This is a genomic window from Nitrospira sp. M1 (assembly GCF_965152605.1).
The window spans coordinates 2,266,343-2,497,028 of the sequence record NZ_OZ224217.1 but is presented as its reverse complement, the minus strand read 5'-3'; the positions used below and the strand labels follow the sequence as shown (position 1 = coordinate 2,497,028).

The following is a 230,686-nucleotide window of genomic DNA, read 5'->3' as shown; positions in this document are numbered from 1 at the left end:
GGGGAATTCGTATGTCCATCGATCCCGAGATGACGGAAAATGGGTTGGTGGATGAACGATTGTTGGCGTCGATATCTCGCTGTCTGTAGTTGTCACGCTGTTCGCCCAGGAATGGTACACCTTTGGGTATTGGTGGTGAGCCTTGGTGTACTGTGTGGTTGGCCACTGTCTGTGGTGGCAGCCGAGGAGGACCCGAGCATTCGCTCGATTCGTATTCAAGGGACTGAACATATTGACGTGCAGGCGATTGAATCGAAATTGACGCTCGAACCCGGGAATCCTTTTCGTGCCGATGAGGTGCGTGCGGAAATCCAGCATATTTACGAAATGGGATTTTTTGAGGATGTGCAGGTCGAAACGCAACGAAAGCCTGATGGGGTTGATATTGTCTTTGTTGTCCGTGAGAAAGCCTTTAATATTGAAACGGTGTTTGATGGGAACGACGAATTGTCCGAAGACAAGTTGAAAGAAAAGGTTACAGTCCAGAGTCAAGTGTTTTTAGATCAAGAGCAAGTCAATGTCAGTGCCGAAAATATTCGAAAAGCGTATGAAGAAGAAGGCTATTATCATGCGCAAGTGGTTCCCGTGATGGAGGTTATTAGTCAAAATCAAAATCGATTGACATTTTTCATCCAAGAAGGTCCTCAAGCGCACATCAAAACAGTCACATTTGAAGGACGAACCATATTGACACGAAAGGAATTGCTCGGCGGGATGGCGACTCGTGAGTGGTCTCTTCCATGGTCATGGTTTACCGACGCGGGCATATTGAAGCAAGACGAAATTCCTAACGACGTGGAGCGCATCAAAGAAGCCTACATGAATCGAGGATATCTTGATGTGCAAGTGGGCATGCCTGCGATTGAACTCGATGAGCAAAAGGAATGGTTTGAACTGAATTTCCCAATCGTCGAAGGTGAGCCCTATATCGTGGCTTCGGTGAAGATCAAGGGAAATACGATCTTTACAGATCAAGAATTGAAAGAAGGGCTTTCAATTCAACCTGGAGAGGTTTTTCAACGGGCAAAGGTGAGAGAAGAGGTCACGCGTCTAACCGATCTCTACGGAGAACGGGGATATGCCTTTGCCGAACCTGTTCCCGCCATTCAACCGGATCCGGAAAGCCGAAGTACGGAAGTTGTGATTACGATTACCGAAGGGGAACTGATTCGTATACGCAACATTCGCATTACAGGCAATGGGAAAACCCGGGACAACGTGATCCGGCGTGAGTTGCGAGTCGATGAACGGGATATGATCGATTCAGTGGCGATGAAGCGGAGTTTTGAACGGCTGAATAATTTAAACTTTTTTGAAACCGTTGAAATTCTGCCTCAGCAGATTGATGAAGGACAAGTTGACCTTGAAGTGAAAGTCAAAGAGAAGCCGACGGGATCATTCAGTATCGGCGGAGGGTTTAGTACACTCGACCAATTCACCGCCATTGCCGATATCACGGAAGGAAATCTTTTCGGGCTTGGCTATACCGGAAGAATTCGTGGGCAGGTGGGTGGACGTCGAACCTTAGGTGTGATCACCTTTCGAAACCCAGCCCTCTATGATGGATTGACGTCTATGCAGATTGATGGGTTTCAAACTAACACGGATTTCTTGACCTATGAGGAAAAGAAGACTGGGGGAAATATCACTTTTGGCCGATCATTTTCAGAATATATTTCTGGAAGTTTTACCTTTGTCGCTGAGCGAATTCGGATTTCCAATCCCCGGTCCGACGCGCCAGAACTTATCTTAAGTCAAGTCGGGTCACAAACCACAACGGGATTTCGAACAGCCTTATTCCGGGATTCTCGAGACTTCTTCCTTGACCCGCGGCGTGGGGCCCGAGTCGGCGTGAATGCCAGCTTTGGAACGGAATTGCTTGGCGGGACAAATGATTTTTATTCTCTGGCATTTGATGCGTTGCGGTATACACCGTTACCAATTTGGGATCTTCGCGTCGCAACACGGGCGCGAGTGGGTGTGGCCAAGGGGTATAATGGCGATGACGTGCCGCTGCCTGAATTGTTTTTCGTCGGAGGCATCAATACCGTCAGAGGTTTTAAGTTTGGTCGTGCAGGGCCTGTTACGGCGAGTCGGACATTGCTTGGAGCCACGAAGCAATTAATCTTTAATGTGGATTTGATCTTTCCCATTTTGGCCGAAGCCAAGCTGAACGGCGTCGTCTTTTTCGATTACGGAGAAGGGTTTTCCAAAACCAAAACCTTTGATATTTGTTGTAATCTTCGACCTGCGACAGGACTTGAAGTGCGGTGGATTTCTCCATTTGGCCCTCTTCGCGCTGCCTATGGAGTGCCAATATCTCGACGGTCACGAGAAAAGCGAGGCGTGTTCGAGTTTTCGGTGGGCTCGGTGTTTTAACCATGATATTGGAAGAGGCCTCAGGTATGCATACTACTATGTTCCACATTCGTCCGTTGTTTAGTGGAAAGTCGACTCTTTGGTTCCTCACGATCTGCATAGGATTTGGAAGCCTCACAGGCTGTTTGTCAACCGCACCGGCCGTTGAACGGCCTGGTATGATTGCGGTGGTGGACTTTCAACGAGTGCTTGAAGAAACGCGTGCGGGAAAAGACCTGAAGGAGTCATTTGATCGTTTCGTGAAAGATCGTCAGGTCCTGCTTGAACTTGAGCAACAAGAGATTCAACAGATGCGCAATGACCTGGTGAATCAAGGGAGTGTATTAAGTGAATCCGCGAGACGCCAACGAGAAGAAAAGTTTCAACGTCGTGTACGCGATTATCAAGTCAAAGAAGCCGCTTTGTCTCGTGAACTGCAAGGCAAACAACAAGATCTGATGGCAGAGTTTCGGTCGAACGTGACGGACATTGTCTCGCAGCTGGCGCAAGATCGGGAGTTTGTTATTGTGTTGGAACATGGCCAAGGTTCATCGACCCTCTATCATCAACCTCATTTAGATATTTCTGATGACATAATCAAAAAAATGGATCAAGATGAATCATAATTGCTCGTCTGTTGCCCCGCGAACGTGGATCTATGGGATATTGCATGTCGCAGGCGGCCATGCATCTCGGCAATGGACGACATGGTTTTCACTCTCTATCCACTCAGTTATGGAAGGAGGATCATTGTGGCTGGCCTTGAAATCACCTGTCAGGAAATTCAATCCATATTACCTCACCGTTATCCGTTCCTCTTAGTCGACAAAATCATTGACTTTGAAGCCGGTCGACGTATCACCGGAATAAAAAATGTGACCTGTAACGAGCCGTACTTTCCAGGGCATTTTCCCGGACAACCGGTCATGCCTGGGGTCCTTCAGTTAGAAGTCATGGCGCAAGTTGGCGCGGTGTTGGCTTTAAAGGGCGCACAGGGGCCTGGACGGTCAATTGTCTATCTTGCCGGCGTAGACAAAGCCAAGTTTCGAAAGCCCGTGTTTCCTGGAGATCAATTGAAGGTTGAAGTTGAAGTCCTGAAGCAAAAGTCTGCCTTTTGGAAAATGCAAGGGAAAATACTTGTCGATTCAACGCTTGTCTGTGAAGCGGAAATGACAGCCATGGTGACACAGGAATCGGCAACTCATTCATAACCCGTTCTATGGATTGGAACATATGAATATTCATCCAACAGCGATTGTACACCCCAAGGCTGAAATTGATGATAATGTCAGTATTGGTCCGTATTGTCTTGTGGGCGAACATGTTAAAATTCGCCAGGGTACTGAGCTCGTTGCTCATGTCAATGTCGAAGGCCATACAGAAATTGGTCAACGCTGCAAACTGTTTCCGTATTCGTCTATTGGCTCTCCTCCTCAACACCTTCAATATAAAGATGAACCCACCAAAGTTGTCATCGGGGATGACAATATTTTGCGAGAATATGTGACCGTTAATCGTGCAACCAGTTTTGGTGGCGGAGTTACGCGTATCGGCCATCATAATTTTCTTATGGCCTATGTGCATGTGGCGCATGATTGTGAATTGGGCGATAACATCGTCATGGCCAATGCCGCAACGCTGGCAGGGCATATATATATCGGAAATTATTCTGTCATTGGCGGGTTGGTGGGAGTGCATCAGTATGTGCGGATTGGTGAGTATGCGATGGTTGGCGGGTGTTCTGCCTTAGGGCGCGATGTCCCCCCGTTTTTACGTGCAGCAGGCGGCTATCGAGCACGATTATTCGGACTCAACTCGATTGCGCTTAGGCGCTATAAGTTTGGCAGTGAACGTATCGCGAATCTGAAGGGCGCGTTTGACGTGCTTTTCCGACAGAAACATTCGATCAGTGAAGCCACAAAGCTCGTCCGTACTCAATATGAACATAGCGCCGATGTATTGAAACTTGTCACATTCATCGAAAGTTCTCGTCGTGGTACTTGTCGAGGCGCGTCGAGAGAATTAGATGAAGAAGAAGTCTAATCTCGTAGTCTCACAGTTGGCGTCCGAGTTATTCCGAAAAAATGCCACCATTGCAAAAGGATGAACGAATCGGTTTAATCGCTGGGAACGGACGGTTCCCGATAATATTTTCTGAGCGGGTTCGAAAATTGGGCTATCGAGTTTCGGCCGTTGCCCATATTGGCGAGACCTCCGCTGAACTTGAAGCAGCGGTTGAATGGATTCAGTGGGTGAAAATCGGCCAGTTCAATAAGGTTGTCCAAGCCTTTCGAAAACATGATATACACCAAGCCGTGATGCTTGGGGGGTTCAAAAAGACTCATGTGTTTTCCACCGTCAGCCCGGACCTTCGAGCCTTGATGTTGTTGAGTAAGCTAAAGGATTGGAAGGATGATGGGATTCTTCGTGCCGTAGCCGGGGAGCTAGAACGAGAAGGTATTCACATTATTGATTCCACCTTTGGTTTAGAAGATATTCTTGTCGAGGAAGGAGTCTTGACGAACAGAAAGCCAACCAAGAAGGAGTGGGACGATATTCAGTTTGGTTGGGAAATGGCTCATGACATTGGCCGTTTAGATATTGGGCAGTGCGTTGTGGTGAAAAATCGAGCCGTCGTGGCCGTTGAAGCTGCGGAGGGAACCGATGAAACCATTCGACGCGGTGGCCGGTTAGCACAAAAAAATGCTGTGGTGGTCAAGCGGTGCAAACCAACCCAAGATTTACGCTTTGACCTCCCGGCTATCGGTCCCATTTCCGTGGAACGAATGGTTGAAGCGAAGGCATCTGTGTTGGCTCTGGAAGCTGGACGCACGATTGTCCTTGATCGAGACCTTGTCCTCGAACAGGCCAATGCCAACCGCATTGCCATTGTGGGCATATCGGCATCGAGTGGAGAGCTGTCTCCGATGTGAGGGGCTATTCAGTTTTCGAACATAATATGTGAGTGGGCATAAGGCACTCGTCCTCACGTTTCTTGTATGACAATGAAAGTATGTGATTACGAATGAATCAACTCAAGGTTGGAGTGATTGGAGTTGGGCATTTAGGACAACATCATGCAAGAATTTATTCTGCCCTTCCTGAAGCTCGACTTGTTGCGGTATCGGATATCGATACGGCACAAGGTCACGCCATTGCCGACAAATTTCATGTGCCATGCTATGAGAACTTTGATCGTCTCTTGTCAGAGGTGGATGCGGTCAGCGTTGCTGTACCAACGTCCCAACATTACCCTGTTGTTCGTGCCTGTCTCGAAGCTGGCGTGCATGTTCTTGTTGAAAAGCCCATTACTTCCCTCATTGAAGATGGCCGGACGTTGGTCTCACTGGCCAAACATTACGAATGCGTTCTTCAAGTTGGCCATGTCGAACGTTTCAATCCCATCGTCGAGATCGTCCGCCCTTTGATTCATAATCCAGGGTTTCTTGAATGTCATCGACTGAGTCCGTTTCAACCGCGAGGAACGGATGTCGATGTCGTACTTGATTTGATGATTCATGATCTTGATATTGTGTTGTCGTTGAATCTGGGGGCAATCGTGTCGATTGACGCGTCTGGATTAGCAGTGCTCACCGATCAAGTGGATATCGCCAATGCTCGTATTGGTTTTGCGAATGGTAGTGTGGCGACGTTTACGGCGAGTCGGATCTCAACAGGGAGACTTCGAAAGTGTCGCGTGTTTCAATCTCAGGCATACTTTTCTATCGATTACCAGGGTCGGCAAGCCGTCATACATCGTCGAAATGGACGGAATGATGGAGGTGTCAGCGTGAAAACGGATCAACTTTCTGGAGGCGACGGTGAGCCGCTCCAACGCGAGTTGCGTGCCTTCATTGCCGCAATCAACACGCAGTCGACTCCGCTGGTGTCTGGAGAGGATGGTGTGGCGTCGTTAGATTTGGCACATCAAATACTCACCAAGATTCATTTAGCAGCAGCTATGGCAGAATCTTGAGAGTCATGAAACTGATGACTGTACGCAGACTATTGTGAAATCTTCACCACGAATTCTTATTGTGACTGGAGAAGCTTCAGGCGATTTGCATGGCGCGAATCTCGCTAAAGAGCTCTACAGGTTACATCCCCAGATTCACATCGATGGCGTTGGCGGTCAACGCATGTCCGTTGAAGGTGTTCACTTACTTCCTGGCATTGAATCGGTTGATGCCATTGGCGTACCGGGGCTGAAGCAACTTCGTCGTGGGATGCGCACGTTGCGGAGCTTGAAAAAAATGCTAAGGAAGGACACGTATGATGCTGTTGTGTTGATTGATAGTCCAGGTATGAATCTTCGATTAGCCAAAACCGCGGTAAAAGCTAATCAGCATGTCATCTATTATATTGCACCGCAAATATGGGCATGGGGGAAACGCCGTCTGAGTGTGATTCAGCGTGCCGTGAGCCGTATGTTAGTGATTTTTCCTTTTGAAGAATCGTTGTACCGTCAGGCTGGCGTTCCTTGTAATTTTGTGGGACATCCCTTATTGGATGAGGTGCAATCGTCCTACGATCAAGGGGTCATTCGAAAGCAATTGGATATTCCGAACGGGTCGCGTGTCTTGGGCCTTCTGCCTGGAAGTCGAGAACATGAAGTGGAACGTTGTCTCCCAACAATGCTTGAAGCTGCGTGGGAAGTGAAAAAGGCTTTCCCTGATATCCACATTACCATTGCAAAATCATCGTCCGTGTCGCATGCTGGCATTCATGATAAAATCAAAGGCTATAAAAGTTTGCAGGTTTCTGTTGTGGACGATCAGCCAAATGAAGTCATGGCAGCGGCAGATCTGTTATTTGTGGCATCTGGAACAGCAACACTTCAGGCGGCCATTATCGGGACTCCTATGATTATTGTCTATCGTGTTCCGTGGTTGACCTTCGCCATTGCGCGACTTTTGATCAAAATACCCTATATTGGGTTAGTCAATATTGTGGCGGGTCGCCGTATTGTGCCTGAGTTCATTCAGCATGACATGACAGTCAAGCAGTTGGTTCCCGAAGCGCTTCGACTATTACATAATCCCCAGTTGCTTGACGATATGCGGAGTTCATTTCAGGGCGTTCGTGATGCGTTGGGTGATCCAGGGGCGTCTCGTCGTGCGGCAGAATGTGTGCTGGCGGAGGTGCAAGCGTGACGACTTTCTTGCGTCTGCTCCGATATGTTCACGCCTATCGAGTTCGATTAGCCGCGGCACTCGTGTGTTCAATAGGTGTTGCCAGTTTGCAGGCCACGTATGCGTGGCTCGTGCAGCCGCTGATGGATGGGATTTTTATCGAACAGGATGCCTATTGGTTTCGTGTGCTTCCAGCCATTATTTTGGGTGTGGCGATTGTGAAGGCGAGTTGTGCGTATGGACAGGCCTACCTGATGAGTTATGTCGGGAACTGGATCGTCTCAGACGTGCGGCATCAGTTATTTGTTCACATCGTGCGGTTACCCGTGAGGTTTCATGATGGGAATGCTTCAGGGCGATTAGTGGCACGCGTGATCAGTGATGTGAATGAAATGGCCAATGCCATTCCAAGTATTATGAAAGATCTTTTTCAGCAAGGCCTGACGTTTGTGGCATTGTTAGGCGTGGTATTTTACCAGAGCTGGAAATTGGCGATCGTCATGTTGTTTATCCTTCCCGCTTCGGCATTCGTGATTGTTCGTATTGGAAAACGATTGAGGAAACTTGCCACACGCGGTCAGGAAAGTATGGGGGATATGGCGGCTGTCCTGAAAGAAGCCTTTTCAGGAATTCGTCTTGTGAAAGCCTATGGGCGGGAGGAGTCAGAAGCGGAGCGATTTGATGTGACGAATCGAGCTTATCGATCGGCAAGCCAAAAGTCAGCCCAGGTTTCAGCGTTGTCATCACCGTTGATGGAGATTATCGGCGTCTGTGGTACCATGGTCATTACCTGGTATGGCGGACATCTGATCAGTATTGGGGCAATGACTCCAGGAGAATTTTCTTCATTCTTCGCGGCCATGTTTATGGCCTATGCTCCAATTCGTCGTCTTTCAGGTGCCAATCAGACGGTTCAACGCGCACTTGCTGCATCAAAGCGAGTCTTTGATGTCTTGGATCTGGAAACCGAGTTTGATCGCGATGACGGGAAAGCCATTCTTTCACCCATTGCACAGTCATTAGAGTTTCGTCATGTGACATTTTCATATGAAGGCAGTGATCGGCCAGCCGTGCAAGATATTTCACTGACCATTCAAGTTGGGGAAGTGGTTGCGCTGGTCGGAAGCAGCGGGAGTGGGAAATCCACCCTCGTCAGCTTGGTTCCTCGATTCTATCGCCCGTCAGATGGCATGCTCTTAATCGATGGACAGGATGTGCGTGAAGCCAGTCGAGCATCCTTGCGACGTCAAATCGGCATTGTGTCACAAGAAACGGTCTTATTCGATGACACGATACGAAATAATATTGCGTATGGACGTCCAGATGCCAACGATGCTGAGATTATCGATGCCGCGACATCCGCTTTTGCCTGGGAGTTTATTGAGCAACTCCCGAAGCAATTAGATACGCTGGTAGGAGAAGATGGAGTAAAGCTTTCGGGAGGCCAGAGACAACGGTTAGCGATTGCGCGAGCGATTTTGCGCGACCCACCCATCTTAATTCTAGATGAGGCAACGTCGGCTCTGGACTCTGAATCTGAGAGGCTTGTCCAGGCTGCACTTGCTAATTTAATGAGCCATCGAACTACGTTAGTGATTGCACACAGACTTTCGACAGTTCAGCATGCTGATCGCATTGTGGTGCTTGAGCACGGGCACATCGTTGAGATGGGTACGCATGCGGAATTGCTCAAGCATGGTGGAATCTATACTCGACTCTATCAGACGCAATTTGAACACACGGCCATTGCCTCGTTGGAATCACATACGGTCTAACGAATATGTCTGCTTCTCACTGGATAACGCTTCATCTTGTCCCAGTTTTGGGAGCCAGACTTATTCAATGGCTCGGGCATTCATTGGATGTGCGAAAACGGGGTGAGGATTCTGTTCATGAGCTATATCGTGAAGGGAAGTCTGTGATCTTTGCCTTTTGGCATGGACGGCAATGCATGATGCCGTTAGTGTATCGTGGGAAGCTGGCGTATATTTTAATTAGTCAACACCGGGATGGGGAATTGATTCATCGTATTGTTAGCCGATTGGGGTTTCGATCCGTAAGAGGGTCAACGACGAGGGGTGGGAGTGCGGCGTTTCGGCAATTGGTTCGTCATGGACGAAGTGGTGCGGATCTTGTTGTCACGCCCGATGGTCCCAAGGGGCCCAAGTGGAAGGTACAGGAAGGCGTGATTCATTTGGCGAAGCTGACCGGACAACCCATTGTTCCAGTGACCGTGGCGTACTCAAAAAAAAACTTTTCTCCAGTTGGGACCAGTTTGTGGTCCCCTATCCATTGGGGCAGGCTTTGTTTGTTTGGGGGGCTCCTTTGTGGGTTGATGCGACCTCTTCTCGCGAGGCGCTTGAGGGCAAGCGTCTTGAACTGGAACGCACATTGGTCAAGATCACTCTCGAAGCCGATGCAGAATTTTCTGAACAATAGAGCCTGGTATGCATTGGCCCGTTGATGGAAAGGCTGAGACCATTTCCTTTCATTCGTTTGCTCTCCAGTCAGTTGTGATGCGAGATTTTTTTGTCATGCGTGAGGGGTATGGTGGGGTACTTCTTGTACAATGTTCTCCTGCTGATCGCGTTTCCATTTATCGTGTTGGGGCTCCTAGTCAAGCCGCGATGTCGTCGCGGTCTTCTACAACGGTTAGGTCGAGTTCCCGACAATCTTAAGCACTTACCCGTTCCCGTCATTTGGATTCATGCCGTTTCTTTGGGAGAAGTCACGGCGGTGGTTCCCTTTGTGAAAGCCTTGCATGAGCAGTCTCCCAATTGTTCGCTGGTGATCTCCACTGTTACCGAAACAGGACGCGAAGTCGTTGAGCGACAATTACGTGGCATCGCTCAGCATTGTTATTGTCCTGTCGATTTTCCCTGGGCGGTACGGGCCTACATTCGTGCATTGCAGCCCGTGGCGTTTCTTCTTGTCGAAACCGAATTGTGGCCTAATCTTCTACGGTCCATGGCCCAACAACAGATTCCGACGATTCTTGTGAATGGGCGACTTTCCTCAAATTCCTATCAACGGTATCAACGCATTCAAGGTTTTATGAGACATGTGCTGTCTTCTATGACTCTCTGTTTAATGCAGTCTGAACGAGATGCTCAACGTATGATCAATCTCGGGGCCAACCCTGACACTGTTCTGAATAGTGGGAACATGAAATTTGATTCCATTGACACACAGCCAGAACATTATCCTGAATCGGTGTCCCGTTCCATACTCGGTCTTGCTCCGCACGAAAAATTGTTTGTGGCAGGAAGTACGCATCCTGAAGAGGAAGATCAGCTCCTCCGTTGCTACAAGCGCTTGTGTGACACTGTACCGTCTCTGGTGTTGCTCATGGCCCCTCGTCATATTGAGCGTAGCCAACAGGTTGAGGACAATATCATACGGCACGGTTTTCTGTGTTTTCGAAAGAGTCGTTTGCAGAATCACCATGGACAGAATGATGCATTGAAAACGCCACGGGTCATTCTGCTCGATACTCGAGGAGAGCTTGCGTCAATCTATGCGTTGGGATGGATTGCGTTTGTTGGAGGTACCTTGACGCCAATTGGGGGGCATAATCTCTTGGAGCCAGCCCGACATGGGATTCCTGTGTTCTTTGGGCCGCATACGGATCATTGTGTCGAGGTGGCTCGGATATTACAGGAAGCCGGAGGTGGGATTGAAGTTCAAGATGAGGATGAATTATTCAATCAAATCACAATGGCCCATGGCGATGAGTCATGGAGTCTTCGTGTTGGTCATGCCGCGCAGCAGGCTCTTACGGCACATCGCGGAGTCGTCAAACGCAATCTTCACAAGATCCAATCAGTTGTCCCTATCCTTGATGTAACTCACCCAGCGCGGTCAGCTGGAGATGTGGTTGGTAAGACGTGAGCAAACTATTCTGAGCACCGTCCATGAAATGTCATGATGTTGGATATTGGCATGCAAGCAGAGAAAAGCGTCTTGTGGTTTCACCGTCATTGCCCTGGCATACTTACCATGCTAACCATTCCGTATGGCCTGGTCGTTCAGACGAGAGGAAAGCTGTATGAGAAGGGATGGTTGCGAGAGGCTCGACTCCCGCGTCCTGTGATTAGTGTGGGAAACCTGACGGTTGGTGGAACTGGAAAAACTCCAGTGGTGATATGGTTGGCAAACTGGTTGCGAACGAATGGTAAACGAGTTGGAATCTTGAGTCGTGGATATCGTCGAGCCAATACCGCAGATTGTGTACTCGTGTCGGACGGTCGTGAATGTCTTGTGGGTCCGGAAGAAGTTGGTGATGAACCGTTTTTGATGGCGCAACGCTGTCCTGGGGCGGTGATTGCTGTTGGAAATGATCGATATAAGCTTGGTCTCTGGGCTCTTGAGCGACTCGACGTTGACTGTTTTCTGCTTGATGATGGTTTTCAGCATTTACGACTGTATCGAGACTGTAACCTGTTGTTGATTGATGCTTCAGATCGACGAGGTCTGTCCGCTCTGTTGCCAAGAGGGCGGCTACGGGAGCCTCTGATCGGCGCTCGACGAGCCACGGCTATTTTGATCACGCGCGCGAATCAGACTCGACAGGCTTTGGATATCATTCGACCTCTTCAGTCGGCCATTGGTCACGCCTTTTCTCCCATTCATATTGCATTCCATACGCCGACGATGATGAATGTCGCGACGCATGAAGTGAAGTCTAGCGATTGGCTTCATGGGAAGCGGGTTCTGATGTTTAGCGGTATCGGCAATGCCTTGTCGTTTCGTCTGGCAGTCGAACGCATGGGCGTGACAATCGTTCGCGAGTTGGAGTTTACTGACCATTTTCCGTATTCCGCGGCACACATTGAAAGCATTTGTGGGGACGCGCAACAACATGATGTGGATGTCGTCTTAACGACTGAAAAAGACGGAGTGAAAGTTTTTCCGTTGCTCAAGGGGCATGAGAATATTTGGGCCATGCGTCTTGAGACGAACGTTGAGGAAGGTGAGAAAGAATTCCTGGAGCTATTGAAGCGTGTTTTTGTATAGAGAAGGGACGTGTTGTTCCGATGCATCTTCCATATTCATTTTTGGTCACATGTTCATGAGTCTGCATATCAATGACTGATCAAAGTATTTCGAATATTGTCGTTCGAGCGCCTAATTGGATTGGCGACGCGGTGATGTGTACACCGGCTCTTATGGATATACGGGAATGCTTTCCGCATGCCAAGATTACCTTATGGGCAAGGCCTGCTATTGCAGAGTTATTAAGAGATCATCCCAGCATCAATACTGTATTGCTGTATCAACATCGGGGTACCCATGCAGGAATGATGGGGAAAGTACGTCTCATTCAAGAACTTCGAGCGCAGGAATTTCAGGTAGCTATTCTACTGCAAAATGCCTTTGAGGCAGCCTTTCTCTCTCTCTGTGCCAGTATTCCACATCGGTGGGGCTATGGAACGGATGGGCGAAGTTTTCTGCTTTCCAAAGCGGTGCCGCTGGGACACGGCAAAAAAGATCTGCACCAAGTCCGATATTATCAGAGCTTTATTCAGCAAGCCTTAGGGTATACGCTTCCACGTCGAATGCAGCTTGTGGCGTTTGATCATGATGAAGATTCCGTGAACCAACGCTTTCCGGAAGTTGTCACAGAGAATGGAGAGTATATGATTGGTCTGAATCCCGGCTCGGTCTATGGTTCATCGAAGCGATGGTTGCCGGATCGATTTGCCGAGTTGGCTGATCGCGTGTTGGATCATATTCGGCATCTAGCTGGATCGGCGGCAACGGTTAAGTGTGTGCTTGTCGGGGGGCCTGGAGAGGAGTTGCTCGCGAATAATATTGCTTCTTTGATGCAGTCCACGCCAATCGTCCTATCTGGGAAAACCTCGCTACGTGAACTTATGGTGATTATTAAACGGTGTTCGCTTTTTATTACCAACGATACGGGTCCTATGCACATTGCCGCGGCATTTCATGTTCCCCTTGTGGCGATTTTTGGATCAACGGATCCGGGGTATACGGCTCCGTTCGGTTTGGAGGATGCCGTGGTGCAGGAGTCCGTCAGATGCGCGCCTTGTTTCTTGCGTTCCTGCCCGATTGACCATCGCTGTATGACGCAAGTAACGGTTCAGCAAGCCTATGAAATGGCTCTGCGCCAACTTTCAAAAGCAGATGAGAGCGAATTGTGAAGCATAGAGGCATTACAGTCTTTGTCGATCGTGACGGAACCTTAAATGAAGATCCGGGATATCTGTCGAACCCCGATGCGCTGGTGTTGTATCCCGGTGTGGTTGAAGCCGTTGCCAAATTAAAGCAGGCTGAGTGTGCTGTGGTACTCGTTACGAATCAATCTGGAATTGGACGGGGGTATCTCACGAGAGTCGACTTGCTGGCTATTCATGATAAGCTTGAACGTTTATTGGAACAGGGTGGGGGGAGTTTGGATGGAGTTTTTTTCTGTCCTCATCTTCCTGACGCAGGTTGTGAGTGTCGTAAGCCGAAACCCGGGCTTATTCATCAGGCAGTTGAATCATTACAGGTTTCAGTGGCTCGAAGTTATATGGTTGGTGATAAGCGGAGTGATATGGAGTTAGCGAGTAATGTTGGAGCGATTGGCGTGTTGGTCAATACGAGTCCGGTAAGTCAAGACGCGATTGACGCAAAGAAGCGAGGTGAATTAAGTATTGAATGCATTACTTTAACTTTTCGTGAGGCAGTTGAATGGATTCTTCGGGATACACAGACAAGGCAGTGGAGTGTTGAGTAGGTATATGCGGTGCCTTGTCCATTATTCTTTTTGAGTACCTATAATTCTAAACAATTACATTAACTAGTGAATTTCACTTTAGACTGGCCCGTGCATGATTCCTGAGCCGAAGCGAATACTGCTTTTGAAGCCCAGTTCTCTGGGAGATATCGTGCACGCTCTTCCAACGCTTGCGTCATTACGTCAACGCTATCCGTTGGCAAGTATTACGTGGTTGATCAAAGTGGAGTGGGCTGAACTGTTGGAAGGCAATCCCGATGTTGATGAAGTCATTCCTGTTAATTTTCGTTTGCGGTACTGGCCTTCATTAGTTCGTCGGGTTCGTCAGGGGCAATACGATATGGTTATTGACCTTCAAGGACTATTTCGAACGGGACTCCTTGCTGGTCTCTCCGGTGCATCTGAACGTATTGGATTTGCTGAGGGACGAGAAGCGAGTCCATGGTTTTATACCCAACGGGTGGAGTTACCCTTGCCGATAGATCGTGCATGGCGTCTCCTTGACATGCATGCAGTGGATAGAAATTTAGCGATTGCTCGGTATCTTGGTGCGGAGACCGACGCTCCGACATTTTGGCTCCCTGATATCGAAGCTGATCGACGTATTGTTCGACAACGATTGGATGAAGCTGGAGTGAAGACGGGAGATCGACTCATTGCGATTGCGCCATTATCTCGTGAAGATATCAAAAATTGGCCGTTGGATCGTTTTGTGGATCTTACGGAAAATTTGGTGCATTGGCCGAATTGTAAGGTCGTGGTGCTTGGCTCACCTGCTCAGCAGTGGATTATGGAGAAATTTTCTAGCGTAACGAACGGGCAGTGCATTGATATGGTGGGGAAGCTTCGTCTACGTCAACTTGGAAGTCTCTTGCGTGAGATGGATGTACTGATTGCCAATGATTCGGCTCCTATCCATCTTGCCGTGGCCGTAGGAGTTCCAGTTGTCGGGCTATATGGTCCGACTCATGCTGGTGCGACTGGACCGTACAAGACGAGTGTACATCGGTCCTTGCATACGCAAACGACCCTCGCTTGTCGCCCCTGCGGACAAACCATCTGTCATCATGCCAAGGAAAAAGAATGCCTGACGATGATTTCTGTTGCTGAAGTCATGTGTGCGATCGAATCCATTCTAGGAGACTCAAACGTGAGCAGACATCATGTTGCTGAAAACCATCACTCATAATTGGTTGGCTGTATGGGTTATGAAAAGAATAAAGCCTGGAAGAAAGAATGTGTAATCGATGACGAATAGTCCCAAAGTTTCTGCAGTCGTGATTGCTTTCAATGATGAAGCGAACATGCGTGACTGTTTGGAGAGTTTGGCCTGGGCTGATGAAATCATCGTTGTGGATTCGTTTAGTACAGACCAGACAACAAAGATTAGTCTCGAATATACAGATAGGGTTTATCAGCATACCTTTCAGGGGTTTGGACGGTTACGAAACGAAGCCATGTCGCATGCGACGTATGATTGGATATTTAGCCTCGACACCGATGAACGCGCAACACCGGAAGTCCGTGACGAAATTCGCCGTTATTTAGCGGAAGGTCCGACGGCGCAGGCATATTTTGTCCCACGACTCAATAATTTTCTTGGCCGGTGGATTACGCATTGTGGATGGTATCCTGACTATCGACAACCACAATTTTTTCATAAATCCCATATGCGGTATCACGATGATCTTGTGCACGAGAGCTATACCGTGACAGGGAAAACCGGCTACTTTACGAATCATGTGCGGCAATATCCCTTTCGTACTATCGATCAGTATTTTATGAAAATGGACCGATATTCGTCCTTGATGTCCAAAGAGATGCGAAAGCGTGGCCGTGGATTCCACCGCCACCAACTGATCTCTCATCCGCTGTTCACATTTTTTAAAATGTATGTGCTGCGCTTGGGGTTTCTCGATGGAAAACCTGGCCTCGTGTTGTCCGGGCTGTATGCCTACTATACGTTTGTCAAATACGCCAAATTGTGGGAACTGACTCACGGTGAGTCTTCCTGTTGATGAAGTCACGCCTGCCTGGATGGGTTCAATGACATCAGGTATTTCAAGGAACTTCAGACCGTCGCATCATCCATTACGAATTTTGCATACTGAATCCTCTATGGAGCTTGGTGGGCAGGAATTTCGTATTCTTCATGAAGTGCATGGCATGGTAAAGCAAGGCCACTACGTTGTTCTGGTGGTACAGCCTCGCAGTCAACTGGCCATGCGGGCGAAGCAACAGGGCCTTGTTGTCGAAGAGGTTCTCATGAGTCGTATGAGATGGATGTGGCTCATTATGGTCTTTCTCAAACTCATTGCACGGCATCATATTCAAGTGGTGAACACCCATGGGTCGATTGACAGTTGGACGGCGGCCATTGCAGGCCGTTTCTCACGTCGCCACCCGTTGATTATTCGTACACGCCATAAGTCCACGATGATTGCCAAGACCTGGCGTCATCGTGTGTTGTATCAACGGTTGCCTCACGCTGTCGTGACGACTGGAGAGGCGGTCAAGGATCTCGTGATGCGGCAGGCGAACGTACCTGATGAGCGAGTCATCTCCATCCCCACCGGAGTCGACTTGGAGACATTTCAGTGTAACCTGGAAGAGCATCATCGTAAGACTCAATTTTCCATGATTGACCGGACTGTGGTGATCGGGACGGTAACGTTTTTCAGAACATATAAAGGATTATCGTATCTCTTAGAGGCATTTCACATGGTGTTGTCTCAAGTGCCAGATGTTGTATTACATATTGTGGGAGATGGGCCGGACTATGCGTCAATCGTCCAGATAAGAGATGAGCTGGGATTGCAAGATCGTGTCGTGTTGACCGGGTATCGAGAGGATGTCGCGTCTCAGTTAGCGTCGATGGATGTGTTTGTCTTGCCATCGATTGCGGCTGAAGGCGTCCCGCAAAGTTTGACGCAAGCGATGGCAATGGGGATTGCGGCCATAGCGACTGACGTGGGGAGTATTCGAGAGGTCGTAGAAAATGAAAAGACCGGACTTTTGGTGGAAGCCAAAAATAGTAAAGCACTCGCTCAAGCCATGATTCGTCTTGCCACGAATCAACGGCTACGAGCAGACTTAGGGGAATCAGCGAGAAGACATATTGAGCAGGCCTATAGCTTTATGGGCATGCTTACGCGAACCGAATGCGTCTATCGAAAATTTCTTGATCAACAGACTTCCGATGGCGCGGTCGAGGGTGACGCATGAAGGTCAGTGGTTTTACCTTTATTCGAAACGCCATTCTCTATGACTTTCCCATCATTGAAGCGATTCAGTCCGCATTGCCGATTGTCGACGAATTTATTGTGAACGTTGGAAATTCTGACGATGAGACCCTGGAATTAATCCGGTCTCTCGACGATACGCGTATCAAGATTGTTGAAAGTGTGTGGGATGAAACCCTGAAACACGATGGGAAAGTCTTGGGACAGCAACAGGATATTGCGCTCTCTCATTGTTCAGGCGACTGGGCCTTTCTCGTTCAAGGGGATGAAGTGATTCATGAAGATGACTTACCAGCGATTCAGGATGCGATGAACACATACATGACTCACAAGCATATTCTCGGGCTTGTCTTTCGTGTGATTCATTTTAAGGGAGACTACTGGTCTGTTGATCCATGGATGTATCGGAAAGCCACGAGAATTATTCGAACAAACAGGAATCTTTACTCTTCGGCCGACGGTTGCGATTTTCGAACCGACCAGTCGTCACGAATGATTAAGTCATGTCCCTCAGGGCAGATGATTGCGGCTCGTGTGTTTCATTATGGTTGGGTGAAAGATCAAGAGACGTTTCGTGCCAAAAAGCGAGTTATGGAGTCATGGTGGCATGGAAATACACGTACACCTGAAGAGTTGGATCGGGAAGCGGCGCTGCAAGCGCAATTTCCGAATTATGCAATCCTCAAGGATTTCCATGGGCATCATCCACGCGTCATGCACCCGCGACTTGCTCATGCAAAGAAATTAAGTCCAAGACGAAATCGTTGGTTGAATTGGAAGTTTTATCGTGAAGTGATGAAACATGGATTTAAAGGGTAATGATGTCTATGCGTTCAACTGTCGCAGCTTTGGTGATTACCAAAAATGAGGAACGACATATTGCCGAATGTCTAGAAAGCGTGACCTGGGCCGATGAGATTATTCTTGTCGATGCCCAAAGTACGGATGGTACCGTTGCGATTGCAAAGCGATTTACGGACCATGTGTTCATTCGACCCTGGCCTGGTTTTGGGTCGCAAAAGAATTTTGGTATGGAGCACGTCACCTCTGACTGGATTACGATAGTAGATGCCGATGAGCGCGTGAGTGTGGAACTGGCCAGAGAGATTCAAGAAACCCTTACCACGGTGTCAAATGATATTGCGGCCTTTCGGGTTCCGCGACGAAATTACTTTTACGGTCAATGGGTTCGATGGGGTGGCGCGTATCCCGACTATCAAATTCGTGTCTTTCGGAGAGGTACGGCGCAATATAATGACGTGGCTGTTCACGAAAATTTACTCGTTAATGGCCAGGTTGCAACCCTCTCCGCTCATTTGAATCACTATACGGAAAGACAGATTACGGATCATTTCAGGAAGTTTAATCTCTATACGACGTTGGCAGCTTCGGAGAAAGCCAAATCGCAACAATCTGTCTCCTGGTATCATTTGGTGTGCAATCCTTTTATCATATTTTTCAAGACGTATGTCATAAAGAAGGGCTATCGGGATGGAACGCGAGGGGTCATTTTTGCGGTATTTGCCAGCATGTATACCTTTGTCAAATATACAAAACTTTTAGAGTCTTACGTGGTGAAAAAATAACAATATGATGGAACGATGTTGGCATTGAGGCGCGCATTCGTCGCAGGGATGCAGTGAAGGAATTGGCATGAAGCAACAGATGAAGTTTAACGAAGTATGAAAATTGTGATCGCTGCATGGCATTTGAATGATCTCAATGTTGGTCTTGGACGATATACGCGTAATGTGATTGAAGGGCTTGGTCGTGTTGATCGGAACAATGAATATGACATTATTATGCCCGTCAAGGCCTTGAACTTTCCTTCCTATCCAAACGTCCATTACCGGTTTTGTCGTTACCCCGTATTTAAGCGGCGATTTTGGGAGCAATTCGCAACGATGAGTGTGGGAAGTTACGATCTCCTGCATTTTCCTTATGATTCTTGTATCGCCCTCAAACAGGGAAAGTTTATTGTCACTATTCATGATGTCAAGCCGTTGCTGTATCCAAAGCCGAACAAACATGTCAACTTCTACAGTCTGATGAAGCTCTTGTATCTTCCTCGTCCTTTCGAGACTATCGATCATGTCATTACCGTGTCGGACTGTTCTCGGAACGATATTGTGAGGAACCTTGGCGTGTCAGAAGATCGGGTGACGGTTATTCCGCAAGGGGTCGAACAGGATATTTTTACGCCTTTAACGACTGACGTTGTTCAAGAACAGCCTGAGGCGCCATACGTTTTGTGTGTGGCTGGGGCTGATCCGACAAAAAATGTTCAATCGCTTATTCTTGCCTTTTCATTGTTGCCGGAAAAAATTCGACACGGTCATCAATTACTTCTTGTTGGAGATCTTAAAAAACAGGATGACCTTCTTCGATTGGCGAAGGAAAAAGGAATCGAGGCGCAAACTGTGTTTACCGGCGTTGTCTCGGATGAGCAATTAGTTCGGTTTTATCAGCACGCATCAGTCTTTGTGTTTCCTTCTCTCTATGAAGGCTTTGGGTTGCCGGTATTAGAAGCTATGGCTTGTGGCTGCCCGGTTGTCTGTTCGAATACGTCTTCCTTGCCTGAAGTCGTTGGTGGGGCCGCGAAGATGGTCGGTCCGTTGGATATTCCCGCCTTGGAATATGCAATGCGGGAAGTCCTCAGCGATTCAACGCTTCGACTCAGTATGCGAAAGGCCGGTCTGCAACGAGCCAAGCAGTTTTCTTGGGATCAAACGGCAACTCGCACAGTTGAACTCTATGAGCGTGTTGTAGGGAACGGATGATGAGTGAAAGAGGAATCGGACCATAATCCTTGAGAACCGTGTCTTTATGTCGAGCGCTAGGCCTACACGACTCTTACTCTTAGCGATACGGGCGATTGGCGATGTGGTGCTCATGACACCTATCATTCGCCAACTTCGAATGGCCTATCCCAATATGTACCTTGCGGCACTTGCCGATGGCGCCAGCGCGAACATTCTTCAAAACAATCCACATCTCGACCGCGTGTTTGTCATTGATCGTCGTGCGACCAAACGCCTATCCAAGTTTTCACAATTCAGGCAGTGGCGACAGCTCATCGCCGAAATTCGCGAAGGACAATTTGATACGGTTGTTGACGTATTTAGTGGACCACGAAGTGCGATGTTGGGCTGGTTATCCGGCGCCTCTCGTCGATATGGTGAAGATTACCGAAAGAGGTTACGCGGATTTCTATACAGTCACTCCATCCATGTATCTCGTGACCATCGACATTTGATTGAACAAAAGTTGGCCTTGATTCATCCTCTTGTGGGAAATGTTGATGCTCAGGAAGCCCCGTTAGAACTGTTTCTCACTTCTGATGAGACGCAGCGTGCGTTGGGATTGCTAGGCGTCAACATGATGGACTCTCAACGGTTGGTCGGTCTTGTTCCAGGTGCTGGGTCACCGTGGAGAATATGGCCGTCGGATCGATTTGTTCAGTTAGCGGATTTTCTCGTTGAACAGTATCATGTGAGAATTGTCTTAGTCGGAGGGCCGGATGATCGTGCGGTCTGTCAACGAATCGCTAAGATGCTGCGCGTTCCTCCATTGAATTTGGCAGGACAAACCAGTCTGCGAGAGTTGATAGCTGTGCTAGCAGAACTCGATTTAGTCATTTCAAATGTCACTGGGCCGATGCATATTGCCTCAGCATTAACGAAGCCTCACGTGATTGGGCTGTACGGTGTGGCAGATACCGTTCAATATGCACCCTGGGGGAGTCGTGCAACGATGCTCACAAAAGGCAACACCGGAGATGCCTATTGGCATCGTGTCGATTACGAGCAAGATTATCAACGATTATTGGAAATTTCTGTTCAAGACGTGATGAATGTGATTCCCCAAGTCATGAGCCCTTGGTCAATTCAATAAGCGTGAATCGTTTTTGCTGATGAGCCATCTGTATGTTTGGGTGTGATGTGAATCATGAACACTCTGATGAAAAATATCCTTGTTATTAAGTTGCGGTATATTGGAGATGTGATTCTCTCGACCCCGGTCCTTTCCCTATTGCGACAGCAATTTCCTGCTGCCAACGTGGTTTGCCTGGTGAACTCTGGAACGCAAGAGATACTTCAGCATAATCCGCATGTCGATGAAGTGCTGGTGCTTCCCCGAGGAAGTGTGATCGAGCAGATACGATTCTGGCTTGCTGTGCGCCGTCGACGATTTGATTGCGTCATTGATTTAACTGACGGGGATCGTTCAGCTTTGCTGACTTGGGTTTCTGGTTCGTCTGTTCGAATTGGCTTTAACCATGAACATCGATGGAGAGGGCGATTGTACTCTCATTGTCTTTCATCCGGACCTGAGGGGCGTCATATGGTTGAGTATCATACGGAAGCTCTCACGTTGATTGATGCTCACGCTGACGTTCCGAAGCCCACGGTGTACGTTGGAACCGAACACAACCAGCGTGCTCAGACCATCTTAGGCGAACTTGGCCTCATTGGGCAGCCTTGGGTGATGGTCCACCCGACGGCACGTTTTTGGTTTAAAGCCTGGCCTTTAGAACGATTTGCGCGATTAAGTGATCGGCTGGTTGAAAAATCACTGCGAGTCGTGCTTGTTGGGGATGCTCACGATCACGCCATTACATTGGCCATTCAAGAGCGTGTTCAGACATCAACTGACTCGCTCGTGGGAAAAACGACCTTGTTGGAACTTGCCGCGTTGATGCAACATGCGACATTGTTTATCGGTAACGATACCGGTTTGATGCATATGGCTTCTGCCGTTGGATGTCCAGTGTTGGGATTGTTCGGTCCGACCAATCCTCAAACGTGGGGGCCAAGGGGAAACAACTCGCAGGTTATTTACAAGGAGCTCGATTGCCGCGCATGTTTTCATCCAGGTTGTTTTCGTGGCGCAGACAACTGCATGAAGCAGATTTCCGTTGACGAGGTGTATGAGGCTGCTCTCGGGCTTCTTCAAGACGTGAAAAGTGGGCCAGGAGGCTAGGGGGAACTCTTTCAAGTCTACAGTCGACCACAAACCAAATGCCGGTGTTGTGCTACGGAAATGCGGAAAGAGGAGCATAGGTGACAGGTCTTCCGATAACAGATTCCAACCAATCCGTCGTGTCGTGTGGGCTCACTGGATATCGATTTAATCGGACTTCGATTTGGAATGTCCCCTGGTATCCAACAAGACCGATAATGGCTGCCGAATCATCTCCGTTCGGGAGAATTGACGATGTTTGAAATTCGCAGAGTGTGGAATAGAGGCGACCGGTGTTCCCAAGAATGCTCAGCAGTTCTGGAAGTTCGTTCATGACACAATGGACGGAACATCGGTATACCGAATGTTTCTGTATATCAAATGAGTCAAAGTGAATGAGCTGTTCTTCTGTAAATCCAGTGAGATAGGCACGTACCGACTGCGGTGGGCCTTGCCATGTTGCTGCGAGTTGACTGGCTGGCACAAGAAATTCAAAGACGTCGGGTGAGTTTAATTCGAATTGGCATGGTCCAAAGGCATCTGGCCATGAACAGAAAAGCGGAGTGTCATGACGTGGGGTGAGGAGTTGGACTTGTGTGCGGTCGATCACGGCTTCTAACGGTAAGTCCAGTGTCTGAATCGCGGATTGAAATGCGGCTTGACGTTCGTGTAACCACATGGGGCGTTGATGATCTGCCCATGTTTCGCCAGGTGCGACGATGTCAGTCGTATGCACCCGGACTCGAATAAACGCATGTGCATGTCGAAATCCCAACCAAAACATCGCTCCCGGGAGTAATGTCACCATGTGTTCGTCAATACGCCACGGGTGGCAGATTGAACAATAGGTGTTCACGGATTGGTACTGTTGAACGACCGTATGGTATTGCCCGGCCAGTAAGAAAAAGTCTCCTGTCCAATGATCTAAAACATGAATGAGTGTGACATCTTCTAATGGCCAGGGATCAAGTGCTTGTATACCTTGTGGGCCGGGTACGTTCCATTCTTCGATGTAACAAATAATATCTTTTTCGATATGAGTAGGTGTCAGTCCTGCTCGTTGGAGGTGTTGCGTTGTTTGCAAGATATCATCAAAGGAGAGGAGTGATGGCGTTTCCCAGCGATGTTCACGCATAACGATTACGATGTGTGCGATGGAAGCATGGATACGATCTAAGATGGATGGCTGTCATGGATAGACTGAACTGGTAGCGGGAATTACAGGAAAGAGTCAGGCGTTTGTCAGGTGGTAAGCATTTGCTGAACACTGGCGGAGAGGGCGGGATTTGAACCCGCGGTAGGTATTACCCTACGACGGTTTAGCAAACCGTTGGTTTCAGCCAAACTCACCCACCTCTCCGCGTTTTTTGTGTTCCAGCTGGTGATGTTTTAGTCGTTATAGGAGTATTTGTCAATCTATTCCATGATCGCTAACGTGCGTGCTTGTCTTTCGGCTCACTGGCCGGATGCGAATAAATTTCTCATAACATCGTAACGTTCAGCGGTTTGGCCGTATGCAAAAAACCCTGTCACATCTATGGGCGCTGTACTTGAATGTATGTTCGATGTTGTGTCGTGTCTGTATTCCCATTGCCTGGGAGGAGAATAAGGGTAGGCGACTTTATGCCTGACCTTGGGGGCCGTTAAATGGGGTATCAGTATTTTTATTGTTCATGGTATTTACCATGGTTTCCATCAAAGCAGAAAGTTTTTTGTATTGCGGATGATCTGGAGTTAATGGTTGGCCATTCTCATCTCGCATGAGGTCTTCCATGCCTGCGACTAAATCGTTTATTTCTGGAAACGGTCCGTCTGATTTGCTTTTCTTCCCCATGTGCTGAATCCTTTGTTTGATTGAACAGTGAGTGGCAATGAAGCAGCGATTATGAATGTTTGTCCTGATCGAGGATGCTTTGAATAATCGTCTTCAGGTTGTCTTCCGTTAAGTTTGCGACTCGAATGTTTCCGTCTATGACAATAGTAGGGGTATGAGTGACTTTAATGCGTTCTCCCCAGGCTTTGCCTTCCTCAAGCGTTCGGTAGGGAACGCCGCTGGCTAATCCTTGTTCAAATGTCTCAACATCGAGTTCTAGCTTTTTGAGCAGCAGTCGTCGTATGGTTTTATCGAACACTTCGATTTTTTTCCCATGGATGGAGCTGAACAGTTCCTTTTTCATTTCCGGACCTTTGCCCATGGTGACTGCCTGTTCATACATTTCAAAAGCTGTAGGCAGTTTCCCTGGCATGACGGGAAATCCGACGAGTCGAGCTTCAAATTTATCGCCGAACGCTTCTTTGAGTTTGGTCACGACAATTCGCTCGAACATGTGGCAATGCGGGCAATAAAAGTCGGCAAATTCAAACAGGATGACTTTGCCTTTTTCATGTTTTGAGGGCTCATCAAGCAGTTCAAATTCACCTTGAATTGTGGAACTTGCGGCCCACAGTGATGGAGTGATAGCCAGAGAAAGAATGATGACGCTGATGGACCACGCAAAGAATAAACGAACGGTGTGCATCCTAGTCCCTTTCATAAATGCCGGTCGGCGGTATGGGCTGCTTGAGTCGAAATCTTCCTCTCAGGCTACCATGATAGGGACAGGGGTTCAACCTAATCGAATGACTACGGCCAGCAGTTGAACCGCTAGCGGATATGAGTTGCGAACCGTTTTGTGGTACAGGCATGCTTGATGTATTTTCTATAAGGAGGGTGAGCAGATGAAAATTGTAAATCTTGCTGATTTTCAAGAGTTTTCTTCGGAGAAAATGAAAAAACACAATCTGTTTCAGTCAACAAGATTTTTCTGTGACGTGTATTGTCTTGAGCCGAAACAAGAGCAAAAAGGTCATGTCCATGCCGATCAGGATAAAGTGTATCTCGTCATAGAGGGAGCTGGAACGTTTCGAGTTGGTGGGGAAAGTCATGTGCTCGGGCAAGGGCAGGGAACAATGGCTCCAGCCGGTGAGGAGCATGGGGTTCTCAACCATACGGATCAACGGCTTCGAGTTTTAGCGTTTATGGCACCAAATCCTTCGTGAAGGACTCGATGAAAACGTGCGTGCCGAGAAATGGTCAATCATGAAATCATCTGTTATGCCTCAACGAATGTAAATGGAACGACTAGATTTACATATAGGCCATGACGAGACGCAAGAGGCAGTGAACAAACTTGTTCACGCTGTTCAACAAGCGGGTGGGCGAGCTCTATTCGTCGGTGGGTGTGTGCGTGATGCTATTCTTGGCATGACTTTCAAAGATCTCGACATCGAAGTCTATGGCGTACACCCTGAGAAGTTGAAGCAACTCTTGGCAGCACATTTCACGATTGATGTCGTCGGAGAAGCGTTTGGAATCATAAAAATTCATGGCTTGCCGATTGATGTCTCCATTCCACGTCGAGAATCCAAAACAGGTTTCGGCCATAAGGCTTTTGACATTTTCTCTGATCCCACGATGACGCCGAAAGAAGCTGCGGTTCGTCGGGATTTTACGGTGAATGCCATGGCCTATGATCCGGATACCAAGGAATTGATCGATCCGTTTTCAGGATACAAGGATCTTCATGATCATGTGTTGCGACATGTGGGAGCGCAATTTTCGGAAGATCCGCTTCGAGTGCTTCGTGGCCTCCAGTTTGCTGGAAGATTTGCCTTGCAGGCAACATGCGAGACGATTGAATGTTGCCTGCAGCTCATACCTGAATATGACACGCTGGCCATCGAACGTATTTGGGGGGAATGGTATAAGTGGGCGGCGCAGTCGCAACGGCCTTCGGCTGGCCTACAGTTTCTTCAGCAATGCGAATGGCTTCAACTGTACCCGGAGCTTGTGGTGCTTCAAGGATGCCCCCAGGATCCTCGTTTTCATCCTGAAGGGGATGTCTGGACACACACCTTGCATGTCGTTGACCAGGCTGCCCGTATTGCCGAACGTGATGATCTCAGTTCCCTAGATCGTGCCGCGTTGGTATTTTCTGCTTTGTGTCATGATCTTGGAAAGCCTGAAACCACGGAAGTCCTGAGTGATCGTATTCGGTCACATGGTCATACCGGAACGATTGAGACGTTTCAAAAATTTCTTGAAAGGGTCGGGATGCCCCATGAGTTGATGAGCCGAGTGATTCAGCTCTGTCGCTATCATTTGACGCATATTGATTTCAGTGGATCTCCTCGTCATGTGCGACGCGTGGCTGTGGCGCTTGATGAGGTTGGAGAAAACTTGCAAATGTTAGCGCGGTTGGTAGAGGCTGATCATAGCGGTCGTCCTCCACTTCCACAAGAACTTCCACTCAAGATGGCGGAGATGTTGAGTGTTGCTCAGAATTTAGACATCCAACATCACGGACCCACGGCATTGTTGATGGGGCGCCATCTTTTGGAGATGAATATATCTGCAGGTCCGCAAATGGGGATGATCTTGAGCGCGGCCTTTGAAGCGCAATTGGAAGGGGAGTTTGATACCGTAGAGGAAGCTCGTCGGTGGGTACAACGGCACTATTTCGGATGAGACATCAAGATATCTTCACGGAAGCCTCGATGCTCAGAATGGAAATTCTCAGTATCGTTTGTGAAGAATTTGATTGCCAACGGTCTAGTTTTTGGGCAAGGGTCAGGACAGCCTTTGATCGTTTTCTGAATCGTTTCAATAGATTGCTATAGATTAAGCAGAAGGATACAATCTAACTGTTCCACCAGTATCCCTTATCCGTAAATTTAGAGTTTAGTCGTGTTGTCAAAACAGAGAACAAAGTGTAAAAACATTGGCAAGGGTAGTACGTAATGAGTAATGAACTCCAAAATTATGGCTGAGAAAAAAAAGACCCCTTCCCAAACAACTTTTGTTGCCAAGAAGGTTCCCTCTAAAAATAAAACAAAATCGAAGCCAGTAAAGAATAAAGTATCGCCTAAGGCTGCGAAGGCCAAGCTTATAGTCGAAGTCCTCCCTCAAACCGGACGTGTTCCATTGAAAAAAAAGACCCCTCTTGAAGTTTCTGCTCGCAAGAAGAAATCTGTTACACTGAAGTCCCAAATAACCAAACCCGACCACGCGAAGTCTAAGACAACCCACCAAGGTCGCCCTCGACCCCGACGTGTGTCATCGAGTCAACTTGCCGCGCAGCCTGATGATCTTGAGATCGTCACAGCACCACCGGCTCGAGGTGGAGAGCTGGTGGTGGTTGGCATTGGAGCCTCTGCCGGAGGGTTGGAGGCGCTTCAAGTGCTCATCCCGACGCTTCCCCATACGAATCAGATTACCTATGTCCTGGCACAACATTTGGATCCCAAACATCCCAGTATGTTGGTGACACTGTTGAGTCGACATTCAGAAATGCCCATCCTAGAACTGAGAGATGGGACGACCCCAAGGCCTGGCACCATTTATATTACGCCCCCGGATCGTAATGTGGTATTTGAAAAAGGGAAACTCATGCTCGCTCAGCCTCGTGCGGGTTCAGTAGGTCCCAAACCATCCATCGATATATTTTTCTCGTCTCTCGGGGAAGAATTGGCAGAACGGGCTGTAGGCATCATTCTGTCGGGGACAGGGTCTGATGGAGCACATGGCGTGAAAGCGATTAAGGCGGCCGGGGGATTCATTATTGTTCAAGATCCCTTAACGGCCAAATATGACGGCATGCCGAGAACGTCTATTGATACGGGATGTGTTGATCTCATTCTTCCCTCCCCAGAAATTGGCCGTGAGCTTCCTGGAATTCTCGTCTATCCCACGCGACTTCCACTGTTAATTAAGGAAGAAGCCTCGGTCAGAGCGCTCCAAACGCTCTATGCACGATTGCATCAGAGCACCGGATGTGATTTTTCCGAGTATAAGCAAAATACGATTCATCGGCGAATAGGACGGCGAATGGCTGTCCATAAGATCCACGATGTGACGGAATACCTTGAATTAGCGGAGACCTCGCCAGGTGAGCTTGATGCGCTCTATAAAGACATCATTATTTCAGTCACAAGCCTTTTCCGAGATGCCCAAGCCTATGGGGTACTCAAGGATGTGATTGATCAAATCGTCGATAGCAAAAGCGAGGGAGACAATCTGAGGATGTGGGTAGCCGGTTGTGCCAGCGGCGAAGAAGCCTATTCAATCGCGATGCTGGTGGCCGATTCGCTGACTCGAAAAAATCGGACATTAAAAGTGAATATTTTTGCGACGGATATTGACACCGATGCCCTAGCTCGAGCGAGAAAAGGCCTGTATCCGGAAGCGTCCATTGTCGATGTCCCGAAAACTATCGTGGCAAAATATTTTACCCGAACCGAAAATCAATATCGGGTGTTGAAATCAATACGTGAGATGGTCGTGTTTTCTCGGCAAGATCTTGTCAAAGATCCGCCATTTTCTCGTCTTGATCTCGTCAGTTGCCGAAATGTTCTGATATACTTTTCACCGCATCTCCAACAACGCCTGTTGCCGATTTTTCATTATATTCTGAATCCAAATGGGTTTATGTTTCTTGGAAAGTCAGAGTCGACAGGGCAATTTCTTGACCTCTTCTCTCCGGTTGAGAAAAAGTCGAAAATCTTTCGGCGTCGCGGAGGAGGGCGAACCCGGCGTGTGCAAGTCGGTCCTCTGGCTCTCCAGCATTTCAAACCACTGAGTTCCGGAAAAGCGAGAGCAGTCAAAGAACCGTCACTTGGCGATGTGGTCAACAAGATAACGGTCGAGGCGTATGGGCATCCTGGGGTCGTGGTGGACGATCACATGAATGTCATTCTTGTTCGGGGTGAGGTGGGTTCGTATCTGACTTTGGCTCAGGGAGAGGCCGGACTCAATGTGCTCGCCATGATCCGGCCTGATTTACGAGCAGAATTACGCTCAATACTTATCAAATGCACCCGTGAGCAGATTCCACTGTCGACAAAGAATCTTATCCTTGATATGAAGGGGAAAGCGGAGACCATCCAATTACATCTTCGGCCGATCAAGAGTGAGAGTCGCCAGGCAGGTGCCATCGTGATATTTTTCGAATCTATTCCCACGGTCAAGCCTGTAAAGCTGTCCAGGCAGAGTACGAAAGGACTGGTCGGTGAGCGCATCAAAGAACTTGAGAGAGAGCTGGTGGCCACACAAGAGCATTTGCAAACCACTGTGGAAGAACTGGAAACCGCCAACGAAGAACTCCAATCGTTGAATGAAGAACTCCAGTCAGCCAACGAAGAACTCCAATCGTCGAATGAAGAGTTAGAAACCTCGAATGAAGAGTTGCAATCAACCAATGAAGAGTTAACGACGCTGAATGAAGAGATTCAGGAACGTTCGGCTGAATTGAGTTCGGCGAACACGGACCTCGAAAATATTCAAGAGGCGATTGGATTTGGCCTGGTCGTGGTTGACAAATCATGCCGTCTCACCCGGTTTACTCCAGCGGCAACCGCGCTCTTCGAGATGTCAGAGGAGCATCTTGGCCATGCGCTCACAACGATTCCGACTCGTCTTGATATGCCGTTTCTTCGGGAAGACGTGCTGGAAGTGGTCGATACGGAACGGGCAAGAAGTCGGGAATTTCAACATGGCGATATGACCTACCTGTTTCAAGTTTTGCCGTATCGGGCGCCGAACCAACAGACGGTGGGAGCTGTGTTGATGTTCATTGACAAGACGGCTGACCTTTTGGCCGAGCAGGCTCTCCGGGAAAGTGAAGGACGGTTTCGCCAAATTACTGAGCATATCCATGACGTGTTCTGGGTGGCCGACTCGACAGGTAAAACGATACAGTATGTTAGTCCGGCCTATGAGAAGATCTGGGGACGGTCATGTCAAAGTCTGTATGACCGAGGGCTTGATTGGATTGATGCCATTCATCCTGAAGATCGAGCAGGTACACAACATGCGTTTTTCGACAAAGCGGCAAATGGGACGTTTAGTCAGGATTTTCGTATTATCCAACCTGATGGGACTGTACGGTGGATCTGGGACCAAGCCTTTCCTGTGTCCGATGCAGAGGGGCGCGTTGTCAGGTTAGTGGGCATCGCTAAAGATATCACAGACCGAAAGCAAGCTGAGGCAGCAATACGCGAACACGAACAGCAGTTTCGAGCTGTCTTCAACTCGGCATTTCAATTAATGGCCATTCTAGACACAGATGGCACTGTACGAGAAGTCAATCAGACGATGTTAGATTTCTGTGGGGTGAACGCCAAAGACGTGGTAGGGAAACTACTCTGGGAAGGGCCGTTGAAAGTCATGAGTAGCGTCGCCACGAATCAGCTTCAGCATGCGATTGCGTCGGTTATGCATGGCGGCTCTTTTGCGCGCTTCACAGGTGAATTTGTTGGGAGCGAGGAAAAGACTATGACCATTGATCTCTCCTTCAGAGGGTTTAAAGGCAAATTTGGGAAGGCCAACTCACTGATTATGGAAGGTCGAGAAATCAGATAACAGCCGAGACTGCCCATGATCAATCCTGGCATGGCAGGAAGAGCCTTGGGGTTGATCTGGTATACAAGACCTGTTCTTGTAAGGAACAAGAAGCATGAAGGAGGCAGAGCATTTAAAATCTATGCACATTGCTCCTCTGCCATCTGATGTACTAGTGAGACTTCAAGCTCTTTCGGCGAATCCCGTTTTTGATACTCCGTTGAAACTCCAGTTTGATGATCTGACCATCCTGGCGACACATATTGGCCAAACACCTATTGCGCTCATCAGTCTCATTGTCCTAGCGCGACAATGGTTTAAGTCAACGGTGGGTATCAGTGCGAGTGAAACGCCTCACGATATTACGTTTTGCCCCCACGCGATCATCGCGCAGCAAATATTGCTTCTTCGCGATGCTACGACTGATCTGACATTTGCCATAATCCTCTCGTGACCAAAGACCTACAGATTCGGTTTTATACTGGCGTGTCATTGCGATCCAATGCTGGTTATGCTTGAGGTATGCTTTGTGTAATTGATCGGATCTCATGCGATTTGAATCAATCAACCCTTGCACAATGCGTTGCAGACGTTGGTGGGTCAAGCGATGATTCTCATGTTCACCAAGCACTCCTGACGAAAGGTTGATCGGGTGAAACCCACCTCTTTCTTCTTCCGGTTTGTGTCTCTTGGTACTGAAAACTACCTGGGACATCAAAAATGAGTAGGGATATATGGCAGCCCACGGGCAGAACTGTTCAAGACGTGGGTCTCTCTTTACTTTTGCTGATAGGAGCGAGTACTGCGGATCTCCTGACGCCCCTGGGCGTGGCGACCGGTGTCCTGTACGTCTTGCCTATTGTCGCAACATTAAAATTAAATTCTTCGCAAACAACCTGGATATTCGCAGTGATATCCACTCTCTTAATTTTCATGGGATGGTGGCAATCTCCAATTGGAGGCAATGTATGGAAAGTGAGTGTGAATCGTATCATTTCAATTTTGGCAGTGTGGATGACAGCTTTTATCGTGACGAGAGGGATACGAACATCACTGCTTCAGGTCCTTCATCGCCGGAATGAATTACTTCTCACTTGCGCTGGAGAAGGAATTTTTGGATTAGATATAGAAGGCAAGGCCACCTTTGTGAATCCTATTGCAGCGCAGATGTTGGGGTATTCCCCTGAGGAACTTCTTGGCTCTCCTATGCATGCGACTATTCATCCCACGAAGCCGGATGGGTCTCCCTGTCAGGGCGAGGGCTGCCCGATGTCGGCCGCTTTCATGGACGGCGCTGTCCATCATCTAGACGATGAAGTGCTCAGGCGGAAAGACGGTACCAGTTTTCCGGTTGAATACACGAGTACGCCGATCCGGAATGAACAGGGTACGATCGAAGGAGCTGTGGTCACGTTTTTGGATATTACGGAGCCCCAAAAGCGTCGAGACGAAATCAACCGCCTCTCCGAACGCCTGCAAATTGCCACACAATCAGGCCACATTGGTATTTGGGACTGGGACGTCATTAACGATGTGCTGACCTGGGATGACACCATGTATGCCCTTTACGGAATCTCCGCGGATACATACTCTGAGGACTATGAGGCCTGGATACAGAGTCTCCATCCCGATGACGCTGCCCAAGCCCGAGCCGAAACACAGGAAGCCCTTAAAGGCAACAGTCTCTATAACACGCACTTTCGAATCATGTGGCCTGATCACTCCATTCACTACATTCGGGCCTTTGCCCATGTTATTCGCAATGCGGAGGGACGACCGATACGAATGACTGGTGTGAATGTAGACATTACTGACCAAAAACACATCGAACGTGAGCTGCTTCAACAACGTGCCGCGCTAGCGCGCTCGAATAGAGAATTGCAACGATTCGCCTACATGGCATCCCATGATCTTCAGGAGCCACTTCGCATGATTAGTAGCTTCATCCAACTTCTTGCCACAGAATATAATGGTCGTTTGGATGCGGAGGCCCATGAATACATTGGCTATGTAGTGGATGGAGCGGTGCGCATGCGGACGTTGATTGATGGGCTTTTGGAGTATTCTCAATTAGGAAACATCGAGCAGACGTTCAACTCAACGGATTGCGAAAGCCTTTTGAATGAGGCACTCTTGAACCTCGGCGAAGCCATTGCCGAAAAGCAGGCTGTAGTCACTCATGACCCTCTACCGACGGTTCTCGCAAACGGTAATCAACTCGCGCAAGTCTTTCAAAATCTGATCAGCAATGGGTTAAAATTCAGTGGTCCGCAATCGCCCATTATCCACGTTGGAGCTGTACGTCAGGAAGAGGCCTGGCAGTTTTCCGTGGCGGATAATGGCATTGGGATTGAGCCTGCGTATCGTGAGCAGATTTTCGACATGTTTCAGCGCCTCAATCAGAAATCTGAGTACCCTGGTAGTGGCATTGGGTTGTCCATTTGTCATAAAATCATCGGACAGCACCGTGGTAAAATTTGGGTTGATTCGGAGTTCGGGGTCGGGAGTACCTTTTATTTTACCATTCCTCATAAATAGGGATCGGTTGAGATGAATGCACCATTAAACATTCGGGCGATTGACCTTTTGCTCATCGAAGACAGTCCTGGCGATGTGCTCCTCATTAAGAAGGCGTTGAAAGATGCCAAAGTCTTAAACAATATTCAGGTGGTGAACGATGGCGTTCAAGCGATGGCGGTACTCCGGAAGGAAGCGCCCTACGTTGACGCTCCGCGGCCTGATTTAATTCTCTTGGATCTGAACATTCCCAAAAAGGACGGGCGTGAGGTCCTCAAAGAAATCAAGCAGACTCCAGACCTCCGCTCCATACCCGTTGTGATCTTGACCACATCGACGGCGGAAGCCGATGTGTTGAAGTCGTATGACCTTCATGCCAATGCCTATATTACCAAACCCATGAATGTCGAGGGATTAATTCAAGCTATCAAAATGATGGAAGGGTTTTGGTTTTCGATTGTGACATTACCACCGAAATCGGATGGGTAAAGATCCGTTGGATATTGTGTGAAAAGATTTTTGCTCCAGACGACATGATGTATTGATCGGGCCTATTGAGTTTGCTACCATCCGTTATCTTATATACGTGTAGCATTTATTTTTTCCCGCCCTCTTCATCTTCCATTTCTCGGTTTCATAACAGGCCTTTTCAACAAAAAATTGCTCAACTGTTTTCTTGAGCATGATTCAATAGTGTACGAAATCATGGTGGCAGACAGCTCGCTTTGGTGATCAGGGATCATTGAGCGTGATTCCTGTCTACAATAAATCCGGCGTAGGTCGAAGGCTCGCCGACGTCATGAGTTTAGGGAATGTTCTATGAGTCGTGTCCGTAGCAAAAAACTCAGTGCTGGCCCAGGGTTTGAGTTGTTGGATCTTCAGCGTGAAAATGCTGATTTGCGAGCACAGCTTGCTGGTTTCCAGCATGTTGAATCCAAACTCCAAAACACCTTGGAGAATCTAAATATTCATCAAGAGGAACTTCGAACGCAAAATGAGTCGCTTCGCCAAACGCAAGAAGATCTTGAGGAGTCTCGCCAGCAGTATGTGAATCTCTTTGAATCCGCACCAATTGGCTACTTTATCCTCGATCAATATGGAAAAGTGCAGAAGGTGAATAATAAAGGCGCGGAATTGTTGGGGTATAGTCGGAATTATCTCATTGGGAAACCCCTTCTTCCGTATTTGACTCAGTCGACCCGACGGGCGTTCTCTGGTCATTTAAGCAGCATTTCTGAGGTGGCGACCTCGGCGTCTGCCGAAGTGGAATGTGTGCATAGTAGTGGGCGAGTGGTCCATGCCACAGTTGAAAGTGTCTTAATTGATGAACAACAGGGCATGCGGCGGTTCCAGACCGCGTTGCTAGACATCACCAAACGAAAACACGCAGAGGAAATGTTGCTTCGTACGGAACGACGGCTTCGCCACACGCACAAAATGGAAGCCATTGGGACTTTAGCTGGAGGCATTGCGCATGATTTCAACAACATTCTGATGGGGATTCTGGGCTATACAGAAATGGTTCAGGGGAAACTTCCGGCTGCCAGTCCTTTACGATCGAATCTGAGTGAAGTGCTAGTTGCCGGATTTCGAGCCAGAGATCTGGTCAAACAGATTTTGATGTTTAGTCGTCAGGCGGAAACTGAAAAACAGGCGGTGATCATGAACTCGCTGATTCAGGAGGCGCTTCATCTGTTACGAGCCACGTTACCCTCGACGATCCACATCCGTACCTCATTGAAAGCTCAATCAACATGCGTGTACGGCGATCCAACCGAATTGCATCAAGTGCTTATTAATTTGTGTACCAATGCTGAATACGCGATGCGCAAAACTGGGGGATTCCTAGATATCAACATGCGAGAGGCCGAGGTATCGCTCGAATGGGCAAGACAGCATCCTCCGCTCAAACCTGGAGCCCATCTTTACCTCACCATCTCAGATACAGGATCAGGTATGTCCAGGGAAGTCCAAGAGCGGATTTTTGATCCGTTCTTTACGACCAAAGACATCGGTGAAGGTACCGGGATGGGTTTGGCGATGGTGCATGGCATCATTGCCACACATAATGGAATGATTCAGGTAGAAAAGACAGGCCCTCACGGCACAACGATTGCGGTCTACCTTCCGATCCATGTCGATGCACCTGTTCCGGTTTTCCAGCCTCTTCCCTCGATGCCTCGAAAAAACGGGCGTATTCTTTTTGTTGATGATGAGGTGGCATTGGTTCGAATGGGCGAGGAGCTCCTGCAACAATTGGGATACGATGTTGTAGCATGTGGGAGTGGAGCGGAAGCATTGATGGTCATGAAGGAGAATCCCGATCACTTCGATACGGTAGTCACTGATCAAACGATGCCCAGGCTCACGGGTGAGGCTTTGGCAAAACAGCTGTTGGTGCTCCGGCCTGATCTCCCCATTATCCTTATGACGGGCTTTAGTCATGTCATGACCCCAGACAAGGCGAAGAAAATGGGTATTTTTGCCTATCTTATGAAACCGTTAGTCATTGCTGAACTCGATCACGTGATTCAGGAGGCGTTGTCTGTGGAATAAACATCTCGGAGCATGGAGACCTTGTCCTCTATTCTCGTTGTGTTCCCTTTCCACATGTGAACTCTATTTTCCTTCCACACATTTGCATGACACCTTGTGAGAAGTGGAGCGGAGTATCACAGTAATCGTATAGCGTTTTAGGCAACCGACCTACTGCTGTTTTCCGTGAGTGTGGGCCGGTGTACGGTAATTGGCATTGGAGTTTCTATAGAGGAGGATGTTCTATGGCCGCAGGAAAAACCATCTCGCAGTTACGAGTGGAAATACAACAAGTACGGACAGAGATGGAATCGTTACGAACCCGAGATGCACAACAGGCAACCATCAAGAAGCAATTAGAAAACACACTGGAAAATTTGAAGATTCATCAAGAAGAGTTGCGATCACAAAATGAAGAATTACGCCAAATGCAGGAAGAGCTTGAACGATCAAATCATAAATACTTTGATCTTTTTGAAAGTGCGCCTATCGGGTATTTCACCCTTAACTGGCAGAGTATCATTCTTGAGATTAACATTACGGGCGCTGAAATGCTCGGGTTCGAACGCCAGCACCTCACCCAGACACGGATGTCGATTCGTGTGAAGTCTGATTACAAAAAAGCGTTTTCCGCTCATCTCAAAAAGATATTTTCTGGTGCGATTACTGAATCCGTTGAACTAGAGTTTGAGCAGCATGATGGGAAGCGATTGTGTGTCATTCTTGAAAGTGTTCCAATATATGGCCACGGCAAACGAGTCGCCGAATGTCGTACAGCGATGCTGGACATGACCAAACGCAAGCAATTGGAAGAGCAACTGCACCATGCGCAAAAATTAGAAAGTCTGGGAGTGTTGGCTGGAGGGATTGCCCATGATTTCAATAATTTGCTAGCTGCAATTTCTTCCCATGCTAGGCTTGGAATTCGAGTGTTGCCCACAGAGAGCCAAGCAAACACTCATTTTAAAAAAATTGAAAAAGCAGCGTTGAGTGGAGGAGAACTCGCGAATCAAATGTTGGCCTATGCCGGGCGTGAGCCCCTCACACGTGAACCTGTTAATCTGACCGATCTGGTTGAGGAAATAAGACATCTCCTTGAAGGTGCTATTTCGAAAGGAACCGTGCTGACCTTTGACTTAGATGCCAGACTTCCCAGGATTCAAGGTGACCCGTCACAACTCCGACAGATTGTGCTGAATCTGATCACGAATGCTTCTGAGTCTTTCTCCAATGCTAGAGGCAGGATCACCTTGACCACGGGGATGATGGTGGTGGATCGCGCCTATCTATCGCACTGTCATTTTGTCGCAGATGTGGCTGATGGTGATGTGGTCTATGTGGAGGTGAAAGACAACGGCATTGGAATTAATCCTGAAACGATGAAAAATATTTTTGATCCATTCTTTACAAGTAAATTTATTGGACGGGGGTTGGGTCTAGCTTCTTTGGTTGGAATTACAAGGACGCATGGCGGCGCCGTTCATGTCTTAAGCGAGGTTGGGCATGGTAGTACCTTTCGTGTGCTCTTTCCCATCGCTCAGGATCAAGACATTCTTCCTGCGCCGGAGGTGTCCTCTGAGATTGATGATTCGTGGCGGGGCCATGGCCTCTTTTTAGTCGTCGACGATGAAGAAGAAATTTGTCTAACGACGGAGATGTTCCTTGGGCAGTTGGGGTTTACCGTCTTGACAGCTCAAGATGGCTATGAAGCCCTGCGGCTATTCGAAGAGCATGCGGAGGATCTGACTGGTGTGCTGTTAGATTTGACCATGCCAGGCCTGAATGGAAAACAAGTCTTGATAGGGATGCGCGGAATATCTATAGATGTGCCTGTCATTCTTTCAAGTGGCTATACGGAAGAGTTAGTGGTGACTGATTTGAATGAACAACAGCCGTTTGATGGATTTATCCAAAAGCCCTATTCACTTGATACCCTTCTTGAAAAAGTGAAAGAAATCCTTGTTTAATGTGCTCGGATTAGAACTTGGGTCAGTTTTGGAAAACGGGACTAATTCTCAGGGAACGGGAGGTACGTTAGTGCTCGCCAGGTGACAAGAACTTCTCGTCGTCTTTTTTCGTTCTATACTTCACTCGTCTTCATTATCTGTTTCTCAGAAGACGAATTGTCTTCATTGAGACATCAAGATACCTATACCTCATTTTTTCACTCACGGAGGTCTCGATGTCCAGAATGGAAATTCTCAGTATAGTTCGTGAAGAATTTGATTTGTCAACGGCCTTCATCTGTGCTCAACTTCATGAATTCCCGCTCTCTTTGCCACGTTGACCAACAAGGAAGTTAATTGTCGCTCTGCGGAAATCCAGAGTAAAACCTTTGGCGATATTATGAGCTTCAGATAGGCTATCCCATAAATTACTCATGCTTTGAATAGCGATCTCTGGGTTTTGTTGTAGTGTATTGAGCAATGCCTTGCGGTTGAATTTTACAACTGTGGCATTATACATAGACTGAGCACAGCTCGGCAGCTGTGCCATTCAAGGTTGAAGTTTTACAGCAAAATAAATCACTGGGCATACAAACCTTGAGTGTGACTTCTTATCCTTCAGAAGAAAAATTGACGCATTTGACCGCATTTTCTTTTAGGATATAAAGCCCCTCGGTAGCAGTATCATTTGGAAAAGTAAATTCATTCTTCTGGTAAGGTAGCTCGATTGTGTGTTTTTCGAGTTGTTCCAGATCCACAGCGCTCAATCAGTGAAGGCGCGGCAATGTTTGAAAGACGCTTAGGTTCGACATGGCAGAAAATGATGGTCAGACGAGTCGCTTCGCGGTCTCCACGATGACTCGGGCACTAATCCCGTAACGATCCAGTAATTCATCAGGTTTGCCGCTATGCGGAATTTCTCGAACAGCGAGTTTGTGGAGACGAATGCCTTCGCCCGACAATGCGCTCAGCACGGCATCGCCCAATCCTCCGTGCGCATAATGATCTTCAACTGTGAGGAAGGTATGTGACGTCGCACGGGCACATTCTAAGAGTGTTGCTGTATCAATCGGGACGATACTGTAGAGGTCGACAATACGAACATGAATGCCAGCCGCAGCGAGTTCGTCATAGGCTTTTAAGGCTTCGAACAGCGTGACGCCAGCGGCGACAATAGTTAAGCGGTCCTGCTCGCTTTGCCGAAGAACTTTAGACCCTCCAATATGGAAAATGTCATCATTACCATAGAGAATTGGGGTTTTGGGTCGGCTTGTCCGCATATAGACCATGCCGTCATGGGAGGCAGCCGCTTGCACTAAATGATAGGCACAGACGGCATCGGACGGATAAAGAACGGTCACACCAGGCTGCACTGACATCATGGCTAAGTCTTCGAGGCCCATTTGTGATGGCCCATCTTCGCCAATGCTCACTCCAGCATGCGATCCCATTAATTTAATATTGGCTTGACTGATAGCCGACATTCGAATGAAGTCGTATGCACGAGTGAGGAAGCAGGCAAAGGTTGCCGCAAATGGAATCTTGCCGCATGCCGCAAGTCCCGCCGCTGCACCAACCATGTTTTGTTCGGCAATGAAATTTTCAAAAAATCGTGTTGGAAAGCGTTGGCCAAATTTATCGGTGAAGGTGGAGTTCTTGACATCGGCATCAAGAGTGACGACCAAAGGGTTCACTTCGCCTAAATGAACAAGCGCTTCTCCAAACGCTTCACGTGTGGCCACGGGCTTTTGCGCATCATATGCTGGTGGTGCAACCGGTAAGATTTTTGGAGGTGGTGCTTCGTAAGGAGTTGGGGCCTGAATCGATGGAGGGCCCTCTTCCGTATTCAAGAATGCTGAGAGTTCTTGAATAGCTCGCTGAGCATCTTCTTGGCTGAGCGGTTTTCCATGCCAATTCATTTTATCTTCGGTAAACGAAATCCCTTTGCCTTTAAATGTCTTGGCTAATATAACGGTTGGTCGGTCATGGGTGTTTGCCGCTTCGTGAAAGGCTTCAAGTAACGCGGCATGGTCATGTCCATCGACAGGAATGGCATGCCACCCGAATCCCTTCCATCGTGCTTGATACGCGTTCATATCATGTTGCAGTAGCGTTGGGTCGGATTGACCGAGGCGATTAATGTCGACAATGGCGCAGAGGTTGTCGAGTTGTTTGTGCTGAGCAATTTCCGCCGCTTCCCAAACCGATCCTTCTACCGATTCCCCGTCACCCATTAATACATAGACACGTGCATCGTTTTGATCGAGGTATTTATGATTGAGCGCAATTCCTACACCACCGCAAAGGCCTTGGCCGAGTGAGCCGGTGGCCATGTCCACAAAAGGCAGTCGAGGCGTTGGGTGACCTTCGAGGTCCGAACTGAGTTTTCGTAAGGTTAAGAGGTCTTCTCGTTGGATGAAGCCGGCTTCAGCCCAGGCAGCGTAAAGCAGTGGAGCGGCATGTCCTTTCGATAGGATAAACCGGTCATTGCCACGCTGTTTCGGATTGGTGGGATCATACCGCATAATGCGAAAGAACAAGGTGGCGACAATGTCAGCGGCTGAGCAACAACTTGTCGGGTGACCATTTCCCGCTTTGGTCGTTCCTTGAATACTATGAATCCGTAATTGAGTAGCGTAATGTTGCAGCGATTGCAGTGACTGGCCAGAAGCAGTAGGTGACACGATAGACTCCAATTGTTTGGTGAAATAGAATGGACGTTACAGCCCCTCGATATGACGATAGCGAAAGTCGATTGTTTCCAGCAGCGCGGGCTCTACTGAGTGAATAACCCCTTGCAAGCACTAGGGGAATATGGAACGGCTATAGGTGAGATACGGTAACAGACGCCTTCAATCCAGTCAATTTCTGGAGTGTCTGAACGTCAGGGAGGCTTTCGACTATGTTTATTGTGCAACCCATTGCATCATGAACGATTGAGCATGTACATACTGTCGGGAAATAGTTTTGGTTAGCCGTGATCTTTTCTCATTATGAGACGCATGTACAAGACAAGGAGGAGTCGATGATGAACAGACGGTGCCTACGTCCCTGGAATTTACAACATTCACCAGCGCTAATGCATGAGACGGGCTCCTTGGTCGGCAGGACTGTGAGTTGCCTGTTGGTTGTACTGCTTTGTGTCGGGATATTCGGTTGTAGTACGCCGACCGAGCCGACATCAGAGCCCTCAAAAGAAGAAATTCGAAATGATGCTGATCGCTTTTTTGAAAAAATGGAACAAGAAAAACAGGGTGAACTGAAGCGCTAGTCTTCGCACACTCCATATTCTGGTTTCATGTCAGTGACGTAACGGTTGTGTGTTACGACGATGAAGCGAAATGCCAATGCGGCAATTTCTCCATTATTACGCCACGAGGCGTGTTGTCACTTCCCGTGTTCTCTGAGGGGAGCACCTTCTTTCCGCTAGCTATGCAGGCTGACTTTGTGTCAATCCACTGACTTTCATCTCCGTATTTCATGAATCATATATATCTAGTCGCATGTTGTGCTCGCTGTGTGATTCAAGGTGTTCCTACCTTGAACTTGAAATCACCCTGTGAATCACTCGACTCAGATCTGAGTTTGCTAGAATGCCCAGTGTAGTAACGCACATTGTGTAACATGACTACGAACATTCATGTCTAAACGATCATTTCGCACTACACCATTGCCTACTGATGGCATGCCACCTGGCGTGTTTCATCTCGTTGCGAATGAAGGGGCGGAACGATTTAGTTTTTACGGCATGCGCGCCATTTTAATCGTCTTTATGACGGAGCTGTTGTTGAATCAGGATGGTGCGCTTGATGTGATGACTGATGCTGAAGCGCGTGCCCATTTTCATTTATTTACGTCTGCGGTGTATTTTTTCCCGTTCCTGGGGGCATTACTCGCGGATGGATGGTTGGGAAAATACAATACAATTATTCCCCTGTCTCTGGTGTACTGTGCTGGACATTTTGCGTTGGCGGTCGATCAAACGCGTGTGGGGCTCTTGATCGGACTCACGCTCATCGCGATTGGTTCTGGTGGGATTAAACCCTGTGTGTCGGCTGTGTTGGGTGATCAATTTGGTATGCGAAATCAGCATCTCCTCTCTCAAGCTTTTTCTTGGTTTTATTTCTCCATCAACTTTGGTGCCTTTATCTCAACCTTACTCACGCCATGGTTGCTCAAGCACTATGGTCCTGATGTGGCATTTGGCGTACCTGGTTTGTTGATGCTCTGTGCAACGTTCGTGTTTTGGTTGGGACGCTATGAATATGTGCATGTTCATCCTCAGCCTCGCCAGTTTCTCGCCGAGTTGAAAAGCGCTGAGGTATGGCAGGCAACTCTTAAGCTCTCTGGTATTTTTCTCTTTGTGGCCTTTTTTTGGTCTCTCTACGATCAGACCTCTTCGGCATGGGTGCTCCAGGCGAAGCAGATGGATCGGCACTGGCTGGGGATCGACTGGTTATCGTCTCAGGTTCAAGCCGTCAACCCTATACTCATTATGATTTTTATTCCGGTCTTTACCTATGGAATCTATCCAGCAATTGATCGGATATTTCCACTCACCCCATTGCGGAAAATTTCAATGGGGTTTTTCGTGACCATGTTCGCGTTTTTGATTTCAGCCTCTATCGAACAACAGATTGAGGCTGGGCTTCGTCCGAATATTGTATGGCAGCTGGTGGCCTATGTTGTGATGACTGGAGCCGAGGTCATGGTCTCAATTACCTGTTTGGAGTTTTCCTATACACAAGCACCGCTGAAGCTGAAGTCCGTCATTATGTCGCTGTTTCTACTCTCTGTTTCTCTAGGAAATGCATTCACATCGTTCGTTAATTACTTCATCCAAAACCCTGACGGAACGACATGGCTCAATGGAGCCAGCTACTATTATTTTTTCTCCGGCATCATGTTGATTGTGTCGATCCTCTTTATTTTTGTGGCAAAATCCTATCGGGAAGAGAGACATTTTCACGGAGAGTCGAGTCAAGCGTGATGCCTCCAAAAAAACAAAAAATACCGTATCAAAGTATCAGCTAAAGACAAGCAGTTTTTAGATGTGGATAACCTGTGATATACGTGAAATAGCTTGCCTGGAAAGGGTGAAAGCGTTCTGAGAAATATTTTCTCTTGTAATATCCATAAATTTCAAGCAATACATTTGTAAGTATTTGAATTACATGATCTTTTAATCTCTTAGTGCAGTCAGAGTCAGTATAGTTTTTTCCAGATTTATCTCGAATTTCTCATGAAATTTCGCTTGATTTTTTGCTTGTGAATTGCTAGGGGATAAGTTTATTAGGATAGAATGCCTAGGTAGTTATCTGGTAGGGCTCCTGGGTGTGGGCCTGATACGGGATGTGCCGACTCATGCGAGTTGCGTTATAGCCAATTGCAGGGTCTTTCTAGTCAAGGCTTAAATACAGAATTTGGTTGACCCTGAATTCGTTCGTATAGTGTTCTGGCTGTATATATTGTGAGTGAAAACATCGTCCATCAAAAATCATGAGGCGATTTGGCTTCATCTCAATCAGGTGGAGAAGCTCCCAATATTCATTCCCCTCGTTAATGTATCGATTTTCTTGGCAAGCGAATAGCGGGTTAAAAATCATACTGTTTTGAAAGTTTTCATATCCGTCCGGATCATTGAAAAATTCATCAGCTAAATCAAAGTGGTCTGCAAGGGCACGAATCTCCTGGTTGGGGATTTTGGGCAGACGCTCCAAATTTGTCGGTTTATGCCGAAACAAACCGGTACCCCCTGCACAGGACTCCAGCGGATTAAGCCAAATCATGGCTGTGATGTCTTGGTCAATGTGTGGTTGACGTTGTCCAATATTAAGATGATAGCGATTATTCGTTATCCTGGAAAAGACAACTAGTTGCGGGCTAAATGTCGGATGTAATGATGCGTTCCACAGTTGGCTGATGGCCTGGATAACCGGTTGAGTATCTTTGTGTGCTACCGCTCGATATCCTGGGAAATTCCCGATGATTTCGAACCGGTTGGTATATGGCAGGTGCTGTGCGAAAGCGAAAACTTTCTCTGGGTGGCGATAGAAATGATCGGCGGTGACGACTTTATGCTGACCATGTCCGACGTAAGTGACTTTTACGTCGCAATTGACATTGATCGAGAAGAGATCGTCATCGACATCCATGATATACCTATGGTGGTATGTGAATGAATTCGATATGACTTGCGGGAATGTATGGTGCACATTTCTTTGGCGAGAGTCAATGTCTGCAAGGCCGTTATGCTCTGCACTGTGTCTCTCGAGCGAATCCAATGGATACAAGAAGATATACTTGGATACGGTCAGATGACTCAGCGTAAATTCCTACTTGAATATTACATGCTCGTTGAATTGGTGATAGCTGGTAGCTCTTGCGAGGCATCTATTGGTATGTCTACAAGGTTCCCTAAAGTGGGTAGGAGTGTGATCGTCCGACGACGTGAGCCTTTAGAGTCAGGAGAGCGCGTGTTGATTCGAACAGGTCTTGGGTTTGTGCCTGCCGGTTGAGTTAAGAAAAGGCGTGTGAAGGGGTTCTGTATAAGATCAAATTCAAGTGGCTGTGTTGACCTGGTGATCGTGTTTGGTTTCGCAAATGGCTTGCATTTTCCTGAACTTCGCATCACGTTCATGTAAGAGCGTTGTTGACGACAGTTTGTCAAGTTGCTGAAGTGTCGAGTCAATGGATTGCACGAGATGCTGCGCGGTGGTTTCAATGTCACGATGCGCCCCTCCCAATGGCTCGGGAATCACTTGATCCACGATGCCAAGCTTGAGAAGTTCTGGAGCCGTGAGTTTCAGCGCCGAGGCAGCTTGAGCGGCTTTTGACGCATCGTCCCATAAAATAGCCGCGCATCCTTCAGGCGAAATGACTGAATAGATTGAATGCTCCAGGATAAACACTCGGTCAGCAACCCCTAAAGCCAAGGCCCCTCCACTTCCACCTTCCCCGGTAATAATCGCGATGATGGGTACACGAAGACGTGCCATGGTCAGCAAATTTCTGGCAATGGCTTCGGCTTGTCCCCGTTGTTCGGCATCAATGCCGGGGTATGCTCCAGGCGTGTCAATAAAGGTAATGATCGGACGGCCAAACTTTTCAGCCATTTTCATAAGGCGAAGGGCTTTTCGATACCCCTCAGGGTTTGGCATGCCAAAATTGCGTCGCATGCGTTCTTTTAAGGTTTTTCCTTTTTCTTGTCCAATCACCATGACTGTCCGGTCTTTCAGGGTGGTAAAACCACCGAGAATGGCATGATCGTCGCCGAAGAGACGGTCACCGTGGAGTTCGAGGAAATCTTGGGTCATGACCTCCAAATAGTTTGAGATGGATGGACGCTGGGGATGTCTGGCAATTTGGCTATGTTGCCATGGGGTGAGGTTCCCGTAGAGTTCTCTCTCAAGTTCGTTCAAGCGTACGGTTTGTTTTTCAATCTGGTCGAGTACCGACTGTTTTTGAGAGTTGGATTTTTGGAGACGAGTAATTCGCTCTTCAAGCTCACGTAGAGGTTTTTCGAAGTCGAGGTATTCTCTCACAAGGTTCTCCCTATTCGCTGCGGTTATTCGTGAAGGGTCACAGTCGATTTTCCCAGGATATGTTCAATCTCTTCCATGAACTCGGCGTTGGGGAGGACCCCCAAGTTTGGGAGCGGAGAGGTTTTCGCGCGTATCTGACTTTGGAGAGAAAAATGAATCGAGACTGAGACCGGTCCCGGGTGTCGCTGGAAAATGCTGTGTAAATGATCCAGGCTGCTATCTTGCGTGACGGTTTCATCAATGTTGAGTGTTAAAGACTTAATCTTTCGAGACAAGAGTTCATGAATTGGCTGGATAGCCGTAGCCTTGATACGTGTGCCGCTGTCCATCTGATCGACGGTTCCCGTGATCTGAATAATAGACTCGGGAACCATATGCTCTCCACTGCTTTTGAAGAGTTCGGGGAAGACAATAATTTCAACGGTCCCGTACAGATCTTCTAGCTGGATATAGGCCATCGGATCTCCACGTTTGGTTGTATGGTGCTTGATCGAAGAGACGACGCCACACAATTTAATATCTTTTCCTTCCCGAACTTCCGTGAGTGTGGCGGTTGTGCTGGTTGAAAACTGTTTAATGGCAGCTGCATGTCGGTTCAACGGGTGAGCGGTGATGTAGAAGCCAGTCAATTCCCGTTCGTATTTCAATAGCTCCGGTTGGGACCATTCGCTTAGATTGGGCAAGGTAAATTCGAGAGGTGTTGACGTGTCATTCGTACTGTCTTCCTCTATGACTTCAAAGAGGCTGGTCTGGCCGTGACGTTTCCGTCGTTGGACGGTATTGGCTTCCTCGAGCGCTTTTTCGAGAATGGCCATGAGTTGTGAACGGGTGAGTTTCATGGAGTCAAATGCCCCGACTTTAATCAGCCCTTCAACAACGCGTTTGTTGACCTTTTGTAAATCAATCTGGCAGCAAAAGTCATAGAATGATCGAAATGCGCCGTTTTCTTCGCGTGTGACTAAAATACTTTCAACCGCACCGCCACCCACATTCTTAATTGCCGCCAACCCGAATCGTATACCTTCTGGGACGACAGAAAAATCCTTTCCACTTTGATTGACATCAGGGGGAAGGATTTTCAGTCCCCGTTCACGGCATTCCGTGAAGTAGCCCACCATTTTATCTGTATTGCCCATTTCAGTGGTGAGTAAGGCCGCCATGAATTCCGTTGGGTGATGAGTTTTGAGGTAGGCCGTTTGATATGTCACTAAGGCATAGGCTGCGGAATGCGATTTATTGAATCCATACCCGGCAAAAAAGGCCATTTGATCAAACAGTTTTTCAGCCTTCTTCTCTGGAATACTTTTCTCTTTCGCGCCTTCGATGAACAACGCTTTCTGTTTGGCCATTTCTTCGTGTTTTTTCTTCCCCATGGCTCGCCGGAGAAGATCCGCTTGACCCAGGCTGAAACCTGCCAGTTGGTTGGCCACCGCCATGACCTGTTCTTGATAAACGATGACGCCATAGGTTTCCTGCAGGATTGATTTGAGCTGCGGCGGGTCGTAGATGGTCTTAGACGGGTCTCGCTTTCGTGTAATGAAGTCATCGACCATGCCGCTTTCCAATGGCCCAGGTCGGTAGAGCGCCAGAATGGCAATGAGGTCTTCAAAGCTTTCCGGTTTAATTTTGACGAGTAAATTCCGCATCCCCGAACTTTCAAGCTGGAAGATGCCTGTGGTTTTACCCGTCGCGAGTAGGGAGTACGTCTGGGCGTCTGTGAGAGAAATATGATTGATGTCCAGGTGTGCCGATTCAGGTGTGTTGGCATTGATGAGGAGCACGGCCCGGTGAATCATGGTCAGCGTTTTGAGCCCAAGAAAATCAAACTTCACCAGCCCAACTTTTTCCACATCGGTCATGGTGTATTGGGTGACGATTTCGTCGTTACTGGTTTTGTACAGTGGAACATGTTCCATCAATGGTTTTTGAGAAATGACCACCCCGGCGGCATGAGTCGACGCATGCCGGGCCAGACCTTCCAAGGATTGAGCCGTATCCATCAAATCCTTCATTCGTGGATCGTTCTCGATGAGCTCTTCGAGTCGAGGTTCTTGAGCCAGAGCATCTTGTAAGGTGATATTTAATTGAGTGGGAACAAGTTTGGCGACTCGGTCTACTTCCGCATACGGAATATCCATGACTCGTCCTACGTCACGAATGGCGGCTTTGGCGCCTAAGGTTCCAAATGTGATGATCTGGCAGACATGTTCTTCGCCATATTTGTCGATGACATAATTAATGACTTCGCCGCGACGGTCCATGCAGAAGTCCATATCGATATCCGGCATCGTGACGCGTTCAGGGTTCAAGAAGCGTTCAAACAGCAGATTGTACGACAGCGGGTCGAGGTCGGTGATTCGAAGTGCGTATGCGACAAGACTCCCTGCCGCTGAGCCGCGTCCAGGACCAACCGGAATTCCACGTGACCGGGCAAAGTTGATGATGTCCCATACGACCAGGAAATAACCGGCGTAACCCATCGACGTTAAAATTTCAAGCTCCGCCTTGAGTCGCAGTTCGTAGGCGTCACTTGCGATGCCAGTTGGTCGTTCTCGCAGTCTTGCGGCGAGTCCATCTTCCGTGAGTTTTTGTAAATAACTTTCACGGGTTTGCCCATCCGGCACTGGATAATGAGGAAGATAGGTATCGCCAAATGACAGTTTAAGATCGCAGAGTTCGGCGACTTGGCAGGTGTTCAAGACCGCTGAAGGAAGTTCAGAGAAATCAGCCAGCATCTCTTCTGTGGATTTGACATAGAGTTGATCCGTATCGAATTTCATTCGTGAGGGGTCTTTGAGCGTTTTCCCGGTCTGGAGGCAGAGCATGATTTCATGTGGACGGGCATCGCGTTTTTGGAGGTAATGGCAATCATTAGTACCGACTAAGGGAATGCCGAGTTTCTTATGAATGTCCACGAGGCCCCGATTGGCAATGACTTGATGGTCGAGTCCATTAGCTTGTACTTCCAGATAATAATGATCTTTGCCAAAAATCGATCGGTATTCGTCGGCCACACGAAGGGCTTCGTCCATATTGTTCTGTCCGATTAAGTATGGAATCTCTCCACTTAAGCATCCAGATAACGCAATAATACCTTCGTGGTGGTCAGCCAGTAATTCTTTATCCATCCGGGGTTTGTAGTAGAAGCCCTCAAGATACGCCTTGCTCGAGAGTTTCATGAGGTTTTGGTATCCGGTTAGATTGGTGGCTAGCAGGATGAGGTGGTAATAGTCGTTATGTGCCAGATGACCATCTCGCTTTTGTCGACGACTTCCCGGAGCCATATAGGCTTCACAGCCGATGATGGGTTTTACCCCATGGTTTTGGCCTTTTTGAAAGAAATCGATTGCGCCAAACATGTTGCCATGATCGGTCATGGCGACTGCAGGCATGCCAAATTCACTGACTTGCTTGAAGAGGGGATCGAGTTGGTTTGCGCCGTCTAGCAGGCTATATTGGGTATGGAGATGGAGATGAACAAATTGGGAGGCCACGCAACAGTCCCTTCGCTAGGAAATTTTTTAACAAGGGTCTCAGGGGAAGTCAATGAACCTGGAATTGTATCATTTATTCAAGTTTAAAAGGGAAAAAAGATTCCTCAAAACTCGATGTGGGGATAAAATGGGGATAATCAAGTGAACGTCCGGTTATGGAGACACGTAAATGCAGGAGGGCATGATGATCGTAACCACAACACCGGCAATTGAAGGTCGGCGCATTCAGGAGTATTTGGGCGTAGTTACAGGGGAAGCTATTCTTGGCGCTAATTTTTTTCGTGATTTTTTCGCCAATATTCGCGATATTGTCGGTGGCCGGTCAGGCGCGTATGAGAAAGAGTTAGCGCGTGCGCGTCAAATTGCGTTTCAAGAAATGGAAGAAGATGCAAGGGATGTCGGAGCAAACGCTATCGTCGGGATTGATTTAGATTATGAGGTGCTTGGTGAGAAGGGGAGCATGCTCATGGTCACTGTGAGCGGGACTGCGGTGTTCGTAGAATAACGCAAGAATCGGAATGTCGTAGTCGGGTTGCGTGGAGAGATTCTGACTGATTGTAGCGAATCCAAATACATACCAAAGAGGAAAATCCAACTATAACGAACTCTCATATCAGTATGCTTGAACACGATACATGCAAGGCCTCGTGGTCCTCACATACATGTGCCATCATCACTCAATAATCCAACTGCCCTCTGGATTGTAGGTGTCCAAGTCTAGTTGAGCCACACTGACTTTCCCTTCGGAATTATAGCGAAACCAAATAACTTCCAACCGAATGTACATCATGTACACAGCGCAACAACGCAAGTCGTGCAGACGGAAGTAAATTGGAACGGCTATAAGGACTTCAAGGTTTCGAAGTTCATGGGATCGGCTATAGCTCAGCGCGGTACAACGTGAATATGAGGAAGGTTATGCCCGCCTGGATGATCTGTAGACGATTGACGGTTCAATAACGAAGGGTTCCTCAGTATTCAATGGGGTAACCTAAAGATTCGGCATAACTGAAACGGCTATAAACAATCGTGTTCTGCTAACTTATCGAGTCCAGCACTGCTAAGACATTCTCGATCTTTTTCTACAAATGTCTTATCTTTCTCGTCTGGATAGACGTCTCTGACTTTTTTGGCTAATTTTTAGGCAATGGATTTCTATTTCTGCTTGTATCGACTTGATCTTTCTGCTTCCAGTTAGACAGTCCTGCCTCTTTCGATTAAGTCTCGAATAAAAAAGACCGAGAATAGAAGATTACAACAAGAACTGAAAAATCCTTGCCTATCGTCTTGATTTGTACGGCATTGGCCAAATGGAACGTTCATGAAAGGCTGTGATGTATGGCTGAAAAGATCTTTATCGTCTTACTCGATGTGTAAAGGGGACTTGTGGCTGTCACTCAGAAAAATCTTTCTCACATGAATCAACAGGAAGATGGACATGCGCGCCCATTGATGTCGTATTTGGAAACCATTGCGGATCGTCGGTCTGTGCCAGGCGTTCTCTCTTTTTCCGCAACGGGAGAAGTGTTATATATGAACTCTGAGGCAGAGATGTTGAGTCGTCAAATCCTTGGAAGTCGTGTGGGCGATGAGGCTGACGATCACTTGCCCTCAGAAGTTCTGGATTTGTGTACAGATCTTCAGAAAGCACTAGAAGAAAAGCTGAGTCCGGAAGACTATGAACATCTTGAATTTCGACGCGTGACAGGGAATGTCGAGGTGCCAATTCTTCTACGAGGTTTTTTATTGCCCGATCCGCATCGACAGCACGATACCCGGTTCTTGATTCTCATGGAAAAAATCGGTCGGGAGAGTCGCGTGATTCCAGTCCAGGCTACGGAGCGATTCCATCTCACTGAGCGAGAACAGGAAATTGTGCAACATATTGCTGATGGTTTGACGAATAAGGATATTGCCAATGCGCTTTCGATAAGTGAGCATACGGTGAAGGAACACGTCAGACATCTTCTCAAAAAGACGAAGTCTTCTACCCGAACGGCTATTCTCGCGCAGATCTATCAGGATCCCTAATCAATTTGATGTGCTTTCGTTGGTTCCAGCAAAGTTTTTGGCCAGAAACTTCTGCGCCTCCTTCCCTGTATATTGGCAGACAAATTCAACGCACAAATTCTGTCTTGATTCTCCAGATCAAAGCCGTAGATAATCCCCATTCGATCTTCGACTTGGTTTCTGCTTATGTCTCACGTGCGATTGTTGGGAAATAATGGTCCTACTTCGACTCTTTCACATGGCGTTCGCGATGCCGGATTCATCTGGAAGTCTTGATGAATCGCAATTGCTGGACGCGTTGCGAAGTGGGGATGAGGCCGTTTTTGCCAAGGTAGTCGATCAATATTCTGGTTCGTTACTCAGGTTGGCTATGGCCTATGTCCCGAGTCGAGCGGTTGCGGAAGAAGTGGTGCAAGAGACGTGGCTCGGCGTCTTCGAAGGGTTGTCTCGATTTGAGGGACGTGCGTCTTTTAAAACCTGGCTTTTTACTATTTTAACGAATCGAGCCAAAACCAGGGGGCAACGAGAAAGTCGATATGTCGGGTTGGCTGAGAAGACTGGAAAGGACAATGATGAAGAAGGAGCAGGGGTTGATCTTGATTTATTCATCCAAGCCGGCACAAAAGCCGGACATTGGATTGAGCCTCCTCATGCCTGGGATCATGGGACTCCTGAACGATTTGCATTATCGAAGGAAATTGGGGAGCAGATTGAACAGGCGATTGCGGCTCTTCCTCAAACTCAACGGCAAGTCATCACTCTGCGGGATCTTGAAGGGGTCAGTTCGGAAGAGGTGTGTAACATTATGGGCGTGACAGAGACCAATCAACGGGTGTTGTTACATCGGGCACGTACTCGAGTGCGTAAAACGCTTGCGCCCTATGCCAAAGGGGATTCAGGTTTACTGCAATGAACAGGAATTTCAAACAACAAGCCATGACCTATATGGCAGGTAACCTGACGTGTCAGAACGTTGCCAGCATTATTACCGACTACCTTGAAGATGCCATGCCGTTCTCGACGCGTCTTCGATTTCATTTGCATTTAGGTTTGTGTTTTTCCTGTAGAAATTATCTCAAGCAAATGAAGTATACGATTCAAACGCTCGGGAAACTTCCCACAGAACCCATAGCCCCAGAGATTCGAGAAGAACTTCTTCATCGATTTCGTCATTGGAAAAAGGAAAACCCCTGATCTCTTTGGTCCTTCGTGTGGCGGGCGTGGATTGTGAGAGGTATTCCAATTCATGAATGTCACACAGATTTCCAACTACAGTGGACAATGTGTCATCTTCTAGCAAGGAGTGCTTGTCATGGCGCTAAAAAATTCAACGATGTTGCCGCTTGGGACTGTGATCCCTATGTTTTCGTTACCGGATGTCATATCGGGAGAGATGATTTCACCAGAATCGTTTGACTTGTCCCACGGGACTTTAGTGATGTTTATTTGTAAACATTGTCCCTATGTGGTGCATGTCAAAGACGAATTAGCCTGCATTGGAAAGGATTATCGGCAATCCGGGCTTGGCATGGTGGCGATCAGTAGCAACGATGCCCGTTCGTACCCTGATGATGCACCGGATTCATTGAAAGTGATGGCTGAACAATTAGGATTTGTGTTTCCCCTGTGTTATGACGAAAGCCAGGAAACCGCTAAAGCCTTTACCGCGGCCTGCACTCCGGACTTTTTCCTCTTTGATCAGAAACAACAGCTTGTGTATCGAGGGCAGCTGGACGAGAGTCGTCCGGGCAATGGAACGCCCGTGACAGGGAAAGACCTCCGAGCCGCCATCGAGTCGATGTTAGCCGGGAAAGACGTTCCCCCCATGCAGCGGCCAAGCGCAGGTTGTAATATTAAGTGGAAGTCCGGAAATGAACCGGATTATGCCTGATGATAAGAAAAGAAGGCGTGAAAATCATGTGTGACAGAGAACGATGACCTTTTCTCGCGGTCTACTATTCTGACGTTTTTATTTCTTCGGTTTTTCTGTTGACTGTTTAAATGTAATATCCCCAAAATAGGCAATGGCCGCTTCTTTTGTATTGTCGGTGTCTGTCATAATCGCTACACCGGAAATCATCGGCGGTTCTTCTCCGAAGGCTCGCCGGTAATCTTCATACACATTGCGTTCTTCCGTGACCCATTGGCCGAGTTTTTTTGTCCCGCTTTGTGTCACGAACATTCGGACCCGATCCGTATAGGGATTTGGGACCATAGTGCCAATTGGGCTTTTGCTTTCCCAAATATAGTTGATCGCGCCAAGGGGAGGGTATTCTCCGTATAGCAATTTTGCAGTCTCATATTTAGCTTGTTCGAAAAACCCAACCCTCTGGCTATCGTAGGCAAACGTGATGTAAATTCTTGCCGGATAGTCATCGCCTTCCTTTCGTGTCACGTCTCCATGTTTGAAGATATTTTCTACTTTCCACCGCCAGGTGACAATCGGGTATTTTTTCGGGTCGATCGTAATGGCCCGTGTGAGTCCTGACGAGCTTTCCACGCTTGTGGCTTTGACGACAACTTGATCCTTGTCTTTGATTAATTCATAGAGCGTATGTTCTTTGATTTTTTCAAACGTCAGCGGCTGCCATTCTTCAGGAAAGGCCTCTCCTGCCTGACTCCTTGAAAAGCCTCCAACTTCAAGGGATTCGGGAGAAGACGTTTGTGCAAGGCTGAAGGGTGTCAGAACGCCAAGTATGAGCCAAAGGCCTATGGTGAGGCTGATAGTGCACTGTCGAGACGCCGGGAAGACCCGCATAGAGGTCAGATTGGAGCTGTCCGCGTTTTCTGAGTTTTTGTTGTTATCGTGTCCAGGCAAAGAGTTTTTGGAGAAATCGCTTTTTTCCATCGGTGAAAGTCGTTTTTCTCCAGGCATTGGCAACTTTTTTAATGACTTCAGCCTGGGTAGGATAAGGGTGAATGGTTCCGGTGATTGTGCTGAGTCCGACCTTGGCTTTCATAGCTAAGGTAAATTCACTGATCATATCTCCCGCATGTGAGGCAACAATGGTTGCACCCAAGATTGTATCAGTTCCTTTTTTAACATGCACTCTTGCAAACCCTTCGTCTTCTCCATCCAAAATGGCTCGGTCCACTTCGTTGAGAGGAAACGTGAACGTGTCGATAGGAATGTTCTTCGATTTCGCGTCGGATTCATAGAGGCCAACATGTGCAATTTCTGGTTCTGTAAACGTACACCATGGGATTATAAGCGAGTCGGTGCTGGCATAGCCAAGCCCAAAAGGGTGAGGGAACAGAGCGTTTTGAATGACGATTTGTGCCATCGCGTCAGCGGTATGGGTAAATTTAAACGGAGAGCAAATATCGCCTGCCGCATAAATTTTGGGGTTGGTGGTTTGCAGCTTGTCGTTCACTTTTACCCCAGAGCGTGTATCGTATTCGACATTTAGGGTATCAAGTCCCAAGTTTTCGACATTTGGGGCCCGTCCGATGCCAATCAATATTTCGTCTACGGCCAATTCCTTGGTATGCCCATCCACTTCGTAATGAATGATTTTTTCAGAACCATGTTGAGAAATGTGGGTGATTGTTGCCTGGCAGGTGAATTGAACGCCGTCCTGAACCATGGCCTGTTTCACAACTTCTGCCGCTTCGGGATCTTCGCGCGGGAGTATTCGGCATTCCTGCTCGAAGACCAACACTTGGCTACCAAATCTTGCAAACGCTTGGGCCAATTCACATCCGATAGGGCCTGCTCCGATCACCGCCAATCTGGTGGGGAGTGTGGTCAGACTAAAGACACTTTCATTTGTTACATATCCTACTTCTTCAAGGCCTGGTATTGGCAAGGCAATGGCTCGTGCTCCAGTACAGATAACCGCTTTCGCGTAGTGTAAGGTCTTTTCCCCTAAGGTGATTGTGCCATTGCCTGAGAAACGTCCTTCTCCGATAAAGACATCGACTCCAAGTTTTTTGTACCGATGAGCTGAATCGACATGGCTGATTCGAGCGCGAAGCTTTCTCATGCGAGCCATGGCCGCGCCGAAGTCACCGTTGACGTTGCCGGTAACATTCAGTCCAAACTCCTCAGCATGTGTAAGTTCGGCCCAGGTGCGAGCCGCACGAATGAGGCCTTTTGATGGGACACAGCCTACATTCAGGCAATCTCCGCCCATGAGGTGCCGTTCGATCAAGGCCACTTTCGCGCCAAGGGCGGCTGCGACCGCTGCAGTAATCAGTCCCGCTGTTCCAGCGCCAATAATGACCAGATTGTACGTTCCGCTTGGCTCAGGATTGATCCATTGAGGTGGATGCACATTGTTGACTAATTCTTGATTGAATTCATCCATGGGATGGATCTCAACGGCATGATTGGTTGTCGATGTGTGAGTCATCGTGTCCTCAAATTAAAGAGAGTGAAAAGTCGTATGAATAGTTTGGGTTGCATAGGCTCAATGCGTATCAAGATCTGCATCTGCACCTGGGCTACGCTTTCCCGTTATTTTTCGATAGACAATGGGCATGATGGCCAGCAGTCCAAGAAAGGTGAACGCGAGTAAGACGGGTGGAGAGGCAATCTCAGACAAGGAGTTGATTGTTCCGAGTTGACGACCGGCAAATGCAAAGACAAAACTACCAGGAATGATTCCGATGGCCGTCGCAAGCATGTAGGTCCCAAGGTTAACGCGAGTAAGACCTGAAACCAGATTGACTAAGAAAAATGGAAAGGCCGGGATGAGTCGGAGTGTCATGAGGTAACTAAAGGCGTTTTTGGCAAATCCAGCTTGAATGGGGCCAAGTCGATCACCAAATTTCTTCTCAACCCAATCCCGTAAGAGATAGCGAGAGGAAAGGAAGGCGAGGGTGGCACCGGTTGTCGCCCCGATATTGACGAACAAAGTCCCGAAAAAACTTCCAAAGAGAAATCCCCCTGCGAGAGTCAGAATCGCTCCGCCAGGAAGCGAAAAGGCTGTTTGGACAACATAGACAAGAATGAAAAGAGAGACGGCAAGGCTAAAGTGACTTTCCGTATAGGCGAGAAGATTGTCACGATTGGCTTTTAGCGATTCCAGGGAAAGATAAGTGCCGAGGTCAAAATAGAAAAAGGCCCCGATGCCAGTCATCAACAAAAGTGCGATGATGATTTTTCCTAGAGAACTCGAAGAATTCGTTTCCTTTGTTTCTTCGGTATTGTGCATAGTCTGCTCCAAGTGGTGAGTCCTCATTTGAATGCTCCCTTTTCAGTATGGTGTCTTCGTGTCATGCTAATTGAAGATTTTCCGCCATGATGCGTATGCCTGAAAAGGAGTCTCATGAAGTTGCAAGTTGTTACAAAAGTGTTGAAGATGTCATGCCTGAGAAAGTTTCTTGAAGCGAATTGCGCATTGCACACACGTTACGTCTTGAAACAAGCAAGAACCGAACAGATCAATCTTTTAGAGTGTATGTACATGATCCATCAGGACGTAGAAAGCAAATGACCGACTCACATCAAAAGAACGTACAGATTGGTTTCAAAAAATGGCTGAGTTTACTCGGGTTGGTGATTGTCTTAGCCTGTGGCTACTGGGCCTTCAATAATTTTGATCTCACTGAATATCTACAGCCTAGCAGACTCGTCGAGTTTATTCAGTCGTTTGGGGCTGTGGCTCCACTCGTATTTATCGGGATTATGGCTCTTGCTGTGGTGGTGAGTCCGATTCCCAGCATTCCTTTAGATCTCGCAGCGGGCGTGGCGTTTGGACCATGGTTGGGGACGTTGTATGCCGTCATTGGTGCAGAGATTGGTGCCATTGTGAGTTTTCTTATAGGGAGAAGGTTAGGGCGAGACGTGATCGCTCGTTTGCTGAAAAGTGACGTGGTGTTTTGTGAGAAATGTTCCGATCATCATCTGTTTGGGTTTATCGTACTCTCCCGTCTCCTTCCAGTCTTTTCATTTGATCTTGTCAGTTATGGAGCGGGGTTGACCACGATGAGTCTCAAAGCCTTCGCGGTTGCCACGTTTCTTGGCATGGTGCCGCCCACCTTTGCCATTGTCTATTTCGGAAGCAGTACGCTCGCCATTGATTGGATTGTGATGCTCTTAGGAGTCATCTTGGTAGGGTTTTTTATTGTCCTGCCAAAGTTGATTATACGACATCAGTCGACATGGTGGGTTCGGATGATTCAGGGGAAGAAACCGGAAGTAGAAGGAGAACAAGTATCTGTCCTAGAGCCAATGTTGTCATCCGAGTCATCATCCCAGTGTTCGTGGTGTGGGACGAAGGAGCAAGTTTGATGAAATGGAGGGGGAAGAAATAGTTATTGAAATATTACAGGGAGAAAGTCTCTCGCAAATACTCATCAATTTTTGGCATAATCCATCAGTTGCTTACGTTCAAATCTCCTTAACCAAGTTAGGACATCGCGACGAGAGGTATATCTGTAATGAATTCAGAAGAATCCGAAGACATTAAACGATATTTTGGTGTGGTGGCTGAGGGGCTTCGCCACGATATTCAACAAGTGGCTGAAGGTCATGAAATCGTATTAACGCACGTGAAGGAATTTCGAAAGGAGGTTCGAGAAGAATTTAGAGAAGTACGTGCGGTGATCAAGTTTTCTTTTGCTGAACTCGATCAACGAATTGGTACACTGGAAAATGAAATGTTGAGAATGAAAAAGAGATTAGATCAACTCGAAATGCAGAAAGGGTAATAATTTCAGACTCGATTTCTTATCTGGGAAGTCGTAAGCCTGTATAAACGTAACCTGCGAACACCATCTCCTTCTCTTGCCCTCACAAACCCTGATTTTTAGAGGTGCCTACAGTCCTTTTCATCCTATTCCACGCTTGTAGAGTTGTCCGAATATCTACATATGATATCGTGATATCATAATGGGAGGTTGACCATGGGGCAATTAATTGTTCGAAATATTGAAGAAGACGTGAAGCTGTGCTTACGTCAACGGGCTTCTCGACATGGCCGAAGCGTGGAAGAAGAAGTGCGTGATATTCTTCATAATGCCACAAAGAATGAAGGGGAACAAAAGGGTGGTTTTGGCTCAGCCATGAGCCACATGTTTCAAGGCCTTGGATTACAAGAAGAGATTCCGGAACTCAAAGGAACGTCTTTCTGAACATTCTTGAGGGCACGAAGGCATCAGATCCACGTGTGTTATTGTAGTTTTTCTGCGAGTTCTTCGGCAGGATACGTCAAGATCTCAGCAAGGGTAGGGTGATAGTGTGGGATGCGGAGCATGTCATGGACGGTGCCATGGTAATACATAATCGTAATGAGTTCATGAATCAGCTCTGAGGCTTCAGGACCAACAATATGTCCTCCAATAAGTTCACCGGTTTTTGGATGACACAATATTTTGACATGTCCATGTGTTTCACCCAATGTCATGGATTTTCCGTGATCACTAAACGGGTATGATGCGACGAGATAGTCGATGCCTTGTTGGGTACATTCTCGTTCCGACAATCCGACATTCGCCACTTGCGGATCGGTAAAGACGACTTGGGCCTTCAGGCGATCGTCCTGTTGGCGAGGCGGCTTATCTGAGTGAACCGCATTCCAGGCAGCAATTTCTCCTTGTTGAATCGCGATGTGCACGATTTCATGGAGGCCGTTCACGTCGCCGACGGCAAAAATGTGTGGTGTCGATGTTCGCATGTCGCTCGATACCGTAATCGTTCCATTCTTGGTGTCCACGTTTGCCTTCTCTACATTCAGGTTGTCGATATTAGGACGACGGCCTAGCGCTTGGAGTATGTGTTCCGCTGAAACGGTTTTCTCTTTGCCCTGGTGAAGGAAATGCGCTGTTTTGAGGTTTTCGGTTTGACTGAACTGTTGAAGTTGGGTAGACGTCAAGACTTCCATGCCTTCTTCGCGAAATCGTGCTTCGACAGGACGAGCTAGGTCTTCATCGCCTTCGGACATGATGTGGTGACTTCGCTGGATGAGGGTCACCTTCGTGCCTAATCGTGCAAAGAATTGCGCAAATTCTAGCGCCACAGCTCCTCCACCTAAGACAATCAGTGATTTCGGCAGTGTCCGTAGCTCCAAGGCTTCGTCGCTGGTGATATACCCCACTTCTTCAAGCCCGGGAATTGGAATTCGAGAGACAATGGATCCGGTTGAAATAATAAACGTCTTGCCGGTCAAGCGGTGTGGGCCAGCTTGAATTTCAGTTGGTGAGAGAAATGCTGCGCGTTCTTGATAAAGGGTGAATCGTGGATCATTGAGAGCCTCAATTCGATAATCTGCGAATTCTTGAATGAGCTGTGACTTCCGGTCAATAATGGCAGAAAGGTTAGCCGTTGCCTCTGTGGGAGCTAGTCCGAATTCCTCCGCTCTGCGTATCAGTGATATGATATCGGAAGAGCGGAGAATGGTTTTGGTGGGCATGCAACCGCGAAGAATACAGAGGCCTCCTAATGGCCCGTGGTCGATGATGGCAACGTTGGCTCCTTCGTCTCTTGCGGTGCGAGCGGCAGCATACCCTGCAGAGCCACCACCAATGATAATCACATCGTACGGTTCGGTTGACATGGTTAGGGCTTTCTCCTTGGTGATGATCGTGCGCGAAGGCTAGACCTTTTGAAGCAAATTGTGAATGATTCGTACACGAATAGGAACTGATAGACATGAAGATAACATGGACCTTTCCGTTTGTCTTGCTGTGGTGTTTGATTGGTGTGGGTTGCGTCAAAACCAGCGGGCCACTTGCGACATTACCCATTGTGAGTCCAACGGCATCAGAGTTGAATCTGTCTGGAATTGCGGCGTACAACGACGGCAAGTGGGCGCTTGCGCAACAACGTTTTGAAGAAGCGCTTCACGCCGATGACCAATTGCCTGAAGTGTATTTTAACCTAGCCTTAACATTCCATAAACGTGAAGCGCATCAACAGGCCACCGAATATTTTCAAAAGGCAGGCGAATTAGCTCCACATAACGATAGCATTGTGCAGTCATCGGTCTATCGGAATCACCTTGGTCTCTCTTCGACGTTTGAACGACATATGAGTGGGGGATATCGGTACAGCCAATAGGCTTTGCCCACATATTTGTTATGATGACGGAATGAGTCGTTGCCATCTGGTGAGGTATCAGGACGTACGGTGTTGTGTGATGAGTGTGCGTCATGTTCTGCCTTGAAACTTGGGCGTGAATTACTGACGATTTTCTGGAAATAACCATGCGATCCATTCTTCATGTCGATATGGATGCGTTTTACGCATCGATTGAACAACGGGACAATCCCGCCTATCGTGGGCAGCCGGTTGTGGTTGGGGCAAACCCTCAGAATGGAAAGGGACGGGGTGTGGTGTCCGCGGCATCGTATGAAGCGCGGACGTTTGGTATTCACTCCGCCATGCCTATTAGTCATGCCTATCGACGGTGTCCGTCTGCGGTGTTCCTTCCTGTCCGTATGGCGCGATACGAAGAGGTGTCCAAGCGACTTTTTGAGATTTTTCTCCGCTATACGGATTTGGTAGAACCGCTAAGTGTAGATGAGGCGTTTTTAGATGTAACGGGAAGCTACGCGTTATTCGGGTCAGCCGAAACGATTGGTCGCCGTATTCAAGCAAAGATATTAAAAGAGGAACACTTGCAGGCGTCTGTAGGAATTGCCTCCAACAAGTTTCTCGCAAAAGTGGCCTCAGATCTTGAAAAGCCTCAAGGGTTTGTGGTGGTGCCGCATCAGAAGATACGGGAATTTTTGCGAGACTTGCCCTTGACACGTTTATGGGGAGTTGGGGCCAAGACGGCGGGCTTCCTTCAAGATATGGGCTATCGAACTATCGGAGATATTGCGCAGCAATCGCAAGAAGCTCTTCGAGCGCGTTTGGGCAAACGTGGTGTGCATGTATGGCAATTGGCCAATGGGCTAGATGATCGTCTCGTGGAGCCATGCTCCAGTATGAAGTCAATTGGAGCTGAGACGACATTTTCACATGATACCGATGATGGTGAGCGTATTCGACAGACTCTGCTGGCATTATCTGAACGCGTTGGCCAACGATTGCGAGCCGAGCATCAAGGCGCTCGAGGCCTCACGCTCAAGTTTCGGAATACGGCCTTTGAAACGGTGACGCGCTCACAATCATGGTCAGAGCCCATCAATCAATCCAATGATATCTGGCGGCATGCCCTGACATTGCTCAGTCGTGTTGGCATAGATGGGCAAAAGGTTCGGTTGCTTGGCTTATCAGCCACAAAGCTGACTGTTCTGGGTACCCATGAGCAATTGCCGCTGTTTGAGTCAAGTTGTGGACAGGACGGTGACTTGTCGCACGCGGTGGATGCGATTCGCATGCGTTTTGGCGATGAAGCCATTCAGTTAGGGTCGCTGCTTGGAAAAGAGAAGTCCTGACAGTAAAAATATTGATCTTCGAAGAAGAGGGTAAGAAGCTTGATGAACTGGAGCCTAAGCAAGTCCATCAAGCTGTTGTGAGCCATTGTCGGCTTTCGTGAGCCGGGATGGGCGGAGTGACCCAATATCCTTGAATGGCATCGCACCCATGTTCAGTAAGGAATTCAGCCTGGGATTGAGTCTCAACACCCTCAGCGATTACCTTGAGTCCAAGCGTATGCGCCAGGGCAAGAATGGCTTTGACAATAGCAGCATTATTCATGTCTGTGTCGAGGTCTTTGATTAAGGACTGATCGAGTTTGAGTCCATCCAGGGGGAAGACCTTGAGGTATCGGAGCGAGGCGTACCCAACGCCAAAGTCGTCAATGTAAATTTGCACGCCCATGGCTTTTAGGTCTCGTAGTGTGGAGAGTGTGCTCGGTGTTTCATGAATGAGAAAACTTTCCGTCAGTTCTACTTGGAGGTATTGCGGGTCAAGTTGTGTGGCTTGCAAAATTTGCTCGACCGACGCGGGAAGACTGCGTTGGTGCACCTGCCGTGCTGAAAGATTGACGGAGATTGGTGGAACCGGCAGCCCTTCACTCTCCCATTTTTTTGCCTGCACGCTTGCAGTTTTCAAGACCCATTCCCCAATAGGCACGATAATACCGGATTCCTCAGCTTTCGGAATAAAATTTATTGGACTGATCATGCCTTGGTAGGGGTGTTGCCAGCGAAGCAACGCTTCCATCCCGACGATGTGTTGCGTACGAAGATCCATTTGAGGCTGATAGTGTAAGAGAAACTCTCCCTTTGTGAGCGCGCGGCGGAGTTCGACGTCAATGGTGGTTCGATCAAGGGGAGAGGTCTGCATGCCGGCTGTGTAGAATTGGAAATTGTTGCCGCCTTGGGCTTTCGCGCGGTACATGGCGGTGTCGCTATGTTTCAAAAGATCTTGTGCCGAGGCACAGTCCCAAGGATAAATCGTTACTCCCACGCTTCCGGTAATATGGAGTTCACGTTCGAGCACGACCATTGGTTGCGCGATGAGATCAAGCAATCGTTGAGCGATCGTGCCAACATTGTCGACCGACACCACTTCATCAATCAGAACGGCAAATTCATCGCCACCCATCCGAACGCCCGTGTCGACTTCGCGAATGCATTTTCGGAGTCGGCTGGCAACAGTTTTCAGAACAATGTCGCCATATTCATGACCAAAGGTATCGTTAATGGCCTTAAAGTGATCGAGGTCGAGAAAGAGCAAGGCAATGGCCGCATCATTACGATTGCAACGAGCTAATGCATAGTGCAGTCGTTCATAAAATAAGCCTCGATTGGCGAGTCCGGTGAGATGGTCATAGTGTGCTTGATAAGTGACCTGTTCTTGAACGCGATGGCGTTCAACTGCGTATCGAATGGCACGACTCAAGGCCTGGCTATTGATTTGGCCTTTGATGAGATAATCTTGTGCGCCGCTTTGGACAGCCTGTACGGCCAGGGCTTCGTCTTGCATCCCACTCATAATGAGGATGGCCGCACATGCATGTGTTTGTCGGAGTTCGCGTAAGGTGTCGAGTGCAATCGAATCGGGCAAGTTAAGGTCAAGGAGAATAATATCGAATGATTGGTCTTGTATATATGTGCGTGCGATATGGACTTCAGCGGCATGTGAAAATGAAAACTGAGTTCCAAGGCCGTCTTTGAGCATCTCGTGTGTGATCCGTACGTCAGCGATATTGTCGTCAATGACAAGGATGTTAAGCATGCATACGTTCCTGGTGATGGATTAGATTGACGCGACTCATGAAATGAGGAGACGTTCTGTGTTCTCTGGTTATCTTTTCGGAAAATTGTGAGAGATTCTTGAGGTTGTTGATCGATGCTGTGCGAAGGGCGTATTCTGGGCTTCTTGCGTTTCGCTGCTCTCTGTTCTTTGTCTGAGTTGTGTGGTAAAGAAAAATATATGAAGCGCACGACTACGTATAGTGAGCGGAAGAGTTCTTATGGGCAATCTCCTACGTTTTTTCACCGAGTGACGTGTCTGGTTGGTGAGTCGCGGCAATATGGTTTGGGGCTTCATGGTTTACCGGTTTCCCCTGTGGGAGGTCGGAGTCGATCACGACAACCCTCTGCCAGTCATAGAATCGTTCATCCCACACGTTGTGACGCTCCAGGGTGTCTCACGGTGCTACAGGATCGATATTTTCGACGTCTAGATGGATGGGTCTTGTGTCCTCAGTGCTTTTCTTGTCAGTCCTGTGAATGGTGATTCGTCGAATCCTTCCATATTATCCTGCCGATTTTTTGAATTTTCTGTCTTGATCATTAAGACTCAATAACTTATTCAACTTGTCCGACGTAATAGATGATGAGCGTGAGTACTGTGTCGCCTTCGAGGAAGGCTTCGGATTTCCAAAGTGAATGATTAGGTGTTGTGTCGATTGTGATAATGGACTGTCAAGCTTCAAAATTGTCGACTAGATATGACGTGCCAGCCTGGGTGTCGTGGACGCCGCAGGAGAAATGGGTGTGGGAACGGATTTGTGAAGGGCAATTGGCCGATCTGAATTATTATGATGGTACGGGAGAGGTGCTTGATCCAACGCAGCCATCGCAATGGTCGAGCACTCGAATTCTCCGTGCCTCGTTTCTCTGGAAGATATTGCTAGAAGAGCCTTACGCAAGTGCAATTCCAGTACAGGGTATTCGAATCAAGGGCGCCTGGTGGGAGGATACGCTTCGCTGTCCCATGGGTGAAATTTCTCATGATCTTTGGTTGCACGCCTGTTACTTTGAACATGCGGTGCAGTTTCAACAATTGCACGTGGCCGGGACGCTATCATTTGATGGTTCATCATTTACTCAAGATGTGTTGTTGAGTGGCTCCACAATAGATGGCGATCTTGTGTTCGATGGCTGCACGATCTCCACGCCGCTGGATATGACGCAGCTTCATGTCTGTGGATTACTGTGGGCGGGACCGTCCGGAAATTTTACGTCGATCAATCTACAGGGGAGTCGTTTGGATCGAGGAGTCACGATGTCTGGCGTGACGGTGTATGGACAGGTGAATCTCGAACAGTCTGAGATTGGGGGGAATGTCTATGTGGAAGATACGGAAATTCTTTCTTCGTTATCGTTGGAGAGAGCAACCGTTCACGGCCATGTTTCCCTGAAGAAGTCTGTTATTTTTAGCACCTTGTCGATGTGTGATATGACGGTGCATGGAAGTGTGTTTCTTCGATATGGCTTGAAATGTGAAACCGTTGATTTCCGTGGTGCTCATTGCCATGCGCAGGTGACGGTCCTTGGCGTACATATAAGTCGGATGATGAATTTTGAAGGTGGGCACATTGAAGGCTCGCTTTTTTTTGGTGGAGGTCTTGCGTGTGCAGAGCTTCATTGCTGTAGGTTGTGTGTCATGCAGGATCTGACCTTCGTGGATGCACGCATATTCGAAGTTGTGGATATGACACATGCTCAAGTTTTGGGAGATGTGATCTTTGGGGCTGGTACGGTGCTCCAATCGGTGAATCTGTCATTTGCTCACGTTGGTGGTCCTGTCTTATTTATCGCTGCGAATGTTCGTGGCGAGCTCAACATGGAGTCGATTCAGGTCGGAGGCAGTTTAAATTTGTATGACAATGGTGACTTCGGCTCCGTAAAGCTCGACGGAGCACAGGTTCAAGGTCGATTGGCTATTGTCGGTGCGACTTTTTCAAGTAATCTGAGTATGGATAAAATTCAAGCCAAGGGCGGCGTGTTCATTGGCGAGGGGAGTCATTTTAGTCAGGTCAGTTTATTCCATCCGTAACGACACGCTTCTTCAAGCTGTTTTCGTATTCTCTTCCTTTAATATCCCTTATAAACATTCCTCATGCTATAAGCTGAATATCTGACTGCCAGTTTTATCAAACGACAGGAATTCTATCTTCGCGTATGCTGATGAACGGGGTGGGCTTCACCGGAAGCACTGTCTCGTCGTGCTGCTGCCTGGCTGTGTTCCTAAGGAAACTCGCTTGGAAGGTATTTGGTTTTGCCGTAACTTTAGCGTTATGGGCTTTCGAATTCATGAAGCCAAGCGTGAGTCTGGAAGAGGTTGGGGCTTTCCCCATGTCCATGAAAAAATCAGATTAGTTGGTGAATATAGTTAGCTGGGACTTACGTGATTACTTGACGTAATTATGTAGGGTAATTATGGGAGTTATTGTGGGGTATGTATCGATATTTCAATGATTTACCCGTTTGTGCCTCTTGATGGATATTCATGTTGAATATGAGGAGAAGTTCCTAAGTATTTAAGGTATTTACTTTCATAGTGAAACAGCGTATATTAGGTTTAAGCTTTGCCCTAAGGTATTTAATGAGTTTTCTGGTACGTGATCAAGGATTTTTTGAGAAGTCTCTACACGATGGACGTTAGGCGTACATCCATTCTTGTCTAGATATTTCAACAGTTTGTCAACTTCTCCCTTATTGATATCGCATAGCAAGATACGCATCACAATGAACGATGTCATGAACTTGCTAGCTAGAATTCGTGATGATTGTCTCACGCGAGACTGGCGTACTCGATATCCGGTCTGAGTATACGAGTGGTGCAAGAGAATTACGTGCTTTTACCATAAAAGACGCGAGTATAAATTTTGATTTCTTCTTGAAGGGGTGTTGCATGTCAAAAGAAAAGATTGTGGATGATGTACAGCGTCTTATTGCAGTTGCTCGAGAAAAAGGACATTTAACACATAAAGATCTTTCTCAGGTTCTGCCGGCTGAGATTGTGACATCAGATCAATTACACGTGGTCTTGCTGGCCTTAAACGAAATGAATATTGAAGTGATTGACATGCCGATGAAGGAGTCGCTTCAAGCTTCAAGCCAGGGGAACGAATCCGATGATCAGGAGTCTGCGAGTGATGAGTCCGAGGGTGGGGGCGGTGATATTGATCTTACCCCAGGAGAGCCGACTCGCATTGATGACCCAGTCCGTCTCTATCTGAAGGAGATGGGTCGGGTTCCACTGCTGACCCGTGAAGGGGAAATTGATCTTGCCAAGCGAATTGAGGAAGGCAAACGTGAGCTTGCCTGTGCCATGTTTGGGATGCCTGTCACCATTCAGCAGTTTGAAATGCTGTATGAGCAATTAAAAAATCATGAAATCCGTGTACGTGACTTGGTGCTCCTGCAAGATACCTTGGAAGAAGATGATGTGGAGGAAGAGCCTCAGGCGGCGGAACAAGAGGATGAAGAGTTACATCAACGAACATTAGATATTTTAGGAAATATTCGAAAGTTTGGCCGATCGTTAATGGTCTTGTACGGAAATCAGCGAAAGGCGACATCTGCAAGTTCCAAACACACTCAAATGGAAAAACGTATTGTTGAGGTGTGCGATCAATATGTTGATCAGATTGAATCGTTGAATTTGCATCAACGAGTTCGTGATCAGATGCTCAAACGCATTAAAGACATTGGGAAGGAAATTTTTGAGTGTGAATCGATCGTACGACGAAGCAGTGCACGTCTGGGACTTACAGGCGGTGTTCAAGCTATCGCTCAACGATCTCGAAGCACGGCGAAGGCCAGCGGAAAACGAAAAGTCGAGCTGAGTACTCAAGAGGTCTCCAAGCTGAAGGAATTAATAGCCGAGGCGAAGGGGCGTTTAAAGGAAATTCAAGAAGAAACCGTGCTCATTCCAATCAATGAATTTCGTGAAGCATTGACAAGACTCGGCCGAGCTGAAGGCAAAGTGAAGCGCGGTAAAGCGCAATTGATTGAAGCCAACCTTCGTTTAGTCGTGAGTATTGCACGGAAGTATACGAATCGAGGATTGCAATTTATCGATTTGATTCAAGAAGGCAATATCGGACTCATGCGTGCTGTTGATAAATTTGAATATCAGCGAGGCTATAAATTTAGTACCTATGCGACCTGGTGGATTCGACAGGGTGTGACTCGAGCAATTGCCGACCAGGCCAGAACCATTCGTATCCCTGTTCATATGATTGAAGCCAACACCAAGCTTGCTCGCACGGCTCGACAATTGGTGCAACAGCTTGGTCGTGAACCGACTCCAGAAGAAATTGCAAGCCGCATGGGGCTTACAGCTGAAAAGGTGCGTATGATGTTGGATATTTCGAAGGGAACCATTTCGTTAGAAACCCCAATTGGTGAAAAAGAAGACAGTCAACTTGGAGACTTAATCGAAGATAAAAATGCGGTGTCGCCGATGGATGCGGCCAATCGATACGATCTTCAGCGTCAAATTGCCAATGCGCTTGGAGTATTGACGCCTCGAGAGGAAACGGTGATTCGTAAACGCTTTGGTATTGGTGATAGCACCGATCATACTCTAGAGGAAATCGGTCAAGATTTTGATGTCACGCGAGAGCGAATTCGTCAAATTGAAGCCAAAGCCCTCAAGAAATTACGTCATCCAAGTTGTAGTCATAAACTTCGTAGTTTGGTTGAACACATTTAAGCATTGCTGTTTTCACGTTTTCAATTGAAAAAGCCCCGTCAAACATGACGGGGCTTTTTTTATGCTGAAATGTTTTTGAATCTTGCATAATTGACTCATCCTCTCTTCTAGACATTCTGAGCAAATGGTACAATAAGATCGGATTTCATTATTATTTGGTTGAATGATTCAAACGGTCTGAGCAAAGTCAGAAACCTGAAACATCTGACGCTCTGTGAATCGGTTATAATTACGTATGCGTATTCTTGTTGTTGAAGATGAGCCAAAAGTTGCGTCATTCATCCGACGAGCCTTGGAAGAAGAAAGTTATGCTGTTGACGTCTGTGCTGATGGTCAACAAGGGCAGGATTGGGCGCAGTCGATCGATTACGATTTAATAGTTCTTGATCTGATGCTTCCGGGCATTCCAGGCCTCGAGCTTCTGAAGCAAATACGCAAAGGCGGAGTGAAAACGCCGGTGATGATTCTCACGGCACGATCCGAAGTAGATCAGCGCGTAAAGGGCTTGGATGCTGGAGCGGATGATTATTTGACGAAACCTTTTGCCATAGAAGAATTGCTGGCGCGTGCCCGTGCATTGCTTCGTCGGGCTGGAGGCGTTCCAACGGGTATCTTGGAGGTGGGTGATTTAGTGTTGAATCCAGTGACACGCGAAGTGACGCGTGGAGACCAGCGGATTGAGCTGACCACAAAAGAATATGCGTTACTAGAATATCTCATGCGAAATGCTGGACGTGTACTGACCCGGCCAATGATTACTGAACATGTCTGGGATCTTGATTTTGATACATTTACGAATGTGATTGATGTTTATATTAGTTATCTGCGCAATAAAATTGACAAGGGAAGGGAGCAAAGTCTGATTCAAACTGTTCGCGGGAGTGGCTATGTGATGAGGTCTGATGTATGAGTCAGGCCTCGATTCGAGTTCGGCTGACGTTATGGTATGGCACCGCCTTGGCGCTTATTCTCATTCTGTTTGCGGGAACTATCTATTTTGTCATATCGCGTGGATTGCGAGATCAAGTCGATGCATCTCTTGAGGAAGCCGCATCGGCGGCCATACGTACATTAGGGGAACACCGATTTGGTCCATTTTTAATATTTGAAGATCTCTCGCAAAACTTTCCTGAACTGGCCTTACTTGATAAATTTTTTCAGATTTTTGGTCCCGCAGGTCAGGTCACCATTCAATCTGCAAATATTAAAAGTCGTGAAATTCCGTTAAGCAAAACGGCGTTTCAAGCATCGTTGAAAGGCCAAAACACCTTCGAGTCTGTTCGGTTTGATGAGGGGGTTCCGTTCCGTTTACTGTCCGTTCCCATCCGTCATACTGACCGCCTTGTGAGCATTCTCCGTGTGGGGACCTCATTGTATCCCACCGAAAAAATGTTGCAAAGATTACTCCTTGCTCTGCTGATTGCTTCGCCTATTGCCATCATTGTCTCGCTGCTTGGTGGGTGGTTTTTGGCCGGTCGAGCTTTGATGCCAGTGAATGTCATTACGTGTGCGGCTCAGCGTATTGCCGATGGTGATTTCACGCAACGGATAACCAGTCCCCGCTCAACTGATGAGATCGGGCGTTTGGCTTCGGTGTTTAATGACATGATTGCTCGCCTCGAAATATCATTTCGTCAAATACGTCAATTTAGTGCCGATGCCTCTCATGAGCTTCGAACGCCCTTGACGATCACCAAGGGGGAAACCGAACTTGCCTTACGACGGCCGCGCGAGGCGAACGATTACCGCCAAGTACTTGAGAGTAACTTGGAGGAAATCGATCGTATGAGTCGAATCGTCGATGAATTGCTATTTCTCTCTCGTGCCGATTTGGGTGAGATTAAAATGACCATGACTCCTATTTCTTTGGATAACTTAGTTCGAGAAGTTCAACTGCAGGCAACGATACTTGGCCAAGATCGTCAAGTTGAAACGGTGTTAGAGGCAGTTGAGCCAATTGTTGTCGATGGTGATGAGCTGAGACTCAGAGAATTACTCTTGAATCTTGTCGATAATGCCATTAAATACTCTCATCCCAACTCCAAAGTGGAATTGTCTCTGCGGCAAATCGACGCTCAGGCTGAGTTGAAGGTGTGTGATCACGGTATTGGTGTTTCCACACTCGAGCAACAAAGAATTTTTGACCGCTTCTATCGGACGGATATGGCCCGAGCCCATGCTTCAAAGGGAACAGGGTTGGGGTTAGCGATCTGTCAATGGATTGTTGAAGTACATCAAGGAACAATTCAGATGCAGAGTTCTCCCGATGCCGGATCATGTTTTACGGTCTTGCTTCCCCTTCGAGCCCCTGTTTCGTAACCTCGTTTTTTCTTACCGCAAATTTACATTAAAAAGTTTTAATGTGCGCTTAATCCTCCTTTCATTTCTGGTGGGTATAAAATAGCTGATGTCTCACTAATCGAGAAGGGGGTATGTATGCCACAGGAAATCAGATTCTTTCGTCAACGATGTTATGTGCTGTGTCTGAACAACCGTTTTGCTCACGCTGTTGATTATGGGGTATTGAGGGACTGATAGCGTCGGCAATCCTATCCGTCGTGAACGAGGATTTTTCATTGACGATGAGTGTTTGTGTATTACATGAAAGGGAAGTTCATATGAATGTCATAAAAGAACGGCGAAATTCGAGAGGCGTCCAGTCACAGGACTCTGTCGTGTATGGTGTGAGTCAACGAGATGAAAGAGGTCCAAGTCTTGCTGCTATCCGTAAGCGTCAAAAAAGAAAAAGGGCAAATGACGAAGGTGTTTTTGATAAAGTTCCTCTGCCCAATGGTGAAGGGTCGGTCTCTCTCGAGACCGTATATTTTCGTGATTTTCGATCACGACCTCTCCTCGACCCAGATGCCGAATTGCAACTTGCGAAACAGCTACATCATGGAACCTCAGCAATTCGAGATACGTTACGTCACGCTATCAGATTAATCGAAGGCCGTGAGGCGAATCTTGAGGTCAAACGACTCTCAGAACGATTCAGTGATATTGTCGAGTTGAGTGGATTATCGGCACCGATTATCAATGAGGTCATTGAATCCTTTCAACAATTACAGCACATTCTCCAAAGGGAATACCCGCAAGAACTAAGCCTCGTTGGAGACATTGCTCAGCTTCAGAAACAGGTAGAACGTGCACGGCAAAAAGTTGAACGCGCGAAGGATGAACTTGTGCAGCGCAACTTACGTCTTGTTATTGATATTGCGAAACGCTATCTCAATCGTGGTCTTGGATTTCTTGATTTAGTCCAGGAAGGTAATATAGGGTTGATGAAAGCTGCAGAGCGATTCGATTTTCAACGAGGGTTTAAGTTTAGTACCTATGCGACATGGTGGGTGCGACAAGGCATTACACGTGCCGTGGCTGATCAATCACGTACGATTCGCGTACCAGTTCATACAACCGAAGCCTCCAATCGAATCGCGAGAACGGCTCAAAAGTTAGCTCAACAATTTGATCGCGAACCCAGTTATGAGGAACTGGGTCGTGAATTAGGCCTGAGCCGGGAGCGAGTCAAAGAAACTCTCCAGGCCTTTCAAGAGCCCATTTCGTTAGATGCGACACCGGCTGACGGGGATGGCCAACTTAGTGATCTTATTCCTGACCTTGAGGCCATTTCGCCGGATATTGAGATCGACCAAAAAAGAACTACAGAACATCTTGAGCGAATTTTGCAGATTTTGTCACCACGCGAACAACAAGTGGTTCGTTTGCGGTTCGGTATTGGTCAGGATGAACCGTGGACCTTGGAACAAGTGGGCAGAAGCCTGTCGGTGACGCGTGAGCGCATACGACAAATTGAAGGTGTTGCCCTCAAGAAACTCAAAGAACCTCACGTGAAAGCGCAACTCATTGCACTACGGTAACGCTGTATTAGACGTGAGTACAGGGGGTGTTTGGAGTGACTCTTGGAGTTGCTAATCATTGTTCTTTGTTGAATGCTTGAGGGTCGTAGTCGACGGAAGAGTCTATTCTTATATTTTCAGGTTTTGGGAGTACAGCTTTATAGCGAAACCTAATAACTTCCAACCGAATGTACATCATGTATACAGCGCAAAAACACACGTTGTACAGCTTGAACGTAAGGAAGGTTATGCCCGCCTGGATGCCCTACACGCGATTGACGCTTCAATCACGATGGGTCAATCCGCATTCAGTGCGACGACATGCAGATTCGGCATAACTGGAACAGCTATAACGTATAAATATGTAAATATAAAGGCGTAGGAGTGTGAGTCTTTTCACATCCTACGCCTTTCGTACGTTTACTCAACGTAGGTAAAATGCTTTGATTCATCTTCACAATTAGTAGATTTTGACGCATGGTGTGGAATAGGAACTGCACTGAACACGGCGCATTCTGACTAGTTGGACTGCAGAGTTTATAGACAGATATCGATAGGATTCAGGAATCAGAGGTGGGAAAATCAGGTTTTCTTCTGTATAACCGAACCAATAGAGGAGATCATGCTGTCTGTCATGACGTATCCTCTCGATTCAGGAGGTGATGTGCAGAAGTGCCAGAACCTCTTCTTTTTTACCATGGACATGAGGCTGAGCATGACTCTACATGGTTCGTTTGCTGAATGTTGCCGTTTGATCAACGCGTGACCATGCATTTATCAGTATGACGTTTCAATCAATTTCTAGATGGTAAAGGGGCAAATGGATATTCGTATCAATGACCGTCTGTCTATTCCTGAACGAGAACTCGTCTTTACGGCTTCCCGGAGTGGTGGGCCTGGTGGACAACATGTCAATAAAGTGAATAGTCGAATGACGTTGCATTTTGATATTCAAAATAGTTCGCACCTTACGCGCACACAAAAAAATATACTCTGGGATTCGTTGTCAACCAGGATCAATGCTACTGGCATTTTTCGATTGGATTGCCAAAAACATCGAATGCAATCGATGAATCGGGCTGAACTTATTGATCGTTTTGCGACACATCTGAGGACTGCACTGTTACCAAAACGGTTTCGAGTCCCGACGAAGATATCAAGAGCCGCTAAGGAACGAAGACTCGACCAAAAAAAACGTCAAGGACGAATCAAGAAAAATCGATCACCTTCACTAGGAAGAGACGACTAACAAGATGTCTGCTAACAGTCCAGGCTGTGTGAAAACTCCGTATAAAATTTGGAGCTAAAAATTTAGCCTTCGAGGATCGCTTGTATACGACGATCTCTGTATGGGCAAGAGGTGAGGCACCCCCTGAATCCAGAAAATTTCGAGTTTTCACACAGCCTGAGTCGAATGAGGAACATACACCATGAATCACACGTCTGCTCGTTCTGCCATTGAACCTCCAGAAGCGAAAAAAGTTCCCTGTCAATTAGAAGCACATGGACGGGTGCGCGTCGATGACTATTATTGGCTTCGTGAGAGAGAAAACCCTGATGTCGTGAATTATTTGACCGCGGAGAATGAATATGCCGACAAGGTGTTGGCACATGTTAAGCCTTTAGAAGACGCCTTGTTTCAAGAAATCAAAGGACGAATTAAACAGACTGATTTATCCGTCCCATTTAAGCTTGGCGAGTATTATTATTATGTCCGGTATGAGCCGGAACGGGAATATGGCATCTATTGTCGGAAGTATCAAACCTTGGATCATCCTGAGGAAATCATGCTTGATGCGAATATTCTGGCACAAGGATGTGATTTTTTCTCACTTGGGAACTGGATGATGAGTTCGGGGCAGGATCTTCTTGCCTATGCGGTCGATACACAAGGGCGGAGAATTTATACGATATATATGAAAAACCTCGTGACGGGTGAAGTCTTACAGGATTGTATCCCTGAGACGACTGGAAACATGGATTGGGCCAATGACAATCGGACCTTATTTTATAGTAAACAAGATTCGGAAACACTGAGAGCTCATCAGATTTGGCGTCACGTCTTAGGTACGGATGTTGAGAAAGATGAATTGGTCTATGAAGAGAAAGACGAAACATTCTCCACCTATGTCTTTAAGACCAAATCAAAAGACTATCTGATGATTGCCTCGCATCAGACGATTTCCAGTGAATATCGATTCCTTGATGCGAATCATCCTTCAGGAGATTTTTGTACGCTTGAGACACGAGAGCGTGGGCATGAATATGATGTTGAGCATTACAATGGACAATTTTATATCCGAACGAATAGCGAGGCTAAAAACTTTCGCTTGATGGTCACATCAGTGGATCAGCCAGAAAGAAAGTACTGGAAAGAAGTGATTCCCCATCGTGAGCAGGTGTTGTTGGAAAGCATCGAACTGTTTCAACACTACATGGTGGTCGAAGAACGTATTGAAGGCCTGATCCATCTGCGAGTCGTCCCGTGGCAGGGTGACGAAGCGTATGACATTGATTTTGGCGAAGCGGCGTACTACGTGACATTTGGCGATAACTATGAAATGGAGACATCGATCCTTCGATTCGGGTACACGTCTATGACTACTCCGATGACCATTTATGATTACGATATGAAGACGCGTCACAAGGTGTTCTTAAAACGCGAAGAGGTGTTAGGGGACTTTGATCGCACACAATATCGCACAGAACGACTTCATGCTCCTGCCGGGGATGGGACCTCGATTCCTATTTCTCTGGTCTATCGAACAGGATTTGTGCCAGATGGGCATGCGCCGTTGTTGTTGTATGGCTATGGGTCCTATGGGGCAAGCATGGATGCCACATTTAGTTCCTCTCGACTCAGTTTGTTAGATCGAGGATTTGTCTATGCCATTGCGCATATTCGTGGAGGCGAGGAATTGGGGCGCACATGGTATGAAGATGGAAAATTGTTGAAAAAAAAGAATACCTTTACCGACTTCATCGCCTGTGCCGAGTATTTACGACATCAACGCTATGCCGATCCTCATAAGTTATTTGCGATGGGCGGGAGCGCCGGGGGGCTTCTCATCGGAGCCGTGACCAATTTGCGTCCAGATGTATTCACCGGTGTTGTCGCACAGGTCCCGTTTGTGGATGTGGTGACGACGATGCTTGATGAAACCATTCCCCTCACGACCGGGGAGTATGATGAATGGGGAAACCCGAATCACAAAGAGTATTTTGAGTATATGTTGTCCTATTCTCCCTATGATAATGTCGAAAGCAAGGCGTATCCCCATATTTTGGTCACGACCGGTCTGCATGATTCGCAAGTGCAGTACTGGGAACCAGCGAAATGGGTTGCAAAATTACGAACACGCAAAACAGATTCCAATCGACTCATTCTCAAGACGAACATGGATGCCGGGCATGGTGGTGCATCTGGACGATTTACACGGTACAAAGAAACCGCAACGATTTATGCATTTTTATTGGATGTAGCCGGATTGTCAGGCGTCGATGTATAGTGGTAGGCATGATCGTTCGGAAGGTCATTGCGCATGTTTTGCATCAATGAGGTAGCGTAGGTGTTCTGTTGTTTGAGGCTGATATTCGCTAATTTGTGACGACGGGATATCTGCTTGAAGACGCTTAAGCAGACGGGGAACACTCGTGCCGGCTGGGACTTCACAGAGCCAAATATGAATGCCGGTTTCTAATTCGTCGTAGTGCCGACGAACCTGAAAGCCTGGTTTTTCCATATAATAGGCTGACAGAAACCCTGTAATACCTTGAATGACCCACTGATGTTCCTGAGCATACCTGTAGCTGACACTGATTTCGACCAGAACATTCTCGCTGTCAATCATTATGTTGACTCAATGGTGACATCCATGTGTGAAGGGGACTGTCAATATGTATATGATTATTATGATGTGGTCTCTTCTTTAAAACGCAGTGATGCGGAATTAATGCAGTAGCGTTGTCCGGTTGGAAGCGGCCCATCATCAAAGACATGCCCTAAATGTGCATCACAGGTTGCGCAAAGCACTTCTGTTCTCTGCATGCCATAGCTGTTATCGTGTTTTGCGTGAATCGCGTCTGACTCAACCGGCATGGTAAAGCTTGGCCATCCGGTTCCGGAGTCAAATTTGTGTCCTGAGTGAAATAATGAGCTTCCGCAGCAGACACAGTGGTATTGACCGGTTTCTTTGTGATTATAGTATTGTCCGGTAAATGCAGGTTCTGTCCCGTGTTGTCTGGTCACCTGATATTGTTCTGGCGTGAGGTGCTGCTTCCATTCATCATCGGACTTTGTAATTTTTTCTTTCATAGGTTCCTCATGGCGAATAGAATATTCTCTGACGAATGATGTCGACACAGATGCTGTACTATACCAGGTTTCTCAAGCAGAAAAACATCAAGAATGCATGTGTTATGTCGTGTGTCATATGAAATTGAGGTTGTCATCGACTCGGAGAATCTACTACATTTCTCTGCCATGAAGCCTTCCCGCTATTCGGCTCGCATCGAAGAAATTCGCGATCTCGCTCCAAATATTCGTGAACTCACACTCAGTATCATCGATCCGGATCACGGGAAACTGCATTTTCTTCCTGGTCAAGCTATTGCTGTGGAGATTGAGCCCGCACAGGCGCAGGGGGCACCAGTAAGATACTATTCTCTTGCGTCACCTCCCAGTCAAGCCACACGGTTGACGCTTTTGTTGAGCCTTGCTGATCAAGGCGATGGGGCAACCTATCTATTCGAACAATCAGAAGGTGACATTGTTCGCTTTCAGGGGCCACATGGTTCCTTTCATCTCAATCGTGCTGAAAAGCGAAATATTCTTTTTGTGGCAACAGGGACCGGGATTGCTCCATTTTTGTCTATGTTGCATACCCTCTTGGAGGAGGCTCCCGCCCATGGGATTCGGCTAGTGTGGGGGCTTCGAAGCGAGCGTGATGTCTACTATCAAAATGAATTACAAGCCTTGGCAGATACGAATGTGTGTTTTTCTTTTGTGACCACACTTTCGCGTGCTCAATCGACCTGGGTGGGTGAAACTGGTCGAGTCACGGAATTGGTTGCAAGGCTTCCTTCTGTCGAAGATCTTGCGGTGTACGTCTGTGGCCATCGCACGATGGTCAATGACGTGGCGCGTATCGTTCGTGCAAAAGGTTCCTGTCCAATATATCAAGAGCAATTTATGAAAAGTCAAAAAAAAGACATGTAAAATTCGTGTAAGTAAGTGGTACAGGTGATGTGCCTATACCTCTTATACCCTTGTGAGGCAGACTGAGTGGGGTGTGGTTTGTATGAGGTCGTCGTGGGTGCTTAAAAGGAAAGAGTAACATGGAGTATGTTGGAGACACCGTTTGTCAGCAGTTACGCATGAGCGCTCAGCCGCGTGATCTTGGGTTGTACATTCATATTCCTTTTTGTCAAAAACGTTGTCATTTTTGTGCATTTTATCTCACGCCGCATCGAGAGGATCGAGTACAAAACTTTCTATTCGCATTATTACAAGAAGTTTCTCTCTATGCATTAAAGGGCGCATGTCACCGTTTTCCTCTTTCAACAATATACTTTGGTGGAGGAACCCCTACGTCATTGCAGGCAGGCCAGCTTGCAGACATTCTTGATGCGATTCATCAATATTTTTCTATTGATTCTGCTGCTGAAATTACGATTGAAGCTGACCCTGATACGGTGAGTCGCTCAGATCTTCAGACCTTACGTGATGCAGGGGTGACGCGATTAAGTTTTGGCGTGCAATCGCTGGAAGAATCTGAGTGGCAGCGTTTAGGTCGGTTAGGAAAAATGCTGACGATTGCTCGTGCCATGTCCTATGCGCACGATGTGGGATTTTCGAATGTGAGTCTCGACCTCATATATGGGCTTCCTGGGCAAACGCTTCACTCATGGCAACAGTCATTGGAGAAAATGCTTGAATTTGCTCCAGATCATGTGTCTTGCTATGCATTAACCATAGAAGAGGGAACCAAATTCCATCGAGATGTGGCTGAAGGACGAATGGCTCGCAACGACGCTGAGTTAGAAACGGCGATGCAAGAGCTGGCCATTGCATATTTAGAGCAAGCGGGATATCACCACTATGAAGTTTCGAATTTTGCCAAGTCAGGATGGGAGTGTCGACATAATCTTCGCTATTGGTCTGGGTTAGACTACCTTGGGTTAGGGCCAAGTGCGCAATCCTATATTGACGGCATGAGGTTTGGAAATGTTGCCGACCTTTCCAGCTATTCAGCGGTATTGGCACGGCAGCAATTACCGGTCGATTCACTTGATGCACTATCGAGAGATGATATTGCGCGAGAACGTGTGATTTTTGGCTTACGCATGAACGAGGGAGTCCCTATTCAGACGTTAGCGTTACTCACGCAAGATGTTTCGTGGCAATTGACTGTTGAGCATTTGGTGCAGGCAGGTTTGCTATCATTGGATCAGAAGTATTTGAAGGCCACTGCGTTAGGGCGTCAATTCATGGATAGTGTTGCACTTCAGTTGTCTTAACAATGTTTTACACAAGAATACAGAAGTGTTTCACTGGTGAGACAACTTGTTTTTCGTGGTAGTTGCCTGAAAAATAGGCAATTTGCTGGAGCAAGCTTTCTATGAGTCTTCAAGGAAGTTATAAACAGGATTATGAAGAGTTTTTCCCCAGTTTTTGTGGATAGTCAAAAAAATTGGTGTTGGATGACCAATCAAGGGGGTAACATAAGTGAGTGAGCCGCAGGAAAATCAAGTAATTAGACTATTTCCCCTGAATTTATCGTAACTTTCCTATGAATTTTTTTGTACATCACATTGAGCCAGGCATCGAGTGCAATGCAATACTGTCCTCGATTTTCTTTGAAATTTACGAGTTATAAACAGATTATACCTTGGATATCGAGGCTGAGAAGTAGTAGGCGAGTATTGAGTCTGTGAGACTGATGTTCAGGGCGAATATGTCTGAATCCTTGTAATCCAATGGATCAAGCCGAGGGTGAGTCATTACGTCAGATATTCCCAGAGGCTTTTCATGAGCCAAACGATACCAAAGAGTAAGGCGGTCATGGTGACGACTATTCCGGTTATGAGTGTGATGACATAGAGCCAGTCGGAAAACGTGGATGTTAGTGGAGCGTCTTGGCTGTAGTGATGCAGCAGTTGTGCATTTCGGACATTGCTTTTAAACCAAACGGAGAACAAATCTCCAATGCCAGGAATGGCGCCAATGACCATATTCAGGAAAATGTTGCATGTCATACGAAATATGACGATTCGTGGCACGCCTGAGCGAGCAGCCAAAACGAGGAGTGAGGATCCGATGAGATTTGAGAGATAGTCTCCAATTCCAGGAATCAATCCCAATAACGGGTCGAGACCGATACGAATGGTCGTTCCTGGGATCAAAAATGCCGAGTCCAAAAGAGTCGAAATGAAATCGGCTAGATGACTCGCCGTTTTTTGCTGTCGTGTTTTATTGGTTCGCGATGACTGAGGATGTTGAGAGGATGTTGGCATGATCGGTTTTCCTGTAGGGAGATCGTATAGCGCAAGGCGCCTCATTAGCAAGAACATGAATTTTCTAGACGAGAGAAGACAAGGTCCAGTGTTCTGATGTCTCCATTACCCGTTCGACTATCAAAAAGCCGATTTCTGTCAGGCCTTCAATGTGCGAAACGACTGTACTATGAAGTGCATAGCCCAGAATTCGCCTCTGCGATTGATCCGGAACGTCAAGCGATCATGAATATGGGAACGGAAATTGGGGAAATTGCAAGGCGCCGCTTTCCCGATGGCATTCTCGTTCAGGAAACGTATCGACAAAGCAGTGCGGCCTTGCGTAGGACTATGGACCTGGTCAAGGACCCAGCAACATCCGCTATTTTTGAGGGAGCGTTTGAATGGCAGGGAACGTTAGTCCGTGTTGATATTTTAGAGCGTGTCGAGGGGAACGCCTGGAGGTTAATCGAAGTCAAATCGACGGCAAAAGTCAAGCCCATTCATATCAAGGATTTAGCTGTTCAGGCCGAGGTTCTGCTTGGTGCAGGCATTCAACTCGTTGAATGTGGCTTAATGCATCTGAATACACGGTATGTGTATGAAGGAGGGCCACTGGACTTAGAGGCCCTCTTTATGATCGGGGATTTAACTGAGCTGGTTGAGCAGCAATCGCCTAAGGTTCGTGAGCAATTAGAGGGCATGCGCCAGATGTTGCGTGCTCCCTTTCCGCCTGCTATTCAGCCGGATGGGCATTGTCATGCACCGTATGTCTGTCCCTTCTGGGCGCATTGTACAAAAGGCAAACCCGATCGTTGGATCTACCACCTCCCCGGAGGCCGGAAAACATTCAAGGATCTTGAGACGCAAGGCATTGAGACCATCGACGAAATTCCTACAGGGTTTCAATTATCGGTACTTCAACAACGGATGAAAGACAATGTCGAGTGGATGTCTCCAGACTTTTCGACCGTCATGCAGTCGATTGACTATCCCGTCCATCATCTAGATTTTGAAATGTTTATGCCGGCAATCCCACCGTATCCCGGAACACGGCCCTATCGTCCGATTCCTATCCAGTGGTCGAATCATATTGAACATCACGATGGTAACATTCAACACGAAATGTATTTATGCACAGACCCGAAGGATCCACGCGAGGAGATTGCCAAGAGTATTATTGCAACGGTGGGCGATACGGGAACCATTTGTGTCTATTCAGAAAATGAACGTCATATTTTATTGTCGTTAGCCGAAGCGTTTCCGTTGTTGAAAGGAGAATTGCTCAAGATTGTTGCGCGTCTGTGGGATCTATTTGCGATTATACAGCAGCATTATTATCACCCGAACTTTCACGGATCCTTATCGATTAAATCGGTGTTGCCAGCCCTGGTTCCACACATGGCTTATGGTGATCTCTCTGTACAAAATGGCGCGATGGCCTCAGTGGTGTATCGAAAAATGGTCTTTGAGGAATCGGATCTCATCGAGCGTTCACGCATGGCATCCGACTTACGAGAATACTGTGCACGTGATACGATGGGCATGCTCATGCTTCGGCATGTACTTCTCGAGAAAGCTGCAGCATGTTCCGCTTCATCATCGGAAAATTAGAACTATTTGACGCTCATTCCCTGTTCCCAGGCTCGAGTTCCGCGTTGACCCTTTAGAAGAGGCCTGCTAGAATCCACACCGTCCCTGCCATTGTGAAATGAGCTACACGAGCATGTGTGGCGTGGTGTTACCTATCCCTTAAATCAGCGTACTGAGGATACACTCCATGTTTCGAATTCTTGTCCTGCATGGACCAAATTTAAATTTGCTTGGTACGAGAGAGAAGTCAATTTATGGGCGGCAAACATTACACGAAGTGAATATGGCGATTGGACAATTGGCACGGCGTGAAGGTGTGCATGTTGAAGCTCGACAATCAAATCATGAGGGTGAGCTCGTGACATGGATTCAGGAAACACAAGGCCAGTTTCACGCGCTGGTGATCAATCCAGCAGCCTATACCCATACGAGCATTGCCATCCGAGATGCGATTGTCGCCGTAGGCATTCCGACGGTGGAAGTGCATTTATCGAATATCCATCGCCGAGAACCCTTTCGTAAGCGTTCCTTGATTGCGCCGGTCGCGCTAGGGCAAATTTCCGGGTTTGCAGCGACTAGCTATCTGCTCGGTCTTCAAGCCGTCATTGAGTATGTGCGGATGAAACCTGTCGATACAAAAACCGAGATCAAAACTTAGATAATAGAGGAGCTATGCGATCGTGATTTCAACGTCTGAATTTCGAAGTGGTGCTCGATTGGAAATTGATGGAGTGCCGTATTACATTGTTGAGTTTCAACATGTGAAACCGGGAAAGGGTGGGGCATTTGTTCGGACCAAACTCAAGGCCTATCGAACCGGTAACGTCATTGACCGCACCTTCCGATCTGGAGAAAAGTTTCAGGAACCAAATCTCGAAGAACGTGAAATGCAGTTTCTGTATAGTGGAGGCGAGGAGTATGCGTTCATGGATACCTCAAGCTATGAACAGTTCAGCTATCAGAAAAGTCAACTTGGAGCGAATACCGATCTGCTGAAAGAAAATACGAACGTGCAAATTCTCCTCTATCACGACGAGCCAATTTCAGTGGAGTTGCCAATTTTCATGGAATTGAAAGTTGTTGAAACCGATCCTGGTATTCGAGGGGATACCGCCTCGGGGGGAACCAAGCCCGCAGTTGTAGAGACCGGAGCTGTGATTAAGGTTCCACTCTATCTTGAAGCCGGGGAGATCATTAAAGTTGATACTCGAACGAGAGACTATGTTGAACGCGTGCGGTAAGCCAGCGGTCGACGTGATGTTTCTCCTCAGTCGTGGTCGTGCGAGATGATTGGGTGTGTGTATCTTGAAGAATGGTGGCGTAACCTATGAGTGACATGCAACGTGAAGAAATCGAATCGCTCATTTACCTACTGAATCAGCATCAGCTGACCGAACTAGAGATTGAAAAAAAAGGCATGCGGATTCGTGTGAGGCGCGAGCCGACTCCGCAGGTATCTCTTCCTGCCTCTGAACAGACTGAGACATCTGTGGATGTCGCAGCATCTGAGCCGCTAGCTCAACAGGTCAAGGCTGTCGATCAGGGGAGATTTATGTCTGTCACCTCACCCATTGTCGGCACATTTTATCGTTCGCCTTCTCCCGATGCTGATCCGTATGTCGAAGAAGGAGACTTTGTGAAAAAAGGTCAGGTCCTGTGTATTGTGGAAGCGATGAAACTCATGAATGAGATTGAAGCTGAAACAGACGGGCAAATCACGAAAGTGTTAGTAGAGAGTACGACACCTGTTGAATATGGACAAACCTTGTTTCTCATTGATCCCATTGCGGTTTGATGGTCATTGGTGGAGGCATGGACATGCGTGATGTCCTTCAGCGTAGCTGACATACATTGGAATTGCCCTACATCTCCTCGGAAATACCATACGTTCACTTCGCTCATCATCGAGAGAATAGACTGCCAATGAGCACGGTACCCCTTATGATCTGTTTGCAAGTTTACGTGTTGATCGGGAGTCTAACGCGTGAGTCGCTCGAAAGGCCTTAGTGACTATGTTGCTGAACGATAGACGCATGATGCCGTAACGATGCTGAAAATGAGAGAGTCTGATTCGTAAACACTGAAATGACTGACAGCCGTGATCTCGCAGATTAGGTATGAATCGTGTTTAAGAAAATATTGGTAGCGAATAGAGGGGAAATTGCCCTTCGTATCATTCGAGCCTGTCGTGAACTTGGCATTCGAACCGTCGTGGTGTATTCAGATGTCGATGCTGGTTCCTTGCCAGTGCGACAAGCCGATGAGCATATTTGTATTGGGCCAGCTGATGGATCCTTGAGCTATCGCAATATTCCCAATGTCTTGAGTGCAGCAGAAGTGACGGGCGTCGATGCCATTCATCCTGGATATGGATTTTTAGCTGAGAATGCGCATTTTGCGGAAGTGTGTGAATCGATCGGTCTGACATTTATTGGGCCGTCTTCAGAACATATTGCGCTGCTTGGTGATAAATCGAAGGCTCGACAGCAACTCAAGCAAGCCGGTATTCCGGTCCTTCCCGGAAGTGATGGCGAAATAAATCCTGATCAAGATTGCCGGAAGATTGCTAAGAAAATTGGATATCCCGTGATTGTGAAAGCTTCATCGGGTGGTGGAGGCCGCGGGATGCGAGTCGTGACGAAAGAGGAAGACTTACTGCCGGCCGTGCAAGCCGCACAAGGTGAGGCCGAATCGTCGTTTGGTCATGCTGGAGTCTATCTCGAGCGATTCTTCCAAGATCCGCGTCATATTGAAATTCAAGTGTTAGCTGATCATCATGGGCATATTGTTCATCTGAATGAACGCGATTGTTCAGTGCAACGACGGTATCAAAAGTTAATCGAAGAATCTCCGTCTCCGGGAATGGATGATGAGTTGCGGCGGGACATGGGGCGTGTGGCTATCAAAGTTATGAAGTCAGTGAACTATCATAATGCCGGTACGGTGGAATTCTTGCTTGATCGTGATGGGAAATTTTATTTCATGGAAGTCAATACGCGAATTCAAGTTGAACATCCGGTCACGGAAGTGATCACAGGCATTGATTTGATCAAAGAGCAAATTCGTTTGGCCGCCGGTCTGCAATTGTCTTGTCGGCAGCAAGACATTCGTGTCATCGGACATGCGATAGAATGTCGTGTGAATGCGGAAGATCCTGATCGGTTCACTCCAAGTCCGGGAGTTGTTTCACGATATCATGCTCCTGGCGGACCTGGAGTTCGAGTCGACTCTGCCATGGAGTCCGCAGGCGTCGTACACCCATACTATGATTCGCTTGTGGCGAAATTGATTGGATATGGACGTGATCGGGAAGAAGCTCTTGCACGGACCAGACGGGCTCTTGATGAATTTATTATCGAAGGTGTAAAAACGACCATTCCGCTCCATCGACGTGTCCTTGATCATCCTGATTTTCAGAAAGGGCAGGTATCGACACGGTTTTTAGATCGCATGATGACCTCGCGTCCTATTTCGTAATCTCGCGTTATGCCGACCTTACCCCTCCGGAGTTCTCTTTCTGGACTCTATCTTATTCTCGACGAAAGTTTCTCGTTCACCTGTTCGTCAATGAATGTACTCACGCAGGCTGGGGATGCTGGGGTTCGGCTCGTTCAGTATCGTGACAAAAATGGTTCACTGAAGGAGGCATACCAGCGTGCGAAGGCGTTACGTGACGTGGCAGGAAAAATGGGTGTGACCTTTATCGTGAATGACCGGTGTGATCTCGCGAAAGCTGTTGAGGCCGATGGAGTGCATTTGGGACAGGAGGATTTGCCGTTACATGCAGCTCGTGCAGTCATGGGTGCCGAGAGTCTGATTGGTATCTCGACGCATCGAGAAGACGAAGTGACGAAGGCCACGATGGGAGGGGCTGATTATCTTGGGTTTGGTCCAATCTACGGAACGACCACGAAAAAAGATCATGAACCGCCTGTCGGACTTGAAGGGCTAGAACGCGTGCGATCATTGTCCACACTTCCGATTTTTGTGATTGGAGGGATCACAGCTCAGGTTGTGCCAAGTCTGATTGCTGCAGGAGCCGATGGCGTTGCTGTGGCCTCGGCTATTTTGAGTGCGAGAGATCGTTCAGCCACGATTCGGCAGTTTACCTCGGCCTTCGAGTAATCAGATGTGCAAGTTCTTGCATGAACGGATGGTGTTGTAATGTGCCGACTCCATTTTGCCAGTCTGTGCTAAACGCATATTCATAAGGGAATGGTCCAAACACGGGAGGATGACACAACTCGCGAATGGATTCGATGGTCGAAGTTTTCTGTAGGTGCGCAGTATCTGAATGGTCGGGTGGTCTGCAATCATTTAAGACGATTGCAAGAATGTGAATCGTGGAATTCTGTAAGGCGTCAAGAGTCAGGAGCAGATGATTGATCGCGCCTAAACTGGTTCGACTCACGATGATGCACGGGAGTTGCAGTGCAATGACCAGATCTCGTACCCGCATCTCAGGGGTTAACGGGACCATGATTCCGCCGACACCTTCCACGAATACCCATTCATAGTCTGACGAAAGTGTTGTGTATGCTGATTGAATCGACTGGAAATCAATAGTCTGATTTTTTCGATTCGCGGCTGCAAGCGGTGCGATGGGTTCAGGGAATTGATACTGGCATACGGTCTCAAATGACTGCTCCGAATCAATTGCACGTTTGAGGCGATGCGCATCGGAGAACTCCGCATCAGCTTGGTCTACGCCTGTTTCAATGGGTTTCATGACGCCAACGCTCAAGCCCTGTGCACGAATGCATCCAGCAAGTGCAGCCGTAATGGCGGTTTTGCCTACTCCGGTATCTGTCCCCGTTATAAAAATCCCTGTACTCATGTTTGTGCTGAAATATTCTTGTGCTGATTTCTTGCAACCGTTTTTACATCGTCACCATATTCGACTATCAAGGTTCCAGATTTGCCCAGATAGGTTTTCCGTGAGAGCTACCTCATAGATCATGTTGGCAACATTTTCTGTGTTCGGTGTGTTGTTCAGAAGATGCGTGTCACGGATTCTCTCGTGAGAATAGGCGGCTCTTGCAAGTGGTGACGTATGCCATCCTGGAAACACGGCATTGACCCGAATATTCCAGGGTGCCCATTCTCGCGCCACGCTTTTCATTAAACCCATGAGCCCCGCTTTTGATGTCGCGTACGCCGTTTGTCCTGAAGTGCCCAAGACTCCAGAGAGCGAACCTATGAGAACAACCGAACCGTGCTGTTGACGTTCGAAGGTCGGTGCCGCAGCTTTGAGAAGTTGGAAACATCCTGTTAAGTTCGTGGTGATATGCTTCGTCCATGATTCGGTGGACGTGCGCGCGAGTAGGTGGCTCTCGGCTATCCCAACAGCCCAGACTAACACATCGAGTTGTTCATGTTTCTCCACGAAATGCTGCATCATGGTGCGCGTGTGTGCGTGGTCCTGGACATTGGCTTGGTAGAGTGTCGCTGTCCCTCCTGCCGTATGCACTGCCTGAGAAATTTGCTCAGCTGATTCATGGTTGCAGTGATAATGAATGCCAACCTGCCATTGGTGTTGTCCAAAGCATCGACAAATGGCTTGCCCAATGACTCCAGATCCGCCGGCAACAAATACGGTTTGTTGACGTGAGGGGCGGACAATGTGTGTGGGGGGTTGAGTCAACACCTTGAATCGTCGATTTCTTGCATTAAGGTGAAAAAAGATTATCCGCCGTCCTTGCCGTGCTTCAGGAAAAGCCAGGCAATGAGTCTATGCTGTTTCTTGCTGCAATAAAAGAGTCTATGATACTGTACCCTAGGAAATTCATCATAGATCAAGGAGGATGAGTTGGTAAAGAAATATACGAAGTTTACGACTTTTTCCGTCGCTCTGTTTCTCGTTTCTCATGTCGTTCTTGCATGGCCTGCGAGCAGTTTGGCTGCGCCTCCCAGTGATACGGTGGTCAATGTCGAAGAGTATTTCCCTGATGACAAGGGAAATGAGTGGCACTATCGTGGTCGGTTTGTGGAAGGGGTGGCGGTGCAGATTGCTGAGAAGTCTTTTTCCAATGTGTCGGCTGTTACGGGAATTGAAAAAAGAGACGGAATGGACGTGACGGTGTTTCACGATACCAACCCTGGGGATCAAGGAGCGTCTGATAGCTATTACCGTCGAGATGAAGCCGGTATCCGGTACTTTGGCTCAAAGCCAGGCACGGTGCTTGAAAAACAATTAATTCCCTATCAAATCATGAGATTTCCTCTTGAAATTCCAAGCTCATTTCAACAGCTTAATCGTCGGGGTTTGGATTTAGGCTTAGATTTAGACCGTGATGGGAAAACAGAAAAAGTTGATGTTGAAGCACGAGTATCTGTCCTTGCGAAAGAAACCGTTACGGTTCCTCTTGGGACGTACCCGGACGCGATTCGTGTGGAAGCCCATATGACAATGCACGTACACATGTCTCGGCTGCAAGAAGTTGTTCACGGAACCGATACGATGACGGCATGGTTCGGCCGAGGTGTTGGTCTTTTGAAATATGAGGAACGACAGACCATCCCTTCCTTGCAATCGGAAAATGATCGTTTGATTGAAGTGACAGAGGAACTTGAAAAGGCCAAGATTCAAGGGAAGCTTCTTTCACGTCGTGGGAGCAAATCCGCGTCGTAGGGTGTTCTCACTCATTACCCGTTGGACCATAAATTGCTGTAGATAGTTTTCTCCTCCGGCCTTCATTCCGATGCCGGACAAACGATATCCTCCAAATGGTTGTCGACCGACAAGGGCTCCAGTTGTTAGGCGGTTGATATACAGGTTCCCCACATCAAACGCTTCACAGGCGAGCTGAATGTTGGCCGGACTTCTGGAGTAAACGCCACCAGTTAAGGCATAGGGTGAACCATTCGCAAGATCCAATGCATGCAGAAAATTTCTGGCTTTCATGATGGCCAGGACTGGTCCAAAGATTTCTTCTTGGGCCAGGTGATGGTGAGGTTCGATTCCGGTGAAAATTGCTGGACCTTGAAAGAATCCAGGAGCCGTAACTGCCGAATCGAGCACGCATTGACCTTCCGCCTTTCCCACTGAAATATAGTGACGCACTCGCGCAAGTGCTCGCTCGTCAATCAGAGGTCCCATGCGATGACGCGGGTTCTCAGGGGCTCCAATCCGAAGGCTCAGAGCCGCCTGTTTTAGACGATCAACAACCATGTCGTGGATGGAATCTACGACAATAAGCCGTGAACAGGCTGAGCATTTTTGCCCTTGGTACCCGGTTGCGCTGGCAAGCACGCCTGCAACGGCTTGATCTAAGTCTGCTGTGTCATCAATAATTATTGCGTTCTTTCCACCCATTTCAGCAATGACGTGTTTTATGTGTCGTTGCCCCGTCGCAACCTGTGAGGCTGATGAAATAATGTGCAGTCCAATCTCTTTCGATCCAGTAAATGCAATAAGATGGACATCAGGATGCGAAACGAGTGCCTGTCCAAGCTGAGGTCCTCCTGGAAGGAAATGCAGGACCGTCTCTGGAACGCCTGCTTCACGGAAGAGGTTGTACAGTTGATACCCGACCATGGTTGATCGCTCAGAGGGTTTGAAGAGTGCGATATTTCCTGTGACTAACGCTGCCGAGACCATGCCGGTTGGAATGGCTAAAGAGAAATTCCATGGTGCAATAATGGCGGCAAGTCCTCTAGGTCGATGTTGAAGTTGGTTGTATTCTCCAGGTTCAGATCGGAGTTGTGACGATTCATCAATTCGGCGCATGTCGCGTCCATAAAATTCAAGGAAGTCGATGGCTTCTGCGACATCGGCATCAGCCTCCCGCCAAGGCTTCCCTGTTTCTAAAATTTCCCATGCGATCAATTCCGAACGTCGTGTCCGCATCAGTGACGCGGTTTTGAAAAGCATCTGGATTCGTGCGGATACGGGCGTGACACGCCACATATGCATCGCTGCTTTCGCCGATTCGATGAGTGGTTCAAGGTCGTCAGGACTGAGACTGTCAAATGTTGCGATGATTTCTTCGGGTTGACTGGGATTGATCGTTGTCAGTTTTGGGCCGGATGGCGTGACGGATGTTGGAACGGGGTAATCATGTGACGCTCTTAGTTGTTGTCGAATTGTTGTGATCGCCTCTTCGATTGGAATATGTGAATCTCGTTGCGAGAAATCGATGAGCGGTTCATTCTGAAAATCTTGACGTTCTTCATGTGGTTGAGTCGATTGTGTGTTCTGTTGAACCTCTGGCGGAGCTAAGAGCCCTTCGATCGACGCATGACCACTATGATGTTGATGGATGAACCCTTCGTTGGCCGTGTTTTCCAATAGTCGACGAACAAGATAGGCCATGCCGGGAATGAGTTCACCAACGGGGGTATAGATTCGCAAACGGAAGCCAGAGTTGATGGCAGCGTCCTGAAGTGAATCGGCCATGCCGAATAACATTTGATACTCACAGGCCTCTTGAGGGAGGTGGAGAGTTTCGATAAGTGCTTGGGTATGGGATAGGGTTCGAAGATTATGTGTGCCGAATGCTGGTCTGAGGACATCGAGATTGTTGAGCAAGATATGAGTCAGGGCTTCATAGTTCATGTCCGTTTCGGCTTTATTGAGAAACACGGGAATGGGCCATCGTCGCTGCTGGTACTGCACGGTTTCCGAGTCCCAGTAGGCTCCCTTGACGAGTCGAATCCCGATCGGTGTTTGCCGATGTTTGACCCAGGTCAGGAGTTCTTCGACATCGTTGACCGTGTCTTTTAAGTAGGCTTGCAAGGCAAGCGTGGCATAGGGATAGGTCGAATAGGCTGGTTCTGACAGAATGCGTGTGAAGATCTTAATGGTCAAGTCCTTCAATTCGGCTTGTTCCATGTCGAAGGTAATCGACGCTGGAATGGACATTGCGAGATCGAGGATCGGGCGAAGACGCTGGGCTACGCATTCAACACTCCCTTCTGGGTCAATCGGATCGAGCTGAGAATAGAGTGCTGAGACTTTAAGCGACAGTTGGACGCGAGGGAGTACGCCAATATGATCGTGTTCGAGCCTGGGTTGGGTTTTCCATTCTCGCGTTTCCTGGTCAAGAAATCGCAGCGTTGTCAGGCAGCGATCTCGGTACTGATCGGCTTCAACTTCGCTGACCGTGGCTTCACCCAATAAGTCAACGGAGAATCCGCACCCAGATTTCCAGAGATTGCAGAGTGTCGGTGCTGCCTGTTCGGCAGAATGTCCTGCCATAAACGTTTCGGCTGTTTTGAGAAATTGCCGTCGAAGAAATCGTGTTCCAATGTGGGCTCGTAACGAACGGGGAGGCGTTTCTTGTATCAGTCGGCGAACGGACAAAGGAAGGACCGCAAGGTCCTGGAAATATTCTTTAAACACGTGAATGAACTGTTGATCGGTTTCAAGTGTCGGAAGCACATCGACGAAGCGAAAGAGTTGGACCTTCAATTCTTCATCTCTGGTTCCCCAGTCCAGAAGAAAATTGATGATGCGTCGATGATTGAAAATATTGAGATTGAAACGGCGAGAGCGATCGTTCAGGGTACGACCGATATGCTGAATGGATGTTTCGAGTACTTCTGGGGAGACTAAGGCCATGACCTCCTCCTCTCCCTAATAGTATACCCTATTTCTTGCTTAACGGGCGAAACCGCATGAGATGAGCAGGATTACGGTTTACAGGAAGACAGACGTTTTCCGGTAATACTGCCATGGGGGCCTAGCGTATTGTGAAATGTCCCTTCCAATCGTTTGTCGTCCTGGCTAAGGAGAAGACTGTCCTCTTGGAACCCTTGAGGAAATTTCCATAGGAGATAGACCGTGTCACCCTTGATTGTTATCTCAGTCGGTTGTGGTTGCGTGGTGGGGGACTTCGAAGGATTGCCTAAGAACAGGGTCATTTTGTGGTCACCATGATTTTGATGATTATGTACCATCCAATGCCATGTACCACAAAGCCGGGCTTGGTTTGCCTCGTGGGAGTCGGTGTTCTGTTTCATGGTCATTTGCGTCATGGATGTCCTGGCGAATTGTATGGCGTCCATCTCTGCTTGAATCGTGAGCGCGATGAGGTGGGACTTATAGATGGGCCATAATCGTGTCCAGATATAATACCGTGCGTAGCTCTTGATGTTGCGTGATGAGTCATCAGATTGAAGCGTGAGCGCGTGATTGTGAGCTGATGGCTGTTCCCAATATTCAGACAGGCGCTGATCAATATTTGATAGTTTTCCTTGTTCGAGCAACCCAACCCATGAGTCTTCCGATCCTGTCAGTACAGGGTATTGTTGATCGAGATAGGCGGCAAATGCCTCGAATTGGCCGGGTCGTGTTGGAGATGTAGATTCTTTGAATACGTAGTCTGTCACGTGTGCGTGGAAATCAAGCATGTGCGCAATAATTGGGGGGATTGATTTGGTCGTCACCCATTCATGTGCTTTTCGTTGTTGGTCGGAGAAAGGTTGGATGGCGTCAAGGCCCTGTTCTTGTAACGCGGATTGCATGGTGATAGCCAGACGTGAGGCAAGCAGGTTGGCAATCAATGTGATGCGGGCAGATGTCATCTCCTGTGCCTGTTGTGTGCGTGATGCTGTACGGTGGTGACGAGTAATGTCTTGAGGGATGGGCCAGTATTTTTTGTAGAAATTAAGCGCGTCGTTGTCGGAACTGATAGTCAACAGAGCCGATTGATGTGTCGCACTGAACTGTCGGAGGTTTGGTTCGCTGGCGAAGACCTGAACGGGGATGGCCCAGCACAAGCAGAGAATTACGATGATGCTATGCTGTGTGATCGATGAAAGACGAGGCATAATGACCGCCTGTGGGACGCCTCACATACTCAGAAGTGAGAAAGGACTGGCCAAATCTTGCCATTCTGGTACAATTGTAACAAAAGATGGCCGAGGGTTAGGAGCTTCTCAATATTTCATTGAGGAATTTAACGGTTGTGCTCCAAGCTTGTTGAGAGGCTTCAGGGCGATACGTGTCAGGATTTGACTGATTCCAGAATCCGGGCGGGGTGTTTGGGTAGTTTTGGATTTCGATCGTCTTTCCTTCGTCTTTCGCTTGCTGTTGCAGGAGACTCACGGCTTCAAGGTTTGGAAATCCAATGTGATCCACCGCATGGTACAAGATTGGGCAGTACAATTCTTTGACCAGTTCACCACTGCTTGGGGGGATGGAGCCATAGAACGACACGGCAGCTCGCAACCGTCTTCGTCGAGAAGCAAATTGCATGGCCAGTCCACCTCCCATTCCGAGTCCAATCACGCCATGTATATTTCGTTTCGTGACGTCTAAGTTCTTGTCTTCGGGGATATTGGTATTGAGAAATTCACAGCATGCATTAATATCTTTTAGTGTCAGTTGTTCGTCCAGACGACTCATCAACGCTTCTGCAACTTCATCATTGGCCGTAATCATTCCACCTTGGCGTCCATATAAGTTTGGTACGAGGACCACATAGCCTTCACAGGCTAGTTGTTTGGCGAAAGATTGTACGTGAGCGGTGAGTCCCCAGCGGTCGTGTAAAAGAATGAGGCACGGGAAGAGTTCCTTCACTTGAGGAATATATTGTGTGCCTTCAATCTGCGCCTCTTTGGGAATGCGCGTTTCTGCATAAGGATCAACCATATGATCTTTGTGCGTAGAAAATTTTCCGGAACTCGAAAAGCGCACAGGGCTAAAGCCTATTTGATCAGGAGTAAATGGCGCGGTATGTTCAGGCATGAGATAACTTTCTTTTGATAACGTAATGATCTTGAATGCTGTAAAATTTGGAAGTATTCGAAACCTCAAGAAGTGCGAAAGCTCTTTCGAAGCCACTATATCGACGGATTCTTGAGAATGTCAATGAAGAGAAGAGGGGCCTGTGACGGCGTAGAGGGTCATTGATAGAACTTGCGAAGTTCGGCCCAGTGCAGGCTCGATCCTTTGTGTGAAATGTCAGAAACTTATAGTCGGAGGAGATTGACTCTATGATGGTTAGACGGACGTCCCGCGCGTTTGTGATCTGTGTTATTCCCTTGCTCATCTTGCTCCTGGCCAACTGTAACCAGATGACGGCTGAGGAAAAGAAGGCGACTCACTATACTCGTGGTTTGGCGTATAGTGAAGCGGAGAAATACCAAGAAGCGATCATTGAATTTAAAAATGTGATTCAAATTGATCCGAAGGATGCGAACGGTCATTATCAATTGGCCTTGAGTCATTTGAAAGTTGGCGGGATCACAAACGTGCAATCAGCCTATGGGGAACTCACAAAAACCGTTGATTTAGATCCATCGAACCAAGATGCACAGCTGAAATTAGGCGAATTATTTTTACTTGGTAAAAAACCATCAGAAGCTCGTGAACGGGCAGAGATTGTCTTGGCGTCTTCTCCGCAAGACCCCAAGGGACATCTTCTTCGCGGGCGAAGTTTGATCAGCGAAAAAGAGTACAACGAGGGCATTTCCGAGCTGAAAAAATCGATTGAATTAGATCCCGATAACATTCAAATATACCTTGACCTTGCCAGAGCCTATGTGGGATTGAAAGACTTCACGACGGCCGAGCAGACGCTGCAAGACGCATTGGCGAAACATCCAGATTCCACGCAACTTGTGATGGCGTTGGGTGATTTTTTTGCCATTCAACAACAAACCGATAAAGCCGAAGCCCAGTATCGTCAAGCTATTGCGTTAGATCCTGACAACGAGGGTTTATATGTGAAATTGGCTCTCTTCTTTCAGGCCTATCAAAAATACGATCAGGCGGAGGCGACCTACCAGCAACTGGTTGCACAACAACCTCAGAGTGAAAGACCTCACCTCTTTTTAGGGGATTATTATACCTTTATGAGTCAGGCGGATAAGGCATTGGCCAGTTACCGGCGTGCTGTGGAACTGAATCCTGACTCGTCTAACGCACGGGAGAGATTAACGAATCATTATATTGATACCGGAGAACTCACGTTAGCCGAAGAGCAGGTTACGGTGATATTGGAGAAAGAGAAAAAAGACTCAATGGGGCGGGTCCACCAGGCCCGTCTCAAGCTGGCTGCCGGGAAGGTTGATGACGCGGTTACGCTGTTACAGCAGGTTATTGATGACAATCCGAATCTTGCTGCAGCTCATGAGTTTCTCGGTATAGCGTTTGGCGCGAAACAAGAACTGTCTCAGGCTGCAACAGAGTTGTCTGAAGCGGTAAAGCTTGCTCCGAATAAAGTGTCGGCTCGAACTGCGCTTGCGGCTGTGAAGTTGGCAGCAGGAGAACATGATCAGGCGATTGCCGAGGCGCAAGCTGGCATTCGGTTGAACCCACGAAATCTCAAGGCTGTTCGTATTCTTGGTGCGGCATATCTGCAAAAAGGGGATATTTCCAAAGCCAAAAAGGTGTTTGAAATGATTATTGCGCAGGTTCCGCAAGAGTCATCAAGCCATTATCAGTTAGGGCTCATTGCTGCAAACGATAAACGATGGGAAAAAGCCATTGAGCATTTTGAAGAAGCCTTGAAGGGGAGTCCTGACTCCATTCAGGCATTATCGCAACTGTCAGGCATTCATCTCGTGCAGGGTGATGCCAAGAAGGCCCGCAACCGTGTCCTGCAACAGATTGAAGCTTCCCCCAATAATCCTCTGTTTTATAACCTTCTTGGGCAATTATGGATGCAGGCAAAGGATAGCGATCAGGCAGAGATTGCTTTTAAAAAAGCCATAGAGCTTGATGCGAATGTTCAAGTCTCATATATGAATTTAGCCGAATTATATCGTCAGACCAACAGAACCAAGGAAGCGGTTCATGAGTATGAACAACTGGTGAAGAGAAATCCGAAATTAGTGTCAGGTCATATGGTGTTAGGGATGATCGCTGAGCAAGAAGGCGATTATGAGAAGGCCAAGACGCATTATCAGAGTACGCTGGATATTCAGCCGAAATTTGCTCCAGCGGCGAATAATTTGGCATGGATTCTTGCTGAACATGACAAGAGCGGGAACCTGGACGTCGCGCTTTCGCATGCACAGACGGCTCGGGAACAGCAGCCGCAGGAACCGCATATCGCGGATACGCTTGGGTGGATTTATTATAAAAAGGAGGCGTATTTGAAGTCGGTCTCGTTGCTTGGAGAAGCGGCGGAAAAGCTTAAAGATAATCCTGAGGTTCAGTATCACTTTGGGATGGCCCAGTTTAAGAAGGGCGATAAAGCTGGAGCCAAAAAGGCGCTGGAGGCTGCCTTAAAGCTCAATGCCAATTTCCCTGGTGCGGATGAAGCCAAATCGACACTTGCAAGTCTGTAATGCGGGGAATCTTGAGCAGATAATCGAGGTCGTAAGGAATTGAAGGATGAAATGAAATATATCGGGCTGCCTGTTCTGATGGCATTCAATGAGTCCCATGGGTGAGGTTTTCTCGTTGGTCGTGATTGGTGTGCCTGTCAAGTGAGAAAAGAACACTAGGTGATACTGACAAGTGTAGGGAATTTCTGTACAATCCAGAAGTTTGGTGGTCGGGCAATGCCATTTATCGATAAAAGGAAAGGAACGCTGGATGGAACGGCGAGTAACTTCTCATACCGAAGAAGAGGAAATGAACCAACGCCGGCGCCTATTGGGGATGGCCAGAAAAGGTGACGAACGGGCAATCAGTAAATTATTTGAATTATATCAAGTGAAGGTATATACAGGCGAAACCCTGAAGAAAAGCAAGTCATCGTTTTCAAAGGATCCACAACCCCTTAATTCTGAAAGAAAATCAGGCGCAAAGTCCAAGAAACCTCAAACACCAAAACCAAAGAAATCTGCAACCCCAAAGTCCCCGAAAGATCTAAGCACAGCAGATCGTAAGTCGGTGACACCTAAGACAGCGAAAAAGGTTCAGACGAAGGCTAAAGCGACAGGAACGTCAAAGACGCTTAGCCCGAAGGTAAAAAAGCCCGTCGCCAAGCCAAAGCCCAAAAAGGTAGAGAAGCCAAAAGGTACATCTAAATCTAAGGTTGGAGGCAAAGTAAAGAAGGTTAAGACTGCGGCGAAAGCCAAAAAATAGGACCACTGCAGAGACAACGACTATCAAGTTCATACATCTCAGAGTGAATATGAAACGATGCCGTGAAAACAATACAGACGTTTTGAATATTTAGCCAGGGTATTCTTCAATACCGGACTTCTACCCGCAATCCGCCAGCTGCTAACTGTTTTGCAATACCTTCAGCTTTTGCTTGTTGGCCTCGAAACACTGCGGCACTTCCGTGATGGTCAATTTGCCACGCCAGTTCGAATGCACGGTCTGGGGTCATGCCAGGTATAATTTGACAGAATAATGCAATAACCTGCTGATATGTGTGGCAGTTGCAATTATAGACAATGACTTCGGCTTCGAAGTCTTCCCCCGTGCCAGTCCCTGTATCTTCGATGACTTCTGGTGCTTCAAGTGTACTATTACGGATCGCTCCGACCATTAGGGTATTGTAACAATCACTTTGTCGCCTCACAAGTTTCGTAATTAAGGCAACGATATGCTGAGAGCCTATGGAGGAACTTGAGCTGTATTCAGATGTTGGTATTTGTGTCTTAAGGCTGGTGTTGGAATAGCCGACTCATAACACAGGTTGACGCGCATTGGTCGGACAGACGCCGCATAGGGTACTGCGCAACCATATTTTACCGAAAACGATTTTTTGTGGTATTGATAGTCCTCAAGTATTGGACGCAACGACAGGATGAATGAGAAGGAGATGAGGCATGTCTAAGACTGTGTTGGTAACTGGTGCTGCTGGATTTATTGGGAGTCATACCGTTGAAACGCTTTTAAAGCGAGGCGATCGAGTGGTGGGCATTGATAATTTCAATGACTATTATGACCCCAAGCGTAAACGTGCCAACATTAAGGAAATCGAAACAGAGCTGACTCCTTCTGGGCAGTATGAGGCCTTCACACTCATTGAAGGGGATATTCGTGATCGAGCCGTCATTCAAAACATCTTTCAATCCCATCAGTTTGATGGGGTTGTGCACTTGGCTGCTATGGCTGGTGTGCGAGTGTCAATTGACGATCCTGGCCTGTATTACGATGTGAATGTGACGGGAACATTGAATTTGTTGGATGCCTGTGTCGGAAGAATGGATGGCACGAAACACTCGAATCATCTCCCAAACTTTGTCTTTGCTTCAACATCCTCGGTGTATGGGAATACGCAAATTGTTCCGTTCGTTCCCGATGATCGCTGTGATCGGCCTTTAGCTCCGTATGCATCGAGTAAACGAGCCAGTGAAATGTTGGGGTATTCATACCATCATCTGTATAAGCTGAACTGTACGATCCTTCGCTTTTTTACCGTGTATGGGCCTCGTGGTCGACCGGACATGATGGCGTATAAAGTCTTGGATAATATTTTTAAAGGTTCCGAAGTGCCTCTCTATAATGGAGGGAAGATGCACCGAGATTGGACCTATGTTGAAGATATTGTCAGTGGTGTCGTGGCCGCGGTCGACCGTCCGTTGGGCTATGACATCTTCAATATTGGTCGTGGAGAACCGGTGTTACTTTCTGATTTTGTCAAAGGCATAGAACAGTTAGCTGGAAAATCGGCACATCTGATTCCTACCCCCATGTTAGAGGCCGATATTTCATATACCTTTGCCGACATTAGTAAAACGCGCGAGCTCTTAGGGTATGAACCCAAAACCTCTGTCCCTGAAGGCGTTGAACGATTCTGGCAGTGGTATCAACACACGATTCTTGGGAAACAATAACTCAACGCATCTAGCCGTGTATCTTCTAGGCGTTCCTATACACTTCCGTCTGTAGGACGATGTGTCCTGTTGCGCTGTGTGAGTGATGCAAGTTTGGTTGGGAATATTATGGCTTTGCGTTTAACGGTGTTTTTAGAATCTTGTTCCCAAGCGACTGTCTATAGTCCATGACAAAGAAAGCATCAAGAAACGTGTACGCTGTGGACTGACACACACAATGTCCCATGCCGCCTTTTTCACCGCCCTCTTTACCTCTGCTATTCAATTTTCTGCTCAGACCCCGTTCCTGACGTGTTGAAATCTTCGTTGAAGTGAGGCCAATAGGTTCTGTCTCGCTGGAACGATGAATGAGAGAGAACGTTCGATGCCTGGGATGATATTTGCCGGCATTGATCGGTCCTTCGCCTGCTTCGCTCTCTTCTTTTCTTGCACATTTCCTTTCATCTGATTCTCGATTGTTTTCGTTCTTGTGTGTTCGTGTTGCACTCCCTTCGGGTCTGTAATGTCTGAGACTGAAATGTCTCGCTGTCGTAGGCGTGCAAACATTCAAGAATTAAAGATTGCTCGCATATTCGGCGATCAGAGTGCTACGGAAACTCACAACGATCGGGAGGGTTGTTTGGGGCGTAATGAGCTGGAAAGTACTTAAGTTTTACTCCGGACTACCGATAGTAGGGGCATGAAGTTCATTTCGTTTTCATGCATGTTGAATCACACGCAACCCAATGTATCGAGCTATCGAATTTGTGTCCCGTTTCCTCAATACCACGAAACAACAATAGTGATGAGAAACGCATGCGTTGCATCTATTTAATTCAGAGGAGGTTTTCAATGAATACTCGACATCAAACACGGTTATGGTTCAGCGCCATTGCCTTATTGCTGTCCATTGGACAGGGGTGCAGTGCTCATTCGGTAGGATATACGGTCGACTCGGAGTCAGGAGCCAAGAAAGATGGCGTGATGATGGGGATGGCTGACGATTCCGGAAATGCCATGAATGGCACTGGCGACTATGAGCAGGGACGATCATTTTATGAAAGTGGGGAATCCTATGACCCAGGGGCTATAGGTTATTCACGAGCCTATAACCATGGTGGGGTACCGAATGGACAGGGAGTGACGAACGGGTTGCAATATGTTGAGCCCGGAACGAGCTATGATGGTGGCATGAACGGATATGGTCATAACTATAATGGGGTAGGATCTGGCTCAACCAATGGTCCAGTGACCGGGTTTGGTGATGGGTTTGCTGAAGGTGTGAATCCAACTCCCGATGCGTGGGCGGAATCCTTTCTCCGTGGCTATGATGCTCGTGGCAATGTGGCAGATGGAGGATTGACCTCGGAACATGTCGATCAAGATTTGTATGTTGCGCGATCTGATGCTGGTCGTGGATCAGGTGAGGGTGGTCAGCATGGTATGACGCATTCTTCACGCGGCAGTGCGATGAATGGTCGGCACATGGGTGGGAGTACTGGCAACGTGGAAGATGTGTATTTCGCCTTTGATAGTTGGAAGATCACAAAAGATGGTGCGTATTCACTTGAAGCCGATGCGGAGTGGTTAAAGGCCCATCCTGGTCAACGCGTCACGATTGAAGGACATTGTGACCAACGAGGTACCCAAGACTACAATATGGTCTTAGGGAAAAAACGTGCCGAAGCGGCAAGGGCATACCTTGTTGATCTAGGTGTGAAGCCCACACAAGTCAAGATTGTGTCCTATGGCAAAGAACGGCCATTTTGTTCTGAACACAATGAAAGCTGCTATCAACAAAATCGTCGAGGACATCTCACGATTCGAAATAACTAAGATAACGCTGACGTTCCGTTATGGAAAAGGCTGTGGGGGGCATCCTCCACAGCCTTTTTTCTTTGCTTGCCACACCACGTTTGTCTATTGATGTGCATGACTTGCCTGTAGCCTGCCAAGCCCGCCTTTTCTGAAACGTGTTGCAACGTGTGACTTAAGACAACCTGGTGGGTGTCCTTGAATTTCTTTTTGCACGTATTCCCTGCAACAAACCCAAATACTTTTTTCTATTGACAATGGTGCCGAAAACGATCTTGCCATGATCAAGCTCGAATGGTACAGTCTGGGGTTTTGCTTTCCAGACATGCGGGAGTGGCGGAATCGGCAGACGCACAGGACTTAAAATCCTGCGCCCGCAAGGGCATACGGGTTCAATTCCCGTCTCCCGCACCATACGTAGTTAGGGTCTTTTCTCAGCCTCTAGAAGGCATGGCTGGACGCAACCTTTCGTTGGTTGTGGGTCTAGGTGTTCTTTTCAATGCTGTTTCCCTTGACTATCTGTTCATGTTCGAAGCGACTCCTTGAATGAGTGCCCTGCGTTTGCGTAGAGTGGACAGTCGTGTAGTGCTACAAAGGGTGTCGAATATGTCAGATGTTCTGATCTGACAAGATGAGCAATCAACACGAATGTATCTATTTCTGATTGATGCGGTCATGTATTTTCGACGACGCTAAGTCGGAAGAGGTTTTAATCTCACCCCAAGCTTTATTGAACCCTTGTACTAGATCCTCCCACGCCTGTTGACTGCCTGTCTTCACTTCTTCCCATGCCTCTTCTCCTGCAGACTTAATTGAATCGAGTCGTTCCTGTCCCTCCGCGATTTTTACGTTGACCGAATTGATTCGTTCTTCGACTTCTTTGATTTGTTCCAAATGTTGGCGTTGTGTTTCCGAGTCAAGTTGCCTGGCTTTGCTTTTGAGCTCATCTAGTTTTGTTGAGTATTCATCAACTTGAGTCTGCCATTCTTGAAGTTGCTTTTCTATTGTCGTCTGGAAAGATTCCTTTTCACTCATGAATCTCACTCCTTGTTGAAGGTAAAATGTGTCACACAATCGTTATGTGAGCAAGCTGGTAACAGTGATTCGAAAGAGATGACAAATTTTCAGTGAAGTATAAGGTATTCCTGTTCCGGTGTCTTCTTCTTGAGACGACACGCTTCATCAAATAAACATTCGTCATATACAACCGTAACGTAAAACGATCTTCTTTTGCAGGAAGAAAGCCTAGATTTTTATCTTGAACGTTTCGTGAACTTGTCTAGTGCATTCATGGCATCAGGATGAGATACCATTGTTATTCGTGTTATACTTTTGTATTCCCATTGTTTCCAGGATTAACGTCAGAATGAGGTGAGGTCACGAATGAACACGATGGTAAAAGTGATGAGCTGTGTCTTTTTTTGTATGCTGGTGGGGACGATAAGTTATGCCGAGGAAATTGGGAGCGTGGATACGAAGTTCAATTTCCTGGGCCCTGATCATAAAATCGTGATCGAAGCCTTTGATGATCCAAAGATAGAAGGCGTGACCTGTCACCTCAGTCGATCAAAGACAGGTGGATTGAAGGGCATGGTGGGCGTGGCCGAGGATAGCTCGGATGCTTCGATTGCCTGCCGACAAGTTGGCCCTATTCGCATGACTAAAGAGCTGGAAGAGGGGGAAGAAGTCTTCAAGGAAAGTCGTTCACTGATCTTCAAGAAATTGCAAGTGGTGCGATTTTTGGACAAGAAACGCAACACGCTCATTTATCTTGTGTATAGTGATAAAGTCATCGAAGGTTCGCCGAAGAATGCCATTTCGACCATTCCAATCATGCCATGGCCTGGCAAAAAATGACATTCCAGGAATGCCAGAAAGTCATGACATTGACTCATGATCAGACAGTCCAAAGAAACGTACGGCTTCATCGCCTCACCTTGCAGTTCATCCTGCTTAATATTGGCCTATTGACGTTTATGTACGTGACGCAGGCTGTCGCCCAGGAATCTGGTGAACCTCCATTGACGACCGATCGGCCTGGTATTGGTGATACGGCCTATCTCGTTCCACAGGGTTACATTCAACTGGAAGGTGGAGTGACGTATCAACACGATAGAACACGCGTCCCCTCTCAACGAATCACGACGGTTTCGGCACCCAATACATTGATCAGAATCGGTGCATTTGACGTGATGGAACTGCGGTTCTTAGGAGGAGAATACGTGTATGAGAAGATAAGTTCAGGTAACCAGGATGACCATGATCATGGAGTAAGTCCCCCGATCATCGGCACGAAATTTCAACTAACTGAGGAAGGTCGATCCATACCTCAGACGGCAATTTTTCTGAATCTTACACTTCCATTTGGAAACAATAGATTGCATCCGGACGATGTCACGCCTGATTTTAAGATGGCAGGGAATTATGCGATCTCCGATAGAGTGAGTTGGGAAGGGAACCTCGGCGCAGCGTGGGAGGATGGGCTAAATGATATTACTGGATTCTATACCACAGCATTGGGTGTATCAATCACTGACAAGTTCACACCATTTGCAGAGTTCTTTGGAAATATGAACGGTCCATCGACCCACGCGTTTGATGCTGGCTTCACCTATCTACTCCAGCCGACCGTACAACTAGATATGTGGGGTGGGCCAGCACTGACCGATGCGGCTACCGATTGGTTTATTGCAGCCGGCATATCATTCCGTCTTCCGAAACTTTGGCAGTAGTATGGAATCATTCAGGGACTAAGAGGAGTCGAGCATGGGCTTGGAGTGCGATGGCAAGTATCGTCAGTCGCATCATCTCCATGCAATACGGTAAACTGTATAGTGAAGGTTTAGTCTCTTTACACGGAATTGGTACTGTTTTATGGAAAGAGATGTCTCTCTGAACCTATGAAAGGAGTGCTAATCATGAAAATAATCTTTCTCATAATATTCTTTGTCACGATCGGGTCATTTCCTGCTCATGCGACCACTCTTCGCAATGCAGGATTTGTGCAGTTGATTGATTCGACGTCAGATTCACAAATGAAGAGTGAGCCTAGATCTGAGACGGAGACTCAAAACCCATCAGACTCTATTGAATCGCAAGGCCAGGAAGTGCCGAATGCGATAACGGACTCTCCAGCCGTTGTTGCTCCCCCTGTTACTGACCCCGATATGACCATTGTTCCTCCAATCGTTGATCCCGAAATGACGGTGAATCCTGAGAATCTTCCTGAGCACCTTGGACAAGACTCCAAAGTACTCCCTAAAATCCCGCATTAGCGAGCCGACGTACTGAGTTGAGTATGAGATATAGAACCTGATGTATGCAGAAATGTATACGTCAGGTTTCTTCATTGCTTTCAGTCGTAGACGAACATTAGGCTTCACGTCTGACTCAACTGGTGTATGTCGACAATATAATCTTGACCATTATTGTTGATGCATGCGAGAAGGTGTTCTCACCAACATGGTGTTCATTTATGAATATTCACGCTGACCCGATTCACCCCTCTATTCACATTATTATCGTCATGGGAGTCTCTGGGGCAGGAAAAACTACGATCGGAACACTGCTCGCCCAAGATCTTGGATGGACTTTTTATGAGGGAGATGCTTTCCACCCTCAAGAGAATATCAACAAGATGACTCGTGGTGTTCCATTAACTGACACGGATCGTGAGCCATGGTTGCAAGCGTTGAGACAGTTGATTGTGAAGCTTCTTGCGACCTCCGAACCTGCGATTATTTCATGCTCTGCATTGAAGCAAGCCTGTCGAGACATTCTTTCAGCAAACTGTCCTCTCATCGGGTTTGTCTATCTAAAGGGAAAGGATTCGTTAATACGGCAACGTCTATCGAAACGGAAATTGCATTTTATGGACGAGACTCTTTTGGTGTCCCAGTTGAATGAGCTTGAATCGCCTCGTGATGCGTTGACTCTTGACCCTGCCCTCTCTCCGCAGTCCCTCATTGTACAAATCAAGAAGAATTTAAAACCCCGCTAATGTAGATTAAATCTCATGGACCGTCGCGTACATTGCTGACAATGTGTGCGAGGAATAGAGAATTGGATTCTTGACTTAGACAAGATTTCTCACAACGATTTGTTTTTGTCTAGTGCAAGGGGTTGCTCGAGTCGTTACCCTAAATCGTACACACGATGTGTCTGGATATTACGTATCTAGGCAAGACTTGAGTCTCACGGTCTGTCTAAATCAAGTTTTTTCGTCATACGTAGGAGGTCTGAATGCTGTTGAGAAGTCATGTGCGACGTTCATTGAAAATACAGCAAATTCTAAAATTTCACTTATGGGTAGGTGTATTGTGTAGTTTTGTCGTCTTGTATTCTGGCAGTGCATTTGCTGCGCAAGAGAAAACTCTCATTTCCGATGAAGCTATCACGAGGGCTGTGGAAAGCACTTTGATGCTTGATGAAAATGTTCCATCACATTTGATCGATATACGAACGGAACAGGGGATTGTGACATTGGTGGGTGTCCTTCCGCATTACCGCGCAAAGGACCGAGCTGGCAAGTTGACTGAAACTGTCAAGGGGGTAGAGAGCGTCATTAACGGCCTTACCGTCACTGTCTCAAAGCGATCTGATGAAGAAATTCTTGAGAAAGTATCCCAGGTGCTCAACGACGATCCCGCGACAGATTCATACGAGATTGATGCAAGCGTCGAACATGGAACCGTAACACTCACAGGAACGGTTCCATCTTGGGCTGCGCGAGACCTAAGTGAATGGGTGGCGTCTGGAGTCTATGGCGTGCGAGATATTAAGAATCAACTTTTTATTGACCTCAAGGAGGCACGCTTGGATGAGGTTATTCAAGACGAAATTCAGAAGCGACTCGAAGCCGATGTTTGGGTGAATGAAGACGGAGTATTGGTGTCAGTAAAAAATGGCGTCGTGACCCTTGACGGCGTCGTAGGAAGTGTCGCCGAAAAACGGCGAGTAGAAAGTGACGTACAAGTGGCAGGGGTAAAAGAAGTCGACGATCGTCTCTTATTTGTCAAAGCCTGGGCCAAGGGCAAAATTCGGCGCAAGGGACAGCCTGGGTATAAAAGCGATAAGGAAATAAAAGAAACTCTACTATTGGCGTATGCCTATGACCCTCGAGTTTCGGTCTTCAACCCGACTATCGAGGTTCGTCATGGGATGGTCACATTGACCGGAATTGTCGATAATCTCAAAGCAAAACAAGCTGCAGAAGATGTAGCCAAATATACTCGCGGGGTCCTCTGGGTGAAGAATTTTCTGAAAGTCAGGCCAAAAACCCCTATTGAAGATGAAGCGCTTAAGCGCAAAGTCGAGATGGCATTGCATGATGATGCGTTCATCAATCGATTTCTCGTGCATGTTTCTGTCCGTGACGGTATTGTCGTATTGCGAGGGTCGGTCGAATCTTACTTTCAAAAAGATCACGCAGAGGATGCTGTTTCAGGAGTGAAGGGTGTGATTGCTGTCAAGAATAAGTTGACTGTCGAAGAGACGTGGATCTGGAAGCCAGATACCGTCATTCAGCGCGAAATCGAAAGCGAATTATGGTGGAGCCCGTTTGTGGATAGTGATGATATTACGGTGACCGTCAAAGCTGGTGTGGCCACGATTTCCGGAACCGTGGACAATTATTTGGAATACGAAACGGCCATAGAGAATGCTCGGGAGGGAGGGGCCAGACGTGTTGAAAGCCTACTGACGATAAGGAAGTACCTGGGATTCGAAGTCCTACCGGATCAGCCATTGTGAAAACCATCACACTAAAAACGTCTTAAGGAGATCGAGTACATGGTCGCATGGGAATATTGCTGTCAGGAAGTGAAGTCGGGCGGAGCGGCTGAAATTGAACCGGCACTTTTGATGCCTGGCGAAAAAGGATGGGAGGCCGTATGTATGATTTCGAATGGATCGTATTTTTACTTAAACGTTCTAAGACACCTCAGGCTGACACATCAATAGAATCACTTACCGTGTGATTATGAGGCAAGATAACGCAATCAACCATGAAGGATTGTCACCTCTACTGATGAAGGAGAGTATATATGGGTAAACGAAAGTCAGATGATGAAATACGAAAAGCGATAAAATCTGGAGCAATCACGAAAGAATATAAAGCGGATCCTAAACAAATGATCACCGAGCTCAATACGTTGCGTTCGACGGAAATTGCTAGTTATCTTCAATATAAACAGCATGCCTACATGGCGGTTTCTCTTATGGCGCCAGGGCTCAAGACTGAATTTGAGGGACATGCAAATGAAGAATTGCAACATGCTGATGTATTAGCCGAGCGTATTCAGCAATTAGGAGGCGTACCAATTTATGAATTGGATGAAATCGCAAAGAAGTCAGGTCGAGCAGGTGTACATGCGAAACAGGGGACGACTCTGACGGATATGGTGGCCCAGGACTTACTGTTGGAACGTAATCAGATTGAATCGTATACAAAATTGATCAGAAAAACTGGAGATAAAGATCCAGTCACACGGCACATTCTCGTGACCATTCTGCAGGATACGGAAAAACATGCTGGCGAATTGGCCGATTTCCTGACTCGCACGGTGGGTACACAGAAATGAGACAGAGGGGCTCGTTTTTGTAAAAATGATTGTGGTTTATGATTTACTGTTCATAATGAAAGGAGAGTCTGATGCGACATGAATGGAACGCAGTTTCTAAGGAAATTTTGGTAACAGGTGCCGTATGTTTCAGCCTTTTTGGTTTCACGGCGGTCGGAATGAGTGGAGAGGGGAATCCACAGGAAATATCAAAGGGGTCAGATGCGCAACATAAAACGAACAGCCTTGCCTCAGAACAACGTATTATCTATGGGACCGTTGAAGGCGTCGATGAGAATACGATTAAGGTCGATGCGGGCGAGGCCGGTGAAATGTCTCCTCGTTATCTTGAATTAGAGAAACTGGGAAATATGGCAGATGAGATAAAGGAAGGTGATCGTTTGGAAATCACAGTCAATAACGAGAATAAAGTGCTTGACTATCATCTCTCAGATGAAAAAGAAAAACACTAAGCATAATAGGAGATGATTTATGGCTAAAAAGTGTGCCCATCCATCATGTTCATGTGATGCAGAGCCTGGTAAAGAGTTTTGCTCTGAAAGCTGTAGGAGTCCGAAAGGTCCTTCCGCCGGAAAATGTGCCTGCAATCACCCAGGATGTCAGAAAACGACATCCTCGTAATGCATGGCGCTCACAACAAGAGTGTGAGTCATTCATGTTTGACATCCACATGGATTTTTCCTCTCAATCAAGCGTTACTGTGAGCTTGATTGAGAGGAGGTTTTTGGCTGCTTTTTAATGGTAATTGTGTTTCCCTCTTCCCCGATCGTTGCAGTGATTTGATCTCCAGGTGTCACTTTCTCCTTCATGAGTGTATCGCTTCCTACCTTAAATTGAACGACGGCATCTTCTCGATCTTCTAGGACAATGTTGTCATCTTTAATTTCCAGAATTTTACCTTCTAACGTTCTGTCTTTGCTGGCCGACAACTCGGGGGCAGAAGAGTCTGAGTTGCTACAGGCAGCAGTTCCGACGAGAAGTCCAAGGCAGACTGACACAGCACAAATACGGAGGATGGAAATACATTTCACGATACGTCTCCTTTTCAACCTAAATAGTGGTTGTATAGTCATGGAAAAAGGATCGTTCGGAAGCACCGAATCCTGTGTTGCAATCTGAAAGCATGAAAACGTTGGACGATCTGCTCTTTCATGAAACGTAGTGTGCATTAGCCTATGCAGCCAAACCAAATGATGTAACGGATAATTGTGGCGTAGGTGAACGTGGAATGTCTAGGAGGGGGGAAGTCTTAGCTCGTTGTGTTCGTTAGACATAATGTTGTTAGAACTAGGTCATTTGTCTGTAGGTCTTAAATGAGTTGGCTGTTATAAAACTAGACACAGTCACAGTCTGAGTTCTTACACATTACTTTTACAGGAGGTAGCTATGTATACATCATCGAAAACTATTGCAGTTCTTCTCGCCATGGGGCTCACTCTCAGCGCGACAGCCTTTGCAGGTCAGGAGATGTCAGCACCTGAATCGAAGTCTCACGAAGCAGGAATGTCCGAAGCACAGGGTAAAACTGTGGAAGGTGAGCTTGTTGCCATCGATGGTGAATTCTATGTGTTGAAAGACCAAGAGGGAAAAGAGCAGCGTCTTCATGTCAGTCCGACCACACAAAAGTCAGAAGAACTACAAAAAGGAGATATGGTAACAGCGAAAGTGACGGATCAAGGGCATGCGTTGTCTATTCAAGAAGCTGGAAAATCTGGTATTGCAGCGCAATCAAGTGAGAAGTCAGAGTAGGAAGTGTGCTCAAGCGCATAGCTGCCTGAGCTGTTGCTCAGGCGACGGTTGAAAATATGAAGCTCGTCGTCATGAGAGTGAACCGCGAGTCTCATATTCCACAATCATATGACACGAATAGTTTGCCATGTGAACCAGGAGGTGCATGATGTTAAGTTGGGCAATTACATTTCTCGTGATCGCGCTCATTGCGGGAGCGATTGGATTATCTGGAGTCGCCGGGACTGCGACGAATATTGCATGGGTACTTTTTGTTGTATTTCTTATCATTTTTGTTGTGAGTACGGTCATGGGACGACGTCCGCCTGCGTCCTAGTGTAGTGACGAGACCTCATCTTCCTGGCTTGTTGCCTTATTCGTACGACTTCGTCAACGGTCAGAGTGAATGATATTGGCCGATTCTGAAATCATAGAAGGTGTGGCATTTTTCTTGTGAGTATGACAATCTCACGATGAGAAGTTGATTCTGCCTGATAAATGTATCGAGGTAGATGTTCGCTGGATTGGGTAGGATATCTGATTTAACCATACACATACTGCCTATGTGACATCTATGTGATCATGGTGTTACTCACATGTTGACGGTAAATTGGTGGGCAAAGCATGGCGAGAGTACTCATTGAGACTTTTCGAGGCGTTGGGCCATCGAAAGGATAATTGAATAGACTCTCGCCAATGCTCAAGTTATTTAATGCTCATACGGTTTTCAACTGCTGTGACGCCTCCTATTTCTTCAGCTAATGCAATAGCTTGCTCCACTTGATTCATGTCATCAACAAATCCGTTTAATTGTACGCGATGTTTAAAGGTTCTAACATGAACATCAAGTCCTGAGACCATGGGACACCGTAGCAATGCTGTTTTGACCTTTGTTGATATGACGCTATCATCGATGAATTCCCCTGTACTTTCCTGATGGCGAGTGGCTGCGCAACCCACCAATAGCGTGGCAAGCACAAGAAAAGACATCAGGAAGTATCTAACTTGCATACGCGTATATTCCTAATATCGATGGTTGGCTAAGTGCACAATACCTCATGTACGTCTTTATCTGTCATTGAGTACATTGAGCTATTTGATAGATAGATTATTTTCTACTGAGTTCACTCCAGCGACATTTCTTGACAATCGAGATGCGGTCTCCATCTGGTCGGCATTATCCACTAAGCCATTTAATTGCACGCGACCTTTAAATGTGGAGACACTAATATCGAAGCCGGATACTTCAGGATCACGTAACAAGGCTGTTTTAACTTTCGTGGTAATCGCACTATCATCGATATGTTCACCAAAGCTTGCAGATTGCGATCCGCCAGCACATCCCGACATCGCAGTAGTGATAAGAACCAGGCAACTCCATAGTAGTATTTGCCGAATCGATTTCATGGGTGTTTCTCCTCTATTCGTTGTTAAGCTTGTGTTGTCTTATGTTCATATACTCATCACACTGATGCATGCAAAAAGGTCTTGAAGCTGTCTGTCTTGCATGTGTTTGTTATCGACTATCGTTACTAAAAGGAGAGAGTTGCTGTTCGTTTCCTCGTGAGCTAGACGGTGGTTGATTTGCTGACTGGATGGAACTCCCAAAGAAATTTGTGCGAGCTTCCTGAAATCGTTCTCGAGCTCCTACAAATTTGTCGCGAGCCTCGAGATATCGGTCTCGCTCTCTTTCAAACTGTTCGACTGTTTTGTCGTATTGATGTTGTTCCTGTTCGAACGTTGCACGAGCTCGATCATACTTTGCGTTAGCTTCTTTATATTTCAATCGATCCTTCATGAATTGGTCGACATTATCATTAAACGCATCCTGTGCTTCTTCGTAATGATCGATGTCTCGTTGAGCGGAACCCAGTTCTTCCAGCGATGGACCGACTTCTGAAAACGCTGAGGGGTCATTGGGGGCGGCATTTGTTTGTGCGGCGGATTGACTCACCCCAAAGCAAACAATCGAGAGAAGTACTGTGCAGTACGTGCTAGCGGTTGTGATGTGAGTGTTCATAAAGCACCTCCTTATGCTTACGAAATTAGATTATGGTGTAGTGATCTTGTGATTGTCTTACGAAATCGTGATGTTCAATATTCGAAATGTGATCGGTGATCGACATTTCATTTACTGTATTAGTTAGGGAAATTATCTCTTAATTCTGCCATATGACTAGCATTGAATTTGTGACATTGCATTCTGCCGATTGCACAAACACAAGGAACTATCAGGCGGATCATAGCAATATTTAAGTGGTGGATCTTTAGACATTTTTCTCGAATCCGTTAGGTTTTTATCTAGTGTATTTCATCGATATACTGTTGATAGAATTTCACGCTCGACTTGTTCTCTCACCTGTGTGAATTCTTTGGCAAGCCTCATCGCTCTGGTTTCGAAGAACACTTTACGGGCTTCTTTGAAGATAATCTTTTCTTCTATTTGCATGTGATCTCGCAAGCAACTATGAAGATCTTCAAGTTTTTCGCGCCAATTCTGATGATGAAGCGTGACTTGCTCGATTTTCCCGAGTGAGTATGCCAGCTCTTCTCGCTGTTCCAGTGCCGAATTAATAGTCTTGCCTAGCCCCTGCCATTCTTCGAATGCCGGGTAAAATACCTTTTCTTCTGACTCGTGATGGGCGACCAAAGCATTCTTGAGATCGAAGAAAATGATTTCCCTTTCGGTATCTTCTAGCTGACTGCCTAGAAGTTTCAAAAATAATGCGTTTAAGATTCGATGGTCTTTCTTGAGTGCCTGATAAATATCCATGCAAACCCCCGAATATTTTTCTTCTGTGTCTGGTGTTATCTCTGCTGTCTATATAAATATCAAAGACCAATAATTCCCAAAAGCCATAGCACGAGTATTAAGCTTACGGGTACGCCGAGCAACCACAAAAGTATAGGCATGAGAACCTCCTTATGAGAACAGGGTTATGAAGAATGTCTTACATATTATGTGTCATCGCTCCTTCTGATCATTGGGGTCTTCATGTGTGTGTGAAGTCGTCGTTTGCGTTGAGTGAAAGTTAGGACCAATACTTGGGACGACCATAATAATCGTAGAGGCGTGACTCGTATTCGCGATTAATCGGGAGCGCAGGATCAAATTCTGGACTATTTTTCACACCTTCCTCAGTTAACTCAAGGTCAACGGTTTGATCTGGCCAATTGACTTGTGTAATCCATTCTGGAGCAATGAGCACCTTTTTCCCTGGAAGCCAATTTCCAGTATTGACAATTATGTAGTGGAGTTGCCAAGTCGAGTCGTCCATGACGAAATCCTCAACATGACCAATCGCTCCATCACGTACATTGAGTGAATACCCACACACCTCATTCATACTGCGAAGGTGTTGATCTCCGGTGGGTACTTGAATAGCGGCTTCGACATCTGGTGGTACAATCTCAGGAGCGGGAGTTACGCCCACAAGACCAAACGTCTCGCCTGCGGCAGGTTGAATAAACGGTTTATCTCCCCAGTACCGCTGCCATGAATAATATGCCCGGAGCTTGTCTTCTTGCTGGAGTGAGACGGGAGCATTCTCTCGAATGTCAGGACTCTTTTCGATTTGCTCTGCGGTAAGATGGATGGGGAATACTTCTTGACTCCAATCTGGCTGTCCAAGCGTTTCGGTCCCAATTAACACCTGACGTCCTGGTAGCCAATTCCCTGTGTCAGCAATGAGGTATCGAATCTTCCAAGATTCATCGTCAAAATAAAAATCTTTTACTGATCCCAGGTCTTTGTCTGTGGCTCGTAGGGTGTAGTTTAGTAGCACGTGTGTGGTTCGTAACATGTGTCCTCCTCGAGAATGCTGAATCGTCCTTACTTCATACGCAAACGAAGATAAGGAGCGTCATCGAATCTATGTAAGAATACATCATTACAGCATATCGATTGGTTCGTTATTGATGGACAAATGTCGATGGTGAGGTTGAAAATGTCTAGTATGTTTGGGAGGGCAGACGTATCAACGAGCAAAGATCACTACCATTCATTGCCATCATTATCCTTATGACGTATGGAATGTGGTCCCGTTGGTGTTTGTTGGTCTGGGTATGATGTTTTTTGAAAAGAAAAATTGAAGCAACAGATGGTGGGCTGAGATTGGTGAATGCATTGTAGTCCTCAGGTACCCATGGTTGGAGCAATGGCGTGGATACTGCCGATATTACATGACCGACTAATTTACAAGAGTGAAGGTCGGAAGCGTGAGGTGATGTGGAAAATGCCCAAGAAGGAGGCTCAGGCTTTTCGCAATACGTTGACACTGGTCAACACCTTACGTATCTGAGATGAATAGTTTTTGTGCGGTTTCCCTATGCCAAATCTGTTTCTGTTCCATGCCGCCTCCATTTGGCTCACATCATAATCTTACTTCATAACGTAGTCCAAATTTGGGTCAGAGGTGCTTCCCTTTTCGATCCCCATTCTTAAGTGTATGCGCATCTCCATGAATGATACGACATCAGCCACTGGTAATCGGGTGAAATACGCGGTGTCTGGGCGACCGTCCAGTATGTGCCTGATGTTGGTGTCTAGAATTGTAGAAGGCAAAATGCCGTTTCAGCCCTTGCTTGACTTCGTGTGGGATCTCCTAGGCGTGGAGGTACGTATCCTCATATTGGACGGATCGCCATAATTGTTCGAGGAAAATATTTCCACGCCACGCGCCTTTGTCGTCCATGACTAGTGGTCACGGTCAGAGAGGCACTGCCTCGTTGCTGCTCTGAAGGTTTCATGTGTTGTTCCCCACGTCTGAGGTCTTCAATCTGAATGATCTATGCCGTGAGATTCTTCGCTGAGGTTGTTAACGCTCTGAATCATTTTGTGCTTCCTGTAATCCTTCAGCAATTTTTTCTTGTGCTTCCTTGCGTACATCTAGTTCGGGGTTTGGAGTGGGATGTGCCGTATCTTTAAACGTCAGAATGGCCAAGATGGGATAATGATCTGAATCAAATGATTCAAGGACTTTGAGAGACATCACCCCGATATGCGGGGTATGGAAAATGTGGTCCATAGGAAATCTGAGTAAAGGAAGATGAGTTGGAAAGGTATTAAAAAACCCCGGCCAATTCGAGGGTCTAATAACCCACTGAGTTCCCGAAAGAGTCTTGTGGTATGTGACCAGGCAACATCGTTGAGGTCGCCAGCCACAATTGCAGGTCTAGGCTGTTCGGCGATCAAACGACCTACAATGAGGAGTTCTGCATCTCGTTCATGCGTATCTTGATTGATTCTTGGTGGTCGTGGATGTAAGCCATAAAAGTCCACGGTGTCGCCTGAAGGTATTTGAATCGTCGTCTGAAATGACGGGACGTCATCTTCAACGAGAAACCTGATGTTGGTATCTACAAGTGGAAGGCGAGAATACATGTGCATGCCATAGGTATTCTCAAGTGGCTTCTTGATCGTATATGGATAATTCTTTTCGAGCGATTGTAGGGCGTTTTCCCATTGGTGATTTGTTTCTGTCAGTAAAATCAAATCAGGATTGTATTGCTCAATACATCGTAGCAGTTTCTCGAAGCTTCGATTCTTCATTAACACGTTCGCGCAGAGAATGCTGAACGTTCGTGCAGGATCGCGGTGATTGTGGGGGGGACTTTCTTGTTTGACAAAAACAGTATAGGGGTGAATCCGATATCCTTGAATCACCAAGCTTGCAGCGAGAAAAGGCATCACACCTGTACTAAACATGAGGTCGTTCTCATTCAGAGTACCCCAGAGCCAGATCGATATTAGTAGGATATTGAGAAAGGCAAGTTGAGCACAGGGGAAATCAAAAATGCGAATCCACCAGAGACCAACTCGCCAAAGCGGAAGAATTGTGATGAGGACGATTAAAATCCCCGGCAATACGAGAGTGAGATCAAGTGTCATGTTTCAGAATGAAATTATTGAGAGTGAATATCCAAGCATCAAAATAGTCAATGGAGTTAGACTGTCAAGGAGGCTGGCAGTGGCATTATGCACGGTGCTCTATTGACCCGTCTACAAGGTCGTACATGCCTTGGCTTCCCTCAAAACAAGGAAGATATCGATTCGATCTGTAAAGCCAGACAATCACGCTTTGCTCAAAAGTAGACTGGTGTTGATTTGTGTGGATAGCTTTGCCTTTTTTGCAGGGCCATGATGGGTCATTCAAGGTTAATTGCAAATGGCTTCCGTGTTTCTAAAGAATGGCGAGAGAGAAATCTTCAACGGCTCGGAGAACGATTAGTAAAAATAAGATCGAATCATGTTGACGTTGAGACATCATCTCGGGTCGTGGTGTGGGCTCTTCAGGAAGAGATCGCCATCACTACTGAGCAAGTCCAGCTCTAAGTCTTCAGTCTGGTCTTTGTCTGTTGCAATTTGTTCCGCAATGTGAGTGTCTTTGGAGACATCAGATTCCGGCTTTGATTGAGTTGTGACCATAGGTGGTGTGCGCCGTGTGGATTGCACGTTGTCTTGGTCAGCCAAGCCATCCAATTGAGGAAATCTTTGTAGGTTGAGCCGGTATATGGGTTCTGGCATCTCGTAATTGGCCAGATCAAAAGCTTCTTTCACATTGCGTATAGCCTCGCTTTTTACCTTTAAAAAATCAAATTGCTCTTGAGTTGTCCACGTTAACATTTTTAATATCACATTGGACTCACCGAGTTTTTCAATCAAGCAGCGAACTGGTGGATCTGAAATCACTCCAGGGGTTTGTCGTAATGTCTCGACCGCGAGTTGGCGAGCCGCCTCAATGTTGACCGACGTATCAATTCCGACTTCAAAAGTGAAACGGCGTTTGGGATTTCGGGAATAGTTGAGAAGGATACCTTTGTATACTGTCGCGTTCGGAATGCGCACATGGTTACCGTCTAACGTCATTAAGATTGTCGCTCGTGATGTGAGCTTCACGACCAACCCTTCGTAATTTTCTAGGACGATATGATCGAGTGGGCGGAATGGTTGTCGAAGGCTCAACAAGATACTGGCAATGTAGTTTTCCACCGTGTCTCGAAGTGCAAAACCAACTGCCAGTCCCATGACTCCTGCCACACCCACGATCGTACCCAACAAAGCTGTCGCATCCAAAATCTCGAGCATGAGAATAAAACCAATGAAGAGAATTCCCACTCGTAACGTTTGCCTCAATAATGACTGCAAAAATATATTTGGAGTAATTCTTGTATAGAGGGTCCTCCATCTTGTTAAAATCGAAGCGATAAACCAAAAGATAAGAAAAACGCCGAATGCAATGATCAAAAGCGGTATAAAGGAGATCAGTTCATTGAACCGCTTCATTAATTTTTCTTGAACGACTGAGAGCCGGCTCTGAATATCACGTTTTTGCATGATGTTATCTGTGACACTCACTACCCCCTCTGTCCGTTTAGCAAGCTCGAGCGCCTGTTGATGAGCATCTTTAGACAGGGTTTTTCCAGTTAACCGAATCACCCCAGCATTCACTTCGATGTCGACATTGGAAAGCGCAGGAATATGCTGATAGACGTCCGTCAGTCGGTCTCGGATTAGTTCATCCTTGACTTTGTTCGAGCCTACAGAAATTTCTGGTGAAGGATCTGGAGGTAAGGGTTCAGATAGCGTATCAATCTGGTCTAGAGGATCTTGAGAATAAATCAGTTGTGGCGAGGTGATCAAAAGACCGAAAATGCACACAATAATCAGTGGTGAATAGTCTTTGACGTTCATAAGGTTTGGCTACGCTTCTTTGGAAATATACTTCTCAGATAAGGGTTGACTGATTGTTCAATGCATGTAACTTTTTCAGATGAAAAGGAGGTCGTGAACGTTACTGGTCGATCTCACAGGCAGTGCTTCTCTCATATGTCTATGTACACGAAAATCGTGTGTAAGTCGGGTAGCTTTCTCATAACCCCATTACACATCCTGACCACCATTTGACCTTACGCCAGCGGTTTGGTGTGGTGGACGTCCAGCGCTTCGAGTAGATTGTGATCCCCAAATTAGTTTAGTCACGGCTTGAGTGACGGCCATCCCTAGGTACGCCTTCAGCATGTTTTTTACTGGACTTTGCGGTCCGTCATCTTCATGAAAAGTCTTTGTGTCAGACCTGTCCTGGTGATGTAGAAATTCAAAGCCACTCTTTGTTACTCGTCTAATAGAATCGAATTTGTTAAGCAGCCGTTCTCCCTGATCCAGCACCGCCCTGTGCATCGTTTTCACGGTATGTCCGATATCTCCGATAGCGTGGACGAGTACCATGGCTCGGGTCATACCCAGCCGAGTCTGGTGGGTCAGGTCACGGACATTGTGGCTTATTTCGTGCAGATTGTTAAGCAATAATGGCGTCTCTTTGTTGAGATGGTCGAGAAGTTGCTCAGCCTGAACAAGCGTTTTTTTGATTTGCATGATGGTCGCCACTAGAGCCCCGAGTAGAACGACAAAGGCTATGATGGCGATCACGATTGTCAGTTCAAGCAACACATCCATATTGTCATCCATTGGGCATTATTTATTAGAGAACACGGAGAAATTCTACCAAGTCCTGTTTTTCTTGAGCCGTCATCTTTCGTTGTAGGACAAGATTGAAAAATTCCACCGTGTCTTCTAGGGTGAGTAATCGTCCATCATGGAGGTAGGGCGGGGAGTCTTTAATTCCCCGTAAGGGCAATGTTTTAAATAATCCCTCCGCACGTCCTGGTTGACCTTCCAATGTTGATCCCACATGATCATAAAATCGTTCAACTCGTAAATCGTGAAAGCTGTTATCTGTGTAAAATGGTGCAGTGTGACAACTTGCACAATTTTTCATAAAGACTGCCTCACCTCGAATTTCAGCTTTTGTGGCCTTTGCATGATCCAACGAACCTTCGACGTTAAGTTTTTTAGCTGGGGGGAAGTCTACAATGTTTTGAAATCTGGCCATATGACTGGCTTCTTCACGAGTAAAAATTCGGCCACCCTTTTCGGCTGCTTTGGCAAGAGCATCATCGAAATAGGCTGTGGCCCCTTCGCTTTGCGTGAAGTCTTCAAGAGATCGAAGGCCTCGCTTCGACCCTAAGCGGTCTTGGGCAAATGTGCCACGCATCGATATCGTATCAATACGGTACCGTTCACTCTGAGGTCGAACGTCTGGAGTCAGTTCAAACGCGCCAGAGGTATGTCCATTGATATGGCAGTCCATGCATGCCGCACCCTGCACCGGCTTTGCGGTTGAACGATCAGCGGTGACATTATGACGTTGTGCAGGAATTTTTCGAAGTAATAGTCGAAGTCCTTCTTTTTGACGAGGGGATAAGACTTCACTATCCCCAAAGATGGCCTCGAAGTTTTCAGTACTGATAATCTGTCCTTTACTCACGTCCCCTAAGTCTGGGCGTCCTACGAGAAATAGTGGGGGGGGAAATTCAGGAAGATAGGCTTGGGGTAAATCATGACCGGCATCGATTCGCTCTAGACCCTCCATCTGCTGGAGTTGATGGTCAGGGAAAATAAACCCTCCAACCTTCTGGAGAGGAAACCACAAGGGAGGATAGGGGAATATCTTACGGTCTTTAATTTCGTCAGGTGACAGTTTGGACAACTTCTCCCAGGTGACGCCATCTTTAAGTTTTGCTGTAGGACCAACGGGAATGTGCTTACGGCCGCCTGACATCGTGACGGTAGGATGCGTACGGCCCGATAAATCATAGCGCTTATTGATGATATTCATATGCTGAGCCATCACTTCCTTTTTTTGAGGAAGAGGCTCAAGCTGTTTAGGTGCATCAAACATGGGCTTCCCCACGAATTGATCATTGGAATGTGAGTGAGTATCGATTGGGGTCTTCGCATTGCGATCTGCGGCAAGAAGAGAATGTTGAGCTCCGATCATCATTAGGGTTGCAATTGCCACGGACGCTGCAAAGCCTGTTGTCTTCCTGAGGCCAAGCTGAGACATGTTGATTCTCCTACGTTACCTAAAATAATGAACGATCGTGGATATAACTATAAACTTTCTATACATGTGGGGAGCAGGGGCGCCCACCAGGTTTCACAGTAAATCAGGGATACTTGAATAGTATCGAGTCTCGTTCTACATCCGTTGTCTCTGAAAACGACGAAGTCTCTAAATGATGAAAGAAACTCGACTGTCATGATAAATACTACTCCACGCTCACTGTGTACGTGTAGTGGATAAATATAGGAAAAGGGAGAGTCTATTGTCTGTCGCTCCTGTATTTCTCTGTTACTTGTACTGATATATGGGGTGATGCGACGGATCACATGTCTTTTTTACATGAAAATATTGTAGTTGGCTTTCAAAGCTCTTTTCGTGAAAAAGGAGGCCAGGCAGTTGGTGGGCGAAAGAATCGTGTTTATTCAAAATGAAAAGGACACGTGAACATTCCCTCTATTTCTTTCGCGAGTAATTTATTCTGCGTCAGGGAACGTTCACGCGCATAATTCATGTTTGATTTGATGGCGATACAGGCGCAACGATATCTTGTGGGGAACCTATGCTTCTTCCAATAGCCGCGGCCCCCTATAACATTGAAATAAATGTCCAAAGGTCCTAAAGGAGAGCAGTCTTATTATCGTCTCGTGTAATTCACGATCCTCGCATTCTGGCGACCTGCTTTGAAGCCAATATCAGTATGAGAGACCGCGGTCAACGCACTCAGGTGTTCGACGCAATTTATTTGTGGGATGTGATTTTCAATCGGGACGTTTTTGGTCTACCCGAAGACGGAGCCGCCATTGAAGCGGAGCTTTAGGATCTCGCGTGTAATGATTCCGATCCTCTCCTACTTCCACGTTTCTTAATGGAATGGATACTGTGTCTTTCATGTGCGGAAAGGAGTCTGCAAATATTAAATGAACGACATGCTCAGTACATCCAGACACTTGCGCATTGAGGTCACGAGCATCCGTGAAGTCCACTGTGATTCGTTCTTCTGGATTAATCCATGGCGTAATTAATGCTGCTTTTTGTGAGTCAGTCATGTTTTCCTCAAGGATAATTTAATAATGTAATGAATAGACGTTAAAATGTGAATGTCGTTCCTTCGTCCGTTTGATGTATGCTCCTTCATTGTTTTACGGTGTAATATTTCTCTCCTTTTCACTAGTGGACAAATCTCTTTCTTGAGAGATATTTAAGTCTATCGTTCCGTCGACTGCGGTATCAGGGGAGAATGAAATCTTATATGAATGTCTTGTCCCAGGCGCCGTAGCCTCAGTACATTTCTAATTTCAATGAAATTCGGGTATGGTGTTGTCAAGCTCTCCGTGCTGCGGTATCTTGTTTTACGTTCCCGACTCTTCTTTGAAAACCTAACGATACTATGATTGAACGTAAGGCAATGACGCAACGATCTCCGGCGGATAGACACCTTTGGCAAATCACCCCAGTTCGTGATCTTGTCGCGATTGGCCTGATTCTTTTTATTCTCTGGGCTGGCTATTCTCTCCGCAGTATATTCACACCTGTTCTTGTGGGGTTACTCTTTGCTTATCTCTTCAGTCCTCTCATTACCTATACCCACACCCATTGGCGTTTTCCTCGCCCCCTGACGATCTCGTTATTGTTTGTGTTACTGATTGCAATCGGGGCAGGATTAATCGGTTGGTTAGGGCCGATCGTCGAAAATCAGGTGATTACACTGGCGCAAAAAGCTCCAACGTACTTGGAGAGTTTGGCGCAACGGTACAATATTGACATAGAGAATCCACGGCAGCAGCTTCAAGATGCAGCAGCCACCATGAAAATGAACGCCATGTCGCTCATCAAGGCGGCATTGACCGGAACGAGCCAAGCGTTTGGGTTTTTAGGTAGTGTCGTGAGCGCGACAACGTATTTTTTAATTTCGTCCGCCCTTATTCCGGTGTATTTCTTCTTCTTTGCTTGGCACTTTCCTTCAATGATTCATTATATCCAAGAATATGTTCCATCAAGTCGTCAGGATCGCATCGCGGAAATCGTGGAACGCATGGATCAAGCGGTCGGGAGTTTTTTCCGCGGACGTCTTGTGATTGCTGTCATGATGGGGACTATGCTGTCGATTGGTTGGCTGATCGTGGATGTCCCCTATTGGTTTCTCCTTGGAATTGGAACTGGACTGTTAAGTATTGTTCCTTATGGTGCCACGTTCGGATGGCCACTGGCGGTCTTGTTGAAATACCTTGATGTCACGACTGGTTCTGGAGCCCCAGGTTTTGACTGGGCGGCGGTGGTGTTCTGGCCTTCCGTGGTGTACGGGGTGGTTCAACTTCTCGAAGGATGGGTTTTAACGCCGTATGTTCAGAGTCAGTCCACAGAACTCAGTGCCGTGACCATTTTAATTGTGGTGTTTATCGGAGGAGCAGTCGGAGGTCTCTATGGACTGATTTTAGCCATCCCTCTGACTGCATGCCTCAAAATTCTGTTTCAAGAAGTCGTGCTTGTTCGCCTGAAGCAGTGGGCTGCAGAAAATTAGAGTGCGCGAGTGTTGTGCGCTGCTTCTCAATAATCGTTCAAAATTTGTCAGAACGCCATTGCTTACATTCTATGAGTCAAGGAGTATAGCCTTGCATTCAGGAAATTCCATGATATGAACGACGGTGTCCCATCATCGGTCGATCTGTAGACTGTGGGTCTCCAATCGGTGGTTGGTCTGTCGCCGGTGGCTCATCCGGTCGAGAAGGAGTGGGTGGTTCTTCAACAGGCGGTTCTTTGGGTGAGCGCTTCGGTGGTTTTACTGGTGGCTTTGTTGGTTCATTCGGCGGTTCTTGTATTGGGGGATCATCACTCATCAGTGTGGACGGGTTGTTTTTGTTTTGCTGCAGTTTCATGTTTTTCTATATCATTTCAATTTTTTACTATATCACATTTATTTTTCTAGATGAGTTCTAACGAATCAACAAATGGGACTAATATCGACTATCATCTAAGTTCACCTGAGGTATAAGTTCATACATTTCCGTGATCTCAAATAAACTTTTATCCGTGGGAAGTGAACGGATTCTATCATAGAATGAGAAATGAAGGCGTATTGATTGGAACCCTCAAAGCATTGAACGGGTGAGGTTGAAACCATGTTCACCAACTGTTCGTGTGTGTTTGGTAAGGTCAAGGTGCCAGTAATGTTAGCTGATGTTCTTCACGAAGGATCTAGAGGTGATTCATGATTATGGTCGTTACACACCAGCCGCATTTACGAAACGAACTGATAGAGCATCTTACCTGTCAAGGTTATGAGGTACTCGTGCCTCCTCATCGTCAAGATGTCTGTACTCTCGTTCAAGAGGCCAATCCTCAAGTTATTGTTCTGGATTTGTATGTCGCTGATCCTAACGGCCTTGAGATTGTAGAGCGTTTACGACGCCAGGGGTTCACTGGGAAAATTTTAATTATTGCCGGAGCGTCAGTTCGGAGTGCGGTTCCAGAAGCCTTTCGCTTAGGCGCTGATCAAGCGGTTGGCGGACCTCAAGGAACTGGGGCCCCCTTACTGAGTGGACAGGTAGAAGCCACGATTCGTTCGTTCTTTCATCAGGAAATTCAAGCTCTGGCGTATAAGCTGTATGAAGAGCGAGGACGCACACCTGGGAGAGATTGGGATGATTGGTTTGAGGCTGAATGCCAAATCTTGAATCTTCAGAAGTCCCGACACCCCAACCCTGTCCATATGGAAGTCCCGGAAGAGTTAGTGGCACGACAGGTCTGAGTAAGGCGAACTTACCACTTTTATTGATTATTTCACTGTTTTCGTCCATGTGGTTGTTGAAAACTAAAATATTATTCAATTAAACAAACAGCTTGAGAGTCATTTAGACTATCCAATGGGAAGCACACAAGGGATGTTAGAGTTGAGATTCATGAATTCCGCTCTATTTACAAAAAACCTTTCCTCAGTAAGCTACCATTTTATCAATCTTCTTGCTCTCGTACCGCGGTAAACTTTCAGGTATGGAATGCGAAACAATTTGAGTGTGTGTAGATATGTCACTCCGCTCTCTCGTTTCCCATGTGTGAAGGGTCGGGGAGACAAGCTGGTAAGTGTTTGGTTTTATGACGAATTCTTCTGCTTATTTTGGGCCCTCCATACGCTATTGCCAGGTTTTCGGTTGCCTGTTGCAATGGTTCTCTGTACAATTCAACTCCTTTTTACTGCCATTCACCGTGTGTTATCCACATCCATGAATACACAAAACCCTGCGCCAACAGATGCGATCATTAATACAGAAGAAGAATACGATCAATTCGTGGAAACTTCCATGTCGATGCTCTTAGAGAGGGCCAGCAATTACTCTAAGAAAATTCTCAAGGAGACGAATGAGTGGACTGAAAATGTGAGTCATGAGAAGTTAGTGCTTCGCTTGGGTTATGAATTAGTAGAACGGTTTCTCATCCATGCCCGCAACGAGATTCCATGCCGACCGACTCTCCTGTTAGACAGTTATGTCGCAAAACATTTTAGCCAACCCGATTCGTTTGTGTATAACAATAAGCCAAGTACAGAACTTGAAGCTTTTATCGATGGCCTTGCTTCAAAAGCCGTCGTAAGTCGTGATGCACTCATTGCTCAATTTACGCATTTTTATGCTTTGACGCCGTCTCAAGTTATTAAGTTACTCGGGTTAGCCGAAGAGCAGAGTCAACGAATTTATAAGAATTTTACACGTTGGCGGCAATCTGGCTGGCATCGAACGATGAAAGAGATTGGACTGACGCTTCCGAAAATTATCAGCCTAGAACAGCAGTTGAAAGATGAGCCGCAAGTGGTCTCACAAAAAGCTAAAGATTTACTTGAGCAATCTCAGTCTCATTATCGAAAAAGTGAGCCTGAACATTATCCCTGTCAAACGAAAGAGCAGTGGGGGGAAATGTTCGTTGAGGGGTACGGGCAAGACTATCGAATTTGGCATTTGCCAATGTGTTTTTCGTGTCTGAGTATGGTGTATAGCTCGACGATAGATGGTGAACATTCTGAGGAATCATTGAAGATGAATCTTCACATACAACCAACGCTCGTGACTTTGAAAAGCCATGGTTAGGAGTGAACCGTATGATACCTGAGCAAGAACTCATCCAATATGAGCAGGACCTTGTTCAAGCGTTGTTGGATCAGCGTCATCGAAGGCAAACGGAACCTCCAGGGTCACTTCAGGTTTTTATTGGTGGCAGAAGTCTTGGGACCCTTGATTGTGGCGATCAGGCAAAGACTGAGCGAACATTTGATGTCGGATCGATTTCAGACTTTATTGACTTACGTTCTGCTTCCGGGCTTCTCATTGGAACGTTGTCTGTTGAGTCATACAAGCCAGCAACAGCAGAATTCCTTGCGGGGAATTATAGAATAGAACTTCATGTAACACCGAAGGAAGAGGCGACTGTGCTTCGCCTGACATCGACAAACCTTTTGGCTACACCGCCACAGGTTGTAGAGATGCCTCAACGTGCCCACTCCAGCCATATCCTCACGCATCATTCGACCCCCTGGTCGATGGTGGCCCTGGCCGCTCAAGTGCTTTTAGCTGCCGGCGTTGTGTTTTTAGTCGCTGATCGGTTTGCCTCAATGAGGAATACTTCGAGCGATCCATCTCTCCGTGTCAGCGGACAGGAGCAGCAGTTAGAGCAAGTGCTTCAGCAATTGACGGCACTTGAGACTCGTCTTGGGGGGAATTCTGTCGTGGCAGTGAAGAACACGAGTGGAGACGTGCGGCAGGGTGACTTAGGAGTGCCGGTTGTCAATCGTCAAGAACAGAACACATTAGCATCTGACTCGGTCCTTGAAGAAAAGGCTGAATCTTTTGACACAGGACTCTTGGCGAAACGACCTGTTTGGGTTCGCTTCAAGGAAGGTGTGGCAGATGCGCGACGAAATAATTTCTTCAAAGAAGTCTCGGCGAAAGAATATACGCAAGTCGGTGGATGGTATTCTTTTGACCTTGACCTTCCGACGTTACAACAACCAGATGAAGTGTTGGGGGCTTTTTCAAAGAGTGATGACATTGAAATCATCACCACCTCAGTCGTCACACGTCGCGTCCAAGTTCGATTTAAACAAGATAGTGATGATAACGATATTAATGAATTCTTTAAAGAGATACGAACTCAAAAGAGTGCTCCCAACGATAATTGGTACGATCTCACCCTCTCACTTCCTGAGCCCGTGCAGCCAGAGTCGTTTATCAACGAATTACGTTCGAGAAACATTGTTGAACAAGTGAAAGTCGATCTGGACGAGCTTCCTTCACTCTAGTGTTCCGCTTCTGCTTCAATTCTCATGTGTCGTGTGCTTCCCCCGAATCTCACAGTACTGTTCATGGTCAGTACTGTGTTGTGAAATATCGCGATGTTGCAAGATCACTGAGTCGATGATATCACCACATTGGATACAACGTTGAATCGGAATTTTCAGCATTCCGCTATTCAAGATGTTCTCGCACCAATCGCGAACTAACATTCCTCCACACCGTGTACAGCTGCTTTCGTTCTGTTGATCTGGTTTTTCTTTGATTAACTGATCACCCTGCAGTGGTGTAAGCGTGTGTGTCATTGCCTCCTCCTTTGTATTGAATGAACGTCAAGCAAGTTGTGATGGTCAGACCGTGCCTGATTTGTGTCCATCCAAATGGATAGCAAACTTTTTGTGAGAGGTGAAATAGACAAACGCTTGTGGAGTAGAAAGAAAATATTCAGTGAGGAGTTGATCTGTTGGCCATTTATTCCCTTCATTGTATCAATAGCCCCAGGTGCAAGCTTCAGCTTGAGAGGCGGTTATTCTGTCAATGAACGAAAATATTCATGAGGTAGACATTTTCTCACTGAACGTTCTCAAAAAGTCTATTGTGGAATAGGGAGGAGGTTCCTTTATAAGTATGTATGATTTGTTTGTTCGCGTGATGCTTCGATATTACGTAGATGAAAATGCAACAGCCGTAATACGATAGAGTCATTGTTCTCTCAGCCTGTAAGGAGAAAGTCGTTATGATGAATCCGACAATTTATAAAGCCCAGTCTTATAACTTAAGCGATCTGAAGGGCATTTCTGATGAAAGTTTAGAGATGCATTTTAAACTTTACAACGGGTATGTGACCCAAACGAACAGTCTTCTCGAGCAGATCAGTGAATTTTTAAAAGATGGTGTTATAGATCAAGAAGAAAAACCTGCATATTCGGAACTGACCAGGCGGCTTGGGTTTGAATACAATGGCATGGTTCTCCATGAATTGTACTTTGGAAATCTTATGAAGCAGGGTGCCGGTGCGCCTGGTTCACAGTCCTCATTTCGAAAAGCGGTCGAGTCAAGTTTTTCGAGTTATGAGATCTGGAAAGCCGACTTTATGGGTGTCGCCAAAATGCGTGGGGTAGGGTGGGCGATCTGTTATCAAAACCCGACCAATCAACGGCTCTCAAATCATTGGATAAGTCTACACGAAATCGGAAATGTCGCTGGCTTCCGACCTGTTTTGGTTCTCGATGTATGGGAACATGCGTATCTTCTGGACCATGCGCCTTCAGATCGGCCGAAGTATATAGAAGCATTCTTCGAAAATATTAACTGGGAGGCAGTCGATGCTCGTATATCGGACGATTAATACCGTATACGTAATACCTGCTTGTCTTGCAATGTAAGGGAGGTCTAATACGATGTCGAGATATGATGACCGTGAACGTTTTTCTCTTATCCCCGTCTTAGCGGGATTTTTTCTTGGTGCCGGAATTGCGTTGTTACTTACACCTCAGACTGGTCCGGAACTTCGCCGTGATCTCAACCGAAGAGCTCGAAGTGCCAAGGAGTCAGTTGAGGAAACCGTTGAAATAGTGAAAGAGCAAGGAAAGGAAGTTTTTGATGCAACAGGAGAAGTCATAGCAGAAGCTAAGCACGCATTTGAAGCCGGTCGGGATCAAGTAAGAAGGTCATTAAAAACGTAAAAATGAAGTTCGAATCGTTTTCTTGTATTTATTATTCATTATATTTTAGGAGAAATACTATGAAGCAACTTCTGACGTATGCGGGTCTCATCATGATGTCGATGGTTCTCATCATGGGATGTCAATCCATGACTGGGAAAACAGCTGGAACAACCGTTGATGATGCCCTGATTACTTCGTCCGTGAATGCAAAGCTTGCGGGAGACAGCATGGCATCGATGGCGAGAATTGACGTCGATACGGAGAGAGGTGAGGTGCTACTCAGTGGGATTGTTGAATCGTCTGAGGCACGAGAGCGAGCAGAAAACCTTGCCAGACAGGTAGAAGGTGTGACGCATGTGACCAATAACCTTCAGGTGGAACTGAACTGAGCCTGGCGGCTTGACGTACCTGCCTCGAGGCTTATCGTAAGGCCTTGAGGCAGGACTCATATGTCCATTTGCTATATTCGAACTTCTCAGTGTTGAGGTACTTGATCCCTTCTTGTCGTATCCGTAATCTGCAATTCACTGAAATCATTTCTAGAGGAAATCGACTGTCCTATCCTCCCCAATCTTAGGCCAAACGCAGACTTATTGTATCTTGTTGTCTGATGAGTGTTGGATTGCCTCGGTAATTGATTGGACACTTTAAATTGCGTATTTTATGGCAATTGGAGGTGTCGATGAAACTCAGCAAACACAAGCGTTGGAATGCTAGCCGGAAAGCCGAGGTGGTGCTTGTTCTACTTAAGGGGGCGTCACTGGAAGAAGTGAGTCGGCTGACGGGTCAGCCGGCGTATGTGCTCAAGAAATGGCAGGAGAGCTTCATGCAGGGTGGCGAGGCCACCTTTCATACTGGCGAGTCAGCTAAGGAGAAGGCTCTGGAAGCGGAGAACCGGTCGCTGAAAGCCAAGGTGGGGTCCCTGGTTATGGATAACGACTTGCTGTATGCAAAGATCGATCGTCTGGAGGATGGCGTCCCTTTGCACTTGAGGAAATCGAAGTGTTGAGCGAGACCTGTTCGATTTCCACAAAGCGCCGGTATGGATGGTCTCGTATATGCGATGTGTGGGGCATCCCACGTTCAACCGTATATGACTGGCTGCAACGTCGACGAGTTGCCGGGAACGCGGTCAAGCAGCGTGGCCGACGTCCGCTGGTGAGTAATGAGGATTTGATGGTCGCGATCAGGCAAGTGCTCGCTGGGTCGTCACAGGTGAGCTTCCCTGGCGAAGGGTATCGCAAGGTGTGGGCGCGACTGCGGCATCGCGGCTTGCGAGCAGACAAGGAACGGGTGCGGCGGCTTATGGGGCAACATCAGCTCTTGGCGCCTGTCCGAGGAGGGTCGCCTAACGGCCCCCGAGTGCATGATGGGTCAATTATTCCGATGGCTCCCAATCTGATGTGGGGCACAGATGCCACAGCCACGTGGACACTCAAGCAGGGCCAGGTGACCGTCTTTGCCGTCCTTGAGCACTTTACCGGCGAGTGTCTCGGCCTTCATGCAGCCAAGTACGGTACACGCCATGAAGCCTTAGAGCCCATTCGCCAAGCGGTCAACCATGTGTTTGGGACCTACGAGGCCAAAGTCGCCAAGGGGGTGCTCGTGCGCCATGATCATGGCAGTCAATATATCAGTCACGACTTTCAGGCCGAGCTAGCCTTCCTTGGCCTGGAGGCATCTCCGAGCTTTGTGCGAAGTCCAGAAGGTAATGGGGTGAGCGAACGATTCTTTCGTACGCTCAAGGAACAATTGTTGTGGCTTCAGGATTACGACGATGAAGAGCACTTGAGAGGGGCGCTGTACGAATTCAGAGAACGCTACAATGCGAACTGGATTCTACAACGCCATGCATACCGTACGCCCCAACAAGTGCGACAGGAATGGAACCGGAAGGCCAAGATGGCTTCCTAAATACGTGTCCGATTAATTGCAGGCGCTACAGTGTCATGTACGCAGAAATGCTATAAGGTTGTATCTGATGTTGCAAGAATCGCAAGGGACGTTAAATGGGTTGTCCTGGTTAGAATTGTTCCGCAAGGTGTGGGTGGAAATTCAGGAGGATGATTTATTTGGAAAGTCGGCTCAATTAGGCTTTTATTTTCTCCTTGCGGTGTTTCCTGCTCTCTTGTGTCTCACAGCTCTGATTGGATTACTTCCGATTCAATCGTTACTTCCTGAACTGTTGACGTATCTTAACAGAGTACTTCCACGTGACGTGCTGCCATTAATTGAAACCTACCTAGATCAAGTGGTATCGGGAAGTGGAGCTGGCATGTTATCCGTAAGCTTCTTGGGAGCCTTCTGGGCGGTATCGACTGGGATGGCTGCCATAATCGATACACTGAACACAGTCTATAACGTTCGCGATTCTCGTCCACTATGGAAATCTCGCGCAATCGCCATGGTCATGACAATTGGGTGTAGCCTGTTTGTCATTATCTCGATGATTCTTATTCTTGCTGGGGGATATCTGAGCCAATGGATTGCTGAAATCGTCGGATATGGTGTCGTCTTTACAGTCAGTTGGGCGATCATCCAGTGGCCGCTTGTCGTCTTGTTGATGCTCTGTGCTGTGAGCATGATATATTATCTGGCTCCAAACGTGACTCACTCGTGGCGTGTTATCACGCCCGGTTCAGTCGTGGCCGTTGTTCTGTGGTTCTTGGCTTCTCTCGGTTTCAAATACTATGTGGCACACTTTGGGACTTACAACGCTGCCTATGGTTCTTTAGCGGGAGTGATCGTTCTCATGTTGTGGTTGTATATGAGTGGCTTGGTCTTGCTTATTGGGGGTGAGGTGGATGTCGTGATCAAGCGGGCTCAGCAAGAAAAGATGAGAGTATAACTTCACTCGATTCCCTTTCTATGCTCCGTGCATCTTCGAGCGAGTATTTATTGTGCTGTAGCCTATCTTCTCCTGGCTGACAATTTATCTGCTTTCAGCCGCATTCCTTTACTCATTAGACATTTACATTCGGTGGCGTTGGCTTTTGTCCGTTGAGAGGGTTGTGTGCTTCACGTATTACTATTCTTAACAGTTTCGTTACCATTTTTTTTCTCACGCAAGGAGGATGTATGAACCAAGAACAATTCAAAGGCAAATGGAATCAATTCAAAGGGGAAGTGAAAAAACAGTATGGGAAATTGACTGATGATGATTTGATGGAAATTGAAGGTGACTACGATAAGTTCAAAGGTAAAGTGCAAGAACGTTATGGTGATCAGACGCAGGCCGTTGAAGACTGGGCTGATGAGTGGCACAAAAGTAATCAGTAAGGTCAACTCATACACGAAACTTTTACCTATCTTTTAGTCTGGAGGTCTCTATGAGACATATTCGTCAGGTTGTAATATGGACCGCATGCCTTCTCTTTGTCTGGAGTGGATCAACCTGGGCATTTTTTGAAACAAATAAAGAATTGGTGAAGTCCGCAAAGGTAACCCTGTCCGAAGCCGTCGAGAAAGCAGCAGAGATTGCGCCAGGAAAAGCTGTGGAAGCTCAAATAGGTGAAGAAGACGATCGAGTCGTGTATTGGATTGAAGTCGTTGATTCGAAGAACGCCACCCGCACGATCTACGTGGATGCAGAAACGGGTAATGTCGTGAATATGGAAAAAGATTGATGGATGACGGAAAGGGGAGGAATGTATGGAACGTCCTAAATTCGCTGCGGGAAGTTTAGCACTTCTGCTTATTGTGGGAATGGCCAATATAAGCTGGTCTGGTTTCCGGGCACATCAGATGTTTAGTGAGCAATCTGGATCGGGAAATCCGTTTGAGACTTTGGTTTTGAATGAAGATCAGTTCAAAGGGTCGTGGAAACAGTTTAAGGGTGAGTTGAAACAGGAGTGGGGTGAATTCACAGATGATGACCTTCTGGAGATCGAAGGGGATAAGGATAAGTTTGAAGGAAAATTGCAAGAGCGATATGGAGATCGGAAAGAAGAACTAAGGGAGTGGACCGATAAATGGTTTGAGCAGCATACGTTCGAAGCTCAGACGGAGGATCGCATGCACCCGTAATTATCCTATGGTTGCTATACGATGTGAGTGCGCAGAATGTGTGTGCTTTGTGTGTGGTGATAACTGATTCTTGCACATTATTAAGGAAGGGGTTGCCATGAAACGAATTGCGATAATTTTTCTCGCCGGTTGTCTGTGCTTGAGCGCTGGGACAGCTTGGGCTTTTTTTGAGTCCAAAAAAGAGCTGGTGAATTCATCCAAGGTTACTATGGCAGAAGCCATTGACGCCGCGGTTAAAGCCGTTCCCGGAAAGGCTGTTGAGGCAGAAATTGATACCGAACATGATCGCACAGTGTTCGAAGTGGAAGTCATCGATGCCGCTGGGAAAACTCAAGAAGTGTATATCGATGCACAGACAGGGGAATCTTTCAAGATAGAAGCTGATTAGGCAACAAACACATAAGTCATTCGGGGCGTCAGTGTCCTATCGTGGCGGTTATCTCTGATAGATCGCTTTTAATTCTTGACCCACTGGCGACCCAGACTTTGTACTTACGGAAAGTATATCTTGGAGTGCATGTAAAATAATCTCATCGATAGGGCCATTGCGGAGTTCAGGTTGGTCGAGGAGGCTCTTGTAGACTTCAGATGAAAGTTCCTGAGCTGAAAGTGGTCGTTTCAATGTCACGACGAGATCCTGAGCATTGTAGACGTGATCAAGGCCGGCCAGAAATCCGAAGACAAATGATGCACGGTTTTGTGTAGAAAGTTCCATCCATTTTTTTGCTTGAGTATCGTCGGCATTCAAGATGAACGAATCTTGTCCCTGAGCCGATACACTCAAGGTAATGGTGAACAGGAAGCACAAGAGACTGATGATGGGTCTCGAGTGAATAGTGATTGGGTATGTCATGAAAGAGGGGTTCCTGGCCATAGAATGGCTTTGAATGAGTTAAATAGAGCTGTGATGTGTAGTGTACTCATGAATAATACAGATGCAAAAACTGTAAATTATATCTTCGAGTCTTTATAAAACTCTTACCGATGATTAGCATGCCGAATCAATGAGTCTCCTCCCTAGCTTGTATAGTCATCAGTTCATATACGCTAGGGAGACTTCTTAGAGTATTCATATTACAGACAGTAGTCAATAGTAATTTTACTCGTCAAATCAAATGGTTATGAATTTTCAGCTCAGGAATTTCGTGACTCTTATCATTGTCCTATTTGAGCTAAGCTTCATTACTTATGTTGGATGAAGTATTTGTCTATTTGCGGGCACGGCAGAAGCTACCTGTTATCAACGCTTGATCCAGGTATTGGTTTTCTGCGTGTTTGATATCAAGCAAGACCGAGACTATGTGTTTTGAGAAGGCCGGGGTGGGTTAAGAAAGCTATCCACTTTGCTGGCCAGTAGCGAAAGTTAAACCATGCTCGACGTCCTAGTTGTAAGTGTTCTTGAAAAAGTGAGCTCTTAGTGTCCGATGAATGTTAGTGTATAGAAGGAGGAGACGCGATGAAATTAGTGATAAGGTTCTCGGCAATTGTATTTCTGAGTATGATACTCATGGTGCCCTTTATGACAGGTTGTGAACAGCAGGGGCCTGCCGAACGAGCGGGTGAGGCTGTTGACGAAGCCACAGAAGAAGCGGGGGAAAAGCTGGAAGAGGCTGGTGAGGAAATGGAAGATGCCGCCAATTAATTTCACAGATGAGTGGACCTTCATGAGTCGTTCCCATTCTGTCCATATTCTGTTTCTAACTTCGAATTTCACTTTTTCTCGACTGTCTTTTCGCAAGGCCTCGTACAGTTAGAGTGCAGCTGAGGATATGACTATTAGAGCCTTGTAGTGTCGAAGTTAAACCTCTAGGCATTCTTAGGCTTTAGAGAAACGGATGGATACGTCCTCTTATGGGATACCTGAAATTCGAGGCAACATTTTGGGTTTTTACCGTTATGAAATAATCTTGCTTGTAAACTGTTTACTGGATCCAGAAACATATTCAGATAGCTTCTGAGGGAGACTAGGACTTCTTTGAATGACCTCTGCCCGGTATTACGAGTTCGACAGTTTTAAGAAATTGGAGGATGGATGCGTTGATATTCTTTATATGCGTACTGTCCATGACGTCCACCGTCGATACTTTTCTGAGTATGTTTTCTTATTCTTTTAAGGATAGTACTTTCTACTATAACGTTCTGAATGATCAATGGATACAATTGATCCTGTAGAACCAACTCCCTCTGACCCTCCCAAGCCGACTCTTTCTAGGATTTTCGAGTTACTGGAAGATGCCATTGCTGTGAGGTCTTTTGCCCGCACTGGACTCTTTATTTTCGCTTCCGTGTATGTATTGACAGTCGCGAAGGCCGTATTTTTGCCAATTGCCATCGCTCTGACATTCAGCTTCCTGTTAGCTCCATTTATCAGAATCCTCAAAAACCTCTGGGTGCCGGAGGCTCTGAGTGCTGCGCTTGTATTATTTGCTGTTGGGGGTATCGTCGCCTATGGCATTTCTTATCTTGCGGAGCCAGCAGCAGACTGGATGGCAAAAGCTCCAGAGGCGATGAATGCCATCGAGACAAAAATGCGAACGGTCAAAGCTTCGGTGTTGCAGATGAGCCAGACAACCGATGTGATTGAGGAAATGACGACACTCGATGATGGGACACCGCAGAGACGCTTGGTTGAAATCCAGGGCCCGAGTCTTGGTGGGACGTTAATAGGGGTGACGGCAGAACTTCTTGCGAGTTTTATCGCGACGATCATCCTCCTATATTTTCTTTTGGCGTCTGGAGATATGTTTTTAGAAAAATTGGTGAAAGTCTTACCAACGTTTTCGGACAAAAGGCGAGCCGTTGAAATTGTTCGTGATATAGAAAAAAGTATTTCTATGCACTTGGTGACGGTGACGTGTATCAATCTCGGCCTTGGATTGGCCATTGGTGTGACGATGCACCTTTTGGGAATGCCGAACCCTATGCTCTGGGGCGTCATGGGTGCCATCCTGAATTTTATTCCCTATGTCGGAAGCATCATTTGAATTGTCATCGTGACCTTGGCGGCAGCCCTGACATTCGAACAGCTTGACTGGATCGTACTTATAGGAGCCTCATATTCTGCTCTCACTGCCATGGAAGGATCTCTTTTGACTCCTATGATATTGGGGAGGCAGCTCACCTTGAATCCGGTCGTCGTGCTTCTTAGCGTGTTTCTGTGGGGATGGGTTTGGGGAATCCCTGGGGCTCTGTTGGCCGTTCCTATTGTGGCGTCGTTGAAGATTATTTGTGACCATCTCGAGCCGTTGGCCTCGATCGGAGAGTTTTTAGGGCGGTAGCTTCTCTCTGACTGTGTATATTTCCTGCATGTATTCATCTATGGTGAGCAGGAACGTTTTGATTGATGTTGGAGTTGATTCTATTCTTCTGTTTTCTCCGACATCTTCATGGAGAATCGCTGAAGTCTGGCTTTTCCCACTTTATAAATTCGGTCTCATTCAAGGGATTCAGAACCTCTTACATCATCAATCTGTAAGTGGAAAAGAGGTCATTTCGTTAAACGAAGAAGGTCGTTCATGAAAACATGGATTTTCAATCATTGGAGTCATCTCCGGTCTAGCTTCTGGTTTGTTCCAGCCGCTCTATCGGTTTTAGGGATTGGTCTCTCGTTAGCCATGATTCGGTTGGACGAACAGGTGCCGAATGCCTTCATCGAGCGCCTCCCCTGGTTATGGGTGAGAGGGCCAGATGGTGCCCTAGCACTCCTCTCCACGATTGCTGGCTCAATGGTTACGATTGCCGGGGTTGTATTTTCCATCACGATTGTGGCCTTAACCTTGGCCTCGTCTCAATTTGGTCCAAGACTTTTGCGAAACTTCATGCGTGATCCAGGCAATCAGATCAGCTTGGGAACATTTATTTCGACGTTTCTGTATTGCTTGTTCATTATTCGGGCTGTGAAGGGAGGGGAGACAGAGGACGCATTTGTGCCGTTTCTTTCAATAACCGTAGCTCTTTTCCTTGCAGTTGCGAATTTGGGGGTGTTGATTTATTTCATTCATCATATGGCTGTCTCGATTCAAGCCCCACATGTCGTGGCGCTTGTGGCAGCTGATCTTCACAACGCTATTCGGCGTTTGTTTCCAGACTCTATTGAAAAAGACACGATGAATCCTCGTCCTGCTGTTCAGGATGACCTTTCTGCGGAATGTGATGGGCCAGCCCGATTTGTGCTTGCTCAGTATGCGGGATATGTGCAAGCGATTGACATCGATGGTCTCATTCAAGTGGCCAAGGAGGCAGACCTTGTTATTAAAATAGAACGTCGTCCAGGGCATTTCGTGGTCACGGGCGCACCGTTGGTTCAGGTCTGGCCGGCAACCCATCTTGATGATATATGGGAGAAAAAGGTGACGGAGGCATATATTCTTGGCTTGCAACGAACGGAAGAGCAAGATGTGGAATACGCCATTGATCAATTAGTTGAAGTCGCAGTTCGAGCCCTCTCGCCTGGAATCAATGATCCGTTTACCGCCAACAACTGTATTGATCGATTGGGCGAAGCACTGTGTCAGTTGACTCGACGTGTGTTCCCTTCTCCCTACCACTATGATAAGGAGCAAAGACTCCGTGTGATCGAGAGTCTTGTAACATTTCCGAGCATCCTAGAGGCGGCGTTTAACCAAATTCGTCAAAATGGTCGAACGTCAGTTTCTGTCACGATCCGCTTACTTGAAACGCTGGAAGTCATTGCTCGATGTGTTCAGGCTGAGCAAGATCGGATTGCGATACGCACACAGGCGATCATGGTGCGACGAGGCAGCGAAGAAGGTTTGCCTGAAGAATTCGATCGTTTGGAAGTTGAACGACGGTACCAATCTGTCATGGCGGCTCTTAGAGGTGAGAGCGCATTCTCATGATTGGGATTTGCGGGCAGTTGTCTGAGGTATGGTACGCAGTGCATCCCGCCAGTTTTCTTTAGACATTGTCGAGGTGTTTTCTCCTTATTTGTCTCTAGCAAGTCTTTCCTTACTGCGGTACAACACTGCGGTGTCTCAATGAACGTGTACTGATGGTATGCATCCGTACATATCGATTATTCTGAAAGATGAATTAATGTGTCGGGGCTATCTTCGGCCTACGTTGGGATAGATGCCTCGTCTTGGCTTTGCAACTTTTCGGCATGTCGTATGTCTGTCTGGGCTTGTATCTATTGCTTGGAACCTTGGAAATGTTTCGTTGTTGCATTGAATGGGAATCGTGGTGTGAGTGGTGTTAGAAGACCGTTGCCATGTAGTGCGTGGGTAAGAGATTCTGACTGATCTTTCTCGTCGCGTGCTTGCATCTTCCAATTTTTGCTGTCGGAAATTACCATCGAGAGGAGGAGACTCGTGGGCTATCGACTTGTGATCTTTGGTGCCTCAGGTGATTTGACGACTCGGTATCTTTTTCCGGCGATCATTCGGTTGCTTGAGACGGAGCGGGCACCTGACGACTTGTCTATCGTGGCCCTCTCACGACAAGAGTGGGAAACCTCTGACTACCGAAATCATGTACAGAAAAAACTTACTGGTCTTCCTGGAAAGTTTACGAGAAAGTCTATCAAACAGCTGCTATCGCGAATTCAGTACAAGCACATTGCAGACACGGGAAATCCTAGCCAAATTGCCAATGCGCTTGGTTCACTAAATGATCCATGTATTTTTTATCTTGCGTTACCTCCCTCGGTTTTCGCTACGACAATTGAAGCGCTCGGAGAACTTGATCTTCATAAGAAATGTCGCGTGATTGTTGAAAAACCTTTTGGGCATGATCGCGCGAGTGCTCGAAGCTTGAATCGTCTCTTGAAAAAAACTTTTTCAGAACAACAGATCTTTCGTATTGATCATTTTCTTGGGGAACAAACAGTCAGAAATATCCTGGGGTTACGCTTTGCCAATCGTGTGTTTGAATCGAGTTGGAATAACCAGCATATCGAACGAGTCGAAATTATTTGGGATGAGACCTTAGCGTTGGAGGGGCGTGCATCATACTATGATTCTTCTGGAGCCTTGAAGGATATGATTCAAAATCATTTGCTCCAGCTCTTATGTTTGATGGGAATGGAACCACCTCTTTTCTTTCATGCACGAGATTTTCACGACCAAAAAGTCAACGTATTTCGTGCAATTAGACAAATGAGTTCCGCTGAGATTAAGCAATATACAGTGCGAGCGAGATATGAGGCCGGTACGATACGCAAGAAGGCTGTCCCAGCATACAAGGCTGAAGAAGGGGTCAATCCCAAGGGCAAGACCGAAACGTTTGCCCAGGTTACGTTGTTTATCGACAATTGGCGATGGGGAGGAGTTCCGTTTACATTGCGATCAGGGAAAGCGTTGGCTCAGGACAAGTTTGAAGTCGCCGTGTATTTTCGGAACGTTCCACATCAAGTATTTGGAGCGAAGGCATCTGTGTCAGCCAATGTTCTGCATATGCAGTTTAATCCAGACAAAATTGGAATTTCTATCAATCTCAATGGACCTGGTGAACCGTTTGACTTAGAAATGTGTGAACTGAAAACGGTATTGACTCAGCAAAAAATTCCCGCATATGGGCACCTCTTACTTGATGCCTTCAAGGGTGATTCGACTCTTTTTATTCGAGATGATGAAGTCGAAGAGATGTGGCGAATCGTGGATCCCATTGTCAAAGCTTGGGGCAAAGATCATGTGAAACTCCAAACGTATCCCGCTGGTTCGTCTGGTCCAAACTGTGAGAGGCGATAGTCTGGTTTTTAGCAATTATTTTCTTCATTACGGAGGTTGTCATGTTAAATTGGGCTATCACATTTTTGGTTATCGCGATCATTGCCGGAGTGTTAGGTTTGTCAGGAGTGGCGGGCACGGCTTCCCAAATCGCCTGGATCCTGTTCGTTGTCTTTCTCATTTTTGCTATTGTTGGTTTTGTCAAAGGTCGAACCTAAGGTTCGTTGTGATTATCATATACGGCTTCTTAGGCGGCATGTTCTACGAAGGTCATCGTGAACTTGTACTGAGCATGAATATGTCATGACGAGGAATTAATGTCGTACTCTTTCGATGATCGAATGCCGTGAGACTGCTGTATTATCTCATTGCTTCTTGGACTGAGGCAAAAGCTCTGCCATATGGCATCAGTAAAGGAGGCAGCGCAATGGTTCGTGTACGGCCTCTGATGAGTTCCCAGCGATGCATGCGTATCGTGTTCCTCGCTTCATCGTGGTTGGTGAAGGTGTAGTGCTGAAGGTCGGCGGTACAATAAGGGGCGGGTGTTGCTTCTACCGATAACAGAGCGACAAAGCTCACAACGCTGAATGTGGTGAGGGTGTATGACCCAAGAAGATACGAAATCATTATTCCTGCAATTCATTAATACTTTCAATGTCGCGCTCACGAAGCACAAAGACACAATCGTGTACAAGCAAATACTGGAACTTGGAGACGCAATATTAGGAGATAAACGTATTGGCGTAGAAGTTTATAGTGACAATGTCGCAATGCCACTTGCCTACTATACGATTCGTTTGAATGCAGGGACATTTGACGTTGTATCGCATCATCAGGAGAAATCTTCGCTTGCTTGGAAGCTTAAAGATACGTATCTTCAGCATGTTGTCGATCATCCGCATGACTATATCGAGCACCCAGAGAAATTTGAATGGGATTGGTTAAAAAGTCATTTAGGAATAGGCGAAAGTTAAGCCCTATCCTTTCGCTTTTTCGTATGAGTATGAATATGTATTTCTTTTATTCACCTTTCATTTCGCCTTTAACTGTTCGAGTGACTTCTCAGGTATCCGCGAGTGTTATGACTCAGGCTACTTTGCGGAAGATGTTTCCATCTTTTTGTTTTCACTTCTGTTGATGTTGTCTTTTTTCTTCTGCCTGTTGCCCCCCTCTCATTCTTAAAATACGGCCACAACGTTCGCGTCGAAAAGGCGATTCTATCTATGTCGCGGTAGATTTAACCCGTTCGAGGCGGACGGAATCGTTTAAAACGTGTGACGATGCCAAGTCAATAGAATCCCGCATCGGACATTTTCACGTTTTGCAAATAAATGATATCCACTGGATTCCTGGTCATTTCACTTTATAGTAGGTGTACAGGGCTGGCGCATGTATGGCAATGATGCCTAAAGGACGATATGTGTTATGAAAACATTTCATGAACCTTCTTTGTCCCGTATTCTCATCGTAGAGGACGATCCTGATATTCGTCTTTCCCTTCAGATGCTTCTTGAGTTTCAAGGATATGTTTGCAGTGAAGCAGAACATGAGCGCATAGCTATGAATCTGCTTCGCACCCATGAGTATGATGCAATCATTACGGATTATCATATGCCTCTCATGGATGGTCTGACGCTCATCAAGAATGTCATGCAATACATTCGTGATGCACCGATCCCTATTCTGTTGTTTTCTTGCTCTCTCGATAGGTCTGTCTATGAGCGCGCTCTACAAGCAGGCGCCTATGCTGTACTGCAAAAACCTTACAATCGAGATGAATTGCTTGAGATTGTGCAGCGGGCCTTAGCATGCAATGCATGTTCGTGTTCATAGGTGTTTTCGGTCGTAAGAATGTCGTGAGAATATTTTATGAAATCGTATGTAATGAAAAGTCTTATGGTTCACCAGCAACGAAGTTGCTTTAGTCGTGACTGACATTTTGGTTTTTGAGCTGAATTCTACGATAGGAGAGGTAGCATGAGCTTTTATACAACATGTCGATGTCGTCAGAGAATTTGTCTACTAGAGCGTTCCTCTGCGGCATGCTAGAAAACTCACATTGAGTGGTGTGTGTATCCAGGATCTGTCAGGTTGGTCATGAAGGCATGTTCTTACTCACGCATCACCCATGTAAGGCGATATTCGATGATCGAGAGGAGGTTCCTGAAGTGCAGTCAGTGAATATCGAAGATTCGATATTCATATCCACACATTCATAATTATTATTACAAGGAGAGTGCGATGATGTATGAGACAATCTGCAGTCGTTCAAAGCGAAGTCGTATGAAGGATTCCATAAGTCTGTCGAAAATATTGCCGGTTGTAGCGATGGCTGCTGTGCTCTTCACGTTCCCTCAGCCCAGTTCAGCGTCTTGGCTGTTTGATGATGTCGACAAAGGGTTCCTGTCTATCGGTGGCCATGCCACATATTATGATCCATTAGATGCTGGTGATGAATGGTTCGGCGGTGGTCATGTTCGAGCACACCTTCTTCCCACACTGGCGATCGAAGGGTTAGTCGATTATCGTGATAACGATTTCGGTAACAATGACGTGGTGACAATTCCTGTTCAGGCATCAGCATTGTTTTACTTGCTGCCAGGCAAACGCTTCAGCCCGTTTGTGTTGGGGGGGGCTGGCTGGTATTACACGGATGTGGACGGACCGACAGATGATGACACTGATCATCGGTTTGGACTGCATGCCGGTGGCGGGATTCAACTCATGCTTAATGAACGATGGTCTATCGATGGAACGTATCGGTATGTCTGGGTAGAAGATGTGAAGGCCCAAAATGCCAGCTTCACAAACAAAGACTTTAGCGACGATGGTCACATGGTGACAATGGGAATTAACTTGCATTTTTAAGATTGTCTCCGGACGAGACACGAGTGTCGTTTTTATGATGAGGGCTTATTAGGTTGCTTACACCCAAGAAGCCCTCGTTGCGTTTTGAATTTTCAAACCTTTACTGAGAGAAACAATGGTGAACCGTTGCGATGGATGAGCACAAGGGCAACGGCATGGCTATGAAGGCTTGAAACGTTCTTCTCGAAATCGTCAAGAGAATGTATCGGTTTCTTGTTGATTTCGCTGATGATGTCGCCTCGCACCAGTCCGGCTCGATCGGCCTGACTCCCTGATATTACGTGGGTTACGACAACTCCAACTGTTTGATGGTCAATGCCAAGACGCTGAGCCATGTGCCTGTCTAAATTTTCGACCTTGACGCCTGCAAGTGCCCCGTCTCCTTGACTTGATTCGGCTTTGGCCATTTGCTGCGTATTCGAATGTTGAGAAATCGTCGTGCGTAATTGATGTTCTTCTCCATCTCGAATGACGGTCATAGTGACAGATGTATCAACTGGCGTGTGGGTGACAGCCCGTTGGAGTGTTCGTGGATCGGGAATGGCCTTATCTTGATAAGCCACAATCGTGTCACCACGTTGCAATCCTGCCTGTTCAGCTGGGCTTCCCTCCTTCACGTCTGTCACTAAGGCCCCTTTCGCATCCTTGAGGTGAAGTGTGGTGGCCAAATCTGCCGTAACCTCCTGGATGCCAACTCCAAGAAATCCACGAACGACTTTTCCATTCTTGACTAAACTGTCAAACACCGGTTTTGCCATGCTCGCGGGAATCGCAAAGCCTACTCCTTGAGAGCCCCCGGTTCGTGAAAAGATGGCGGTGTTAATGCCAATGAGTTCGCCCTGTGTATTGACTAAGGCTCCACCTGAATTCCCAGGATTGATGGCTGCATCGGTTTGGATGAAATCTTCGTATTGGCTAATACCCATGCCGCCACGTCCGAGTGCACTCACGATCCCTTGTGTTACCGTAGATCTGAGTCCGAACGGATTTCCGACTGCAAGGACAAATTCCCCGACTTGGAGTTTTTCGATATCTCCCCATCGAAGGTATGGCAATTCGGTTGCGTTGATTTTAAGAATGGCTAAGTCGGTTTGAGGGTCTGTCCCAATGACCTTGCCTGTGAATTCCCGTTTATCAACAAGCATCACGGTGACTTCCTTGGCGCCGTCCACGACATGAAAATTTGTGATGATATGGCCATCTGGGCTTACGATGACTCCAGAGCCCGATCCCATTCCGAATGGTTCTTGAGGACGCTCAGGGAGGCGTGGTTGCCCGAAGAAGTCCTTAAATGATTCGTAGGGATTTTCGTGTGAATTTGAGCGTACAGATTTTGGGGAGGTGATGTTGACGACCGCTGGCGTGACCCTATTGGCAATATTGGCAAACCCTTGGCCTTGCTGACTGCGATCCATTCCAGTGTGTATAGATTGTGGCTGTTCTGCGATGGCTGCGTTTGATGATGCTGGATACTCTACGGCCCCAACCAAAAATGAACCGCCAAGCCACCCAGTCAACAGAAGCCCTATGGCGATGCCCAGTGACTTGGGTTTATCCGTTGTCCCTGAGGACTGGGTTTGTCTATGAAGATGGTGAACGAAATTTTTCATCTTGCCCCTCCTTAGATAAATATATGCTTCGGTGTGTGATAATTGAGAACTCTGTGAAATTCTTGCCTTCAGTCATACATATATCAATGCAACATGAAGTCATGATTAATCAGAGATTAAGACTTTCTTATGCATAACGGTTACGACGATTACGACCCATTCATTTGATTGATGCGTGGAACGCCATCATGAAAAACTCCGCGGCATGATCGAGACTACTCTCATAATTGGTGAATATATTTGGGAATATGTAAGGAAATAAAAGTGTTGAGTACGAAGATGTGAGTTTTAGCGGAAATTCAGACCGAGAGCCTACAGTCACCTAGGCTTTACAGAGTGAGCATCGATTGCATTGTCGAAATTGAGCGCCGACATGTTGAATTGTTGAGAAGGAGGGGAAAGTGTTAGGATGTGCGCTCATAATTATTATGTCTCTCATCAAGAACGTGAATCATGCGTTTTCTGCTGCTGAGTTCGTAGGTAGAATGAACCGTAGGTTTTTGACAGATGGACAAACAGGTAACTCTGGCATATCTTTCTCATCATATGTATTCATGTAAACTTTGGTGAATCTTTTGACCTGAAGTAGGTACGTTATGAAAGTACATGTGTCGATATTTATCGTATTGTCTTGCATTGTGGCTTGGAATGTGGCGTTGGCTGAACCCGTAACGGCTCTGTGTGAAGCTGTGAAGGAAAAGGCCTGGAAAGCCGAACAGATTGTTGCCGAGCGACAACGTGTTCTGCAGATTGCTCAAGGGAAGACACGCCTCGCTCAGGCAGAATTGGTAGAGTGTCGTCCTGGCGCTGTGTTTTCTGTAGGTCGTGCTCAACGATGTGCTCAAGCACAATCTGATGTTCCGCTTCACGTGAAGCTTCAACTTGAAGTCGAACAGCAATTAGACAACGCCCTGGCTGATCTTCATGTCAAGAATCAGTGGGTTGACCAAGAATGTCGTGCCGATGAATTGAATGGAAAGGCCCAAGATTTTCTCGTCAGGCTTTCTGCGCTTGAAGATGAGCTTATGGTTCTGAAAACTCTCCTTGAACAATTAGAACGTCCTTAACAGTTCCTTCCTCTTTCCTCATTTCGACTCTCAGTTCCTACCATGATCAACATGGAATGTCGTTTGGTCTTAACGAAGACGTTTCCTGTCTATTCTTTGGCCGCATGTTTAGAGTATTGGTGTGTAATTTCTGTCATTTCCATTAAATACAGGCTTGCGTGTGAGGCAAGTTCAACACTACCGCTCAACCTATGACGAGCGACAATATTGAGATTGTATGTAGCGCACGTCAAGGGAACATTTGAGGGAATGATGGCCGCTGAATGTTTTTTATAAACTTTTTCCAAATAGGCTTGACCTTTTAATTATTTAGGTTACATTAACGCATCCCAAAAAACAGTACATAACGAGAGTGGATACACCATCCTTTCTACGTGCCGAGATTTGTTTGCATGAAAATACATACTGTCCTGTTTCGACCAAACAATGTTGTCTTCATTTTACGAAGTATCTGTGATTGTCTGCGTTGATCGATATCTCTTGGGATATGAAGTGAGTTAGGCGAATATTCAAGAAGAACGGCATGCAATGTGTGTAAATCTAGTTTCAGTAACTCAATAGGAGAGAATGCCATGAACATTGTAAGAGTTTCGATGGTTGGGACAATTGTCATGTTAGGGATGGGATTGCTATTTGGTGGGTGTGCCTCACAGGCCCCCGTGAAAGAGCGAACTTTGAATCAGCTCGTGAAAGATGGCGATGGCCCGGAGTGGCTTGTAAGCGGAGGGAAATCGTTCAGTGGAGATAAAAAAGCATTTTATGGGGTCGGTAGTGCCGGAAGAGTTCGAAATCCTGCATTAATGCGAAGAAGCGCGGCTGCCCAGGCCAGGCGAGATATCGCCAGCCAGTTTAAAGTGTATGTGGCTGCGATGAATAAGCAGTATTTAGCCGATATTACTGCGGGAGATGGTGACGCGCATAGTGAAGAACAAGCGGTTACAGATACGATGAAAGAAATTACAGATGCGACTCTTCAGGGTGTGACCATTGAAGAGTATTGGGAGCATCCGGAGAGAAATGAGGCATATGCGCTGGCAAGACTGGATTTAGATGCCTTTTTAGAAAAAGTTAGAAACTATGCAAATGCGAAGGATGAGTACAAAGAATTGTCGGAAAAGGTGCGGGAGCGTGTAGAACGTAATGCTGAAAAAGCTTTTGATGAACTTCAGGGCGAACTTGATAAGCGTTGATATCCTTTCGCAGATTTAATTGTGTGAAGAGCGAGGAATGAAACATCAAAATCGAAGATATTGCGTTGGAATTCTATTTCGCTGCCTCCTGCTCGGAGGGTGTTTCTTGAGTGAAAGTTGTGGAGGTGGAGGAGCGATGAAGCCAGAATTAGGAGATCCACCTCCCCCTTGGCTCGTGGACCTTCCTCAAGACGAAGGGACCTTATGTGCCACGGGGATCAGTGGTCCGACTTATTACCCAGAAGATTCGATCATGAATAGTAAGACGCAGGGGCTCAGCGAGCTCGGACGTTCACTGAGATCTCTAGTTAAATCACAGTTACTTGTGCAAGAGTCTGGAGGCTCAACTCACTTTTCGGATCTTCAGATTGAGGATGCGGTGGCTATATCAAGTGAGGAGTTTTTGGAGTTGGCAGAAGTGAAAAGTCGGTGGGTCAATCCTGGTGGATATCCAACGTATGGAACCAGAGGAACCGTCTATACCTTGATGTGTATTCCGTTATAGTGACAGGAAGAGACATGCGGCCAAATGCTCAAATTTGGTTCAAGTAAAGAGATGCTGTGTATAAAGAGGAGATAACTGTATGTCACGACAATCGCATGCAATTTTTCTGAGTATTACCGGGGCTCTACTTGCGTGTTTGACAATCTTTCTCTCTGCTGCAGTGTTTGGTGCGATGTCCAGTCAAGAATTTTGGTTGATCACTCCTGAAGAGGCAGCCATGAAACCGGCACAGCCCAATAGCGATTCGTTGAATGATGATCCCTTCAGTGAAATAGGTCGAGAGATGATGAAAATTGGCCCAATTGTTGAGGTGGTGAAGCCCGGCACAGATAGTACCATTGGGTCACCTGTTGAGGTTCTGATCCATTTCAAGGAGCGGTTAGCAAAAGTTAATTTGGGTAGCCTACACGTGGAAGTCGAAAAGTTTATCAATATCGATATCACAGATCGTGTGAAACCCTATGCAACGGATACAGGTATTCATATACCCGATGTTCCACTTCCATCGGGAGAACATACGATCATTTTTTATATTGAAGACACAAAAGGAAATCCCACGGAACTGAACGTCACCATTAGTGTGGCATGAACATTCATGGCATAAAGACACTGCTTGTCTTTGAGGAGAGAAGGGGATGGAAATCATGAAACAGGTTCTTCTAACCCTCTGTGTCGTGTTGTCATTTCCAGTAGGACTGTCTTGGGCAGGCGAGTGGCATGAAGTCTACTCAGAAAAAGCTTCCTCTGTCGTGTATATTCTTGGCTTGAATAAGGGCAAGGGTACAGGAGGAAGCTCAGGGACTGGCTCGGTCATCGATGGGAAGGGAACTGTCCTAACAAATGCCCATGTCGTGACGGACAAGAAAAAGAGAGCCCCTTATTCAAAATTGCTTGTGTTTCTGAAGCCAGATCGGATTGTAGGAAAACCGCAGAAGGATTTAACGAAACAATATGAGGCTGAACTCATCGCGATCAATCAGACGTTTGATCTGGCATTATTGAAAATTGTACATCCGCCTCAGAACCTTCCTGTGATGAAACTTGGCAACCCCAATCATGTTGTCATTGGGGAGAACGTCGCGGCTATTGGACATCCTGAACAGGGAGGGCTTTGGTCTCTGACCACTGGGGTCGTTAGTGCAGAGTTTGAAGATTTTAATAATCGTAAGGGATGGAACCTTTTCCAAACTGATGCGAGTCTCAATCGGGGGAATTCTGGTGGCCCATTGGTGAACCGCCTAGGAAATTTGATTGGCGTGAATGTGTTGGTCGCTCGCATGGCAAAAGATGGTTTTGTGATCACCGACATTAATTTTTCTATTAAATCAACGGTTGTACAGCAGTGGTTAAGCGATCAAGGTGTTGACATATCCTTTGCAGAATCTTTTGATACGCCACAGAGTCAGCCAGATAAAAAACGTCGACGCAAGGTTCGAGGGAATCACCGAGATAGGTCTACTCAAGAACAAGAACCCCAGTCTTCAGAGGCAGAAGTGAAAAAGGGACCAAAACTTCTGACCGAACCTCATCCCTATGATGAGGCCCAGGTCTTGGAATGGTACGCGCGGTTAGAGCAGGACTTGGACGAAGATGCCGACGAGATGCGCGGTCTGATCGATCGGTTTCGAAAAAGATGAAATCAAGCGAGCCGTTGCTGACAACGATATTTAAAGGTATGAGCCTCCAACTATTTCCTATTAGAGAATATTCTTGAAAGCTATTCATCCGAAGAATTTGTCAAAAATTTCCTGGCATGGAAGGAGAAAGCACACATGGATCAAAGTGGGATTGCCTCAACCCAGTATGCTCAGTTTGCAAAGTTAGCATTTGTCCTCGTTGTTTTATTCTTGATGACGGGTTGTATTTCACATCGGCCTGTTGCGCCTGATACCAACTGTGATTTGCCGATTGGAGAGGCGCATGCAAGTGGTGGGCTAAACTTTACAAAATTGAACGACCAAATGTGTGAAATGTTTACATTTTTCTGTAAAACACGGGTGACTCGTAAGGCCATCCTTCAGCCAGCCGAAATTGATATCACCGGGTATAAGAATATTGCATTTGCCGAGATTGAAGGCAATGCAGGTGCTGACTTTTCGTCGGCATTGATGGAGCAAATGGTGAAAAACAAAGCTCTTCATGTCGTTGATCGAACGCAATTAACGAGTCTTCTTAGTGAAATTGAGATTGAGCAAGAAGACTTATTTGATTCAAGCAGTCGGGCCAAATTGGGGAAATTGCTTCCAGGGACAATTTTGGTTATTGGCGAGGTGAACTATGACTATAAAGAACATGTCGATGATGCTATTGATAACTGTGTTGATCCCTCAACGCAAAGTATGAAACGTTGTACGAAATCGACTCGAACCGGTTCAGCGGCGGTGAGGGGACAAATTCATTTCACTGAAACCGAAACCGGCCGACAAATCCAAGTCAAACGGATTTCAACATCCGCAACGGCCAGTACCGAGGTCATTACGGGTTCTCCACCTCAAATCAGTCTTGTCGAGTTGAATGATCAAGCCGTGACAAAAGCTGCAGATGATGTGATTCGATCAATTATTCCCACGAAACAAGATCGGACGCTCCTTTTTTACGTGCACAGTGATGTGAAAAAATTGGACCGTGGCATTCGCGAAGCCAAGGCAGGAAAGCTGGAAAATGCGAAAAAGTTTTTTGCTGAAGCCATTGCCGATATTGAATCAGATCCCACCATGAATAATACAGCCTTAGGTGCCGCCAAGTTTAACCTCGGAGTGATTTTGATGTATGAACGAAAGCACGACGAGGCAGAAAAACTCTTTTCAGGGGTCGAAGACGTGGCATTAGGGGAATTTCCAGTCCCTGTGATGAGAAGAACAAACGACTGTTTAAAGCAGAAAGATGAGGAACTACAAACAGGAGCAGATGTTATGTCATTGACCAGGAAAAAGTATGTATGCGGTTGATTGGGTATGTCGTTACGTAAATTCGATTTTGGGTATCGATAATGTACTGCCCTGTCATTTTTCGAGAATGACGTATATTTATTCATGGATTTAAAGTAGAGATATGAACGTATATAGAGAGCTTTCATCTTTGTCGAAAAGTCGTATAGCATGGTTTAGTTGCATGAGTCTGTATCTCCTGATGGTTGGGTGTATACCCAAAGCCCAAATTATATGGGAGGAATCGAAACCTGAGCCATCATGGGTTTCAAAGATAAAAAAAAATAAAACCTATTTTTATTACCGTGGCTCGACTGTTAAAGCCGAATCATTAGAGATAGGAGAAAAAGCCGCTCGGCAAAATGCCTATAGTCAGGTTACAGAGTACTTGAATACAACCCTTGAGAGTGTGTATGAAGGCGAAACTACGGATTATGATCAAAACATCAAGGATGTTATTAAAGCGAAAAGTGCAGGCTTAATTAAAAAGGCTGAAGTTGTTGATACTTATCACAAGAAAATGACTCGAGTGGATAAGGGGTACACATTAGAACGGTACGATGTTCATGTCCTGGTCCGCTACCCCAAGAGCGAGGCCGAAAAAGAACGAAACCGACAGGAAGAAGAACTCCAAAATAATGTCCAAGCAGCTTTTGCTCTTTATCAAAAAAGCAAGGAATATGAAACAACAGGAGCCTATAGACAGACTCGACGATTTTCGCGAGAAGCTTTAAATATTTTAACAAAAGTCCCTGGAGCCATTCCTCTAGGACAGGGTGCTATATCGAATAGTCGAGAATTAGAATCTCTGTTGCGAACACAAGAACGTGATGCTATCAAACATTTGCGAAGGGTAATGGTTTGGGTCCGAGAACCTTCACTTGGTGAGGGATACCCTCATTCTCCTCTCGCAACTCGTCTGAAAGCAGTGTTATCTCAACATGATTTCACTGTGGTAGATCATCAGAGTTTAGACCCATCGACATCGTCAATTGCCTCAGCTCTCGAAGGTGATCTGACAATCTTAACAAGCCTTCAAAAACAAGGAGTACAGTACCTCATCGTAGGTCGATCATCGACCGTATTTAGTAGTACGATGCTGAACCAGCACATTTTTGATGCTCATGGATCACTCAAGGTATTTGAGACAAAATCAGGAGATACCATTTTAACGATTCCCATTAAACAACGAGGGAATCATAAGGACCGACCTCGTGCCAGTCTTAATGCGTTAGAAGAAGCTGGGGAGGCCACTGGCAAGATATTGGTGAAGGAATTCCTAGCCAGAGAGAAAGATTAGCAGGCTTTCTACTGATGAATGGTGAGTAATCATATTAGACAAAGCTTTGCTGATCTTCATGTCAAGAATCAGTGGGTTGACTAAGAATGTCATGCCGATGAATTGAACGCGAAGGACACGGAATTTCCTCCTCAGGCTTTCTGCGCTTGAAGATGAATTTGAAGCACTCAAGTCTCTCATGGGACAACTCAACGACTAATCTGTGAGTGTCAAGCCCTATCCCCTCTTTTGAGTAATAGCCTCTCTTCCTCTCAGTATGCGAAATTAAGCGTCATTGTTCATTATGATGATTTGACGTCTTCTACGTATACTTGACACATCGTGAATTCATTTCGTCACAGCCCTCTCCGTCATTTGATTCTGAGTGTCGTGCTGACTCTGGGGGTGGGGCTGTACCTGTTCTGGACAATGTTCAAATACCTGCCTGATGACTCCGGAGTTCAAGAGTCTGTTGTGCCAGGTGAGGTGGTGCAAGGCTGGGCCCAAACATTTCCACATGCACCAACATTAGCTGCGGCACTTACAACAAAACATTTTCGTGATGGACGAGACCCTGAAGTGTGGGTGGAAGATATGCGGGAACTCTGGTCGCAATTGCAGTTTCGTTATCGGACTGGACAGGTCCAATCAGGATGGACGCATGGGGATACAGCGCTTGTGATCTTTCACGCAACGAGCACCAGTGTCTGGGGGGAACACACGAGACGAGAGGAGTATCGATTAATCAAAAATGATCGAGGTCAATGGCTTCTCGATCAGTTTCGGTTAATGAATGATCAGATTTTGTAAGTGTTCTCATTCATTACCATTCTCTGTATGAGAGTCCTGTGTTTCGCTTCGATGACACGTATATGCTCTTGTTGGAATGGTCATCCATTTTTGTTTGCGTTATGAGCCAATATATCCAATCCCGTTTAGTCGGAATGTAGAACTTTCGTTATCCAAACCCAACCGAAGACGAAACATGAAACGAGGGTAAGCATTAGATCGATGGATTCCATGAGGGTGCACTCCTGATGTGTGGTTTATCGTCAAGTCTTCAGTAGGGTGCGCAGATCACAGCATGCCTCGATATTCCGCTAAAGAACTATGGAGCCATGGTGCAAATGTGTATTCTCACGAAACTTTGTGTAACCAAGAGCAACTAATATTTTTCAATATATTGTGTTGTTTGAGAGTGAGTGCATGTCATCGTGCCATTGCTTGAAAATCGAGTCTGACCCTTATACGGCGTTGTGTGGGCATAAGCGGGACGTTACCCTTAGGTGATGGTCCTTTGTGCGTGTTCTTTTTTGTTGCTTTTTTTTAAATGGTAGGCTATCGTTCCTCTTACCGTAGCTATCTTCTGTGGGCCTGGTAGCTGGGTGTCGAATGGGATGGCCCTGAATAAGTGTTGTTTTGCTATAGAACTTATTTTGGAAGTCAGACCACAGTCGCCGTAATTGAGCGTGCTCGGGTTTTTCCTTCCACATTCTGTATTGCAAAACAACAATTGTTAAATCAAAGGAGGAACCCGATGGGTTCAAAAATTTACGTCGGAGGTTTGCCCTATTCGGCAGTCGACCAGGAGTTGTCTGACTTATTTAGTCCGCATGGGAATGTGGAGTCAGCTCGAATCATTATGGATAAGTTTACCGGACGATCACGAGGGTTCGGATTTGTTGAAATGACTACCGACGAAGAGGCTAAGGCGGCTATTGAAGCGTTGAACGGAACAGAGATGGGTGGCCGGACCTTGACGGTGAATGAAGCCCGTCCGCAAACACCTCGTTCACGAGATGGTGGCGGGTTTGGTGGCGGCGGCTATGGTGGCGGTGGGGGCGGACGAAGGTTTTAACGAATCAGAGTCATGTACCCATAGCGACTGCTTGACGAGTTTGATCATGATGCAGGGGGTCTTTTTTCCAAAGGCCCCCTGCTTTTTTTTGTTCAACAATAAGATGTTACTTGGAGGTCTCACACGTGGCTTGATCATCGGAGTGAATACCGTGATAATGAGCCTATGGACGTTTTTGTCAATTATCGTGAAATTAAATATACATCAGTATGCTTGGACACGATACATGCAAGACCTCGTGGTTCTCACATCCATTCGAGATTGTCACTCAATAGTCCAACTGATCTCTGTATGAGCGGTGTTACACGCTTCACGAATATAGAAGTTATAGCCGTTCCACGATACGTCTGTCTGTACGACGCGTGTCGTTGCGCTGTGACTATAATGTTCATTCGGCTGAAAGTTTTTTGGTTTCGCTATAATTGAATTGGCTATAAATCTGTTATGAATTGGATAATCTTATGAGCGATCATGATAATCGTATCGACGGTCATCCTCATCCGTCTAAAAACCCGGCTCGTTCTTCTCCTTCCAGTCAGTCGTCAAGTCCTCTTGTTTTGCTTGATGAATGTTTAGCCTCACTGCCTGAAGGAGATCATCGTATTGCTTTGCTTGGGAAGCTCAAGCAGCTCATATTGCAGCAAGGAATAGAGCAGCAGCAGCGTGAGATGGAAGTAAAAAAACTGAATACCGTTGTTGAAAAGTTAACGGCGCCAGCCAATCGAATTGGTACGCTTGTTGATTTACCGGAAGATGACATGGCGCGGATTATTGTCGGGGGAAGTGAATTTTATGCCAATATCGATCCTCGGCTTGAGCGTGCAGACTTACTGAGTGGTTCCCAAGTTCTCGTGAATGAAGCCTATGTGGTGATTCGGTCATTAGGGTACGATGTGAATGGTCCAATTCTCAAAGTTCGGGAAGTGCTGGCTGATGGACGGCTTCGAATGGATCAAGAACCGGGTCGTCAGGGCATACTGTTAGAACGAGCGGCTGAGTTACGCGACACAGAGTTTAAGCCGGGTGATGAAGTGCGTGTTGATCCGTCATTGAGGCTGGTAATTGAACGACTTGAGAAATCGCATACGGAAGGACATATCCTTGATGAAGTGCCATCGGTGACGTGGGAGCATATTGGTGGTCAGAAGACTGCAATTGCCGCGATTCGGCGAGCAATAGAATATCCTCTCCTTCATCGTCAAACATTTCAACAGTATCAATTTACACAACCCAAAGGATTTTTGCTTCATGGTCCCCCGGGATGTGGGAAGACATTGATTGGGCAGGCCACGGCAGCCAGCTTGGCGCACTTAGTGAAAGAGAAAGCTGAGGCCTTAACAGGCGATCAGGTACGCGAGAGTGGCAAGGATAGTTTTCCTCCGATAGAGCGAGGAAGTTTTCTCCATGTCAAAGGTCCTGAAGTGTTGAATATGTGGGTTGGCGAATCCGAACGAATTGTGCGAGACCTCTTTGCGCAAGCTCGCGAACGTCGTCAGGCCGGTTTCTTACCGTTTATTTTCATCGATGAAGCGGAGTCCATTCTTGGTACGAGGCGTGCTGCTCGTTCGTACAATGTCGCCAATACGCTTGTCCCCATGTTTTGTGCAGAGTTAGATGGGATTGAATCGCTTCATGATGTTGTGGTTATTCTTGCCACGAATCGTCCTGACCTGATCGATCCGGCGGTGTTACGGCCAGGCCGAATTGATCGAAAGGTGAAAATATCCCGTCCGGATCGCGAGGCGGCTACGGAAATTCTCGGTATCTATTTATCCTCAGAGATTCCTCTTCATGCTGATGCCATTCAAGCCTTCGATGGTAATCGTGAGTTAGCCCGGCAGGCAATGATTGCAACATTGCTTGATCGAGTGTTTGCTCGAACCGAAGAAAATCGGGTTCTGGCCATTCGTTTACGAAATGGTCGTCGAGACATTCTCTATCGTTGTGATTTGTTAAGTGGTGCCGTGTTGGCCAGCATTGTCCGTCGAGCGAAGGAAAAAGCTGTGGAACGTGAGATTGAGGGAAAGGATGGAGGAGTTTCGGAGGAAGATTTATTCCTTGCAGTGAATGAAGAGTTTCGTGAAGGTGAAATTTTCCCACCAGATGATTCAGCTGAAGAATGGTTGAAATTACTGGACCATCATCCGGAGCAAGTCATTGGCGTGTCCTCGTTTCGGGGAGAAGCATCAACGACCGAACAACACATTCATACGATTATTTAACGCAATGTCCACTTCACTGAGACTATTTGGTATAGAAACCGAGTATGGAATTACCCGCGAGGATCAGCGTGATGTTGATCCTGTGGTCGAGTCTATGGAGTTGGTTCGTGCACATCTTCAGGGGGAATTTGAGCAACAGTGGGACTATCGTGGTGAAGATCCTCATGCAGATCAGCGTGGTTTTCGAGTCTCTGGTTTGCAACAGGATAAAGAGGAAGAAGAGTTTGTACAGGAAGATGCTCAGCGATCGTTGTCCTTTTACGAGATGAAGAGCGATTTAGTCTTACGTAACGGAGCTAGGTTTTATAACGATCATACCCATCCAGAATATTCAACTCCTGAATGTCGAACGCTGCGTGACCTTGTGGCCCATGACCGAGCAGGCGAACGCATCGTGCAACAGGCTGCGGATCGCCGCAATCGGGACCTTGGTTGTCCAGCCGTACAACTCTATAAAAATAATACCGACTTTCACGGCCATAGTTATGGCTGTCATGATAACTACTTGGTTGCTCGCGCAATTCCATTTTCGGATTTACAAGCCGCCTTGATTCCCTTTTTAGTCAGTCGTCAAGTGGTTGCCGGTGCAGGGAAAATTGGAACGGAAAAACAAGAGCAGGGGTATCAACCTGGTGGGTTTCAATTATCACAACGTGCCGATTTTATGGAGGTATCGCTTGGCGTCGATACCATGTTTAATCGGTCGATCTTGAACACACGAGATGAACCTCATGCTGATCGAGAGACGTATCGTCGTCTACACTTGATTGTCGGGGATGCGAATATGTGTGAGTATGCGACCGCACTCAAAATTGGCACGACCCGGCTTGTTTTGGATTTAATTAGTCAACATGCCGCACCGGTTGTGGAATTAGAGAACCCGGTCCTGGCTATTCAAGCGTTTTCGCGTGATTCAGATCTCAAGACTGTTGCGAATCGAACCCAAGGTTCTCCGGTTTCGGCTTGTCACATACAGGCACTCTATTTAGAGGCCGCTCAAAAGGCGTTGGCAGGTGTCGATGAAGAAACGGACTGGGTTCTCGCTGAATGGGAGCATGTGTTGACACGCTTAGAGCAAGATCGTATGACATTGGTTGGTGTCTTAGACTGGGTGACCAAATTATCGTTGCTCGAGCGTTTTCGACAAGAGGAACAGTTGGAATGGTCGGATCCTTGGCTTGCGAGTTTGGACCTTGAATATCATAATGTGAATCCCGAGCGTGGTCTGTATTTAGGCGTAGAAGCCGAAGGGCAGGTCAAACGCTTGTGTTGTGAAGACGACATTCTAGCAGCGATGAATGAGGGGCCTGCCGATACGCGGGGAGGAATTCGAGGTTTGTGCGTCAAACGATTTGGGCAACAGATACAGACTGTACAGTGGGAGCGAATTCAATTTAAGTCAGATTCCGCAACGTCACAGGTTCTTGATCTGAATCATGCAGTCGAACCGACTGCGGTTGAGGTCATCAAATCCGCCATTGATCGTGCGGGGAACCTTTCCGAAGTAGGAGTGTTATCAACGAGAAAGAGGGGACATATATGATGAAGTCTATGCTGTTTCACAATGGGCAACGAGTAGGACTGAGTGAGTCATCTCATCCTATTAGTCTTGAACGACGAGAGCAACCGATAAACCCGATTTCCAAGCCATCAGGGCCCTCAGAAGATGGCGGCGGACCTAAGCGGCCCGACACGGAATCAGGTGAAAAGGATAATCTTTTAAAACGTATGCGCAAGGTTGATCCCAAGCAAGCCGAGCGTTATCGACAACGGACAGGGGAGTAGTCATTGTGGGACGACAAGGGGATTTCATACACATGTTGCGAGAGCAAGGGTATCCGTTTGATACATTGCACGTTCATCACACACAGGGTTCTTCCATCTCAAGCGACCACCATGTCCAACACGCGATGATTAGCCAAGGGACGACGGTTCTTGCGTTTAAGTATCAGGATGGTGTGATTGTTGGCGGAGACCGTCGAGCGACTGCGGGTATGACGGTCATGTATGATCGAACGGATAAAGTGTTAGAACTTGATCGATTTTGCGTGATGGCTATTGCTGGCGTTCCGGCCACTGCATTCGAGATGGCGCGAATACTTGAACATTCATTTAAATATTATCGTCGAAGCCAGCTTCAAGATTTGAGTTTTGAAGGAAAACTTCGCGCTTTGACGAAACTCCTCAAAGAAAATGCCCCAGCTGCATTAGCCGGGACTGGTACCGTGGCTCCGGTATTCGCCGGGTTCGATGTCGATGAAGCTGTGGGGAAAATTTTCTTTTACGATATTCTCGGAGCTGAGTTTGAAGGAGTCGATTATGCAGTTTCTGGGTCTGGGTCATCGACAATTCGTGGGATTCTTCATTATTTACATCGATGGGGCGAGACGCCGCTCTATCAACTTCCAGAGGAGCAAGCCATAGTTCTGCTCATGCGTTTGTTGAGTAGCGCAGCTGAATTTGATGCAGCGACAGGTGGGATTAATTATGAGGCAAACATCTTTCCAATTGTCAAACGTATTTCCTCGAATGGGGTAGAACAGATTGCCCCTGAGCGTTTAAAAACACTCTGTGAGTCGCAGGTGATTCGTTATGTATGAAGAACCCTATCGATGGATTGAGGCAGTTGGCAATCGGCGTCAATATTTGGATGATCAATTTAAACAAGGCAGTCCGGTTGTTGCGCTTTCCTATGATGACGGCATTTTGCTGTTGACTGCGAGTCGCGGGACCCCGAAGCTCTATGAAATCTATGATCGCATTGCATTGGGTGGGATGGGACATCCAGCTGATTTGGAAAAGTTACGGTTTCAGTTGTTGGACATGGCGCACCTTGAAGGCTTTAATCGTTCACCATCTGATGTGACGGGGGCTCGGCTTTTAAAAAACGGTCTGGCTCCAATAGTCAAACAAGCTTTTGAGGAAATATTCAAGGCCCCGTTTATCGCTAAAATGCTTTTGGCTGAATTAGGCGGGGACCGGGAGAAAGACCGGTTTCTGAGCATCGATTACGATGGCACATTTGAAGAGTCGGAAGTCTGTGCAATCCTGGCCGGGACTCATTCGATTCAAGCGCGGCTGTTGGATGAGCTGAGAAAACGAATTGGAGAGACAGCGCCTTCAATCAATGAAGCGATTGATATTGCTGTGAGAGTGTGGGCGAAAGGATCGTTGTTGCATACGACCATCTCTTCCGATACGAACAATAATGAAAAAGTGTCTGAGCGACAAGAGAAGGCAGGAACGGTGACAGAATTTGATGATGAAGACGTGCAAAGTCATGTGCAGAAGAAGTTGACTGACGTTACGCTTGAATGCTCTCTCATCGATCGTCATCTGTCTGGATCCTCTAAGTACCGTGTTCTGTCTGACGATGACGTGACGGGCCTCCTTCCACCGGTGCTGCAACCTGTTCGATAATTCTTCATTCATTACACGAAAGCTTGTTCATGTTACATCGCATTTTTGGAATTGAAACCGAGTACGGGCTTCTGATTAATGAGGAACAACCTGATCGTCCTCCCTCATGGATTGCCCACCAAATTATTGACCATCTGTTTCGGACGAAACGGTCTGGTGTGTTGGATATGCACCATCGTGGCTATGATGAACCGCCTGGCAATGGCGGATTTCTCTTGAATGGCGGGCGAATGTATGTCGATATGGGGCATCTGGAGTTTGCCTCTCCTGAGTGCCATTCGTTACGAGATCTCGTGGCGTCCGATCGTGCTGGTGATTGGTTGCTTCAAGATGCGATTGAAGAGTTAGGTTTGTCCGACAATGTTTCTGTGATTAAGAATAATATTGATCATGAAACGGATGCCACATTTGGGTGTCATGAAAATTATTTAGTCTCTAGGAATTTTCCATTTAGCTATAACGGATTGGGGAAACTTATTCCATTTTTGGTCACCCGACAGATTTTTACGGGGGCAGGACGCATTGGCTCAACTGAGAATGTCGATGGATGGATTCCTCTTGAACAATTATCACGTGAGTCAAATTTAATGCAGCAGCCTTCGAATCGTCTGACTGTACCTTATCAGATTTCTCAGCGAGCGGATTATATCGTCAATGATTTCTTTGAATGGGTGCAGCATAATCGAGCGATTATCAATACACGCGATGAGCCACTGGCAGACCCCACGCAATTCCGTCGTATTCATTTACTCGTTGGGGATTCAAATCTCTCTGAAATCGCGACGGCTCTGAAGATGGGAACAACAGGACTCGTTCTCCAACTCATTGAAGATGGACATGCGCCGACCGGATTGGACTTCACTGATCCTGTCGAGGCACTTCGACAGGTCTCTCGCGATCAGGAACGAACATGGATGCTCACGTTAGCAACGGGTGAAACGCTGTCTGCGATCGATATTCAAGAACGGTTTTTGGAATGTGCGCAGACACACTATCAGGGACAAGATGAAGAAACCGATTGGATCTTGCAGGAATGGAAAGAGGTCTTACGCGATCTGCGAGGTGATTATAGGACGCTGGTAGGACGAGTGGATTGGGCGTCAAAGTTGTGGTTGTTGGAGACATTCCGCCAGCAAGAACATGTAGACTGGGAAGATCCGTGGCTCAAAAGTCTTGATTTGGAATATCACAACGTCGATCCACAAAAAGGTTTATATTTTGGACTGATGGAAGAAGGTAAGGCACCGTGCGTGACAACACGCGATGCGATAGAACTGGCGAAGTATTCCCCTCCACGCGATACTCGAGCGTTTGGTCGTGGAGAAGTCATTCGTCATCTCGCAGATTCTTCTTGGTCTGACATGCAGGAACCTGAAGATGAAGAACGACAATTTCCTCCCTATGTCATTAATTGGTCAGTGTTTCAAGTGCGTGGGAGTAAGGCCTTCCTCATGCCAGACCCTTTCCGATCTTATGTTCAGGAAGTTCGAACCCACTTGAAACTCTAACTAAATTATTTCGCGCTCATACGACCTGTTGAAAGTATTCAATCGTCTTCGACAGTCCTTCTTCCAGTGAGACCTTTGGCTCCCAATTCAGAACAGTTTTTGCTCGTTGAATATCAGGTCTTCGAACTTTTGGATCTCCGATGGGAAGCGGGAGATGCTTGACCTCACTGTTTGACTTTGTCTGACTCAAGACCATCTTGGCGATTTCAAGAACCGTGAGTTCTCGTGGATTGCCAATGTTGACGGGATAGTGAATCGTGACTTTACTTTCCGTTGTCCCTTTGACCGTTGGTTCCTCGCCCACAGATGTGGCTGGTCCATCATTTGGCGCCATCAGCAAGGCGACAATCCCTCGTACAAGGTCGTCAACATAGCAAAAGCTTCGAGTTTGTGAGCCGTCTCCATAGACGGTTAGTGGGTTTTTCTGTAAGGCCTGAACGATAAAGTTTGACACAACACGTCCATCTTTTGGTCGCATTCGTGGCCCAAACGTATTGAAGATTCGCACGATCCGCGTATCGAGTCCATGGAAGGTGTGGTAGGCGGTGGTGATGGCTTCCCCAAAGCGCTTGGCTTCGTCGTACACACCACGAGGACTAATGGGGTTTACGTTTCCCCAGTAGGACTCTGGTTGCGGATTGACGAGCGGATCGCCATAGACCTCCGATGTACTGGCAAGAAGAAACCGTGCATTTTTCGCTTTGGCCAATCCCAAGGCTTTGTGAGTGCCTAAGGCTCCGACTTTCATGGTTGCAATGGGGAACTCTAAATAATCTTGTGGGCTGGCGGGCGAAGCAAAGTGCATGACCGCATCTAATTCCCCATCCACATGCAGATAATCACACACGTTATATTTGATGAAACTGAAGCGATCATGTCCCATTAAATGAGCAACATTTTCTGGTCGGCCCGTGATAAAGTTATCCATACCAATGACGTCGTGTCCTTGCTGAATCAGCAGGTCACACAAGTGACTACCGAGAAACCCGGCACCACCCGTAATGAGAATTCTCATACGTATTCCCCTTTAGTAAATGACTGATAAATTAAAGATAATGAAGAATTTTCCTTACAGACTTCTTGCGGTAATTCCTCTATCTAGTAGATAATCATAACTGATAATTATGCTGATACAACAAGTTTCTCCATCATTTTCTCTTTCCCGCCGCTCCTTGCTTACACTTGGAAGTGTGACAAGTGTATTCGGACTATTGCCGGGTTGCGATTTAGGAGGTATGTTTGCTGTCCCACCAAGAGAGACCGTGTATTTTACGTCAAATGATAAATTTTATACCGTGAATTTTTCTGATTCTCCCTATAACTTTTCACGAGATATTGATATAGAGCAATGGCAGCTGCTTGTCAAAGGTGAAGTGCAACAGCCCACAGTATTGAACTGGAGAGACATTTTAAATCGTACATCATTTGATCAGGCTGCTACCTTGATGTGTATTGATACGCTTCCGGGAGGGAGCAGTCTTGGAAACGCCATGTGGCGTGGTATTTCATTAAAATCGCTCTTGCAAGATGCTGGGGTCAATACGGACATCGCGCGTGATGTCATTTTTCGTGCGGCTGATGGTTATCATGATAGCATTCCATTTACCCGCGCCATGCAAGATGACGTCATGCTTGCCTATTTAATGAATGGTGAAAAATTGCCACAAATGCATGGATTTCCTCTTCGTCTTGTGGTTCCTGGCCTCTATGGTATCAAGAATGTCAAATGGATTACAGAAATTGAAGTGTATGCCGGGGATTACAAAGGCTATTGGCAGCAAAAGGGGTGGACAGACGAGGGAACGATTAAAATTTTCTCCCGCATTGACAGTCCTGGGCATTATCAAGTTATCCATGGCCTTTCGCAGCGTCTTCGTGGTCTTGCCTTTGGAGGGCCTCGAACGATCCAGGAGGTGCAATTGAGCTTTGATAAGGAAAAAACCTGGGTTTCAGCCGAGATCGAACCGCCTCTCTCACCCTATACCTGGGTGATTTGGAATTATGATTGGGCTGCGCCTGCACCTGGAAAACATATGGTGTTTGTGCGTGCGATCGATATAGATGGAAAAGTTCAAACATCGGAAATAGCGAGACCCCAACCAGCGGGAGCAAGTGGTTTGCATTCAATCATATTGGATGTGAAGTCGGCATAATCAAGAAAGAGGGCTTTATGACTCTGAGCTTTTCCACGTTGATTGAATGAACAGGTCTTGAAGTTGACTCGAGCTGACAGGGGACGGCGCTTCAGTCAACGGACACTGAGCTTTTTGTGTTTTGGGAAAGGGGATCACGTCCCGGATAGATTCCGTCTTTCCGAGAAGCATCATCAGACGGTCTAATCCCAAAGCAATTCCTCCATGTGGTGGAGCTCCAAGTTCCAATGCTTCCAAAAGAAATCCAAACTTTTCCCGAGCCTCCTCTTTTTGAATTCCCAAGAGATCAAAGACTTGTTGTTGAAGCGTGGCTGAATGAATTCGAAGGCTTCCTCCCCCTAATTCAAATCCATTGAGGACCAAGTCGTAGGCCTCTGCACGTACGTGAAGGGGATCGGTATCTAAGAGGGGGATGCTGTCTCGGGCGGGGGAGGTAAACGGATGGTGCAGCGAGATATAGCGCGAGGATTCTTCATCGTATTCGAACATTGGAAAGTCCAGAACCCAGAGAGGTTTCCATGTGTCGGTTTGGATGAGTGTCAGTTCTTCTCCAAAATAGGTTCGTAAGCGGCCAAGAACTTGATGAACAATGGAAGGGGTATCCGCTACGCATAACAAGAGATCGCCAGGTTGTGCCTCGGGTAGGAACTGTTGAAGTTGTTCAGCCTTGAGGAATTTTGCAATGACGGATTCGAGTTTCCAGTTTTCAAGAATTTTAACCCAAGCCAGCCCCTTTGCCCCAAAGTCCTTTGCGATATCAACGAAATGATCCACGCGACTTCTGGTAAACTCCGCTCCTCCCTTCACCACGAGCCCTTTGACCATACCTCCGGATTCAACGGTTGTTCGAAATACTTTAAAGTCGGATGACTGTGAAAACTCGGAAAGATCTTCAAGCGGGAGATTAAACCGCAGATCAGGTTTATCGGTTCCATAACGTGCTATGACGTCGTTATAGGTGTACCGAGGAAATGGGTCCTGAAGCTGAATGCCCTTGGTATGGTGAAACACCTCTCGAATCAACTGTTCTGTCAGCGTCAAAATCTCTTCTTGTTCCACAAACGATAATTCAAGATCGACCTGAGTGAATTCAGGTTGACGGTCAAGGCGAAGATCTTCATCCCGAAAGCATCGCGCAAGTTGAAAGTAGCGATCAACCCCACCCACCATCAAGAGTTGTTTGAATAATTGAGGAGACTGTGGGAGAGCAAAAAACTCGCTGGGGTTCACACGGCTTGGAACAAGATAATCTCGCGCACCTTCCGGCGTGCTCTTCGTTAAAATTGGTGTCTCAATTTCTACGAATCCCTTTGCATGGAGCACGCTTCTGATCTTGTGAGAAACATCTGAACGGAGTGCTAATAATTGCTGCATTTTCGGGCGACGCAGGTCGAGGTATCGATATTTCATCCTAATAGACTCAGATGCCTGCACATCATCTTCTACTGTGAATGGCAACGGTTTCGACTCATTGAGAATGGTGATGGTTGTTGCCCGTACCTCAATTTCTCCAGTTGGAAGGTGTGGATTCACGGAATCGTCAGGCCGTAACGTGATCGTTCCTGAAATTTCTATGACGTACTCGTTTCGCACTTGGCTGGCAATTTGATGTGCCTTGGGTTGTTGTTCTGAGTCAAAGACAATTTGGGTGAGCCCCTGTCGATCTCGAAGGTCGACAAACAAAATTCCGCCATGGTCTCGTCGACCATCCACCCACCCACTCAGGGTCACGGTTTGCCCTACATGTGTTTTCTGCAATTCTCCACACCGATGCGTTCGTATCACAATGACTCCTCGTGACAGCGTTGTCTAGACGTTACTCTTCTTCACTCTCTTCTGTTGGCCAGGCTTTGAACCGTATGCTAGTGATCGTTTCTTGGTACTTTTTGCCCAGAGAGCCTTTTTCTTAGTCTGTGTCGCTTTCTGTGGTTCGCGAGGTGCCAGCAGAAGGTCTCGTAGCGCATTGGCTTCTCGATCTGTAAGGTGTCGACTATTTCCAACGGACAGATTGCCTAAACTCAACGGGCCAAATTTTGTACGTTTGAGTTTGAGTACCAGATGGTCTACTGCCTGGAGCATACGTTTCACCTGGTGATTGCGTCCTTCATGAATGGTCATTTCAATCCACGAATTGACTGCAACTTTCCGCACTTTTCTCACGCGTGCCGGGGCCGTTGGACCATCTTCCAAGGTTAGGCCTTCCTCTAATTGTTTGATGGCGTTCTCTGAGAGCTGGCCCTTAATTTTCACGAGATAGGTTTTTTCGACATGAAAGCGTGGGTGCAAACATGCTTGTGCGATTTCCCCATTATTTGTGAGGAGCAAGAGCCCTTCGCTATCGTAATCAAGACGTCCAACAGGGAAGGTTCGAACAGACTTTTTATCTAACAGGTCGCCTATCGTCGGGCGACGTTCTGGGTCTTTCATGGTGGAGACATACCCTGCAGGTTTATGCACCATCAGAAACACATCTGGAGGGGGTGGCTTGAGATGACGTCCGTTGACTTTGATATGATCGCGTTTCGGGTCGACGCACGTTCCCATGACCGTGACCGCTTTTCCATTGACCGTCACGCGACCTTGTTTCATGAGAAGTTCGGCCTGTCGTCGAGATGTGATTCCCGATCGGGCAATAACTTTTTGAAGGCGTACTTCAGTTGGTGGTTGAGAGAGCATCATTCCCACTCAATCGTTCCTGGGGGTTTTGAGCTAATGTCGTAGACAACACGATTGACGCCGGTGACTTCATTAATGATTCGATTCGAGAGACGTCCTAAGAGGTCATGTGGCAAGTGAGCCCAGTCGGCTGTCATACCGTCGGTACTGGTGACCGCTCGGACGGCAATCACTGATTCATAGGTTCGCTGATCTCCCATGACACCGACTGTACGAATTGGGAGTAATACGGCAAAATATTGCCACACGTCACGAGAAAGTCCAGCTTTCATAATTTCATCAGTGACGATGGCATCGGCTTCACGAAGCATCTGCAAGCGCTCTCTCGTGATTGATCCGAGAATCCGTATCGCGAGCCCTGGGCCTGGAAATGGTTGGCGCCAGACCAGATCTTGAGGTAGTCCTAATTCAAGACCAAGCTTTCGTACTTCGTCTTTAAATAATTCTCTCAATGGTTCAATCAATCGTAGTTTCATACGAGCCGGCAGTCCACCAACGTTATGATGCGTCTTAATGGTTGCGGACGGTCCGTTCGTACTGACGCTTTCGATGACATCCGGGTATAACGTGCCTTGCACAAGGAAGTCGACCTTACCTATGCGTTTCGCTTCGGCATCAAACGACTTAATAAATTGCCGACCAATAATTTTCCTTTTTCGTTCGGGATCCACCGTACGACCAAGTGCTTGTAGAAATTCATCGGTGTTATCCAGCATGTGGACGGGCATTTGGTATTGGGTAGAGAAGGTGTCTTTAAGCAGGGAGACTTCATTTTTTCGCATAAGCCCATTGTCAATGAAGATGCAGGTCAATTGGTCTCCAAGGGCCTGATAGGTCAAGGCGGCGGCTACGGTTGAGTCGACTCCACCGCTCAGCGCACAAATGACTTTGCCTGTGCCAACTTGCTGTCGGATATCATGAACCGCTTGCTTGATAAAAGATCCCATCGTCCACGTGGGACGACAGTGACAGATCTCGATTGAAAAGTTGGACAGAATATGTTGGCCGTATTCCGTATGAGCGACTTCAGGGTGAAACTGCAAACAGTAGAACCTGTGTTGAGGCTCGACGCGTTTGATGGCTGCGATAGGGGAATTGTGCGTATGCGCAATTATTTCAAATCCCGTTGGTAATTGGTCGATGCGATCACCGTGTGACATCCACACATGAAATGGGACATCTCTGGAGAGACCATGAAAGAGGTCGGCGTTATCATCAATGACAAGTTCCGCACGTCCAAACTCTCGCTGTTGAGCTTGTCCGACTTTTCCTCCAAAATGATGTGTTAAAATCTGCATGCCATAACAAATGCCTAAAATAGGAATACCGCTATTCAGAATGGAAGCATCGGGGCTGAGTGCTCCTTCTTCGAGAACACTTGCTGGCCCTCCCGAAAGAATTATTCCCTTCGGGTTATGAATCAATATGTCTTTGAAAGGTGTGGTCGGGGGGAGAATAATGGAGTGAACGGATAATTCTCGAATGCGGCGTGCAATCAGTTGGGTGTACTGAGATCCGAAATCAAGGATAACAATTGTATCGTAGGAAGACTCCATAATAAGGGGTGCCTCTTCTCGACATGGTCGGTCTCTGCTATGAGAGAACCTTACTCCACATCAGCGCGATAGTTTGGAGCTTCCTTGGTAATCACCACATCGTGGACGTGGGCTTCACGGAGACCAGCTTGAGTAAGACGGGTAAATTTTGCTTCCTTTTGGAGTTGTGGAATTGAGCGACAGCCACAATAGCCCATGCCGGCTCTCAATCCGCCCACGAGTTGATAGACAAGCGCGGATAACGTGCCTTTATAGGGGACCCGCGCTTCGATCCCTTCTGGGACGAGTTTGGCCAGGGGTTGACCTTCTTGAGCATATCGATCCTTACCTCCACGTTCCAAGGCGCCTAATGAGCCCATGCCGCGATATTCTTTATAGGCGCGGCCTTGAAACAAGACCATATCTCCAGGAGATTCTTCTGTCCCGGCAAATAATGATCCAATCATAATCGAGGAAGCGCCAGCGGCTAACGCTTTTGTGATATCACCAGAATATTTTACGCCACCATCAGCAATGATGGGGGTCCCTTGGTCATGGAGGACTTTAGCACAATCTGCAATGGCTGTTAATTGAGGAACTCCAGCACCTGACACGACTCGAGTCGTGCAAATCGAACCTGGTCCAACCCCAACTTTCACGGCATCGACTCCACAGTCAAGAAGGTCTTTTGCCCCTTCCGTGGTGGCAATATTCCCCGCAATGACATCCAAGTCGGTATATTTCTTTTTGACAAACTTCACCATGTTCATGACGCTTTGTGAATGTCCGTGTGCCGTATCAACGACGATGATATCCACGCCCGCTTTGACTAAACGGTCTAGCCGTTCTTCTGCGTCTGGGCCTACTCCAATGGCGGCCCCGGTGCGTAATCGCCCATGAGCATCTTTGCAGGCTGAAGGATATTTAATGCGTTTTTGAATATCTTTAATGGTAATGAGCCCCTTCAGTTCAAAGTCATCATTGACGACGGGTAGTTTCTCTATCCTGTGTTCATGAAGGATTTCACGCGCTTTTTCGAGGCTTGTGCCTTCTGGAGCCGTAATGAGATTTTTTTTGGTCATAACCTGAGCGACTTTAAGGTCCATACGCGTTTCAAAACGTAGATCGCGATTGGTAAGAATGCCAACCAGTTTTCCATTTTGCGTGACTGGTATTCCGGAAATACGATAGGTCGCCATCAAATGACGGACATCACGAATTGTTTGGTCTGGAGAAATGGTGACAGGTGAGAGGATCATGCCACTTTCTGACTTTTTGACCTTGTCGACTTCTCCAGCTTGAACTTCCGGGGATAGTGCTCGATGCATAATGCCAATTCCACCTTCCCGTGCAAGTGCAATGGCTAAACGACCTTCTGTCACCGTGTCCATGGCAGCACTGAGTAAGGGGATGTTGATTTTGATGTTCTTGGTCAGATGTGTTGTGGTATCCACTTCTGTCGGGATGACATCAGATCGAGCTGGCATGAGCACAACATCATCAAATGTTAAACCGATTCGAATTTCTTGTTCCCACATAATCTATGCGACCTTTTAGTTTTCAGTGATACCAATGATCGTTGATAGCCTACCTATTATAATGCTCTCGGATGGCATATGGTCCATTAATAATAGCAGGCAGTTATAGCCGTTCAAATATGAAACGTTGTACTGCGTGGAGCTATAGCCGATTCAGTTATACCGAAACGATAAATCGCCACTCTGTACAAGTTTTCCATCCAATACGTGATAGAAAACGTCAAGCATTGTCAGAAAATCCAAGCGGGTATAACCTTCTGCTGTTTGAAGCGTTTGACACCGTGTTGAAAGTCCTTCGGCTTTAACTGGACCGAATTGAGATTCTCTATAATCATAGGGAAGAGTATTGCGTATATAGCCGAAGCTGTCACGAAGACTTACATTGGGTACTACTGTCAGGGATAAAGCGTCAAAAATTTCTGGTCATACGCATATGCTCAAGACACACATATTTCTCAAAGTGTTTGGAGGAGATAGTATTCGAATGGCCAGTGAATGCTTATTCCTGTAAAAGACCAACAGACTCTTCGTCTTGCAATTGTTCTTGTGCATCTTCTGCAGGAACAAAATGTTGCACTCGCATATTTCCGCTGTCGACGACTAAGACTCCACCTTGGTTGTCGAGACAAAGGCCGTACGGGAAGTTGAACTGTCCTGTTGCATTTCCAAATCCACCCCATTGGGTAATGAAGTTTCCTTCTCGATCAAATTTTTGAATGCGTTGATTGCCAGTATCACTAACGTACACATCTCCCATTTCATCGACAGCAACACCCCAAGGCGATCGGAATTGGCCTGGTTCTTGGGCTTGCGCACTACTCGCATGACCTGCGCCGATGCCGCCGCCCCACCTCGCAAGAAGCTGAGGTAAGACATTCGTACTGGTGTCGAATTTTTGAATGCGATGGTTTCCCATATCAACAATATAGACGGTTCCGTCTGTTTGGTCGACGGCAATTCCTCTCGCAAAGTAAAACTGTCCATCATTATTGCCGAAACTTCCCCATTGCATAATAAATTCGCCAGTCTCGTCGAATTTTTGTATTCTGAAGTTAGCACTGTCGACCACATAGATATATCCACGTACTCGATCGACGGCTACTCCCCAAGGTGAATTGAGTTGTCCTTCTCCATTACCTCGAGAGCCAAACTTGGAGAGGTAATGACCCAATTTTCCATCAAATTTCTGAATACGGTGATTGTTGGTGTCAGCAACGTAGACATCGCCTTTCGCGTCGCAAGCAATGCCTGTCGCATTATTGAAACTACCGTTTGCACCGCCAAAATTTCCCCAGAGAAGGATGAAGTTTCCATTTTTCTCAAATTTCTGAATACGGTTATTCCCATTATCAACAACGAAAATTGAGCCTTGTCGATCAATGGTCATTCCATAGAGCGGACTAATAAATTCTCCACCGTGCAAGAGGGAGGCCCCACGTCCGGCTTTTCCCCATGTGCCGATGCATACATATCCAGAGGTGTTAAGCAATATGCTTGAGCTGGCAGGAACCGAGACATTGTTGTTGATATCCTTAAACCACACGTAGGCGGTCTTCAGGCCATCGCCCGCAGAGGTTGTAAACGGGATGGTCGCACCAAAACGCTCCTCTGGCTCAACGTCAACCCATCCTGGCATTGTTGCACTGGGGGTCATTGGATTTTCGGACATGAAATAGGCTGAAACCCCAGTATCGACATCTCTTGCAGAAATGGTGGCGACGAGGTCTGGTGAATTCGTCATTGAGGCCCCATGGTTGAGGACGAGGTCGGGGTTTTGTGGTGCCGTAACATCAATAAGCGTTGGTGTGGCGGAATATTCCTCGGAAAGGATGCTTTCACTTCCCTCTTCAGTTACTGAGCTTAGTGCATAGAAGTATGTGGTTGCATTTGTTAAGCCAAGGTGATTGTATGGGGTGGTCACACCCTCAATCTTGGTTGAATTTTGGGACGTCACACCGGGTTCAGTGCTGAAATACAGGTTGTAACTGACCGCGTCTGGAACTTCGAGCCAACTGATGATGTTTTCCGAGTCACCAGCTTTGACGGTCATATTTGTTGGCGTGGCAAGGTCCGCAAGTTCTGGTGTTTGACTCTGTTCTCTTCCTCTCGCAAGTTCTTCTTCCGTCGGAGCAAACTTTGTGAGGCGATTATTGCCGCTATCAATCACATAGACGTAACCTTCTTTGTCAACGGCAATGCCAGATGGAAAATTCAATTGACCTTCCGTCAATCCGCGGTTGCCCCATGAGCAGAGAAACGTTCCACTCGAGTCAAATTTTTGAACGCGGTGATTTCCACTATCTACGGCATAAATGTTTCCCAGCGCATCACATGCAAGACCCCACGGTGCTTTAAATTGTCCAGGTCCGTTCCCTTCTTTCCCCCATTTCAAGAGGTAATTGCCGCGTGGGTCAAATTTTTGAATTCGATGGTTGCCTTCGTCTGCAACATAAATGTTCCCAATAAAGTCTACGGCAATGCCTCGAGGATAAAACATCGCTCCATCGTAGGCACCATCACGGCCCCACTTGAGGAGAGGAGTGCCGTCAGGTTTGAATTTTTGAATTCGGGCATTGCTGGTGTCTGACACATAGAGGTACCCATGTTGGTCAGTGGTGACTCCCCACGGAACATCAAACTTTCCTGCTTCAGCACCGCGCCAGGCGAAGCCGAATTTCCCCCAGGCATTGATAAGATTTCCATCTAAATCAAACTTTTGGACTCGATTATTTCCACTGTCTGCAATGTAAATAACCCCATCTGGAGAAGTCGCTAGGCCACGAGGGTAATAAAACTTCCCTTCCTCAGAGTCTGGCTCATCTCCCCATCGAGCGAGGAACTTCCCATCTTTATCAAACTTTTGAATCGAGTGACTGTCGGTATCGGACACATAGATATTGCCATCATGATCTATCGCAAGGCCGGTTGGTGAATTGAATTCACCATCATCCATGCCCTGCACCCCAAATTGCATAATATTCAGATACGGCGAAGGGATCGACATGACTTCTTCTGACTCAGGGCTTTCACCGTCAGCGGTGATTGCTGTGATCACGTAGTGATAGCAGAGATTGTTTGAGAGATCGTCATGTACATAGGGGCTTGCGGCACCTTCTATCGTGGTGGCGTTTTCTTTTTTCAGTCCAATGGTTGGATTGAAGTCGTCAGCGCTGGCAATGGGCCTACTTAACTCACTGGGTTTTATGACTACGCCTTTGGTGCTCTGATAATGAAGGTTGTAGTAGAGGGCTTCAGGGACTGGATCCCAGGTTATGGTGATGCGACCATTGTCCGGCTTTGCATGGACATTTTCTGGGGCAGGGGGTAATTGTTCATCACTCGTACCGGCTCCCCACTCTTCTTCCAGGCCTTCAATGGACAATTGATGATGGAAAGAATATGTTGTGGTTCGTCGTGTATTCACCATCCAGTCGCTCATAATCCCTCGCATCTTGAGAAAATGTAACATTTCTCACACGAGTCTCCGTGCAGTGACGGTAGGCTCGTTGATAAATTTTAATAATAAATCCAATTACTTACGAGGAAGTCTAGCAGGCAGGTTTTCTGGAAGTCAAGGCGTATTCCGTGTCTGAAGGTGTGAACAATAATGACCAAAAAACTGTAAGAATATACTGAAGATATTCCTAGAAAACGCTGCTTTTTCTGTACCCTCAGTCATATCGTGAAGATCTTACCTGAAGTGAATGTGTAACTCGTTTTTCTCGCTGTTCTCTATGCCTGTGCTCGTCATGAGACGTGTGCGTTTTTGGGCTGACATGTGTTGTTGGCATGGCACATGCTCACGTATACGTTCTCTCGATTACCTACTCAATTTGCCAAGCAAATTACGCGAAGGTGTAAACCGGTAACGCACCCGGGAAACAGATCGTTCTCTTCACAGAGAATGCTAGGCACCTAACTTGGTGACATTAGAAGCTTGTGGTCCTTTCGCACCCTCTACTAAGTCAAATTCCACGGCTTCGCCTTCTTTTAAAGTTTTAAACCCTTCGCCCTCTAAGGCCGAGTAATGTACAAAGACATCTTGTCCATCTTCGACATGAATAAACCCAAAACCTTTTCGGTCATTAAACCACTTCACTGTTCCTTTACTTTTCACAGGGACCTCCTACAATAAGTTATAACGTTAAGGTGATTGCGTGCTTCTGTCATAAGTCCAAATATCTTTGTCGGATCGCCTAAGAAACAACCTGTTGTATGTGCTGAGGAGCATACCTGAAACGTGAAGCTCTATCGACCTGGGAATGTTGGGTTCGTTCAACATGAGATGGGCAAAAAAAAGCCGCAGAAAGGGTTCGTTCCTTCTACGGCATTAAACATAAAATGACTCGCCACGATACAGATCCTAAGAAAGACAGCAGGATTTAGCATAGAATGAGTACCGTGTCAATAACGGAAGGTTTCGTCCCTCTCGTCAGCACAAGGTAAACGTTGTGAATGTTATCGGAAAACAGAGTAATTGTAATCTGACTGACCATGAGACAAAGGCCATGCATGAGGTCAGTATTATTGAATATTGATTGGTCCGGTTTGCGCAATGAGCGCTCAAGAGCTGGAACGGGTGACGGATAAGATCAACATCGATGACACGCAATAGCTGTGTGCTTCCCAAGAGACTCGAGGTATGGCTATTTCATTGATGGAAGGGGCGAGATGCTCTATGATTGTTTCGCTGAATAAATCGTACGTGATTGACGTGTGCCGGCTTTGGCTTCAGATGCGAGAACGAGGTGGTCTTTGGAGATGAACGTCAATTGCAAGAGCGAGGATCGTCGATACTGAATAGAAAAACTCTTTTCTCCAGTATGCCTTTCGAATACCGTCGTATGCTGAGCATGCTGTCGAAAAATGTGATGATGGTCAGAATAACGAACGGCTAACGACTACACGAGCAATTCTTTCTTTCCACAAGGCTTCCTTGTTTACACTCCTGGACCGTTACATCATTCGAGAGCTCTTTTCTCCCTTTCTCTCAACGCTCACCGCGCTTTGCTTTATTATTTTTGCCAAGGAGATGCTACGTCTCATTGACCTTCTCGTGTCAAAAGGGATAGGCGTATGGTCCCTTTTGAACATTATTGCCCACCTCATGCCATCTTTTTTGGTGTTGACGTTACCCATTGCCTGCTTGATCGCGTCGATTTCTACTTTTAGTCGGTTGTCTTTCGATAACGAGTTAATTGCCATGAGAGCCGCGGGCATGAGCTTCTGGCGATTGAGCGTCCCGGTTTTGGTCTTTTCGATTTTTGTATTTTGCACGACATTGTTCCTTTCGCAATGGGGGCAACCCTGGTCAAATGTCTCATTAAAAGGGTTGGCCATGAGCGTGATTGAGGATCAACTGACTCTTGCGTTGGATTCGGGTGTGTTTAATGAGCCCATCCCGAATTTGACGATTTATGTTCCAGACCCGAAGCATACACAACGCATACGTGGTGTGTTTATTTCTGATCAACGTGATCCCGTGAAACCCTTAATTATTGTCGCGAAGTCTTTTCGGGTCTTACATGACGAAGGACGAAAGCAGTTGGGGTTACGGTTGTTGGATGGCGCCATTCATCAGGTTCCTCCCGACTTGCGCTATTATCATGAAGTAGGGTTTCAAACCTATGATTTTTGGATGGACGTGCCGCCGCCTGAAGGGATGGGGACGACGGAACGCAAGAGTTATGGAGAGATTATTCAGGATTTACATGCATCGAACTGGAAAGACTCCGGACAACTCCGTCGACTGATGGAGCACTACAAAGATCTAGGTTTTCCAGTTTCGGCGTTGTTACTCGGTCTATTGGGCTTTCCCATTGGGATTATTTCAAAGCGGTCGGGGAAGAGCGGCGGATTTGCGATTGGTATTGGAATCATCGTGGGGTTTTACTTGCTGAACATTATGGGAGAATTTCTTGTCACGACGTACGTCGTCCACCCGTTTGTCGGGGCGTGGTTTCCCAATGTGATGATCTTGGGAGTGACCGGCTTCCTGTATGTGCGAGCCAGTAGGAGTTAATGTGATGGGCGTGTTGTTTTGGTACATGTTTCGTCAGTACGCCAAAGTGTTTCTCATGTGTGTGAGTGCGTTATTGACGGTCTACCTGGTTGTCGACTTTTTCGAAAAACTTCGAAAGTTTCTCAAATACGATGCTGACCTCTCGTCTATGTTGCTCTACTTTTTCTACCGTATTCCGGATATTTGTTTTCAAATTACGCCATTGGCCGCGCTCATGGGAACCTTGTTGACGTTAGGTTTTCTCAATAAAAGTGCTGAAATTACCGCGATGCGGAGCTGCGGCATGAGCTTCTATCAAATTGCTTCGCCGTTTTTTGCGGTAGGAATTATTGTCAGCGCGATCCTGTTTAGCTTTACCGCGGTATTCGTGCCACTGGCGAATATTCAAGCTGATTATGTCAGGACGGTACTCATTGAGAAAAAACCCGTCGCCCTGTCGGTATCCCCTGATCGTGTGTGGTTGCGATTAGGGCAAGATGGTCTGCTCAAGATTGGGGGAGTGAAGGACGAAGGGCAACGTCTCGCAAGCATCAGCCTGTATCGGGTCAATGAGCAGTTCCAACTCCATGAAATTATCGAATCGGAAGAGGCGCGATACGCATCCGGGGGCTGGCAGTTGCGTGATGCCACACGTCGAATTGTGCAAGTGGGGGGAGAAGTGACCGCAGACCGCTATGCGCAGTTAGCCATTGGGCTCCCGCTTACCCCAGAAGACTTTCGGACATGGCTGGCGTTGGATTCGAAAAACATGACGCTCAAACAGTTAGGCGCGTATGTTGAACGATTGAAGCGAGATGGACATAGCAGTAGTCGTTTTGCAACGGATTATTGGGGGCGAGTCGCGTTTTCAGCGATGACGTTTGTTATGACGATTTTGGGTCTCGCCATCAGTTTGTTGCAAACGGGCATACGAGACCATGCTGTTGCCAAAGGCATTGGCCAAGCCCTGGGAATTGGATTTCTCTTTTGGGTCACGCATTCGTTCGGCATGGTACTCGGGAAAAATGGCGCACTCATGCCGCTTGTGGCCGGTGGGTTTGCGTGTGTGATGTTTTTGGCAATTGGATTGAATCTGTTCTTACGAACTCGGTGATACTGTTTTCACCCTGTGTGGGACGAGGAAATGAATCGCGTAATTGTCCCTTCCTCTGTTCTCCGTTCGCACACGAATGTGTCGTAATTTCCACATTCCTCCTTTCTTTTGCTCTTGATGATAAAAAATCCTGCCTGTCTGTTGACCGTGAATGTTCGTATTCTGACTCAGCATGAGAACAATACCTCATGTTCTATGAAGTTCCTGCTTCATAGGAGACCTTAACTCTTTCCCGAATTGTCCCGACACATTACATGAGAGAGATGGTGATTAAATCAATCACGAAAAATGGAGAGGGCGTGTCGATATGACATGACCACGCGAAACGTCGTGACAAAGGCAAACTATCCGCAAGGGTAGGACGCAAAGCCGAGAGACCTGTGCCGGGCACTTCGATGCCGTGCAGGTTCGTCTGGTTGCCGAATTGGAAATCCAAAGAGCAGTGGCACTGGCCGAAGCGTTCATCCGGAAGGATGGGCGCTTTTTTTTTGCACTCTGCTCGATCGTGAGTTCCCTGTTGGGTGGATGCGTACAGACGCGGGAGAATACTATGGCCAAGCAATCCCATCGCCTTGATAGGCAAGAACACACAGTTCAGTCGGGCGCTTCCGTCGATGCGTCTGGCACAATGTATTCTTCGGCCTCGCCTCAAGATCCTGCAGAAGTATTAAAAGAGTTTTTTCCAATGATTCGTCGTATTGCAGGAAACTTAGCTTCAAGAAATCCTGCGTCCTTGGACATTGAAGATCTCACGAGCGCTGGGGTCATCGGCTTATTGGGGGCGTTGACGCGTTATGATCCTAAACGGGAAACAAAGTTCTGGACATTTGCCGAATATCGCATTCGCGGGATGATGCTTGATGAAATTCGAGCCATGGATTGGATTCCACGTTCTGTCCGTGCACGCAATGATCAAATTCGTCAAGTGAGTACCGAATTTGTTCAAAAGGAAGGACGATATCCCACCAGAGATGAAATAGCCGGATTGCTGGGGGTCACACAGGAAGAGTTAGATGCGACATCCCTCCATGACACGCGATTGCTCAGTCTTGATCTGTCGATGGGGTCTCAAGAAGATACCTTCACACTCAAGGATGTGTTGCCTGATGAAGAACAAGTCGACCCCTATTCAGCCTGTCTCTCTTCGGAATCCAGTCGTGCGCTTGACCGAGCGATGGAACGTTTATCGAGCCGGCAGCAAGACGTGTTACGGCAGTATTATTTTCAAGGATTCACGATGAAGGAGATTGGCGTCCGATTAGGCTTGACTGAGTCGGGCATCTGTCGTGTACACACGGAAGCGCTACGGAAGTTACGGATTGGGCTCAAAGATTTTGAGGATGCACCAACTGAAAAGCCAGAGTAGCCTTTGTCAAAAAAAGGACGTCCCAGGAAACGAAAAGCGGTTTCAGTCGAAACCGTGATGCAGCGTAGAGCAAATCATTAAACCTGGAGTCGACCAGGTGGAACAAAGAATTCATGCCCGCCAATCGATGCGACTTTATGGCTGACCATGGCCCACCTGGGGGTCTGAACCAAGCGAGGGTTATAAAACAACAATGCACCCTGCACGATCGAGCGTCCATCCTGAACCATCCGCCAAGCCAGCAAGCTATCGTGCATGCGTGACTCACTAATTCGATGCCGGACATCTTCCGGCTTTGCATGATTCCAGGGTTGAAACTGTAAACGTTTCAGCACGGTGCCTTTGACGGTTCCGTCACTCTGGTATTTGGCCTTCATGCGATTTCTTATCACTGCCGCAACCGCCAATTTTCCCGCAAAACTCTCTCCACGCGCTTCCAGGTAAATCGTGAGGGCTGCGAGTCGATCGTCAGATAATGGCATGACAGTATCAATGAGTGGTTCTGTGACGACTACTTGTGGTTCAGGTGTATTTTTTTGGACAAGGATGAACGGAGAAAAGGCCGCAGAGTTATTTGTTCCAGTCGGCAAGATAACGATCAAAAGAATGACAGCCCCCAAGATGATCGTAAATCGACAGATATGTCGTAGCGCGTGCAGCATTGTGTATGTACCGTCAGGCATGGGGTTGTGAAATCTAAGGGTTATTGCCATTTTAATGTGTGCTTTGCGTTCGCAGTTCTATATGGCAAGGGTTATGCCTCGGGATCTGTGCGGTAACTGTTATGCATATTTGTTCGGGAATTGGGTGTATTGTAGGAGGTCTTCAGGAAAACTGGAGAGGTAGTCTATAGATTTATCGCAAAAAGTCAATGCAATTACTGAGTTTTCCGTTAAGGAAGTTGACATTCAAAAGATTTCTCACTTCACTTTTCAGGTATTATTCATGGAACTTCCTGCAAAACCAGCATGTATTCGGTATGACAAGAATATCGACGTCTTGCGCTTCGAGAGCTACATACTTAAAAAAACCGTTGCAATCTGTCAGAATGATGACAGAACTGCATATATCTGTATAAATCAGTGCCATGCAGTTTTTTGTGCCGTGTACCGGCAGACGTACATTAACTGGGAGGTATGGCGATGAATGGTCAGAGAGTTCAGTCTTTGATTATCAGCAAGCTTGTCATCGTAGTCATAATGATAAGTGTTTTTTTCGTTTCACCTCACACAGGATTTGCCGGGAAAAGAATTCAAGAAGCCATGTCGGCTTCGCATCTTCATCGGGCCAAACTGTATGTGGCGGCAGGGGACTATCGACGTGCGGTTGAGGCGTGTCAGCTGTATGTGGACGAGGTGCCTTCCGTCGAAGGGTATGTGTATCTTGCGTATGTGTATGAAGCAATAGAGGGGTATCTCGCGGAACTACAGAAACGCGATGATTGGGTCAAGGTGGGGCAGGTGGCCCTCAATCTGACATCACGCAAACTCATTGATATCATCGATCCTCCGAACGTGATGCCACGTATGGCTCGAGAAATGATTCACGAAGGGCTTCGTCAACAATTTGATATTGTGTCAGCTATGGCCAATCGCCTCGATACAAAACGAACAGAGAGGTTGTGGATTCAACAGACCGCTTGGCGGGAGGCTCATCCAGATGACTGGTGGTCTGGTGTTCCGGACGCATGGGATTGGTGAATGCGGGAAGTGTCCTGCGTGAAACGTGAAGTGCAACACAAGTGACGAGCAACGAACTACGAGCGACGAAATACGCAGAAATGTTGACACTATCTGGAATCTCAGTTTAGGATGAAGACTCGTTGAAAACTGACTTCACTCATGTATAGCAAAGGGGGCGCGCGTGTCCACATTGGTTGCACAAGCTACTGCAGAAAATTGGGAAACGGAAGTTGCGACATCATCTGATATAGTCATGGTAGATTTTTGGGCAGTGTGGTGTGGTCCCTGTCAAATGGTTGCTCCGGTCGTCGAAGAATTGGCCCAAGAGTATCAGGGCAAATTAAAGGTCATGAAGCTGAATACGGATGAAGTGCCTGAAGTTGCCGGCAAGTTTCAAATCATGAGTATCCCGACGATTTTGTTTTTTAAAGGTGGTGAGCCTGTCGAAAAAATCGTCGGTGCTCGGTCCAAACAGCAATTTAAACAAGTGATTGATTCCCTCCTGGCACAGTCATCCGCAACGGCATAAGCCCGTTGCGTTGATGACGGGGTTCTATGCTCACTGAGCTCCGCATTTCCAACTTTGCTCTTATCGATCAACTGCACCTCGAATTTCCGGGAGGATTCATTGTCCTCACCGGCGAAACCGGCGCAGGCAAGTCACTGCTTGTCGATGCCTTGGAGCTGATTGCCGGTGGGCGTGCTTCGGCTGAACACATCCGGTCTGGCGCCGAACAAGCGACCATCGAAGCTGCCTTTACGTTACCGTCTAACAGTCTACTGATTGTCCAACTTCAGGAGCAAGATCTCTTGAATGATGGGGAAACCGACCTCATTATTCGGCGTGTCCTTTCCCGAAACGGAAAAAATAAAACCTACATCAATGGAGCTCTCACGCCGATGCAGGGCGTTCACACATTAACCCGCAATCTGCTTGATATTCATGGCCAGCATGATCAACAGTCGCTGTTATCCGCACAGGCGCAACTCGACGTCTTAGATGGATTTGGCCGGACGAAGACTTTACGAGACGCCTATGCGCAAACTTTTAAGGATTGGCGTCGTCAAAAGCAGGCGTTGTTTGACAAAAGAGCAGAACGTGACGAACAGGGCCGTCACCTGGAGATGAAGCAATTTCAACTTCAAGAGTTACGAGAGGCAAACCTGCAGGCTGGTGAAGAAGAAACCCTAACCCAAGAACATCAACGGCTTCGTCATCGAGAACGAATCGGTGAAATTGTCGAACAGTCCTATCAACGGCTCTATGAAGGCGAGGCTTCGGTTGTAGAGCAATTCCAGGTAATTGCCAATCATATCCAGGAACTTGAAGGGATTGATCCAAGCGTCAAGGAATGGTCGAATTTGGGTGAAACGGTAGCCGTGACGCTTCGCGAATATACAGACGGCCTTCGAAATTATCGCGATACGCTTGAGTACGATCCAGAGAGACTTGGTGAATTAGATGATCGTATCGCTAAACTTCAGCGGCTCAAAAAGAAGTACACAGCTTCTATCGATGAGTTAATGCTATTACAGCAAGAACTAGAAGCTGAATTGAGCGGTAATGCTGATGTCGAACAGCAGATAGAGCAACTACAGCAACAGGTCAACGTTTTATGTGGTCAGGTTGAAAAAACAGCCCAAACGCTTTCAGGTAATCGGGTGGATGCAGCCAGGAAACTCGAGAAGAAAATTTCTGAGGAACTCACTGAACTGAAAATGAGTAATGTCCGTCTCTCCGTTCAGATAGATACAATGTCCGATGTTGAGAAGTTTGGTCCTACCGGTAAGGATACGGTCGAGTTCATGTTTTCCGCCAATCCTGGAGAACCGTTGCATCTACTGGCCAAAATTGCCTCAGGCGGAGAACTATCTCGGGTCATGTTGGCCATGAAGTCGGTCCTGTCCGAAGCCGACGAAATTCCCGTCTTAGTATTCGATGAAGTCGATGCGGGAGTAGGTGGGGGAGTCGGTAGTGTCATTGGAAAACGGCTGCGTGATGTCGCGCAATACCATCAAGTCTTTTGCATTACACATCTTCCACAACTTGCCTCCCAGGCTCACGCCCATTATCACATTGAGAAACAAGTGGTAAAAAACAAAACCGTCACGCATGTGCGTCAACTTAATGAAAAAGAAAGAGAAGACGAAATTTCAAGAATGCTTGGTGGAGTCGAAGTCACAAAAGCCATTCGGCAAACTGCGGTGGAGATGCTGAAGACCGCTGCGACTCAGAAAAAGAGAATTTAAAATCACGACTCATAAGTCTCATCTCTGGAGTGCCATTGCTGATCAATGAATCGCATGATTTTAAAAGCTGACTGTGTTCAATCTATAGCTCCGGGGATTTTATCTGCTCCACCTGGTTGGGTAATTGTTTGAGTGCTACACAGATTAGTGCTGTAAGCAGATCAAACACCCCGCGCCAGCCTAATAGTTGCAATAAATTTTCAATACTTGAATGTTCCTGAGATGCATTTGTACAAATCGCTCGTATCTGCTCATCATCAATATTCCTCAGCACGTCCTGAACATCTTTGAATATAGCGTTCAGTAGGTCACTATTCAGTTTGAATAACTCTCGTATACGGTTCTGTACTTCGAGAGAGTTGAAATCCAAATTTTTCGATGAATGTGCGAAGTCATTTCGAAGTTTTCGAAATAAATGGAGAGTGGAGTGTACTGCCACTCTTATGATTCCGACTCTGTAGGCCAAATCAATTTTTGCAGATAATGAAGCAATCGGGGCATATCTATTATCAAGTAACTCATCCTTTTTTCTGGTCGATGGGACCAATCTTGCCTTTAATAGTTGTTCTAGAGATTCGTCAATTAATGCAGCTCCAACTATTACTGTCCCTCGATCGCCTTCATCCCTTAATTGTTTCTTAAGTTTTAAGAATAAATCGGGTGCTTCAGGACCAAAGAACCGACTAGTCGATTCACTCTCATGCTCTTGATTCATTTTGGAAAACCTCGCACTATTGACCAAGTCGAAAGCTATTGCGTTTATTGGATCCGTTATAACCCATGAAGCTTCTATCAGCAATTCAGTGATGATGTAATCTTATGATTTCTCAAGAACATATAGTAGAACTACTTTAGTCTTCAGATTTGTTGTCGATCGTCTCGGGTATTTCTTATCGTATGGGAGTATCAATATCTGCAGGGTCGAATGAAATAGAGATGATTGAACCTAACTATTCATGTTAAATTATTGGAGTCTTACAGAATATAATCACAACATCTTGTTTTGAGGTATTTGTGAAGAAAGTAATGGGTTTTAGAATTTACCGATGAACACTACGACACTCAATCTAAAAGAAGGGATAGGTGAGGCAATTAGTCGTGTTGATGGCCAGAGTCTGCTGAACACCTATCAACAGCAGGGAGAGTTTTTAGCGCTTGATTCTTTTCTCTCTCAAGAGGCGATTCATGACTTGATGCAGGAGGTTGAGCATGTTCGTCCTCAACTGAACCGCAACTTTATTCCCGGGCATAAAAAAGGCGGAAGCGTCAGCTATTTTATCGTTAAGGAATCAGCTCCGTCACTGATGGCGTTGTATAAAGATCAGGCATTGATTGACTGGCTCAGTCAGCTTGCCGGTGAACGCTTGCTGCTCTGCCCAGAGGAAGATCCGCATTCCTGTGCCTTGTATTTTTATACCGAAGCCGGCGATCACATCGGCTATCATTACGATACATCGTACTACAAAGGTGCGCGCTATACGGTCTTGATCGGGTTGCTTGACCGTTCAACGAGCCGCCTTGCTTGTCGCCTCCATACGAAAGATCCTTCCAAAGAAACGAAAGAATTATCGTTGGATACGAAGCCTGGGGCCTTCATCTTTTTTAATGGCGACAAACTGCATCATGCCGTGACGCCGCTTGGAGAAAATGAAGAGCGTATTGTCCTCACGCTGCAGTATGTGACCAATCCTGAAATGGGACGATTCAATCGGTGGTTTTCGAATATGAAAGATGCGGTAGGGTATTTTGGACTACCAGCTCTGTTCGGACGCTCCTAGGGGAAACTAAGGTATCTCGTCGTTCGTATCTCGTATTTCGTAAAAGGCAAGGGAATTTCTATGAGATACGCTTCACGAGCGACGAGATACGTTTTTTTCTTTTAAGTTTCTGAGCCAACCAAGACGACGGTAATATTGTCGTTTCCTCCTAATTTGTTTGCTGTATCCACGAGCTGTTGACAGGCGTCTTTCAGTGAATGACTGTGTTGTCGGATCACGGTGAAAAACTCATCGTCGGTCATCATTTTCGTTAACCCATCAGAGCACAAGAGGATTTTGTCGGTTGGTTGAAGCGAGAGGGTTTGTACCGATGGTTCGACAGTGGACTCAATGCCCAGGCCTTGCGTCAGGACATTACGGAGTGGATGAGTGAGTGCTTCTTCTCGCGTGATAATGCCCAGGTCAATCCGATCTTCCACAAGACTGTGGTCTCGCGTCAATAAAGTCATGGCTTGGTCTTGAAGAAGGTACGCACGGCTATCTCCAACGTGTGCGATTGTCGCCTCATCGGGAGAGCCTTCTGTAATCTGTAGGACAACAGCTGTTGTCCCCATGCTGGAGAATTCAGGATTTTTTTTCGCATGGGTTCGAATCGCGTGGTTCGTTGCTTCAAGCGCATTCCGTAAGATTGTTTCGCGTTCTTCTTTCGACAAGGTCTTCTTGGTTTGATGCTGCTCAACATATGGCCCAATGGTATCGATGACCAACTGACTGGCGACTTCCCCTCCGGCATGGCCTCCCATTCCATCTGCCACAATCCACAAGCCGAGGGACTGGTGTATGGCGAAGGTATCTTGATTAATCTTACGGACACGTCCGATATCGGTTTGTCCCCATCCTTGCCACTTCATCGTGATTGCTTGCTCCTGGGTTTCATGTAATCTGGAAGCATTGCCGGTTGGTAGCGGAGTTTGAGTTTCTCAAAGATACGTTCGGCAAGTGGTTCAAGGTTCTTGACGTCCATTTCATTATATTCAAGCAAGCGAGCACCTGCATCGGTATCGCCGTTGCACCAGGCTTGCCACAGTAGGACCGCATCCCACCCAGTGAGTCCGTCAACGTTGGAAGGGCGCTGTAAATCAAATTCGCCTTCAATACGTTTGAGGCCACCTTTATATCCAAGCCGTCTGGCTGCAAAACACAAATCGAAGTGTGGATGATCCAGTGTTATACGAGGGAACTTTGTGCGAATGTAAGGCAAATCAAATCCAGATCCGAAAAATGTGACGAGAAGATCATATTGTTCTAATTCTTCACGGAGTCGGTCGTGAGTTAGGGTCTCCTCATGCACGAGTGCGGTCATGCCGTGCTTTCCATAGATGCCGACTACGGTGATGTACCCGGAGTCCGCCGGATCGCCGTTTGTCTCAATATCCAGAAACGCCGTGTTTTCTCGAAAAATTTCAAAGAGCCGCCAATGATCGCGAGACTTGAGGCACTGTGCAAAATACTTTGCATCGCCACATTCAAGATGGTAAAGCGCGGTTCTGAGTTCGGCATCGTACAGCGCTTTCCGAGCCTTGGGAATGCCAGGAATTGTTGAAGTCGTTAAGAAGGTTTGCCAGGTATCAATACCCTGATCCCAGAGACGCTGTTCGGTGGATTCCCCAATTCCGTCGAGAAAGATAAAGGATGATTCGAGCATGGGGACCAATAGACTTTCGTAAGAATTGTCAGGGGAGAGTGAGCGCAGTCTGATAGCAATACGGTCACCGCGTTGAGTGATTCTCACAAACAGGTTGAAACGACAAGCCTTCCTGTCCTATCAAATATGAACATTAACGAATCCATTGGCTCGACGCGAGTCCTTGATTTCATCAGGAGGACACGCTACATTCCAGCACATCCAATTATTTTTTGATTATTCACGGTAAGGGTAATGATTATGGAGTTGCAAGCACGACGTATTCGGATATCGATCGGCGGTGTCAAGCTGGAGGCAGATCTTAAACCAACCAGAACGGCTCAGGCAATCTATGAGGCGTTGCCAATTGAAACGTCAGTGAATATGTGGGGTGAGGAATTTTATTGTAAAGTTCCAGGTGTCAAAGACTATCGCGAGACAGCCACGACACAGGTGAAAGTGGGGGATGTGGCGTTTTGGGGAGTTGGCGAGATGTTTGCTGTATTTTTTGGGCGCACTCCCATGAGCCTGGGCGAAGATCCCGTGCCTGCCGATCGTGTGAATATTATTGGAAAAATCGACGGTGATGCGAAAAGTCTCAGAGAGGCCGTGGGTGCAACGATCATGAAAGTTGAACCGGTTTCCTAAGTATTGCCATGCGTTTGACCAAGGAGCGTATTCATACGATGGCTTTCCAAATACTTCAGCGATTGCAGTCGCAGAAGCATCTGGACGGAACCGGCCCGTCGGAATCAATGGTGCGAGCACTGGAACATGCGATTACGGAAGAACTTACGGTTGAAGATCGGTTAAATACTGAAGTTCGTGAGCTGCTCAAAAAGTTTGATGCGGAGTTTCAAAGTGGCAAAGCGGATTATCAAAAAATGTTCTCAATGGTCAAGCAGAAACTGGTTCGTGAACGCAATATTGTCCTGTAAACACTCTCAGGACATCTTAATGAATCTCGGGGTGTTCTGTTTCCCAGGATCGAATACACTATGATGTCTCCTCTGCTCTCTGATGAGAAGCAAACTCATTTAGCGCATACGATTCTTCAGTTTCTTCAGACAAATCGCGATGCGAATTTGAAAGGTGAGTCGACGGCAGTCTTAAAAGAAATTAAACGAGTGTTGAATGAGCAGATGAAAATCGAGCAAGAGGTGACTCAAACCGTTCGTGCCAAGTTAGAGTCCTATTCCCGCGACATTCCAGAAGGTTCCCAGGAATGGGATGTGTTATACCGCAAAACCTATGCCGAAGAACTCCGAAAACGGAACCTTGGCTAAATTCCCTCCCGTTTCCTCATTTTTACCCATTCGTTGATTGCATTCGTACATCTTTTCCCTTGTGAGGCCTGCCATGTGTGATGTCGACCATTTCTCTACCTAGAACTGGTTATGAAGCACATGGTAATGTTCCGAGGACATATTGAGCTGATCACTTGCAAGAGAGGAAGCAGATGTCTGAACTCGATGAACGCGATAAAACCTGGTATGGCATTGGAGCTGCAACGCTTTCCGTTATTTCGGGGTTGGGGCATATTTACTTAGGTGTTTCACGCGGATATTGGTTTATCGCTTGCGGGGTTATCATGATCATCATCGGTGAATATTACTGGCATGTGGCAACGTGGATTTACATACAGTTTGCGATTTTTTCCGCCTTTGACGCGTTCTCTTTCGGCAAACGCGGTCGTGGGTTATTTTGAGAATCATGTGAAGCGATAGATTATGGGTGATAAATGGTTATCAGCAAGAACAGCGTTATGAATATGTTGGGGGCCATGTTCGTGGCCGCTGGTCTGTTGTGGTCCTCGACCGCACTGGTGACCGTAGCTTTTGCCGAAGAACGGGTAGGCGCGACTCTTGTGGTAGAAGATGTGCTTGTCCTTCCTGGAAAAGGAACGCAATTGAAGGCCTTTCTCTTTCGCGGCCAGTCGAATGGGAAGCGGGTTGGGCTTGGTGGTGAAGCGATAGATTTTTTCGTACAAAATCGTTTGATGGGGCAGGGTATGACAGGCGAGGATGGCTATGCCTATCTTGACTATACGCCACGGCTTCGTGGGAATTTAACCATTACAGCGAAGGTGCAGAATAGTTCTCGTGTGTCAGATCAAGAATCCACGGGATTTTTATTTGTTTGGGAGAGACGAAGACCAATTCTTCTGGTCGATATTGGAGCATTGTTTCCCGCAAACGTGCAGAGTGATCTGATGCAGTCGTTGACTTCCCTACAGATGGGAAGCGAGTCTTTGCCCGACCATGAACAGGATTCCAGTTTTGAACTCGAAAAGTTAGGGGAGTTTTACTACAACATCGTCTATCTCTATAGGAGTACTAGTGAATCCAATCAAGCCATGCAATTGTGGTTGAAGCAACATGGCTTTCCTCCTGGTATCCCTATGATGGTTCAGCCAGGTCCTAAGGCCTTCATCAAATTTCTTGAACACATGTATGCAGATGGTTGGGAAAATGTTTCTGCCGGTATCGGACGAACGGTTGAGTTTGCTGAAGTCTTGGTCGAACGTCGAATCCAGACCGTGATTATTCAAGAAACTGAGAGCGAGAGAACGTTTCCAAGGCGCGCCAATGTGGTGACTGGCTGGAAGAAGGTTCGTCGTTATTTGTGAGTCGTTCATCTCACGCATGATTCGTTTCAAGGGTTTCGTATATCGATGAAGACAATGTTGAGCTTTCATGATCGATGATGTCTAGAAAAACGGTAAGCACAAAGACCACGTTCTGTTGCCAATCGTGTGGCTATCACGCACCGCGGTGGAGTGGGCGATGTCCCGATTGTAACGAATGGAATTCTATGAAAGAGGAAGTCATTCGGAAGGCCGGAGGGAATCGACCCGCTGGTGTTGGGATTGAGACCCAGACTCCGATGCCCATTGGAGAGATCAATGGTTCGGAAGAAATGCGCTTGCCCACTGGGATCGGGGAGTTGGATCGAGTCCTGGGCGGTGGAGTGGTGCCGGGTTCAGTCATATTAGTTGGAGGAGACCCAGGTATTGGAAAGACCACGTTGCTCCTTCAGGCTCTTCCCTCATTGAGTCGTGAAGGGGGAAATGTTCTCTATGTGTCCGGTGAGGAGTCGGTGCGACAGATTAAGATGCGAGGAGATCGGCTCAACGTATCCTGTCCGTCACTGTATATTCATGCGGCGACGTCATTGCAAGAAATTTTACAGGTTGCCAAAGAATTAGAACCTCAAGCCCTGGTTGTGGACTCAATTCAAACCGTATTTACTGAAGACATCAGTTCAGCGCCTGGAAGCGTGAGTCAAGTGCAGGAAGTGGCGTGCCAACTCATGTGGTATGCCAAGCGAACGGCAGTGCCTGTGTTCCTCATTGGTCATGTGACCAAAGAAGGGGTGATTGCCGGGCCTCGGCTGCTTGAACATATTGTCGACACGGTGTTGTATTTTGAAGGCGATAAGGGACATGCCTATCGTATTCTACGGGCCGTAAAAAATCGCTTTGGCGCAACAAACGAAATTGGCGTCTTCGAAATGAATGATAGCGGGTTGACCGAAGTAGACAATCCATCTGAATTGTTTTTGAGTGGTCGTCCTGAGCAGGGAACGGGATCGGTTGTTGTCTCAAGTCTTGAGGGTTCCCGTCCAATCTTAGTTGAGCTCCAAGCTCTTGTCGCTGAGACAGGCTATGCAATGCCCAAACGAATGGCAAATGGCATTGAACAGAATCGAGTGGCCTTGCTCTTAGCCGTCATGGAAAAGCGTCTTGGTCTTCATCTTTCAGGTCAGGATGTGTACATCAATGTTGTTGGAGGATTACAGATAGACGAACCCACGATGGATCTAGGTATTGTTGTGGCTGTTGTCTCAAGTCTTCGCGACCGTCCGATTGATCCTCGGACAATCGTTCTTGGAGAAGTCGGGCTTGGCGGTGAAGTCCGACCCGTCAATCAAGTGGAGGTTCGAGTCCGGGAAGCCATGAAACTCGGCTTTGAACGTTGTCTGCTTCCGGAAGGAAACCTGAAGAAGTGGAAACCGATTCCAGGAATGGAGATGGTTGGCATTCAAGAAATTCGTGGTGCATTTGATCTGGTGATGGCTGATGCCTGAAGCGAAGAGAGAACAGGGCTGGCAATTGTCTCTACGGTGGTTGATTCTTTTCTGTCTCTGTATGGCGAGCGTTCTGCTTCATGGCTGTGCAACGGTGGCCATTCAACCTGAGCAGACCGTTTCGCCTCAGAAGGCTCAAGATATCCTCACGACGTTGCGTGTGAAAGAATCCAGTATTCACAATCTCAAAGGCTTGTTCCAGGCTTCGATTACCGGTTCAATCCTGCCTATTTCCAAGACCATGCCTGGGGTAGTGTTTTATACACGGCCGGACTCCATTCGTTTGAGAGGCTTAACCCCAGTTGGTGGAACGTTTTTTCAATTTATTCGCAATGGTGATGCCTATCGATTGATGATGCCGGCAAGTAGTCGTTTGACAACCGGGAACATTCAGGAGCTTGGGCGTGCAGGAGATATTGGGCAAGTCGTTGAACTAAGTTTACGTGCGATGGATGCGGTGCTCGGGAAAATCACAGCATTCGATCTTGATGACATGGATGTGTATGAAGAGGACGAAAGGTTTCGTTTGGACATGCCAACTCCTGGCGATCAGGAACACAACGATAACGACGTGACGCTGACACGTCTCTGGGTAGATAAACAGCGCTATGATATTGTGCATGTGGAGTATGTAGATCGGGAGAATAAGACTCTTATGAGTATTACCTGTCAGGATTTTCGTCTACTATCGACATCACCTGCTGATCCATCAGGAAGGACGATGTACTTACCGTTTCATATTACGGCTGAAGATGATCGGTTATCTGGGTCAGTCACCTTACTGTTTCAAGAGCTTGCCATTAACGAAGGATCATGACAGGTTTCACCCTCAAACGTTATATCTCGTACATTCGGTAACGATCGAGGACACCATTTACGATGCGCATTCTTGCTGTAGAGACAGCGACAAGCCAACAAAGTGTCGCGGCATTAGAAGACGCAGAGGTTCTGGGCTCTCAAAGCCTCGATGCGCAAGGTTCACATACGCGTCGACTCATACCGACGATTGATGAATTATTGAAGTCGCTTCAGCTCAAACTCGTGGATTTTTCTGGTCTTGCCGTGTCTATTGGACCTGGATCATTTACGGGATTACGGGCAGGCCTTGCGGCTATGGCTGGATTTCGTGTGGCGCTTAATCTTCCGTTGGTGGCAGTGCCGACGCTTGAAGCGATGGCTTGGAACCTTCGAACCGATCACCGGCTTTTGTATCCCATGATCAAAGCAAGAGCGAACGAGGTGTATTGGGCAGGATTTCAGTGGGAAATGGGGGAGTTGAAACGTGTGTCAGATGATCAGGTCGGGTCGATTGAGTCTTTGCTGCAGTCTCTCAAAGAACCGGCTTTGGGTTTTGGAGAAGGCTGGCTTCATTGCCAGTACGCTATTCAAGAGCCGTCTACTTTATTGCGTTCAGCCCCGTCAGATACGCATCTGGCGAATGCGGTGAACGTTGGCTTGGCAAGTCTTCAACGATTCGCACGAGGCGATGTTGCAGATGTTGGGGTGACTCCACGCTATGTGCTTCCTCCGTATGCTGAGCTTCAGAAGGTCAAGCGTCAGAGGGCAGGATGAAAGGTATAGGCGATATTGTGGGTCTCTCAATTTCTCAAGCTTCACTTGAAGATCTTGACGAATTGGAAATTCTTGAAAATAACGCATTTTCAGTTCCATGGTCTCGCAAAGCCTTTGAAGCTGAATTGAGTGGAAATGAATTTAGCCTCATTTTGGTTGCGCGTTGTGATGATATTTCGACGCAATTGCCTGGAGAGCCGCAACCCGCAACCCAAAAGATGGTCGGGTATATCTGCGCATGGACTGTTTTCGAAGAATTACGTTTTATGAATATCGCCGTCGAGGCTGATATGCGGCAACGAGGTATCGGTTCTGAATTATTAAAGAAAATCATGGAAATAGGCATGAGTCAAGGGGCTCAGCGTGCCCTCTTGGAGGTTCGGGAATCAAATTGTTCAGCGCGAGCCCTCTATGGACGATTTGGGTTTACATCCTACGGGACACGTCGGCACTACTATACGAATCCTATCGAGGATGCTATGCTTATGGCTCTGGAGCCTCTCGCCCTTCCGAGCACAGAATCCTAAGAATGTTCCCCGCAGTGCTCGCGAGTATTTATGGGATACAGAGGCCTCGTCTTTTTCATGAATCACTCAACGAAGGAGGGTTCTCATGGTGACGGACGAAGAAATTGCAGCACAGCTTCGAGCCTCTAATTCTGAATTTCGTGAGTTGGAGGAGGCTCATCACCGGCTTGATATTGAATTGCAAGCGCTTCTCAAAAATCATGTGCTGACACCGCAAGAGGAAACGTTAAAGAAACAACTACAGAAGGAAAAGTTAGGGAAAAAAGATCGCATGGCCTGGCTCGTTCGCCAATGTCGAGATGATTCGTGTGATGTGACTGTTTCCTAGGAATCTAGCAGGTCCATGGAGGCGTATGAGCCTCCTCATGGGCCTGATGCTTTGTTTCCCTCGCAATGATGTTATGCCCACCCTTGCACATCCGTTAAATCGACACGTTTCAGAACTCAAAAGACGTCTGATCATCATTGGGGCGACAGTGTTAGTCGCCTTTATGGTGGCATTTTCGTATTCCGCGGTATTGATTGATTGGTTTAAACGACCCTTTGAAGACACACTCATTTTTTATTCCCCCGCCGAAGCCCTATTTGCTTCCATTAAGATTTCGTTTTTGGCTGGCATCGTTGCGAGTTTTCCAGTCATTCTCTATCAGTTTTGGAAATTTATTGAACCGGCTTTATTAAAGAAAGAGCAAGGCTGGGCTATCCCATTATTCTGTTTAGGGTTAGCCTGTTTTGTTCTGGGACTCGTCTTTTGTAATCTGATTATCCTTCCCCTTGTCATTGATTTCTTTGTGTCCTTCGGCATGGATCGATCAATCAGTCCGGAACTGGCCGTGGGAACCTATGTCGATTTTAACGTGAAATTTCTGTTGGCCTTTGGATTTGCATTTGAAATTCCACTCGTCTCATCTCTCCTGGCTCGTGTTGGCTTTGTGGCCCCGGCCATGCTCGTACAATACCGAAAGCATGCAGCCATGATCGCGCTGATCCTTTCAGCCATTGTGACGCCAGATGCCACACTCTTTACGATGCTCCTCATGGCGGTTCCCCTTATTATTCTTTATGAAATTGGGATCATCGGCGCAAAAGTGTTTTGGCAGCCACGACCATCAGCAACGGCTGAAGATCAAGCCAATGAAGATGAGGAGGACGTTCCTCCAGGTTCGGATGTTCCACCTCAGGAAGGGCGTGACGCATGATACAGACTTTAAAGCAGAGGATAGGCCATCGCTCATCCCTGGCGTGCCGGATTGCGTTAGGTACATTTGTCACATGTATGCTGTTGGGGTTTTCTTGGGATGCGGTTCGCGTACAGTCGACCCCTCGTGTTCATGGAGATCCTTCTGCTCCAGCGGGAGAGCCATTTTCTCCAAGTGTGCAGGCTCTTGCTGTGACCAAAAATGGTGTCGTGTTTGCCGGATCTTTTGGTACCGGTGTTTTTCGTAGTGACGATCGTGGAAAATCATGGGTAGCCATGAATGAAGGCTTATCGGATCGGTTTCTTCTCTGTTTAGCCGTGGATGCGCAAGGTCGAGTGTATGCTGGAACGGTTCGGGGTGGGGTATTTCGTACGACGGACGACGGTCAGCAATGGGAATCAATGAGTAAGGGTCTCAAACGCGTTGAAGTGAAGTCGCTGCTGGTCAATTCGAAAGGCGTGTTTGCAGGGACGGGACGCGGAATTTATCGTTGGAATGCGTCCGTACAAACATGGAGTGCTGTTGCCGATGAGTTGGATCAATTACTCATTGCCAGCATGGCCCTGGTTGAGGATCACATTCTTCTTGCTGCCACTGCTGGGAAGGGACTGTTTCGATATGATATCAGTGGAGCGACTGCGTCGAAGTGGCAAGGAAAAGCCTCAGAATTGATTGATCCCAAAGAACGATTATCGCATCGATTTCTCCGGATTGTTGCGACCGGAAAGAACAATCACATTTTCTTAGGGACTCAAGACGGTGGGATCTTCAGAAGTACGGATCAAGGGACGTCCTGGCATACTATCAGTCGTTCACTGCCCAATGATTCCATTCGCGGTATTGTGTCAGATGATTCAGGCTTATACGTCGGGACAGGTCGAGGTATCTACCAGTTAGACGAAGAAAGTCGGCGGTGGCAGCCTAGGAATACCGGACTCACTGAAACGGCGATTGAGACGTTGCTGCTTACTCCTCAGGGAGTCTTGTATGCTGGCACCAGTGCTGGGGCTTTTCGAAGCGATAATGGGGGAGCCAACTGGATAAATGTGAGTGAAGGGTTAGGACAACAAACCCTGCGGTCTGGTCCATTTTAAGTATTCATATTTTCTATTTCGAGTATCGAGAAAGGGTATGGTATGAGTGATGTCGTCGTGAATGAGCAAACGCGAGCAACCATTGCCGTGTCGGTCAATGGTGAAGCGTGGGGTGACATTCAACTGAAGTTTTATGTTGATATTGCTCCCAAGCATGTTGAAAATATGATGAAACTTGCTAACGAAAAATTTTATGATGGCACAACGTTTCACCGAGTGATTCCTGGATTTATGATACAAGGCGGTGATCCGAACAGTAAGAGCCCTGATCGTTCGACCCATGGGACCGGGGGGCCTGGGTATCGAGTTGCGGCGGAGTTCAGTCAACAACCCCACAAACGTGGAGTGCTATCGATGGCACGGTCTCAAGATCCGGATAGTGCTGGTTCACAGTTTTTTATTTGTGTGGCCGATGCAAATTTTCTCGACGGACAATATACGGCATTTGGTGAGGTTGTGAGCGGTATGGAAACGGTTGATCGAATTGTCGCCGTGAAACGCGATGAGCGAGATAATCCGCACGAGCGTGTGGAAATGACCGTATCGATTTCTTAAGATCATGCGTACGTATTGGGTGTTGATTGGGGGGCTGTGCGCGGTGCTGTTTGCTGCAGGCTGTGCCGCTCCTCAACTCTATTCTCACGTGGTCTATGAAGATCCTGCCTCCTTTGTCCGGCTTGAACATTCTCCCACCGCACGATCCGATGAGCCCCAAACGCTCCATGCACATCCAGCACATTTGACGGAAGAGCAGCTCACACAGATATTTACAGGGTTATTGATCCAAGAAACCCGATCGGCCTTCCTTTTATTGTTTCTGGACCAGGCTCAAATTGTACCGGCTTTCACAGAAAAAGAAGTGGCGTTTCTCACGAAACATATTGGAACGGCGTTGCGGAAGGCTATTCCGGAAGAAGTGGTCACGTTTTATCTGAGTAGTCCGTTGAATGCGACTACGAGAGAAGTTACTTCAGGAGTCGTATTTCTACAGAAAGAAGAGTTCCATTTCATGCTCAGCAATTACCGAACCGTCTACAGCATTCCACCGTTTGGTATGATTTATGATCGTCGTCATCCCTCCTATTCTCTCACTCCACGAACCCTTGATGTCCTGTTTGAGCCTTCCGACTACACGATACCTAATACCATTAGTTTTCTTGATCGCCTCCTGGGAGAGGCACACGAAGAAGAAATCATTCTTGATCTCTCCCGCTTTTCGACTATCCGTATGTAAGCCTATCTATTCTTCCTCTGCTCTTACGACGTAGACGACTTCTTCATGTGTAGGATACAACGACTTTAGTACGCTTCGTATATTTTAAGTGTATTGGGACGACTATGATGTTTGAAGAGCATGCGTTATATGAATGCTGGTAAGGATCAATTGTTCCGATGATAATTGGCTTCACGGGAAGAGACGTCTTATTGGTACTGATACCTGTTGAGATGAGTATCGGGAAGCCTGAAGCGGCATGGCCCAGGAGAGAAGAGCGTTACTGGTGAGTCTGTCAAGAAACTTTACTCAAATCAATCATCGTTTCTCAGATACAGAACCCGCAAGATCCATGTGTGGGTCTTGGATAGGTGAAGGGAAATCTGTGAGAGTCACTTACTTCGTTCGACACGTATTTCCATCAAATAATTTACACGGAGACTGGCTTCTGGCTAGTTTCCACGTCTTGAGAAGCGGGGGTAAATTATCAGGACGAAACTCAACCACAACATCAATCATGTCGCCAAGGCCCAATGTCTTGAGGTGAGGTTTGACATGTTCTTCCACTTGTACCCACAGTATTCCTGAATCGGTCGTAATGAGAAAAAACCCTTTTTCCATTTCAATTCGAACAATTGGACTGTAATAACTTTTTGTTTCGCCTGGGGTTTGGGATGCACTGACCAGGGGGGTTGATAGGAATGATCCGCAAATCATAAGAAAAATAATCCGAATGCACCAAGTTCGGAATGGGGTAAACATAAAAAATGCCTCCAGCTAAGTTGTCCTTTTGAAGGTGCCTATTATGTCAGGCTGTGCTTGCCTAAGTCTAGAATTTTTTCAACATGTGATGAAAATTTTTCTAAACGCAGAAACAAGAGAACGGATTAGGAGAGGGTGGTGGGAACTTCAGTTGCTTCACCATTTTGAATACGATAGGCACGGATATCTGGTGAATCTGAATTCAGTATAGAGATAATAATGTGGAGAGGTTGGGGCAGATTGAGCTTCTCGCGGTAACCCTCAAATTCCATGGCAATGGTAATATCGGTTTGCGATGGACGAGCTGGACTCATTGTATGCGAATGATAAAAGGCTTGTAGCATGACGCCTTGATTGCGAATGTCTCGTAAGGCTTTTCCCATTTCGTGCGAATCCATTTGAAACGCAATGTCGGCGCGTTCTTCCGGGGACAGTTGTTTCAGGTCAGACAGTTTGGGGGCATCGAATCGCGCCAATTCGTCTTCAGATAATTTCGCAAGGATATTGGTGATGCGATAGTGCTGCGTGACCGTGTCATGGCTTCCTCCGAGAATGCCGCAGCATTCATGAGGAGCAAGCTCCTGAGCATGGGCAATCATATCTTTCGCGATGGAAGCTGGAATGGTCAGCATGGAAAATGCTTAGATGCTGCAGGACACATCATATTCTTCGAGTGTTGTAATCGTCGGATTGGGACCACAGAGTGGACAATCTGGTGCTTTGGGGCGTTTGACGTTGCGAAACGTCATATCGAGCGCATCATACAACAGGAGTCGAGTGGCAAAGGATTCTCCTATTCCAAGAATTTCTTTGATCGCTTCATTGGCTTGGAGAACCCCAATGGTTCCGGCGAGTACGCCGAGTACACCCGCTTCCTGACAGTTCGGAACAAGGCCAGCTGGTGGAGGTTCAGGGTATAAGCAGCGATAGCACGGAAAACCTTCATGCGGTTTAATGGTGGCCAGTTGTCCTTCGAAACGAAAGATGCTTCCGGAGATCAACGTCTTTTTGGCAAAGAAACATGCATCATTGACAAGGAAGCGTGTGGAAAAATTGTCTGATCCATCAAGCACAATGTCGTAATGCTGAATCAACGAGGAAATGGTGGAGGCATTAACGTGTTCCGTGTACAGGTTCAACTGGACATCAGGATTGAGTGCTGCGAGCATCGTCCTTCCTGATTCAACTTTTGATGTTCCAACTCTATCGGTCGTGTGAAGGATTTGCCGTTGAAGATTTGAGAGGTCGACCACGTCGCCGTCTGCAAGTCCTAACGTACCGATACCGGCAGCCACAAGGTAGAGTGCTGCCGGGGACCCGAGTCCGCCTGCGCCAATAACCAGCACTTTGGCTTGTCTGATTTTTTGTTGGCCTTTGCCGCCGACATCATTGAGGATGATATGCCGGCTATAACGTTGAATTTGTTCGTCGGTAAATTCCACCAGTTTATTTCCTACTCTACGATGTTGAGTTCGATTGGATCAACGATGCATCCTTTGTCGCGCAGTCCTGAGATGGCTTGATCAATTTCATCGACATCTCCTGTAAATTCGACGTCGAGCCATCCCGTGGTTTCACGGACATCGGCTCGCCGAATGCTCGTGATGACTTTAAATTCCTGTCCAATTTCATACAGAATCGGATCGGGAATTTTCTCTTCTGGATACCGAATGTGAAATCGTAATTTAGCCATTATTTTCCTCCTGCAATGGCAGGAATAATTGAAACTTCATCGGTGTCTTTCAGAAGCGTATCTTTCCCTTCAAGAAATCGTATGTCTTCTTCATTTAAATAGATATTCAAAAATCGACGAATCTCCCCGGTTTCATCGCAAAGGCGTTCTTTAATTCCAGGATATGACGTTTCTAAACTCTCAATCATTTCAGAAATGTTTGAGGCTTGAACTTCGACTTCACTCTTCCCGCCAGTTTTAGGTCGAAGGGGTGTGGGAATGCGAACTTTAGTCATGCCGGCTCCTCTAATTCAAATTTCTTAGTAAAGTTGGACAGGCTGGGTTGGATGCGAATTGGACGTCCTACGGAGTCGATCACCGCTTCCTGTGTTTTTAATCCATTTCCGGTAATATAGGCTACGGTCACATCATGCTTTTTGATGATTCCCTGTTTGGCTAGTTTACGAAGAACTCCAATGGTGACTCCACCAGCTGTTTCAGCAAAAATACCTTCCGTTTGCGCTAACAGTTTAATGCCTTCAACGACTTCATCGTCCGTCACGGAATCCATGGCTCCATGGCTCTCCGAGACGGTTTTCAAGGCATAGTATCCATCAGCGGGATTTCCAATCGCCAGAGATTTTGCAATGGTGTCTGGTTTGACGGGCTTAAAGAAATCTCGTCCGTTTTTATATGCCGTGGCAATTGGTGAACAGCCTTCCGCTTGCGCTCCATTGACTTTGGTCGTGACCTGATCAATTAACCCAAGTTTTTCAAATTCTTTGAGGCCCTTCCAGATTTTCGTTAACAGGGAGCCTGAGGCCATGGGTACGACAACTTGATCGGGGGCTTTCCATCCCAATTGCTCTGCAGTTTCAAATGCAAGCGTTTTAGACCCTTCGGCATAGTACGGACGGACATTGATGTTCACGAATGCCCATCTCCGTTCTCCGGCAATTTCACTGCAAAGACGATTGACGTCGTCATATGTTCCTTCAATCTCAATAACATTGGGTCGGTAAATTAAATTTCCGAGTACTTTCGCGGCTTCGAGATCGCCAGGGATGAAGACATAACATTTCATGCCTGCAGACGAAGCATGCGCCGCGACAGAATTGGCCAGGTTGCCGGTTGAAGCACAGGCCACCGTTTCAAACCCCAGTTCTCGTGCACGGGTTAAGGCAATCGCCACCACTCGATCTTTAAATGAGAGCGTGGGATGATTCACGCAATCGTTTTTAATGTACAACTCATCAATGCCAAGGTAGGCTCCAAGGTTATGAGCCCGGACCAATGGAGTAAATCCGGCGTATTTTCCAACGGTGGGTTGTCCTTCTACGGGCAATAAGTCAATGTATCGCCAAAGGCTTTTTGGCCCGGCTTCAATTTTTTCCCGTGATATGGAGGCTTTAATCTCATCATAGTCATATTTCACTTCCAATGGACCAAAGCAGAGCTCACACACATGAATGTCTTTGGTTGGGTATTCCTTGCCGCATTCGCGACAAACGAGGGATTTCATTTTAGCCATAAGTCTATCCTCCCACTGAAGGGCTGTGGGTAATGTTACGAGGCGCTGATGCCAGCAGGGGGTTGCAGTTGACAGGCTTCTTGCTCGTAGTCAATTAATTCTGTGATTGTTGGTTGCGGCCCACAGAGTTGGCATTTCGGATTTCGTTTGGTACGAATCTCCCGAAAGACAGTTGTCTGTGCATTAAAGTCAAGAATTCTGTTCGCTAACGGCTCTCCAATGCCCAAGATGAGTTTCAGGGCTTCAGTCGCCTGTGTCATGCCAATAATTCCAGCGACGACACCAATGATGCCTGCTTCCTGACAGGTTGCCACGAGTCCAGGTGGTGGCGGTTCTTTAAATATGCACCGAAAGCAGGCGGACTGATCGGGAATAATGGTGAATACACGACCGTCGAATCGAAGAATCCCGCCATGAACGAGTGGTTTCTTGGCAAAATAACAGGCGTCATTCATCAGGAATTTTGCGGGAAAGTTATCGACGCCATCGATGACAACATCATATTGGTTGATCAGTTCCAACGCATTGCGAGAAGTCAGTCGGTCTTCATACACCTCGACGTTGACATCAGGGTTCAGTGCCAGAATTTTTTCTTTTGCCGAGGTCACCTTAGGCCGACTTACATCAGAGGTGTGATGTAAGATTTGACGCTGTAGATTAGATAGATCAACAACATCGCTATCAATTAATCCAATTCTGCCCACTCCTGCCGCGGCAAGGTACAGCGCGGCGGGTGAACCTAACCCACCGGCTCCAACAATAAAGATGCTGGCGTTAGCTAGTTTCTTCTGTCCCTTCCCTCCGACTTCTGGCAAAAGAATATGACGGCTATAGCGATTGATTTGCTCTTCAGAAAATTCCATGTGTGTACTCGACAGTCTCTTGCGTTGTTCGTATGCTCAGCCATGTAGGTGTCTACATTCGCGTCATTTAAATATTAAAATATTTCTCCATACTCAAGTATCGTTCTCCAGTGTCGCATAGTACGGTGACGACATGTTGATCCGGTTGCATCTGTGCTGCAACTTTTTGTGCCGCAAAGACATTGGCGCCGGCCGAGATGCCGACCAAGAGCCCTTCCTTCTTGGCCAACTGCTTGGTGTATTGGTAGGCCTCTTCATCGGTGACTGTGATGATCTTGTCCACGATCGTGCGGTTAAGGACTTTGGGAATAAACCCAGCCCCAATGCCTTGAATTCTATGTGGACCGGGCTCTCCTCCTGAAAGAATCGGAGAGCCGGCGGGTTCGACGGCAACGATTGTAGCTGCGGGATTATGTTCTTTAAAATATTCCCCGCATCCTGTAATGGTTCCACCAGTGCCAACGGCGGCAACAAACGCGTCGACTTTTCCATTAAGGGCTTCCCAAATCTCCGGGGCGGTCGTCTTTTTGTGTATGGCCGGATTCGATTGGTTTGAAAATTGATCAGGCATAAAATATTCAGGGTTTTGACCTAAAATGCTTTCAGCCTCTTTGATAGAACCTCGCATGCCTTCACGAGCTGGCGTCAAGACCAGCTGTGCCCCATAAGAAGAGAGGAGGCTGGCCCGTTCAAGGCTCATGCCTTCGGGCATGACCAAAATTAATTTATATCCACGAACCGCTGCGACTAAAGCTAGGCCGATTCCTGTATTGCCACTGGTTGGTTCAACAATCGTTCCACCTGGTTTTAGTCGACCTTGGCTTTCCGCCTCATCGATCATATTGAGGCAGATTCGGTCTTTGACGCTCCCACCAGGATTGTAGAACTCAGCTTTTCCATAAATCGTGGCTCCGCCCTCAGGAGAGAGTCGATTTAAACGCACGATCGGGGTATTGCCAATACCTTCTGTAATGTGTGTCAGCTTGGATGTGGTCACTGACCGCCACCCATGTAAAAGAGGAACTCCAGCTTATCTCCGTCTTTAACTGTTGTAGTCGGCATGTGCTCCCTTTCAACGACTTCGGTATTTAACTCAACCGCAACGAGTTGAGGGTCAATATCCTTGACTTTCAGGACATCAGAAATTGTGCTGGCTTCAATAGTTTCAGGTTTCCCATTTATGCTGATTTGCATTGAAAACTCCATACTTTTTCGATAGATAACCTAAACAAAAAAACGTAACAGACTTCCGTATAACCAGTCAAGAAAATGGCCGGCATGCCTCTCATCTGGCCTCTTTTCACGCACGGCCTGACCCTTTTATTTAATTTTCTGAAGAGTTCTTCCGATCCCTACGATGTAGCAATATTCCAATTGTGTAAGTGCGAGCTCCACGTCTTTCCTCCTCATGAACACGATGCAGCCTACCCTGGGGTAGGAGCGTACTTCTGAGATCTGCATGAGACAGAAAAAGCGCACCACGTACTGTTCTGCCGTGTGCTTAATATTGCCGCGAAGAGACTCTTGGGAATCGTGACTGATCAAATTTAGTTCTTGCTCCTTAAAGAGTGGAAGAAGAATATGCGAGTGTGCCTCATCTGTGTGGAGTTTTTTGGCTGGGGGAAATATGGAGGGTTTGGACGGGCCGCTCGAACTATTGGACGGGAGTTGGTCAAGCGAGGCGTGGAGGTGTTTGCCGTCGTTCCCAGGCGGGAAGGGCAGCAGCCGCAAGAAGAGGTTGATGGAATCCATGTATTGAGCTGCATCCCTGGTCATCACGATCATTATATGTCCAATGTAATGCTGATGTGTACCATTCCTGTGAGCCGTCCTTCGGCACGTATTTGGCCATGAAAGCCATGCCACATAAAAAGCATGTGGTGACCATGCGAGACACGCGAGACCATGTCGATTGGAAAATGGAATATGCCCTTCCTTCAATTGGAAAGCTGCAAGTGTTGTCGAATTATCTTTATGAAGATAATCCGCTTGTGCGAAAAGCTGTTCAGAAAGCCCATGGGGTGTATTGTGCCGCTCACCTATTAATTCCGAAAGTGCAAGAAAAGTATAAGCTCTTGGAGGCCCCATCTGTTCTCCCGACGCCTGTGGTGATTCCAAAGGCGGTATGTAAAGCTGAAACGCCTACAGTCTGTTATATGGGACGCTGGGATCGACGAAAGCGGCCCGAGCTGTTTCTGCAATTAGCGGAATCTTTCCCTGCTGTTCAATTTATTGCCGTAGGCAGTTCAAGGGACCGAGAATGGGATGCACATCTCAGATCGACGTTTGCACATGTTCGGAATTTGGACATGCCCGGTTTTGTGGACCAGTTTGATTCCGAGAGGCATTCACGAATTCTTGAGGAAAGCTGGATCCTGGTGAATACCGCAACTCGGGAGGGATTACCGAACTCATTTTTAGAGGCCGCAGCCCATGGATGCGCTATTCTGAGCGCAGTCAATCCGGATGGGTTTTCGTCCGACTTCGGCTATCATGTCACAGATAACCGTTTCGATGTCGGTCTTACCTATTTGCTGGAGAATAATCGGTGGGAAGAACGCGGCACCCTTGGGCGGCAGTATGTCCAAGAGAATTTTGAAGTTAACCATGCCATCTCTCTTCATATTCAACTCTATGATGATCTCATAAACGACTGTGTCAGTGTCGAGTAGTCAAAAGAACCTTGCCAGTGAGGGTGTAATCTCTCAACCCATAACATCGCGTCCTTCATTTTTCCCTTGAAATAGTAATCCGCCTCCTGTGAATAGACGTCTCGTTTAAGTTGTAAGAGAACTATTTCGGTGGACATTTGTATGCATACTCAACTGATGAGTTATTGACGCAATCTGTCGATGTATCTGAATCAGTTGCTGTATTTAGTTTGGTAATAACAGCGGAACTAAGTCTTTCGCTCGGCCTTGGAATGAGACATCCACAAGATCGGAGTTTGGGGTAGGGTCTAAATTCAACTCAACAACAAAGGCGCCATGTTCTTTCGCAACGGGGGCAAATGAGGCCGCTGGATACACGACGCCCGACGTTCCGATAATCAGCAACATTTCACAATTGCGAAGGGCGCGAAAACTGGCATCTAGATCTTCCTGTGCTAAGGACTCTCCAAACCAGACGATGTGTGGTCGTAAAAGCCCTTGGCAATTGTGGCAATGCGGCAGGATTGCTATCGGGACATCATGGTTAGGTGAGATCGTTTCACAATTTGTGCAGCGCACCTTCCAGATATTACCGTGAATTTCGGATACATTGGTTGAGCCAGCTTCTCGATGTAGTCCGTCGACATTTTGTGTGATGAGCCAGAAATTTTCAATTTGCTTCTCAAGCTGAACTAATGCTTCATGAGCGGCATTCGGCGTTTTCGTGCTTAATAATTCTCGACGCCAATTGTACCATTCCCAGACAAGTCTGGGATCTCGTTCAAAGGCATCAGGCGATGCAAGTTCCTCGGGACGAAAATTCTTCCAGAGGCCATCAGCTCCACGAAACGTGGGTACTCCACTGTCCGCTGAAATCCCTGCACCAGTGAGGACAGCGACCGACCGAGCATTGCTGATCTTGTCCCGAATATCGAGAATACTCATACATCATCATCCGTATAGAGTGCTTTAGAACTCTCGTGGATGATGATATTCTCATGAATGGAAAATTTTCACAATCGTTGTTCATAAGGCTGTCGGCATGAAACAGGCGAAAAAGCTAACCCAGGACATGTCAAGAGTTTTTGATCTCACGGTACCTCTCGCGAGAAACATGCTGCGCTATCCAGGAGATTCACCGCCGATATTCAAGAAAGAGTCAGACATTGAAAACGGTGATGCGCTAACCGCTTCCCAGCTTTCCATGAATTGCCACGTCGGGACGCATGTGGATGCGCCTGCGCATTTCTTGGGGGATGGAGAAACATTGGATGAATTGCGTCTGGGACGATTTCATGGGCCAGCCGTGGTGTATGAATATCTTAGTTGTGATGTGATTGGACCACAAAACTTCCACGTGATAGATATCCCGGAACGACATCATATATTTTTGAAAACCAGAAATTCCGAATTGCTCCAACGTGACACGTTTTCGTCTACATATTGCACCGTTTCTCCGGCCGTGGCTGAAATGTTGTGTGCCCTTCAACCCCTGTCTGTGGGTTTTGACTATTACAGCCTTGATCCGTACCAAGAGGAAGGTGGTTTTCCGACGCATACGGTTTTTGCCCGAGCTGGTATCCCAGTCTATGTCTGCCTGAATTTGAAAGATGTTCCTGCTGGCGAATACCTGTTTTCAGGATTTCCTCTGAGATTGCCTGGAGCCGAAGCCTCACCGGTCCGAGCAGTGTTGATGAGAACAGGCGAGAGGCGGCTGTTCAGTGATAATCATTCAAGCGAGGGAACGTGATGAAGCAGATCATGATCGTAGGGGCTGGGTCGGTGAGTGGGTTCTTTGGCGCACAACTTGTCCGCAAATACCCACACGTCTCGTTTTTACTTCGGCCGAAGACGCTTGAAGCCGTCAAGGCAAATGGCTTGACGATACGAAGTCAGTCCCTCGGGTCCTTTTCCGTTCGTCCACAATATCTGGCTTCAGACCCGACCGAGTTGCCTGCTCCTGATCTCATTATTCTAGGAGTGAAGGCCTACGATTTTGATGAAGTGTGTGTGCAGATTGAACCAGTCATGCAAGCTGATACGATCGTATTGACCTTACAGAATGGCGTCACTATCGAGGAGTCACTCGCGGAACGGTTTGGGAGGGAGCGTATCGTTGGAGGGGTGGCCTATATCTATTCTAAAATTATTCAGCCCGGCGTGATTGAACATTACAAGCGTGGGGCACTGAAAATTGGGGAGTTAGATGGACAACAGACGCCACGAGTCAATCAGATTGCGGCATTGCTGAGCGATGCAGGAGTTGCTTGTCCAATCAGTTCCGATATTCGTCGGGCTAAGTGGGAGAAGATGTGCTGGAATTGTGTGTTCAATCCTCTCACGGTATTGTTCAATGATCGTGTGTCGAAAGCGTTGGATCATGCTGAAATGTCATCGGTTATTTCGACAATCGTTCGTGAAGTGGTGATGGTCGCTGCAGGGCATGGTGTGGTACTTGGTGACCATATGGCTGAAAACGTGGTGCAATCGTCCCAAGAGCTTCGAGATATTCATACGTCGATGTATGATGATTGGAAGGCTGGGCGACCAACCGAAATCGATGCTTTAAATGGGTATATTGTTAGAAAAGGTAAAGAATTTGGCGTCCCGACGCCTGTGAATGAATCTTTAACGGCGATGGTGAAGGTGATGACTGAACACAACTCAACAGCTGGGGATACATTTTTGATTGAAGGTCTGGTTCTTCAACCACTTTCATTCGACATAACGAGTCTAGGTCAGCTCTCGGAAGAAGCGCAGGTGCCGGATATCAGTGTCGTGATGCCAAAGATGAAGGGGCGTGGCGTGCGATTGAGTGGCCTGCTGGACGTTGCCACGTTACAAATTGAGGCCGGTCACGTGACGTTTCATTCCCAAGATGGCCAATTTGCCGCCACGCTGACCATTGCACAGGCACGAGAGTTCGGTATTCTCATCTACGAAGTCGATGGCAACTCACTTTCTTCAGAGAAGGGTGGCCCTTTCCGTTTGGTGACACCCGGCCTGGGCGATTTGTGTGCCAATGTGAAGCATGTGGCAAGAATTGAAATCACGCAAGGAGCAGGCCGAGATACCCGTCCACCGGATGTGTGTACATAATGCGTCTCACCGTGTGAGTTGCTCAAATTGTGGCTACAAACTCTATGGGGTGTAAAATTTGCAACCATAGAGGGTGGTTTCATAGAATGCGACTTACGTGTTGAGGTTATACGTAATTTCGTCGTTTTTCTTCTTTTTTACAATTCACTGAAAGTTCAAGAAAGGATTTACGTGTATGAAGGAGCGTACGCTTGCGATTATTAAGCCGGATGCAGTGAAGAAACATGCGATTGGGGACATTATTCGGCGATATGAAGAGGCAGGAATCCCACCCATTGCCCTGAAAATGATGACCCTCTCGAAGGAACAAGCTGAAGGGTTTTATGCCGTTCATAAAGAGCGTCCTTTTTTTAATGATCTCACGACGTATATGGCTTCTGGTCCTGTCGTTGTTTTAGCTCTGGAAGGGGAGAATGCCATCAAAGTCAATCGTGACTTGATGGGGGCTACCGATCCCACGAAAGCCGAGGCAGGAACAATCCGTGCGGCGCATGGGGCCTCGATTGAGGCCAATGCCGTGCATGGGTCGGATGCATCAGAGACGGCTCAGGTGGAAATTGCATTCTTTTTTCCTGAACTGAAATCATGAGCAGACAAGGCTGAGGAAAAAGAGATACTTGGGCAGTATGAATCTGCCGGCTTCTCAATAGCGAGGGCATCTGAATGGTGGTGACGCGGACGAGAAACGATGCTGGACTTCAGGAAACGAACGGAGCAACGGTTTGGTTTGCGCTCCTGCTTCTATCGTTGTTGTTTTCGGCTTGCGGAAAGTCCGCACCATTAGAGCCGCCGGTTCAAGTGCAAGACTTACAGCTGCGCTCGCAAGAGCGGCTTTTTCATTCGGCAAAGTCGGACTTTCTCGCAGCGCGGTACTCCCAGGCCATTCAGAGCCTTCAGCGTTTTTTGTCCACGTATCCTCGTTCGACCTATGAAGCTGAAGTGATGTGGTTTCTCGCTCGCGCATACCATAAATCTGGGAATATCAAGGCAGCTTTGAAGCAGTACCGGCAGGTGGTAGGTCATGAGGGAGCCGCCGAACATCACCAAGAAGCGCAACGGTATATGGAGGAACTTCACGCACGGTTAACTCCGCCGCCGTCTTCTCCTATACGTCCTCCTGCGCCTCCGCCGTCTCCTCCACATGTTCGTCCGCCTGCCGAAGTCTTTGCCTTGCAAATGACGTTCAGGCAATGGCGTGAAGGTCGTGATTGGAATACACGGCTTAAAAATATGTCCCGTCGTGGCGTGACGACGCAGCTGATCAACCTTGAATGTGGGATGATGAGAAAGGACGTTGCGGGTTTATTTGAATCGCCTTTGACTAAAGTCGTCGATGGTTCGAAAGATCCAAAACGTTTTACCTCATTTGTAAAACAGGCTCATGAATATGGTCTCACCATATTTTTAGGGGTGAATGTGCGGTGTCTCGGTCAGCTAGATATCGACTCCGGGACGCGCTGGGCTGATCGTGCGTATGATCAACAATCGAAAGCGCTTCGCTCGACGCAGTATTTTGACGTGTTTAATCGAGAATACCAAAAATTTTTAAAGGATATACTCGTGCAGCTTGCCGGTTCTGGCATCGATGGCATTGTCTTTCTCGGCGATGCACCCATGGGGATGTTTGATGGCGTGACGCCTATTGCGTTGAAGAAATTTCAGCAGGCATTTGGATTGTCTTTTCAGCCACAAAAAGTCTTTGCGAGCAAAAGTGTGAAGGGGAAGCGTGGCAGGCGAGTTGCCATTCCGAAAGAATCGGAGTTTTGGCGGTGGATAGGCTGGAGGGCTCGAGCCCAACTAACGGTCTTACAAGACCTGATGAGTAGCGTCAAACAGTCTCATCATAAAGTTCAAGTAGCACTTGAACTTTATGCTGGGGGACTCAACGATCCACTTCGAACATTATTGCAATTAAATGAAGATGTTCTTGAGAGTCATCATCTTGACTTTTCGTTCTTGGTAGTTGATGTTGACGGGCCGCAGCATATGAATGCCGTACCTGCTGGATTACGTACCCGGTCTCGGCAAGAATCGCTTTCAAGAATCGCTCAACGATTTTTGGAGGTCTTCAAAGATCCAAGCAGACTCTGGCTAACTGTTCCAAGAAAACTCGGGCTTAAAGCCTGGTCTTCGGATTCGTTGAAGGAATTGACGGGCGATGCCAATGTACCTCAGGGTATTGGGTTAGTCTATGATTTGCGGCCGTTTTCTTGATACATTCTGTCAGCGTTGAGAAAGTTTGCCCGTTGCGTTCTCCTGATTCGTCGCTCGTGAAGCGTGAAAGAATAGCCTGAAGACTCTTCTTATAAAATACGAACGACGAGATACGTTTTTTTTCTACGAACGACGTTTCACCAACTTGGCCTTATTGGACGGTTTTTTTTGAACACTCCCTTTTCTTTTTCTTACAACTTGTATGGAGGACTTCATGGAGCCGAGTGATCTGCGGTTTCACAAAGAGCATGAATGGATTCGAGTGGATGGTCAGCAAGCCACGATCGGTATTAGTAATTTTGCACAAGATGCCCTCGGCGATGTGGTCTTCATTGAAGTCCCAAAAGTTGGGACGGTGTTTGAAGTCGAGCAAGAACTGGGAGAAATTGAATCCACCAAAGCCACGTCGACCATTTATACGCCTGTGAGCGGAAAAGTTCTTCAGGTGAATGAAGAGCTTGATGAACATCCCGAACTGATTAATAAAGATCCGTATGGGCAGGGGTGGATTGCCGTTCTTGAGTTAACAACACCTTCCGAAATAGAGCAATTAATGACGCCTGAACAATATGATGAGTTTCTGAAGTCTCAGGCGTGAGAGGGGAAACGGGATAAAGTAAGAAGTAAAAGAAGGAAAAATGTAAAAGGCAAAGTGCAAATTGAAAAATGGAAAAACCCGAGCGACGAGATACGAGCAACGAGATACGAATTTATATCCTGAAACTGCGAACGTGAAACTTTCATGACTTCACAAAAGCATATCGCAATCATCGGAGCCGGACCTGGCGGATACGTGGCAGCCATTCGCGCGTCACAGTTGGGAGCAAAGGTGACGCTCATTGAGAACCAGGCACTGGGTGGCGTGTGCCTGAATTGGGGGTGTATTCCAAGTAAAGCGCTTCTTTCGGTTGTCGAGTTAGGTGAAAAGGTCAAGAAGGCCGGTGAGCTGGGTATCCAGGTCGAAGGACCTGTGCAGTATGACGTCGTTCAAATGGTCAAACGGAAAGATCAGGTGGTGACGAATTTGGTGAAGGGCATTGGCATGCTGTTGAAAGGTGGAGGTGTGAGTCACTTGCAAGGGACTGGTACCTTGGTCGATGATCGAACGATTCAAGTCTCCATGGTCGATGGGTCTGATACAACGGTTCAGGCTGATGCCATCATTATCGCCACGGGTTCGTCTTGGCCGAATCTTCCACTCTTTCCCATTGATGGAACTCGAATCATCACGAGTAAAGACGCTCTTGAATTGAAGGCGATTCCTCGGCGTCTGTTGATTGTCGGAGGAGGGGTGGAGGGATGTGAATTTGCCTCGCTGTACAACGGACTGGGTGCTGAAGTGTCGGTTGTTGAGATGATGCCGTCTCTCCTCCCTGAAGAGGATGAAGAACTCTCATCTTTAATGGCCCGTGAGTTTAAAAAACGTCAGATCAAACAATATATCGGGACAAAGGTGGAGACCTGTCAGCTTGGAGACTCAGATGTTACAGTGACACTCAGTTCAGGTGAAGAACTCAAAACTGATGTGGTGTTGGTCTCTATCGGGCGTGGGTTCAACACACAAGAGATCGGATTGGAACAAGTCGGAGTCACGCTGGGGGAGCGAGGGGAGATTCTGGTTAACGATCGGATGGAGACGAATATTCTTGGAGTCTACGCAATCGGAGATGTCGTGGGTAAAGCCATGTTGGCTCATGTGGCATCAGCACAAGGAAAAGTCGCAGTTGAAAATATTATCGGTCGTTCGCACGCAATCAATTACGATGTGATTCCTGCCGGAATTTTTACGCTACCGGAAATAGGACGAGTGGGTCTGACCGAACAGCAGGCACGTGAACGGGGCATAGAAACAAAAATTGGACGCTTTCGGTATAGTGGGCTAGGGAAGGCGCAGAGTGTCGGTGAGACAACGGGACTGTTTAAAGTCATTGCCGATGCCGAGTCAGGTCGTCTCCTGGGTGCGCATATTATGGGAGCACATGCCGCCGATCTCATTCATGAGGCTGCGATGGCCATGGAAACCGGTTCGACCATTGAGAGGCTGGCTTCGATGATTCATGCCCATCCCACACTTGCCGAAGGTCTGATGGAAGCTGCTGAGGATGTTGATGGACTCGCAATTCATCAGGCGAAAAAGCGCGTGTGATGTCTAAGCAGAGTTCAGTGCGATCCTCCGTCTTGACAAAGGCGGGAATTCTGGGTGTTGGTATTGTATGTGTGGCATTCATTGGATGGCCAGGTTCAGATACTCGAACCTCTGTTGAACGTCCATCTTCGTTTGCCGCATTATCTATCTCGGGTCATCTGACGAAACCTCGTTCGATCCATGTCCCTGCACGGGCTGTTGAAGTACACAGTCTTCGGGTTGATATGAATCAAGGACAGGTTGCAGCCTTGCGTAAGCTTCCAGGCATTGGCGGTGTGCTGGCTCAAAGAATAGTCGAGTATCGTGAGACGCACGGACTGTTTCATACGGTGGATGATCTGAAAGCCGTGCCAGGCATTGGAGATGTGCGGATTGAACGTCTTCGCCCGCTGGTCACCGTGACGCAAGAAGAACGACACGGAAGGCCATTAGGATCGTGATCGGCCTCTATTCAATTAGTCATCAAATATTCTGATATGTCAGACGAAAAAGTTCAGCATCAGTTAGAGCTTATTCTTCGTGGAACGGTGGAGGTCATTCAGCTCGATGAATTGAAGGACAAACTTACCACGTCACTCAAAGAAAACAGACCGCTTCGAATAAAAGCGGGGTTTGATCCCACTGCGCCAGATTTGCATCTCGGTCATACGGTTCTCATTCAAAAGCTGAAGCATTTTCAGGATCTCGGACATGACGTTATCTTTCTGATTGGTGATTTTACTGGAATCATTGGCGATCCGACGGGTGTCTCGGAAACCCGTATTGCCCTGACAAAAGAGCAAGTCTTAGACAATGCCAAAACCTACGAAAAGCAGATCTTTAAAACGCTCGATCCTCAAAAAACACAAATTGAATTTAACAGTCGTTGGATGCGTGAGATGCATGCGGAGGATATGGTGCAGTTATGTTCACATTACAGTGTGGCCCGCATGCTGGAGCGTGACGATTTTTCAAACCGGTACCGTGAGCAAAAACCCATCAGCGTGCATGAGTTTCTGTATCCGTTAGTCCAAGGGTATGATTCGGTAGCACTCCAGGCCGATGTAGAACTGGGAGGGACCGATCAAAAGTTTAACTTGTTGGTCGGACGGGATTTACAACGGGACTACGGACAAAAGCCTCAAACGGTCATCACGATGCCGCTGCTTGAAGGGACTGACGGGGTTCGGAAAATGAGTAAGAGTTACGGGAACTATATTGCGCTGGAGGATAAGCCTGGAGACATGTATGGCAAAGTCATGTCGATTAGCGATACGTTGATGCGGAGATATTACGAATTGTTAACGACCGAAGACTTATCGATCATCGATGCCCAACATCCGATGGAAGCGAAAAAAGCATTGGCTGAACGTATTGTCTTTCAATATCATGGTGAAGCAGGCGCCGAACAAGCCAAAGCTGACTTTCAGCAACGTTTTCAATCCAAAGATTTTCCTGATGAGCCTGATGCCCATGTTGTCCTCACGTCGTCAGACGTAGGCAGTGCTGATCTGCCGGGGATTGGTGTCATTGATGTGCTTATGCGGACCGGCCTTCTTCCTAGTAAGGCCGAAGCTCGTCGTCTTATCGCGCAAAATGCGATTCAACTTGATGGACAAAAACTGACTGATCCAAATGGAGATATCACGCTTGAAGTACACCGACAATATCGTATGAAAATCGGCAAACGGAAGTTTGCCCTATTGGAATTCAAGAAAGACTAATATCGTCTTTGTCCCTTTCTTATTTCCTTGACTAAGTTTCAGCACACGCATAGAATGTGAGTACCTCGAGAGCGGGCGTAGCTCAGTGGTAGAGTTCTTGCTTCCCAAGCAAGCTGTCGTGGGTTCAAATCCCATCGCCCGCTCCAATATTTCCAATCCCCTAGTTTGTTTCTACCCATTTAGTTTTTGCTCTGTTTCATTGGCGGCCACTCTTCATATTGAGGAACGCCATCATGTGGTAAGGTTTCCCAGTGAGCTTTGTCACTTACAAATATATGCATGCTCAATTTAATTCCTAGATCACCTTCTGTGCACCCGAGCGTGACTCCGTGTACCTTCCCTTTGAATGTTCCGCACAGGGTCGAGCCGCATACGCGACAGAATTGTAGCCCCGCACCATTATTCGATTCATAGGTCGTGAGTAGATGTTCCCCAGAAGTCCATGTAAGTTCTTCGGGATTCACAAGTGCATACGCTGACGCCTGCCCACTGAATGCCTTTCGACAACTAGAGCAGTGACACGATCGCGCATCTCGTAGCGTTCCTTCGATGATGTATGTGACGGCACCACAAAAACATGATCCAGTAATGGCCATAGATTCAGTATTCTCTTTCCTCGGCTTTGACGAATGAGTCATTATATTTAGGAAAAGTTCTTAGGAATAGACTTCAATGTTTCATCTTGCATGGTAGCATTGTATTAGGGGCCGATCGAGTTTCAATTCGAGGTGAATACTTAGTGAAATTTTGCTACTGTATGATATCAAGATAGATAGTACGTTGAATGGATGTCAGCTTCCTTAGAAAGGAAGATGAAGGTTTTTTCAGGCCAAGGACTTTGTGATTAGCGTAATGCGTTGATTCTGAAAGTCATACGAAGGAGGAACGGGTATGAGGAAGGTCGAATGGATCTCGCAACGTTGTGATCCGGCTACACTTTTGGCTCACCAATTAATGGAAGATCAGGTGACCACATGCAAGCTGGATGATAGAGTCCTCACCGTGGGCCATAAACTGTATGATGGAAATATTGGTAGTTTGCCCGTGGTTGATATCGAACATTCCTTAGTTGGGATTGTGACGGAGTTTGATCTGCTTCAAGCCATTGAGCGTGGAAACGATCTGCGAGAGATGCCTGTATCCTCGATCATGACTGCAGAGGTTATATCGGTGGCAGAGCAAACCCCTTTTATGGAAATTGTACGATTGCTCCAGACCCATCACCTGGTTCGTGTCCCGGTCGTGAGAGGCAAGAGGTTAATCGGTATCTTAGCTCGGAGAGATGTTATTTTGGGCTATATTAAAGCTACAGATGTTGGAAGCGGCGGCTAGTACTGCCGTGAGTCTCATGTTGGTGGTGTACATGAGTAGAGCTTTTCGTTGGCGTATGACTTCTCGATCATGACGCACTTGTAACTCTTCCCCGTTTCTTGCGGTTACCATTCCTCGCTGTATACGTATTCTTGCTATGTGCTGGGTTGCCAGGATTACTACTATGCAAATAAAACAGTTGATCGGTGAATACCTTCCGCCTCCACTACGTCAATGGTTGTGGGAACGGAAAGTTGCAGTGGGAAATCGTCGAATGCGAGATCTTGGGACACATCTTTCGGCACAGATTCACGAGGCTGTACAGCAGGATATGGCCATATGGAATGGGCTGAATACGAAAGTTGAGTGGGAAAGCTTTCGTGATGTGCGGTGTGATGCCCTGCGTCGCTCGTTGAAATTGAATGTCGGAACGAGTGCCCAATTTCGTCCTCTTGTGACGAGCACGTTACAACGAAACGGATACGTCATCGATAATGTAGTCTTTCACGGTCACATGGATCTTCCTGTGACCGCAAACATCTATCGTCCCCTTAGCGTCATCCAGAATACTCCCGCAATCGTCCTGTGTCACAGCCATCACGATTCAAAGACCGAAGAGGAGTTGCAGTGTATGGGGATGACCTGGGCTCAGCAAGGATGCACAGTCTTCATCATGGATTTGCTTGGACATGGTGAGCGACGGCAACATCCTTTCGAGTTTCCACAAGACTACTCTGGAGCATTTCGTGTTGATCGGCAAGACTATTATTTTCGGTATGTGCTGAATATGCAATTGCAGTTGATGGGAGAAAGTCTCATGGGCTGGATGGTGCAGGATGTGCAACGTGGCATTGATCTGTTGTTGGCTGATTCCCACATTGACCGCAAGCGAATTATCGTCATGGGTTCTGTGGCGGGCGGAGGGGATCTTGCGGCTGTGGTTGGGGCGTTAGATCCTCGGGTGTCGGCTGTTGTCGCATTTAATTTTGGACAGCTAACGATGGGTGATTGGGAATCGACAAGAAATCTTCCGAATACGGCTCAATTGCGATTTTGGCCATGGGTTATTCTGGCCTCACTTGCGCCCCGTCGTCTCGTGTATGGACGTGAGTTTTCCTGGAATCGTGGCGATGTTGCCTGGGACTATCTTCAGACAATTTATGGACTCTATGAAAAGCCAGAAGCCCTCCGGTCGGTACATGGTTCCGGTTGCGTATCGGGAAACGGTTCTCTTGATAGCCATTGTATGAATATTGGTCCTCTCCATCGTGCTCAACTCTATCCCATACTATATGAGTGGTTTGACATTCCCATCCCTGAACACGAAGTAACCGAGTATGTTCCCAAAGACCAACTGCACTGCATGACGGAGGAGGCTCGCAAAATCTATGTTCCTCGTACGGTTCATGTTGTCGCGCAGGAACTTTGTGCGCAGTATCTCTCAATTGGGCGAGATGTCCGAACATCTCAGAACCCCCATGAGTTGGCGATGAAATTACAGCATGATCTTGTTCACGTGCTTGGTCCGATGGGACCCTGTACTTCTTACCGCGTTCAGTCAGTCCATCAAAGAATTGGTCGGTCTGAATACGTCAAATTGGCAGTTGAAGAAAATATTCAGGTGCGTGTGCAGATTCTGTGGCCATCCGATGTGGCTACCATCAAACCTCTCGTCGTGATCGGCTTGGCCCAAGAAGGCAATCGGCGTTTAAAAAGGGAACGTCAGTTGCTGATTCGGCAATTACTCAGCCAAGGAGTCGTCGTCTGTTTGACGGAATTAAGAGGAATAGGAGATGGACGGCAGGGGGAGGTCTCTCGCGGTAGAATTAGTCCAAGTGCCAGTGTTGCGGCAACGAGCTTGATGCTTGGAGAATGTGTGCTCACCTCTCGAGTCCGTGATCTACGGACTGTGCTAGCGTACCTCAGGCATCGAGATGATATGGATACAAATCGAATTGGATTGTGGGGGGACTCTCTTGCCGCACCAAACCATCCTCACACGAGTCTTGCTGTGCCTTTAGATGCAGATCCCTATCCTGAGCGAGGTGAACCGCTCGGTGGAGTTGTGTCGCTTCTTACCGCACTCTTTGAACCGCAAATTCAGGCTGTGTATGTCTATGGAGGTCTTGCCTCGTACGCCTCATTGCTGGAAGGGCCTTTTGTCTATCAGCCAGTCGATGCGATGATTCCAGACCTAGTAACCGTGACGGATCTACCTGATATTACTGCAGCACTAGCTCCTCGCCCACTTCGAATGGAAGGATGTGTGGATGGGCAGAACCAATTACTCACTGTCCGGCAGATTGAAGAGGTGTATCGCCAAACGCGAATTTCGTATTCGCAAACCGATAGTCCAGAGCAATGTTCTATTAGCGTAGAAAGAACTTCTAGCCATGAAATTTCACGGTGGTTCATGTCGTCATTCAGCATGTAGAAATTTGGTTGCGTTCATGGCTTCGGACGTAAAATAGGTGACCAGTCTCGTAAAATTACGTGGTACAATGAAGACGAAGGCACTGAGATGACTTGGCCTACGTGTTGAAATTAGGAAGAATCGGCAGCCGTTGGCAAGTCAAAGCCGAAAGGAGGCCATAATGTCTCAAGAACAACAAGAACAAGAAGATGTCCCACAACATATCAAAACAACCGAGACCCTCTTGAGGTTGTATGTGCTTCTTGCTCAATATCTCGATCGTTGTCGAGCAGAAGATGGGCATCAGTCATCTCTTTCTGAAGGAGAATTTCAGAAACATTTAGTTGAGACAAAGCTTGCTGTTCTCAATCGACTCTCTTGTAACAGAATCGTTCCTGAAAAGGTTGAGCAGGAGTATGATCGGGTGATGAAAAACGCAAAAGCCTTGACCAAGAGTCCTACAGATTCAGAATTGAAAGCGCAGGTAGATCAGGAACGAGAAATATTAAGAATTAAGACGCTTGCACTGAGTGACCTCTTGGCCGTATTCCGTTCAGCTCAGTAACCTTCAAGCGTACCTCATTCGTCCAGGAGTCGAGATCCTGCTAGCTGCGTTCGACTCATGACTATACCCCGGTGAGAAAACGGGGAATTGTTGAGAACGTCGTGACGTGAAGTGTGAGAAAGATGAGCAGAAGATGTGGAGTTTGTACTAAAAGATGTTGGCCGATTCGCCATCCTTACATTTCATTGGCAAGTTTTGACTGAGTGTCTTCGGCCCGCTCATAGGGTGGTAGTGGCCTTGTCCAGATAAAGGCTAAGACGCCAGTTGCGATACCCACCAGCATTGCTTTCAAGAGTACTCCAACTGACAATATAAATAGTGAGAATGAGAATAAGAGGACCATCGTGACGGTCGCTGTAATTTTGGCACGCTTACTGATACTGCCATGCTGTTCCCAGTTTTGAATCATGGGGCCCAGCGTTGGCTGTTGGATGAGTTTGTGGTGGAGTTGAGGAGAGCTTTTGGAAAAACAATAGGCTGCGAGAAGGATGAATGGGGTCGTTGGCAAAATTGGGAGAAAAAGGCCAACAAACCCAAAGGCTAAACAGATCCACCCGGCAAGCAATACCCCAAACCGCAATGGGGCGGACTGAATAATCATAAACGAATCCCTTTGTTCAGGTGCTGACCAACAAAAACTCGCTTCCTAAGTAAGTATATCGGCTAATTCACTCGGAGCATTAACTTATCAGGCGAGCGCTATGCGGTATTTGGCTTTAATGGAAATTACTGGATAATGAGTAGAGGTCTTGGGGTAAACAGCTTAATGATCGATTGTATTGAATGGAAGCAGTGGGTGTTGATTCCTGTAAGAGGCCGGTCAAAACGGTCGAGCGAATAAATGGAGTGATGTAACGGATGGTCTGCGGGAAATGGAAATATTACGAAAACCTACGTCGCATCAACAAGATCAATGACGTTAATGCGACGTTATGTGGAATTACGAAGAAGTTATTTAAAACAGGGGAGGTTGGGGACCACACCGTAACCCAATAAGATCTGGATCTTCCCCTTCGATGGCTGGGCGTACTTCGGCTGCAGATTGATCCTTGCGCTGCTCACGACGCTGGGCTTTCTCTTGGCGTTTGAGTCGTTGAGCATGTTCACGAAGTCGTTTTCCTTGAGTTTCTTTTTTAATTTTTCCCATTACATCGGCTTGGAGGTAAGCCTCGATCCTCCCTAGCGTTGGATGGTTTGCTTTTTGGTCGTTCGACCATGCGGCTTGCGTTCTGCTTTAGGACGGGCAGAGGTGCTTGCCAGCTTCGGGCTTTCCTCATACTGGATCTCTTCAAATCCTTGACCAATTTCTTGTGACGACATCATTAAGACTTGTTGTCGAATTTCGTCCATCGACCGGGACCGCTGTTCTTCCGATGGATCTGTTAGACCCAAGGTTTTCCAGGGAATGCTCCGGTTATCCTTGATTCGAACTATTTTATGCGGACGTTTGTGGGCTGGCCAACCTTTAGTCATCTTCATCTTCTCTCTCTCTCCTTCTTATCTGAGTAAGGGCATCTTTGTAATGGAACTTGATCAATTCATGTCGAATAACCATACGATACCCATTGTCGGCACCAACATTTGAGATACCTCGGAAGTCGCACGAAACTTTTCCATCTCACACGAACTCATCCTCGCATACACATGCATGGTAGAAAGCCTAGGTTTCAAGCATCACGTACTACGGGGCTTAGGGCGTCAGAATGGAAGTACCCCTTAATGTCGATTTAGGAGCACTGTGTAGCAGTAACCGTAGCTCAAACCGTGCCTTAAGGTAACATTCTACCGGTGGCGAGTCAAATAAGACATCCAAATATAGAGTGAATCCCGCTAGGTTGATGGGGGTGGGTTTACTATCGTTCAAAAGAATATTGTGTATTTTATCATTGAATTTACAGGGAATTTAACTTCTTCTTCGCTTCCGTATCTGCTTCGAAATATTACACTCTAGGAGTGGGGTAACCTGTTCGTGTCACCTGAACTACTCGGGGAGACCAGGTTTCTTCTTCCGACTCTTTAAGAGGTAAGTTGTCATATCCGTTGTCTTCGAGGGTGGGATGAATGCCATGTTTTCTCCTAGAAGATGGGTATGTAAACTTTTACGTATAAAATTTTAGCTATCCTGTGTCTATACTTTCCTGGAAAGGTTCGGTAGGATGACGCGCCGTACGGCAATCTAGGAACTTGATACAACCCCTGAGGAGTCATCGTCATGTCAAAAAGTCAGGACTCACGAAAAGAAACCAAGAAGAAACCGTCTAAGTCGATGAAGGAAAAACGAGCGGAAAAGAAAGCCAAGAAAAATGGGTAGCGTCTGAGAGGTCACTCTGCACGCGAATTGTGCTTGGAGGTCATGTATGAAGGGTCAAGTCGTTGCCACTGCATGTGGTGCTATTTTGTGTTGTAGCCTATTCTTTGCTCTCGCTTGTGCTGGGGCCGAATCACACGACAGTCAAGCCGAACATAATCCAGTCAACATAACGGAATGGACGGTGCCTTGGGAACAGACAAGGCCGCGTGATCCGTATGTTGATCGCGATCATCATGTGTGGTTTGTCGGACAGCAGGGCGATTACGTGGCGATGCTTGATCCGAAGACTGGAAAATTTCGCCAGTATCCTTTGGAGTCTGGTACAGGCCCGCACAACCTTCTTGTCGACGAGCAGGGTTTTGTGTGGTATGCCGGCAACCGTTCCGCACATATCGGAAAACTCGATCCGGCAACCGGAAAGATCATGAAGTATATGATGCCGAATTCTGATGCAACCGATCCTCACACTCTCGTGTTTGGAGATAAGGGCGAAATATGGTTTACCGTTCAGCAGGGAAATTTCGTGGGCCGGGTAGCCATGGCTTCAGGTATTGTAACGTTGACGCCATTATTTACCGCCAATGCTCGTCCTTATGGCATCATTGTTGACGCAGATCATGTCCCCTGGTTTACGGAGTTTGGTTCGAATAAGCTAGGAACCATTAACCGTAGAACGCATGCAGTGAAAGAAATTTCTCTGTCTCGCCCCGAGGCACGACCACGACGATTGGGACTGACGTCCGATGGCGCAATCTGGTATGTCGACTATGCGGAAGGATATCTCGGGAGGGTTACGCCTTCAACGAAAAAAGTGAAAGAGTGGCAAGTCCCCGGTGGTAAGGATGCATGGCCATATGGGATGGCGGTCGACAAGCAGGATCGTGTCTGGTTTGTGGAAACGGGTTCATTGCCTAATCGTCTCATCGGATTTGATACGAAGACTGAAGAAGTTATCAGCATCACGAATATCAAGAGCGGGGGCGGCACCGTTCGACATATGGTGTACCATAAACCCACACACACGATTTGGTTTGGCACCGACGCAAATACTATTGCACGAGTTGCAGTCCCACAATGATAAATCGGCAGAGCTAGTGGGTCAGTGAAGTCATCAAGAGTCCGCCTCCAGTTACGAGCAACCCACCACCAGACAATCGTCTACTCCAGGCCCCAACGGGCAAGACTTTTTCTAGAAACACAAAAATCGTGATGCCGGCAATCCACAAGAGATTCATCACGCCGCCGAAAAAGAGCAAACCCATTAAGGCCCAGCAGCAGCCGAGGCAATAGAGCCCATGCTCCAAGCCCATTCGAAAAGCCCCAGTGATGCCTGTTCGCCAATGCTTTGCGATAAAGGTAGTCGGGGAACGGCAGTGCTCAAGGCAGACATTTTTCCAAGGGGTCAGTTGATAGAGTCCTGCAACAAGTAAAAGCCCCGCACCGAGAGTGTGACTATTGGTCATCATCATTGGTGAGAGGAGTGCAGCTTGATGCAGACCTGCTTGGGTAAGTGTCGCCCCACCACTAAATATCCCCCATATCGCTAAATAGCCAGACACAAACGCGGAGGTTGGCGCGATTGGCGTCCCCTGTCGATTAGCCTTGCGAGCCATGCCGGCATAGAGGAGGGTCATGGGGGTTGCGGAAGGCAACATCATGCCAATCATCATCACTATCCACATGAGAAGCATGAACAAAAAGTCTGTTCCAGTCCAAGGCTGAAGCTGCATTACAGGGACAACTCCACGTGTACTCATATCCGACATACTCGCAGCGAGATGGAATAGGTAGGCCCACGCCAGAACGGTGACACCGATCAAAGCAGAAGTGATGGCAACTGTATCCCGCTGCGGAAAGGATGCCACAAACTAAACCTCCAACATCGAGAGAACGAACGAAGAAAAAGCGGACGGTTGCCGTATTCTGTCAGGTGGGCAGACGAAGGATGGGGAATGGGGTGTTGTTGAATATAGTGGAATACTCACTAAGCACGAATGACGCCGTCTTGATTCATGTGAAGCGTATTAAAATGTGCATGGCTTTCGGTAAGTTGTAAGGCTATCCCGCCTTTTGTGCTGGATGTTCCGGTACCCACTTCAGCTACGGTGTATTCGAACCCATTTGGTAAATTGATGCGAGCATGATGGGGAGTTCCCGTATGTGTATTTAGAATAGGATTCCCCTTTGACTCGGCAACATCAGGAATGTTGACTTCGGCTTTTCGGGCCTCGACATCGATTGTCAGATCAATGGGAGCAGAGAGTGGGGCAAGAACTTCAGACATCGTGCTATTGAACACAAAGAAGTGTGTGGCTCCGGGAGCCGTAGATTCGCCGTGCAAAATTTTTCGAAGCGCTTCGCGTTGAGCGTCAGTGGCGCGACTGTCGATAATAACTTGTTGTTTGCCGCTTCCGGCTGCGATTTCTCCTGGCCAATGGAGCACCATGGCCCAGTTGAGTCCATCTAAACGGATGTCATTGAAATGGCCTTCTTCGATATGCCCGGCGGCAAAGGCTTCACAAAATCCGTGAGTTGATGGTGCATGAAATTGACACGGACAGCCCCAATCGCAATTGCAATTATTGAATTCTACCCCGCGAAGCATCCATTGATCGGTCATCATAAGATCCTCTTTTTTTGTCGTCAGATGGCTTTAGCAAAACTTCAGTATGCTTCTCATGTTTTTGGCCCACGTGTTGGTAAGAGCCTATCATGATTCTGGTATCACTTGCTATGCTCAGGCAGGCGATCAGACGGGCTGTTCTGACGTTTCGCAATTCGTGTTGCATTGGCAATATCATGAGAGAACCCATATCTCAAAAGTTTGGTATACTAGGGTTCTGCGTTGTGTATTCCGGCATAATTCGTACATTTTCCCGATGTAAGCACAGCGGGAGAGGACATGAAGCCGTTTTGTTGAATAAATTTACATGGAGGAATAAATGACACAAATCAATGAAGTCCAACAGCGTCAACAGTACCAGGGGAAAATCAAGACCTTCATGATGTGGGCAGTGCTGGTGCTGGTTTCTGGAGTCCTGGTTGCCGCACCAGGATGGGCTGGAGGCAAAGGGAAGCATCATGGACATGATCCAGAAAAGAAATTACAAAAACTCACCGAGAAGTTAGAGCTGACTGAGGAACAGCAAGCTAAGGTCAAGCCAATTCTTGAGCAGAAGCATCAACAGCTTCAGGAACTTCACAAGCAAATGAAAGAGGTTCGCATGAATGCCCGCGCTCAAATTGAAGCACAATTAACTCCAGAGCAAGTCGGGAAATTTAAAGAACTTGGAAAAAAGCGAAAGCAGAGCAAGAAAGGGAAAAAAGGTAAGCACGGAAAGAAACATAAAAATGAACATTCTGACGGCGATACTGACACGCATGGCCATGATTAAAGGTGCAATGTCGCATGGATTGAGTGTGTAAGATGCGAGACTCCTCTATGCTCGAAACGAACCGTGAATTGAATGTTGGGCATTGAGAAACCTTCGAAAGTCTGTGTATGCGAGTCAGGCAAAGGCTGAGACGGTGCTTGGGGCTAACGCAGTAAAAGGGTTGGAGTTTTGGCGGAGCGCAACAAGTCAGATGTTGTACTTCCAAATATGAGGCTTCGTAGAGGCGAGTGGCTATAGGCGCCCATGATGAGCATATCAATCTGTTGCTCACGGACGGTTGTAGCAATAACTCGCTCTTCGTCGCCGGGAATAAGTGACGCAGAGACGTCAAATCTTGCGGCTTCCAATGTCACTTTGGCCCATTCAAGCTGCTTTGATGCGTTTTGACTTTCCTTCCCCGACATTAAAAGGTGGATGGGTAGGCCTCGGAAAAGAGGACTCGCTGCGACCATTTCCACTCCTCTGCGGGTTACGATGCCGCCATCAAAGGCGATCATCACCCTCTGGGGTTCTGTGAAGCCTTCAGTCACGGCCAGAATTGGTTTTTTTAGTGCGCGTACGACACGCTCAACATTGCGTCCCAGGTCACGTTGTGTCGTCTCGGCCGATTCTCCCCGTCGCCCTAGAACAAATAAGCGTACGCCTTCTTCTTGTTCTGCGAGGGTTTCGACCAGGACCCCGTAGCGTTGCCGTACGTCGGGAGACGTAATCCCAGCCTTAATCGCACGTTCTCGTAAACGGTTTAAGAAAATCCGTCCGCGTTCACGGGTTTCTTTGCTTCGGGACTCGTCTTGAGTAGAGAGTTCGTTCAACAGCACTTCCTGTGCATCAAACCCGATTGTGCCACTATGATCATTGTCCGTTGCGATCTCTGGATGCCGGTCGATAATGTGTAGGAATTCGAGCGGTGCGGCCATACGCCGTGCGGCCCAGGTCGCATAGTCCGCCACATAGTCGGCAAAATGCGACTGATCGACGCAAGCCAGTACATTCTTTTCGTGTTTCATGGGAGGGCGTTCTTTCTAGTGGCCTATCAATTGCTCAACGGCGTCAGGTTTGTCGTGAACGGCGAAGCGATCAACCATCGTTGCACTCGCTTCGTTCAGTCCAATGACTTCAACGTCTGTCCCTTCTCGTCGGAATTTCATCACCACTTTGTCGAGGGCGCTGACAGCCGTTAGGTCCCAGAAGTGAGCACGACCCACATCGATGCGCACCGTCTCAATCACTTCCTTATAATCAAATGAATTGATGAAACGCTCTGCGGAAGCAAAGAACACCTGTCCTGTGACGTTGTAGATGCGCAGGCGACCTTCATCTTCGGACCTTCTTCCGATATATAAAATCTGACCAACATTATGCGCGAAAAAGAATCCTGACAACAGCACACCCACCAAGACCCCTTTGGCTAAATCATGTGTTGCCACGACCACAACAACGGTAGCAATCATCACCACGCTCGAACTTTTCGGATGCTCTCGCAAGTCACGAATCGATGCCCACTTGAATGTTCCAATTGAGACCATGATCATGACTGCGACGAGTGCTGCCATCGGGATTTTGGCTACCCAATCCCCAATATATACAACCATCAGGAGCAGGAATACCCCGGCTGCCAGAGTCGAGAGTCGTCCGCGCCCACCAGACTTCACATTAATGACGGACTGTCCAATCATGGCGCATCCCGCCATGCCTCCGATAAAGCCGGTGGCAATATTGGCTAGGCCTTGCCCCATGCATTCACGGTTTTTGTTGCTTGGAGAGTCGGTCAGATCATCGACGATGGATGCCGTGAGCATAGATTCCAGTAGGCCTACCACGGCTAGTGTGGCCGATACAGGAAAAATAATACGTAACGTATCCCAGGAAAGAGGCACGTCGGGGAGCAGAAATACGGGAAGGGTTGTCGGGAGTTGACCCATATCTCCCACTGTTCGAATGTCCAACTGTAGGCCGATGGAAACGGCTGTCAGCCCGACGATGGCTACCAAGGGAGACGGGACAGCCTTGGTGAGATATGGAAAGAGATAAATAATCGCTAAGCCCGCCACGACCATTGCATAGACCTCCCAATGTATGCCGATTAATTCTGGGAGTTGTGCCATGAAAATAAGAATGGCCAGTGCATTGACAAAGCCCGTGATGACTGAATGCGAGACAAAGCGCATGAGCGAGCCGAGCTTGAGCCCTCCTGCGATGATTTGCAATATTCCAGTGAGTACGGTTGCCGCCAGTAAGTATTGGAGGCCATGGTCTTTGACCAGGGTAACCATCAAGAGTGCCATTGCACCCGTCGCCGCCGAAATCATGCCGGGTCGACCGCCAGTTACGGCAATGACCGTGGCCATGCAGAAGGAGGCGTAGAGGCCGACTTTGGGGTCAAGCCCTGCAATGCTGGAAAATGCAATCGCTTCAGGAATTAATGCGAGGGCAACGACAAGGCCCGCCAGCAAATCTTTTCGGATATTCATTCCCTCACGGATAGTGTCTACTAGCTCTTTGAGCATCAATGACCCTTCTTTTGATTCAGCACAGATTTTTCAATACTTGGTTCACAGCAAAGACGCATACGGGTATTGTCGAGGGTCGACGACCCATGTGCTTCAGTACCAAACTCCCGGATGCTTTTGAAATTGTTCCTGATTGCAGGAGACCAAGGAGGGTTTGAACAAAAAAATCGTGTAAGATCTCGTTTCAACCGACTGGGGTTGTTGCCCCAGGAAGAAGAGGTCTTACACGATATACAATAACGATATCACACAGTATTTACCCACGCAAGTTTACTAGTTGATCATTGATGCCTAGGAGGAGCAACGTCCTCGTTCGTGGTATTTTCCCCATGATACGATAGCTCTGCCAATGGTGATGAGGGCGTTGGGTTGTCTGTGACAGACTGTGTATTCCAGTCAAGCACATAGAGTATCACACTGCGCATTCACTACAAGTGAATCTCTGTACAATGGTAGAAGTCTTGGGTTGCATGGCCTGAGGAAAGACAGCTATAGGATACATGTATCCTTCGTAGAAATGGTCAGTAGCCAAGTGCTATTTAGTCAACGTGAATTTTCTTCAGAGTGTGATTGCGATTCGGTCCTATGGTTGTTCGTTCCTTGAGCAGGACGAGTCCGTAGCGTAGATCACACAAGACATACCCCCAAATTTCAAATGTATGGAAACTCTGTAGGTAGGTAAAAAATATTTTGGTGGTCCGTAACAAGATAAGTAGGGGTTGCTGCGATGGAATGGCTGACTGATCCTGAGGCCTGGTTGGCGCTTGGAACGTTGACCGCTCTGGAAATTGTTCTGGGGATAGATAACATTATTTTCATTTCAATTCTGGCGGGAAAATTACCGCTAGCAGAGCAGGCGCGTGCCAGAGTTCTTGGTTTAGGCGTGGCCATGTTTTCTCGATTGGCACTCCTCTTTTCACTATCGTGGTTAATGGGCTTAACGGCTCCTTGGTTTGCTCTCTTCAATCATGATTTTTCTGGCCGCGACATGATTTTAATTGCCGGTGGCCTGTTTCTTTTAGTGAAAAGTACATTAGAAATTCACGAACGATTGGAAGGGGAGGAGAGCGAAGGGACGACCAACGCCGCCGCATCATTTACTGCGGTTATTGTGCAAATTGCGATACTGGATATTGTGTTTTCCTTGGATTCCGTTATTACTGCGATTGGCATGGCCGATCAAGTGTGGGTAATGGCTACGGCCATTATCATAGCCGTAGGTGTGATGATGGCATCTTCCGGAGCCATCAGTGATTTTATTGACGAACATCCGACCATCAAAATCCTTGCATTGAGTTTTCTGCTGCTGGTCGGCGTGATGTTAATCGGGGAAGGATTTTCTTTCCATATTCCCAAAGGCTATATCTACTTCGCCATGGCCTTCTCCGTATTTGTTGAGTTGATCAATACGAAAATCCGGAAGGGTCGTACAAAACCAGTAAAGCTTCGTCAACGGCCCCTGGAATAACATGAGTCGTCTTGCTCAGAACATACGTTTTATGTATTGAAGTGCCCTGAATAGGGAATTCGTAGGATTATGGACACAGTTGCCGTATTTGCCGATGTGCAGAACATGTACTACACCGTGAAGCAGCAGTATCACTGTCACTTCGATTACAATGCATTTTGGAAGCAAGCGACGGCCAATAGGAATGTCGTTAAAGCTTTCGCCTATGCGACAGATAAAGGCGATCAACGGCAAAAGGCGTTTCAGCAGATTCTAGAGAGGGTCGGATTTGAGATAAAACTTACACCCTATCTTCAACGCCGTGATGGTTCGGCCAAAGGTGACTGGGATGTTGGAATTACGATAGATATGCTTGAGTACGCAAAAGAAGTGAACACGATCGTGCTAGCCTCAGGGGACGGTGACTTCACTGCAGTGGTCGAGAAGATCATTCAACAGCATAATGTCTCGGTCGAAGTCTACGGGGTTCCTGCCTTGACCGCCTCTTCCCTAATCAAATCGGCCACACGATTTGTGCCCATTCAAGGAGACCTGTTGTTATCGATTCCAACAACCTGAGAGCTTGTCACCAAAATCCTGTTCAGAACACAACCTGTTAGGTGTGAACTCCCAATGATTGGAAGCAATTGCTTAGCATTAACAACTAGGTCATAGGCCTAACTTTGCAAGCGATCTCCAAGCTAAATTGAGCTGATTCAATCTCTAGTCATTGATCGTTACGCTACCCTCGGATAATTCGTATAAAATTTCTAGGGATATCGTTGAAGACATAGCGCAAGCCATTTAGACACTCACAGATGAATAGCGTAAAGGGCTGGAAGCTTAGTGACATCGAGCGTATGGGTAATGTGACCGGAAAGGTATTTGATGACAGAGAAAGACCATGACTGCCTAACGGTGACACATTCGATTCCATGTGTATTGTAAATTATGTCGACTCAACTCTGAATAAGCCAACACAACCTGAACTGCGCCATGAGGCTCAGCGCGTCAGAGCGACGACGGCAATGTCGGCATTCAGGTTAGGGTCGTCGATGACCTCTTTCCCGCTTTTTGAGTTAAAGTAGATCGCCTCTAGGATGTGAATCCCACGATGTGCACATAGTTCCTGAAAATCGAGAATCGACGGAAACCGGCGGTTCGGTGTGTCGTGCCAGTCGTAGGCATACAGTCCCTCCTCTTTAGGAAGTCGACCCTCCCGTAGGAAGGTCTCACGCATCGGCGCATGGGCGAAGTTTGGAAAGCTCACGATTCCGCGCCGCCCAATCCGGACGACTTCATCGAGCACGCCTGCCACATCGACGATCGACTGCAGGGTCTGCGACAAAAGCGCGACCTCGAAACCCTGGTCAGGGACCGCCGAGAGCCCCTTGTCAAGATCCGCGTGAATGACAAGATGTCCGCGTTCAATACATTCGATGACCTGCCCCTGATCCCGCTCGATGCCAAGCAGCGGTCTGTATCCCCGGTCACGTAATATGGACAGGAGCTCCCCGTTCCCACAGCCGAGATCCACGACACTCGCGTTTTCAGGCATAAGACGGAGAATCATGTCGTAGTCGAGGCGTTGACCATGGAAGATGCTTGTCGGTTGGTCGCTACGAGATTCGTAAGGAATGGACAGGGAAATAGTGGGTGGAGGATCACATGAGAGAAAGGCACGGATCATTCGACCTCCGTCTTCCATAGTGTTCTCTAGCAAGAACGAGTCATGACCGGCTGGACTCTCAATCTCACAACTGCTTACGGGTTTAGCTTGCGTCACGAGTGCATCGATAAGCTGACGCGATGCTGATGCCGGATACAGCCAATCGCTCGAGAAACTTAAAAACAACCATCGGCAGGTGGAGGGTGTCAGTGAGCGTGTTAGTTTCTGTTCACTGTCGCCGAGATCGAACAGGTCCATCGCGGTGGATAACGTGATGTAGCTGTTCGCATCGAAACGTTCGACGAAGCGATCGCCTTGGTGTGCCAAGTAGGAGCCGACGGAGAAGGTACTCTCGAAAGCCGAGTCAACCGATCGAGGTTGTAATCGAGTGGGATCGAATTTCGCCCGCATCGACGCATCGGAGAGATACGTGATATGCGCCAGCATGCGCGCCAGCGCAAGGCCCGCTTCGGGTGCAGGTCCAGTGTAATACTGACCTCCGGCGAAATTCGGATCGTGGCGAATCGCATTGCGGCCCACAACATCGAAGGCAATGCCCTGGGAGCTCAGCCGTGCAGAAGCCGAGAGCACGATGCTTGAGGCGACGACTTCAGGATGATCGATTGCCCAGGTCAATACCTGTAATCCACCAAGCGATCCGCCAATGACTGAATGGAGACGTGAAATCCGGAGATGGTCAACGAGGCGGCGTTGGACCGCGACCATGTCGCGAACGGTGATAATCGGAAAATTAGCACCGTAGGATTGCGTGCCTCCCGGACTCATAAAGTTCGGCCCCGTGGTTCCTCGACAACCGCCCAGCACATTCGAACAGATCACAAAATACCGATCGGTATCGATAGGTTTGCCAGGACCGACGACAATCTCCCACCAGCCCGGTGTATCATTCTCGTCGTGCCGAACGACGTGAGAATCTCCGCTCAAGGCATGACAAATGAGGATGGCATTGCTGCATTCATGATTGAGCGTGCCCCAGGTCTCATAGCAGAGAGTCACCTGCTCAAGCCGGCCGCCATTCTCAAGCTCTAACGCTTCAGGTGAAATCCAGGTCTGCGCGTAAGGGAGAGGGGGACCGTTCCGCTGGACAACTGAACTCGATGGCAGGCTCACAACATAACCTCAGCAATTTCGTTCAGCCTAACGACTGGCCTGTAACGCGTGATCCAGATCGGCGATGATGTCATCAGCGTCCTCGATGCCGATGGAGAGGCGGATATACTCTGGGGAGACGCCAGCCTTGACTTGTTCTTCTGGTGTGAGCTGTTGGTGGGTCGTTGACGCTGGATGAATCACGAGCGTTTTCGCGTCACCAATATTGGCGAGGTGGCTTGCTAACTGAATGTTTTCGATGAACTTCTTACCGGCCGATTCTCCTCCCTTAATGCCGAATCCCAGTACGGCGCCCGCGCCAGCGGTCAGATACTTTTGGGCCGTCTTGTAGTGCGAGTGGGTTTCAAGGCCTGGATAGTTGACCCATTCCACGCGGTCGTGCGCTTCAAGAAACTTGGCGGCAGCCAACGTGTTCTCGCAATGACGTGGCATTCGCAAGTGTAAGGTTTCGAGGCCCTGCAAGGTCAGGAACGACGCAAAGGGGCTCATCGCGGCACCGGTATCGCGGAGCCAATGTGTTCGCATGTGTAGGATGTACGCGATATTGCCCATGGGACGCAGGACTTCTTCAAACACGGCGCCATGGTATGAAGGTGATGGTGCGCAGAATTCCGGCCAGCGCTCAGGATTCTCGGCCCATGGAAAATGTGCGCTGTCAATGACCGCACCGCCGACGTGTACGCCGTGGCCGCCGATGAACTTTGTGGTTGAGTAGGTCACGATGTCGACCCCGTGTTCAATTGGGCGCAAGAGAATTGGGGTCATCAAGGTGTTATCACAGATCGTTGGAAGACCTTGTGCATGCGCCGCATCCGTGATCATCTTGAAATCAGGGACGTCGTTTTTTGGGTTACCGATGCTCTCGAAGAATACACAGCGAGTATTACCATCGGTCAGCGTCGCAATCTGTTCAGGTTTGTCCGCATCAAAAAATCTGACCTCGATTCCAAGGTTCTTGAGCGTTGTCGTAAAGAGCGTCCATGTCCCACCGTAGAGACTGGTTGATGACAGAAAGTTCTGGCCTGCATGACAGATCGTGAGTAATGCAGCCATCGTTGCGGACTGGCCTGACGCAAAGCACAATGCCGCAGCTCCACCGTCCATGGCCGCAAGACGCTTTTCGAGTACGTCGTTGGTCGGATTCATGATCCGGCTGTAGATGTTCCCGAACTCAGACAAATTAAATAAATTGGCGGCATGCTGGGTATCGTTAAACACATAGGATGTCGTGGCATAGATCGGGACCGCACGCGCATTCGTCGTTGGGTCAGGTGTCTGGCCAGCATGCACGGCCATGGTTCCGAGACCTGGGGATTTGCTGTCGCTCATGGTTTCTCTCCTGTCCTTGGTGGAATAAGAAATATGACCGGGGCGCGGGAATGAAAAGTACCAAGGATGTCAGGGGAGGTCAAATGCGTGATTTCGCTGCCAGGGCTTGGCACAACAATGAGAGTGATCAGCTTTTGCAAGAACGGATGGTTTCGAGCGCAGTGCTTGTCTCCCAGCCTATCGGCTCAACTCTGGAATTGTTTTTGGTCGAACAAGCAAACAGCTGAGACAGGGGTATACGCCAACATGAACGTTGAGGAAATATATTAAAGGATCCGATGGGCCAGGAATAATAGAACTGTGCTTAACGCTTAGTGCTCATAGGAAAAAAATGGTGACGCGGAGCCATGACCAAGCCTAAACGAAAACATACGATTTATAACGCTCATGTTCTAAGATGAAGTGCCCCACAGCAATCTTCTCATTTCGCAAATCGGCCACATGATTTGTGCCCCTACAAGGCGATCTGTTGCTTTCGATTCCAACAACCTGACCGTCCATGCCGAGAGCGTATAAATCTTTGTCATTATTCTTCAAGATATTGGCATACGGTACAGGAACGCTTTCGCGTGGCATGCCTGACAGGTCGAGAGTCGCAACTATCCGTCTTGAGTCGTACGGTACGTTCAATCGCCAACCAGATCTGAATTGTCTTTGTACACGCTGCGTATTGACGCAAGTACCTGCCAGTTCTTCTGTGTTCTTCGACTTTCTTGGCAACGCTAGCAGGGATAGAACCCACTTCGCTCTTTCCTGTTTATACAACATACAGAATTTTACAGATTTCTTTGGGTGCATGCTGGTCGAGACTTTATGTACCCGCTTGAACTCCCGATAACGATATAGAGGAATGCTGTTGAATTTACAGGAACTATTGGCATTCGAACGCTCTGCCTATCCATTCGACGAGGTGCTCCAGTCAGGCAGTGTTGGGCGTTCTCGTATAACTATGAATTGTGGTGACATCATGAATGTTTACTCCCGTCTATTTGCCTATGTTTTCCTAGGATACAGCCTCTTCCTTAGTGGCTGTGGTGTTGAGACATCCTATGGAGATGTTGAATCGTATCTCTCTGTTTCGATGACTATTGATTCCAAGAATGACATAGAGCCTATTCAACCAATTCCGTTACTGAAAACGCTGAATCCATTGAAGGTCTCACTTGGTGAACGACTCTTTCATGATCCGCGTTTGTCCCATGACAATACCATTGCCTGTGCCAGTTGCCATGATCTGGCGAAAGGTGGGACGGATCAAGCGTACCGTTCTATTGGCATCAATGGGGCAGTCGGTGGCATCAATACTCCCACGGTGTTTAACAGCGGATTGAATGTTCGCCAGTTTTGGGATGGACGAGCGCGGACATTAGAAGATCAAATAGATGGGCCTACTCAGCATCCAGCAGAAATGGGATCGACCTGGCCTGAGATTATCGAAAAATTACAACAAGATGCGGGCTACCAAAAAATCTTTGGCATGCTGTATGTCGATGGCATAACACCAGAAACGGTTAAAGATGCAATTGCGACATTTGAACGATCGCTTCTTACACCGCATTCACGGTTCGATCAATATTTGCGGGGCGATCATGACGCAATTACGGCGTTCGAAAAAAAAGGCTACTCCCTCTTTAAAGGCTATGGCTGTGTGGCCTGCCACCAAGGAGCCAATATCGGAAGTAATCTTTTTCAACGATTCGAAGTAGTAGAACACAAAAATAATTCAGGAGACAGCGCATCCAGCTATCAAGAACAGAACCGTGCGCATGACAAGCATCGTCACTTTGTGAAAGTGCCAAGCCTACGATTGGCCGTACTCACCCCTCCGTACTTTCATGATGGTTCGGCGCAAACGATTGAGGAAGCCGTGCAGTTGATGGGCCAATACCAACTCAAGCGAGTGCTCACAGAGGCTGAGGTCGAGGCCATTGTTGCTTTTCTTTATACCCTGCCAGGGCAATACCAAGGTCAATTGCTATGAAGCGGATTGAAGTGAAACATGCGATTCTCTTATTTGGCATGATCCTCTGCCTCACATTTCTGTATATCCAAGTCCAGGCGCACAATTCGCACCATCATCAGCAGCGCATGTTGGTGCTTCATAAGATGAAGCATTGGGAAACGCTGATCAATCAAGATATTCTACGAGTCCAAACTGGATTATTAGCACATTATGATACGTTGAGAATTGGGATGAGTCAGCTATGGGATGGATACGACCTTGTGACGCACGGTCCATTGGATATGACTCAATTAGGCGTTCCAGCATTCAAGATACAGTTAGAATCTTACGAACGACAACTTCAAGAAAAAGAGAAGCAATTGAGAGAGTTTAAGACTCAACATTCTACACTCCGCAATTCACTGCTCTTTTTCCCCATGGCCATGGAGGACCTTCTTTCGACCATGGAGCAACAGCAATTCCCTCTCGCGCAGAGACTCAAGGCCGAACACATTCTGAATCTGATGTTGGTGTATATTCAGCAACCTGATCCCTCGAAGAAGCAGACTCTCCAAGCACAGTTTGAGACATTCAGTTTCCCAACACATCTTGAACAGGAGAGCATACAAGCCCAATTAGATGGTGTTGTTGAACACGCGGCCATTATTTTGGCTCATCAGGATGAGGTGCAAACACTGGCTCGCCATATCATCACCTCTGGATCTGATCGCAAATTGCAGTACCTCACTCATGACTATGTTACGTATCGAGAATCTCAGGTCCAAGAACGCGAGAGGTATCTGACTCTCATGTATCTTCTGGGGATTACGCTCATTGGCTATGTGGCGTTTTTAATTGTGCGGTTACAATTGTCCGCACACCGACTTGATAGAGCGAATAATGAACTTGAACAGCGCGTGGCGGAACGTACGAAGGAATTGGCATCTGTCGTCAAGACCTTGGAAGATGAAGTGTGTGAAAGAAAACAAGCTGAAGAACAACTCGCGATTGCTAGAGATAAAGCCCTGGCGGCGATGGATGCGAAGTCCACATTTCTTGCGACGATGAGTCACGAAATTCGCACACCGATGAATGGCGTTATCGGGATGACCGGACTGCTGATGGAGACATCATTGTCTCAAGAGCAACAGCACTATGCAGAAATTGTTCGTTCGTCTGGAGAATTTTTACTAACGGTGATTAATGACATTCTAGATTTCTCAAAAATTGAAGCCGGAAAAGTTGAGCTGGAATCGATAGATTTTGATTTGCGCGTGGCTGTGGAAGATACATTAGAACTGCTTGCTGAAAAGGCGACAACAAAAAATATTGAACTTGTGGGGTGGGTGTTTGCTGATGTTCCGACAACCGTGCAAGGCGATCCCGGTCGCTTGCGGCAAATCCTGATGAATCTTATCGGGAATGCCATAAAGTTTACGGACATGGGGTATGTCAGAGTTCAAGCCTTAAAGGTAGAAGAACGCGAGCAGGATGTAATGGTTCGATTCGAGGTCACGGATACTGGAGTCGGGATCACTCCAGAAGCGGTCGAACGGCTGTTTCAGCCCTTTTCACAAGCTGATAATTCCACCACTAGAAAATATGGAGGAACTGGATTAGGGTTGGCAATCTGTAAACAGTTGGTCCAGCAAATGGGCGGGGAGTTGGGCGTGCATACGACACTCGGTAAAGGGAGTCAGTTTTGGTTTACGATCAAGTTAGGGAAGCAAGCTCATCCCGTACAACTGGATAGCAAGTCGACTGTCTCCTTACAAGGGATTCGAGTGTGCTGTGTAGATGATCAGGAGATCAATCGATTGTTAGTGATGCAATATTGTGTGGACTGGGGGATGGAGGGGGTAGAAGCGGCGACCCCCACGGACGCTCTGAAAATCTTAAGAGTTGCAGTGGAGGAAGGCAAGCCCTTTGACCTGGCTATTGTTGATATGAAGATGCCTGAGATGGATGGCATGCGTTTAGCCCAAACGATTAAAGCCGATCCAGCCATCGCGGGTACAAAGTTAATTTTAGTCACCTCGCTGGGAAGACGTGGTGATGCAGCATTAGCACGTAAGGTTGGTTTTTCTGGATATTTCACGAAACCTGTGAGGAAAGCTCAACTCTTGGCATCTTTGAAATTGGTCATTGAACAAACCGAAGCTGAGGTATCGAGTGGCACATTGATCACACAGCACACGGTACGAGAGCTGGAGGCACAGCAGGGTGCGCGAATACTTGTGGCGGACGATCATACGGTTAATCAGCAACTCGCAGTCCTGATGCTGGAGAAACTTGGACATCGCGTCGATGTGGTTGCCAATGGGTTAGAAGCTGTGGAAGCACTCTCAAGGAAAGCCTATGATGTGGTCTTGATGGATTGTCAAATGCCAGAGATGGATGGCTATGACGCAACGCAGAAAATTCGGGAAAGTGAAGCCACTATAGACACTCCAGAGATTGAGGGCGACGCCGCGCGATCAGATGGAAGTGCCCAAAAACATACGACCATCATTGCCATGACAGCCAATGCCATGCAAGGGGATCGAGAAAAATGTCTCGCCGCAGGAATGGACGACTATATATCAAAACCAATCAATAAAGTGGCGTTAGAAAAAGTTTTGGCACTATGGCTTCCAATAAATCGAAACTCCTCGAAGACGGAACCGGTTCATGTGAGCGATCACACCTCACAATAAAGAGTGCCGAACTCAATTCTTTCCCCTGTACTTGGCTGCGCCAATATTTCTTCGCGTTTCATCTCTGAATTGAACACACGCCCATTGAATGCAACGTCTTCCATGCATGAAATAAGAGTAGGACCATAGTTCAAAACCAACTATCAACCTCATCGTCTAGCTCAGCCTTACAGGTTTTCAGTTGTTTATTGTACCGCATGGCACGCCGCTTCACTTTCTTGGCGACCCCTTTCAGCCAGGGCTTTCGTTGATAGGTCTTTCGCTGATATCCGCCACGCCCTTCATGATAGGCTAAAAATTTTTACTCTTATCAATCTACCTATTTATTAATGTACATCAAATTCAAGAAACCAATATCCCTATACCCTATTTGAGGGGTTGGCAAAAATATCCAAAGATCGTAACAATTAATTCTCGGGTCTGTGAGTATGCTGTGGCCATGAAGATGAGAGGAATCTTCGGGTATTGCTTTAGTTTATAGAAGTTTCTTCTGTTAAGCGTCGTTGAAATATTCTGATACAGGTAAGTAAGTGATTAATAGTGAGTAGCTTGTGATTCGAAATTCATTGGACTATCAATCCCATAAAAAGAAAGTGCACATTTATAGGGCCCTCATTTGGGTAGTGACATTTCTTCTACTAGGTGGATGTGCGAGCTCACCGACACCAACGCCAAAGTCTTCACCCGAAACGGATGCGTCATATGGAGTGCCGTATAGTTACGCAAAGAATGTCTTAACTGCCTATAAGAACATTGTGATCCTTCCTCTACAATTTTCCGTCTATGAAACGTCGGTGGGTGAAGTCTCTGAGAAAATCCCCGACTGGTCTGAACAGGCAAAAGGTCATTTATTGAAATCTATAAAGGCCGCCACCCATTCGCCGGAGTTGAATACCGTGACAGATCTGACTGTGGAGCAATTGTCTTCTGTGCAAACCGAGATGCTGTCGGAAACACAAGCTCTTTTTGACGTGGTCGGACAGAGTGTTTGGCAACATGTCCAAAGCACGGGGGCAGCACATTTTGCGGGTCGGTCGATTGCTGATTACACCCTTGGTGCGGATATTTCAACTCTTCATCCAGACGCGGATGCGTATGTCTTGTTCCATGGGCTGGATCAAGTTTCTACAGGTGGACGTATCGCCAAAAAAGTGGTCACGTCAATTCTCTTAGCTGCATTGGGAGTCGCGGTGGTGCCAGCAGGAGGGCTTACAAAAGGTACGATGGGAGTGGTCGATGCCAAGACTGGCAAGCTCTTGTGGTTGAGTACATTGGCATTTCAGGGAAAGTATGACATCAGAACTGGAGAAGGCGCAAATGCGTTTATCAAACATCTAACATGGAAGTCACGAGAGTCGTGAGACCCAAGCGAATGATGAGATGGACAATGATACGGATTGTGACCGTCATGACGCTGGGGTCGTATATCACAGGGTGTACTGGCTCAGGCCTGCACCCTTTTGGGTCCAGTGAGCAAATGGCGATGACCTTACATGAAGACGAACAACGAAT

At 47.2% G+C, this 230,686-nt stretch carries 218 protein-coding genes, 3 tRNA genes, 3 pseudogenes and 1 riboswitch (1 of these 225 only partly in view); of the genes and pseudogenes, 151 read left to right on the top strand and 73 right to left on the bottom strand.

The window, feature by feature from the left end; genetic code table 11:
* Positions 1-51: 51 nt before the first annotated feature.
* The 21 genes from bamA (at position 52) to rfaQ (ending at position 22,457) form a co-directional block, all read left to right on the top strand.
* The gene (gene bamA, locus ACWHX8_RS11430; RefSeq protein ID WP_447968252.1) at positions 52-2,379 is read left to right on the top strand and encodes an outer membrane protein assembly factor BamA; all 2,328 of its coding nucleotides are present in this window, start codon (positions 52-54) and stop codon (positions 2,377-2,379) included.
* Between the two features lie 26 nt (positions 2,380-2,405).
* The gene (locus tag ACWHX8_RS11425) at positions 2,406-2,984 is read left to right on the top strand and encodes an OmpH family outer membrane protein (protein WP_447968251.1); all 579 of its coding nucleotides are present in this window, start codon (positions 2,406-2,408) and stop codon (positions 2,982-2,984) included.
* Positions 2,985-3,125: 141 nt separating this feature from the next.
* Positions 3,126-3,569 (top strand): 3-hydroxyacyl-ACP dehydratase FabZ, encoded by a 444-nt coding sequence (gene fabZ / locus ACWHX8_RS11420; protein ID WP_447971904.1) that lies wholly within the window; start codon positions 3,126-3,128, stop codon positions 3,567-3,569.
* 22 nt (positions 3,570-3,591) lie between these two features.
* Entirely contained in the window at positions 3,592-4,401 is an 810-nt protein-coding gene (lpxA, locus tag ACWHX8_RS11415; protein ID WP_447968250.1) for an acyl-ACP--UDP-N-acetylglucosamine O-acyltransferase, read from the top strand.
* A 41-nt stretch (positions 4,402-4,442) separates the two neighbouring features.
* Positions 4,443-5,291 (top strand): LpxI family protein, encoded by an 849-nt coding sequence (locus tag ACWHX8_RS11410; RefSeq protein WP_447968249.1) that lies wholly within the window; start codon positions 4,443-4,445, stop codon positions 5,289-5,291.
* A 92-nt stretch (positions 5,292-5,383) separates the two neighbouring features.
* The gene (locus tag ACWHX8_RS11405; protein ID WP_447968248.1) at positions 5,384-6,334 is read left to right on the top strand and encodes a Gfo/Idh/MocA family protein; all 951 of its coding nucleotides are present in this window, start codon (positions 5,384-5,386) and stop codon (positions 6,332-6,334) included.
* 34 nt (positions 6,335-6,368) lie between these two features.
* Complete coding sequence (gene lpxB, locus ACWHX8_RS11400) at positions 6,369-7,511, top strand: lipid-A-disaccharide synthase (RefSeq protein WP_447968247.1); 1,143 nt, start codon at positions 6,369-6,371, stop codon at positions 7,509-7,511.
* Positions 7,508-9,265, top strand: coding sequence for a lipid A export permease/ATP-binding protein MsbA (gene msbA / locus ACWHX8_RS11395; RefSeq protein WP_447968246.1), 1,758 nt, complete (start codon positions 7,508-7,510; stop codon positions 9,263-9,265). Before lpxB ends, msbA begins: the two co-directional genes overlap by 4 nt.
* A gap of 5 nt (positions 9,266-9,270) precedes the next feature.
* The gene (locus ACWHX8_RS11390) at positions 9,271-9,954 is read left to right on the top strand and encodes a lysophospholipid acyltransferase family protein (protein ID WP_447968245.1); all 684 of its coding nucleotides are present in this window, start codon (positions 9,271-9,273) and stop codon (positions 9,952-9,954) included.
* A gap of 98 nt (positions 9,955-10,052) precedes the next feature.
* Positions 10,053-11,381 carry a 3-deoxy-D-manno-octulosonic acid transferase gene (locus ACWHX8_RS11385; protein WP_447968244.1) on the top strand — a complete coding sequence of 443 codons (1,329 nt, stop codon included), beginning with the start codon at positions 10,053-10,055 and terminating at the stop codon, positions 11,379-11,381.
* 33 nt (positions 11,382-11,414) lie between these two features.
* The gene (lpxK, locus tag ACWHX8_RS11380; RefSeq protein WP_447968243.1) at positions 11,415-12,506 is read left to right on the top strand and encodes a tetraacyldisaccharide 4'-kinase; all 1,092 of its coding nucleotides are present in this window, start codon (positions 11,415-11,417) and stop codon (positions 12,504-12,506) included.
* 71 nt (positions 12,507-12,577) lie between these two features.
* Positions 12,578-13,654: a lipopolysaccharide heptosyltransferase II gene (gene waaF / locus ACWHX8_RS11375; protein WP_447968242.1), complete on the top strand. Its 1,077-nt coding sequence runs from the start codon at positions 12,578-12,580 to the stop codon at positions 13,652-13,654.
* Positions 13,651-14,232, top strand: a complete 582-nt coding sequence (locus tag ACWHX8_RS11370; protein ID WP_447968241.1) for a D-glycero-alpha-D-manno-heptose-1,7-bisphosphate 7-phosphatase — start codon at positions 13,651-13,653, stop codon at positions 14,230-14,232. The genes waaF and ACWHX8_RS11370 overlap by 4 nt, the downstream gene beginning before the upstream one ends.
* Positions 14,233-14,383: 151 nt before the next feature.
* Positions 14,384-15,421 (top strand): glycosyltransferase family 9 protein, encoded by a 1,038-nt coding sequence (locus ACWHX8_RS11365; RefSeq protein WP_447968240.1) that lies wholly within the window; start codon positions 14,384-14,386, stop codon positions 15,419-15,421.
* 58 nt (positions 15,422-15,479) lie between these two features.
* Positions 15,480-16,250 (top strand): glycosyltransferase family 2 protein, encoded by a 771-nt coding sequence (locus tag ACWHX8_RS11360; protein ID WP_447968239.1) that lies wholly within the window; start codon positions 15,480-15,482, stop codon positions 16,248-16,250.
* Entirely contained in the window at positions 16,234-17,457 is a 1,224-nt protein-coding gene (locus ACWHX8_RS11355) for a glycosyltransferase family 4 protein (protein ID WP_447968238.1), read from the top strand. The genes ACWHX8_RS11360 and ACWHX8_RS11355 overlap by 17 nt, the downstream gene beginning before the upstream one ends.
* Positions 17,454-18,293 (top strand): hypothetical protein, encoded by an 840-nt coding sequence (locus tag ACWHX8_RS11350; RefSeq protein ID WP_447968237.1) that lies wholly within the window; start codon positions 17,454-17,456, stop codon positions 18,291-18,293. The genes ACWHX8_RS11355 and ACWHX8_RS11350 overlap by 4 nt, the downstream gene beginning before the upstream one ends.
* 8 nt (positions 18,294-18,301) lie before the next feature.
* Entirely contained in the window at positions 18,302-19,060 is a 759-nt protein-coding gene (locus tag ACWHX8_RS11345) for a glycosyltransferase family 2 protein (RefSeq protein ID WP_447968236.1), read from the top strand.
* A 96-nt stretch (positions 19,061-19,156) separates the two neighbouring features.
* Positions 19,157-20,254: a glycosyltransferase family 4 protein gene (locus ACWHX8_RS11340; protein WP_447968235.1), complete on the top strand. Its 1,098-nt coding sequence runs from the start codon at positions 19,157-19,159 to the stop codon at positions 20,252-20,254.
* Between the two features lie 46 nt (positions 20,255-20,300).
* Entirely contained in the window at positions 20,301-21,368 is a 1,068-nt protein-coding gene (locus tag ACWHX8_RS11335) for a glycosyltransferase family 9 protein (RefSeq protein ID WP_447968234.1), read from the top strand.
* A gap of 66 nt (positions 21,369-21,434) precedes the next feature.
* The gene (gene rfaQ, locus ACWHX8_RS11330) at positions 21,435-22,457 is read left to right on the top strand and encodes a putative lipopolysaccharide heptosyltransferase III (protein WP_447968233.1); all 1,023 of its coding nucleotides are present in this window, start codon (positions 21,435-21,437) and stop codon (positions 22,455-22,457) included.
* A 52-nt stretch (positions 22,458-22,509) separates the two neighbouring features.
* On the opposite strand, the gene ACWHX8_RS11325 is transcribed toward rfaQ, so the two are convergent.
* From ACWHX8_RS11325 to ACWHX8_RS11310, 4 genes are all read right to left on the bottom strand, one after another.
* On the bottom strand, positions 22,510-23,571 hold the full coding sequence (locus ACWHX8_RS11325) for a hypothetical protein (protein WP_447968232.1): 1,062 nt from the start codon (positions 23,569-23,571) through the stop codon (positions 22,510-22,512).
* Positions 23,572-23,704: 133 nt separating this feature from the next.
* Positions 23,705-23,796 (bottom strand) — tRNA-Ser (locus tag ACWHX8_RS11320).
* Positions 23,797-24,057: 261 nt separating this feature from the next.
* Complete coding sequence (locus tag ACWHX8_RS11315; RefSeq protein WP_447968231.1) at positions 24,058-24,270, bottom strand: hypothetical protein; 213 nt, start codon at positions 24,268-24,270, stop codon at positions 24,058-24,060.
* 49 nt (positions 24,271-24,319) lie between these two features.
* On the bottom strand, positions 24,320-24,955 hold the full coding sequence (locus ACWHX8_RS11310) for a DsbA family protein (RefSeq protein WP_447968230.1): 636 nt from the start codon (positions 24,953-24,955) through the stop codon (positions 24,320-24,322).
* Between the two features lie 199 nt (positions 24,956-25,154).
* Here ACWHX8_RS11310 and ACWHX8_RS11305 point away from each other — a divergent pair, with 199 nt between their 5' ends.
* The 8 genes from ACWHX8_RS11305 to ACWHX8_RS11270 all read left to right on the top strand — a co-directional run bounded on the left by ACWHX8_RS11305 (position 25,155) and on the right by ACWHX8_RS11270 (position 37,832).
* Positions 25,155-25,475, top strand: a complete 321-nt coding sequence (locus ACWHX8_RS11305; RefSeq protein ID WP_447968229.1) for a cupin domain-containing protein — start codon at positions 25,155-25,157, stop codon at positions 25,473-25,475.
* Positions 25,476-25,548: 73 nt separating this feature from the next.
* Complete coding sequence (locus ACWHX8_RS11300) at positions 25,549-26,943, top strand: CCA tRNA nucleotidyltransferase (RefSeq protein ID WP_447968228.1); 1,395 nt, start codon at positions 25,549-25,551, stop codon at positions 26,941-26,943.
* Between the two features lie 294 nt (positions 26,944-27,237).
* Positions 27,238-30,834, top strand: a complete 3,597-nt coding sequence (locus ACWHX8_RS11295; RefSeq protein WP_447968227.1) for a chemotaxis protein CheB — start codon at positions 27,238-27,240, stop codon at positions 30,832-30,834.
* A gap of 94 nt (positions 30,835-30,928) precedes the next feature.
* A complete protein-coding gene (locus ACWHX8_RS11290; RefSeq protein WP_447968226.1) occupies positions 30,929-31,267 on the top strand; it encodes a hypothetical protein in 339 nt (112 codons plus the stop codon).
* 266 nt (positions 31,268-31,533) lie between these two features.
* Positions 31,534-33,351 (top strand): PAS domain-containing protein, encoded by a 1,818-nt coding sequence (locus tag ACWHX8_RS11285; RefSeq protein ID WP_447968225.1) that lies wholly within the window; start codon positions 31,534-31,536, stop codon positions 33,349-33,351.
* 12 nt (positions 33,352-33,363) lie between these two features.
* A complete protein-coding gene (locus tag ACWHX8_RS11280; RefSeq protein WP_447968224.1) occupies positions 33,364-33,819 on the top strand; it encodes a response regulator in 456 nt (151 codons plus the stop codon).
* A gap of 330 nt (positions 33,820-34,149) precedes the next feature.
* On the top strand, positions 34,150-35,886 hold the full coding sequence (locus tag ACWHX8_RS11275; RefSeq protein WP_447968223.1) for an ATP-binding protein: 1,737 nt from the start codon (positions 34,150-34,152) through the stop codon (positions 35,884-35,886).
* A gap of 224 nt (positions 35,887-36,110) precedes the next feature.
* On the top strand, positions 36,111-37,832 hold the full coding sequence (locus ACWHX8_RS11270; RefSeq protein WP_447968222.1) for an ATP-binding protein: 1,722 nt from the start codon (positions 36,111-36,113) through the stop codon (positions 37,830-37,832).
* Positions 37,833-38,121: 289 nt separating this feature from the next.
* On the opposite strand, the gene ACWHX8_RS11265 is transcribed toward ACWHX8_RS11270, so the two are convergent.
* Together ACWHX8_RS11265 and ACWHX8_RS11260 are read right to left on the bottom strand one after the other, a co-directional pair.
* Positions 38,122-38,331 carry a hypothetical protein gene (locus tag ACWHX8_RS11265; RefSeq protein ID WP_447968221.1) on the bottom strand — a complete coding sequence of 70 codons (210 nt, stop codon included), beginning with the start codon at positions 38,329-38,331 and terminating at the stop codon, positions 38,122-38,124.
* 307 nt (positions 38,332-38,638) lie between these two features.
* Positions 38,639-40,495: a transketolase gene (locus ACWHX8_RS11260; RefSeq protein WP_447968220.1), complete on the bottom strand. Its 1,857-nt coding sequence runs from the start codon at positions 40,493-40,495 to the stop codon at positions 38,639-38,641.
* 341 nt (positions 40,496-40,836) lie between these two features.
* On the opposite strand from ACWHX8_RS11260, the gene ACWHX8_RS11255 reads away from it, so the two are divergent.
* Together ACWHX8_RS11255 and ACWHX8_RS11250 are read left to right on the top strand one after the other, a co-directional pair.
* Positions 40,837-41,082 carry a hypothetical protein gene (locus ACWHX8_RS11255; protein WP_447968219.1) on the top strand — a complete coding sequence of 82 codons (246 nt, stop codon included), beginning with the start codon at positions 40,837-40,839 and terminating at the stop codon, positions 41,080-41,082.
* 369 nt (positions 41,083-41,451) lie between these two features.
* Entirely contained in the window at positions 41,452-42,801 is a 1,350-nt protein-coding gene (locus ACWHX8_RS11250; RefSeq protein WP_447968218.1) for a POT family MFS transporter, read from the top strand.
* Positions 42,802-43,210: 409 nt separating this feature from the next.
* Here the strand turns inward: ACWHX8_RS11250 and ACWHX8_RS11245 are convergent, their stop codons facing one another.
* The 3 genes from ACWHX8_RS11245 to ACWHX8_RS11235 form a co-directional block, all read right to left on the bottom strand.
* Entirely contained in the window at positions 43,211-43,966 is a 756-nt protein-coding gene (locus tag ACWHX8_RS11245; RefSeq protein WP_447968217.1) for a DUF6445 family protein, read from the bottom strand.
* A gap of 405 nt (positions 43,967-44,371) precedes the next feature.
* Complete coding sequence (locus ACWHX8_RS11240; protein ID WP_447968216.1) at positions 44,372-45,355, bottom strand: acetyl-CoA carboxylase carboxyltransferase subunit alpha; 984 nt, start codon at positions 45,353-45,355, stop codon at positions 44,372-44,374.
* A gap of 23 nt (positions 45,356-45,378) precedes the next feature.
* A complete protein-coding gene (locus ACWHX8_RS11235) occupies positions 45,379-48,849 on the bottom strand; it encodes a DNA polymerase III subunit alpha (protein WP_447968215.1) in 3,471 nt (1,156 codons plus the stop codon).
* A 184-nt stretch (positions 48,850-49,033) separates the two neighbouring features.
* Between ACWHX8_RS11235 and ACWHX8_RS11230 the strand changes: the two genes are divergently transcribed.
* From ACWHX8_RS11230 to ACWHX8_RS11210, 5 genes are all read left to right on the top strand, one after another.
* Complete coding sequence (locus tag ACWHX8_RS11230; RefSeq protein ID WP_447971903.1) at positions 49,034-49,354, top strand: heavy metal-binding domain-containing protein; 321 nt, start codon at positions 49,034-49,036, stop codon at positions 49,352-49,354.
* A gap of 881 nt (positions 49,355-50,235) precedes the next feature.
* The gene (locus ACWHX8_RS11225) at positions 50,236-50,880 is read left to right on the top strand and encodes a LuxR C-terminal-related transcriptional regulator (RefSeq protein ID WP_447968214.1); all 645 of its coding nucleotides are present in this window, start codon (positions 50,236-50,238) and stop codon (positions 50,878-50,880) included.
* Between the two features lie 229 nt (positions 50,881-51,109).
* Positions 51,110-51,772 (top strand): RNA polymerase sigma factor, encoded by a 663-nt coding sequence (locus ACWHX8_RS11220; RefSeq protein ID WP_447968213.1) that lies wholly within the window; start codon positions 51,110-51,112, stop codon positions 51,770-51,772.
* Positions 51,769-52,053 carry a zf-HC2 domain-containing protein gene (locus ACWHX8_RS11215; protein WP_447968212.1) on the top strand — a complete coding sequence of 95 codons (285 nt, stop codon included), beginning with the start codon at positions 51,769-51,771 and terminating at the stop codon, positions 52,051-52,053. Before ACWHX8_RS11220 ends, ACWHX8_RS11215 begins: the two co-directional genes overlap by 4 nt.
* A 118-nt stretch (positions 52,054-52,171) precedes the next feature.
* A complete protein-coding gene (locus ACWHX8_RS11210; protein WP_447968211.1) occupies positions 52,172-52,750 on the top strand; it encodes a thioredoxin family protein in 579 nt (192 codons plus the stop codon).
* Between the two features lie 78 nt (positions 52,751-52,828).
* Here the strand turns inward: ACWHX8_RS11210 and ACWHX8_RS11205 are convergent, their stop codons facing one another.
* The 3 genes from ACWHX8_RS11205 to ACWHX8_RS11195 are packed head-to-tail and all read right to left on the bottom strand — an operon-like array spanning position 52,829 to position 56,018.
* Entirely contained in the window at positions 52,829-53,617 is a 789-nt protein-coding gene (locus tag ACWHX8_RS11205) for a DUF3047 domain-containing protein (protein WP_447968210.1), read from the bottom strand.
* Between the two features lie 43 nt (positions 53,618-53,660).
* Positions 53,661-55,214, bottom strand: coding sequence for a mercuric reductase (locus ACWHX8_RS11200; protein ID WP_447968209.1), 1,554 nt, complete (start codon positions 55,212-55,214; stop codon positions 53,661-53,663).
* Positions 55,215-55,271: 57 nt separating this feature from the next.
* The gene (locus ACWHX8_RS11195; protein ID WP_447968208.1) at positions 55,272-56,018 is read right to left on the bottom strand and encodes a TVP38/TMEM64 family protein; all 747 of its coding nucleotides are present in this window, start codon (positions 56,016-56,018) and stop codon (positions 55,272-55,274) included.
* A gap of 278 nt (positions 56,019-56,296) precedes the next feature.
* On the opposite strand from ACWHX8_RS11195, the gene ACWHX8_RS11190 reads away from it, so the two are divergent.
* The 3 genes from ACWHX8_RS11190 (at position 56,297) to ACWHX8_RS11180 (ending at position 57,939) form a co-directional block, all read left to right on the top strand.
* Positions 56,297-57,097, top strand: coding sequence for a TVP38/TMEM64 family protein (locus tag ACWHX8_RS11190; RefSeq protein ID WP_447968207.1), 801 nt, complete (start codon positions 56,297-56,299; stop codon positions 57,095-57,097).
* Positions 57,098-57,246: 149 nt separating this feature from the next.
* Entirely contained in the window at positions 57,247-57,516 is a 270-nt protein-coding gene (locus tag ACWHX8_RS11185; protein ID WP_447968206.1) for a hypothetical protein, read from the top strand.
* Between the two features lie 195 nt (positions 57,517-57,711).
* Positions 57,712-57,939, top strand: a complete 228-nt coding sequence (locus ACWHX8_RS11180; RefSeq protein ID WP_447968205.1) for a FitA-like ribbon-helix-helix domain-containing protein — start codon at positions 57,712-57,714, stop codon at positions 57,937-57,939.
* 38 nt (positions 57,940-57,977) lie between these two features.
* Here the strand turns inward: ACWHX8_RS11180 and ACWHX8_RS11175 are convergent, their stop codons facing one another.
* Positions 57,978-59,360, bottom strand: coding sequence for a dihydrolipoyl dehydrogenase family protein (locus tag ACWHX8_RS11175; protein ID WP_447968204.1), 1,383 nt, complete (start codon positions 59,358-59,360; stop codon positions 57,978-57,980).
* 95 nt (positions 59,361-59,455) lie between these two features.
* Between ACWHX8_RS11175 and ACWHX8_RS11170 the strand changes: the two genes are divergently transcribed.
* Entirely contained in the window at positions 59,456-59,863 is a 408-nt protein-coding gene (locus tag ACWHX8_RS11170) for a hypothetical protein (protein WP_447968203.1), read from the top strand.
* A 146-nt stretch (positions 59,864-60,009) separates the two neighbouring features.
* The gene (gene dinB, locus ACWHX8_RS11165) at positions 60,010-61,188 is read left to right on the top strand and encodes a DNA polymerase IV (RefSeq protein ID WP_447968202.1); all 1,179 of its coding nucleotides are present in this window, start codon (positions 60,010-60,012) and stop codon (positions 61,186-61,188) included.
* 67 nt (positions 61,189-61,255) lie between these two features.
* Here dinB and ACWHX8_RS11160 read toward each other — a convergent pair whose 3' ends face one another.
* Together ACWHX8_RS11160 and ACWHX8_RS11155 are read right to left on the bottom strand one after the other, a co-directional pair.
* A complete protein-coding gene (locus ACWHX8_RS11160) occupies positions 61,256-62,935 on the bottom strand; it encodes a putative bifunctional diguanylate cyclase/phosphodiesterase (protein ID WP_447968201.1) in 1,680 nt (559 codons plus the stop codon).
* A gap of 250 nt (positions 62,936-63,185) precedes the next feature.
* On the bottom strand, positions 63,186-63,329 hold the full coding sequence (locus ACWHX8_RS11155; RefSeq protein ID WP_447968200.1) for a hypothetical protein: 144 nt from the start codon (positions 63,327-63,329) through the stop codon (positions 63,186-63,188).
* Positions 63,330-63,604: 275 nt separating this feature from the next.
* On the opposite strand from ACWHX8_RS11155, the gene ACWHX8_RS11150 reads away from it, so the two are divergent.
* The 7 genes from ACWHX8_RS11150 to ACWHX8_RS11120 all read left to right on the top strand — a co-directional run bounded on the left by ACWHX8_RS11150 (position 63,605) and on the right by ACWHX8_RS11120 (position 75,017).
* A complete protein-coding gene (locus ACWHX8_RS11150; RefSeq protein WP_447968199.1) occupies positions 63,605-64,984 on the top strand; it encodes a pentapeptide repeat-containing protein in 1,380 nt (459 codons plus the stop codon).
* Positions 64,985-65,842: 858 nt separating this feature from the next.
* Positions 65,843-67,651, top strand: a complete 1,809-nt coding sequence (gene rpoD, locus ACWHX8_RS11145) for an RNA polymerase sigma factor RpoD (RefSeq protein WP_447968198.1) — start codon at positions 65,843-65,845, stop codon at positions 67,649-67,651.
* 235 nt (positions 67,652-67,886) lie between these two features.
* The gene (locus ACWHX8_RS11140) at positions 67,887-68,561 is read left to right on the top strand and encodes a response regulator transcription factor (RefSeq protein WP_447968197.1); all 675 of its coding nucleotides are present in this window, start codon (positions 67,887-67,889) and stop codon (positions 68,559-68,561) included.
* Complete coding sequence (locus tag ACWHX8_RS11135) at positions 68,558-69,970, top strand: sensor histidine kinase (RefSeq protein ID WP_447968196.1); 1,413 nt, start codon at positions 68,558-68,560, stop codon at positions 69,968-69,970. The genes ACWHX8_RS11140 and ACWHX8_RS11135 overlap by 4 nt, the downstream gene beginning before the upstream one ends.
* Before the next feature lie 299 nt (positions 69,971-70,269).
* Complete coding sequence (locus ACWHX8_RS11130; protein ID WP_447968195.1) at positions 70,270-71,529, top strand: sigma-70 family RNA polymerase sigma factor; 1,260 nt, start codon at positions 70,270-70,272, stop codon at positions 71,527-71,529.
* A gap of 799 nt (positions 71,530-72,328) precedes the next feature.
* Positions 72,329-72,757 carry an alternative ribosome rescue aminoacyl-tRNA hydrolase ArfB gene (arfB, locus tag ACWHX8_RS11125; protein ID WP_447968194.1) on the top strand — a complete coding sequence of 143 codons (429 nt, stop codon included), beginning with the start codon at positions 72,329-72,331 and terminating at the stop codon, positions 72,755-72,757.
* 181 nt (positions 72,758-72,938) lie between these two features.
* Positions 72,939-75,017 carry a S9 family peptidase gene (locus ACWHX8_RS11120; RefSeq protein ID WP_447968193.1) on the top strand — a complete coding sequence of 693 codons (2,079 nt, stop codon included), beginning with the start codon at positions 72,939-72,941 and terminating at the stop codon, positions 75,015-75,017.
* A 24-nt stretch (positions 75,018-75,041) separates the two neighbouring features.
* Here the strand turns inward: ACWHX8_RS11120 and ACWHX8_RS11115 are convergent, their stop codons facing one another.
* Together ACWHX8_RS11115 and msrB are read right to left on the bottom strand one after the other, a co-directional pair.
* Positions 75,042-75,359, bottom strand: a complete 318-nt coding sequence (locus tag ACWHX8_RS11115) for a hypothetical protein (RefSeq protein WP_447968192.1) — start codon at positions 75,357-75,359, stop codon at positions 75,042-75,044.
* A gap of 59 nt (positions 75,360-75,418) precedes the next feature.
* Positions 75,419-75,823: a peptide-methionine (R)-S-oxide reductase MsrB gene (gene msrB / locus ACWHX8_RS11110; RefSeq protein ID WP_447968191.1), complete on the bottom strand. Its 405-nt coding sequence runs from the start codon at positions 75,821-75,823 to the stop codon at positions 75,419-75,421.
* A gap of 111 nt (positions 75,824-75,934) precedes the next feature.
* Here msrB and ACWHX8_RS11105 point away from each other — a divergent pair, with 111 nt between their 5' ends.
* Together ACWHX8_RS11105 and hemW are read left to right on the top strand one after the other, a co-directional pair.
* Positions 75,935-76,726: a ferredoxin--NADP reductase gene (locus tag ACWHX8_RS11105; RefSeq protein ID WP_447968190.1), complete on the top strand. Its 792-nt coding sequence runs from the start codon at positions 75,935-75,937 to the stop codon at positions 76,724-76,726.
* 119 nt (positions 76,727-76,845) lie between these two features.
* Complete coding sequence (hemW, locus tag ACWHX8_RS11100) at positions 76,846-78,027, top strand: radical SAM family heme chaperone HemW (protein WP_447968189.1); 1,182 nt, start codon at positions 76,846-76,848, stop codon at positions 78,025-78,027.
* 483 nt (positions 78,028-78,510) lie between these two features.
* On the opposite strand, the gene ACWHX8_RS11095 is transcribed toward hemW, so the two are convergent.
* Positions 78,511-79,023 (bottom strand): DUF4112 domain-containing protein, encoded by a 513-nt coding sequence (locus ACWHX8_RS11095; protein WP_447968188.1) that lies wholly within the window; start codon positions 79,021-79,023, stop codon positions 78,511-78,513.
* 96 nt (positions 79,024-79,119) lie between these two features.
* On the opposite strand from ACWHX8_RS11095, the gene ACWHX8_RS11090 reads away from it, so the two are divergent.
* From ACWHX8_RS11090 to thiE, 6 genes are all read left to right on the top strand, one after another.
* Positions 79,120-80,616, top strand: coding sequence for a DUF2779 domain-containing protein (locus tag ACWHX8_RS11090; RefSeq protein WP_447968187.1), 1,497 nt, complete (start codon positions 79,120-79,122; stop codon positions 80,614-80,616).
* Positions 80,617-80,782: 166 nt separating this feature from the next.
* Positions 80,783-81,253 carry a type II 3-dehydroquinate dehydratase gene (aroQ, locus tag ACWHX8_RS11085; protein ID WP_447968186.1) on the top strand — a complete coding sequence of 157 codons (471 nt, stop codon included), beginning with the start codon at positions 80,783-80,785 and terminating at the stop codon, positions 81,251-81,253.
* Positions 81,254-81,275: 22 nt separating this feature from the next.
* Entirely contained in the window at positions 81,276-81,836 is a 561-nt protein-coding gene (gene efp, locus ACWHX8_RS11080) for an elongation factor P (RefSeq protein WP_447968185.1), read from the top strand.
* An 86-nt stretch (positions 81,837-81,922) separates the two neighbouring features.
* Positions 81,923-82,390, top strand: a complete 468-nt coding sequence (accB, locus tag ACWHX8_RS11075; protein ID WP_447968184.1) for an acetyl-CoA carboxylase biotin carboxyl carrier protein — start codon at positions 81,923-81,925, stop codon at positions 82,388-82,390.
* 329 nt (positions 82,391-82,719) lie between these two features.
* A complete protein-coding gene (gene accC / locus ACWHX8_RS11070; protein ID WP_447968183.1) occupies positions 82,720-84,072 on the top strand; it encodes an acetyl-CoA carboxylase biotin carboxylase subunit in 1,353 nt (450 codons plus the stop codon).
* A 9-nt stretch (positions 84,073-84,081) separates the two neighbouring features.
* Positions 84,082-84,720: a thiamine phosphate synthase gene (gene thiE, locus ACWHX8_RS11065; RefSeq protein WP_447968182.1), complete on the top strand. Its 639-nt coding sequence runs from the start codon at positions 84,082-84,084 to the stop codon at positions 84,718-84,720.
* Here thiE and bioD read toward each other — a convergent pair.
* Positions 84,701-85,432, bottom strand: coding sequence for a dethiobiotin synthase (gene bioD, locus ACWHX8_RS11060; protein WP_447968181.1), 732 nt, complete (start codon positions 85,430-85,432; stop codon positions 84,701-84,703). The genes thiE and bioD overlap by 20 nt on opposite strands.
* Before the next feature lie 51 nt (positions 85,433-85,483).
* The gene (locus ACWHX8_RS11055) at positions 85,484-86,242 is read right to left on the bottom strand and encodes an SDR family NAD(P)-dependent oxidoreductase (protein ID WP_447968180.1); all 759 of its coding nucleotides are present in this window, start codon (positions 86,240-86,242) and stop codon (positions 85,484-85,486) included.
* A 162-nt stretch (positions 86,243-86,404) separates the two neighbouring features.
* Between ACWHX8_RS11055 and ACWHX8_RS11050 the strand changes: the two genes are divergently transcribed.
* Positions 86,405-87,226 (top strand): hypothetical protein, encoded by an 822-nt coding sequence (locus tag ACWHX8_RS11050; protein WP_447968179.1) that lies wholly within the window; start codon positions 86,405-86,407, stop codon positions 87,224-87,226.
* On the opposite strand, the gene ACWHX8_RS11045 is transcribed toward ACWHX8_RS11050, so the two are convergent.
* The 3 genes from ACWHX8_RS11045 to ACWHX8_RS11035 all read right to left on the bottom strand — a co-directional run bounded on the left by ACWHX8_RS11045 (position 87,197) and on the right by ACWHX8_RS11035 (position 92,287).
* Positions 87,197-90,157 (bottom strand): proline dehydrogenase family protein, encoded by a 2,961-nt coding sequence (locus tag ACWHX8_RS11045; protein WP_447968178.1) that lies wholly within the window; start codon positions 90,155-90,157, stop codon positions 87,197-87,199. The two genes, ACWHX8_RS11050 and ACWHX8_RS11045, sit on opposite strands and share 30 nt — an antisense overlap.
* 71 nt (positions 90,158-90,228) lie before the next feature.
* Entirely contained in the window at positions 90,229-91,368 is a 1,140-nt protein-coding gene (locus ACWHX8_RS11040) for a hypothetical protein (RefSeq protein WP_447968177.1), read from the bottom strand.
* Positions 91,369-91,465: 97 nt separating this feature from the next.
* Positions 91,466-92,287, bottom strand: coding sequence for a dienelactone hydrolase family protein (locus ACWHX8_RS11035; RefSeq protein WP_447968176.1), 822 nt, complete (start codon positions 92,285-92,287; stop codon positions 91,466-91,468).
* Between the two features lie 248 nt (positions 92,288-92,535).
* On the opposite strand from ACWHX8_RS11035, the gene ACWHX8_RS11030 reads away from it, so the two are divergent.
* Together ACWHX8_RS11030 and ACWHX8_RS11025 are read left to right on the top strand one after the other, a co-directional pair.
* The gene (locus tag ACWHX8_RS11030; protein WP_447968175.1) at positions 92,536-94,836 is read left to right on the top strand and encodes a tetratricopeptide repeat protein; all 2,301 of its coding nucleotides are present in this window, start codon (positions 92,536-92,538) and stop codon (positions 94,834-94,836) included.
* A gap of 250 nt (positions 94,837-95,086) precedes the next feature.
* The gene (locus tag ACWHX8_RS11025) at positions 95,087-95,581 is read left to right on the top strand and encodes a hypothetical protein (protein ID WP_447968174.1); all 495 of its coding nucleotides are present in this window, start codon (positions 95,087-95,089) and stop codon (positions 95,579-95,581) included.
* 106 nt (positions 95,582-95,687) lie between these two features.
* Here the strand turns inward: ACWHX8_RS11025 and ACWHX8_RS11020 are convergent, their stop codons facing one another.
* Entirely contained in the window at positions 95,688-96,026 is a 339-nt protein-coding gene (locus tag ACWHX8_RS11020; protein WP_447968173.1) for an ATP-dependent Clp protease adaptor ClpS, read from the bottom strand.
* Between the two features lie 250 nt (positions 96,027-96,276).
* Here ACWHX8_RS11020 and ACWHX8_RS11015 point away from each other — a divergent pair, with 250 nt between their 5' ends.
* The 3 genes from ACWHX8_RS11015 to ACWHX8_RS11005 all read left to right on the top strand — a co-directional run bounded on the left by ACWHX8_RS11015 (position 96,277) and on the right by ACWHX8_RS11005 (position 99,495).
* Positions 96,277-97,287, top strand: a complete 1,011-nt coding sequence (locus ACWHX8_RS11015) for an SDR family NAD(P)-dependent oxidoreductase (protein ID WP_447968172.1) — start codon at positions 96,277-96,279, stop codon at positions 97,285-97,287.
* Positions 97,288-98,118: 831 nt separating this feature from the next.
* Entirely contained in the window at positions 98,119-99,102 is a 984-nt protein-coding gene (gene pal, locus ACWHX8_RS11010; RefSeq protein WP_447968171.1) for a peptidoglycan-associated lipoprotein Pal, read from the top strand.
* A gap of 306 nt (positions 99,103-99,408) precedes the next feature.
* Positions 99,409-99,495, top strand: a tRNA-Leu gene (locus ACWHX8_RS11005).
* 240 nt (positions 99,496-99,735) lie between these two features.
* On the opposite strand, the gene ACWHX8_RS11000 is transcribed toward ACWHX8_RS11005, so the two are convergent.
* Positions 99,736-100,116 (bottom strand): hypothetical protein, encoded by a 381-nt coding sequence (locus ACWHX8_RS11000; protein WP_447968170.1) that lies wholly within the window; start codon positions 100,114-100,116, stop codon positions 99,736-99,738.
* Between the two features lie 357 nt (positions 100,117-100,473).
* Here ACWHX8_RS11000 and ACWHX8_RS10995 point away from each other — a divergent pair, with 357 nt between their 5' ends.
* The 7 genes from ACWHX8_RS10995 (at position 100,474) to ACWHX8_RS10965 (ending at position 106,114) form a co-directional block, all read left to right on the top strand.
* The gene (locus tag ACWHX8_RS10995; protein WP_447971902.1) at positions 100,474-100,938 is read left to right on the top strand and encodes a CreA family protein; all 465 of its coding nucleotides are present in this window, start codon (positions 100,474-100,476) and stop codon (positions 100,936-100,938) included.
* A 23-nt stretch (positions 100,939-100,961) separates the two neighbouring features.
* On the top strand, positions 100,962-101,813 hold the full coding sequence (locus tag ACWHX8_RS10990; RefSeq protein WP_447968169.1) for a transporter: 852 nt from the start codon (positions 100,962-100,964) through the stop codon (positions 101,811-101,813).
* A gap of 186 nt (positions 101,814-101,999) precedes the next feature.
* Positions 102,000-102,356: a hypothetical protein gene (locus tag ACWHX8_RS10985; RefSeq protein WP_447968168.1), complete on the top strand. Its 357-nt coding sequence runs from the start codon at positions 102,000-102,002 to the stop codon at positions 102,354-102,356.
* A gap of 200 nt (positions 102,357-102,556) precedes the next feature.
* The gene (locus tag ACWHX8_RS10980) at positions 102,557-103,081 is read left to right on the top strand and encodes a gluconokinase (RefSeq protein ID WP_447968167.1); all 525 of its coding nucleotides are present in this window, start codon (positions 102,557-102,559) and stop codon (positions 103,079-103,081) included.
* 242 nt (positions 103,082-103,323) lie between these two features.
* Positions 103,324-104,832, top strand: a complete 1,509-nt coding sequence (locus ACWHX8_RS10975; RefSeq protein WP_447968166.1) for a BON domain-containing protein — start codon at positions 103,324-103,326, stop codon at positions 104,830-104,832.
* A 293-nt stretch (positions 104,833-105,125) separates the two neighbouring features.
* A complete protein-coding gene (locus ACWHX8_RS10970; protein ID WP_447968165.1) occupies positions 105,126-105,662 on the top strand; it encodes a ferritin-like domain-containing protein in 537 nt (178 codons plus the stop codon).
* A gap of 71 nt (positions 105,663-105,733) precedes the next feature.
* Entirely contained in the window at positions 105,734-106,114 is a 381-nt protein-coding gene (locus tag ACWHX8_RS10965; RefSeq protein ID WP_447968164.1) for a hypothetical protein, read from the top strand.
* A gap of 243 nt (positions 106,115-106,357) precedes the next feature.
* Here the strand turns inward: ACWHX8_RS10965 and ACWHX8_RS10960 are convergent, their stop codons facing one another.
* Positions 106,358-106,693, bottom strand: a complete 336-nt coding sequence (locus ACWHX8_RS10960; RefSeq protein WP_447968163.1) for a hypothetical protein — start codon at positions 106,691-106,693, stop codon at positions 106,358-106,360.
* Positions 106,694-107,048: 355 nt separating this feature from the next.
* Between ACWHX8_RS10960 and ACWHX8_RS10955 the strand changes: the two genes are divergently transcribed.
* The gene (locus ACWHX8_RS10955; RefSeq protein WP_447968162.1) at positions 107,049-107,411 is read left to right on the top strand and encodes a hypothetical protein; all 363 of its coding nucleotides are present in this window, start codon (positions 107,049-107,051) and stop codon (positions 107,409-107,411) included.
* A 148-nt stretch (positions 107,412-107,559) separates the two neighbouring features.
* Complete coding sequence (locus tag ACWHX8_RS10950; protein ID WP_447971901.1) at positions 107,560-107,727, top strand: DUF1328 domain-containing protein; 168 nt, start codon at positions 107,560-107,562, stop codon at positions 107,725-107,727.
* 368 nt (positions 107,728-108,095) lie between these two features.
* Here the strand turns inward: ACWHX8_RS10950 and ACWHX8_RS10945 are convergent, their stop codons facing one another.
* From ACWHX8_RS10945 to ACWHX8_RS10895, 11 genes are all read right to left on the bottom strand, one after another.
* Entirely contained in the window at positions 108,096-108,401 is a 306-nt protein-coding gene (locus ACWHX8_RS10945; RefSeq protein ID WP_447968161.1) for a BON domain-containing protein, read from the bottom strand.
* 81 nt (positions 108,402-108,482) lie between these two features.
* Positions 108,483-108,740 (bottom strand): BON domain-containing protein, encoded by a 258-nt coding sequence (locus tag ACWHX8_RS10940; RefSeq protein ID WP_447968160.1) that lies wholly within the window; start codon positions 108,738-108,740, stop codon positions 108,483-108,485.
* Between the two features lie 166 nt (positions 108,741-108,906).
* The gene (locus ACWHX8_RS10935) at positions 108,907-109,410 is read right to left on the bottom strand and encodes a hypothetical protein (protein ID WP_447968159.1); all 504 of its coding nucleotides are present in this window, start codon (positions 109,408-109,410) and stop codon (positions 108,907-108,909) included.
* A 291-nt stretch (positions 109,411-109,701) separates the two neighbouring features.
* Positions 109,702-110,163: a hemerythrin domain-containing protein gene (locus tag ACWHX8_RS10930; protein ID WP_447968158.1), complete on the bottom strand. Its 462-nt coding sequence runs from the start codon at positions 110,161-110,163 to the stop codon at positions 109,702-109,704.
* Positions 110,164-110,422: 259 nt separating this feature from the next.
* Positions 110,423-111,193 carry a PRC-barrel domain-containing protein gene (locus tag ACWHX8_RS10925; RefSeq protein ID WP_447968157.1) on the bottom strand — a complete coding sequence of 257 codons (771 nt, stop codon included), beginning with the start codon at positions 111,191-111,193 and terminating at the stop codon, positions 110,423-110,425.
* A 1,014-nt stretch (positions 111,194-112,207) separates the two neighbouring features.
* Entirely contained in the window at positions 112,208-112,417 is a 210-nt protein-coding gene (locus ACWHX8_RS10920) for a hypothetical protein (protein WP_447968156.1), read from the bottom strand.
* A complete protein-coding gene (locus ACWHX8_RS10915; RefSeq protein WP_447968155.1) occupies positions 112,381-113,280 on the bottom strand; it encodes an endonuclease/exonuclease/phosphatase family protein in 900 nt (299 codons plus the stop codon). Before ACWHX8_RS10915 ends, ACWHX8_RS10920 begins: the two co-directional genes overlap by 37 nt.
* Positions 113,281-113,655: 375 nt before the next feature.
* Positions 113,656-115,083, bottom strand: coding sequence for a mechanosensitive ion channel domain-containing protein (locus tag ACWHX8_RS10910; protein WP_447968154.1), 1,428 nt, complete (start codon positions 115,081-115,083; stop codon positions 113,656-113,658).
* A 189-nt stretch (positions 115,084-115,272) separates the two neighbouring features.
* A complete protein-coding gene (locus tag ACWHX8_RS10905) occupies positions 115,273-115,857 on the bottom strand; it encodes a DUF948 domain-containing protein (RefSeq protein WP_447968153.1) in 585 nt (194 codons plus the stop codon).
* Between the two features lie 13 nt (positions 115,858-115,870).
* Positions 115,871-117,295, bottom strand: coding sequence for a cytochrome B6 (locus ACWHX8_RS10900; RefSeq protein WP_447968152.1), 1,425 nt, complete (start codon positions 117,293-117,295; stop codon positions 115,871-115,873).
* A gap of 758 nt (positions 117,296-118,053) precedes the next feature.
* Positions 118,054-118,341 carry a hypothetical protein gene (locus ACWHX8_RS10895; RefSeq protein WP_447968151.1) on the bottom strand — a complete coding sequence of 96 codons (288 nt, stop codon included), beginning with the start codon at positions 118,339-118,341 and terminating at the stop codon, positions 118,054-118,056.
* A 341-nt stretch (positions 118,342-118,682) separates the two neighbouring features.
* Here ACWHX8_RS10895 and ACWHX8_RS10890 point away from each other — a divergent pair, with 341 nt between their 5' ends.
* Positions 118,683-119,813, top strand: coding sequence for an AI-2E family transporter (locus tag ACWHX8_RS10890; RefSeq protein ID WP_447968150.1), 1,131 nt, complete (start codon positions 118,683-118,685; stop codon positions 119,811-119,813).
* Between the two features lie 97 nt (positions 119,814-119,910).
* Here ACWHX8_RS10890 and ACWHX8_RS10885 read toward each other — a convergent pair whose 3' ends face one another.
* Positions 119,911-120,168 carry a hypothetical protein gene (locus ACWHX8_RS10885; protein WP_447968149.1) on the bottom strand — a complete coding sequence of 86 codons (258 nt, stop codon included), beginning with the start codon at positions 120,166-120,168 and terminating at the stop codon, positions 119,911-119,913.
* 332 nt (positions 120,169-120,500) lie between these two features.
* Between ACWHX8_RS10885 and ACWHX8_RS10880 the strand changes: the two genes are divergently transcribed.
* From ACWHX8_RS10880 to ACWHX8_RS10870, 3 genes are all read left to right on the top strand, one after another.
* Positions 120,501-121,040, top strand: coding sequence for a response regulator (locus ACWHX8_RS10880; RefSeq protein WP_447968148.1), 540 nt, complete (start codon positions 120,501-120,503; stop codon positions 121,038-121,040).
* A 472-nt stretch (positions 121,041-121,512) separates the two neighbouring features.
* Entirely contained in the window at positions 121,513-122,370 is an 858-nt protein-coding gene (locus ACWHX8_RS10875; protein WP_447968147.1) for a hypothetical protein, read from the top strand.
* Between the two features lie 11 nt (positions 122,371-122,381).
* Entirely contained in the window at positions 122,382-123,578 is a 1,197-nt protein-coding gene (locus ACWHX8_RS10870) for a hypothetical protein (protein WP_447968146.1), read from the top strand.
* A 15-nt stretch (positions 123,579-123,593) separates the two neighbouring features.
* On the opposite strand, the gene ACWHX8_RS10865 is transcribed toward ACWHX8_RS10870, so the two are convergent.
* A complete protein-coding gene (locus ACWHX8_RS10865) occupies positions 123,594-123,875 on the bottom strand; it encodes a hypothetical protein (RefSeq protein WP_447968145.1) in 282 nt (93 codons plus the stop codon).
* 431 nt (positions 123,876-124,306) lie between these two features.
* Between ACWHX8_RS10865 and ACWHX8_RS10860 the strand changes: the two genes are divergently transcribed.
* From ACWHX8_RS10860 to ACWHX8_RS10815, 10 genes are all read left to right on the top strand, one after another.
* Entirely contained in the window at positions 124,307-124,918 is a 612-nt protein-coding gene (locus tag ACWHX8_RS10860) for a superoxide dismutase (RefSeq protein ID WP_447968144.1), read from the top strand.
* A gap of 52 nt (positions 124,919-124,970) precedes the next feature.
* Positions 124,971-125,255, top strand: coding sequence for a YtxH domain-containing protein (locus ACWHX8_RS10855; protein WP_447968143.1), 285 nt, complete (start codon positions 124,971-124,973; stop codon positions 125,253-125,255).
* A 59-nt stretch (positions 125,256-125,314) separates the two neighbouring features.
* Positions 125,315-125,626, top strand: a complete 312-nt coding sequence (locus tag ACWHX8_RS10850) for a BON domain-containing protein (RefSeq protein WP_447968142.1) — start codon at positions 125,315-125,317, stop codon at positions 125,624-125,626.
* A 293-nt stretch (positions 125,627-125,919) separates the two neighbouring features.
* A complete protein-coding gene (locus ACWHX8_RS10845; RefSeq protein WP_447968141.1) occupies positions 125,920-126,246 on the top strand; it encodes a transposase in 327 nt (108 codons plus the stop codon).
* Positions 126,240-127,151: a transposase gene (locus ACWHX8_RS10840; RefSeq protein ID WP_447968140.1), complete on the top strand. Its 912-nt coding sequence runs from the start codon at positions 126,240-126,242 to the stop codon at positions 127,149-127,151. Before ACWHX8_RS10845 ends, ACWHX8_RS10840 begins: the two co-directional genes overlap by 7 nt.
* Positions 127,152-127,218: 67 nt before the next feature.
* Positions 127,219-128,085, top strand: a complete 867-nt coding sequence (locus ACWHX8_RS10835) for a YihY/virulence factor BrkB family protein (protein ID WP_447968139.1) — start codon at positions 127,219-127,221, stop codon at positions 128,083-128,085.
* A 230-nt stretch (positions 128,086-128,315) separates the two neighbouring features.
* Positions 128,316-128,516 (top strand): CsbD family protein, encoded by a 201-nt coding sequence (locus ACWHX8_RS10830; RefSeq protein ID WP_447968138.1) that lies wholly within the window; start codon positions 128,316-128,318, stop codon positions 128,514-128,516.
* A gap of 50 nt (positions 128,517-128,566) precedes the next feature.
* Positions 128,567-128,863 carry a PepSY domain-containing protein gene (locus ACWHX8_RS10825; RefSeq protein WP_447968137.1) on the top strand — a complete coding sequence of 99 codons (297 nt, stop codon included), beginning with the start codon at positions 128,567-128,569 and terminating at the stop codon, positions 128,861-128,863.
* 25 nt (positions 128,864-128,888) lie between these two features.
* The gene (locus ACWHX8_RS10820; protein WP_447968136.1) at positions 128,889-129,263 is read left to right on the top strand and encodes a CsbD family protein; all 375 of its coding nucleotides are present in this window, start codon (positions 128,889-128,891) and stop codon (positions 129,261-129,263) included.
* A gap of 97 nt (positions 129,264-129,360) precedes the next feature.
* Complete coding sequence (locus ACWHX8_RS10815; RefSeq protein WP_447968135.1) at positions 129,361-129,651, top strand: PepSY domain-containing protein; 291 nt, start codon at positions 129,361-129,363, stop codon at positions 129,649-129,651.
* A 48-nt stretch (positions 129,652-129,699) separates the two neighbouring features.
* On the opposite strand, the gene ACWHX8_RS10810 is transcribed toward ACWHX8_RS10815, so the two are convergent.
* The gene (locus tag ACWHX8_RS10810; protein ID WP_447968134.1) at positions 129,700-130,116 is read right to left on the bottom strand and encodes a hypothetical protein; all 417 of its coding nucleotides are present in this window, start codon (positions 130,114-130,116) and stop codon (positions 129,700-129,702) included.
* Positions 130,117-130,719: 603 nt separating this feature from the next.
* Here ACWHX8_RS10810 and ACWHX8_RS10805 point away from each other — a divergent pair.
* The 8 genes and pseudogenes from ACWHX8_RS10805 to ACWHX8_RS10770 all read left to right on the top strand — a co-directional run bounded on the left by ACWHX8_RS10805 (position 130,720) and on the right by ACWHX8_RS10770 (position 138,817).
* Positions 130,720-130,905: a hypothetical protein gene (locus ACWHX8_RS10805; RefSeq protein WP_447968133.1), complete on the top strand. Its 186-nt coding sequence runs from the start codon at positions 130,720-130,722 to the stop codon at positions 130,903-130,905.
* Positions 130,906-131,413: 508 nt separating this feature from the next.
* Positions 131,414-132,541, top strand: a pseudogene (locus tag ACWHX8_RS10800) (AI-2E family transporter).
* A gap of 237 nt (positions 132,542-132,778) precedes the next feature.
* Positions 132,779-134,122, top strand: coding sequence for a DUF2254 domain-containing protein (locus ACWHX8_RS10795; protein ID WP_447968132.1), 1,344 nt, complete (start codon positions 132,779-132,781; stop codon positions 134,120-134,122).
* A 471-nt stretch (positions 134,123-134,593) separates the two neighbouring features.
* Positions 134,594-135,970, top strand: coding sequence for a glucose-6-phosphate dehydrogenase (locus ACWHX8_RS10790; protein WP_447968131.1), 1,377 nt, complete (start codon positions 134,594-134,596; stop codon positions 135,968-135,970).
* A gap of 41 nt (positions 135,971-136,011) precedes the next feature.
* Positions 136,012-136,167, top strand: a complete 156-nt coding sequence (locus tag ACWHX8_RS10785) for a DUF1328 domain-containing protein (protein ID WP_447968130.1) — start codon at positions 136,012-136,014, stop codon at positions 136,165-136,167.
* Positions 136,168-136,551: 384 nt separating this feature from the next.
* Positions 136,552-136,923: a hypothetical protein gene (locus ACWHX8_RS10780; protein WP_447968129.1), complete on the top strand. Its 372-nt coding sequence runs from the start codon at positions 136,552-136,554 to the stop codon at positions 136,921-136,923.
* A gap of 451 nt (positions 136,924-137,374) precedes the next feature.
* Positions 137,375-137,782, top strand: a complete 408-nt coding sequence (locus ACWHX8_RS10775) for a response regulator (protein WP_447968128.1) — start codon at positions 137,375-137,377, stop codon at positions 137,780-137,782.
* 408 nt (positions 137,783-138,190) lie between these two features.
* A complete protein-coding gene (locus ACWHX8_RS10770; RefSeq protein ID WP_447968127.1) occupies positions 138,191-138,817 on the top strand; it encodes an outer membrane protein in 627 nt (208 codons plus the stop codon).
* Between the two features lie 92 nt (positions 138,818-138,909).
* On the opposite strand, the gene ACWHX8_RS10765 is transcribed toward ACWHX8_RS10770, so the two are convergent.
* Entirely contained in the window at positions 138,910-140,427 is a 1,518-nt protein-coding gene (locus ACWHX8_RS10765; protein WP_447968126.1) for a DegQ family serine endoprotease, read from the bottom strand.
* Positions 140,428-141,023: 596 nt separating this feature from the next.
* Here ACWHX8_RS10765 and ACWHX8_RS10760 point away from each other — a divergent pair.
* From ACWHX8_RS10760 to ACWHX8_RS10690, 15 genes are all read left to right on the top strand, one after another.
* The gene (locus tag ACWHX8_RS10760) at positions 141,024-141,494 is read left to right on the top strand and encodes a hypothetical protein (RefSeq protein WP_447968125.1); all 471 of its coding nucleotides are present in this window, start codon (positions 141,024-141,026) and stop codon (positions 141,492-141,494) included.
* Positions 141,495-142,066: 572 nt separating this feature from the next.
* Entirely contained in the window at positions 142,067-142,684 is a 618-nt protein-coding gene (locus ACWHX8_RS10755; RefSeq protein ID WP_447968124.1) for an LPP20 family lipoprotein, read from the top strand.
* A gap of 136 nt (positions 142,685-142,820) precedes the next feature.
* Positions 142,821-143,189: a hypothetical protein gene (locus tag ACWHX8_RS10750; RefSeq protein WP_447968123.1), complete on the top strand. Its 369-nt coding sequence runs from the start codon at positions 142,821-142,823 to the stop codon at positions 143,187-143,189.
* Between the two features lie 79 nt (positions 143,190-143,268).
* Entirely contained in the window at positions 143,269-143,778 is a 510-nt protein-coding gene (locus tag ACWHX8_RS10745) for a hypothetical protein (protein ID WP_447968122.1), read from the top strand.
* 55 nt (positions 143,779-143,833) lie between these two features.
* Entirely contained in the window at positions 143,834-144,826 is a 993-nt protein-coding gene (locus ACWHX8_RS10740; protein ID WP_447968121.1) for a S1C family serine protease, read from the top strand.
* A gap of 135 nt (positions 144,827-144,961) precedes the next feature.
* Positions 144,962-146,137, top strand: a complete 1,176-nt coding sequence (locus ACWHX8_RS10735) for a CsgG/HfaB family protein (protein ID WP_447968120.1) — start codon at positions 144,962-144,964, stop codon at positions 146,135-146,137.
* A gap of 163 nt (positions 146,138-146,300) precedes the next feature.
* A complete protein-coding gene (locus ACWHX8_RS10730; RefSeq protein ID WP_447968119.1) occupies positions 146,301-147,416 on the top strand; it encodes a hypothetical protein in 1,116 nt (371 codons plus the stop codon).
* A gap of 321 nt (positions 147,417-147,737) precedes the next feature.
* The gene (locus tag ACWHX8_RS10725; RefSeq protein ID WP_447968118.1) at positions 147,738-148,205 is read left to right on the top strand and encodes a hypothetical protein; all 468 of its coding nucleotides are present in this window, start codon (positions 147,738-147,740) and stop codon (positions 148,203-148,205) included.
* A gap of 727 nt (positions 148,206-148,932) precedes the next feature.
* Positions 148,933-149,253 (top strand): RNA recognition motif domain-containing protein, encoded by a 321-nt coding sequence (locus tag ACWHX8_RS10720; RefSeq protein WP_447968117.1) that lies wholly within the window; start codon positions 148,933-148,935, stop codon positions 149,251-149,253.
* A 461-nt stretch (positions 149,254-149,714) separates the two neighbouring features.
* Positions 149,715-151,475 (top strand): AAA family ATPase, encoded by a 1,761-nt coding sequence (locus tag ACWHX8_RS10715; protein ID WP_447968116.1) that lies wholly within the window; start codon positions 149,715-149,717, stop codon positions 151,473-151,475.
* Between the two features lie 4 nt (positions 151,476-151,479).
* Entirely contained in the window at positions 151,480-153,018 is a 1,539-nt protein-coding gene (locus tag ACWHX8_RS10710; protein WP_447968115.1) for a proteasome accessory factor PafA2 family protein, read from the top strand.
* Positions 153,015-153,260: a ubiquitin-like protein UBact gene (locus ACWHX8_RS10705; RefSeq protein ID WP_447968114.1), complete on the top strand. Its 246-nt coding sequence runs from the start codon at positions 153,015-153,017 to the stop codon at positions 153,258-153,260. The genes ACWHX8_RS10710 and ACWHX8_RS10705 overlap by 4 nt, the downstream gene beginning before the upstream one ends.
* Before the next feature lie 32 nt (positions 153,261-153,292).
* A complete protein-coding gene (locus tag ACWHX8_RS10700; protein ID WP_447968113.1) occupies positions 153,293-154,075 on the top strand; it encodes a proteasome subunit alpha in 783 nt (260 codons plus the stop codon).
* The gene (locus tag ACWHX8_RS10695) at positions 154,068-154,895 is read left to right on the top strand and encodes a proteasome subunit alpha (RefSeq protein WP_447968112.1); all 828 of its coding nucleotides are present in this window, start codon (positions 154,068-154,070) and stop codon (positions 154,893-154,895) included. Before ACWHX8_RS10700 ends, ACWHX8_RS10695 begins: the two co-directional genes overlap by 8 nt.
* A 29-nt stretch (positions 154,896-154,924) precedes the next feature.
* On the top strand, positions 154,925-156,403 hold the full coding sequence (locus tag ACWHX8_RS10690; protein ID WP_447968111.1) for a proteasome accessory factor PafA2 family protein: 1,479 nt from the start codon (positions 154,925-154,927) through the stop codon (positions 156,401-156,403).
* A gap of 16 nt (positions 156,404-156,419) precedes the next feature.
* Here ACWHX8_RS10690 and ACWHX8_RS10685 read toward each other — a convergent pair whose 3' ends face one another.
* Entirely contained in the window at positions 156,420-157,418 is a 999-nt protein-coding gene (locus ACWHX8_RS10685; protein ID WP_447968110.1) for a UDP-glucuronic acid decarboxylase family protein, read from the bottom strand.
* A gap of 220 nt (positions 157,419-157,638) precedes the next feature.
* On the opposite strand from ACWHX8_RS10685, the gene ACWHX8_RS10680 reads away from it, so the two are divergent.
* On the top strand, positions 157,639-158,556 hold the full coding sequence (locus ACWHX8_RS10680) for a molybdopterin-dependent oxidoreductase (RefSeq protein WP_447968109.1): 918 nt from the start codon (positions 157,639-157,641) through the stop codon (positions 158,554-158,556).
* Positions 158,557-158,571: 15 nt separating this feature from the next.
* Here ACWHX8_RS10680 and aspS read toward each other — a convergent pair whose 3' ends face one another.
* From aspS to ACWHX8_RS10650, 6 genes are all read right to left on the bottom strand, one after another.
* A complete protein-coding gene (gene aspS, locus ACWHX8_RS10675; protein WP_447968108.1) occupies positions 158,572-160,341 on the bottom strand; it encodes an aspartate--tRNA ligase in 1,770 nt (589 codons plus the stop codon).
* A gap of 24 nt (positions 160,342-160,365) precedes the next feature.
* A complete protein-coding gene (locus ACWHX8_RS10670) occupies positions 160,366-161,235 on the bottom strand; it encodes a pseudouridine synthase (protein ID WP_447968107.1) in 870 nt (289 codons plus the stop codon).
* Positions 161,232-162,788 carry a glutamine-hydrolyzing GMP synthase gene (guaA, locus tag ACWHX8_RS10665; RefSeq protein WP_447968106.1) on the bottom strand — a complete coding sequence of 519 codons (1,557 nt, stop codon included), beginning with the start codon at positions 162,786-162,788 and terminating at the stop codon, positions 161,232-161,234. The genes ACWHX8_RS10670 and guaA overlap by 4 nt, the downstream gene beginning before the upstream one ends.
* 50 nt (positions 162,789-162,838) lie before the next feature.
* A complete protein-coding gene (gene guaB, locus ACWHX8_RS10660) occupies positions 162,839-164,305 on the bottom strand; it encodes an IMP dehydrogenase (RefSeq protein WP_447968105.1) in 1,467 nt (488 codons plus the stop codon).
* Between the two features lie 499 nt (positions 164,306-164,804).
* Positions 164,805-167,774 (bottom strand): 6-bladed beta-propeller, encoded by a 2,970-nt coding sequence (locus ACWHX8_RS10655; RefSeq protein ID WP_447968104.1) that lies wholly within the window; start codon positions 167,772-167,774, stop codon positions 164,805-164,807.
* A 438-nt stretch (positions 167,775-168,212) separates the two neighbouring features.
* Positions 168,213-168,422, bottom strand: coding sequence for a cold shock domain-containing protein (locus ACWHX8_RS10650; protein WP_447968103.1), 210 nt, complete (start codon positions 168,420-168,422; stop codon positions 168,213-168,215).
* Positions 168,423-169,241: 819 nt separating this feature from the next.
* Between ACWHX8_RS10650 and ACWHX8_RS10645 the strand changes: the two genes are divergently transcribed.
* The 3 genes from ACWHX8_RS10645 to ACWHX8_RS10635 all read left to right on the top strand — a co-directional run bounded on the left by ACWHX8_RS10645 (position 169,242) and on the right by ACWHX8_RS10635 (position 172,786).
* On the top strand, positions 169,242-170,327 hold the full coding sequence (locus ACWHX8_RS10645) for an LptF/LptG family permease (RefSeq protein WP_447968102.1): 1,086 nt from the start codon (positions 169,242-169,244) through the stop codon (positions 170,325-170,327).
* A 4-nt stretch (positions 170,328-170,331) separates the two neighbouring features.
* Positions 170,332-171,420 (top strand): LPS export ABC transporter permease LptG, encoded by a 1,089-nt coding sequence (lptG, locus tag ACWHX8_RS10640; RefSeq protein WP_447968101.1) that lies wholly within the window; start codon positions 170,332-170,334, stop codon positions 171,418-171,420.
* 328 nt (positions 171,421-171,748) lie between these two features.
* A riboswitch (cyclic di-GMP riboswitch) is annotated at positions 171,749-171,844 on the top strand.
* 126 nt (positions 171,845-171,970) lie between these two features.
* Positions 171,971-172,786 carry a sigma-70 family RNA polymerase sigma factor gene (locus ACWHX8_RS10635; protein WP_447968100.1) on the top strand — a complete coding sequence of 272 codons (816 nt, stop codon included), beginning with the start codon at positions 171,971-171,973 and terminating at the stop codon, positions 172,784-172,786.
* Positions 172,787-172,863: 77 nt separating this feature from the next.
* Here the strand turns inward: ACWHX8_RS10635 and ACWHX8_RS10630 are convergent, their stop codons facing one another.
* A complete protein-coding gene (locus ACWHX8_RS10630) occupies positions 172,864-173,469 on the bottom strand; it encodes a cell wall hydrolase (protein WP_447968099.1) in 606 nt (201 codons plus the stop codon).
* Between the two features lie 459 nt (positions 173,470-173,928).
* On the opposite strand from ACWHX8_RS10630, the gene ACWHX8_RS10625 reads away from it, so the two are divergent.
* The 3 genes from ACWHX8_RS10625 to recN all read left to right on the top strand — a co-directional run bounded on the left by ACWHX8_RS10625 (position 173,929) and on the right by recN (position 176,718).
* Entirely contained in the window at positions 173,929-174,486 is a 558-nt protein-coding gene (locus ACWHX8_RS10625; RefSeq protein ID WP_447968098.1) for a hypothetical protein, read from the top strand.
* Between the two features lie 163 nt (positions 174,487-174,649).
* Positions 174,650-174,997 (top strand): thioredoxin, encoded by a 348-nt coding sequence (gene trxA / locus ACWHX8_RS10620; protein ID WP_447968097.1) that lies wholly within the window; start codon positions 174,650-174,652, stop codon positions 174,995-174,997.
* Positions 174,998-175,023: 26 nt separating this feature from the next.
* Positions 175,024-176,718, top strand: a complete 1,695-nt coding sequence (gene recN / locus ACWHX8_RS10615; protein ID WP_447968096.1) for a DNA repair protein RecN — start codon at positions 175,024-175,026, stop codon at positions 176,716-176,718.
* 82 nt (positions 176,719-176,800) lie between these two features.
* Here recN and ACWHX8_RS10610 read toward each other — a convergent pair whose 3' ends face one another.
* A complete protein-coding gene (locus ACWHX8_RS10610) occupies positions 176,801-177,433 on the bottom strand; it encodes a hypothetical protein (protein ID WP_447968095.1) in 633 nt (210 codons plus the stop codon).
* Between the two features lie 331 nt (positions 177,434-177,764).
* On the opposite strand from ACWHX8_RS10610, the gene ACWHX8_RS10605 reads away from it, so the two are divergent.
* On the top strand, positions 177,765-178,496 hold the full coding sequence (locus ACWHX8_RS10605; RefSeq protein ID WP_447968094.1) for a HalD/BesD family halogenase: 732 nt from the start codon (positions 177,765-177,767) through the stop codon (positions 178,494-178,496).
* Positions 178,497-178,597: 101 nt separating this feature from the next.
* Here the strand turns inward: ACWHX8_RS10605 and ACWHX8_RS10600 are convergent, their stop codons facing one another.
* Together ACWHX8_RS10600 and ACWHX8_RS10595 are read right to left on the bottom strand one after the other, a co-directional pair.
* On the bottom strand, positions 178,598-179,347 hold the full coding sequence (locus tag ACWHX8_RS10600; protein ID WP_447968093.1) for a Stp1/IreP family PP2C-type Ser/Thr phosphatase: 750 nt from the start codon (positions 179,345-179,347) through the stop codon (positions 178,598-178,600).
* Positions 179,344-180,141 carry a ribonuclease H-like domain-containing protein gene (locus ACWHX8_RS10595; RefSeq protein ID WP_447968092.1) on the bottom strand — a complete coding sequence of 266 codons (798 nt, stop codon included), beginning with the start codon at positions 180,139-180,141 and terminating at the stop codon, positions 179,344-179,346. Before ACWHX8_RS10595 ends, ACWHX8_RS10600 begins: the two co-directional genes overlap by 4 nt.
* Positions 180,142-180,381: 240 nt before the next feature.
* On the opposite strand from ACWHX8_RS10595, the gene ACWHX8_RS10590 reads away from it, so the two are divergent.
* The 13 genes and pseudogenes from ACWHX8_RS10590 (at position 180,382) to ACWHX8_RS10530 (ending at position 189,835) form a co-directional block, all read left to right on the top strand.
* Positions 180,382-180,768, top strand: a complete 387-nt coding sequence (locus tag ACWHX8_RS10590) for a cyclophilin-like fold protein (protein WP_447968091.1) — start codon at positions 180,382-180,384, stop codon at positions 180,766-180,768.
* Between the two features lie 8 nt (positions 180,769-180,776).
* A pseudogene (locus ACWHX8_RS10585) lies at positions 180,777-181,406 on the top strand (DUF507 family protein).
* Positions 181,407-181,579: 173 nt separating this feature from the next.
* The gene (locus tag ACWHX8_RS10580; RefSeq protein ID WP_447968090.1) at positions 181,580-181,828 is read left to right on the top strand and encodes a hypothetical protein; all 249 of its coding nucleotides are present in this window, start codon (positions 181,580-181,582) and stop codon (positions 181,826-181,828) included.
* A gap of 57 nt (positions 181,829-181,885) precedes the next feature.
* A complete protein-coding gene (locus ACWHX8_RS10575) occupies positions 181,886-182,749 on the top strand; it encodes a hypothetical protein (RefSeq protein ID WP_447968089.1) in 864 nt (287 codons plus the stop codon).
* 77 nt (positions 182,750-182,826) lie between these two features.
* The gene (gene radA, locus ACWHX8_RS10570; RefSeq protein WP_447971900.1) at positions 182,827-184,209 is read left to right on the top strand and encodes a DNA repair protein RadA; all 1,383 of its coding nucleotides are present in this window, start codon (positions 182,827-182,829) and stop codon (positions 184,207-184,209) included.
* Positions 184,202-185,026: a hypothetical protein gene (locus ACWHX8_RS10565; RefSeq protein WP_447968088.1), complete on the top strand. Its 825-nt coding sequence runs from the start codon at positions 184,202-184,204 to the stop codon at positions 185,024-185,026. The genes radA and ACWHX8_RS10565 overlap by 8 nt, the downstream gene beginning before the upstream one ends.
* Positions 185,027-185,088: 62 nt before the next feature.
* Positions 185,089-185,781 carry a tRNA (adenosine(37)-N6)-threonylcarbamoyltransferase complex dimerization subunit type 1 TsaB gene (gene tsaB, locus ACWHX8_RS10560; protein ID WP_447968087.1) on the top strand — a complete coding sequence of 231 codons (693 nt, stop codon included), beginning with the start codon at positions 185,089-185,091 and terminating at the stop codon, positions 185,779-185,781.
* The gene (rimI, locus tag ACWHX8_RS10555) at positions 185,778-186,308 is read left to right on the top strand and encodes a ribosomal protein S18-alanine N-acetyltransferase (RefSeq protein ID WP_447968086.1); all 531 of its coding nucleotides are present in this window, start codon (positions 185,778-185,780) and stop codon (positions 186,306-186,308) included. Before tsaB ends, rimI begins: the two co-directional genes overlap by 4 nt.
* 85 nt (positions 186,309-186,393) lie before the next feature.
* A complete protein-coding gene (locus tag ACWHX8_RS10550; protein ID WP_447968085.1) occupies positions 186,394-186,636 on the top strand; it encodes a YdcH family protein in 243 nt (80 codons plus the stop codon).
* A 73-nt stretch (positions 186,637-186,709) separates the two neighbouring features.
* The gene (tatC, locus tag ACWHX8_RS10545; RefSeq protein ID WP_447968084.1) at positions 186,710-187,507 is read left to right on the top strand and encodes a twin-arginine translocase subunit TatC; all 798 of its coding nucleotides are present in this window, start codon (positions 186,710-186,712) and stop codon (positions 187,505-187,507) included.
* A complete protein-coding gene (locus tag ACWHX8_RS10540) occupies positions 187,504-188,601 on the top strand; it encodes a ligand-binding sensor domain-containing protein (RefSeq protein WP_447968083.1) in 1,098 nt (365 codons plus the stop codon). The genes tatC and ACWHX8_RS10540 overlap by 4 nt, the downstream gene beginning before the upstream one ends.
* Before the next feature lie 42 nt (positions 188,602-188,643).
* Positions 188,644-189,156 carry a peptidylprolyl isomerase gene (locus ACWHX8_RS10535; protein ID WP_447968082.1) on the top strand — a complete coding sequence of 171 codons (513 nt, stop codon included), beginning with the start codon at positions 188,644-188,646 and terminating at the stop codon, positions 189,154-189,156.
* A 4-nt stretch (positions 189,157-189,160) separates the two neighbouring features.
* Complete coding sequence (locus ACWHX8_RS10530) at positions 189,161-189,835, top strand: hypothetical protein (protein WP_447968081.1); 675 nt, start codon at positions 189,161-189,163, stop codon at positions 189,833-189,835.
* 375 nt (positions 189,836-190,210) lie between these two features.
* Here ACWHX8_RS10530 and ACWHX8_RS10525 read toward each other — a convergent pair whose 3' ends face one another.
* The 9 genes from ACWHX8_RS10525 to thiS form a co-directional block, all read right to left on the bottom strand.
* Positions 190,211-190,576, bottom strand: coding sequence for a hypothetical protein (locus ACWHX8_RS10525; protein ID WP_447968080.1), 366 nt, complete (start codon positions 190,574-190,576; stop codon positions 190,211-190,213).
* 125 nt (positions 190,577-190,701) lie between these two features.
* Positions 190,702-191,208, bottom strand: a complete 507-nt coding sequence (locus ACWHX8_RS10520; protein WP_447968079.1) for a Mov34/MPN/PAD-1 family protein — start codon at positions 191,206-191,208, stop codon at positions 190,702-190,704.
* Positions 191,209-191,217: 9 nt separating this feature from the next.
* Positions 191,218-192,021 (bottom strand): molybdopterin-synthase adenylyltransferase MoeB, encoded by an 804-nt coding sequence (gene moeB / locus ACWHX8_RS10515; protein WP_447971899.1) that lies wholly within the window; start codon positions 192,019-192,021, stop codon positions 191,218-191,220.
* Positions 192,022-192,029: 8 nt separating this feature from the next.
* Positions 192,030-192,269 (bottom strand): NIL domain-containing protein, encoded by a 240-nt coding sequence (locus ACWHX8_RS10510; RefSeq protein ID WP_447968078.1) that lies wholly within the window; start codon positions 192,267-192,269, stop codon positions 192,030-192,032.
* Entirely contained in the window at positions 192,269-192,544 is a 276-nt protein-coding gene (locus ACWHX8_RS10505) for a MoaD/ThiS family protein (RefSeq protein WP_447968077.1), read from the bottom strand. The genes ACWHX8_RS10510 and ACWHX8_RS10505 overlap by 1 nt, the downstream gene beginning before the upstream one ends.
* Positions 192,541-193,779, bottom strand: coding sequence for a threonine synthase (gene thrC / locus ACWHX8_RS10500; RefSeq protein ID WP_447968076.1), 1,239 nt, complete (start codon positions 193,777-193,779; stop codon positions 192,541-192,543). Before thrC ends, ACWHX8_RS10505 begins: the two co-directional genes overlap by 4 nt.
* Before the next feature lie 35 nt (positions 193,780-193,814).
* On the bottom strand, positions 193,815-194,642 hold the full coding sequence (locus tag ACWHX8_RS10495) for a HesA/MoeB/ThiF family protein (RefSeq protein ID WP_447968075.1): 828 nt from the start codon (positions 194,640-194,642) through the stop codon (positions 193,815-193,817).
* Positions 194,643-194,709: 67 nt separating this feature from the next.
* Positions 194,710-195,639: a cysteine synthase A gene (cysK, locus tag ACWHX8_RS10490; protein WP_447968074.1), complete on the bottom strand. Its 930-nt coding sequence runs from the start codon at positions 195,637-195,639 to the stop codon at positions 194,710-194,712.
* Positions 195,636-195,836, bottom strand: coding sequence for a sulfur carrier protein ThiS (thiS, locus tag ACWHX8_RS10485; protein ID WP_447968073.1), 201 nt, complete (start codon positions 195,834-195,836; stop codon positions 195,636-195,638). Before thiS ends, cysK begins: the two co-directional genes overlap by 4 nt.
* A 387-nt stretch (positions 195,837-196,223) precedes the next feature.
* On the opposite strand from thiS, the gene ACWHX8_RS10480 reads away from it, so the two are divergent.
* Both ACWHX8_RS10480 and ACWHX8_RS10475 read left to right on the top strand, forming a co-directional pair.
* Positions 196,224-196,496 (top strand): glycogen/starch synthase, encoded by a 273-nt coding sequence (locus tag ACWHX8_RS10480; protein WP_447968072.1) that lies wholly within the window; start codon positions 196,224-196,226, stop codon positions 196,494-196,496.
* Positions 196,497-196,501: 5 nt separating this feature from the next.
* The gene (locus ACWHX8_RS10475) at positions 196,502-197,314 is read left to right on the top strand and encodes a glycosyltransferase (RefSeq protein WP_447968071.1); all 813 of its coding nucleotides are present in this window, start codon (positions 196,502-196,504) and stop codon (positions 197,312-197,314) included.
* A 204-nt stretch (positions 197,315-197,518) separates the two neighbouring features.
* Here the strand turns inward: ACWHX8_RS10475 and ACWHX8_RS10470 are convergent, their stop codons facing one another.
* Positions 197,519-198,238 (bottom strand): SIR2 family NAD-dependent protein deacylase, encoded by a 720-nt coding sequence (locus tag ACWHX8_RS10470; RefSeq protein ID WP_447968070.1) that lies wholly within the window; start codon positions 198,236-198,238, stop codon positions 197,519-197,521.
* A gap of 97 nt (positions 198,239-198,335) precedes the next feature.
* Between ACWHX8_RS10470 and ACWHX8_RS10465 the strand changes: the two genes are divergently transcribed.
* The 9 genes from ACWHX8_RS10465 (at position 198,336) to ACWHX8_RS10425 (ending at position 206,601) form a co-directional block, all read left to right on the top strand.
* Positions 198,336-199,043 carry a cyclase family protein gene (locus tag ACWHX8_RS10465; RefSeq protein WP_447968069.1) on the top strand — a complete coding sequence of 236 codons (708 nt, stop codon included), beginning with the start codon at positions 198,336-198,338 and terminating at the stop codon, positions 199,041-199,043.
* A complete protein-coding gene (locus ACWHX8_RS10460; protein WP_447968068.1) occupies positions 199,043-200,392 on the top strand; it encodes a 2-dehydropantoate 2-reductase in 1,350 nt (449 codons plus the stop codon). The genes ACWHX8_RS10465 and ACWHX8_RS10460 overlap by 1 nt, the downstream gene beginning before the upstream one ends.
* A 175-nt stretch (positions 200,393-200,567) precedes the next feature.
* Positions 200,568-200,981 (top strand): nucleoside-diphosphate kinase, encoded by a 414-nt coding sequence (ndk, locus tag ACWHX8_RS10455; RefSeq protein ID WP_447968067.1) that lies wholly within the window; start codon positions 200,568-200,570, stop codon positions 200,979-200,981.
* Positions 200,982-201,055: 74 nt separating this feature from the next.
* Positions 201,056-202,606, top strand: a complete 1,551-nt coding sequence (locus ACWHX8_RS10450) for a tetratricopeptide repeat protein (protein ID WP_447968066.1) — start codon at positions 201,056-201,058, stop codon at positions 202,604-202,606.
* A 214-nt stretch (positions 202,607-202,820) separates the two neighbouring features.
* Positions 202,821-203,204, top strand: coding sequence for a glycine cleavage system protein GcvH (gene gcvH, locus ACWHX8_RS10445; protein WP_447968065.1), 384 nt, complete (start codon positions 202,821-202,823; stop codon positions 203,202-203,204).
* Between the two features lie 144 nt (positions 203,205-203,348).
* Entirely contained in the window at positions 203,349-204,752 is a 1,404-nt protein-coding gene (gene lpdA, locus ACWHX8_RS10440; RefSeq protein ID WP_447968064.1) for a dihydrolipoyl dehydrogenase, read from the top strand.
* Positions 204,753-204,769: 17 nt separating this feature from the next.
* Positions 204,770-205,192: a ComEA family DNA-binding protein gene (locus ACWHX8_RS10435; RefSeq protein ID WP_447968063.1), complete on the top strand. Its 423-nt coding sequence runs from the start codon at positions 204,770-204,772 to the stop codon at positions 205,190-205,192.
* A 36-nt stretch (positions 205,193-205,228) separates the two neighbouring features.
* Complete coding sequence (tyrS, locus tag ACWHX8_RS10430; RefSeq protein ID WP_447968062.1) at positions 205,229-206,455, top strand: tyrosine--tRNA ligase; 1,227 nt, start codon at positions 205,229-205,231, stop codon at positions 206,453-206,455.
* A gap of 71 nt (positions 206,456-206,526) precedes the next feature.
* Positions 206,527-206,601: transfer RNA gene (locus tag ACWHX8_RS10425), tRNA-Gly, on the top strand.
* 33 nt (positions 206,602-206,634) lie between these two features.
* On the opposite strand, the gene ACWHX8_RS10420 is transcribed toward ACWHX8_RS10425, so the two are convergent.
* Entirely contained in the window at positions 206,635-207,051 is a 417-nt protein-coding gene (locus tag ACWHX8_RS10420) for a GFA family protein (RefSeq protein WP_447968061.1), read from the bottom strand.
* A gap of 295 nt (positions 207,052-207,346) precedes the next feature.
* Here ACWHX8_RS10420 and ACWHX8_RS10415 point away from each other — a divergent pair, with 295 nt between their 5' ends.
* From ACWHX8_RS10415 to ACWHX8_RS10405, 3 genes are all read left to right on the top strand, one after another.
* The gene (locus ACWHX8_RS10415; RefSeq protein WP_447968060.1) at positions 207,347-207,787 is read left to right on the top strand and encodes a CBS domain-containing protein; all 441 of its coding nucleotides are present in this window, start codon (positions 207,347-207,349) and stop codon (positions 207,785-207,787) included.
* Positions 207,788-207,950: 163 nt separating this feature from the next.
* Positions 207,951-210,200, top strand: coding sequence for an acetylxylan esterase (locus tag ACWHX8_RS10410; RefSeq protein ID WP_447968059.1), 2,250 nt, complete (start codon positions 207,951-207,953; stop codon positions 210,198-210,200).
* 160 nt (positions 210,201-210,360) lie between these two features.
* A complete protein-coding gene (locus ACWHX8_RS10405) occupies positions 210,361-210,744 on the top strand; it encodes a hypothetical protein (RefSeq protein ID WP_447968058.1) in 384 nt (127 codons plus the stop codon).
* 175 nt (positions 210,745-210,919) lie between these two features.
* On the opposite strand, the gene ACWHX8_RS10400 is transcribed toward ACWHX8_RS10405, so the two are convergent.
* The 3 genes from ACWHX8_RS10400 to ACWHX8_RS10390 all read right to left on the bottom strand — a co-directional run bounded on the left by ACWHX8_RS10400 (position 210,920) and on the right by ACWHX8_RS10390 (position 212,223).
* The gene (locus ACWHX8_RS10400; protein ID WP_447968057.1) at positions 210,920-211,345 is read right to left on the bottom strand and encodes a YbaN family protein; all 426 of its coding nucleotides are present in this window, start codon (positions 211,343-211,345) and stop codon (positions 210,920-210,922) included.
* A gap of 354 nt (positions 211,346-211,699) precedes the next feature.
* The gene (locus ACWHX8_RS10395; protein WP_447968056.1) at positions 211,700-211,891 is read right to left on the bottom strand and encodes a hypothetical protein; all 192 of its coding nucleotides are present in this window, start codon (positions 211,889-211,891) and stop codon (positions 211,700-211,702) included.
* Positions 211,892-211,923: 32 nt separating this feature from the next.
* A complete protein-coding gene (locus ACWHX8_RS10390; protein WP_447968055.1) occupies positions 211,924-212,223 on the bottom strand; it encodes a hypothetical protein in 300 nt (99 codons plus the stop codon).
* A gap of 878 nt (positions 212,224-213,101) precedes the next feature.
* Here ACWHX8_RS10390 and ACWHX8_RS10385 point away from each other — a divergent pair.
* Complete coding sequence (locus tag ACWHX8_RS10385; protein ID WP_447968054.1) at positions 213,102-214,133, top strand: Vgb family protein; 1,032 nt, start codon at positions 213,102-213,104, stop codon at positions 214,131-214,133.
* Positions 214,134-214,146: 13 nt separating this feature from the next.
* Here the strand turns inward: ACWHX8_RS10385 and ACWHX8_RS10380 are convergent, their stop codons facing one another.
* Together ACWHX8_RS10380 and ACWHX8_RS10375 are read right to left on the bottom strand one after the other, a co-directional pair.
* On the bottom strand, positions 214,147-214,920 hold the full coding sequence (locus tag ACWHX8_RS10380) for a DUF2182 domain-containing protein (RefSeq protein WP_447968053.1): 774 nt from the start codon (positions 214,918-214,920) through the stop codon (positions 214,147-214,149).
* Positions 214,921-215,039: 119 nt separating this feature from the next.
* Complete coding sequence (locus ACWHX8_RS10375; protein ID WP_447971898.1) at positions 215,040-215,675, bottom strand: DUF1326 domain-containing protein; 636 nt, start codon at positions 215,673-215,675, stop codon at positions 215,040-215,042.
* Positions 215,676-215,997: 322 nt separating this feature from the next.
* Between ACWHX8_RS10375 and ACWHX8_RS10370 the strand changes: the two genes are divergently transcribed.
* Positions 215,998-216,450 carry a periplasmic heavy metal sensor gene (locus ACWHX8_RS10370; protein WP_447968052.1) on the top strand — a complete coding sequence of 151 codons (453 nt, stop codon included), beginning with the start codon at positions 215,998-216,000 and terminating at the stop codon, positions 216,448-216,450.
* Positions 216,451-216,593: 143 nt separating this feature from the next.
* Here ACWHX8_RS10370 and ACWHX8_RS10365 read toward each other — a convergent pair whose 3' ends face one another.
* Positions 216,594-217,457 carry a universal stress protein gene (locus ACWHX8_RS10365; protein ID WP_447968051.1) on the bottom strand — a complete coding sequence of 288 codons (864 nt, stop codon included), beginning with the start codon at positions 217,455-217,457 and terminating at the stop codon, positions 216,594-216,596.
* Between the two features lie 15 nt (positions 217,458-217,472).
* Positions 217,473-218,957, bottom strand: coding sequence for a SulP family inorganic anion transporter (locus ACWHX8_RS10360; RefSeq protein ID WP_447968050.1), 1,485 nt, complete (start codon positions 218,955-218,957; stop codon positions 217,473-217,475).
* A 730-nt stretch (positions 218,958-219,687) separates the two neighbouring features.
* Here ACWHX8_RS10360 and ACWHX8_RS10355 point away from each other — a divergent pair.
* Together ACWHX8_RS10355 and ACWHX8_RS10350 are read left to right on the top strand one after the other, a co-directional pair.
* Complete coding sequence (locus tag ACWHX8_RS10355; RefSeq protein WP_447968049.1) at positions 219,688-220,428, top strand: TerC family protein; 741 nt, start codon at positions 219,688-219,690, stop codon at positions 220,426-220,428.
* A gap of 69 nt (positions 220,429-220,497) precedes the next feature.
* Complete coding sequence (locus ACWHX8_RS10350) at positions 220,498-220,986, top strand: LabA-like NYN domain-containing protein (protein ID WP_447968048.1); 489 nt, start codon at positions 220,498-220,500, stop codon at positions 220,984-220,986.
* 424 nt (positions 220,987-221,410) lie between these two features.
* Here the strand turns inward: ACWHX8_RS10350 and metX are convergent, their stop codons facing one another.
* Positions 221,411-223,207 carry a homoserine O-acetyltransferase MetX gene (gene metX, locus ACWHX8_RS10345; RefSeq protein WP_447968047.1) on the bottom strand — a complete coding sequence of 599 codons (1,797 nt, stop codon included), beginning with the start codon at positions 223,205-223,207 and terminating at the stop codon, positions 221,411-221,413.
* Positions 223,208-223,234: 27 nt separating this feature from the next.
* Positions 223,235-224,536 carry an O-acetylhomoserine aminocarboxypropyltransferase/cysteine synthase family protein gene (locus ACWHX8_RS10340; protein WP_447968046.1) on the bottom strand — a complete coding sequence of 434 codons (1,302 nt, stop codon included), beginning with the start codon at positions 224,534-224,536 and terminating at the stop codon, positions 223,235-223,237.
* Positions 224,537-225,503: 967 nt separating this feature from the next.
* Between ACWHX8_RS10340 and ACWHX8_RS10335 the strand changes: the two genes are divergently transcribed.
* Both ACWHX8_RS10335 and ACWHX8_RS10330 read left to right on the top strand, forming a co-directional pair.
* The gene (locus ACWHX8_RS10335; RefSeq protein WP_447968045.1) at positions 225,504-226,517 is read left to right on the top strand and encodes a cytochrome-c peroxidase; all 1,014 of its coding nucleotides are present in this window, start codon (positions 225,504-225,506) and stop codon (positions 226,515-226,517) included.
* Complete coding sequence (locus ACWHX8_RS10330) at positions 226,514-229,174, top strand: response regulator (protein ID WP_447968044.1); 2,661 nt, start codon at positions 226,514-226,516, stop codon at positions 229,172-229,174. Before ACWHX8_RS10335 ends, ACWHX8_RS10330 begins: the two co-directional genes overlap by 4 nt.
* A gap of 130 nt (positions 229,175-229,304) precedes the next feature.
* On the opposite strand, the pseudogene ACWHX8_RS10325 reads toward ACWHX8_RS10330, so the two are convergent.
* Positions 229,305-229,460: pseudogene (locus ACWHX8_RS10325) on the bottom strand (transglycosylase SLT domain-containing protein); the annotation flags it as partial.
* Positions 229,461-229,725: 265 nt separating this feature from the next.
* Between ACWHX8_RS10325 and ACWHX8_RS10320 the strand changes: the two are divergent.
* Both ACWHX8_RS10320 and ACWHX8_RS10315 read left to right on the top strand, forming a co-directional pair.
* Positions 229,726-230,535 (top strand): hypothetical protein, encoded by an 810-nt coding sequence (locus ACWHX8_RS10320; RefSeq protein ID WP_447968043.1) that lies wholly within the window; start codon positions 229,726-229,728, stop codon positions 230,533-230,535.
* A 26-nt stretch (positions 230,536-230,561) separates the two neighbouring features.
* On the top strand, positions 230,562-230,686 hold the 5' portion of the coding sequence (locus ACWHX8_RS10315) for a M48 family metalloprotease (RefSeq protein ID WP_447968042.1). The gene runs 1,054 nt beyond the window's last position; 125 of the gene's 1,179 nt are visible here — the first part of the coding sequence; it begins with the start codon at positions 230,562-230,564; the stop codon falls past the right edge of the window.

Bases quoted from the DNA above. Each gene is read 5' to 3' on its own strand.
- ACWHX8_RS11185 (WP_447968206.1), top strand. From the start codon at position 57,247: ATGAATTCAGAAGAATCCGAAGACATTAAACGATATTTTGGTGTGGTG.
- ACWHX8_RS10760 (WP_447968125.1), top strand. From the start codon at position 141,024: ATGAAAGTACATGTGTCGATATTTATCGTATTGTCTTGCATTGTGGCT.
- ACWHX8_RS10330 (WP_447968044.1), top strand. From the start codon at position 226,514: ATGAAGCGGATTGAAGTGAAACATGCGATTCTCTTATTTGGCATGATC.
- dinB (WP_447968202.1), top strand. From the start codon at position 60,010: ATGCGATCCATTCTTCATGTCGATATGGATGCGTTTTACGCATCGATT.
- ACWHX8_RS10535 (WP_447968082.1), top strand. From the start codon at position 188,644: ATGAGTGATGTCGTCGTGAATGAGCAAACGCGAGCAACCATTGCCGTG.
- ACWHX8_RS11190 (WP_447968207.1), top strand. From the start codon at position 56,297: ATGACCGACTCACATCAAAAGAACGTACAGATTGGTTTCAAAAAATGG.
- guaA (WP_447968106.1), bottom strand. From the start codon at position 162,788: ATGGAGTCTTCCTACGATACAATTGTTATCCTTGATTTCGGATCTCAG.
- ACWHX8_RS11410 (WP_447968249.1), top strand. From the start codon at position 4,443: ATGCCACCATTGCAAAAGGATGAACGAATCGGTTTAATCGCTGGGAAC.
- ACWHX8_RS10990 (WP_447968169.1), top strand. From the start codon at position 100,962: ATGACATTGACTCATGATCAGACAGTCCAAAGAAACGTACGGCTTCAT.
- ACWHX8_RS10670 (WP_447968107.1), bottom strand. From the start codon at position 161,235: ATGATGCTCTCTCAACCACCAACTGAAGTACGCCTTCAAAAAGTTATT.
- ACWHX8_RS10460 (WP_447968068.1), top strand. From the start codon at position 199,043: ATGAAGCAGATCATGATCGTAGGGGCTGGGTCGGTGAGTGGGTTCTTT.
- ACWHX8_RS10980 (WP_447968167.1), top strand. From the start codon at position 102,557: ATGAATATTCACGCTGACCCGATTCACCCCTCTATTCACATTATTATC.
- ACWHX8_RS11290 (WP_447968226.1), top strand. From the start codon at position 30,929: ATGAAGGAGGCAGAGCATTTAAAATCTATGCACATTGCTCCTCTGCCA.
- ACWHX8_RS10975 (WP_447968166.1), top strand. From the start codon at position 103,324: ATGCTGTTGAGAAGTCATGTGCGACGTTCATTGAAAATACAGCAAATT.
- ACWHX8_RS11280 (WP_447968224.1), top strand. From the start codon at position 33,364: ATGAATGCACCATTAAACATTCGGGCGATTGACCTTTTGCTCATCGAA.
- ACWHX8_RS10700 (WP_447968113.1), top strand. From the start codon at position 153,293: ATGTTGCGAGAGCAAGGGTATCCGTTTGATACATTGCACGTTCATCAC.
- lpdA (WP_447968064.1), top strand. From the start codon at position 203,349: ATGACTTCACAAAAGCATATCGCAATCATCGGAGCCGGACCTGGCGGA.
- ACWHX8_RS11325 (WP_447968232.1), bottom strand. From the start codon at position 23,571: ATGCGTGAACATCGCTGGGAAACGCCATCACTCCTCTCCTTTGATGAT.
- ACWHX8_RS11245 (WP_447968217.1), bottom strand. From the start codon at position 43,966: ATGGATGTCGATGACGATCTCTTCTCGATCAATGTCAATTGCGACGTA.
- ACWHX8_RS10770 (WP_447968127.1), top strand. From the start codon at position 138,191: ATGATGTATGAGACAATCTGCAGTCGTTCAAAGCGAAGTCGTATGAAG.
- ACWHX8_RS10405 (WP_447968058.1), top strand. From the start codon at position 210,361: ATGTCTCAAGAACAACAAGAACAAGAAGATGTCCCACAACATATCAAA.
- ACWHX8_RS10415 (WP_447968060.1), top strand. From the start codon at position 207,347: ATGAGGAAGGTCGAATGGATCTCGCAACGTTGTGATCCGGCTACACTT.
- msrB (WP_447968191.1), bottom strand. From the start codon at position 75,823: ATGAAAGAAAAAATTACAAAGTCCGATGATGAATGGAAGCAGCACCTC.
- ACWHX8_RS10360 (WP_447968050.1), bottom strand. From the start codon at position 218,957: ATGCTCAAAGAGCTAGTAGACACTATCCGTGAGGGAATGAATATCCGA.
- ACWHX8_RS11255 (WP_447968219.1), top strand. From the start codon at position 40,837: ATGATGAACAGACGGTGCCTACGTCCCTGGAATTTACAACATTCACCA.
- ndk (WP_447968067.1), top strand. From the start codon at position 200,568: ATGAAGGAGCGTACGCTTGCGATTATTAAGCCGGATGCAGTGAAGAAA.
- ACWHX8_RS11040 (WP_447968177.1), bottom strand. From the start codon at position 91,368: ATGCCTCGTCTTTCATCGATCACACAGCATAGCATCATCGTAATTCTC.
- ACWHX8_RS10870 (WP_447968146.1), top strand. From the start codon at position 122,382: ATGATACCTGAGCAAGAACTCATCCAATATGAGCAGGACCTTGTTCAA.
- ACWHX8_RS10370 (WP_447968052.1), top strand. From the start codon at position 215,998: ATGACACAAATCAATGAAGTCCAACAGCGTCAACAGTACCAGGGGAAA.
- accB (WP_447968184.1), top strand. From the start codon at position 81,923: ATGAGTGACATGCAACGTGAAGAAATCGAATCGCTCATTTACCTACTG.
- ACWHX8_RS10720 (WP_447968117.1), top strand. From the start codon at position 148,933: ATGGGTTCAAAAATTTACGTCGGAGGTTTGCCCTATTCGGCAGTCGAC.
- ACWHX8_RS10625 (WP_447968098.1), top strand. From the start codon at position 173,929: ATGAATGGTCAGAGAGTTCAGTCTTTGATTATCAGCAAGCTTGTCATC.
- ACWHX8_RS10635 (WP_447968100.1), top strand. From the start codon at position 171,971: ATGGCCAAGCAATCCCATCGCCTTGATAGGCAAGAACACACAGTTCAG.
- rfaQ (WP_447968233.1), top strand. From the start codon at position 21,435: ATGAAAAATATCCTTGTTATTAAGTTGCGGTATATTGGAGATGTGATT.
- ACWHX8_RS10715 (WP_447968116.1), top strand. From the start codon at position 149,715: ATGAGCGATCATGATAATCGTATCGACGGTCATCCTCATCCGTCTAAA.
- arfB (WP_447968194.1), top strand. From the start codon at position 72,329: ATGGATATTCGTATCAATGACCGTCTGTCTATTCCTGAACGAGAACTC.
- ACWHX8_RS10655 (WP_447968104.1), bottom strand. From the start codon at position 167,774: ATGTTACATTTTCTCAAGATGCGAGGGATTATGAGCGACTGGATGGTG.
- ACWHX8_RS10910 (WP_447968154.1), bottom strand. From the start codon at position 115,083: ATGAACGTCAAAGACTATTCACCACTGATTATTGTGTGCATTTTCGGT.
- ACWHX8_RS11115 (WP_447968192.1), bottom strand. From the start codon at position 75,359: ATGATTGACAGCGAGAATGTTCTGGTCGAAATCAGTGTCAGCTACAGG.
- ACWHX8_RS11025 (WP_447968174.1), top strand. From the start codon at position 95,087: ATGGAACGGCGAGTAACTTCTCATACCGAAGAAGAGGAAATGAACCAA.
- ACWHX8_RS10350 (WP_447968048.1), top strand. From the start codon at position 220,498: ATGGACACAGTTGCCGTATTTGCCGATGTGCAGAACATGTACTACACC.
- ACWHX8_RS11045 (WP_447968178.1), bottom strand. From the start codon at position 90,157: ATGGCCTTAGTCTCCCCAGAAGTACTCGAAACATCCATTCAGCATATC.
- ACWHX8_RS10525 (WP_447968080.1), bottom strand. From the start codon at position 190,576: ATGTTTACCCCATTCCGAACTTGGTGCATTCGGATTATTTTTCTTATG.
- ACWHX8_RS11200 (WP_447968209.1), bottom strand. From the start codon at position 55,214: ATGACTCACACATCGACAACCAATCATGCCGTTGAGATCCATCCCATG.
- ACWHX8_RS10590 (WP_447968091.1), top strand. From the start codon at position 180,382: ATGGAGTTGCAAGCACGACGTATTCGGATATCGATCGGCGGTGTCAAG.
- ACWHX8_RS10680 (WP_447968109.1), top strand. From the start codon at position 157,639: ATGTTTGCTGTCCCACCAAGAGAGACCGTGTATTTTACGTCAAATGAT.
- ACWHX8_RS10505 (WP_447968077.1), bottom strand. From the start codon at position 192,544: ATGACTAAAGTTCGCATTCCCACACCCCTTCGACCTAAAACTGGCGGG.
- ACWHX8_RS11035 (WP_447968176.1), bottom strand. From the start codon at position 92,287: ATGCCTGAACATACCGCGCCATTTACTCCTGATCAAATAGGCTTTAGC.
- radA (WP_447971900.1), top strand. From the start codon at position 182,827: ATGTCTAGAAAAACGGTAAGCACAAAGACCACGTTCTGTTGCCAATCG.
- ACWHX8_RS10860 (WP_447968144.1), top strand. From the start codon at position 124,307: ATGATGAATCCGACAATTTATAAAGCCCAGTCTTATAACTTAAGCGAT.
- ACWHX8_RS11095 (WP_447968188.1), bottom strand. From the start codon at position 79,023: ATGCCAACATCCTCTCAACATCCTCAGTCATCGCGAACCAATAAAACA.
- ACWHX8_RS11015 (WP_447968172.1), top strand. From the start codon at position 96,277: ATGTCTAAGACTGTGTTGGTAACTGGTGCTGCTGGATTTATTGGGAGT.
- ACWHX8_RS11210 (WP_447968211.1), top strand. From the start codon at position 52,172: ATGGCGCTAAAAAATTCAACGATGTTGCCGCTTGGGACTGTGATCCCT.
- ACWHX8_RS10765 (WP_447968126.1), bottom strand. From the start codon at position 140,427: ATGAAAAATTTCGTTCACCATCTTCATAGACAAACCCAGTCCTCAGGG.
- ACWHX8_RS10785 (WP_447968130.1), top strand. From the start codon at position 136,012: ATGTTAAATTGGGCTATCACATTTTTGGTTATCGCGATCATTGCCGGA.
- ACWHX8_RS10775 (WP_447968128.1), top strand. From the start codon at position 137,375: ATGAAAACATTTCATGAACCTTCTTTGTCCCGTATTCTCATCGTAGAG.
- ACWHX8_RS11160 (WP_447968201.1), bottom strand. From the start codon at position 62,935: ATGCTTAACATCCTTGTCATTGACGACAATATCGCTGACGTACGGATC.
- ACWHX8_RS10880 (WP_447968148.1), top strand. From the start codon at position 120,501: ATGATTATGGTCGTTACACACCAGCCGCATTTACGAAACGAACTGATA.
- ACWHX8_RS10970 (WP_447968165.1), top strand. From the start codon at position 105,126: ATGGGTAAACGAAAGTCAGATGATGAAATACGAAAAGCGATAAAATCT.
- ACWHX8_RS11275 (WP_447968223.1), top strand. From the start codon at position 34,150: ATGAGTCGTGTCCGTAGCAAAAAACTCAGTGCTGGCCCAGGGTTTGAG.
- ACWHX8_RS10795 (WP_447968132.1), top strand. From the start codon at position 132,779: ATGAAAACATGGATTTTCAATCATTGGAGTCATCTCCGGTCTAGCTTC.
- ACWHX8_RS10695 (WP_447968112.1), top strand. From the start codon at position 154,068: ATGTATGAAGAACCCTATCGATGGATTGAGGCAGTTGGCAATCGGCGT.
- ACWHX8_RS11170 (WP_447968203.1), top strand. From the start codon at position 59,456: ATGAAGATAACATGGACCTTTCCGTTTGTCTTGCTGTGGTGTTTGATT.
- ACWHX8_RS11295 (WP_447968227.1), top strand. From the start codon at position 27,238: ATGGCTGAGAAAAAAAAGACCCCTTCCCAAACAACTTTTGTTGCCAAG.
- aroQ (WP_447968186.1), top strand. From the start codon at position 80,783: ATGTTTCGAATTCTTGTCCTGCATGGACCAAATTTAAATTTGCTTGGT.
- ACWHX8_RS11195 (WP_447968208.1), bottom strand. From the start codon at position 56,018: ATGCACAATACCGAAGAAACAAAGGAAACGAATTCTTCGAGTTCTCTA.
- ACWHX8_RS10450 (WP_447968066.1), top strand. From the start codon at position 201,056: ATGGTGGTGACGCGGACGAGAAACGATGCTGGACTTCAGGAAACGAAC.
- ACWHX8_RS10885 (WP_447968149.1), bottom strand. From the start codon at position 120,168: ATGAAACTGCAGCAAAACAAAAACAACCCGTCCACACTGATGAGTGAT.
- tatC (WP_447968084.1), top strand. From the start codon at position 186,710: ATGCCCACCCTTGCACATCCGTTAAATCGACACGTTTCAGAACTCAAA.
- gcvH (WP_447968065.1), top strand. From the start codon at position 202,821: ATGGAGCCGAGTGATCTGCGGTTTCACAAAGAGCATGAATGGATTCGA.
- ACWHX8_RS10690 (WP_447968111.1), top strand. From the start codon at position 154,925: ATGTTACATCGCATTTTTGGAATTGAAACCGAGTACGGGCTTCTGATT.
- guaB (WP_447968105.1), bottom strand. From the start codon at position 164,305: ATGTGGGAACAAGAAATTCGAATCGGTTTAACATTTGATGATGTTGTG.
- ACWHX8_RS11405 (WP_447968248.1), top strand. From the start codon at position 5,384: ATGAATCAACTCAAGGTTGGAGTGATTGGAGTTGGGCATTTAGGACAA.
- recN (WP_447968096.1), top strand. From the start codon at position 175,024: ATGCTCACTGAGCTCCGCATTTCCAACTTTGCTCTTATCGATCAACTG.
- ACWHX8_RS11000 (WP_447968170.1), bottom strand. From the start codon at position 100,116: ATGAGTGAAAAGGAATCTTTCCAGACGACAATAGAAAAGCAACTTCAA.
- ACWHX8_RS10595 (WP_447968092.1), bottom strand. From the start codon at position 180,141: ATGCTCGAATCATCCTTTATCTTTCTCGACGGAATTGGGGAATCCACC.
- ACWHX8_RS10735 (WP_447968120.1), top strand. From the start codon at position 144,962: ATGGATCAAAGTGGGATTGCCTCAACCCAGTATGCTCAGTTTGCAAAG.
- ACWHX8_RS11230 (WP_447971903.1), top strand. From the start codon at position 49,034: ATGATCGTAACCACAACACCGGCAATTGAAGGTCGGCGCATTCAGGAG.
- ACWHX8_RS11305 (WP_447968229.1), top strand. From the start codon at position 25,155: ATGAAAATTGTAAATCTTGCTGATTTTCAAGAGTTTTCTTCGGAGAAA.
- ACWHX8_RS10810 (WP_447968134.1), bottom strand. From the start codon at position 130,116: ATGACATACCCAATCACTATTCACTCGAGACCCATCATCAGTCTCTTG.
- ACWHX8_RS10385 (WP_447968054.1), top strand. From the start codon at position 213,102: ATGAAGGGTCAAGTCGTTGCCACTGCATGTGGTGCTATTTTGTGTTGT.
- ACWHX8_RS10400 (WP_447968057.1), bottom strand. From the start codon at position 211,345: ATGATTATTCAGTCCGCCCCATTGCGGTTTGGGGTATTGCTTGCCGGG.
- lpxK (WP_447968243.1), top strand. From the start codon at position 11,415: ATGATGTTGGATATTGGCATGCAAGCAGAGAAAAGCGTCTTGTGGTTT.
- ACWHX8_RS10820 (WP_447968136.1), top strand. From the start codon at position 128,889: ATGGAACGTCCTAAATTCGCTGCGGGAAGTTTAGCACTTCTGCTTATT.
- ACWHX8_RS11360 (WP_447968239.1), top strand. From the start codon at position 15,480: ATGACGAATAGTCCCAAAGTTTCTGCAGTCGTGATTGCTTTCAATGAT.
- ACWHX8_RS11250 (WP_447968218.1), top strand. From the start codon at position 41,452: ATGTCTAAACGATCATTTCGCACTACACCATTGCCTACTGATGGCATG.
- rpoD (WP_447968198.1), top strand. From the start codon at position 65,843: ATGTCAAAAGAAAAGATTGTGGATGATGTACAGCGTCTTATTGCAGTT.
- tsaB (WP_447968087.1), top strand. From the start codon at position 185,089: ATGCGCATTCTTGCTGTAGAGACAGCGACAAGCCAACAAAGTGTCGCG.
- ACWHX8_RS11140 (WP_447968197.1), top strand. From the start codon at position 67,887: ATGCGTATTCTTGTTGTTGAAGATGAGCCAAAAGTTGCGTCATTCATC.
- ACWHX8_RS10805 (WP_447968133.1), top strand. From the start codon at position 130,720: ATGAAATTAGTGATAAGGTTCTCGGCAATTGTATTTCTGAGTATGATA.
- ACWHX8_RS10815 (WP_447968135.1), top strand. From the start codon at position 129,361: ATGAAACGAATTGCGATAATTTTTCTCGCCGGTTGTCTGTGCTTGAGC.
- ACWHX8_RS11120 (WP_447968193.1), top strand. From the start codon at position 72,939: ATGAATCACACGTCTGCTCGTTCTGCCATTGAACCTCCAGAAGCGAAA.
- ACWHX8_RS10510 (WP_447968078.1), bottom strand. From the start codon at position 192,269: ATGGCTAAATTACGATTTCACATTCGGTATCCAGAAGAGAAAATTCCC.
- ACWHX8_RS10465 (WP_447968069.1), top strand. From the start codon at position 198,336: ATGAAACAGGCGAAAAAGCTAACCCAGGACATGTCAAGAGTTTTTGAT.
- ACWHX8_RS11265 (WP_447968221.1), bottom strand. From the start codon at position 38,331: ATGTATAATGCCACAGTTGTAAAATTCAACCGCAAGGCATTGCTCAAT.
- ACWHX8_RS10845 (WP_447968141.1), top strand. From the start codon at position 125,920: ATGAAACTCAGCAAACACAAGCGTTGGAATGCTAGCCGGAAAGCCGAG.
- tyrS (WP_447968062.1), top strand. From the start codon at position 205,229: ATGTCAGACGAAAAAGTTCAGCATCAGTTAGAGCTTATTCTTCGTGGA.
- ACWHX8_RS10920 (WP_447968156.1), bottom strand. From the start codon at position 112,417: ATGGACCACATTTTCCATACCCCGCATATCGGGGTGATGTCTCTCAAA.
- thrC (WP_447968076.1), bottom strand. From the start codon at position 193,779: ATGGCTAAAATGAAATCCCTCGTTTGTCGCGAATGCGGCAAGGAATAC.
- ACWHX8_RS11425 (WP_447968251.1), top strand. From the start codon at position 2,406: ATGCATACTACTATGTTCCACATTCGTCCGTTGTTTAGTGGAAAGTCG.
- ACWHX8_RS10520 (WP_447968079.1), bottom strand. From the start codon at position 191,208: ATGCTGACCATTCCAGCTTCCATCGCGAAAGATATGATTGCCCATGCT.
- ACWHX8_RS11135 (WP_447968196.1), top strand. From the start codon at position 68,558: ATGAGTCAGGCCTCGATTCGAGTTCGGCTGACGTTATGGTATGGCACC.
- ACWHX8_RS10900 (WP_447968152.1), bottom strand. From the start codon at position 117,295: ATGTCTCAGCTTGGCCTCAGGAAGACAACAGGCTTTGCAGCGTCCGTG.
- ACWHX8_RS11220 (WP_447968213.1), top strand. From the start codon at position 51,110: ATGCCGGATTCATCTGGAAGTCTTGATGAATCGCAATTGCTGGACGCG.
- ACWHX8_RS10905 (WP_447968153.1), bottom strand. From the start codon at position 115,857: ATGGATGACAATATGGATGTGTTGCTTGAACTGACAATCGTGATCGCC.
- ACWHX8_RS10420 (WP_447968061.1), bottom strand. From the start codon at position 207,051: ATGGCCATTACTGGATCATGTTTTTGTGGTGCCGTCACATACATCATC.
- ACWHX8_RS10685 (WP_447968110.1), bottom strand. From the start codon at position 157,418: ATGAGAATTCTCATTACGGGTGGTGCCGGGTTTCTCGGTAGTCACTTG.
- ACWHX8_RS11345 (WP_447968236.1), top strand. From the start codon at position 18,302: ATGCGTTCAACTGTCGCAGCTTTGGTGATTACCAAAAATGAGGAACGA.
- ACWHX8_RS10730 (WP_447968119.1), top strand. From the start codon at position 146,301: ATGAGTCTGTATCTCCTGATGGTTGGGTGTATACCCAAAGCCCAAATT.
- ACWHX8_RS10550 (WP_447968085.1), top strand. From the start codon at position 186,394: ATGGTGACGGACGAAGAAATTGCAGCACAGCTTCGAGCCTCTAATTCT.
- ACWHX8_RS11300 (WP_447968228.1), top strand. From the start codon at position 25,549: ATGGAACGACTAGATTTACATATAGGCCATGACGAGACGCAAGAGGCA.
- lpxA (WP_447968250.1), top strand. From the start codon at position 3,592: ATGAATATTCATCCAACAGCGATTGTACACCCCAAGGCTGAAATTGAT.
- ACWHX8_RS11030 (WP_447968175.1), top strand. From the start codon at position 92,536: ATGATGGTTAGACGGACGTCCCGCGCGTTTGTGATCTGTGTTATTCCC.
- bioD (WP_447968181.1), bottom strand. From the start codon at position 85,432: ATGAGTACAGGGATTTTTATAACGGGGACAGATACCGGAGTAGGCAAA.
- ACWHX8_RS10365 (WP_447968051.1), bottom strand. From the start codon at position 217,457: ATGAAACACGAAAAGAATGTACTGGCTTGCGTCGATCAGTCGCATTTT.
- ACWHX8_RS10985 (WP_447968168.1), top strand. From the start codon at position 102,000: ATGAAAATAATCTTTCTCATAATATTCTTTGTCACGATCGGGTCATTT.
- ACWHX8_RS11090 (WP_447968187.1), top strand. From the start codon at position 79,120: ATGTCTCCATTACCCGTTCGACTATCAAAAAGCCGATTTCTGTCAGGC.
- ACWHX8_RS10830 (WP_447968138.1), top strand. From the start codon at position 128,316: ATGAACCAAGAACAATTCAAAGGCAAATGGAATCAATTCAAAGGGGAA.
- ACWHX8_RS11180 (WP_447968205.1), top strand. From the start codon at position 57,712: ATGGGGCAATTAATTGTTCGAAATATTGAAGAAGACGTGAAGCTGTGC.
- ACWHX8_RS11310 (WP_447968230.1), bottom strand. From the start codon at position 24,955: ATGCACACCGTTCGTTTATTCTTTGCGTGGTCCATCAGCGTCATCATT.
- ACWHX8_RS10925 (WP_447968157.1), bottom strand. From the start codon at position 111,193: ATGTTACGAACCACACACGTGCTACTAAACTACACCCTACGAGCCACA.
- bamA (WP_447968252.1), top strand. From the start codon at position 52: ATGAACGATTGTTGGCGTCGATATCTCGCTGTCTGTAGTTGTCACGCT.
- ACWHX8_RS10540 (WP_447968083.1), top strand. From the start codon at position 187,504: ATGATACAGACTTTAAAGCAGAGGATAGGCCATCGCTCATCCCTGGCG.
- thiE (WP_447968182.1), top strand. From the start codon at position 84,082: ATGCCGACCTTACCCCTCCGGAGTTCTCTTTCTGGACTCTATCTTATT.
- ACWHX8_RS11130 (WP_447968195.1), top strand. From the start codon at position 70,270: ATGAATGTCATAAAAGAACGGCGAAATTCGAGAGGCGTCCAGTCACAG.
- ACWHX8_RS10855 (WP_447968143.1), top strand. From the start codon at position 124,971: ATGTCGAGATATGATGACCGTGAACGTTTTTCTCTTATCCCCGTCTTA.
- ACWHX8_RS11205 (WP_447968210.1), bottom strand. From the start codon at position 53,617: ATGCGGGTCTTCCCGGCGTCTCGACAGTGCACTATCAGCCTCACCATA.
- ACWHX8_RS10395 (WP_447968056.1), bottom strand. From the start codon at position 211,891: ATGGGAAAAATTAAAAAAGAAACTCAAGGAAAACGACTTCGTGAACAT.
- pal (WP_447968171.1), top strand. From the start codon at position 98,119: ATGAATACTCGACATCAAACACGGTTATGGTTCAGCGCCATTGCCTTA.
- ACWHX8_RS10580 (WP_447968090.1), top strand. From the start codon at position 181,580: ATGTCTGAACTCGATGAACGCGATAAAACCTGGTATGGCATTGGAGCT.
- ACWHX8_RS10475 (WP_447968071.1), top strand. From the start codon at position 196,502: ATGCCACATAAAAAGCATGTGGTGACCATGCGAGACACGCGAGACCAT.
- ACWHX8_RS10865 (WP_447968145.1), bottom strand. From the start codon at position 123,875: ATGACACACACGCTTACACCACTGCAGGGTGATCAGTTAATCAAAGAA.
- ACWHX8_RS10895 (WP_447968151.1), bottom strand. From the start codon at position 118,341: ATGACTGACTCACAAAAAGCAGCATTAATTACGCCATGGATTAATCCA.
- ACWHX8_RS10390 (WP_447968055.1), bottom strand. From the start codon at position 212,223: ATGAAGATGACTAAAGGTTGGCCAGCCCACAAACGTCCGCATAAAATA.
- ACWHX8_RS10940 (WP_447968160.1), bottom strand. From the start codon at position 108,740: ATGTCGGGATGTGCTGGCGGATCGCAATCTGCAAGCTTTGGTGAACAT.
- ACWHX8_RS11285 (WP_447968225.1), top strand. From the start codon at position 31,534: ATGAGTAGGGATATATGGCAGCCCACGGGCAGAACTGTTCAAGACGTG.
- ACWHX8_RS10945 (WP_447968161.1), bottom strand. From the start codon at position 108,401: ATGCAAGTTAGATACTTCCTGATGTCTTTTCTTGTGCTTGCCACGCTA.
- ACWHX8_RS10915 (WP_447968155.1), bottom strand. From the start codon at position 113,280: ATGACACTTGATCTCACTCTCGTATTGCCGGGGATTTTAATCGTCCTC.
- waaF (WP_447968242.1), top strand. From the start codon at position 12,578: ATGACTGATCAAAGTATTTCGAATATTGTCGTTCGAGCGCCTAATTGG.
- ACWHX8_RS11340 (WP_447968235.1), top strand. From the start codon at position 19,157: ATGAAAATTGTGATCGCTGCATGGCATTTGAATGATCTCAATGTTGGT.
- ACWHX8_RS10750 (WP_447968123.1), top strand. From the start codon at position 142,821: ATGAAGCCAGAATTAGGAGATCCACCTCCCCCTTGGCTCGTGGACCTT.
- ACWHX8_RS10950 (WP_447971901.1), top strand. From the start codon at position 107,560: ATGTTAAGTTGGGCAATTACATTTCTCGTGATCGCGCTCATTGCGGGA.
- rimI (WP_447968086.1), top strand. From the start codon at position 185,778: ATGAAAGGTATAGGCGATATTGTGGGTCTCTCAATTTCTCAAGCTTCA.
- hemW (WP_447968189.1), top strand. From the start codon at position 76,846: ATGGAGTATGTTGGAGACACCGTTTGTCAGCAGTTACGCATGAGCGCT.
- ACWHX8_RS10745 (WP_447968122.1), top strand. From the start codon at position 143,269: ATGTCACGACAATCGCATGCAATTTTTCTGAGTATTACCGGGGCTCTA.
- ACWHX8_RS10375 (WP_447971898.1), bottom strand. From the start codon at position 215,675: ATGACCGATCAATGGATGCTTCGCGGGGTAGAATTCAATAATTGCAAT.
- ACWHX8_RS11390 (WP_447968245.1), top strand. From the start codon at position 9,271: ATGTCTGCTTCTCACTGGATAACGCTTCATCTTGTCCCAGTTTTGGGA.
- ACWHX8_RS10705 (WP_447968114.1), top strand. From the start codon at position 153,015: ATGATGAAGTCTATGCTGTTTCACAATGGGCAACGAGTAGGACTGAGT.
- ACWHX8_RS10955 (WP_447968162.1), top strand. From the start codon at position 107,049: ATGTATACATCATCGAAAACTATTGCAGTTCTTCTCGCCATGGGGCTC.
- ACWHX8_RS10565 (WP_447968088.1), top strand. From the start codon at position 184,202: ATGCCTGAAGCGAAGAGAGAACAGGGCTGGCAATTGTCTCTACGGTGG.
- ACWHX8_RS10890 (WP_447968150.1), top strand. From the start codon at position 118,683: ATGATTGAACGTAAGGCAATGACGCAACGATCTCCGGCGGATAGACAC.
- ACWHX8_RS10935 (WP_447968159.1), bottom strand. From the start codon at position 109,410: ATGAACACTCACATCACAACCGCTAGCACGTACTGCACAGTACTTCTC.
- ACWHX8_RS10740 (WP_447968121.1), top strand. From the start codon at position 143,834: ATGAAACAGGTTCTTCTAACCCTCTGTGTCGTGTTGTCATTTCCAGTA.
- lptG (WP_447968101.1), top strand. From the start codon at position 170,332: ATGGGCGTGTTGTTTTGGTACATGTTTCGTCAGTACGCCAAAGTGTTT.
- ACWHX8_RS10480 (WP_447968072.1), top strand. From the start codon at position 196,224: ATGCGAGTGTGCCTCATCTGTGTGGAGTTTTTTGGCTGGGGGAAATAT.
- ACWHX8_RS10575 (WP_447968089.1), top strand. From the start codon at position 181,886: ATGAATATGTTGGGGGCCATGTTCGTGGCCGCTGGTCTGTTGTGGTCC.
- ACWHX8_RS10605 (WP_447968094.1), top strand. From the start codon at position 177,765: ATGAACACTACGACACTCAATCTAAAAGAAGGGATAGGTGAGGCAATT.
- ACWHX8_RS10495 (WP_447968075.1), bottom strand. From the start codon at position 194,642: ATGGAATTTTCTGAAGAGCAAATCAATCGCTATAGCCGTCATATTCTT.
- ACWHX8_RS10875 (WP_447968147.1), top strand. From the start codon at position 121,513: ATGAATACACAAAACCCTGCGCCAACAGATGCGATCATTAATACAGAA.
- ACWHX8_RS10930 (WP_447968158.1), bottom strand. From the start codon at position 110,163: ATGGATATTTATCAGGCACTCAAGAAAGACCATCGAATCTTAAACGCA.
- thiS (WP_447968073.1), bottom strand. From the start codon at position 195,836: ATGCAAATCAGCATAAATGGGAAACCTGAAACTATTGAAGCCAGCACA.
- ACWHX8_RS10600 (WP_447968093.1), bottom strand. From the start codon at position 179,347: ATGAAGTGGCAAGGATGGGGACAAACCGATATCGGACGTGTCCGTAAG.
- ACWHX8_RS10340 (WP_447968046.1), bottom strand. From the start codon at position 224,536: ATGAGCGACAGCAAATCCCCAGGTCTCGGAACCATGGCCGTGCATGCT.
- ACWHX8_RS11270 (WP_447968222.1), top strand. From the start codon at position 36,111: ATGGCCGCAGGAAAAACCATCTCGCAGTTACGAGTGGAAATACAACAA.
- ACWHX8_RS10995 (WP_447971902.1), top strand. From the start codon at position 100,474: ATGGTAAAAGTGATGAGCTGTGTCTTTTTTTGTATGCTGGTGGGGACG.
- ACWHX8_RS10470 (WP_447968070.1), bottom strand. From the start codon at position 198,238: ATGAGTATTCTCGATATTCGGGACAAGATCAGCAATGCTCGGTCGGTC.
- ACWHX8_RS10355 (WP_447968049.1), top strand. From the start codon at position 219,688: ATGGAATGGCTGACTGATCCTGAGGCCTGGTTGGCGCTTGGAACGTTG.
- ACWHX8_RS10850 (WP_447968142.1), top strand. From the start codon at position 125,315: ATGAAGCAACTTCTGACGTATGCGGGTCTCATCATGATGTCGATGGTT.
- ACWHX8_RS11350 (WP_447968237.1), top strand. From the start codon at position 17,454: ATGAAGGTCAGTGGTTTTACCTTTATTCGAAACGCCATTCTCTATGAC.
- ACWHX8_RS10630 (WP_447968099.1), bottom strand. From the start codon at position 173,469: ATGCCTGACGGTACATACACAATGCTGCACGCGCTACGACATATCTGT.
- ACWHX8_RS10780 (WP_447968129.1), top strand. From the start codon at position 136,552: ATGACCCAAGAAGATACGAAATCATTATTCCTGCAATTCATTAATACT.
- ACWHX8_RS10755 (WP_447968124.1), top strand. From the start codon at position 142,067: ATGAACATTGTAAGAGTTTCGATGGTTGGGACAATTGTCATGTTAGGG.
- ACWHX8_RS10710 (WP_447968115.1), top strand. From the start codon at position 151,480: ATGTCCACTTCACTGAGACTATTTGGTATAGAAACCGAGTATGGAATT.
- ACWHX8_RS11335 (WP_447968234.1), top strand. From the start codon at position 20,301: ATGTCGAGCGCTAGGCCTACACGACTCTTACTCTTAGCGATACGGGCG.
- ACWHX8_RS10965 (WP_447968164.1), top strand. From the start codon at position 105,734: ATGCGACATGAATGGAACGCAGTTTCTAAGGAAATTTTGGTAACAGGT.
- ACWHX8_RS10410 (WP_447968059.1), top strand. From the start codon at position 207,951: ATGCAAATAAAACAGTTGATCGGTGAATACCTTCCGCCTCCACTACGT.
- ACWHX8_RS10825 (WP_447968137.1), top strand. From the start codon at position 128,567: ATGAGACATATTCGTCAGGTTGTAATATGGACCGCATGCCTTCTCTTT.
- ACWHX8_RS10610 (WP_447968095.1), bottom strand. From the start codon at position 177,433: ATGAATCAAGAGCATGAGAGTGAATCGACTAGTCGGTTCTTTGGTCCT.
- ACWHX8_RS11175 (WP_447968204.1), bottom strand. From the start codon at position 59,360: ATGTCAACCGAACCGTACGATGTGATTATCATTGGTGGTGGCTCTGCA.
- ACWHX8_RS11315 (WP_447968231.1), bottom strand. From the start codon at position 24,270: ATGGGGAAGAAAAGCAAATCAGACGGACCGTTTCCAGAAATAAACGAT.
- ACWHX8_RS11215 (WP_447968212.1), top strand. From the start codon at position 51,769: ATGAACAGGAATTTCAAACAACAAGCCATGACCTATATGGCAGGTAAC.
- ACWHX8_RS10530 (WP_447968081.1), top strand. From the start codon at position 189,161: ATGCGTACGTATTGGGTGTTGATTGGGGGGCTGTGCGCGGTGCTGTTT.
- ACWHX8_RS10335 (WP_447968045.1), top strand. From the start codon at position 225,504: ATGAATGTTTACTCCCGTCTATTTGCCTATGTTTTCCTAGGATACAGC.
- ACWHX8_RS10835 (WP_447968139.1), top strand. From the start codon at position 127,219: ATGTTGCAAGAATCGCAAGGGACGTTAAATGGGTTGTCCTGGTTAGAA.